General features: G+C 63.3%; 236 protein-coding genes, 3 tRNA genes and 6 pseudogenes (2 of these 245 cut by a window edge). 114 read left to right on the plus strand and 131 right to left on the minus strand.

Annotation, left to right across the window (positions count from 1 at the left end; all coding sequences use genetic code 11):
• A protein-coding gene (gene purF / locus OB916_RS01435; protein ID WP_315907491.1) for an amidophosphoribosyltransferase crosses the window boundary here: on the plus strand, positions 1-129 show its end. Its footprint begins 1,308 nt before the window's first position; only the last 129 of its 1,437 coding nucleotides appear in the window; its start codon lies off the left edge, out of view; it ends in the stop codon at positions 127-129.
• A gap of 54 nt (positions 130-183) precedes the next feature.
• Here purF and OB916_RS01440 read toward each other — a convergent pair whose 3' ends face one another.
• The 10 genes from OB916_RS01440 to OB916_RS17070 all read right to left on the minus strand — a co-directional run bounded on the left by OB916_RS01440 (position 184) and on the right by OB916_RS17070 (position 8,635).
• Positions 184-657, minus strand: a complete 474-nt coding sequence (locus OB916_RS01440; protein WP_315907492.1) for a type IV pilin N-terminal domain-containing protein — start codon at positions 655-657, stop codon at positions 184-186.
• A gap of 210 nt (positions 658-867) precedes the next feature.
• Positions 868-1,323 (minus strand): type IV pilin N-terminal domain-containing protein, encoded by a 456-nt coding sequence (locus OB916_RS01445; protein ID WP_315907493.1) that lies wholly within the window; start codon positions 1,321-1,323, stop codon positions 868-870.
• 131 nt (positions 1,324-1,454) lie between these two features.
• Positions 1,455-3,767, minus strand: coding sequence for a carbamoyltransferase HypF (gene hypF / locus OB916_RS01450; protein ID WP_315907494.1), 2,313 nt, complete (start codon positions 3,765-3,767; stop codon positions 1,455-1,457).
• Between the two features lie 78 nt (positions 3,768-3,845).
• Entirely contained in the window at positions 3,846-4,721 is an 876-nt protein-coding gene (gene hypB, locus OB916_RS01455; RefSeq protein ID WP_315907495.1) for a hydrogenase nickel incorporation protein HypB, read from the minus strand.
• A complete protein-coding gene (locus OB916_RS01460) occupies positions 4,718-5,176 on the minus strand; it encodes a hydrogenase maturation nickel metallochaperone HypA/HybF (protein WP_315907496.1) in 459 nt (152 codons plus the stop codon). Before OB916_RS01460 ends, hypB begins: the two co-directional genes overlap by 4 nt.
• A gap of 1 nt (position 5,177) precedes the next feature.
• Entirely contained in the window at positions 5,178-6,215 is a 1,038-nt protein-coding gene (gene hypE / locus OB916_RS01465; protein ID WP_315907497.1) for a hydrogenase expression/formation protein HypE, read from the minus strand.
• A 3-nt stretch (positions 6,216-6,218) separates the two neighbouring features.
• Entirely contained in the window at positions 6,219-7,331 is a 1,113-nt protein-coding gene (hypD, locus tag OB916_RS01470) for a hydrogenase formation protein HypD (protein ID WP_315907498.1), read from the minus strand.
• Entirely contained in the window at positions 7,332-7,616 is a 285-nt protein-coding gene (locus tag OB916_RS01475; protein WP_315907499.1) for a HypC/HybG/HupF family hydrogenase formation chaperone, read from the minus strand.
• 412 nt (positions 7,617-8,028) lie between these two features.
• Positions 8,029-8,415, minus strand: a complete 387-nt coding sequence (locus OB916_RS01480) for a response regulator (protein WP_315907500.1) — start codon at positions 8,413-8,415, stop codon at positions 8,029-8,031.
• A 52-nt stretch (positions 8,416-8,467) separates the two neighbouring features.
• Positions 8,468-8,635: a DUF7838 family putative zinc beta-ribbon protein gene (locus OB916_RS17070; protein WP_449267319.1), complete on the minus strand. Its 168-nt coding sequence runs from the start codon at positions 8,633-8,635 to the stop codon at positions 8,468-8,470.
• A gap of 104 nt (positions 8,636-8,739) precedes the next feature.
• On the opposite strand from OB916_RS17070, the gene OB916_RS01485 reads away from it, so the two are divergent.
• Positions 8,740-9,276: a cob(I)yrinic acid a,c-diamide adenosyltransferase gene (locus tag OB916_RS01485; RefSeq protein WP_315907501.1), complete on the plus strand. Its 537-nt coding sequence runs from the start codon at positions 8,740-8,742 to the stop codon at positions 9,274-9,276.
• A gap of 147 nt (positions 9,277-9,423) precedes the next feature.
• Positions 9,424-9,990: a hypothetical protein gene (locus OB916_RS01490; protein ID WP_315907502.1), complete on the plus strand. Its 567-nt coding sequence runs from the start codon at positions 9,424-9,426 to the stop codon at positions 9,988-9,990.
• 14 nt (positions 9,991-10,004) lie between these two features.
• Here OB916_RS01490 and OB916_RS01495 read toward each other — a convergent pair whose 3' ends face one another.
• The gene (locus OB916_RS01495) at positions 10,005-10,313 is read right to left on the minus strand and encodes an ArsR/SmtB family transcription factor (protein ID WP_315907503.1); all 309 of its coding nucleotides are present in this window, start codon (positions 10,311-10,313) and stop codon (positions 10,005-10,007) included.
• Between the two features lie 105 nt (positions 10,314-10,418).
• Between OB916_RS01495 and OB916_RS01500 the strand changes: the two genes are divergently transcribed.
• Complete coding sequence (locus OB916_RS01500; protein WP_315907504.1) at positions 10,419-10,670, plus strand: MTH865 family protein; 252 nt, start codon at positions 10,419-10,421, stop codon at positions 10,668-10,670.
• A 49-nt stretch (positions 10,671-10,719) separates the two neighbouring features.
• Complete coding sequence (locus tag OB916_RS01505) at positions 10,720-11,385, plus strand: metal-dependent transcriptional regulator (protein WP_315907505.1); 666 nt, start codon at positions 10,720-10,722, stop codon at positions 11,383-11,385.
• Positions 11,386-11,402: 17 nt separating this feature from the next.
• Here the strand turns inward: OB916_RS01505 and OB916_RS01510 are convergent, their stop codons facing one another.
• On the minus strand, positions 11,403-11,972 hold the full coding sequence (locus tag OB916_RS01510; protein ID WP_315907506.1) for a DsrE/DsrF/DrsH-like family protein: 570 nt from the start codon (positions 11,970-11,972) through the stop codon (positions 11,403-11,405).
• A gap of 3 nt (positions 11,973-11,975) precedes the next feature.
• Complete coding sequence (locus tag OB916_RS01515) at positions 11,976-12,230, minus strand: sulfurtransferase TusA family protein (protein WP_315907507.1); 255 nt, start codon at positions 12,228-12,230, stop codon at positions 11,976-11,978.
• 227 nt (positions 12,231-12,457) lie between these two features.
• Here OB916_RS01515 and OB916_RS01520 point away from each other — a divergent pair, with 227 nt between their 5' ends.
• From OB916_RS01520 to OB916_RS01540, 5 genes are all read left to right on the plus strand, one after another.
• Positions 12,458-12,601, plus strand: a complete 144-nt coding sequence (locus tag OB916_RS01520) for a hypothetical protein (protein WP_315907508.1) — start codon at positions 12,458-12,460, stop codon at positions 12,599-12,601.
• Complete coding sequence (locus OB916_RS01525) at positions 12,591-13,085, plus strand: YeeE/YedE family protein (RefSeq protein ID WP_315907509.1); 495 nt, start codon at positions 12,591-12,593, stop codon at positions 13,083-13,085. The genes OB916_RS01520 and OB916_RS01525 overlap by 11 nt, the downstream gene beginning before the upstream one ends.
• A complete protein-coding gene (locus OB916_RS01530; protein WP_315907510.1) occupies positions 13,082-13,540 on the plus strand; it encodes a YeeE/YedE family protein in 459 nt (152 codons plus the stop codon). Before OB916_RS01525 ends, OB916_RS01530 begins: the two co-directional genes overlap by 4 nt.
• A 142-nt stretch (positions 13,541-13,682) precedes the next feature.
• A complete protein-coding gene (locus OB916_RS01535; RefSeq protein ID WP_315907511.1) occupies positions 13,683-14,525 on the plus strand; it encodes a universal stress protein in 843 nt (280 codons plus the stop codon).
• 94 nt (positions 14,526-14,619) lie between these two features.
• Positions 14,620-15,327, plus strand: coding sequence for a TIGR00266 family protein (locus OB916_RS01540; RefSeq protein ID WP_315907512.1), 708 nt, complete (start codon positions 14,620-14,622; stop codon positions 15,325-15,327).
• A 105-nt stretch (positions 15,328-15,432) separates the two neighbouring features.
• Here OB916_RS01540 and OB916_RS01545 read toward each other — a convergent pair whose 3' ends face one another.
• The gene (locus OB916_RS01545) at positions 15,433-16,746 is read right to left on the minus strand and encodes a hypothetical protein (RefSeq protein ID WP_315907513.1); all 1,314 of its coding nucleotides are present in this window, start codon (positions 16,744-16,746) and stop codon (positions 15,433-15,435) included.
• Between the two features lie 288 nt (positions 16,747-17,034).
• Between OB916_RS01545 and OB916_RS01550 the strand changes: the two are divergent.
• Positions 17,035-18,315 (plus strand): annotated as a pseudogene (locus tag OB916_RS01550) (RNA-guided endonuclease InsQ/TnpB family protein).
• A gap of 66 nt (positions 18,316-18,381) precedes the next feature.
• Positions 18,382-18,555 (plus strand): hypothetical protein, encoded by a 174-nt coding sequence (locus OB916_RS01555; protein ID WP_315907514.1) that lies wholly within the window; start codon positions 18,382-18,384, stop codon positions 18,553-18,555.
• 74 nt (positions 18,556-18,629) lie between these two features.
• On the opposite strand, the gene OB916_RS01560 is transcribed toward OB916_RS01555, so the two are convergent.
• The 3 genes from OB916_RS01560 to OB916_RS01570 all read right to left on the minus strand — a co-directional run bounded on the left by OB916_RS01560 (position 18,630) and on the right by OB916_RS01570 (position 21,492).
• Entirely contained in the window at positions 18,630-20,015 is a 1,386-nt protein-coding gene (locus OB916_RS01560; RefSeq protein ID WP_315907515.1) for a DUF402 domain-containing protein, read from the minus strand.
• 85 nt (positions 20,016-20,100) lie between these two features.
• Positions 20,101-20,256 carry a preprotein translocase subunit Sec61beta gene (locus OB916_RS01565; protein ID WP_229109108.1) on the minus strand — a complete coding sequence of 52 codons (156 nt, stop codon included), beginning with the start codon at positions 20,254-20,256 and terminating at the stop codon, positions 20,101-20,103.
• Between the two features lie 93 nt (positions 20,257-20,349).
• Positions 20,350-21,492 carry a CBS domain-containing protein gene (locus OB916_RS01570; RefSeq protein ID WP_315907516.1) on the minus strand — a complete coding sequence of 381 codons (1,143 nt, stop codon included), beginning with the start codon at positions 21,490-21,492 and terminating at the stop codon, positions 20,350-20,352.
• Positions 21,493-21,671: 179 nt separating this feature from the next.
• On the opposite strand from OB916_RS01570, the gene pyrB reads away from it, so the two are divergent.
• Both pyrB and pyrI read left to right on the plus strand, forming a co-directional pair.
• The gene (gene pyrB / locus OB916_RS01575) at positions 21,672-22,586 is read left to right on the plus strand and encodes an aspartate carbamoyltransferase (RefSeq protein WP_315907517.1); all 915 of its coding nucleotides are present in this window, start codon (positions 21,672-21,674) and stop codon (positions 22,584-22,586) included.
• Positions 22,583-23,047: an aspartate carbamoyltransferase regulatory subunit gene (gene pyrI, locus OB916_RS01580; RefSeq protein ID WP_315907518.1), complete on the plus strand. Its 465-nt coding sequence runs from the start codon at positions 22,583-22,585 to the stop codon at positions 23,045-23,047. Before pyrB ends, pyrI begins: the two co-directional genes overlap by 4 nt.
• 31 nt (positions 23,048-23,078) lie before the next feature.
• Here pyrI and OB916_RS01585 read toward each other — a convergent pair whose 3' ends face one another.
• The gene (locus OB916_RS01585) at positions 23,079-24,119 is read right to left on the minus strand and encodes a sensor histidine kinase (protein WP_315907519.1); all 1,041 of its coding nucleotides are present in this window, start codon (positions 24,117-24,119) and stop codon (positions 23,079-23,081) included.
• Positions 24,120-24,382: 263 nt separating this feature from the next.
• On the opposite strand from OB916_RS01585, the gene OB916_RS01590 reads away from it, so the two are divergent.
• The gene (locus tag OB916_RS01590; RefSeq protein WP_315907520.1) at positions 24,383-25,213 is read left to right on the plus strand and encodes a hypothetical protein; all 831 of its coding nucleotides are present in this window, start codon (positions 24,383-24,385) and stop codon (positions 25,211-25,213) included.
• Positions 25,214-25,251: 38 nt separating this feature from the next.
• Here OB916_RS01590 and OB916_RS01595 read toward each other — a convergent pair whose 3' ends face one another.
• Positions 25,252-25,806 carry an NUDIX hydrolase gene (locus OB916_RS01595; protein ID WP_315907801.1) on the minus strand — a complete coding sequence of 185 codons (555 nt, stop codon included), beginning with the start codon at positions 25,804-25,806 and terminating at the stop codon, positions 25,252-25,254.
• Between the two features lie 150 nt (positions 25,807-25,956).
• Here OB916_RS01595 and OB916_RS01600 point away from each other — a divergent pair, with 150 nt between their 5' ends.
• The 6 genes from OB916_RS01600 to psmA are packed head-to-tail and all read left to right on the plus strand — an operon-like array spanning position 25,957 to position 29,237.
• Positions 25,957-26,172: a DUF1918 domain-containing protein gene (locus tag OB916_RS01600; RefSeq protein ID WP_315907521.1), complete on the plus strand. Its 216-nt coding sequence runs from the start codon at positions 25,957-25,959 to the stop codon at positions 26,170-26,172.
• A gap of 8 nt (positions 26,173-26,180) precedes the next feature.
• The gene (locus OB916_RS01605; protein ID WP_315907522.1) at positions 26,181-26,612 is read left to right on the plus strand and encodes an RNA-binding protein; all 432 of its coding nucleotides are present in this window, start codon (positions 26,181-26,183) and stop codon (positions 26,610-26,612) included.
• Between the two features lies 1 nt (position 26,613).
• Positions 26,614-27,312: an RNase P subunit p30 family protein gene (locus OB916_RS01610; RefSeq protein ID WP_315907523.1), complete on the plus strand. Its 699-nt coding sequence runs from the start codon at positions 26,614-26,616 to the stop codon at positions 27,310-27,312.
• A gap of 49 nt (positions 27,313-27,361) precedes the next feature.
• Complete coding sequence (locus OB916_RS01615) at positions 27,362-27,991, plus strand: class I SAM-dependent methyltransferase (RefSeq protein ID WP_315907524.1); 630 nt, start codon at positions 27,362-27,364, stop codon at positions 27,989-27,991.
• Positions 27,988-28,467 (plus strand): Rpp14/Pop5 family protein, encoded by a 480-nt coding sequence (locus OB916_RS01620; protein ID WP_315907525.1) that lies wholly within the window; start codon positions 27,988-27,990, stop codon positions 28,465-28,467. The genes OB916_RS01615 and OB916_RS01620 overlap by 4 nt, the downstream gene beginning before the upstream one ends.
• Positions 28,468-28,469: 2 nt before the next feature.
• Complete coding sequence (psmA, locus tag OB916_RS01625) at positions 28,470-29,237, plus strand: archaeal proteasome endopeptidase complex subunit alpha (protein ID WP_315907526.1); 768 nt, start codon at positions 28,470-28,472, stop codon at positions 29,235-29,237.
• Positions 29,238-29,258: 21 nt separating this feature from the next.
• Here psmA and OB916_RS01630 read toward each other — a convergent pair whose 3' ends face one another.
• Positions 29,259-30,044 carry a hypothetical protein gene (locus OB916_RS01630; RefSeq protein ID WP_315907527.1) on the minus strand — a complete coding sequence of 262 codons (786 nt, stop codon included), beginning with the start codon at positions 30,042-30,044 and terminating at the stop codon, positions 29,259-29,261.
• A gap of 296 nt (positions 30,045-30,340) precedes the next feature.
• On the opposite strand from OB916_RS01630, the gene OB916_RS01635 reads away from it, so the two are divergent.
• Together OB916_RS01635 and OB916_RS01640 are read left to right on the plus strand one after the other, a co-directional pair.
• A complete protein-coding gene (locus OB916_RS01635) occupies positions 30,341-30,514 on the plus strand; it encodes a DUF7554 family protein (RefSeq protein WP_315907528.1) in 174 nt (57 codons plus the stop codon).
• A 40-nt stretch (positions 30,515-30,554) separates the two neighbouring features.
• Positions 30,555-31,055, plus strand: a complete 501-nt coding sequence (locus OB916_RS01640; protein ID WP_315907529.1) for a 2'-5' RNA ligase family protein — start codon at positions 30,555-30,557, stop codon at positions 31,053-31,055.
• Between the two features lie 18 nt (positions 31,056-31,073).
• Here OB916_RS01640 and OB916_RS01645 read toward each other — a convergent pair whose 3' ends face one another.
• On the minus strand, positions 31,074-32,282 hold the full coding sequence (locus tag OB916_RS01645; protein WP_315907530.1) for a site-2 protease family protein: 1,209 nt from the start codon (positions 32,280-32,282) through the stop codon (positions 31,074-31,076).
• 160 nt (positions 32,283-32,442) lie between these two features.
• Here OB916_RS01645 and OB916_RS01650 point away from each other — a divergent pair, with 160 nt between their 5' ends.
• Positions 32,443-33,090, plus strand: a complete 648-nt coding sequence (locus OB916_RS01650) for a hypothetical protein (protein WP_315907531.1) — start codon at positions 32,443-32,445, stop codon at positions 33,088-33,090.
• Between the two features lie 134 nt (positions 33,091-33,224).
• Here the strand turns inward: OB916_RS01650 and grpE are convergent, their stop codons facing one another.
• Positions 33,225-33,941, minus strand: a complete 717-nt coding sequence (grpE, locus tag OB916_RS01655; RefSeq protein ID WP_390884006.1) for a nucleotide exchange factor GrpE — start codon at positions 33,939-33,941, stop codon at positions 33,225-33,227.
• A gap of 340 nt (positions 33,942-34,281) precedes the next feature.
• Between grpE and OB916_RS01660 the strand changes: the two genes are divergently transcribed.
• Positions 34,282-35,994, plus strand: a complete 1,713-nt coding sequence (locus tag OB916_RS01660) for a histidine kinase N-terminal 7TM domain-containing protein (RefSeq protein ID WP_315907533.1) — start codon at positions 34,282-34,284, stop codon at positions 35,992-35,994.
• Between the two features lie 153 nt (positions 35,995-36,147).
• A complete protein-coding gene (locus OB916_RS01665; protein WP_315907534.1) occupies positions 36,148-36,921 on the plus strand; it encodes an alpha/beta hydrolase in 774 nt (257 codons plus the stop codon).
• Here the strand turns inward: OB916_RS01665 and OB916_RS01675 are convergent.
• Both OB916_RS01675 and OB916_RS01680 read right to left on the minus strand, forming a co-directional pair.
• A pseudogene (locus tag OB916_RS01675) lies at positions 36,918-38,177 on the minus strand (RNA-guided endonuclease InsQ/TnpB family protein). The gene OB916_RS01665 and the pseudogene OB916_RS01675 overlap by 4 nt on opposite strands.
• 207 nt (positions 38,178-38,384) lie before the next feature.
• Positions 38,385-39,263, minus strand: a complete 879-nt coding sequence (locus tag OB916_RS01680) for an ArsR/SmtB family transcription factor (RefSeq protein ID WP_315907536.1) — start codon at positions 39,261-39,263, stop codon at positions 38,385-38,387.
• Between the two features lie 187 nt (positions 39,264-39,450).
• On the opposite strand from OB916_RS01680, the gene OB916_RS01685 reads away from it, so the two are divergent.
• Together OB916_RS01685 and OB916_RS01690 are read left to right on the plus strand one after the other, a co-directional pair.
• Positions 39,451-41,502 (plus strand): alpha-amylase family glycosyl hydrolase, encoded by a 2,052-nt coding sequence (locus OB916_RS01685; RefSeq protein WP_315907537.1) that lies wholly within the window; start codon positions 39,451-39,453, stop codon positions 41,500-41,502.
• A gap of 71 nt (positions 41,503-41,573) precedes the next feature.
• Complete coding sequence (locus OB916_RS01690; RefSeq protein ID WP_315907538.1) at positions 41,574-41,819, plus strand: hypothetical protein; 246 nt, start codon at positions 41,574-41,576, stop codon at positions 41,817-41,819.
• Positions 41,820-41,935: 116 nt separating this feature from the next.
• On the opposite strand, the gene OB916_RS01695 is transcribed toward OB916_RS01690, so the two are convergent.
• The 4 genes from OB916_RS01695 to sdhC are packed head-to-tail and all read right to left on the minus strand — an operon-like array spanning position 41,936 to position 45,435.
• On the minus strand, positions 41,936-43,777 hold the full coding sequence (locus OB916_RS01695; RefSeq protein ID WP_315907539.1) for an FAD-binding protein: 1,842 nt from the start codon (positions 43,775-43,777) through the stop codon (positions 41,936-41,938).
• A 5-nt stretch (positions 43,778-43,782) separates the two neighbouring features.
• The gene (locus OB916_RS01700; RefSeq protein ID WP_315907540.1) at positions 43,783-44,670 is read right to left on the minus strand and encodes a succinate dehydrogenase/fumarate reductase iron-sulfur subunit; all 888 of its coding nucleotides are present in this window, start codon (positions 44,668-44,670) and stop codon (positions 43,783-43,785) included.
• A gap of 1 nt (position 44,671) precedes the next feature.
• A complete protein-coding gene (locus tag OB916_RS01705; RefSeq protein WP_315907541.1) occupies positions 44,672-45,037 on the minus strand; it encodes a succinate dehydrogenase hydrophobic membrane anchor subunit in 366 nt (121 codons plus the stop codon).
• Positions 45,038-45,039: 2 nt separating this feature from the next.
• Positions 45,040-45,435, minus strand: a complete 396-nt coding sequence (sdhC, locus tag OB916_RS01710) for a succinate dehydrogenase, cytochrome b556 subunit (protein ID WP_315907542.1) — start codon at positions 45,433-45,435, stop codon at positions 45,040-45,042.
• Between the two features lie 199 nt (positions 45,436-45,634).
• Here sdhC and OB916_RS01715 point away from each other — a divergent pair, with 199 nt between their 5' ends.
• Positions 45,635-47,395, plus strand: coding sequence for a glycoside hydrolase family 13 protein (locus tag OB916_RS01715; protein ID WP_315907543.1), 1,761 nt, complete (start codon positions 45,635-45,637; stop codon positions 47,393-47,395).
• A gap of 707 nt (positions 47,396-48,102) precedes the next feature.
• Here the strand turns inward: OB916_RS01715 and OB916_RS01720 are convergent.
• Positions 48,103-48,921 (minus strand): competence/damage-inducible protein A, encoded by an 819-nt coding sequence (locus tag OB916_RS01720; protein WP_315907544.1) that lies wholly within the window; start codon positions 48,919-48,921, stop codon positions 48,103-48,105.
• 83 nt (positions 48,922-49,004) lie between these two features.
• Here OB916_RS01720 and OB916_RS01725 point away from each other — a divergent pair, with 83 nt between their 5' ends.
• Entirely contained in the window at positions 49,005-49,682 is a 678-nt protein-coding gene (locus OB916_RS01725; protein ID WP_315907545.1) for an HAD family hydrolase, read from the plus strand.
• Positions 49,683-49,819: 137 nt separating this feature from the next.
• On the opposite strand, the gene OB916_RS01730 is transcribed toward OB916_RS01725, so the two are convergent.
• Both OB916_RS01730 and OB916_RS01735 read right to left on the minus strand, forming a co-directional pair.
• The gene (locus tag OB916_RS01730) at positions 49,820-51,706 is read right to left on the minus strand and encodes a molybdopterin biosynthesis protein (RefSeq protein ID WP_315907546.1); all 1,887 of its coding nucleotides are present in this window, start codon (positions 51,704-51,706) and stop codon (positions 49,820-49,822) included.
• Positions 51,699-52,949: a molybdopterin molybdotransferase MoeA gene (locus OB916_RS01735; RefSeq protein WP_315907547.1), complete on the minus strand. Its 1,251-nt coding sequence runs from the start codon at positions 52,947-52,949 to the stop codon at positions 51,699-51,701. Before OB916_RS01735 ends, OB916_RS01730 begins: the two co-directional genes overlap by 8 nt.
• Before the next feature lie 86 nt (positions 52,950-53,035).
• Between OB916_RS01735 and OB916_RS01740 the strand changes: the two genes are divergently transcribed.
• The 3 genes from OB916_RS01740 (at position 53,036) to OB916_RS01750 (ending at position 56,037) form a co-directional block, all read left to right on the plus strand.
• The gene (locus OB916_RS01740) at positions 53,036-53,806 is read left to right on the plus strand and encodes a hypothetical protein (protein WP_315907548.1); all 771 of its coding nucleotides are present in this window, start codon (positions 53,036-53,038) and stop codon (positions 53,804-53,806) included.
• A gap of 52 nt (positions 53,807-53,858) precedes the next feature.
• Complete coding sequence (locus OB916_RS01745) at positions 53,859-54,215, plus strand: Hsp20/alpha crystallin family protein (RefSeq protein WP_315907549.1); 357 nt, start codon at positions 53,859-53,861, stop codon at positions 54,213-54,215.
• Positions 54,216-54,315: 100 nt separating this feature from the next.
• Positions 54,316-56,037: an ABC1 kinase family protein gene (locus tag OB916_RS01750; RefSeq protein ID WP_315907550.1), complete on the plus strand. Its 1,722-nt coding sequence runs from the start codon at positions 54,316-54,318 to the stop codon at positions 56,035-56,037.
• A 39-nt stretch (positions 56,038-56,076) separates the two neighbouring features.
• On the opposite strand, the gene OB916_RS01755 is transcribed toward OB916_RS01750, so the two are convergent.
• Positions 56,077-56,781 (minus strand): hypothetical protein, encoded by a 705-nt coding sequence (locus tag OB916_RS01755; RefSeq protein WP_315907551.1) that lies wholly within the window; start codon positions 56,779-56,781, stop codon positions 56,077-56,079.
• Between the two features lie 141 nt (positions 56,782-56,922).
• On the opposite strand from OB916_RS01755, the gene OB916_RS01760 reads away from it, so the two are divergent.
• Positions 56,923-57,048, plus strand: coding sequence for a hypothetical protein (locus tag OB916_RS01760; protein WP_315907552.1), 126 nt, complete (start codon positions 56,923-56,925; stop codon positions 57,046-57,048).
• On the opposite strand, the gene guaB is transcribed toward OB916_RS01760, so the two are convergent.
• The gene (gene guaB / locus OB916_RS01765; RefSeq protein WP_315907553.1) at positions 57,049-58,536 is read right to left on the minus strand and encodes an IMP dehydrogenase; all 1,488 of its coding nucleotides are present in this window, start codon (positions 58,534-58,536) and stop codon (positions 57,049-57,051) included.
• A 482-nt stretch (positions 58,537-59,018) separates the two neighbouring features.
• Between guaB and OB916_RS01770 the strand changes: the two genes are divergently transcribed.
• The 3 genes from OB916_RS01770 (at position 59,019) to OB916_RS01780 (ending at position 60,388) form a co-directional block, all read left to right on the plus strand.
• Positions 59,019-59,882 (plus strand): DUF5794 domain-containing protein, encoded by an 864-nt coding sequence (locus OB916_RS01770; RefSeq protein ID WP_315907554.1) that lies wholly within the window; start codon positions 59,019-59,021, stop codon positions 59,880-59,882.
• A gap of 36 nt (positions 59,883-59,918) precedes the next feature.
• Entirely contained in the window at positions 59,919-60,146 is a 228-nt protein-coding gene (locus OB916_RS01775) for a DUF5795 family protein (RefSeq protein ID WP_315907555.1), read from the plus strand.
• 63 nt (positions 60,147-60,209) lie between these two features.
• Positions 60,210-60,388 (plus strand) — tRNA-Trp (locus OB916_RS01780).
• 72 nt (positions 60,389-60,460) lie between these two features.
• On the opposite strand, the gene OB916_RS01785 is transcribed toward OB916_RS01780, so the two are convergent.
• The 3 genes from OB916_RS01785 to OB916_RS01795 are packed head-to-tail and all read right to left on the minus strand — an operon-like array spanning position 60,461 to position 62,233.
• Positions 60,461-61,525, minus strand: a complete 1,065-nt coding sequence (locus OB916_RS01785; protein ID WP_315907556.1) for a tyrosine-type recombinase/integrase — start codon at positions 61,523-61,525, stop codon at positions 60,461-60,463.
• The gene (locus tag OB916_RS01790; protein ID WP_315907557.1) at positions 61,522-61,656 is read right to left on the minus strand and encodes a hypothetical protein; all 135 of its coding nucleotides are present in this window, start codon (positions 61,654-61,656) and stop codon (positions 61,522-61,524) included. The genes OB916_RS01785 and OB916_RS01790 overlap by 4 nt, the downstream gene beginning before the upstream one ends.
• Positions 61,649-62,233, minus strand: a complete 585-nt coding sequence (locus OB916_RS01795) for a J domain-containing protein (RefSeq protein WP_315907558.1) — start codon at positions 62,231-62,233, stop codon at positions 61,649-61,651. The genes OB916_RS01790 and OB916_RS01795 overlap by 8 nt, the downstream gene beginning before the upstream one ends.
• A gap of 417 nt (positions 62,234-62,650) precedes the next feature.
• On the opposite strand from OB916_RS01795, the gene OB916_RS01800 reads away from it, so the two are divergent.
• A complete protein-coding gene (locus OB916_RS01800) occupies positions 62,651-62,983 on the plus strand; it encodes a winged helix-turn-helix domain-containing protein (RefSeq protein ID WP_315907559.1) in 333 nt (110 codons plus the stop codon).
• Between the two features lie 8 nt (positions 62,984-62,991).
• Here OB916_RS01800 and OB916_RS01805 read toward each other — a convergent pair whose 3' ends face one another.
• The 4 genes from OB916_RS01805 to OB916_RS01820 form a co-directional block, all read right to left on the minus strand.
• Positions 62,992-63,264, minus strand: coding sequence for a hypothetical protein (locus tag OB916_RS01805; RefSeq protein WP_315907560.1), 273 nt, complete (start codon positions 63,262-63,264; stop codon positions 62,992-62,994).
• Positions 63,265-63,550: 286 nt separating this feature from the next.
• The gene (locus OB916_RS01810) at positions 63,551-64,261 is read right to left on the minus strand and encodes a hypothetical protein (protein ID WP_315907561.1); all 711 of its coding nucleotides are present in this window, start codon (positions 64,259-64,261) and stop codon (positions 63,551-63,553) included.
• 63 nt (positions 64,262-64,324) lie between these two features.
• Entirely contained in the window at positions 64,325-64,876 is a 552-nt protein-coding gene (locus tag OB916_RS01815) for a hypothetical protein (protein ID WP_315907562.1), read from the minus strand.
• Between the two features lie 412 nt (positions 64,877-65,288).
• A complete protein-coding gene (locus OB916_RS01820; RefSeq protein WP_315907563.1) occupies positions 65,289-66,290 on the minus strand; it encodes a Cdc6/Cdc18 family protein in 1,002 nt (333 codons plus the stop codon).
• A 558-nt stretch (positions 66,291-66,848) separates the two neighbouring features.
• Here OB916_RS01820 and OB916_RS01825 point away from each other — a divergent pair.
• Both OB916_RS01825 and OB916_RS01830 read left to right on the plus strand, forming a co-directional pair.
• Complete coding sequence (locus tag OB916_RS01825) at positions 66,849-67,280, plus strand: type IV pilin N-terminal domain-containing protein (protein WP_315907564.1); 432 nt, start codon at positions 66,849-66,851, stop codon at positions 67,278-67,280.
• Positions 67,281-67,285: 5 nt separating this feature from the next.
• Positions 67,286-67,735, plus strand: a complete 450-nt coding sequence (locus OB916_RS01830) for a type IV pilin N-terminal domain-containing protein (RefSeq protein WP_315907565.1) — start codon at positions 67,286-67,288, stop codon at positions 67,733-67,735.
• Positions 67,736-67,769: 34 nt separating this feature from the next.
• Here OB916_RS01830 and OB916_RS01835 read toward each other — a convergent pair whose 3' ends face one another.
• A complete protein-coding gene (locus OB916_RS01835) occupies positions 67,770-68,027 on the minus strand; it encodes a DUF7692 domain-containing protein (RefSeq protein ID WP_315907566.1) in 258 nt (85 codons plus the stop codon).
• A 392-nt stretch (positions 68,028-68,419) separates the two neighbouring features.
• Between OB916_RS01835 and OB916_RS01840 the strand changes: the two genes are divergently transcribed.
• The 8 genes from OB916_RS01840 to OB916_RS01875 are packed head-to-tail and all read left to right on the plus strand — an operon-like array spanning position 68,420 to position 75,269.
• Positions 68,420-68,659 carry a DUF378 domain-containing protein gene (locus OB916_RS01840; RefSeq protein ID WP_315907567.1) on the plus strand — a complete coding sequence of 80 codons (240 nt, stop codon included), beginning with the start codon at positions 68,420-68,422 and terminating at the stop codon, positions 68,657-68,659.
• A gap of 3 nt (positions 68,660-68,662) precedes the next feature.
• Complete coding sequence (locus OB916_RS01845) at positions 68,663-69,061, plus strand: hypothetical protein (RefSeq protein WP_315907568.1); 399 nt, start codon at positions 68,663-68,665, stop codon at positions 69,059-69,061.
• 6 nt (positions 69,062-69,067) lie between these two features.
• Positions 69,068-69,811, plus strand: coding sequence for a hypothetical protein (locus OB916_RS01850; RefSeq protein WP_315907569.1), 744 nt, complete (start codon positions 69,068-69,070; stop codon positions 69,809-69,811).
• Positions 69,812-69,814: 3 nt separating this feature from the next.
• A complete protein-coding gene (locus OB916_RS01855) occupies positions 69,815-72,460 on the plus strand; it encodes an outer membrane protein assembly factor BamB family protein (RefSeq protein WP_315907570.1) in 2,646 nt (881 codons plus the stop codon).
• Positions 72,461-72,483: 23 nt separating this feature from the next.
• The gene (locus tag OB916_RS01860; protein WP_315907571.1) at positions 72,484-73,095 is read left to right on the plus strand and encodes a hypothetical protein; all 612 of its coding nucleotides are present in this window, start codon (positions 72,484-72,486) and stop codon (positions 73,093-73,095) included.
• The gene (locus tag OB916_RS01865; protein ID WP_315907572.1) at positions 73,092-73,349 is read left to right on the plus strand and encodes a hypothetical protein; all 258 of its coding nucleotides are present in this window, start codon (positions 73,092-73,094) and stop codon (positions 73,347-73,349) included. The genes OB916_RS01860 and OB916_RS01865 overlap by 4 nt, the downstream gene beginning before the upstream one ends.
• A complete protein-coding gene (locus OB916_RS01870) occupies positions 73,346-74,194 on the plus strand; it encodes a hypothetical protein (RefSeq protein ID WP_315907573.1) in 849 nt (282 codons plus the stop codon). Before OB916_RS01865 ends, OB916_RS01870 begins: the two co-directional genes overlap by 4 nt.
• Positions 74,187-75,269, plus strand: coding sequence for a hypothetical protein (locus OB916_RS01875; protein ID WP_315907574.1), 1,083 nt, complete (start codon positions 74,187-74,189; stop codon positions 75,267-75,269). The genes OB916_RS01870 and OB916_RS01875 overlap by 8 nt, the downstream gene beginning before the upstream one ends.
• 442 nt (positions 75,270-75,711) lie before the next feature.
• On the opposite strand, the gene OB916_RS01880 is transcribed toward OB916_RS01875, so the two are convergent.
• The 6 genes from OB916_RS01880 to OB916_RS01905 form a co-directional block, all read right to left on the minus strand.
• Positions 75,712-77,343 carry a DUF7845 domain-containing protein gene (locus OB916_RS01880; protein WP_315907575.1) on the minus strand — a complete coding sequence of 544 codons (1,632 nt, stop codon included), beginning with the start codon at positions 77,341-77,343 and terminating at the stop codon, positions 75,712-75,714.
• Entirely contained in the window at positions 77,340-77,975 is a 636-nt protein-coding gene (locus OB916_RS01885; protein ID WP_315907576.1) for a DUF6884 domain-containing protein, read from the minus strand. The genes OB916_RS01880 and OB916_RS01885 overlap by 4 nt, the downstream gene beginning before the upstream one ends.
• Complete coding sequence (locus OB916_RS01890) at positions 77,972-78,196, minus strand: hypothetical protein (RefSeq protein ID WP_315907577.1); 225 nt, start codon at positions 78,194-78,196, stop codon at positions 77,972-77,974. The genes OB916_RS01885 and OB916_RS01890 overlap by 4 nt, the downstream gene beginning before the upstream one ends.
• Before the next feature lie 399 nt (positions 78,197-78,595).
• Positions 78,596-78,853, minus strand: coding sequence for a hypothetical protein (locus OB916_RS01895; protein ID WP_315907578.1), 258 nt, complete (start codon positions 78,851-78,853; stop codon positions 78,596-78,598).
• A complete protein-coding gene (locus OB916_RS01900; protein WP_315907579.1) occupies positions 78,850-78,975 on the minus strand; it encodes a hypothetical protein in 126 nt (41 codons plus the stop codon). The genes OB916_RS01895 and OB916_RS01900 overlap by 4 nt, the downstream gene beginning before the upstream one ends.
• On the minus strand, positions 78,972-79,181 hold the full coding sequence (locus tag OB916_RS01905; RefSeq protein ID WP_315907580.1) for a hypothetical protein: 210 nt from the start codon (positions 79,179-79,181) through the stop codon (positions 78,972-78,974). Before OB916_RS01905 ends, OB916_RS01900 begins: the two co-directional genes overlap by 4 nt.
• A gap of 44 nt (positions 79,182-79,225) precedes the next feature.
• On the opposite strand from OB916_RS01905, the gene OB916_RS01910 reads away from it, so the two are divergent.
• The 3 genes from OB916_RS01910 (at position 79,226) to OB916_RS01920 (ending at position 80,065) form a co-directional block, all read left to right on the plus strand.
• Positions 79,226-79,441, plus strand: coding sequence for a hypothetical protein (locus OB916_RS01910; RefSeq protein WP_315907581.1), 216 nt, complete (start codon positions 79,226-79,228; stop codon positions 79,439-79,441).
• Between the two features lie 124 nt (positions 79,442-79,565).
• Positions 79,566-79,865, plus strand: a complete 300-nt coding sequence (locus OB916_RS01915; protein WP_315907582.1) for a hypothetical protein — start codon at positions 79,566-79,568, stop codon at positions 79,863-79,865.
• On the plus strand, positions 79,862-80,065 hold the full coding sequence (locus OB916_RS01920; protein WP_315907583.1) for a universal stress protein: 204 nt from the start codon (positions 79,862-79,864) through the stop codon (positions 80,063-80,065). Before OB916_RS01915 ends, OB916_RS01920 begins: the two co-directional genes overlap by 4 nt.
• Here OB916_RS01920 and OB916_RS01925 read toward each other — a convergent pair.
• From OB916_RS01925 to OB916_RS01940, 4 genes are read right to left on the minus strand one after another with little or no spacing between them, the layout of a single operon-like run.
• Complete coding sequence (locus OB916_RS01925) at positions 80,062-82,074, minus strand: SpoVR family protein (RefSeq protein WP_315907584.1); 2,013 nt, start codon at positions 82,072-82,074, stop codon at positions 80,062-80,064. The two genes, OB916_RS01920 and OB916_RS01925, sit on opposite strands and share 4 nt — an antisense overlap.
• Positions 82,071-83,375: a YeaH/YhbH family protein gene (locus OB916_RS01930; protein ID WP_315907585.1), complete on the minus strand. Its 1,305-nt coding sequence runs from the start codon at positions 83,373-83,375 to the stop codon at positions 82,071-82,073. Before OB916_RS01930 ends, OB916_RS01925 begins: the two co-directional genes overlap by 4 nt.
• Positions 83,366-85,642 (minus strand): PrkA family serine protein kinase, encoded by a 2,277-nt coding sequence (locus tag OB916_RS01935; RefSeq protein ID WP_315907586.1) that lies wholly within the window; start codon positions 85,640-85,642, stop codon positions 83,366-83,368. Before OB916_RS01935 ends, OB916_RS01930 begins: the two co-directional genes overlap by 10 nt.
• A complete protein-coding gene (locus OB916_RS01940; protein ID WP_315907587.1) occupies positions 85,642-87,708 on the minus strand; it encodes a PrkA family serine protein kinase in 2,067 nt (688 codons plus the stop codon). Before OB916_RS01940 ends, OB916_RS01935 begins: the two co-directional genes overlap by 1 nt.
• Positions 87,709-88,063: 355 nt before the next feature.
• Here OB916_RS01940 and OB916_RS01945 point away from each other — a divergent pair, with 355 nt between their 5' ends.
• Complete coding sequence (locus OB916_RS01945; RefSeq protein ID WP_315907588.1) at positions 88,064-88,453, plus strand: DUF5820 family protein; 390 nt, start codon at positions 88,064-88,066, stop codon at positions 88,451-88,453.
• Positions 88,454-88,479: 26 nt separating this feature from the next.
• Positions 88,480-88,932 carry a UPF0179 family protein gene (locus tag OB916_RS01950; RefSeq protein ID WP_315907589.1) on the plus strand — a complete coding sequence of 151 codons (453 nt, stop codon included), beginning with the start codon at positions 88,480-88,482 and terminating at the stop codon, positions 88,930-88,932.
• 56 nt (positions 88,933-88,988) lie between these two features.
• Here the strand turns inward: OB916_RS01950 and OB916_RS01955 are convergent, their stop codons facing one another.
• Entirely contained in the window at positions 88,989-89,777 is a 789-nt protein-coding gene (locus tag OB916_RS01955; protein ID WP_315907590.1) for a succinylglutamate desuccinylase/aspartoacylase domain-containing protein, read from the minus strand.
• A gap of 172 nt (positions 89,778-89,949) precedes the next feature.
• Between OB916_RS01955 and OB916_RS01960 the strand changes: the two genes are divergently transcribed.
• Entirely contained in the window at positions 89,950-90,906 is a 957-nt protein-coding gene (locus OB916_RS01960; RefSeq protein ID WP_315907591.1) for a methyl-accepting chemotaxis protein, read from the plus strand.
• Here OB916_RS01960 and OB916_RS01965 read toward each other — a convergent pair.
• Positions 90,903-92,183 (minus strand): adenosylhomocysteinase, encoded by a 1,281-nt coding sequence (locus OB916_RS01965; RefSeq protein WP_315907592.1) that lies wholly within the window; start codon positions 92,181-92,183, stop codon positions 90,903-90,905. The two genes, OB916_RS01960 and OB916_RS01965, sit on opposite strands and share 4 nt — an antisense overlap.
• Before the next feature lie 172 nt (positions 92,184-92,355).
• On the opposite strand from OB916_RS01965, the gene fba reads away from it, so the two are divergent.
• Complete coding sequence (gene fba, locus OB916_RS01970) at positions 92,356-93,351, plus strand: class II fructose-bisphosphate aldolase (protein WP_315907593.1); 996 nt, start codon at positions 92,356-92,358, stop codon at positions 93,349-93,351.
• Between the two features lie 4 nt (positions 93,352-93,355).
• Here fba and OB916_RS01975 read toward each other — a convergent pair whose 3' ends face one another.
• The 3 genes from OB916_RS01975 to OB916_RS01985 all read right to left on the minus strand — a co-directional run bounded on the left by OB916_RS01975 (position 93,356) and on the right by OB916_RS01985 (position 96,862).
• Entirely contained in the window at positions 93,356-94,519 is a 1,164-nt protein-coding gene (locus tag OB916_RS01975; protein WP_315907594.1) for a GNAT family N-acetyltransferase, read from the minus strand.
• Between the two features lie 95 nt (positions 94,520-94,614).
• Positions 94,615-95,244: a metalloprotease gene (locus OB916_RS01980; RefSeq protein ID WP_315907595.1), complete on the minus strand. Its 630-nt coding sequence runs from the start codon at positions 95,242-95,244 to the stop codon at positions 94,615-94,617.
• Between the two features lie 28 nt (positions 95,245-95,272).
• Positions 95,273-96,862 carry a TraB/GumN family protein gene (locus OB916_RS01985; RefSeq protein WP_315907596.1) on the minus strand — a complete coding sequence of 530 codons (1,590 nt, stop codon included), beginning with the start codon at positions 96,860-96,862 and terminating at the stop codon, positions 95,273-95,275.
• A gap of 211 nt (positions 96,863-97,073) precedes the next feature.
• Between OB916_RS01985 and OB916_RS01990 the strand changes: the two genes are divergently transcribed.
• Positions 97,074-98,444 (plus strand): sugar porter family MFS transporter, encoded by a 1,371-nt coding sequence (locus OB916_RS01990; RefSeq protein ID WP_315907597.1) that lies wholly within the window; start codon positions 97,074-97,076, stop codon positions 98,442-98,444.
• Between the two features lie 162 nt (positions 98,445-98,606).
• Here OB916_RS01990 and OB916_RS01995 read toward each other — a convergent pair whose 3' ends face one another.
• Positions 98,607-98,750 (minus strand): rubrerythrin-like domain-containing protein, encoded by a 144-nt coding sequence (locus tag OB916_RS01995; RefSeq protein ID WP_315907598.1) that lies wholly within the window; start codon positions 98,748-98,750, stop codon positions 98,607-98,609.
• An 82-nt stretch (positions 98,751-98,832) separates the two neighbouring features.
• Positions 98,833-99,390: a class I SAM-dependent methyltransferase gene (locus OB916_RS02000; protein WP_315907599.1), complete on the minus strand. Its 558-nt coding sequence runs from the start codon at positions 99,388-99,390 to the stop codon at positions 98,833-98,835.
• A 152-nt stretch (positions 99,391-99,542) separates the two neighbouring features.
• Here OB916_RS02000 and OB916_RS02005 point away from each other — a divergent pair, with 152 nt between their 5' ends.
• Positions 99,543-99,728, plus strand: coding sequence for an HEWD family protein (locus OB916_RS02005; protein WP_315907600.1), 186 nt, complete (start codon positions 99,543-99,545; stop codon positions 99,726-99,728).
• Between the two features lie 214 nt (positions 99,729-99,942).
• Complete coding sequence (locus OB916_RS02010) at positions 99,943-100,227, plus strand: translation initiation factor eIF-1A (protein WP_315907601.1); 285 nt, start codon at positions 99,943-99,945, stop codon at positions 100,225-100,227.
• Position 100,228: 1 nt separating this feature from the next.
• Here the strand turns inward: OB916_RS02010 and OB916_RS02015 are convergent, their stop codons facing one another.
• Positions 100,229-101,344 carry a DUF7115 domain-containing protein gene (locus tag OB916_RS02015; RefSeq protein WP_315907602.1) on the minus strand — a complete coding sequence of 372 codons (1,116 nt, stop codon included), beginning with the start codon at positions 101,342-101,344 and terminating at the stop codon, positions 100,229-100,231.
• A gap of 116 nt (positions 101,345-101,460) precedes the next feature.
• Here OB916_RS02015 and OB916_RS02020 point away from each other — a divergent pair.
• The 3 genes from OB916_RS02020 (at position 101,461) to OB916_RS02030 (ending at position 105,112) form a co-directional block, all read left to right on the plus strand.
• Positions 101,461-101,605: transfer RNA gene (locus OB916_RS02020), tRNA-Met, on the plus strand.
• A gap of 584 nt (positions 101,606-102,189) precedes the next feature.
• A complete protein-coding gene (locus OB916_RS02025) occupies positions 102,190-103,572 on the plus strand; it encodes an MFS transporter (protein ID WP_315907603.1) in 1,383 nt (460 codons plus the stop codon).
• Between the two features lie 94 nt (positions 103,573-103,666).
• The gene (locus OB916_RS02030) at positions 103,667-105,112 is read left to right on the plus strand and encodes a DHH family phosphoesterase (protein ID WP_315907604.1); all 1,446 of its coding nucleotides are present in this window, start codon (positions 103,667-103,669) and stop codon (positions 105,110-105,112) included.
• 34 nt (positions 105,113-105,146) lie between these two features.
• Here the strand turns inward: OB916_RS02030 and OB916_RS02035 are convergent, their stop codons facing one another.
• Together OB916_RS02035 and gltB are read right to left on the minus strand one after the other, a co-directional pair.
• A complete protein-coding gene (locus OB916_RS02035; RefSeq protein WP_315907605.1) occupies positions 105,147-110,519 on the minus strand; it encodes a glucodextranase DOMON-like domain-containing protein in 5,373 nt (1,790 codons plus the stop codon).
• A 383-nt stretch (positions 110,520-110,902) separates the two neighbouring features.
• Positions 110,903-115,471, minus strand: coding sequence for a glutamate synthase large subunit (gene gltB, locus OB916_RS02040; protein ID WP_315907606.1), 4,569 nt, complete (start codon positions 115,469-115,471; stop codon positions 110,903-110,905).
• Positions 115,472-115,659: 188 nt separating this feature from the next.
• On the opposite strand from gltB, the gene OB916_RS02045 reads away from it, so the two are divergent.
• A complete protein-coding gene (locus tag OB916_RS02045; protein ID WP_315907607.1) occupies positions 115,660-117,360 on the plus strand; it encodes a methyl-accepting chemotaxis protein in 1,701 nt (566 codons plus the stop codon).
• 43 nt (positions 117,361-117,403) lie between these two features.
• Here the strand turns inward: OB916_RS02045 and OB916_RS02050 are convergent, their stop codons facing one another.
• From OB916_RS02050 to OB916_RS02060, 3 genes are read right to left on the minus strand one after another with little or no spacing between them, the layout of a single operon-like run.
• On the minus strand, positions 117,404-118,444 hold the full coding sequence (locus OB916_RS02050) for an ABC transporter ATP-binding protein (RefSeq protein WP_315907608.1): 1,041 nt from the start codon (positions 118,442-118,444) through the stop codon (positions 117,404-117,406).
• Positions 118,441-119,256, minus strand: coding sequence for an ABC transporter permease (locus tag OB916_RS02055; RefSeq protein ID WP_315907609.1), 816 nt, complete (start codon positions 119,254-119,256; stop codon positions 118,441-118,443). The genes OB916_RS02050 and OB916_RS02055 overlap by 4 nt, the downstream gene beginning before the upstream one ends.
• Entirely contained in the window at positions 119,253-120,176 is a 924-nt protein-coding gene (locus OB916_RS02060) for an extracellular solute-binding protein (protein WP_390884002.1), read from the minus strand. The genes OB916_RS02055 and OB916_RS02060 overlap by 4 nt, the downstream gene beginning before the upstream one ends.
• A gap of 64 nt (positions 120,177-120,240) precedes the next feature.
• Between OB916_RS02060 and OB916_RS02065 the strand changes: the two genes are divergently transcribed.
• Positions 120,241-120,945 (plus strand): TOBE domain-containing protein, encoded by a 705-nt coding sequence (locus OB916_RS02065; RefSeq protein ID WP_315907611.1) that lies wholly within the window; start codon positions 120,241-120,243, stop codon positions 120,943-120,945.
• 88 nt (positions 120,946-121,033) lie between these two features.
• Positions 121,034-121,627, plus strand: coding sequence for a tRNA (pseudouridine(54)-N(1))-methyltransferase TrmY (gene trmY / locus OB916_RS02070; RefSeq protein WP_315907612.1), 594 nt, complete (start codon positions 121,034-121,036; stop codon positions 121,625-121,627).
• A gap of 24 nt (positions 121,628-121,651) precedes the next feature.
• On the opposite strand, the gene OB916_RS02075 is transcribed toward trmY, so the two are convergent.
• On the minus strand, positions 121,652-122,431 hold the full coding sequence (locus OB916_RS02075; protein ID WP_315907613.1) for a sugar phosphate isomerase/epimerase family protein: 780 nt from the start codon (positions 122,429-122,431) through the stop codon (positions 121,652-121,654).
• Between the two features lie 73 nt (positions 122,432-122,504).
• Between OB916_RS02075 and OB916_RS02080 the strand changes: the two genes are divergently transcribed.
• A tRNA-Pro gene (locus tag OB916_RS02080) sits at positions 122,505-122,577 on the plus strand.
• A gap of 168 nt (positions 122,578-122,745) precedes the next feature.
• The gene (locus tag OB916_RS02085; RefSeq protein ID WP_315907614.1) at positions 122,746-123,309 is read left to right on the plus strand and encodes an SWIM zinc finger family protein; all 564 of its coding nucleotides are present in this window, start codon (positions 122,746-122,748) and stop codon (positions 123,307-123,309) included.
• A gap of 20 nt (positions 123,310-123,329) precedes the next feature.
• Here the strand turns inward: OB916_RS02085 and OB916_RS02090 are convergent, their stop codons facing one another.
• Positions 123,330-123,515, minus strand: coding sequence for a hypothetical protein (locus OB916_RS02090; protein WP_315907615.1), 186 nt, complete (start codon positions 123,513-123,515; stop codon positions 123,330-123,332).
• 91 nt (positions 123,516-123,606) lie between these two features.
• Between OB916_RS02090 and OB916_RS02095 the strand changes: the two genes are divergently transcribed.
• Both OB916_RS02095 and OB916_RS02100 read left to right on the plus strand, forming a co-directional pair.
• Positions 123,607-124,026 carry a CopG family ribbon-helix-helix protein gene (locus tag OB916_RS02095; protein WP_315907616.1) on the plus strand — a complete coding sequence of 140 codons (420 nt, stop codon included), beginning with the start codon at positions 123,607-123,609 and terminating at the stop codon, positions 124,024-124,026.
• A gap of 162 nt (positions 124,027-124,188) precedes the next feature.
• The gene (locus tag OB916_RS02100; RefSeq protein WP_315907617.1) at positions 124,189-124,833 is read left to right on the plus strand and encodes a DUF3267 domain-containing protein; all 645 of its coding nucleotides are present in this window, start codon (positions 124,189-124,191) and stop codon (positions 124,831-124,833) included.
• A 115-nt stretch (positions 124,834-124,948) separates the two neighbouring features.
• On the opposite strand, the gene OB916_RS02105 is transcribed toward OB916_RS02100, so the two are convergent.
• The 10 genes from OB916_RS02105 to OB916_RS02150 are packed head-to-tail and all read right to left on the minus strand — an operon-like array spanning position 124,949 to position 129,313.
• A complete protein-coding gene (locus OB916_RS02105; protein ID WP_315907618.1) occupies positions 124,949-125,260 on the minus strand; it encodes a hypothetical protein in 312 nt (103 codons plus the stop codon).
• A complete protein-coding gene (locus OB916_RS02110) occupies positions 125,257-125,475 on the minus strand; it encodes a hypothetical protein (RefSeq protein WP_315907619.1) in 219 nt (72 codons plus the stop codon). The genes OB916_RS02105 and OB916_RS02110 overlap by 4 nt, the downstream gene beginning before the upstream one ends.
• Before the next feature lies 1 nt (position 125,476).
• Positions 125,477-125,851 carry a hypothetical protein gene (locus tag OB916_RS02115; RefSeq protein WP_315907620.1) on the minus strand — a complete coding sequence of 125 codons (375 nt, stop codon included), beginning with the start codon at positions 125,849-125,851 and terminating at the stop codon, positions 125,477-125,479.
• A complete protein-coding gene (locus OB916_RS02120; protein ID WP_315907621.1) occupies positions 125,851-126,036 on the minus strand; it encodes a hypothetical protein in 186 nt (61 codons plus the stop codon). The genes OB916_RS02115 and OB916_RS02120 overlap by 1 nt, the downstream gene beginning before the upstream one ends.
• Positions 126,033-127,112, minus strand: coding sequence for a hypothetical protein (locus OB916_RS02125; protein ID WP_315907622.1), 1,080 nt, complete (start codon positions 127,110-127,112; stop codon positions 126,033-126,035). The genes OB916_RS02120 and OB916_RS02125 overlap by 4 nt, the downstream gene beginning before the upstream one ends.
• Before the next feature lie 2 nt (positions 127,113-127,114).
• Positions 127,115-127,582: a hypothetical protein gene (locus OB916_RS02130; RefSeq protein WP_315907623.1), complete on the minus strand. Its 468-nt coding sequence runs from the start codon at positions 127,580-127,582 to the stop codon at positions 127,115-127,117.
• Entirely contained in the window at positions 127,575-127,799 is a 225-nt protein-coding gene (locus OB916_RS02135; RefSeq protein WP_315907624.1) for a hypothetical protein, read from the minus strand. The genes OB916_RS02130 and OB916_RS02135 overlap by 8 nt, the downstream gene beginning before the upstream one ends.
• 1 nt (position 127,800) lies before the next feature.
• Entirely contained in the window at positions 127,801-128,529 is a 729-nt protein-coding gene (locus OB916_RS02140) for a hypothetical protein (RefSeq protein ID WP_315907625.1), read from the minus strand.
• 2 nt (positions 128,530-128,531) lie between these two features.
• Positions 128,532-129,008 carry a hypothetical protein gene (locus OB916_RS02145; protein ID WP_315907626.1) on the minus strand — a complete coding sequence of 159 codons (477 nt, stop codon included), beginning with the start codon at positions 129,006-129,008 and terminating at the stop codon, positions 128,532-128,534.
• 2 nt (positions 129,009-129,010) lie between these two features.
• Complete coding sequence (locus OB916_RS02150; RefSeq protein ID WP_315907627.1) at positions 129,011-129,313, minus strand: hypothetical protein; 303 nt, start codon at positions 129,311-129,313, stop codon at positions 129,011-129,013.
• Positions 129,314-129,467: 154 nt separating this feature from the next.
• Here OB916_RS02150 and OB916_RS02155 point away from each other — a divergent pair, with 154 nt between their 5' ends.
• On the plus strand, positions 129,468-129,899 hold the full coding sequence (locus OB916_RS02155) for a hypothetical protein (RefSeq protein WP_315907628.1): 432 nt from the start codon (positions 129,468-129,470) through the stop codon (positions 129,897-129,899).
• 36 nt (positions 129,900-129,935) lie between these two features.
• On the opposite strand, the gene OB916_RS02160 is transcribed toward OB916_RS02155, so the two are convergent.
• The 6 genes from OB916_RS02160 to OB916_RS02185 are packed head-to-tail and all read right to left on the minus strand — an operon-like array spanning position 129,936 to position 133,763.
• Positions 129,936-130,091 (minus strand): hypothetical protein, encoded by a 156-nt coding sequence (locus OB916_RS02160; protein ID WP_315907629.1) that lies wholly within the window; start codon positions 130,089-130,091, stop codon positions 129,936-129,938.
• A complete protein-coding gene (locus tag OB916_RS02165; RefSeq protein ID WP_315907630.1) occupies positions 130,091-130,870 on the minus strand; it encodes an ATP-binding protein in 780 nt (259 codons plus the stop codon). Before OB916_RS02165 ends, OB916_RS02160 begins: the two co-directional genes overlap by 1 nt.
• Positions 130,867-131,463 carry a hypothetical protein gene (locus OB916_RS02170; protein ID WP_315907631.1) on the minus strand — a complete coding sequence of 199 codons (597 nt, stop codon included), beginning with the start codon at positions 131,461-131,463 and terminating at the stop codon, positions 130,867-130,869. Before OB916_RS02170 ends, OB916_RS02165 begins: the two co-directional genes overlap by 4 nt.
• Complete coding sequence (locus OB916_RS02175; protein ID WP_315907632.1) at positions 131,463-131,984, minus strand: hypothetical protein; 522 nt, start codon at positions 131,982-131,984, stop codon at positions 131,463-131,465. The genes OB916_RS02170 and OB916_RS02175 overlap by 1 nt, the downstream gene beginning before the upstream one ends.
• A gap of 1 nt (position 131,985) precedes the next feature.
• Complete coding sequence (locus tag OB916_RS02180; protein WP_315907633.1) at positions 131,986-132,651, minus strand: hypothetical protein; 666 nt, start codon at positions 132,649-132,651, stop codon at positions 131,986-131,988.
• The gene (locus OB916_RS02185; protein WP_315907634.1) at positions 132,648-133,763 is read right to left on the minus strand and encodes a hypothetical protein; all 1,116 of its coding nucleotides are present in this window, start codon (positions 133,761-133,763) and stop codon (positions 132,648-132,650) included. The genes OB916_RS02180 and OB916_RS02185 overlap by 4 nt, the downstream gene beginning before the upstream one ends.
• A gap of 129 nt (positions 133,764-133,892) precedes the next feature.
• On the opposite strand from OB916_RS02185, the gene OB916_RS02190 reads away from it, so the two are divergent.
• A complete protein-coding gene (locus tag OB916_RS02190; RefSeq protein ID WP_315907635.1) occupies positions 133,893-134,126 on the plus strand; it encodes a hypothetical protein in 234 nt (77 codons plus the stop codon).
• A gap of 54 nt (positions 134,127-134,180) precedes the next feature.
• On the opposite strand, the gene OB916_RS02195 is transcribed toward OB916_RS02190, so the two are convergent.
• The 3 genes from OB916_RS02195 to OB916_RS02205 all read right to left on the minus strand — a co-directional run bounded on the left by OB916_RS02195 (position 134,181) and on the right by OB916_RS02205 (position 136,412).
• The gene (locus OB916_RS02195; protein ID WP_315907636.1) at positions 134,181-134,681 is read right to left on the minus strand and encodes a hypothetical protein; all 501 of its coding nucleotides are present in this window, start codon (positions 134,679-134,681) and stop codon (positions 134,181-134,183) included.
• A gap of 150 nt (positions 134,682-134,831) precedes the next feature.
• A complete protein-coding gene (locus tag OB916_RS02200; RefSeq protein WP_315907637.1) occupies positions 134,832-135,368 on the minus strand; it encodes a hypothetical protein in 537 nt (178 codons plus the stop codon).
• 483 nt (positions 135,369-135,851) lie between these two features.
• Positions 135,852-136,412: a hypothetical protein gene (locus OB916_RS02205; RefSeq protein WP_315907638.1), complete on the minus strand. Its 561-nt coding sequence runs from the start codon at positions 136,410-136,412 to the stop codon at positions 135,852-135,854.
• Between the two features lie 486 nt (positions 136,413-136,898).
• On the opposite strand from OB916_RS02205, the gene OB916_RS02210 reads away from it, so the two are divergent.
• A complete protein-coding gene (locus OB916_RS02210) occupies positions 136,899-137,555 on the plus strand; it encodes a recombinase family protein (protein ID WP_315907639.1) in 657 nt (218 codons plus the stop codon).
• A gap of 87 nt (positions 137,556-137,642) precedes the next feature.
• On the opposite strand, the gene OB916_RS02215 is transcribed toward OB916_RS02210, so the two are convergent.
• Positions 137,643-137,903 (minus strand): type II toxin-antitoxin system HicA family toxin, encoded by a 261-nt coding sequence (locus tag OB916_RS02215; RefSeq protein ID WP_315907803.1) that lies wholly within the window; start codon positions 137,901-137,903, stop codon positions 137,643-137,645.
• 15 nt (positions 137,904-137,918) lie between these two features.
• Positions 137,919-138,680: a type II toxin-antitoxin system HicB family antitoxin gene (locus OB916_RS02220; protein ID WP_315907640.1), complete on the minus strand. Its 762-nt coding sequence runs from the start codon at positions 138,678-138,680 to the stop codon at positions 137,919-137,921.
• Between the two features lie 251 nt (positions 138,681-138,931).
• Between OB916_RS02220 and OB916_RS02225 the strand changes: the two genes are divergently transcribed.
• Positions 138,932-139,120, plus strand: a complete 189-nt coding sequence (locus OB916_RS02225; protein WP_315907641.1) for a hypothetical protein — start codon at positions 138,932-138,934, stop codon at positions 139,118-139,120.
• On the opposite strand, the gene OB916_RS02230 is transcribed toward OB916_RS02225, so the two are convergent.
• Positions 139,121-139,417, minus strand: a complete 297-nt coding sequence (locus OB916_RS02230; RefSeq protein WP_315907642.1) for a replication-relaxation family protein — start codon at positions 139,415-139,417, stop codon at positions 139,121-139,123.
• 4 nt (positions 139,418-139,421) lie between these two features.
• Positions 139,422-139,718: a MarR family transcriptional regulator gene (locus OB916_RS02235; RefSeq protein ID WP_315907643.1), complete on the minus strand. Its 297-nt coding sequence runs from the start codon at positions 139,716-139,718 to the stop codon at positions 139,422-139,424.
• A 405-nt stretch (positions 139,719-140,123) separates the two neighbouring features.
• Between OB916_RS02235 and OB916_RS02240 the strand changes: the two genes are divergently transcribed.
• The 7 genes from OB916_RS02240 to OB916_RS02270 all read left to right on the plus strand — a co-directional run bounded on the left by OB916_RS02240 (position 140,124) and on the right by OB916_RS02270 (position 143,653).
• Positions 140,124-140,471 carry a hypothetical protein gene (locus OB916_RS02240; RefSeq protein ID WP_315907644.1) on the plus strand — a complete coding sequence of 116 codons (348 nt, stop codon included), beginning with the start codon at positions 140,124-140,126 and terminating at the stop codon, positions 140,469-140,471.
• Positions 140,464-140,769, plus strand: coding sequence for a hypothetical protein (locus OB916_RS02245; RefSeq protein ID WP_315907645.1), 306 nt, complete (start codon positions 140,464-140,466; stop codon positions 140,767-140,769). Before OB916_RS02240 ends, OB916_RS02245 begins: the two co-directional genes overlap by 8 nt.
• On the plus strand, positions 140,762-140,899 hold the full coding sequence (locus OB916_RS02250) for a hypothetical protein (protein WP_315907646.1): 138 nt from the start codon (positions 140,762-140,764) through the stop codon (positions 140,897-140,899). The genes OB916_RS02245 and OB916_RS02250 overlap by 8 nt, the downstream gene beginning before the upstream one ends.
• Positions 140,896-141,114 carry a sigma factor-like helix-turn-helix DNA-binding protein gene (locus OB916_RS02255; RefSeq protein WP_315907647.1) on the plus strand — a complete coding sequence of 73 codons (219 nt, stop codon included), beginning with the start codon at positions 140,896-140,898 and terminating at the stop codon, positions 141,112-141,114. The genes OB916_RS02250 and OB916_RS02255 overlap by 4 nt, the downstream gene beginning before the upstream one ends.
• Entirely contained in the window at positions 141,107-141,439 is a 333-nt protein-coding gene (locus tag OB916_RS02260; protein ID WP_315907648.1) for a hypothetical protein, read from the plus strand. Before OB916_RS02255 ends, OB916_RS02260 begins: the two co-directional genes overlap by 8 nt.
• Complete coding sequence (locus tag OB916_RS02265) at positions 141,432-142,517, plus strand: tyrosine-type recombinase/integrase (protein ID WP_315907649.1); 1,086 nt, start codon at positions 141,432-141,434, stop codon at positions 142,515-142,517. The genes OB916_RS02260 and OB916_RS02265 overlap by 8 nt, the downstream gene beginning before the upstream one ends.
• Positions 142,518-142,804: 287 nt before the next feature.
• On the plus strand, positions 142,805-143,653 hold the full coding sequence (locus tag OB916_RS02270; protein WP_315907650.1) for a hypothetical protein: 849 nt from the start codon (positions 142,805-142,807) through the stop codon (positions 143,651-143,653).
• A 213-nt stretch (positions 143,654-143,866) separates the two neighbouring features.
• On the opposite strand, the gene OB916_RS02275 is transcribed toward OB916_RS02270, so the two are convergent.
• Complete coding sequence (locus OB916_RS02275) at positions 143,867-144,283, minus strand: hypothetical protein (protein WP_315907651.1); 417 nt, start codon at positions 144,281-144,283, stop codon at positions 143,867-143,869.
• A gap of 262 nt (positions 144,284-144,545) precedes the next feature.
• On the opposite strand from OB916_RS02275, the gene OB916_RS02280 reads away from it, so the two are divergent.
• From OB916_RS02280 to OB916_RS02290, 3 genes and pseudogenes are all read left to right on the plus strand, one after another.
• Positions 144,546-145,127 (plus strand): hypothetical protein, encoded by a 582-nt coding sequence (locus OB916_RS02280; RefSeq protein ID WP_315907652.1) that lies wholly within the window; start codon positions 144,546-144,548, stop codon positions 145,125-145,127.
• A gap of 112 nt (positions 145,128-145,239) precedes the next feature.
• Positions 145,240-145,677: an SRPBCC family protein gene (locus tag OB916_RS02285; protein WP_315907653.1), complete on the plus strand. Its 438-nt coding sequence runs from the start codon at positions 145,240-145,242 to the stop codon at positions 145,675-145,677.
• A 328-nt stretch (positions 145,678-146,005) separates the two neighbouring features.
• A pseudogene (locus OB916_RS02290) lies at positions 146,006-147,394 on the plus strand (RNA-guided endonuclease InsQ/TnpB family protein).
• Between the two features lie 97 nt (positions 147,395-147,491).
• On the opposite strand, the gene OB916_RS02295 reads toward OB916_RS02290, so the two are convergent.
• Positions 147,492-148,202: a metal-dependent hydrolase gene (locus OB916_RS02295; RefSeq protein WP_315907654.1), complete on the minus strand. Its 711-nt coding sequence runs from the start codon at positions 148,200-148,202 to the stop codon at positions 147,492-147,494.
• Positions 148,203-148,279: 77 nt separating this feature from the next.
• Between OB916_RS02295 and OB916_RS02300 the strand changes: the two genes are divergently transcribed.
• Complete coding sequence (locus tag OB916_RS02300) at positions 148,280-149,053, plus strand: hypothetical protein (protein WP_315907655.1); 774 nt, start codon at positions 148,280-148,282, stop codon at positions 149,051-149,053.
• A gap of 214 nt (positions 149,054-149,267) precedes the next feature.
• Here OB916_RS02300 and OB916_RS02305 read toward each other — a convergent pair whose 3' ends face one another.
• Positions 149,268-150,332: a hypothetical protein gene (locus OB916_RS02305; RefSeq protein WP_315907656.1), complete on the minus strand. Its 1,065-nt coding sequence runs from the start codon at positions 150,330-150,332 to the stop codon at positions 149,268-149,270.
• Positions 150,333-150,489: 157 nt separating this feature from the next.
• Complete coding sequence (locus OB916_RS02310) at positions 150,490-150,984, minus strand: FlaD/FlaE family flagellar protein (RefSeq protein WP_315907657.1); 495 nt, start codon at positions 150,982-150,984, stop codon at positions 150,490-150,492.
• Between the two features lie 231 nt (positions 150,985-151,215).
• On the opposite strand from OB916_RS02310, the gene OB916_RS02315 reads away from it, so the two are divergent.
• Both OB916_RS02315 and dhaK read left to right on the plus strand, forming a co-directional pair.
• Positions 151,216-151,521 carry a hypothetical protein gene (locus OB916_RS02315; protein ID WP_315907658.1) on the plus strand — a complete coding sequence of 102 codons (306 nt, stop codon included), beginning with the start codon at positions 151,216-151,218 and terminating at the stop codon, positions 151,519-151,521.
• A 227-nt stretch (positions 151,522-151,748) separates the two neighbouring features.
• On the plus strand, positions 151,749-152,747 hold the full coding sequence (gene dhaK / locus OB916_RS02320) for a dihydroxyacetone kinase subunit DhaK (protein WP_315907659.1): 999 nt from the start codon (positions 151,749-151,751) through the stop codon (positions 152,745-152,747).
• Positions 152,748-152,818: 71 nt separating this feature from the next.
• Here the strand turns inward: dhaK and OB916_RS02325 are convergent, their stop codons facing one another.
• Together OB916_RS02325 and dacZ are read right to left on the minus strand one after the other, a co-directional pair.
• Complete coding sequence (locus tag OB916_RS02325) at positions 152,819-153,616, minus strand: mechanosensitive ion channel domain-containing protein (protein WP_315907660.1); 798 nt, start codon at positions 153,614-153,616, stop codon at positions 152,819-152,821.
• Entirely contained in the window at positions 153,616-154,425 is an 810-nt protein-coding gene (dacZ, locus tag OB916_RS02330; RefSeq protein ID WP_315907661.1) for a diadenylate cyclase DacZ, read from the minus strand. Before dacZ ends, OB916_RS02325 begins: the two co-directional genes overlap by 1 nt.
• A gap of 305 nt (positions 154,426-154,730) precedes the next feature.
• Between dacZ and acs the strand changes: the two genes are divergently transcribed.
• From acs to OB916_RS02345, 3 genes are all read left to right on the plus strand, one after another.
• Positions 154,731-156,824: an acetate--CoA ligase alpha subunit gene (acs, locus tag OB916_RS02335; protein WP_315907662.1), complete on the plus strand. Its 2,094-nt coding sequence runs from the start codon at positions 154,731-154,733 to the stop codon at positions 156,822-156,824.
• Between the two features lie 24 nt (positions 156,825-156,848).
• Positions 156,849-157,910, plus strand: coding sequence for a phosphotransacetylase family protein (locus OB916_RS02340; protein WP_315907663.1), 1,062 nt, complete (start codon positions 156,849-156,851; stop codon positions 157,908-157,910).
• 207 nt (positions 157,911-158,117) lie between these two features.
• Positions 158,118-159,173 (plus strand): glycosyltransferase family 4 protein, encoded by a 1,056-nt coding sequence (locus tag OB916_RS02345; RefSeq protein WP_315907664.1) that lies wholly within the window; start codon positions 158,118-158,120, stop codon positions 159,171-159,173.
• A 17-nt stretch (positions 159,174-159,190) separates the two neighbouring features.
• Here the strand turns inward: OB916_RS02345 and OB916_RS02350 are convergent, their stop codons facing one another.
• The 3 genes from OB916_RS02350 to OB916_RS02360 all read right to left on the minus strand — a co-directional run bounded on the left by OB916_RS02350 (position 159,191) and on the right by OB916_RS02360 (position 161,119).
• Positions 159,191-159,577, minus strand: a complete 387-nt coding sequence (locus OB916_RS02350; RefSeq protein WP_315907665.1) for a DUF7510 family protein — start codon at positions 159,575-159,577, stop codon at positions 159,191-159,193.
• A 6-nt stretch (positions 159,578-159,583) separates the two neighbouring features.
• Positions 159,584-160,597 carry an NDP-sugar synthase gene (locus OB916_RS02355; RefSeq protein WP_315907666.1) on the minus strand — a complete coding sequence of 338 codons (1,014 nt, stop codon included), beginning with the start codon at positions 160,595-160,597 and terminating at the stop codon, positions 159,584-159,586.
• A gap of 81 nt (positions 160,598-160,678) precedes the next feature.
• The gene (locus tag OB916_RS02360) at positions 160,679-161,119 is read right to left on the minus strand and encodes a hypothetical protein (protein WP_315907667.1); all 441 of its coding nucleotides are present in this window, start codon (positions 161,117-161,119) and stop codon (positions 160,679-160,681) included.
• A gap of 214 nt (positions 161,120-161,333) precedes the next feature.
• On the opposite strand from OB916_RS02360, the gene OB916_RS02365 reads away from it, so the two are divergent.
• A complete protein-coding gene (locus tag OB916_RS02365) occupies positions 161,334-162,383 on the plus strand; it encodes a tyrosine--tRNA ligase (RefSeq protein WP_315907668.1) in 1,050 nt (349 codons plus the stop codon).
• A gap of 172 nt (positions 162,384-162,555) precedes the next feature.
• Positions 162,556-163,092 (plus strand): DNA starvation/stationary phase protection protein DpsA, encoded by a 537-nt coding sequence (dpsA, locus tag OB916_RS02370; RefSeq protein WP_315907669.1) that lies wholly within the window; start codon positions 162,556-162,558, stop codon positions 163,090-163,092.
• Between the two features lie 115 nt (positions 163,093-163,207).
• Here dpsA and OB916_RS02375 read toward each other — a convergent pair whose 3' ends face one another.
• Both OB916_RS02375 and OB916_RS02380 read right to left on the minus strand, forming a co-directional pair.
• On the minus strand, positions 163,208-164,485 hold the full coding sequence (locus OB916_RS02375; protein WP_315907670.1) for a transposase: 1,278 nt from the start codon (positions 164,483-164,485) through the stop codon (positions 163,208-163,210).
• On the minus strand, positions 164,482-164,625 hold the full coding sequence (locus tag OB916_RS02380; protein ID WP_315907671.1) for a ribbon-helix-helix protein, CopG family: 144 nt from the start codon (positions 164,623-164,625) through the stop codon (positions 164,482-164,484). Before OB916_RS02380 ends, OB916_RS02375 begins: the two co-directional genes overlap by 4 nt.
• Positions 164,626-164,673: 48 nt before the next feature.
• Between OB916_RS02380 and tnpA the strand changes: the two are divergent.
• A pseudogene (gene tnpA / locus OB916_RS02385) lies at positions 164,674-165,123 on the plus strand (IS200/IS605 family transposase).
• A 71-nt stretch (positions 165,124-165,194) separates the two neighbouring features.
• Here tnpA and OB916_RS02390 read toward each other — a convergent pair.
• Positions 165,195-165,344, minus strand: coding sequence for a hypothetical protein (locus OB916_RS02390; RefSeq protein WP_315907672.1), 150 nt, complete (start codon positions 165,342-165,344; stop codon positions 165,195-165,197).
• Between the two features lie 103 nt (positions 165,345-165,447).
• Here OB916_RS02390 and OB916_RS02395 point away from each other — a divergent pair, with 103 nt between their 5' ends.
• The 7 genes from OB916_RS02395 (at position 165,448) to OB916_RS02425 (ending at position 174,144) form a co-directional block, all read left to right on the plus strand.
• Positions 165,448-165,975 (plus strand): DUF7547 family protein, encoded by a 528-nt coding sequence (locus OB916_RS02395; protein WP_315907673.1) that lies wholly within the window; start codon positions 165,448-165,450, stop codon positions 165,973-165,975.
• A gap of 329 nt (positions 165,976-166,304) precedes the next feature.
• Entirely contained in the window at positions 166,305-167,468 is a 1,164-nt protein-coding gene (locus OB916_RS02400; RefSeq protein ID WP_315907674.1) for an alpha-1 4-glucan-protein synthase, read from the plus strand.
• 45 nt (positions 167,469-167,513) lie between these two features.
• Entirely contained in the window at positions 167,514-168,734 is a 1,221-nt protein-coding gene (locus tag OB916_RS02405) for an extracellular solute-binding protein (protein ID WP_315907675.1), read from the plus strand.
• 8 nt (positions 168,735-168,742) lie between these two features.
• Positions 168,743-170,377 (plus strand): ABC transporter permease, encoded by a 1,635-nt coding sequence (locus OB916_RS02410; protein ID WP_315907676.1) that lies wholly within the window; start codon positions 168,743-168,745, stop codon positions 170,375-170,377.
• Positions 170,364-171,485: an ABC transporter ATP-binding protein gene (locus tag OB916_RS02415; RefSeq protein WP_315907677.1), complete on the plus strand. Its 1,122-nt coding sequence runs from the start codon at positions 170,364-170,366 to the stop codon at positions 171,483-171,485. Before OB916_RS02410 ends, OB916_RS02415 begins: the two co-directional genes overlap by 14 nt.
• Positions 171,485-173,548, plus strand: a complete 2,064-nt coding sequence (locus OB916_RS02420; protein ID WP_315907678.1) for an ArnT family glycosyltransferase — start codon at positions 171,485-171,487, stop codon at positions 173,546-173,548. The genes OB916_RS02415 and OB916_RS02420 overlap by 1 nt, the downstream gene beginning before the upstream one ends.
• On the plus strand, positions 173,545-174,144 hold the full coding sequence (locus OB916_RS02425; RefSeq protein ID WP_315907679.1) for a gluconate 2-dehydrogenase subunit 3 family protein: 600 nt from the start codon (positions 173,545-173,547) through the stop codon (positions 174,142-174,144). Before OB916_RS02420 ends, OB916_RS02425 begins: the two co-directional genes overlap by 4 nt.
• A gap of 15 nt (positions 174,145-174,159) precedes the next feature.
• On the opposite strand, the gene OB916_RS02430 is transcribed toward OB916_RS02425, so the two are convergent.
• The gene (locus OB916_RS02430; RefSeq protein WP_315907680.1) at positions 174,160-174,843 is read right to left on the minus strand and encodes a dolichyl-phosphate hexose transferase; all 684 of its coding nucleotides are present in this window, start codon (positions 174,841-174,843) and stop codon (positions 174,160-174,162) included.
• 149 nt (positions 174,844-174,992) lie between these two features.
• Between OB916_RS02430 and OB916_RS02435 the strand changes: the two genes are divergently transcribed.
• A complete protein-coding gene (locus OB916_RS02435) occupies positions 174,993-176,162 on the plus strand; it encodes a hypothetical protein (RefSeq protein ID WP_315907681.1) in 1,170 nt (389 codons plus the stop codon).
• A gap of 71 nt (positions 176,163-176,233) precedes the next feature.
• On the opposite strand, the gene trmB is transcribed toward OB916_RS02435, so the two are convergent.
• On the minus strand, positions 176,234-177,286 hold the full coding sequence (gene trmB, locus OB916_RS02440) for an HTH-type sugar sensing transcriptional regulator TrmB (RefSeq protein WP_315907682.1): 1,053 nt from the start codon (positions 177,284-177,286) through the stop codon (positions 176,234-176,236).
• Positions 177,287-177,324: 38 nt separating this feature from the next.
• On the minus strand, positions 177,325-178,407 hold the full coding sequence (locus tag OB916_RS02445) for a glucose 1-dehydrogenase (protein WP_315907683.1): 1,083 nt from the start codon (positions 178,405-178,407) through the stop codon (positions 177,325-177,327).
• A gap of 136 nt (positions 178,408-178,543) precedes the next feature.
• Here OB916_RS02445 and OB916_RS02450 point away from each other — a divergent pair, with 136 nt between their 5' ends.
• On the plus strand, positions 178,544-179,671 hold the full coding sequence (locus tag OB916_RS02450; protein ID WP_315907684.1) for an NAD(P)/FAD-dependent oxidoreductase: 1,128 nt from the start codon (positions 178,544-178,546) through the stop codon (positions 179,669-179,671).
• Here OB916_RS02450 and OB916_RS02455 read toward each other — a convergent pair.
• On the minus strand, positions 179,668-180,879 hold the full coding sequence (locus tag OB916_RS02455; protein WP_315907685.1) for a chemotaxis protein CheW: 1,212 nt from the start codon (positions 180,877-180,879) through the stop codon (positions 179,668-179,670). The genes OB916_RS02450 and OB916_RS02455 overlap by 4 nt on opposite strands.
• On the minus strand, positions 180,872-181,789 hold the full coding sequence (locus OB916_RS02460) for a ParA family protein (RefSeq protein ID WP_315907686.1): 918 nt from the start codon (positions 181,787-181,789) through the stop codon (positions 180,872-180,874). The genes OB916_RS02455 and OB916_RS02460 overlap by 8 nt, the downstream gene beginning before the upstream one ends.
• A 200-nt stretch (positions 181,790-181,989) precedes the next feature.
• On the opposite strand from OB916_RS02460, the gene OB916_RS02465 reads away from it, so the two are divergent.
• The gene (locus tag OB916_RS02465) at positions 181,990-182,220 is read left to right on the plus strand and encodes a hypothetical protein (RefSeq protein WP_315907687.1); all 231 of its coding nucleotides are present in this window, start codon (positions 181,990-181,992) and stop codon (positions 182,218-182,220) included.
• A 27-nt stretch (positions 182,221-182,247) separates the two neighbouring features.
• On the opposite strand, the gene hemA is transcribed toward OB916_RS02465, so the two are convergent.
• Together hemA and OB916_RS02475 are read right to left on the minus strand one after the other, a co-directional pair.
• Positions 182,248-183,600 (minus strand): glutamyl-tRNA reductase, encoded by a 1,353-nt coding sequence (hemA, locus tag OB916_RS02470; protein WP_315907688.1) that lies wholly within the window; start codon positions 183,598-183,600, stop codon positions 182,248-182,250.
• A gap of 165 nt (positions 183,601-183,765) precedes the next feature.
• Positions 183,766-184,179, minus strand: coding sequence for a DUF5778 family protein (locus OB916_RS02475; protein WP_315907689.1), 414 nt, complete (start codon positions 184,177-184,179; stop codon positions 183,766-183,768).
• A 134-nt stretch (positions 184,180-184,313) separates the two neighbouring features.
• Between OB916_RS02475 and uppS the strand changes: the two genes are divergently transcribed.
• Complete coding sequence (gene uppS / locus OB916_RS02480; protein ID WP_315907690.1) at positions 184,314-185,234, plus strand: polyprenyl diphosphate synthase; 921 nt, start codon at positions 184,314-184,316, stop codon at positions 185,232-185,234.
• Between the two features lie 911 nt (positions 185,235-186,145).
• Here the strand turns inward: uppS and OB916_RS02485 are convergent.
• Positions 186,146-187,372 carry an orc1/cdc6 family replication initiation protein gene (locus OB916_RS02485; RefSeq protein WP_315907691.1) on the minus strand — a complete coding sequence of 409 codons (1,227 nt, stop codon included), beginning with the start codon at positions 187,370-187,372 and terminating at the stop codon, positions 186,146-186,148.
• Between the two features lie 801 nt (positions 187,373-188,173).
• Here OB916_RS02485 and OB916_RS02490 point away from each other — a divergent pair.
• Complete coding sequence (locus OB916_RS02490) at positions 188,174-188,884, plus strand: DUF502 domain-containing protein (protein ID WP_315907692.1); 711 nt, start codon at positions 188,174-188,176, stop codon at positions 188,882-188,884.
• Here OB916_RS02490 and OB916_RS02495 read toward each other — a convergent pair whose 3' ends face one another.
• The gene (locus tag OB916_RS02495; protein ID WP_315907693.1) at positions 188,885-189,637 is read right to left on the minus strand and encodes a GNAT family N-acetyltransferase; all 753 of its coding nucleotides are present in this window, start codon (positions 189,635-189,637) and stop codon (positions 188,885-188,887) included.
• A gap of 157 nt (positions 189,638-189,794) precedes the next feature.
• Between OB916_RS02495 and OB916_RS02500 the strand changes: the two genes are divergently transcribed.
• Positions 189,795-190,514, plus strand: a complete 720-nt coding sequence (locus OB916_RS02500; RefSeq protein WP_315907694.1) for an HD domain-containing protein — start codon at positions 189,795-189,797, stop codon at positions 190,512-190,514.
• Between the two features lie 42 nt (positions 190,515-190,556).
• Here the strand turns inward: OB916_RS02500 and OB916_RS02505 are convergent, their stop codons facing one another.
• Both OB916_RS02505 and OB916_RS02510 read right to left on the minus strand, forming a co-directional pair.
• The gene (locus OB916_RS02505) at positions 190,557-191,240 is read right to left on the minus strand and encodes a LysE family translocator (RefSeq protein WP_315907695.1); all 684 of its coding nucleotides are present in this window, start codon (positions 191,238-191,240) and stop codon (positions 190,557-190,559) included.
• Positions 191,241-191,336: 96 nt separating this feature from the next.
• Positions 191,337-191,861: a winged helix-turn-helix domain-containing protein gene (locus tag OB916_RS02510; RefSeq protein ID WP_315907696.1), complete on the minus strand. Its 525-nt coding sequence runs from the start codon at positions 191,859-191,861 to the stop codon at positions 191,337-191,339.
• 167 nt (positions 191,862-192,028) lie between these two features.
• Between OB916_RS02510 and nirK the strand changes: the two genes are divergently transcribed.
• Positions 192,029-193,102 carry a copper-containing nitrite reductase gene (nirK, locus tag OB916_RS02515; RefSeq protein WP_315907697.1) on the plus strand — a complete coding sequence of 358 codons (1,074 nt, stop codon included), beginning with the start codon at positions 192,029-192,031 and terminating at the stop codon, positions 193,100-193,102.
• A gap of 30 nt (positions 193,103-193,132) precedes the next feature.
• Here the strand turns inward: nirK and OB916_RS02520 are convergent, their stop codons facing one another.
• Entirely contained in the window at positions 193,133-193,567 is a 435-nt protein-coding gene (locus OB916_RS02520) for a plastocyanin/azurin family copper-binding protein (protein WP_315907698.1), read from the minus strand.
• Positions 193,568-193,714: 147 nt separating this feature from the next.
• Between OB916_RS02520 and OB916_RS02525 the strand changes: the two genes are divergently transcribed.
• A complete protein-coding gene (locus OB916_RS02525; protein WP_315907699.1) occupies positions 193,715-194,374 on the plus strand; it encodes a helix-turn-helix domain-containing protein in 660 nt (219 codons plus the stop codon).
• Positions 194,375-194,419: 45 nt separating this feature from the next.
• Here OB916_RS02525 and OB916_RS02530 read toward each other — a convergent pair whose 3' ends face one another.
• The 3 genes and pseudogenes from OB916_RS02530 to OB916_RS02535 form a co-directional block, all read right to left on the minus strand.
• The gene (locus OB916_RS02530) at positions 194,420-194,656 is read right to left on the minus strand and encodes a DUF2249 domain-containing protein (protein ID WP_315907700.1); all 237 of its coding nucleotides are present in this window, start codon (positions 194,654-194,656) and stop codon (positions 194,420-194,422) included.
• 203 nt (positions 194,657-194,859) lie between these two features.
• A pseudogene (locus OB916_RS16975) lies at positions 194,860-195,012 on the minus strand (RNA-guided endonuclease InsQ/TnpB family protein); the annotation flags it as partial.
• Positions 195,009-195,290: pseudogene (locus tag OB916_RS02535) on the minus strand (pterin cluster protein); the annotation flags it as partial. The pseudogenes OB916_RS02535 and OB916_RS16975, both read right to left, overlap by 4 nt.
• 224 nt (positions 195,291-195,514) lie before the next feature.
• On the opposite strand from OB916_RS02535, the gene OB916_RS02540 reads away from it, so the two are divergent.
• From OB916_RS02540 to OB916_RS02560, 5 genes are all read left to right on the plus strand, one after another.
• Positions 195,515-197,800, plus strand: coding sequence for a nitric-oxide reductase large subunit (locus OB916_RS02540; protein ID WP_315907702.1), 2,286 nt, complete (start codon positions 195,515-195,517; stop codon positions 197,798-197,800).
• Positions 197,801-198,082: 282 nt separating this feature from the next.
• A complete protein-coding gene (locus OB916_RS02545) occupies positions 198,083-198,298 on the plus strand; it encodes a heavy-metal-associated domain-containing protein (RefSeq protein ID WP_315907703.1) in 216 nt (71 codons plus the stop codon).
• Between the two features lie 12 nt (positions 198,299-198,310).
• A complete protein-coding gene (locus OB916_RS02550) occupies positions 198,311-200,248 on the plus strand; it encodes a heavy metal translocating P-type ATPase (protein ID WP_315907704.1) in 1,938 nt (645 codons plus the stop codon).
• A gap of 75 nt (positions 200,249-200,323) precedes the next feature.
• A complete protein-coding gene (locus OB916_RS02555) occupies positions 200,324-200,983 on the plus strand; it encodes a hypothetical protein (RefSeq protein ID WP_315907705.1) in 660 nt (219 codons plus the stop codon).
• Positions 200,980-201,561 carry a hypothetical protein gene (locus OB916_RS02560; RefSeq protein ID WP_315907706.1) on the plus strand — a complete coding sequence of 194 codons (582 nt, stop codon included), beginning with the start codon at positions 200,980-200,982 and terminating at the stop codon, positions 201,559-201,561. The genes OB916_RS02555 and OB916_RS02560 overlap by 4 nt, the downstream gene beginning before the upstream one ends.
• Before the next feature lie 37 nt (positions 201,562-201,598).
• Here the strand turns inward: OB916_RS02560 and OB916_RS02565 are convergent, their stop codons facing one another.
• Positions 201,599-202,921, minus strand: coding sequence for a hypothetical protein (locus OB916_RS02565; RefSeq protein WP_315907707.1), 1,323 nt, complete (start codon positions 202,919-202,921; stop codon positions 201,599-201,601).
• A gap of 19 nt (positions 202,922-202,940) precedes the next feature.
• Positions 202,941-204,062, minus strand: a complete 1,122-nt coding sequence (locus OB916_RS02570) for a TIGR04053 family radical SAM/SPASM domain-containing protein (protein WP_315907708.1) — start codon at positions 204,060-204,062, stop codon at positions 202,941-202,943.
• A 157-nt stretch (positions 204,063-204,219) separates the two neighbouring features.
• Here OB916_RS02570 and OB916_RS02575 point away from each other — a divergent pair, with 157 nt between their 5' ends.
• On the plus strand, positions 204,220-204,474 hold the full coding sequence (locus OB916_RS02575) for a DUF2249 domain-containing protein (RefSeq protein ID WP_315907709.1): 255 nt from the start codon (positions 204,220-204,222) through the stop codon (positions 204,472-204,474).
• A 121-nt stretch (positions 204,475-204,595) separates the two neighbouring features.
• Positions 204,596-205,870, plus strand: a complete 1,275-nt coding sequence (locus OB916_RS02580) for a PAS domain-containing response regulator (RefSeq protein WP_315907710.1) — start codon at positions 204,596-204,598, stop codon at positions 205,868-205,870.
• 57 nt (positions 205,871-205,927) lie between these two features.
• On the opposite strand, the gene OB916_RS02585 is transcribed toward OB916_RS02580, so the two are convergent.
• The 11 genes from OB916_RS02585 to OB916_RS02635 are packed head-to-tail and all read right to left on the minus strand — an operon-like array spanning position 205,928 to position 217,128.
• Positions 205,928-207,169 (minus strand): P-loop NTPase, encoded by a 1,242-nt coding sequence (locus tag OB916_RS02585; protein ID WP_315907711.1) that lies wholly within the window; start codon positions 207,167-207,169, stop codon positions 205,928-205,930.
• Positions 207,170-207,171: 2 nt separating this feature from the next.
• Positions 207,172-208,074, minus strand: a complete 903-nt coding sequence (locus OB916_RS02590) for a HEAT repeat domain-containing protein (protein WP_315907712.1) — start codon at positions 208,072-208,074, stop codon at positions 207,172-207,174.
• Positions 208,071-208,919, minus strand: coding sequence for a phosphate ABC transporter permease (locus tag OB916_RS02595; protein WP_315907713.1), 849 nt, complete (start codon positions 208,917-208,919; stop codon positions 208,071-208,073). The genes OB916_RS02590 and OB916_RS02595 overlap by 4 nt, the downstream gene beginning before the upstream one ends.
• Positions 208,912-209,589 carry a molecular chaperone TorD family protein gene (locus tag OB916_RS02600; protein ID WP_315907714.1) on the minus strand — a complete coding sequence of 226 codons (678 nt, stop codon included), beginning with the start codon at positions 209,587-209,589 and terminating at the stop codon, positions 208,912-208,914. Before OB916_RS02600 ends, OB916_RS02595 begins: the two co-directional genes overlap by 8 nt.
• A 1-nt stretch (position 209,590) precedes the next feature.
• Positions 209,591-210,424, minus strand: a complete 834-nt coding sequence (locus OB916_RS02605; protein ID WP_315907715.1) for an ethylbenzene dehydrogenase-related protein — start codon at positions 210,422-210,424, stop codon at positions 209,591-209,593.
• A 54-nt stretch (positions 210,425-210,478) separates the two neighbouring features.
• A complete protein-coding gene (narH, locus tag OB916_RS02610) occupies positions 210,479-211,528 on the minus strand; it encodes a nitrate reductase subunit beta (RefSeq protein ID WP_315907716.1) in 1,050 nt (349 codons plus the stop codon).
• Positions 211,528-214,368, minus strand: a complete 2,841-nt coding sequence (locus OB916_RS02615) for a nitrate reductase subunit alpha (RefSeq protein WP_315907717.1) — start codon at positions 214,366-214,368, stop codon at positions 211,528-211,530. Before OB916_RS02615 ends, narH begins: the two co-directional genes overlap by 1 nt.
• Positions 214,361-214,543, minus strand: a complete 183-nt coding sequence (locus tag OB916_RS02620; RefSeq protein WP_315907718.1) for a hypothetical protein — start codon at positions 214,541-214,543, stop codon at positions 214,361-214,363. The genes OB916_RS02615 and OB916_RS02620 overlap by 8 nt, the downstream gene beginning before the upstream one ends.
• Entirely contained in the window at positions 214,536-215,894 is a 1,359-nt protein-coding gene (locus tag OB916_RS02625; RefSeq protein ID WP_315907719.1) for a cytochrome b, read from the minus strand. Before OB916_RS02625 ends, OB916_RS02620 begins: the two co-directional genes overlap by 8 nt.
• Positions 215,894-216,556, minus strand: a complete 663-nt coding sequence (locus tag OB916_RS02630) for a QcrA and Rieske domain-containing protein (protein WP_315907720.1) — start codon at positions 216,554-216,556, stop codon at positions 215,894-215,896. Before OB916_RS02630 ends, OB916_RS02625 begins: the two co-directional genes overlap by 1 nt.
• The gene (locus tag OB916_RS02635; protein WP_315907721.1) at positions 216,553-217,128 is read right to left on the minus strand and encodes a hypothetical protein; all 576 of its coding nucleotides are present in this window, start codon (positions 217,126-217,128) and stop codon (positions 216,553-216,555) included. Before OB916_RS02635 ends, OB916_RS02630 begins: the two co-directional genes overlap by 4 nt.
• Positions 217,129-217,360: 232 nt before the next feature.
• On the opposite strand from OB916_RS02635, the gene OB916_RS02640 reads away from it, so the two are divergent.
• On the plus strand, positions 217,361-218,029 hold the full coding sequence (locus OB916_RS02640) for a helix-turn-helix domain-containing protein (protein WP_315907722.1): 669 nt from the start codon (positions 217,361-217,363) through the stop codon (positions 218,027-218,029).
• A gap of 54 nt (positions 218,030-218,083) precedes the next feature.
• Here the strand turns inward: OB916_RS02640 and OB916_RS02645 are convergent, their stop codons facing one another.
• Together OB916_RS02645 and OB916_RS02650 are read right to left on the minus strand one after the other, a co-directional pair.
• On the minus strand, positions 218,084-219,049 hold the full coding sequence (locus OB916_RS02645; RefSeq protein WP_315907723.1) for a phosphotransferase family protein: 966 nt from the start codon (positions 219,047-219,049) through the stop codon (positions 218,084-218,086).
• Positions 219,046-219,565, minus strand: the 3' portion of a protein-coding gene (locus OB916_RS02650; RefSeq protein ID WP_315907724.1) for an HAD family hydrolase. 155 nt of this gene lie beyond the right edge of the window; 520 of the gene's 675 nt are visible here — the last part of the coding sequence; its start codon lies off the right edge, out of view; its stop codon occupies positions 219,046-219,048. The genes OB916_RS02645 and OB916_RS02650 overlap by 4 nt, the downstream gene beginning before the upstream one ends.

Genomic DNA, 219,565 nt, shown 5'->3' on the forward strand with positions numbered 1-219,565 from the left:
CTCGATCAACAGCGAGACGATCTCTGTCTGGGCTGTGTCACCGGCGAGTACCCCTACGACATCGACGGCGAAGCGACCGACCGCGAAGTCGAACGTCCCGTCATCCAGTCGTCGCTCGCGGACGACTAGCTATCGCTGTTTTGCTGTTTGCGGCAAAAAGCCAACGGGAGAAGCGAGAAATGTCTACGCGTCGGGACCGCTCCACTTGCTCAGTTCTGCGGAACTGTCTTCGCTGTCGTCCGACCAGATGACGCGGACGGTGTCGTCGCTGTCGACGTCAGCAGTGATCGAATTGCCGGCACTGATTTCTGATCCAGAAGTGTACGAACTACTCCCACTTGTCCAGGCCGAACGATCGCTTCCATCGGCCAAATACAGGTTTTCTGCATCAATCTTGTCCCCGCCTGTGTGGGTGACTGTGAGAAGACCATCATCACTACTTCCACTTCCAGTAAAGTCTAGGTCACCACCACTCGAATCCGCTTCATAATCTTCCTGGAAATTCGCCTGCGGGGCGGTACTACTGACCGATTCACCGAGTCCGAGGACGAACGTGGCGATGACGGCCGCGAGGATCACCGTGATCGCGACCATCAGGATTACGCCGATCACCGGACTCACTGCGTCGTCGTCTGTGAAGAGTTGCTTCAATCTCATAGTTTGAGCGTTCACGCACAGGTACGACAGGGATCAATTCGCCAACAGCTTGCTGTCAGCGTCTTTTTGCCGCGTACCCTAGCGTGCTCTACCGAGATGTTAGTCTCCCCGATTATAAAGAGCCACATCTAATTAACGAGCCTGAAAATGCTACGCGGGGAAGTACTGGGGGATGTCGTTGCTTGCGAGGGAAAATAAAACGAGATTCGATTACGCGTTGGGGCCGGTCCACTTGCTCAACTCTGCGGAACTATCTTTGCTGTCGTCCGACCAGATCACGCGGATGGTGGCGTCGTCATCCACGTCGACCGTGATCGAGTTGCCTGCGCTAATCTTATCTCCCGAATTATAGGTGGCCGTCCAATCCTTACGGTCCGTTCCGTTTGCCATGTAGAGGTTTTCCGCGGCGATCGCATCACCACCGGTATGGGTGACCGTCAGGAGGCCGTCTCCACTTGACGAGAGGTTAATGTCGCCGCCCGAACCTCCCGCCTCGTAATCCTCCTGGAAGTTCGCCTGCGGAGCAGTACTACTGACCGATTCACCGAGTCCGAGGACGAACGTGGCGATGACGGCCGCGAGGATCACCGTGATCGCGACCATCAGGATCACGCCGATCACGGGGCTCACTGCGTCGTCGTCCGTAAAGAGTTGCTTCAGTTTCATGGTTGCCTGACCCACGCGGTGGGCACGACAGCACGTCCTGCCTGCCGCCGTACCCGTGATTCGCGTGTTCTATCGGAAAATCATACTCACTGAATATAAAGGAACCTGCCCGATTAACAGATCTGAGAACGCTACGACCAGCGGGCGGTCGCGACGGTCGCCTGCCCGACTGCGATCCCGCCGTCGCCCGGCGGCAGGTGCTCGTGGCTCAGCCACTCCAGCCCTGCGGCTCTGACACGCTCGTGGACCGTCCGAGTGATCGCGTCGTTGTAGGCGACCCCACCGGTGAACCCGACGGCGTCGACGCCACGGTCGGTTGCCGCCTCGATCGCGATGTCCGCTAACCCGCGGGCGAGCGTCTCCTGGGCGGTCGCCGCGAGATCGGCCGTCGAGCGTTCGTCACGTTTCGCGTCGAGTCGCCCCACGAGCGCGGCGGGATCGACCGCCGGCCGACCGTCGACGGTCGTTCGCGGAACGGACAGGTCGACTGACTGGCCCTCGGCTGCCGCCGCCTCCAGTTTCATCGCCGGCTCGCCCTCGTAGGTCCGCTCCGAACAGACGCCCAGGAGCGCGCTCACGACGTCCAGCGCCCGCCCCATGCTGGTCGTGACCGGGCTGTTGACCTCCTGCTCGACCTGCGCGCGGATCGTCGCAGCGTCCGACGGCCGGTCGACGACGCCACGTTCGAGGAGCAACTCGTCGATCCGATCCGGGTCGTCGAGCAGACTCGCCAGGATCCGAGCCGGCGACTCCACCGCGGCGCTCCCGCCGGGCAGCCGGAACGGAGCCAGTCCGCCGACGCGATCGTAGTCTTCGAGGGTCGCATCGAGCACTTCACCGCCCCAGATCGTTCCGTCGGGCCCGTATCCAGTCCCGTCGGCGGTGACGACGACGGCCCGCTCGCGTTCGTGTTCGGCCAGCAGCGAGGCGGCGTGTGCGTGGTGGTGCTGGACCGCGACTGGCCCCTCCAGCCCATCCCGCTCGGCGTATCGCTTCGCCTGTTCGGTCGTCAGGAAGTCCGGATGGCGATCGCAGGCGACGACCCCGGGGTCGATCCCGAGCAACTCTTGGAGGTGCGCGACCGTGTCGGTCAGATACGACAGCGTCTCGGGACTGTCGACATCGCCGATGTACTGTGAGGGGTAGACGTCGTCGTCCTGCGTGAGCGCGACCGTCGCGTCGAACTCCGCCCCGAGCGCGAGTACGTCGGGCGCGTCGGCGTCGCCGGCACCGTCGACTGCGGGCCACCGGGGGACCGACTGTGGAACCCAGCCCCGCGAGCGACGGACAAACCGGCGCTGCCCGCCCGCAAATCGGACGACGCTGTCGTCACAGCGGGCGACGATCTCCCGGTCGTGGACCAGTGCGGCGTCGACGACGCCGCCGAGGTCTTCGAGAATACCTTCAGTGGTCGTCGCCATCGGCGTGCCGGGCATGTTCGCACTGGTCATCACGAGCGGGCCGCCGACGTGATCGAACAGCAGGTGGTGCAAGCCGGCGTAGGGCAACATCACCCCGACGGTGTGCAGGCCGGGCGAGACAGCCTCTAACCACCGCTGATCGCCGTCTTCCTCGAGCAGGACGACCGGTCGGCGCGTGTCTGTCAGGGCGTCGCGTTCGGCGCTGGAGACGGACGCAAACGATTCGACCGACTCGATGTCGGGAGCCATCACGGCGAATGGCTTCTCCGGGCGGCCGGTCCGTTCGCGGAGCCGTTCCACCACGTCCGGATCGGTCGCGTCGCAGGCGAGGTGCGCGCCGCCGATCCCCTTGATCGCGACGAGATCGCCCCCGGCCAGTCGGTCGCAGGCAGCCTCGATCGCCGTCTCGTCATCGTCGGCCAGCTGGTTGCCGTCCTCGTCGAGCAGTTCGAGGGACGGACCGCAGTCGGGACAGGCGATCGTCTGGGCGTGATATCGCCGATCGGCCGGGTCCTCGTACTCCTCGCGACACGCCTCGCACATCGGGAACGCGTCCATCGAGGTCGTCGGCCGGTCGTAGGGCAGCGACCGGATCACCGTGTAGCGCGGCCCGCAGTCGACACACGAGGTCGCCCAGTAGTCGTGATACCGGGAGTCCGGGTCGCGCATGTCCTCCAGGCAGGCGTCGCACATCGCGGTGTCCGGTGGGATCGTTCCCGACCCGCCGTCGGCGTCGCTCGAAGGGACGATCTCGAAATCGCGTTCGTCGGCCGGTTCTTCCCAGGCCACGTCGACGGTCTCGACGCGAGCCAGCGGTGGCGGGTCGTGTCGCAGTCGATCCAGAAACGAATCGATCGCCTCGCGACCGCCTTCGAGACGGATCTCGACGCCGGCGTCACCGGTGTTTTTGACCCAGCCGCCGAGGTCGTTGTCGACGGCGGTCCGATAGACGAACGGTCGGAAGCCGACGCCCTGAACGACGCCGGTGACGGTCACGGCCGCGCGCGTTCGCTCGTCACTCATCGTTCGTAGCACCGTGGTCGACACCAAAGAAACTGCGCCCCGTGTCTCACGTTGCCGGGATTCGTTGACGGCCCCCGCTCAATCGTGTGTATGCGTGTGTTCGCCGTGATCGTGGGCATGTCCGTGACCAGCCGTCTTCTCGACGTAGGCGGCGTGGTCGTGTGCGTGGGCGTGTCCGCGGTCTTCGAGGAACGCCGCGAGGTCGTCGACCCCCTCGCCGTGCTCGGCGTCGGTCCGGAAGACCTCCATGCCGGGGACGATGTCTCGGACGTCCGATTCCATCAGGTCCAGATCCGAGCCGACCGCATCGGCGATATCGGTCTTGTTGATGACCGTCGCGTCACAGGCCTGGAAGAGCAACGGGTGTTTTCGCACGACGTCGTCGCCTTCGGTCGTCGAGACGACCAGCACGCGGGCCTGCGCGCCCAGCGGGAAGTCCGCCGGACAGACCATGTTTCCGACGTTCTCGATGTACAGCGTGTCGAGCGCGTCGAGATCGAACTCCGTGAGAGCGTCCTCGACGAGGCCGGGATCGAGGTGACACTCCTTGCCGGTGTTGACGTTCGCGACCTCGGCACCGCGCTCGCGGAACCGCGTCGCGTCGTCCTCTCCGGCGACGTCGCCGACGATGACGCCGATGGTCTCCTCTTCCGGCGCGCGGTCGATCAGGCGTTCGATCAGGCGCGTTTTCCCTGCCCCGGTCGCACCCAGAAACTCCGCGACGAAGATCCCGTGCTCGTGGACGATCTGCTCGTGGAGGTCGTCGGCCTGTTCTGCGAACTGTTCGAGGATGTCGGCCTCGGCGTCGTCGGCGTCGTGATCGTGATCCCCGTGGCCGAACCGGTGGGCTTTCGCCGGGCCGACCGGCGTGCCCCGGCTGGCGTCGACCAGCCTGTCGACGATACGTCCGATCGCGTCCTGCAGTGGACTGTCGTAGGTGTGGTTGTAGGTCATGCTGTCTCGGTCTGTGTGCTCTCGTCGGTCGATTCCTCGTCCGGCTCCTCGCCAGTTGGGTCCCCGCCAGTCGATCCCTCGCCAGTCGGGTCCTCATCGCTGACGGTCAGACTCATCAGCCGACAGCTGTCGCCGCCGGCGAGGTCGATCCGATCGCCACATTCCGGGCAGGTCAGGTCGGGTGCGTACACCAGCGCGTTCTTGGCGACGTCCGGCTGACCGCTCCAGCCACACGCACACTCGGCGTGGGGGGCGGCCGTCTCGATCTCGACTGTCGCGTCCGCTGCGATCGTGCCGGTCTTGGCCGCTTCCATGCAGGTCTCCAGCTGGCGGGGGTTGACGTGGCTGGCCTCTCCGACCTCGATTTCGAGGCGCGTGACGCGGACTGCGCCTTTTTCTTCGGCGTGTTCGCGGGCAGTATCGAGGATCTGGCTCGCGATGGAGAACTCGTGCATGTCAGCAGATCCGTGGGAGTTGCTCGCCCTCGGGTTCGGTCAGATAGCGGTTCCCGAAGCCGGTGTCCAGGATCACTCGTCCGGCGTGTTCGTCGACCGCCTCACCGACGATCGCGGCGTCTTTGCCTTTGGGATGGGTCCGGATAGCTTCCAGCACTGCCTCGGCGTCCTCGCGTTCGACGCCCATGACGACCTTCCCCTCGTTGGCGACGTTCAGCGGCTCGATGCCGAGGACTTCGCCGGCCGAGGCGACCGCTCCGGAGACGGGGATCGACCGTTCGTCGATCTCGAGTCCGACGCCGCTCTTGCTCGCCATCTCGTTGAGCGAGGTCGCGAGCCCGCCACGGGTGGGATCTTTCATCGCAGTGATCTCGCCGGCGTCCATCGCGGCCGCCACGAGGTCGTTGACCGGCGCGACGTCGCTTTCCAGGTCGCCCTCGAAGTCGAAGCCCTCGCGTTCCGAGAGCAGCGAGATGCCGTGATCGCCGACCGTCCCGGTGACGATCAACTTGTCGCCCGGCGAGAGCCCGGCGTCCGGGACGTGCCTGCCCTGTGGGACGATACCGACGCCCGTCGTGTTGATCGCGAGCGTGTCGATCTCGCCGCTGCCCATCACCTTCGTGTCGCCGGTCGTGATCGGCGCGCCGGCCTCCACGCTCGTCTCGCGCATCGAATCCATGACGCGCTCGACCGTCTTCACCGGTGTCCCGGATTCGACGATCAGCGAGCAGGTCAGCGCGACTGGCTCGGTCGCGCCCATCATCGCCAGGTCGTTGACCGTCCCGGCGACCGCGAGCCGGCCGATGTCACCACCGCGGAAGAAAAGCGGCGTGACGACGTGGCTGTCGGTCGTCACGACCACCGACTCGCCGCCGTTGGCCAGCCGGTGGACCGACCCGTCGTCGAGCGCCTCCAGCGGTACGTCGGTCTCGGCGTTCCCGTTCTCGAACCGCGAGACGGCCAGCTCCTCGATCAGCTTCCGCATCTGTCCGCTGCCGGCGCCGTGGGCCTCGGTGATGACCTCGTCTTCGTCACTCATGGTTTAGATGTCCGGTTGGCCGCCGTATTCGAGCCAGATCTTGCATGGTCCCTCGCTGGAAACCATGCAGGCGCCGACTGGGTCCTGGGGCGTACACTCCTCGCCGAACAGTTCACACTCGTCGGGATCGGCCTTGCCGGCCATGATATCCCCACAGAGACACTCCTCGGTTAGTGGGTTGGAACTGGTGGTGTCGACGTCGATGTCGAACCGCTCGCGTGCGTCGTACTGCTTGTACTCCTCGCGCAAGACGAGGTTCGCGTCGGGGATCTCCGCGATCCCGCGCCACTCGCCGGTGGTGGTCTCGAAGACGTCCCACATCGCCTCCTTCGCGGGAACGTTCCCTGCTTCGGTGACACACCGCTGGTAGGCGTTTGCCAGTCCGGGCTCGTCGTCGCGGATGAACTCGAGCAGTTGCGCCAGCCCGAACAGGATGTCGATCGGCTCGAATCCGCCGACGACGGTCGGCACCTCGTAGTCCTCGACGAACTCCTCGAAGAGCCCGTAGCCGGTGATCGTCGCGGCGTGGCCCGCTGCCAGGAAGCCGTCGACGTCCGTGTCCGGGAGTTCGGCCACGACCTCCATCGCTGGCGGGACGTACTTGTGTGCGGAGAGAATCGAGAAGTTCTCCGGCGGATCGGCAGTCAGGACCGCCGCGGTCGGGGCCGCGGTCGTCTCGAAGCCGGTCGCGAAGAAGACGACCTCCCTGTCTTCCTCTTCGGCGATCTCGGCAGCCTCGCTGGCCGAGTAGACGACGCGCACGTCCGCGCCGTCGGCCTTGGCGTCGTCGAGGCTCTTCTCAGTCCCGGGGACACGGAGCATGTCCCCGTAGGTCGCGACGATCTTTCCGTCCTCGGCGAGTTCGACTGCCTCGTCGACCTCGGGCATGTCGGTCACGCACACGGGACAGCCCGGCCCCATCCGGATCGTCAGCCCATCGGGAAGGAGGCTTCGCAGGCCATACTTCGCGATGGCCTGTTCGTGGCTCCCGCAAACGTGCATAATCGTCACGCGCCCGTCGATGTCGTCCATCAGGGCCTCCAGCTTGTCGGTCAACTGTTCGGCCTTCTCGGGATCGCGAAACTGCAGATCCGGCTCGCCGCTCTCGACAGCCATCTAATCACCCCCGATTCCGAGCTGTTCGTCGGGTCCGCCGCCGATCTCTTCGAGCGCTTCGTCCTCGTCGCCTTCGAGGAACGACTCGTAGATCTCCATCGTCTCCTCGACCTCGTCGTCGGGAATCTTTCGAATCGCGAACCCCGCGTGGTTGAGGATGTAGTCGCCGACTTCGACGTCCTCGTCGACGATGTCTATCCGCACTGTCTTCTCGACGTCCCAGAACTCGGCTGTCGCCTCTGACCCATCGATCTCCGTGATCTGACCCGGTATGCCTAGACACATTGGTATCGCCTCGTATTGGTCGTCCCACGGCCGCGATTCCATCCCGATATCGCGGATCGTGGGGGTTCCTACAAACGCGTACGTGCTGGGCAGGTTTTATACTCTTCCCGATTATCACGGGTTGGAAATCATCACGATCATCTCTGTGATAGTGTTCGCTGGCCTCGTTGAAACCCCCTATCGGTGATAACTCTCCGCGGCCGTGCTGAGTACAAAGCGCGTCTTGGAAGCAGGAAGCGCCTGCCTCAAGGAACGAGCGGCTATCGCCGCGAGTGAGTAGGCAGGGGTAGTTCACCGGCATGGCAAGGCGCTTCGCGTCTTGCTGTCGTTCGAGAGACGAAGTCTCTGACGAGACGCGTGCGTCTCGAACCACAACTGAAAACGCTTCGCGTTTTCACGGATGGGGAGGAAGTCAAGACCGCTCGACGGCTGCCCGGATTTCTTTGGCGAGTTCGCTGTACCGCTCGGTGCCGGTCCCCTTCTGAATGTGGCCGGCGATCTCGATATCGTCGGTCTCGGTTTTTATCTCCTCGCGATCCTTCCCAGTGAAAAAGAAGAACGGCAGACCAGGGACGCGTTCGCGGACCTCCTGCAGGAACTCGATGCCGGACATCGATGGCATCGAGTAGTCGCTGACGACGCAGTCAAACGGCTCGGACTCGAGTCGTTCGAGCGCGTCCGGCGCGCTCGTCTCGGTCGTCACCTCGATGGCGTCGTCTTCGCGCTCTAGAAACGTCTTGGTCAGTTCGAGCACGTCCGTGTCTTCGTCGACGAGCAAGACAGTGATTGTTTCGGCCATTAGCGATAGCTACGAGAGTCACGAACTTGTAGTTTGACTCTCGGAGACACGACTACGCGTTCGCCGTATCGACAGTAGACCCGATCCGAACGCTCCGGTAGCCGCACTCCTGACAGCGCCACTTGGTCTTCTCACCGATGTTCAGATTCGTCGACGCTACCTGTATGAACGATTGTTGCTCTCCGCACGACGGACAGGCTCGCTTCTGCGAAATCGACATATTATGCTGTAGCTTCTTGAACAACTTAAAATCCCGCACCACCACAGCAAGGTCGTCGAGCAGCGGAACGACCTTTTATGCTCGACACGTCCGAACGACAGTGTATGAAGATATACACCGGCCGTGGCGACGACGGACTGACCGACCTGCGGGACATGTCTCAGGTGTCGAAATCGAGCCCCCGGATCGAAGCCTACGGGACCGTCGACGAGGTCAACGCGCTCGTCGGCGTCGTCCGACCCGTCGCATACGAGGACATCGAAGAATGCCTGCGCGAGGTGCAAAACCACCTGCACGTCGTACAGGCCGATTTCGCGACGCCCGAACCCTCGGAGGACGACCCGGTTGTCTCCGAATCGCACGTCACCCAGGTCGAAGACTGGATTGACGAGTTCGACGCTGAACTCGAACCGCTGGAGCAGTTCGTCCTCCCCAGCGGGTCCGAACCAGGATCGCAACTCCATCACGCGCGGGCGGTCTGTCGGCGTGCCGAGCGTCGCGCGGTCGAACTCGCCGGATCGCAGCCCGAGGTCAACGAACAAGCGATCGTCTATCTCAACCGGCTCTCGGACCTGCTGTTCACGCTCGCGCGCGTCCTCAACAAACGCGAAGGGAACCGCGAAGAACACCCCTCGTATTGACGACCGTCGCTGCTTCGCGGAGAACCGCTCTCTCCCCGGCAGCGGTAACCTCTGTCCGGCATATCCTTCCTTTCGTTCCCTCTCTCCCTTTTCGCGTCGGAAACGCCTTTATATTAGGATATCGTAATATTAGAATGGGGAAATAATATGTCATCACCCACCACACCCCGATTCGACTCGGAGACCCTCTATGAGGAGCACGTAGCGGGAGACCGGCAGTGCGGGGAACCGGATACAGCGATCGCCGTCACGGAGAGCGGAGTATATGTACGACCGATCGCAGAGAGCGGGGGGCCACTCGAATTTGCGCTCGGACACGAGGAGATCACGGGACTGCAGTGTCACGGGATGGTAAACAGGTCGATCGCGATCGAGACCGACGACGCGTCCTACGAGATCCCGACGACGATGCTGGACGAACGTCGCTTCAGACAGGCTATCGTCGAACGTAGCGGCCTCTCGAATCCCTGCAGGCGACTGGTCGTCGACCGCCTGGGAGTGTGCCCGTGTACGGCCGGCTCGTCGCTCGGCTGTCTGCTGATCGTGGCAGGGATCGGCCTCGTCCTCTCGGTCTTCGGCGCACTTCTCGGGATCGGCGCGATCGCCGCCGGAGCCGCGCTGCTCCTGCTGGCGTACATGTTTCGAAAAGTCTCGACGTGGCGGGGCGCCAACCGCTGGGAGCGCACGAACGGGCCGGACCAGCCAACAGTATGATCCTGTGAACGATCTTACCTTTCCACCTGTTCTCGGACGACTTCTCGGATTGTCTCGACACCTTCGACGATGCGTTCGTCGGCCACAGAATAGTAGTTGTTCACCCCGTCGCGCTCGCGGACGACCATCCCCCGGTCGCGCATGAGCTTGAGGTGCTGGGAGACCGTCGACTGTGAGATGCCGGTGAGACGCTCGATATCGGAGACGGAGTACTGCTCGCCGTCCTTGAGCACGTCGAGGATCTTCAGTCGATTCGCGTTAGAACAGACGCTACAGAAATCCGCGTGCGCCTCGTAGAATCGCTCGTCTTCCAGTTCGGACATGCGCACAATATAGCCTGTCCGAAACAAATAATGTTCGTTCCCGTATGTCGGGCAGGTAAAAACGCGAATGGTTTTTGAGGATCGTCTTCCAACGTGGCGCACGTCATGGTAGACACCGACGACCTGCGCGAACAGCTCATCGACGCCTTCGAGGGGGCGGATTATCCGATTTCCAGCCCGATGGACCTCGTCCCGGCGCTGCCGAACGGGCCGGGGACGACCTTCGAGTCGGGTGAGTTCTCGATGACGGCGATGGAGTTGAACACGAAACTCGGCAGTGGAAACTTCCCGTACGACGACGTCGAGTCGTTCGTCGACGACGTGATGGCGCAACTCGAAGAGCAGGACCTGTTGTAGTCGCCCGGAGAGCCAGGTTTATTTTGCCGGTCGCCCGAGATTCGAGTAGATGCTCAGCCCCGAGATGGAGGACTACCTCAAGGCGATCCACGAACACCAGCGCGAGACGGAGGGGCCCGTTTCGACGTCGACGATCGCCGAGAGCATGGACGTGACGCCGCCTACGGCCACGAGCATGATGGAGAAACTCGAAGAGCGGGGGCTCGTCGAACGCGAGAAGTACAAGGGGGTTCGGCTCACCGCGGAGGGTGAGACGATCGCGACGGAGGTGATCCGCCATCACCGCCTGCTGGAGACGTATCTCACCGAGAAACTCGGCTTCGACTGGACCGACGTCCACGAGGAGGCCGATCGGCTCGAACACCACATCTCTGAGGAATTCGAGCGCCGCGTTGCGGCACGGCTGGACGATCCCGATGTCGATCCGCACGGCGATCCGATCCCCAGTGACGCGCTGGAACCGCTCGAGGAGTGCGCTGGAACGGCCCTCAGCGAGTGTCACGAGGGCGACACAGTCGAAGTAACTCGCGTTCGGGACCGTGATCCGGACGAACTCGACTACCTCTCGGACGTCGGGATCGTGCCCGGAACGACGCTCACGGTCGTCGACGTGCCGCCGATCGGGCTGATCGAGGTCGAACTCGAGGATGGGGCACGAGTCTCACTGCCCGAACACGTGGCCGCGACGATCCGGGTAGCCGAAACGGAGTCCTGACCGTTCCAGCATCTGTATCACACAAGCAGCTGGATGTCGGCGTCGGCCATGTCCCGCAACGCTGTCGCAGCGCCGACGTCGGTCGTGACGCCGTCGTAGAACTCGTCGGTGTCGTACCCGAACAGATCGGCGGTCATCTGACACACCTGCAGATCGACGCCCATCTCGAGGCTCGTATCGATCAATTCTTCGATCGTCGCGGTCCCGTTGTCCTCGATCTCGCGGTTCATGTACCACGTCGCGAGGCGGTCACCGCCGGGGAACGCCCCCAGCGCGTTGGGCATCGGCATGCTGGGGTTGCCGACGGCACTGACTTTCAGGTCCCTGGAACGCTCTTCGTGGAGGATATCCAGTCCCCAGAACGTGTGGAAGACCGTCACCTCCCACCCGAACGCCGCGGCCGTGCTCGCCAGGATCAACGGCGGGTAAGCCATGTCCAGCGACCCCTTCGTCGCGATGATAGACATCTTCTTGCTGTCGTCGTCTTCGAGGTCGGCTACCTGCGCTTCGAGTTGTTCGATGCGCTCCTGGAGTGTCTCCCGTGACGGCAACGCCTCGTCCTCGCTGGATTGGCTGTCTGTGCTCATCGTTTATTCGTTGCGCACGTAGTGGGTGTAGACGGTCACGCCGTCCATTTCGGTCTGACCCTGCTCCAGCAGTGCTACGCCGTCTGTCGAGTCGGCCCACCCGCCGAGGTCGCTCTCGCTCCCCGGATCGGTGGCCAGCACTTCGAGCACGTCGCCGCTTTCGAGGTCGTCGATCGCCTGCTTGGTCTTGACGACCGGCATCGGACAGTTCTCGCCTCGCACGTCGAGCGTCTCGGCAGCTGTGAACTCCTGTGTCATGGTTGTATTGGGTGTACTGCGCAATACAGGTGCCGAATACAAAAGAGTATTGATCGGTGAAAACTGCACATATCTATCCCTACGGATTCAACCCAAAACCAGAAATTTTGGGTGTTTTAAGGGCCTTCGAATAGAAATATCGGTGACATTTTTCTGCACAATATTGCCACAAATATGAATTACTATCCAAACGTTTTAGTAGCACGGAAGGGTACAAGCAGGTGATCATGACCAAGCCATTCGTACTCGACGAGGACGGTGATGTGAGTATCGTCGGTCCCCCGGGGCTCGAACGGTTCCTGGGCAGTCCAGTGGACGGGCAGAGAGACGCCACCGAAGCAGGCGTGGATGGCGACGCAGATGACGATTGAACCACTCCAGATCACGGTCGAGGCGCTGTTTCCCAACGGCATCGCACACTACGCCGCCGGTGGGCTGCTGATCGGGCTCGGCGTCGCAGTGATCTACGCGGCCACGGGCATCATCGCCGGCGCGAGCACGTTCCTCGAGTCGACGTGGTCGTACGTCTCGTCGGTCTCGCGGTTCAACCAGCCCAAGTACCTGGCCTCGCGCGACTGGCGAGTCGTCTTCACCGTCGGGATCGTCGCCGGCGCGGCCGTCTACGCGCTGACGCTCGGGGCCGGCGGCTGGACGACCGAGGTCCAGCTGTGGCGGCTGTTCGTCGGCGGCATTCTGGTCGGCGTCGGGACACGCCTGGGCAAGGGTTGTACCTCGGGCCACGGCGTCTGCGGCATCGGCTCGGGCTCGAACACCTCCTTCGTGAACGTCGCGACGTTCCTGGCGTTCGCTATCGGGACCGCACAGCTCGTCGCCGCACTGGGGGTGTCGCCATGAGCGACCGCTCGCCGGCGTTCCACGCTGTCGTCCTCCTCGGCGGGCTGATCTTCGGCTTCGGTCTCGGCCTGAGTCAGATGGCTCGCCCGGAGGTCGTGCTCGATTTCCTGCAGTTCGAGGACTTCGGCCTGCTGTTCGTGATGGGAGGTGGCGCGGTCGTCTCAGCCATCACGTTTGCCGTGGTCCCGCGAATGTTCGACCGGGCGCCGCTGACGGGTGACGTCTTCCGCAAGCGCGTCAAATCCTTCGACCGCAACGTCGTCGTCGGCGGGACGATCTTCGGCGTCGGCTGGGGCCTCTCCGGGATCTGTCCCGGTGCCGCCTACGCGAGCGTCGGGATCGGCAACTACCCGATCCTGGTCGCGATCGGCGGGATGTTCCTCGGCGCGTACGCGCAGGGCTACTGGCGCTCCTACCGCCAGCAGACCGACGCAAGTGTCTCCATTGCCGACTGATCGCGACTGCTGTCTGCCCTCTCTGTTTGACTGCCCCCTCCGCTTCCCCTTGATTTTCTGCGGTTCGTAGCCACTGACTACAATATTGTGTAATATTGGAATGTACCAACAATACTATTACAACGGAGATACTAGGGGGAATATGCGCGCAGTATACGCGACGGACCTGTCCTCGGCGATCGACACGGCGATCGACTCGCGGGTGTGTCTGGAGTGTCTCGGACGATACGGGATCGAGGAGATCGACCTGATCACGGTGACGAGCCCCAACGTCACGGCGGGGATGCCCGGCAGTGACATCGGGGGTCGAACGAAGAAAGGCCTCGAACGCCAGAAGGCACAGCTCGAATCGGAGGGGTTCACCGTCAATATCCACGTCGTCCGTGGGACGCCACATCGGCGGATCAACGGCCTGGCGGAGCAGGTTCATGCCGACCTCATCATCGCAGGTTCGCGGGGGCAGAGCCCGCTCAAGCAGCGATTCATCGGGAGCACGGTCAAAAATCTCGCCCGGACGGCCGTCAGCCCGCTGCTGGTGCAGCGGATCGTCGAACGCGACGGATCGCCGGAGGTCGCGAACAAGCACCTCTTTCGGCGCATGCTGTACGCGACTGACTTCTCGGAGAACGCCGAGCGGGCGTTCGAGCAGTTCAACCGGACGAGAACGGCGACCCACGAGGCGACGCTGTTGCACGTCGCACCGCCGGAGCGCCGTGCTGGCGGCGAGGAAGTCGAAGACGCCGAGGAGCGCCTTGAATCGATGGCCGGATCGCTCCGGGAGAAGGGGATCGAGACGACGACGATGATCCGCGAAGGGGAAGCCGTCGAGGAGATCCTGGACGTCGAGGACGAGATCGATCCGACGACGATCCTCCTCGGCGGCCGGGGACGCAGCCGGCTGCGCAGACTTCTCCTGGGGAGCACTTCCGAAGACGTCACGGCCAGGGCGGACAGCAACGTCCTGCTCGTTCCGCCGGCCCGGTGATCCGGACACTGAAGGGAGTCCTACAACACCACTGCGTCCGGGTCTGACTGGTAATTCGGGTAACACCTATATTCCTGTCGCGAGAGCAACCGGTATGGAGTACGATATCGAACATCGCCCGTCGTACGCGCTAATCACGGCCGAGTTGAACCAGGGGGAACAGCTCCGCGCCGAGGCCGGAGCGATGGTCAGTCACACGGACGGCATCGAGATCGAGACCGGCGCGAGCGGCGGCATGTTGAGCTCGCTGAAGCGCAAGGCCTTCGGCGGGGAATCGTTTTTCATGAACACCTTCACCGCAGAACAGCCGGGCCACGTGACCCTCGCGCCGCCGCTGCCGGGCGACGTGGAACACTACCGGCTGGACCACGAGACGCTGTACGTCCAGTCGGGGTCGTTCGTCGCCGCCCAGCCCGACGTCGAGATCGATACTGAGTTCGGCGGCGGCAAGACCTTCTTCGGCGGGGAAGGGCTGTTCCTGCTCGAGTTGACCGGCACCGGATCGACGTTTCTCTCCAGTTACGGCGCGATCGAGTCCCGCGAACTCGGCCCCGGCGAGTCCTACACCGTCGATACGGGCCACATCGTCGCGTTCGAGGGATCCACGGACTTTTCGGTCCGGAAGGTCGGCGGGCTGAAGTCGACGCTGTTCAGCGGCGAAGGGTTCGTCTGTGAGTTTTCCGGCCCGGGAACCGTGTGGTTGCAGACGCGCAGCCCGGACGCGTTCCTCTCGTGGCTCGTCCCGAACCTGCCCACCAACGACGGCGGCGGTCGCGACGGCGGATTCAGCATAAACTTCTAGAACCACCCACACTCGAACGAGCTATCGTCGAACTGCAGTCGACTGGACACGACCAGCGGGAATGACTGTCCTTCGAGACTGATCTCACGAGATCCTCAGTCGATCCTACTCGATCGATGAGGTCCCCGCTGCTGGCGAGTATGTGACCAGCAGCGCTTGGTGGTCGGGTGTCGCTCCCCCGACGAACAACTGCTCGTTTGCTACCACCGCGTCACTGAATCGGGGCAACTGGTCTGCCTGTTCAGGCAACTGTTCTGCCTGTGCACCGTTGGAACGCCACGATATTTCGCCATTACCGTCGATGGCCACGAACGATGCGCCCGGTGGCCTGGACGCGTTCTCGCCGGCGGGTCGCATTGTCAGTATGAATCCATCAGAGGGGGCAAACGGGCTTTCACACGTGATATTTGCGATGTTCCATCCGTCGAACCGCCAGCGTCGAACGACCGAGAAGGTTTCACTCAACTCAACGACATCGGTGTAGGCGAAAAAGGCCGGGGTCACCGAGTTGACCGCGAGCACGGAGCAATCGTCGGGCGCCGAGATCGGTTCCGGATATCGCATCGACCAGTTCGATCCGATCGTCGCTTCCCGCTGTATCGATCCGTTCGGACTCACTTCGGCTATCGACACCAGCTCATCGTCACTTCGATCTCGTCCGAAGAGAGCTAGCGTTCCATTCGAGTTGGTCTTGATCGTATCGACTCTGCCGAACGTCTCGGTGTTGACGACGTACTGGTTCGCGACAGTCCCGCCGAGTCTGACAACGGTGATTCGTATGTGACCAGCGCCATCGGGTTCGTTCGACGGGACGTATATCTTCGGCTTGCGGTCCCCGGGCGACGCGATCACGAACAGGTCTCCATTCCGGTACGGACTAAGCGTCGCCGTCGGCACTTGACGCGACCATCGTTCAGTGCCGTCTCCGTCGAGTCGGACGAGGACGGGCTCTTCGGCCTCTTCTCTCGACCTCAGCGGCCGCAATCCGGCGACGAACCCCCCATCGTACTGTTTGAGGCCGAAAACCCCCCATCCGTTGGCCCTCCGTTCGTCCCCATCGACAATTGGCTCGCCCGTCGACGGTTCATATAGGTACTGCCATTGCTGCGTCCCATCGGTGTCGAATCCTTCGATCCACGGGATCCAGTAACTCTCGCCAGCGTCTGTCTCGGCATGTGTGAGTCCCGCCGTCGCCAGAACACTGCCGGAGACGGCGAGTCGTCCGATCAGGTCAAAGGAGGGCCACGACTGCTCGAACGTTCGACGCCAGTCTTCGACGAGCGGTGATCGCGCCGTCGTCGTCCTCTCTGTTGCCGTGCCCTCGGGCGTATCACTGACACAGCCAGCGACAGAGCCGACGATAGCACCTCCTGCCAGCGAGCCGAGTCGAGCGAGATACTCGCGGCGAGACCTGTCCATAACGGCAATTCGAGGTGTATCAAAAAAAGTGATGTCCCCCTAGATGCGCTTGCGAGGCGATCAGACACAGCACTCTCACCAGGCGGGGTGCGCGTTCGATCCCGAGAGATCACGACAACGCCTCGTGGCTCAACGCGAGAGGCCGTCAGCCGACCCGTGAACAGTACGGCAGGCGAGCGGTTTATATAAAGATCGAGGCGAATACCCCGACCCACCGTGGTCGGGGATGAAGCCGTCACACCAAGATACCAACCATTAAGTCGATATCTCGCTAATCAATAGACAGCGATGGAGTACAGTCACCGCTACCAAGCTTACCCGACAGACGAGGTAGCGGAGCGGCTGGAACACCATCTCGATGTGCATCGCCAACTCTACAACCACGTCCGCTAGGAGTACGAGAACAGCCCAGCGGACGACAAGCCAAGCGAGTACGACCAGAACAACAACCTCCCCGAGTGGAAACAGCGGTGGCCAATATTTGGTGAACTGCATTCGAAAGCCGCCCAAGCCACCGTCGCCCGTTTCCACCACAATCTCACCGCCCTGAGCAAACTCAAGGAGAAGGGGTACAACGTCGGTCGGCTCACACGCCAAGCGCCCAGTGATTATCGAAGTGTGACGTACAACCAGAGTGGTTTCGACCTCGATGAAAAGAGGGGCCACGACACGGACGCCTACGTCCGCTTCAGTAAGATCGGCTGGGTGAAAATCAGCTACTCGCGTCCAATCCCTGACCACGCCACGATCAAAAAGGAGACGACCGGCGAGTGGTTCGTCTCCTTCGGATTGGAAACAGATGCTGCCTTCTCCGAGAAGCCCGACATGGACTCGCTGGACGCGAGCAACAGCGTCGGTATCGACCTCGGCATTCTCAACTACATCCACACCTCGGACGGCACAACCGTGGAGTGGCTCGATCTCGAAGACGAATACGAGCGTCTGCGCCGCGAGCAACGCACCCTCTCACGGAAGGAGAAGGGGTCGAACAACTGGGAGAACCAACGCAAGCAGGTCGCCACGGTGAAGCGTCGAATTCGTCGCAAAGTGCTGGATTACCAGCACAAGATAACGACGTGTCTCGTCCGTGAGTACGACGCGGTGTTTGTCGAGGACTTAGACGTCACGGAGATGTTGGAGCAGTCGCACAACAGTCGCAACAAACAGGACGCGGCGTGGCGACAATTCATCACCTTACTCGAATACAAGGCCGACCTGTACGGGTGTCACGTCGTGCAGGTCGAACCCGAGGGGACAACGAAAGCGTGCGCCCGGTGTGGCGTGGAGACGGCGAAGCCGATCTGGGTCAGGGACCACTCCTGTCCAGCGTGCGGGTTCGAAACAGATAGAGATGCGAATGCGGCGATGAACGTCCTCAAGCGTGGATTTGCTGCATTAGGGCTGGGATGGCCCGAAGAAACGCCTGTCGAGACTGTGACCGTCCCCAGAAACTCTTCGAGTTTCTGGTGTGCGAACGAGAGCAAAGCTCTCGTTAACGCTACGGACACGGATGACATCCATGAAGTGTCTGCAAGTCACGTCGTGGAAACAGGAAGTCTCGTCTCGTGAGAGCAGGATTCCCCGCGCCACCGTGCGCGGGGTAACATTCAAGAATCGGTATCTTGAACATGAGATATGCTCGCCCTCCAGCTGTACGGCATCAATCCACTGGGAGAGCTGATACTCGCTGTCGTCGTTTCGATCGTGCTCGTGGCGATCGGCACGTACGTCGGCGTCCTCATGGCACTCCAGTCGTTCTTCGGAGAGTCGTCGTGGGAGGACGTGACCACGGTGAACCGAAACGAGTAGCCATGGGCACGTCGGGGCCTCGTGAATCGATGTAGCCAGCAGTACCGCTCTGCTCGAAACGTTCACCGGTCGGATTAGGACAGCGCGTTCTCGACGGCACTGGCGACAGAGCGCGCCTTCGTCGCCAGTTTCTCGGACACGTCGCCCGCCTCGACGGCCGCGTCGAGTTCGTCGTCGTCGACCCGTTCGACCGTGCCGTCGGCGTGTTTGAGGACGTCGACGTGCAGGTCGACGTACCTGACGCTCCCGGGGAAGATCTCGACCGGCGTGCAGACGTTGACGTAGGTGCCGCGCGTCTCGCCGTCCGCGCCCTTATAGATCGTCGGATACCACCACTTGCCCTCGGTGAACTTCGTCCGGGCGACGTCGCCGGCCCGTCGCTCGATCCCGAGTCCGTCGTAGGTGCCGCCGGGGGACATCTCGCGTTCGACCCAGACCGTCCCCGAAGGGTCGTACTCAGTCACCTTGCCCCGACCGAGACGGATACAGTGGCCCGCGGGCTTGCCGTGGTCGATTGCGACCGTGTCTCCTTCCGTTGGGCCGAACTGCCGAGAGACGGCCTCGAAGGGGAACTCGCCGTCGCCGTCACAGACGGCCTCGACGAAGTCGACGGCAGCACTCGCGCGCTCGTCGCCGGCCTTGATCCGGTGGTGGCCGGTCATCGTCGTCGTCACCGCGTCCCGGTGGTCGTCCAGTTCGAAGCGCGATTCGCGCCCGAACCACGCCCAGACTGTCGGTTGTCCCTCGAAGACGGTCCGGGGCGTCTCCCCGGTCGGCTCCGTTTCATCGAGGGCGTCGTCGAGTTCTTCGGCGCGTTCGACGGCGGTTTCCAGCGCGTCGCCGAGGGCGTCGAGGCCGGCGTCGTCGGCAGCGCGACTCCACTTCGCGCGCCAGCCTTCCGGTGGCTCGGTCGAGAGGAGATCCGCGAGTTCCGGACTGCCGCGACTGTCGACCGCTCCGTCTCGAACGAGCGTGACCAGCGGGCGCTGGACGCGCACCGTCGAATCCACGACCGGCCGGCCGTCGTCCCAGGGCGGCCGGGGTTCGACTACCTGTACCCGGACGGTGTCGCCCGTATCGACGTGGTCGTCGGTGTTCGAGAACGGCAGAAAGCCCGAGCGCTCGCCCAGGTCGACGAACGCACCGCCGCTGTTCGTCTCGGCGATCGTCGCGTCCCAGACCGAACCGCGGGCGGCCGGATCGCGCCAGGCCAGCGTGTCCACGTCGATCGCGGCGAGTGACGCTCGTACCTCGGGGGCGGCCGGTCCGACGACGCCGACGCCCTGTCGATCGTCGCTCGCGAACAGCGTCGCCTCCGCCGGAGCGAGGTCGAACGCCCGATCGAAGCGGTCTTCGATCGGGGGCGAGGGCTGGACGATCTCGAACCCCTCGCTCGCGAGCAGGCGGGTCAATGCGGTCGTATAGATCCCCCGGATCTTCACACGGGACGTGTCACTCATGTGTCGATAGGACGAAGTCAGTACTGCGAGTCCGATTCATCGGTGTTCGATTCGCGGCCCGAGGTTGAAAACGCCGCGGTTGCGATTACAGCGCGTTCAGGACGAGAACGAGCACGCCGAACATCGCGCCGAACGCGACCACGGATCGAGGGTCCATCGTGATCGCGTTTCGGTCTTCGGCGTCGAAGTACCGGACGAGGCCGGCACTGGACATCAGTCCGCCGCTATCGCTAGAGCTCATACCCGCTATTCCGTGATTCGGGGAAGTAAGTGTTTCGACCTCGACCACCGATCGGACGTCGGGTCCGAGGCGAGTGCCCGACAGGAACGCTGCTTACAGTTCGCCGAGTTTCCGGAGCACCTGTCCGCGGTACTCCTCGTCGCTTTCGATCCCTTTCCGTTCGAGGACGTTCCGCTGGAGTTTGTCGAGTGCGACGTTGAACGCGGTCTCCGCGCCGTATCCTTCACCGGATCCGGGGATCTGTCCTTTGTTGGTTCGCAGACGGATCTGACACTGGATCAGCGGTGTCCCGCGGAGCTTCTCCTTGTGCTCGTGGAACCGCACGTGTGCGTGGTGAACCTGCATGTCCTGGTACTTGTCGGCGACTTCCTCGATGCCGATCCGGATGTCCTCACGCGAGATCGTGTCCAGGAGATTGATGTTGGTGATCTGGACGTCCATGTGGTTCTCTTCGGTGAACGTCAACGCCCGGAGGACGTCGGTCTTGGTGATGATGCCCGCGACGAGCGACGGGTCCTCTTCAGGCGTGACGACCAGTCCCGCGTAGTCGTTGTCGAGCATCGTCTCGACGGCGTCTTTGACCGACGCGTCGAGCGTCGTCGTCTCGACGGGACTACTCATCGCGTCGTAGATCGGCAGATCGAGGATGCGGTCGACGTCGCCCGCCCGCTCGCCGACGGTCGACTTGTCCATGTCGCGCACAACGACGTCGACGATGTCGTGGCGGGTGACCATTCCGGAAAGACGGCCATCCTCGTCTACGACCGGGAGGCGGGAGATCCCGTTCTCGCGAAGGTGGTTGATCGCCTGTCCGATCTGTGCCCCCTGGTCGATCGAGATGACGTTCTCGGTGTAGATCTGCTCGACAGTCAGCGCACCGAGGTTCTCCAGGACGGCCTCGAGGATGGCGTCGTCGGTCACGACGCCCCACAGGCGATCGGCCTCGAACACCGGTGCGACTTTGATCCCGCTCTCGACGAGGACGCGGGCAGTCTCGCGAACGTCCGCCGTCCGCTCGATCTTCGGGGCGTGCTGGGTCATTGCACTGGCTTTGGTTTGGTCCTCGACGTGCGACTGTACCAGCTGTTTCTGGGTGATAACGCCCTCGTAGCCGCCGTCGTTCGTCACGATGATTCCCTTGGGATTCTCGCGCTCGAAGATCGAACGGACTTTCCCGAGGCGTTCGTCAACGTCGACTGCGACGTATTCGCTGGTAGCAATATCAGCAATATCCATCGTACACCTAGAGATAGGTTGCCAAGGGTAATCAAAGTTAACCTTGTTCCGGATCGCGGCGTCGACCCCGGATTCGAGCCGGGCGTCCAGACAGGCGACTGCGACTCTGACGCCCGGACGAGCGACTACGACTCGAACAATCGTCACTCTCAAGAGCGTCGGCGTCGGGAATACGTTCGATGCGTCACGAGCACATCATCAGCGCGAAACAGCTCTCCAGGGCGGACATAGAGGAGGTGCTGGATCACGCTGCCGAGATCGCGGCCGATCCGGCGGCCTACGCGGATCGCCACGCCGGGAAGCTGCTCGGCTTGCTCTTTTTCGAGCCGAGCACGCGGACGAAGATGAGTTTCAGCGCGGCGATCAAGCGACTCGGCGGCGACGTCGTCGACATGGGGCCGGTGGAGTATTCGAGCGTCAAGAAAGGCGAGAGCCTCGCCGACACAGTGCGGGTCGTCGAGGGGTACGCGGACGCACTGGTCATGCGCCACCCGAGCGAAGGGTCGGCACAGATGGCCACGGAGTTCGTCGACGTCCCCTTGCTGAACGGCGGCGACGGAGCCGGTCAGCACCCGACGCAGACCCTGCTCGACCTGTACACGATCCGGGAGAACGCGGGGCTGGACGACCTGTCGATCGGGATCATGGGCGATCTGAAGTACGGGCGGACGGTCCACTCGCTCGCGCACGCGTTGACGAATTTCGACACACACCAGCACTTCATCAGTCCTGAGAGCCTGCAACTGCCGCGTTCGGTCCGCTATGACCTTCACGAGGAGGGCGCGACGATTCGGGAACACACGGAACTGGAAGAGATCCTGCCGTCGCTGGACGTGCTGTACGTCACGCGCATCCAGGAAGAGCGGTTCCCGGACGAAAACGAGTATCGTGAAGTCGCCGGCGAGTACCAGATCGACGCCGCCACGCTCGAAGCCGCGAGCGACGACCTGACCGTCATGCACCCGCTCCCGCGGGTCGACGAAATCGCGCACGACGTCGACGCGACCGAGCACGCGACGTTCTTCGAACAGGCGCACAACGGCGTGCCAGTCAGGATGGCACTGCTCGATCTCCTGCTGGAGGGGACACGATGAGCGACGATCAGAAACTCCGCGTCAGCAAGATCCACAACGGAACCGTCATCGACCACATCGCCGGCGGGCAGGCGCTGAACGTTCTCGCGATCCTCGGGATCGACGGTGCCGACGGCGAGCCGATCAGTATCGTGATGAACACGCCCAGCGACCGCCTGGGGACCAAAGACATCATCAAAGTCGAGGGCCGGGAACTCAGCGAGGCCGAGGTCGACGTCCTCTCGCTGATCGCGCCGGCCGCGACGATCAACATCATCCGCGACTACGACGTCGTCGAGAAACACCGCGTGAACCGCCCCGAGGAAGTCGTCGGCGTGCTCGAATGTCCCAACCAGCACTGCATCACGACCGAGAACGAGCCGATCGACTCACAGTTCGAGGTTCTCGAAGACGGTGTGCGGTGTGCCTACTGCGATACGATCATCCGCGAAGATCTGGCCGCACACATCCTCGCCGGTTGATCGACCACCCCAGGCTGCACGCGGATGTCGGTCAGGAAACCCTCACGTCCGCGATTTCGAACCGGGTACCACCGGCGTCGTTGTCGGTGACAGTGATCGTCCAGCCGGCGCTGTCGGCGATCTGTGAGACAATGTACAGCCCGAGACCGAGGCCGTCGTCGTCAGTCGAGTATCCCCTTTCGAAGACCGCGTCACGAGCGCCGTCGGGAATCCCCGGGCCGTCGTCGGCGACGTAAAACCCGTCCTGTTCGTCGAGTGCACCGACGGTGACAGTCACGTCCGGACCGGCGTGTTCCACGGCGTTGCGAAAGAGGTTCTCGAAGAGCTGGCGCAGACTCGACCGATCCGCCCTGATCGTCGCTTTTTCGACGGAGAGCGTCGCGTCTGCCGTTTCGACAGCTTCCCACGCCCCTCTTGCGACCGCTTTCAGGTCGAGTTGCTCCGTCGTTACGCCCGAGACGGCACCGCCCCGAACGACTGGCCCACCTTCGCTGAGTGCTGCCTGTAGGTCGTCGATCAACGCTTCCATCTCGCGTAACGACTTCTCGACTGCCTCGAGATGTTCATCCTCGCGTTTCGTCTTCGCGAGTTCGAGATGTCCGGCGGCTACCTCGATCGGATTGCGCAAATCGTGTGAGAGGACGCCCGAGAACTCTTCCAGCCGGTCTTTCTGGTCGCGGAGATCTTGCTCGCGACGTTTGCGATCGGTGATGTCCCATGCCACACCGACCAGGAGAGGATCGCCGTCAGTCTCCATCAGGTACGCATCGATGTGTACCCATTTCGCGCCGCAGTGATCCGGATGCGTCCGAAAATCGACGCCGAACTGTGTTCTCTCTCTGTCGAATATCTGCCGATACAGCGGCTCGACCTCGGGGAGATCATCGGGATGGACGCCGCGCTCGAAAAACGACGAGATGTCGTCTATCTCTCGAATGACGCTCTCGAGTGGGGGGATGTTCCCCACTTTCGCGACGACGTCTTTCGTGTCTGTGTCGACAGCCCACACCACCGCGTTTGCACGCTTCAGGGCGACTGCCACGTACTCCGGGATCGCCCCGTTCCGAGCCATTATCCATAATATATTATCATGAACAATGGGCGTTTCGGTGGATTTCAATCTGCTTGGGCGTTCGGGTCAGACACGACAGTGGGACGGAAGTCCGAGGGGAAAGATTTTATCGCGGCAGGTCGTTTTCTCGATTGATGTCTACGAAAGCGAAAGTCGTGATCGCCCTGATCGCCCTCGTAGTGGTGTACAAACTCGCAATCAAGGACTAGCACGTCCGTTGCTTCGAGCGTGACTGACTTGCCGCAGGCTCCCCTGGTGGGGGTATGGTCGGCATCGTCACGCGAAACGAACCCGAACTGTCGTGGTCGGGGTTCGACCGCGCCTTCTACGAACAGAAATCCGCCAGCGGCCGCGCCAGCGAGTCCACGGCCGACGGGATCAACACTCTCGCGTGCTTCGCTGACGACACGACGATTCGGGACCGACCGGAACTCGCCGCGCGTTCCCGGGACGGCCAGCCGGCGACCAGCGAGCACCCGACTCTCGATCAGTCGTACGTCTGCCCCACTCACGAGTCCTACCGCGAGGGGCTGCTGAAGATGATCGGAGACGCCGGCCGAGCGAGCGGCGACGTGCGACTCGACGATATCGGCTTTCCGCGGGCCGAGTTCTGTCACTGTGAGCGCTGCGACCGACGATTTGCCGCAAGCGAGTACGCTGACCGTCCGGCCTGGCGTGCGAGCGTCGTCACCGACTTCGTCGCGGCGGCACGCGAGCGCGTGCCCGGCGACCTGCTCGTCGGGCTTTTCCCTGATCCGTATCCCGCCCATCTCTACGAGCGGTCTGGGATCGACCTCGAGGCGCTCGAACCGATGGTCGAGGAGTTCGTCGTCCCGCTGTACGACACGAGCTACGGGACGACCTACTGGCTCGAATCGATCGCGAGCGGATTCGCCGACCGTCTCGACGCTCGCGTGAGCGTCGAGCTGTACGCGGGCGTCGAGATCGACCCCCTGCTGGCAGCGACTGCCGCCGTCGAACCGCACGCCGACGCGGTGCTGTACGGCTACGACGCCAGCACGGCCAGGGCAGCGATAAGACGGCGCAATGCCGACTCGCGCGGCGGCGTCACGCACCGACCGGACGACGTCTAGTCGCCGCCGAGGTTCACGACAGCCGTGATCGACGACGCCTAGTCGTCTTCGAGCCAGGACTGCAGGACGGACCGGTCGCGGGCGTCGTCGGGGAGCGTCTCGAACCAGCGCGCCCGGACGATCTCGCCGTCGGGATCTTCGACGGTCAGTTCCGTCGTTTCGGCCTCGGCCTCGTATATCGGTAATACGCCCCAGGTCGTGTGTCCGTCGCCGTGGAACTCGACGCGCCCGAGCAATGCGAGTCCGTCAAACGTGGCCTCGATCCCCGCCTCTTCGGTGAGTTCGCGCCGGGCAGCCGCCTCGAAGGACTCCTCGCCGTCGACTTCGCCGCCGGGCAACACCCACATGTCGACGTCGCGGTGACGGACGAGCAGGACCGCCCCGTTGTCGTCGGTCACCAGCGCGTGTGCGCCGTAGGGGAGGCCGTTCTCGCTGATCCGCTGAGCGACCGTCCGGAACCGCCGTCGTGAGACCCACCGCGTCTTCGTGAACTCGGTGATGCCGTCGTGGGCCGACTGTAGTTGGTGGTGGGTCTGCTCGGCCTGCTGGTCGGCCTCGTCGGCCAGGTACCACAGGTTGTCGACGGCCGTCATCGCCCTGAGGGAGACGAGCGTCTTCGTGACTGCAAGCGACCGCCGGCGACGCGTGTGACAATCATACGTGTCCATAGCACGGAGAGCAGTATAAGTCTTCGACCACGGCGAATCAGTCCCTTTTTTACCGGCCCCGAAGAACGACTGTCCATGAGCTTCGAAGAAGACGACCGTGTGATTCTGCACGACGAACACAGCGACCACGACGGCGAAGTCGGAACCGTTACACAGAAGATGGAGACGATGTTCGGCGACGCAAACTACGTCGTCAGTTTCGAGGAGGGCCAGGAACAGGGTGTGCCCGAGGACAACCTCGAACCCGCCGAAGAAGACGACGAGACCGGCGAAGACGACGAAGACGACTGAACCTGTCGATGTCGTCGGTCCCGCTTCACTACATCGATCTCCGGACGTTCTGCTACGCGACAGAGGACGAGAAGCGCGTCGAGGACGCACTGCGGACGCTGTTGCCCGAGGAGTTCGAACTACAGCGGCTGGAAAACGAGGGCCATCACGGCGACCGGATCCTCGTGTTCTCGGCACGAGTCGAGAACGCCGACGCGATGCGGGTCGTGCTGGACCGGCTCGGCGAACTCCCGTCCGAACAGCGCCAGCAACTGCTCGGGGAACTGGACGAGCGGGTCACCGACAACACGGAACTGTTTCTGACGCTCGACAAGCAGGCGGCGTTCGGGGGCGACGTTCGGCTCGGTGACGGGATCACGGTCCGCGCGAAAGTCGAGGCCTATCCCGCCACGAAGGACGCCGCCGTCGAGAACGCCCGCGACGTGCTCGAATCGCTGTAATATGACGCGCTACGAGGCCGTTCACGCCGATCCCGACGGTGACGCGACCGTCGCCAGGCTCGCGCTCACCGCGAGCGAATACGGGTACGACGGGATTGTCGTTCGCAATCACGGCGACGCATCCCCGGAATACGACGGCGACCGGATCGGCGAGAAATACGGGATCGACGTCGTCGAAGGGGTCGAGATCCGGGCGGACGACCCCGGGCGAGCGAGCGGGTTCGTCGGCAACCACCGCGACCGCCGGACCATCGTCGCCGTCCACGGCGGGACAGTCGAGATGAACCGCTTCGCCGTCGAGCAGCCGGCGGTGGACGTGCTCGCACACCCGATGGTCGGTGACGGCGACTTCAACCACGTGCTCGCGAAAGCCGCTGCGACCAACAGCGTCCACGTCGAGTTGTCGCTGGCACGCGTTCTCCGGGCGGACGGGGGCGAGCGCGTCCAGGCGCTGCGTGACCTCCGCAAACTCCGGGAGTTGCTCGATGACGCCGACGCACCGTTCGTCGTCAGTGCCGACCCGCAAAGCCACCTCCAGTTGCGCGCACCGCGAGAGCTCCGTGCGATCGGAGCCGTGCTCGGGTTCGACGCGGACGTGATCGAGACCGGGTTGGCAGCCTGGGGCGAGCTTGCCGAGCGCAACCGCGAGCGCGCGAGCGACGCGTTCGTCGAACCGGGCGTGTGGCTCGACGAAGAGTGACCGAGACGCGATCGAGCCTTCTTTGCGCGCGGCACCCGTACGTCCGACTATGACTGACGACGTCGCGGAACACGCGGCTCGATTCGACGAGAAAGCCTCGGAGTACGACGACGGCGACCACAGCCCCGAGTACCGGGACTGCCGTGATCTGGTGATCGAGCACGCGGCGGTCGACGGCGACGATGTCGTGCTCGATCTCGGAACCGGAACGGGCGCGCTCGCGCTCGCGCTCGCGTCGGCGGCCGACCGCGTGATCGGGCGGGACGTGAGCGAGGGAATGCTCGAACAGGCCCGGAAAAAGGCAGCAGACGACGGAATCGAGAACGTCGACTTCGGACGCGGCCGGTTTCGCGAGCCGAATCTGCCGGACGACGAGGACGTCGACGTGATCGTCTCGAACTTCGCGATGCATCACCTCTCTGACGCGGAGAAACGCGACGCGATCGACGTGATCGCTGGTCTCGGCCCCGATCGGTTCGTGCTCGGGGACGTCATGCTGTTCGGCGAGGCCGACCCCGAAGAACCGTTCTACTCGCCGGCCGTGGACGATCCGGCGACCGTGGGCGTACTGGCCGACGCACTGACCGACGCCGGGTTCGCGTTGACCGCCGTTGAGCGAGTCCACGAGCAGGTGGGCGTGCTCGTCGCCGAGCGGGCTACGGGAGATGACCACGTGTGAAACACCTGCCCAAGCACCTCCAGCCGCGGTGGCGATATCTGGCCGTCAGGTTCGAGACGTGGCCCGACGCGACCGTCGACAGGGGCGCGTTCCAGCGAGAGCTGTGGTACGCGGCACAGAACCTGCTCGGTGACGTCGGCAGTGCGGCAGTCGATCTGACCGTCGTTCGGTTCGACGGCTGGGACGGCGGCGGCGAGGCGATCGTCCGGGTTCGACGCGGCGAGTGCGAGCGGGCCCGGGCGATCGTGGCCTGTGTCGACGCGATCGGCTCGGACCCGGTCGGGTTGCGGGTCGCCGGGACCAGCGGGACCGTCCGGGCCTGTGAAGAAAAGTATATGCGTGGGGGCCCGGAACGAACTGAGCAGAGACACGTCACAGTCGGGGACGCGGAGCGGCCGGCTGTCGTCCGCGATGGCCGGCTCGAATACCGCATGAACGACGCGTTCACGGCTGGGACGCCACTCGACATCGAGTAACTATGCAGGGAAGCCAACAACAGCAAGCGTACGATCGGGGAATCACGATCTTCTCGCCCGACGGACGCCTCTATCAGGTCGAGTACGCCCGCGAAGCGGTCAAGCGCGGGACGGCGAGCATCGGCGTCCGAACGCCCGAGGGCGTCGTGCTGGCCGTCGACAAGCGGATCCGCTCGCCGCTGATGGAGCGCTCCTCGGTGGAGAAGATCCACAAGGCAGACGACCACATCGGGATCGCGAGCGCTGGCCACGTCGCCGACGCCCGCCAGCTCATCGACTTCGCGCGCCAGCAGGCCCAGATCAACCAGCTGCGCTACGACGAGCCCATCGGCGTCGAGACGCTGACCAAAGCCGTCACCGACCACATCCAGCAATACACCCAGGTCGGGGGCGCGCGACCGTTCGGCGTCGCGCTGATCATCGCCGGCGTCGCCGACGGACAGCCGCGTCTGTACGAGACTGACCCGTCGGGAACGCCCTACGAGTGGAAAGCTCTGGCCGTCGGCGCCGACCGCGGGGACATCCGCGAGTACCTCGAGGAGCACTACGACGACGACATGACCCTGGACGAAGGAGTCGGACTGGCGCTGTCGGCGCTAGCGTCGGTCAACGACGAAGGACTTTCGCCAGAGGGGATCGGCGTCGCCACGATTGCCGTCGAAGACGAACGTTTCCGGGAACTCGACGAAGACGAGAAACGCGAGCACCTCGAAGCGAACGACATCCTCGCGACCGAAGAAGACGACGAGACCGCCGGCGAAGACGAGTAGCTTCCACGCGTTCCTACGGCGCTACTCGTCGTACGAAATGCGCCTGACGCGTCCGGGGACCGACCGGAATTCCCAGATGTGGCTGCCGTTGCGGGCCGGCTTGACGCGATCGACCTGTTCAAGTCCCTGTTTGATGCACTCCCACCAGGCCGATTCGGAGTCGTAGCCGGCGGGGAATTCCTCGTAGAGTGCGTCGAGGAAATCGTTCCGCTTTGCCGATTCGAGGTCGCGGAGCAACGCGAGCGCGGCCCCGACGGCTCGTCGCCGTCGCGCCACCAGTTCCTCCTCGTACCCGGGGACCTCGATCGCGTCGAGATCGGCGATGTCTTCGCCGATCCGACGGTCGTCGTCGATCGCCGTCTGCGAGCTGTAGTTGATCCCCGAGCCGACGCCGTCGCCGAGGCGCTCGCGGGTCTGTGCGACTGCACGGCGGGCGAACTCGTCGAAGCGGTTCGCCTCGACGTTCGAGAGGGCAGAGGCGCTGTCCGCGAGCGTATCGTCTTCGATCCGGTCGACGTTCGGCGCGAGGTTCGTCCCCATGACCGCCGCGAAGTCGTCGGGATCGGGCGGATCGGCCTCGATCTCGCGTTCGATCGGCGGCGTTTCGACGTTCCGGAGGTCCATCTCTTCGGCTCGCTCGGCGTAGGCGGTCAGCAACGCTGCGCGTTCGTCGTCGCTGTCGATCGCGAATCGACGGCTGACGATCCACTTGAGGTACGCCTCTCGCGTCTCAAAGCCGAGTAAATCGGCCTCGACGGCCAACCCGCGTGCGGTCTCCTCCGACACGTCCAGCTCGAACGTGGGCATTCGATAACCGATACTGGATTAGCGTGTATAAAACCATCTCCTGCTGCGCCAGGTCTCCGACGCAGCGATTCGCGACGCACTTTCGAAATGCATTTTCTCTCTTGCCCTCGTCCGATATCATATCTGATATCCGGAAGAAAAGGTTATATCCCGCTGATTCCATCACCACCGTAAGGCACCCTGCAGGGTGCCTTATCCCCCACCTACCCCCCACCCCCACCTTTCCTGCGTTTTCGAACCGTTCAGTCAGCGATGGGGCCGCAACACCTTTGACCGATCCTAACCCACGAACAAGTATGGATGCAAACGACCTTCTGAAAATCGTTCTCGTACTGGTCGTAGTGTGGATCCTCCTGGAGATCATCGGTGAAATCCTCGGTATCCTTGGCTGGTTGCTCGGCCCGTTCCAGCCACTGTTGGGCCTGTTGATCGTCGTGCTGATCGTCCTGTGGTTGCTCGATCGCCTGTAGGACCGCGACGCTTATTTGCTGCTATCTCCTGGTTGAAAACGTGTACAGCCTGAACGTCCCGCCGCCGTCAGCAGTGACGCGGCTGGCGAGTTCGCTCGCTCGAGACGTGCCGCGGGCACGAGCCCGCCAGCACGGCGAGCACACGCTTGTTTGCAAGCGGCTCGGGGACGGTGACGGCGCTCGACTGGCTGCGCGGGTACGCGAAGCCCTCGCTGGCGTCGCGCCGTTCGAACTCCGAGTGTCAGGTATCGACCTGTTCGAAACGGCGACGACCGGGTCTGCACCCGTCGTCTATCTCGACGTCGAGAGTCCTGGCCTGCGACAGCTCCACGAGCGACTCTGTGGCGTCTTCGATCCGGTCGAAAGAATCGAAGCGGACGACTACACGCCCCACGTGACGATCGCTCGCGGCGGTGAGCTGGCCGATGCACGTCGACTCGCCCGGAGAGAGGTCGAGCCGATAAGGTGGACGGCCGAGCGACTGTCCGTCTGGGATAGTCATCGAAACGTCTCCGTGCGCGAATTCTCGCTGCCGGTTTGATAGTGACCGTCGTCCCTCTCAGAGCCGGCTCTGCTCGGACGAGAGCGATTCGTCCGGCGATCCGGTCGACACGGATTGGCGACCGATACTGCCGCCCTCCTTGATGATGTTCAGTGCCGTCAGCAGATCCGAACGGGTGAGCAGCCCGACGAACTTCTCGTCGTCGTAGACGAGCAACCGACCGATGTTGTTGCGCTGGAGCCGTTCCATCGCTTCCATCGCGCTCGCGGCCGGTTCAATCGTCTCCAGATCGGTCGTCATGATCTCTTCGACGCGGTAGGCTTCGCGCTCGACCTCGCGAACTGCACGCGCGTCTTCCAGTGTGACCAGCCCGACGATATCACCGTCGCGTTCGACTGGATACCCCGTGTGTCGCTCGCGGAACATCTGTTCGACCAACTCGGCGACGCTGTCCTTTGTGTCGACGGTCTGGACGCGATCGGCAGGCGTCATGATGTCGCGGACTTCGAACCCCTCGAACGCAGCTTTCATCATCGTCTGCTGGGCCTCGCCGGAGGCGCCGATGTAGATGAAGAAAGCGATGGCAACCAGGAACAGACCCCCGGGGCCGAACAGGCCGAACAGCCCCAGCAGGATCGCGAACACTTTCCCGACCTCTGCGGCGATCTTCGTCGCCCGAGCGTACCCGCGGTTGCGCGCGAGCAGCGCCCGCAGGACTCGCCCGCCGTCCATCGGGAAGCCGGGCAGCATGTTGAACACGGCCAGCGCGACGTTCATCAGTGCCAGATAGCCGAGCAGGAACTTCCCCGACGCCAGCGCGACGTTGTCACTGACGGGCACTATCAGAAACGCCACATACGTGAGCACCGCGAGCACGACACTGACGAAGGGGCCGGCCAGCGCGATGAGCAGTTCGTGGCGCCAGTCTTCGGGCATCTCGTCGAGTTGCGCGATACCGCCGAACAGCCACAGCGTGATCGAGGAGATCGGATAACCGTACCGGATCGCCACCAGCGAGTGGCCCAGCTCGTGCAGGACGACGCCGACGAAAAGCCCCGTCGCGGCAGCCAACCCGAGGCCCCATCGAATCAGATCTCCTTCGAGTGGTTCGATCGGCAGTCCGGCTCCCCAGATGTCGTTCAGGACAGCGGCAGTCTCGCCGATCTGCACGCCGATGATCCAGGCGAAAAGCGGCAGGACGATCAGGAAGGTTAGATCCAACTGAATCGGGATCCCAAACGCACTACCGATCCGGAAACGTGGCATATCTGTTTGTAGTCGGGGTATCACCTTAAGCCCGGGTGTCCGATATGTGCGCGCGACGACGTTGACTGAAAACCGTGAACTAGAATGATCGTTACAGACGAAAATATCACTATAGAAACTATTTTATCACAGATCTCGCTATATCGGGTAGAGGCAACATATGTCGGAAACAGATACTGCAGGCGCGATCGCTGGCGAGCGCTGGGCCGACCCCAGCGCGCTCGGATTGGCCCCGCTGGTGGGGATTAACCTCGCGTTCGCGGGGGATTTCCTCGGCTGGTGGGGGTCGGGTGCAGCGCCCCTCATCGCGGTCGTCGGGTTCGTCGGTGGGCTGCTCCAGCTGCTGACCGGCGTCCTGTCGCTCAAGCGAGGTGACGCCGCTGGCGGAACACTGATGGGGACGTTCGGAATGCTGTTCATGTGGGGTCCCGGATTCATGCTGGTCGCCAACGAGATCGGGCTCGCGGGCGGTCTGAACCCGTTCTTCGGGACGTGGTCGCTGTTCCTGGGCGTGTTGCTCGGGATGTGGTCGCTCGCACTACTGCAAAAGCCGTGGTTCGAGTTCCTGATCGGTCCGCTGGGCTTTCTCGCACTCGGTGCGGCCGGCATGCACGATCTCGGGTTGATCCCGGCAGTCATCCCAGGAATCGGGTTCCTCGCGCTGCTCGGCTGGGGGCTGTACATGCTGACCCACGCGCTGGCCGCGACGGGTGGGCTTTCCGTCCCGCTCGGCCGGCCGGCGATGGAACTGTTCGCCGGCAGTGCTGACGGCGACGCCACGTCTACACAGGTCTCTCACGGCGACTGAGACGGAGTACTGGACATCTGTTCCGTATCGACCGGCCGATATGGGGCGGTCGGGGCGGTAAATCAGTACAATAATCGGTGTGATCGTGATCGCGGTTCCGGCTTCGAAATCCGTGCGCTCGTCGATCGGTCCCGTTACTCGTCGCCGTCGCTGACGGCGACTTGCGCCGTCCGGATGACCTTTCCGGCCATCTCGTAACCGGGTCGGTGAACCTGTGCGATCGTTCCCTCCGGCTGGTCGCTGTCCATGCGGACGAGCACCTCGTGGCGCTCGGGATCGACCTCGTCGCCGGGTTCGGGCTCGACCGGTTCGACGTTCTCGTCTTCGAGGACACGGTCGAACTGTTTGAGCGTCGTCTCGATCCCGTCGCGGATGTCGGCGTCCTCGTCCTGTTCGAGCGCTCGCTGGAGGTTGTCCCGGACGTCGAGCAGGCGCGTGACCAGGTCCTCGGTCGCGCGTGCTTTCTCCTGCTCGCGGCGTTTCTTCATCCGCTTCTTGTAGTTCTCGAAGTCGGCCTGCTTGCGCTTGAGACGCGATTGAAGCGATTCGACCTCCTCCTCGTAGTCGTCACGCTCGGCTTCGAGCGCTTCGACCTCGAACCGGAGCGTCGCGAGTTCGTCGGCGACCTCGGCCGGATCGCTCGACTCGACGTGTTCGAGCACCTCCTCGGCTACGTCGAGATCTTCGGCGGCTCGTTCGTCTTCGAGATCGACGTCCGGTTCGGCGTTCTCGGTCGCTCCGCCGTCGTCGGCGCTTTCCTCGGACGCGCTATCTTCGCTCACAGACGTGTCGTCATCCGTCTCAGACGCGCCGTCTGTTCTCTCGGACGCGTCGTCTTCCCCTTCGGACACGTCACCGGTCGTCTCCTCGCCGTCGTTTGTCGTCTCGTCGGCCGACTGGTCGTCGCCGACGCGCTCCTCGGCCGTCTCTCCTTCGGACATGCCCTCCTGGTCGGTCATGTGCGGACAAAGCCGATACGGCGGTAAAAGCATTGATACTGTCAGTTGGTCACGGCCGAGTCTTGTCATCCGGCGTCACATTCTGCGGGCAGTCGGTCTCTTCGACGCAGCCGATCGGCAACGGTGTCGAGCGTTGACGGGACGCTCGTCCCCAGGAGAGTGGCAAGGAAATACCAATTATTCAAGATGGCACAGATGCATACCCTGGACGAGGACGGTCAAATCAATATATATGGTATACCAGATCCCGCCACAACTACCAATTGTCGGGTTCGTGTTTGTCGTCCTGATATCTCTGGCGGCGTACGGGGGAATACAGTATCATCGACTTGGCCACAGGCCAGAACTGCTCGCTTTTGTTTCCCTTATGTTTGGGCTGAGCCTGACTACCCTTGGCAACCTTTTCGTTGACGCTGCGACGACGGTAGAACTGAAGCTGCTCGGGTATAATTTCGTCAATACTGTTCTCGTATTGTTCTCCGCTTATTCGCTACTGTGGTTCGCGCTGGCGTATTCCGACAACACCGACTGGGTAAATCGGTGGACAGTCGGTATCGCAGTCGGGACCATCGCTGTGACCAGCTCTGCTGGCGTCCTCTCGCCCGAATACATGTATGAGGTGAACGGCCTCGTCTCGAACGGACCCGTAACAATCCTCGGAGTGACGTTCAAGGAGTGGGTCACTCTCGACAGGTCACTCAAATTACCGTTTCGTCTCCTCCAGGTCTATGCCTACACCGTGATCTTCGTCAGCGTAGTCATCCTCGTTCGTTATGTCCTTAGGAACCAGAGTGAGTTGTACCTGGGCGAAGCCGTCTGGTTGATAATCGGCATCGGAGCACCGCCTGTAGCCAATTCTCTTCTGCTCGTTGGGATTGTGCCGGCGGAATTAAACGTCACTGACGCTTCTTTCGGGATTACCGGCGTCGCCTTTGCGATTGCCATCTTCCGGTATGAAATGTTGCAGGTTGCTCCGGTAGGGCGTCGACAGCTCGTTGAGCAACAAAACGCCCCGGTCGTGATGCTCAACGAAGAGAGTCGCGTCGTCGACTGTAACCCGTCTGCAAGGGATCTATTCAACGTACCAGATGACTGGTGGGGCATGGCCGCCGAGGAGTTCTTCGCCAAATTCCCGGATCAATTTCAACGGTTTGCAGACGAACCTTCGGTTGAGACAGAAATCACTATGCGAGATGCGAGTTCGATCCGCCATTTCGATCTGGATATTTCTCCTATCCAAAACGAGAGAAAGACTGCGAGAGGGAGACTGATTGTGCTCCGTGAGATCACCGAACAGAAAGTTCGTGAACAGAGACTACAACGACAGAACGAGCGTCTGGAGCAGTTTGCCAGCGTCGTCTCGCATGACCTCCGCAACCCGCTTCACGTCGTGCAAGGCCGGCTCGAACTCGCCAAAGACGACTGTGGTTCTGAGCATCTGAACGTTGCGGCGAAAAGTCTCAATCGAAGCTTCGAGCTGATCGACGACCTGCTAGTGCTTGCCAGGGCCGGTCAGGACGTGAGTGACCGGGAACCGATCACTCTGTCGAGTTTCGTAGATACCTGCTGGGGCTCCGTGGAAACGTCTGAAGCCGCAATCAGAGTCGATGCTGAGATGACGATACTGGCAGACAGAAGCCGGTTCCGACAGCTTCTGGAGAACCTGTTCCGGAATGCGGTTGAACACGGCGGCGAAAAGGTAACCGTCAGGGTTGGTTCATTGCCGGATGGTTTTTTCGTTGCGGATGACGGCTCCGGCATTCCCGAAGAGACCCGAGAAGAAGTCTTCGATCACGGGTACTCTGAATACGAAGACGGCACCGGATTCGGATTATCGATTGTCGAGCAAATCGTGGAAGCCCACGACTGGGAGACACGGGTTACCGAAGCGTCCAACGGCGGGGCGCGATTCGAAATCACCGGTGTTACACTCGCTGATGAATAGTGTGCACACGTCGGCTACCAACTCTCGAAGAGGTTGGCTTATCAGTAGGACTCCCGAGTGACCGATTCTCCGATGTCTTTACCGGTCTGCGGCCGGTTCCGCCCCCGAATCGCAGACCAAAACGTCTTTTCGGTCGACATCGACGGGAGAGATATGCCTTCGTCACGCGTCGTCGTCGAACGGGACGTGCCGTTTCGCGAACTCGACGATCGAACTCTCCGTCTGGATACGTATCGGCCGGCCGAGACTGCCTCGAACCCTGCCGTCGTCTACGTCCACGGCGGGGCCTGGCGAGCCGGCAGCAAGGGGCAGTTCAGCCGCTACGCGGTCGAGTTCGCTGACCGCGGATACGTCGGCGTCGATCCGAACTATCGGCTCGCACCCGACGCGAACGTCCCGGAGATGGTCGCCGACGTGCTGGCCGGCGTCCGCTGGTGTCACGAGCACGCCGACTCCCTCGGCGTCGACCCCGATCGGATCGCCATCGCCGGCCACTCGGCGGGCGCACACCTGGCCGCGCTGGCCGCGCTCGCGCCCGGGGAGTTCGACCCGGAAGATACCACTGATAGTCCGTCACTTGCGACACTGGCCGGATTCAGCGGCGTCTACGACCTACGCGAGGACAGGTATGCGCCGCTCGTCGGAAACGGACCGGACGCCGCCGAGCGGGCCTCGCCGATCACATGGGTCGATGCCGACGCACCGCCGACGTTTCTCGCTCACGCCGCCGACGACGAGACCGTCCCGATCGACGAGACCGACGCCCTCTACGAAGAGTTACTCTCGGCCGGCGTCTCCATCGACCGGTTCCGGGCCGACGGCGGCGGCCACGTGTTCCTGTACGACGACATGGGCTGGTACGAGAAGGCGACCGAGCGATTCGCGAGTTTCCTCAATCGACACCTCTGGTCAGGTACCCACCGCTAAAGCGGTGGGCTTGTCAGTGGACTCCCGCTCTGGCCACGAGACGTGGCAGGCGTAAACTCGCCGTTCGCGTTCAACATCCCTGACTTCAGGGCGACCTGACAGTCCGCCCGTCCAGCCCCAGACTTGAGCCAGTGCTGGACAAGACGCCACCCGATATTCCGAGCGGCGTTGTAATCCGCGTGAAGTTCCTTTCCACACTTCAGGCACTCGAACTCGTCACCATCGCGGTTATCCTCGTGCGTGAACCCACACTCCGAGTGGCTGCACCGTTGTGACGTGTATTGTGGCTTCACGTCATCAACGAGGATACCGTACTCTTCGGCCTTGTACTCCGTGAGTTCTTGGAGCTTGTTGAACGCCTACTGCTGGAACTTAGAAGCGTTCGATATACGCTCTCGGATGTGTTCCAAGTTCTCGAACGCAATTGCATCGCAGTTGTGGCGGCGGGCTTCGAGAACCAGTGTGAGTGCGACGCGATGCAAGTAGTCCTCGCTCCAATTTGAGAACCGATTGCCGATGGATTTCAGCGTCAAGTGGGCGCTCCGAGTACCTGTCTGCTGTAACTTTCCACGACGCCGTTCGTACTCTGCACGCTTGTGGTTGAGGTAATCTGCGTTGCCGAGGAACGCGCCAGTCGAGGTGACGGCGAGGTAACCGTCAACGTTGAGGTCTACGCCGAGTACCGCTCCGTACTCGGAGGTAGACGCCTCGTCTTCGTCGCGTTCCTTTTTCATCGACACGTGCAAGTAGTACGTACCGTCGCGCTTGTGTAGCGTGGCCTCACCGCGCTCCCACTCGGCATTATCCCAGTATTCTTCGAATGGCGTTCCGCGAGTGTCTTCGGGTACGATGTATCCCGCGGTAACGCGGTCTTCTGTAGTTGATAAGGTGCAGTGGTCGTCGTTGTACGTGATAGTTCGACCATCGTAGACGACCACGGTACCGCGGAACTCAGGTTTGCTCGCTTTCTCACCGTCTTCGAGGATACGGTCTTTGCAGTTACCGAGTGCGTTTGCGGCGAGACTGCGTGCGGCTTGGACGTGGTTTGCAGTGAGATCTGTTTTTTCACGTACGTCGGAGTACGTGGCGTCGTGGAGTTCTGACTTACTGTCGATTATTTCGGTGGGGTCGTCAGACCAGCCGTAGTCCACGGCGTGTTGCGCGGCTTGACGGAATTGCTCGAACGTCTCATCGAGAACGCTGTGTGCGTTCTCATCAACGTCGAGTTTGATTTCGAGGTTTCTGACGACCATCACAGTTCAAATATTAGGGTTGTATTATTTAAAAACTGTGTTTTACGTTGGGGGAGTCAGCCGTGGTTGGATGCGTGGTTTGATTCAGAAGTGACGCGCTTCCTCCCACGGCTAAAGCCGTGGGTTTCCGCGCTGTCTCTGTATGACACGGTGCTAGCGGAAGCCCATCCCCTTCAGGGGTAGAGGAAGTCAAGGAGAGACGACAGCGACTCACCGGCGCGTGACGCGCTCGGTTTCGAGCACGGTCGTCGCGTCGTCGACGGTCACGCGCAGCGTCTCCGCACCGAGGCTGACCGGGACCGTCACGCGCAGCGGCTCCTCGCTTTCGAGGACGGCGTCGCTATCGTCGATACAGCAGTCGAACTCCCAGAACGACCGCTCGTCGACGCGTTCGCCGTGCTCGTGGAGGAAGGTGACGACTGCCGGATCAGTCAACAGGCGCACGCCGATGGTCGTCCCGATGGTCACCTGACAGCTCTGACAGGTACTCACGGCCGGGTACTGCAGGTGCCAGTCCGGGTCGATTTCGACCGTCGTTTCCATGCGGCCCCCACAGTGCGGACAGACGCCCTCCCGGGCGAGCGTGAAGTCACGCCAGGTCTGCTTGCTGTAGGCGGTGAAGAACTCGGCCGGATCCCGGTCGAGCCGTCCCCGGGGCGGGAAGTAACCGATATTGACCAGCACGGAACAGTCCGGACAGCCGATGACGACCCGCCCGTCTGAATAGGTGGCGTGCAGTCGTGTGCCACACGACGGGCAGGTCGCGTCGACGTCGATGTCCACGTCGGGCGGTGACTCGCCGAAGCGCTCGTCGAACACGATGTCGAGTGCGGACGCCCCGGGCGTGCGCAGCCGGTACTCGCCGTCGTCTTTCTCGACGAACCGATCGAGGAGCTTGTCGAGGTGGTAATTGAAGTGGCCGCTATCGGAGAACCCGGCGGCCGACTGGAGGTCGGCAAACGACAGGGGGCCGGACTGCCACAACGCGAGCAGGATTTCGATGCGGTTCTCGTCGGCGAGCGACCCGAACGCGGACGCCGCCCGCGTGACGTTGACGTCGGCGTCTCGGTCGGGGCGCGTATCCGTCATATACGCCGGTCGTTTCCCGCCCAGGAAGTTAGTTCCACGGATATCCGGTGTACGAACATTCACCGCGGGATCCGAACGTCGGCCAGGTGCGCGCCGAACTGGATAGAGATCCGGTGGTAACCCGGTATCGAGCAGAAACAGCCTTCAGGAGAGGTTTTTCCCCGTCCAGCATAGACTCTGTGGTCGTATGCACCATCCAGGCCCGCCGCGGTTCACGACGGTCGGCACGGCCGTCGAACTGGCACCACGGGATCCGAACCCGGAGATCGAACCGTCGGTCGAGTGGTCGATCCTCGAGGCGCCGCCGGACAGTGACGTCACGCTCGGCACGGACGCGGTCGAACACTTCGTGCCCGACCAGGCCGGCCGCTACAGGCTCCGAATGACGGCACCGGACGGCCCGCACGAACTGACCGTTCGCGCGTATTCGGACGTCAGCCGCCCGGCCCGGTTCGCGATCGATGCTGACGATCTGCCAGCGGCCGACGACGTGTGGATCTCGGCCCCGTTCAACGATCACATCCTCGGCGCGGATCGCGCTCGTCGTGAGGGCGACCAGTACGTCTTCGAGACGGAACTCCCGCCCGGTCGACACTCGGCGATGTTCGTGCCCGGAGGGAACTACCACGCGGCCGTCAGAGACACTGTCGAGATCGAGGGGCCCGAGCGGCCCCGGATCGAACTCGACGCGACCGTCGAAGACGGGGTCGTGACGGTCGAGGCGACGCCTTACGCCGGGCCGACGACGGTCGAAACCGACGGCGATCTGGACGTGGAGTTCTACCTCGACGATCGGGACACGCTCGCCGGCTCGCTCGCGACAGCCAGCCGCACGGCACGCTGTGATCTCGCCGCGATCGAGGACTCGATCCGCGTCCACGCCGTCGCAGTCGGGGCTCGACACTCCATCGCCGACACCGTGACGGTCTCGGCGGACGGGAACGTCTCTTACCCGAACGAACCGCCGACCTGGACGGACGACGCGACGATGTACGAGATCTTCACCCGGTCGTTTACCGGGCAGGCGGACCCCAGCTTCCGGGCGCTCGAAGGGCGCGTCCCCTATCTCGAATGGCTCGGGATCGACACGCTGTGGATGACACCGATCCTCGAATCCTACGCGCCACAGCGCGACGACGACGGCTACGAGCGCGGTGGTCCCCACGGGTATCACACGCTCGATTACTTCCGGACGGCGTCCGATCTCGGCACACGAGAGGAGTTCGAGTCGTTCGTCGAGACCTGCCACGAGCACGGGATCCGAGTGATATTCGACCTGGTCGTCAACCACACGTCGAAACACCACCGGAACTTCCAGTTGGCCTCGACGGGCGTCGACGACTACCGGGAGTGGTATCGGTTCGACGGGAACAGCGATCCAGAAACGTACTTCAACTGGAGTTCGATCCCGAACCTGAACTACGACTCGCTGGCCGTCCGCGAATTCGTCCTCTCGGTCGTCGAGGAGTGGGCACCGGTCGTCGACGGGTTCCGGTGTGACGTCGCCTGGGGCGTCCCACATGGGTTCTGGCAGGAGGTCCGCGACCGCGTGAAGGCCGAAGACGGCGAGTTCCTCCTGCTCGACGAGACGATCCCCCGGGATCCGCTGGCCCACGAGAACGGGTTCGACCTGCACTACGACACGACGCTGTACGGTCGTCTGCTGGAGATCGGCAACGGCGACCGGCCGGCGGAGTCGCTGCTCGAAGCGGTCCGGGCCGAACAGCGTGAGGGGTTCCCGCCGCGTGCGATGCAACTCCGCTACATCGAGAACCACGACGAGGATCGCTATCTGGACGAACACGGTCGTGACGCCCAGCGTGCTGCCGCGGCGGCCACGCTCACGCTGCCGGGGATGCCGATGGTCTACTACGGTCAGGAGACCGGGATGTCGCATTACCGCAAGCCCATGGACTGGGGCGGTGACGACGAGCTGACGCAGTTCCACCGCCGACTGATACAGACGCGCAACGAGCACGCGGTCCTGCGCCGCGGCGATCTCGAGGACGTGTCCTTCGAGAGCGAAACGGATCGCACTGTCGCGTTCGCCCGCGAGTACCAGGGGCAGCGCGTGGTCGTTCTGTTGCACTTCGGAGACGGGACTGCGTCGATCGCTGTCGAGGAGACCCTCTCGGAGACGGATCTCGTGACCGACGAGCCGGTCGATCTCGAACGTACTGACGGTCAGACGACCGTCGCTGTCAAGACCGTCTCGGTCCTCCAAGCGCGGACCGAGTAGCCGTCGATGCGGCAGACGTGTGTCCGACGTTCACCGCTACTTTTGATAGTAATGCGGCTCTATATTCCCGTATGCACGGGACGCCGGGAGACGTCTTCGAACACGAGCGGCTCCAGGCGACCTACGAGGTGCGGTCGCTGCTCGTCATCACGTTCGTACTGGCGAACCTGGCCGCGCTGCAGTTGCTCAGGCTCGGGTTCCCGATGGCTGCCAACGTGGTCGTCGCCGTCGCGGCGCTGCCGCTGGTGATCGTCGTCGTCGGCCTCCTGCGGGAAACCGGCCGCTGGATCGGTCGTCACGGCGGACCGGTCGGCTGACCGCAGACACAGGGCGTCGAACGAGACCGCCGCCGTCATACTGGTGACTATAACATTTCGAAATGATTCGGCACGCCGTCGTGCCGAATATCTTTACGAATTGATAGCCATCAGTATCAGTACGAGCGTTCTTTGGGCTCGTAGGTTTGCTCGTCGCCTTCGAGGATGACTGGCTTGTAGTATAGCTCCGGCGAGCCCTCGTTCCAGGCGAGCATGGTGTGTTTGATCCACTCGTCGTCTTTCCGTTCCTGGTGGGCTTTCCGCCAGTGTGCGCCGCGGAATTCCTCGCGGGCGAGCGCGCCGACGGTGATCGCCTCCGCGAGGTCGATGATGTTTCGCGTCTCGATGGTGTGGATCAGGTCGGTGTTGTACGTCCGCGAGGGGTCGGCGACCGCGACGTCCTGGTAGGCCTCGCGAGCGCGCTTCAGTTCTTCGAGAGCCCGTTGCAGCCCCTCCTCTTCGCGGAAGACGTTGACGTATTCGGTCATCGTCTCCTGGACGTCCGCCCGGACCTCGGCGTGGTTCGTCCCGTCGCGCTCCAGGAGCGTTTCGACGCGTTCGCGCTCGCGCTCGACGGCCATCTCGAGGACGGTCTCCGGTTCGGTCATCGCACCGTCGGCGGCCGCGTCTCCGCTCGCGTCCGCCGATCCGAGATCGACCTCGGCCCCGACGTCCGCGTCTTCGCTTTTCGCGGATGGCCCCGTCTCGATCTTCGCTTCGGCCATATCGCCACCTGCGGCGTGTTCCCCGGCGCGTGCACCGAACACGAGCAACTCGGGCAGGGCGTTGCCGCCCAGCCGGTTCGCCCCGTGCAGGGAGACACAGGCGTTCTCGCCGGCGGCGTACAGGCCGTCGATACAGGTCTGGCCGTTCTCGTCGGTCTCGATGCCACCCATCGCGTAGTGCTGGCCGGGCTTGACCGGCATCGGCTCTTCGAGTCCGTCCACGCCCTCGAAGTCCTCTGCCAGGTGGAGGATGTTCTCCAGGCGATCGATGATGCGCTCTTCGCCGAGGTGGCGCATGTCCAGGTGGACGTACTCGTCTTCGATACCCCGTCCCTCCTGAACCTCGGTCAGTTCGGACCGGGAAACCACGTCACGTGAGGCCAGTTCGCCTTCGTTGTTGGCGTAGCCGTGTTCGAACATGAACCGCTCGCCCTCGTCGTTGTAGAGGATTCCTCCCTCGCCGCGGACCCCTTCGGAGATGAGCACGCCGGTCGAGGGCAGCGTCGTCGGGTGGAACTGGATCATCTCCATGTCCTCCAGGGGGACGCCAGCGCGATAGGCCATCGCCGCGCCGTCTCCTGTGTTGGCGACGGCGTTGGTCGTGTGTTCGAACACCTGCCCCAGTCCGCCGGTCGCCAGGATCACGCCGTTTCGTGCGTGGAAGCCAGCGATTTCGCCGGACCTGATCTCGTAGGCAACGACGCCGTGACAGGCCCGGTCTTCGGGCTCGTCGTGGTCGGTCACGGCGAGGTTCATCACGTACCACTCGTCGTAGACGTCGATCCCGCGCTTGACGGCCTGCTCGTACATCGTGTGCAGCAGGTGATGGCCGGTCTCCGCACCGGCGTAGGTCGTCCGCGGGAAGGACAGCCCGCCAAAGGGCCGCTGTGAGACCCGGCCGTCGTCATCGCGGGAGAACGGCATGCCCCAGTGTTCGAGCTGGATCACTTCGTCGGGGGCGCTCTGGGCGAAGGTGTCGATCGCCGGCGCGTCGCCCAGGTAGTCCGACCCCTTCATCGTGTCGTAGGCGTGCAGTTCCCAGTCGTCGCCCTCTCGAAGGGCGGCGTTGATGCCGCCCTCTGCCGCCCCGGTGTGGCTTCGGACGGGGTGGAGTTTCGTGACGAGCGCCACGTCGGCACCCTCCTCGTGCGCTGCGATGGCCGCCCGGAGACCGGCACCGCCGGCACCGACCACGACGACGTCGTACTCGTAGGTGGTTGCAGTATCGTCCATGTGAATCACCAGAATTTGAGGTTGTTTTTGACGGCTTCGCGTTTGAGTTCCTGGATGTGTTCAGTCAGCGGAATGTCTTTCGGACAGACCTCCGTACAGGAGAACTGGGTCTGACACCGCCAGACGCCGTGTTCCCGCTCGACTATCTCCATGCGCTCTCGCTTTCGATCCTCTCCCTCACGCTCGTCCATCGCGAACCGGTAGGCCTTGTTGATCGCCGCCGGACCGAGGTACTGGTTGTCGCCTGCAGCGATGTTACACGAGGACATGCACGCGCCACACCAGATACACCGGGTGGACGTCTTGATCTTCTCGCGGTTCTGTCGGCTCTGGCGCTGCTCTTCGAGCTCGCCGTCCGGCAAGTCGTCGGGATCGAAGTACGGTTCGACGGCTTCCATCTGGTCGTAGAAGTGCTCCATGTCGACGACCAGGTCCTTGACGACTTCCTGATGGGGAAGTGGCTCGACCCGGATCGGCTCGTCCAGGTCGACGAGCTGGGTCTTACAGCCCAGCCGCTGGGTGCCGTTGACGAACAGCGCGTCCGAGCCACAGATCGCCTGCTGACAGGAGTGACGGAAGGTCAGCGAGGAGTCGTAGTGATCCCGGGCGTAGATGAGCGCGTCCAGCACGGTCATCCCCACGTGGAACGGCACCTCGAAGGTGTCAAACCGGGGCTCTTCTTTGCCTTCGACTTCCGGATCGTACCTGAAGACCTTCAGCTCGACCGTCTCCTCGTCGGCCAGCGACTCGGCCGCGGCCTGCTCGGCAGCCGCACGGTCGGCACGTCGCGCTTCCTTCTCTTCGAGACGTCGCGTCTGGTGGACGCTCACCTCCGGCTCCGGAGCGGAGTCGATGCTTCCCTCGTCGGTGTCCGTGTCGGTATCCATACTCATGTCAGATCACTCCTGCCATCGCGAAGGCGACGCGAATGCCCTGGGCGATCAGCAGCACGCCCGAGAACGCCAGCACGCCGCCGACGACGCGTTTCCGGGTTCCCTCCAGTCCCATGTTGACGAGCGCGTTGTACACGCCGTTGACGCCGTGGAACGTCGCCGCCACGAGGAACAGCACCATCAGCGAGAAGTAGCCCACTTCGCTCATCCGGGCCTGCGTGCCGGCGAACTCGATCTCGGCGGCGTGGTTGACGAAGTGCAGCAGGAAGAAGTGGAACGCGAGCGTGCCGATCAGGAACACGGCGGTCAGCCGCTGGAGGAGCCAGCGTCGCCCGCTTCGGTCGAAGGAACTGTAGTGTTCGGCCATGGTCAGAACGCCCCCGCGAGGAACGTCGGCACGCTTGCGACAGCGATGGCTCCCGTCAGGATCAACGACGCGTAGAAGCTCTTGTCCTGGGCTTGCAGTCCGATGCCCAGATCGACCAGCAGCAGCCTGATGCCGTTGAGGATGTGGAAGACAGCAACGGCGAGCAGTCCAACTTCGAGGATCCGAACGACGAGCAAACTCTCGAGCCCGCTGAGCGTCTGGTTGTAGACTGTCGGGTCAGAGGCAGTCGCCGTGCTCAACACGGCGATGTGGGTGAACAGATATCCCACGAGCACCCAGCCGGTGAACTTGTGGAAGATCCAGGCCCACATCCCGGCCGAGAACTCCGTCCAGCGGCCGACGTCCTCGACCGTCCCGCGGTTGTACGTCTCACTCATACGCGGTCCCAGGGGTGGCTTCGGTTTAGCTCCTGTGGTGGTTCGATCGGGTGTCGGTGACGCGAGGCTGCTGGTCGTCGGTGACAGTGGGTCGTGTCGGCGGCGCGTCTCGTTGGCCGTCGTTGTTGATTCGCACGGTAGTTCTCGGCCGTATCAACAAATATAATTGTGGTCCCTTACTATCGGATGAGAGACCACCATGGCCGCAGACACGCAGCGAGACGAGGAAATCGATCGCGAGTGGTGGAAAGAAGCGGTCGTCTACCAGATCTATCCGCGGAGCTTCAACGACAGCAACGGAGACGGCATCGGCGATCTGCAGGGCGTCATCGAGAAAGTGCCGTATCTTGCCGACCTCGGCGTCGACGTGGTCTGGCTCTGTCCGGTCTACGACTCGCCGAACGCGGACAACGGCTACGACATCCGTGATTACCATTCCATCATGGACGAGATGGGGACGATGGACGACTGGGAACGACTGCTCGAAACCGTCCACGATCACGACATGCGGCTGATCATGGACATGGTGCTCAACCACACGTCCGACGAGCACGAGTGGTTCCTCAAGTCCAAAGACCCCGACAGCGACTATTCCGACTACTACTACTGGCGCGACGCTCGCGAGGACGGGGGACTCCCGAACAACTGGACATCGATTTTCGGCGGCAAAGCCTGGAAGTACGACGAGGAGCGCGAACAGTACTACCTGCACGTCTTCGACGAGAAACAACCCGATCTGAACTGGCGAAACGAGGATGTCCGCGAGGACATCTTCGAGATGCTCCACTGGTGGCTCGGGAAAGGGATCGACGGGTTCCGACTCGACGTGATCAACCTGATCTCCAAGACTGAGGGGCTCCCGGACGGCGAGGAGAACCCCGGCTGGGTCGGCTGGGAACACATAGTCAACGGGCCGCGTGTCCACGAGTACATCTCCGGGATGTACGACGACGTGTTCGCCGAGTACGACATGATGACAGTCGCGGAGATGCCCGGCTGTGGTGTCGAGGAGGCAAAGCAGTACTGCGGGGAGGACGGCGACGGCCTGAACATGATCGTCCACTTCGAGCACGCCGACATCCCCTACAGGCCCGGCGGGAAGTGGGATCTGCAGGACGTCGACGTCGAACTCCACGAGCTCGACGATCTGGACGACCCGGATACGCTTTTTAACGACTGGGATCTGAACGACCTCCGGGACGTACTGACGCGCTGGCAGATCGGCCTCGATGGCGAGGGCTGGAACGCCAACTACCTCGGGAATCACGACCACCCGCGGACGGTCTCGCGGTTCGGCGACAGCGGCTTCTTCCGGGTCGCGTCGGCGAAGCTACTGGCGACCCTGCAGTTCACCCTCCAGGGGACGCCGTTCATCTATCAGGGCGAAGAGATCGGCATGACCAACGTCGAATGGGAGAGTTTCGACGAGCTGCGGGACGTCGAGGCGATCCAGCAGACCGAGGAGCTGATGGAACGCCACGACGTCGGCTTCGAGGACGTCAAGCACGTCGTCAAACACCGCAGTCGAGATAACTCTCGGACGCCAGTCCAGTGGTCCGACGAGGAAAACGCCGGATTCACCGAGGGCGAGCCCTGGATCAAGGTCAATCCCAACTACGAGCGGATCAACGTCGAAGACGCCCGGGAAAACGAGGACTCGATCTGGCACTACTACCGCGAACTGATCGAGTTGCGCGAGGATAACGATACGCTCGTCTACGGTGACTTCCATCTCCTCTACGAGGATCACCCGCACATCTTCGCGTACCTCCGCACGCTCGGTGACCGCGGGGTACTCGTCGTGCTCAACGTGTTCGCACACAATGAGGTGTTCACGCTGCCGCCGAACCTCGACACGGACGATCCGGAACTGCTGATCAGCAACTACGCCGACGCCGACGACGATCCCACCGAATTCGATCTCCGGCCCTACGAAGCGCGCGTCTATCAGATCACCTGAACCGGAGGCTGGTTCGGGCCGGGTCTGTACGTGTTGTTTCTCTTGTTGCGTACCACGCTGTCCGCCGTTTTCTTGTCGCGTACCATGCTGTCCGCGACTGTCCTCCAGACGACGGTGTAACTGTCGAAGAAAGTAGCGCGAAAACCCGTTGACACGGTTTGGACCCGGACAGGAGCCGTTTTCCACAGTCCGTTCGGCCCTGCCGACACGTGTGCCGGCTGTAGCCGAGTTTCCATCGGCCCTGTCCTTGCGGACTTTGGCTGGGCTTGCACCAGCTTTTGCCAGCGTGCCGGGTTCCCGAATGTCACTTACGCGACATCCGGTAGTTGGCCTTCGCGCCGATCCGGCCGGCCGGACCGGTTGTGGACTGCTGTGGTTCTCCTTCAGGGCTGTGACCTCGGATCCCTGTTACAGGACGCTTGGTTGTGCCCCGAACGCATCCCTTTGTCCCTGACGGGAGTTCCGAGATGCGTCGTCCGGTGTGTCCCCGTTTTCCAACGGGAAGTGAATGTACGACGTCTATGGTAATAAATCATTTTGAATGAATTTGGTACTGTCTGCCATGATGAGATATTTCTCTCCGGCAGCGTTTCCCGTCGGCTGGGTGACGAACGGTTTGGGACTTTGCGATCACTCGGGGCCGCCGGCCGGTTCGTCGTCTGGATCCCACTCGCGCTCGACCGGCGTCTCGCTGCTCGCGGTTCGTTTCATTCACCGCTCGCCATTCGAGACCCCTCGCTTCGCTTGGCGTCTCGCTGCTCGCGGTTCGTTTCATTCACCGCTCGCCATTCGAGACCCCTCGCTTCGCTCGGCGTCTCGCTGGCGTCGATCGCATCGAGCAACCACTCGGTTGCCGCGTCGAGCGACTGCTCGTCGCTCCCGGTCAGCTTGAGCCGGTTGTGTCGTGCTTCCCGGTCGGGATAGCAACCGACCCGGACGTCGAAGCGCTCGCGGACGGCACGCAACTCGGAGACGATGTTCGCCTCCGGCTGGACGGTGTATAGAAACCGCGAGTCGAGGTCGCCCACGAAGTCGTCGGCGATCGTCTCGAACATGGCTTTCATCTCGCCGGGGATCCCCGGCAGCACGTAGACGTTGTCCAGCCGACAGCCAGGTGCCAGTCCCTCGGGATTGGCGAGCGGCTCGGCCCCGCTCGGGACCGACGCCTCCGTCTCGACGTCGAGGTCCAGTTCCGGGACGGACTCGCTGATCTCGGAGAGGCGCTGTTCGATTCGGGCGCGCGCCTGCTCGCTGACGACGAGGTCGCGATCGAACGCGTCGGCGACGGCCTCGACGGTCACGTCGTCCGGTGTCCCGCCGATCCCGCCGGTGACGATCACGGCGTCGAAGGCGTCGCTGTGGCGGGCGACGCTGTCGGCGATCGCCTCGCGGTCGTCTGGCAGTGCCAGGATCCGCCGGACGTCGGCCCCGCGCTCGGTCAGCTCGCGTGCGAGCCACGTGCCGTTGGTATTTTCGGTATCCCCTGAGAGAAGCTCGTCGCCGACAGTCAGAACTGCGACGTTCATTATCCGGCGTGAGAACTCGATACGCCTCAACGTTTCGCCCCGGCGCAAGGCTCTTACTCCGAGACCACCTATCGACGGTTCCGATGGCGAGTGTGGCCTACAACGCGTGGCTGTTCGACCTCGACGGGACGCTGATCGACGTCGATCCCGCCCATTCGCGCCGGGTCTTCGACGAGATCGGCGACCGCCTCGGTCGCGAGTTTACCGACGAACAGGTGCGGGCACTCTGGCACGGGTTCGGCGGCTCGCGCAACGCCCAACTCCGACAGTGGGGGATCGACCCCGAGCCGTTCTGGGAACTCTTCCACGAGATCGAGGATCCGATCCGCCGCGCCGAGGCGACCTACCTCTACGACGACGCCGAGCGACTGCTCGCCGACCTCGACGGGCCGGTCGGCGTCGTCACTCACAGCCAGCCGCCGCTCACCGAGGCCGTGCTCGATCGCCTCGACATCGCCGACTGGTTCGACACCGTCGTCTGCTGTGGCGACGACGTCGGCTGGAAGCCCGATCCGAACCCGGTCCACCGGGCGCTCGATGATCTCGATGCCTCCGGCGGGGAGACGGTCCTGGTCGGGGACAGCCCCTCGGATATCGGCGCGGCCTGGAACGCCGGCCTCGACGCCGCACACGTCGAGCGGTTTGACCCCGCCGAGCGCGGACACTGCGTCCTGGCGGATCACCGCGTCGACCGTCTCGATGGACTGCAGGACCTGGCCGGGCAGGCTCGGGCAGCCGACGGCGGACAGACGGATCGGTAGTGACCTGCTGGACGGATCGGTAGTGACCCGCTGGACGGATCGGTAGTGACCCGCTGGACGGATCGGTAGTGACCCGCTGGGCGGACCGGCAGTGACCCGCTGGGCGGACCGGCAGTGACCCGGGTCGTCCACGACAGCTAGCTATCGGATCGCTCGTATCCCGCCAGCGATCCGAATACGTCGCTGTTTTCGAGTGCATCCGCGAGTTGTTGGGCGCCGGACTTGTCCGCCCGATCGGGTTTTGCGACGACTCGGACCGTTTCGTGGCCGAGCGAGACGAACCCGAGACCGAGACGGTCGGCCGAGACACGCAGTCCCAGTCCCGCGTCCGCGTCGCCGCGGGCGACCATCCGAGCGGGGCTCTCGTGGGCCCGGGCCGTCCGCTCGTAGCCGGTGATCGCCCGGGCCAGCTCCCCCCGGCTGGTTTCCCGTTCGGCTTCGAGTTCTTCGAGGGCGTCGTCGAAGGTCGCCCGCAGCCCGCTGTCTCCCGGTCGGTTGACGAACGACAGCTCACCATCGAGGAGCGATTCGAGACCGTCGCTCTCGGCCGGATCGCGTGGCACGACCAGTCCCCACTCGCGAGCCCACGAGCCGATCTCGACTGCTTCCTCGGGGGGATCGATCGGACCGGCGAGGACGGCCACGTCCGAGATCCCGTCTTCGAGCCACCGGCGTCCGACCCGGGATCCGTCGGCCAGATAGCGAGGTCGATCGACGCGATCGAGTAGTCGCGACAGTGCTGGATCGTCTTCGCCGACGCCCAGCAGCGACGGCGCCCTGACCGACGGGGAAAACAGTTCGACCTCGACCGGTTCCCCGGCGGCGAGTTCGCTGACGTCGGGCGCCATCGCGACGACGCCGTCGGCGGCCGTCAGCGACGTCGTCGCGCCGCTGCCCTTGTCCACGGGATAGACGAGCGTCCGACCGTCGCCGTCGGTCACCAGTCCCACTGGCACGTACCGGAGCCGCCCCTCCTCGTAGCGCTCGCGCACCGCCATCTCGCCGGTCGCCGTCGCCGTCGTCGGTTCGGGCAGACCCGCAGTCTCGCGAATCGCCGGCGCGACGAACGTCCGGAAGATCGTCAGTGCCGACACCGGATAGCCGGGCAGGCCGACGTACGCGGCTGATTCGAACCGGCCGACGAGCATCGGCCGGCCGGGTTTGACCGCGACGCCGTGCAGCAGCAGCTCGCCCAGGTCCTCGACGACGCGATAGATCACGTCAACGGTCGAGGCGCTGGTCGATCCAGAGGAGAGGACGAGATCGCACTCCTCGGCGGCCGTCCGGAGGACCGATTCGAGTTCGTCGAGGTCGTCGCCGGCGTGAGGGTAGGTGACCGGCTCGCCGCCGGCCGCTTCGACGCCCGCGGCGACGGTGTGGGTGTTGACGTCGTAGATCTGCCCCGCCGCGTGGTCGAGCTCTTCGCCGGGCCGGACGAGTTCCTCACCGGTCGAGACGATCCCGACCCGCGGCTTCGACCGAACCGGGACGGATGCGACGCCCAGCGCGGCGAGCAGGCCGATCTCGCGGGCCGTGAGCTCCGTCCCCGGGCCGAGCGCTCGCTCGCCGGCCGCGATGTCCGCACCGGCGAGCATGACGTTCTCGCCCGGCGTGACCGCCGTCCGGACCGCCACGCGATCGCCCTCCGGGCTCGTCCGTTCGACGGGGACCACCGCGTCGGCCCCCTGTGGCATGACTGCTCCCGTCGAGATCTCGACTGCGGTCCCGTCGCGTACCTCGACGTCCGGCGGTTCACCAGCGTGAACTTCCCCGCCGATTTCGAGGGTGACTGGGTCAGTCTCGCCGGCCCCGAACGTCTCCCGTGCCGAGACCGCGTATCCGTCCATGCTCGCCCGGTCGAAGCCGGGCACGTCGATCGTCGCATCCACTCGCTCGGCCAGCACGCGACCCCTGGCCTCGGTCAGCGGGACCGTCTCCGTCCCGCCGCCGAGATCGAGCCCGGCGATCGTCTCACGGGCCATCTCCGGGTCCGTCAGGTCCCGGAACTCGACGCGGTCACTCATCGTACTCCCAGTTCTCGGCTGCCACTGTCTCGCCGGCCGGGATCCCCTCCCGGGACTCGGGCACGACGACCCACCCGTCCGCCAGCGCGACGCTCGAGAGCACGCCCGCGCCGCTGGCCCGCGTCGGCTCGGCGATCGTCTCGCCGTCTCCCGTGTCGTCAGCTCCGCTGTCCCCTGCATCCTCAGTCTCCAGCGAGACGCGTGCGAACGTCCGCGCGCCGATCTCGCTGGGGATCTTTCGAGCCAGCTTCGCTTCGACAGCCGGCGGCTTACGCACCGGCAGGTGACCGACGTGCTTGAGCAGCGGTCGCAGCAGCTGGACTGCGCCGACGATCGTCGAGACGGGATAACCCGGCAGCATGAGCACGGGCGTGTCCTCGACGAGCCCCGCGCCGACGGGGTGACCGGGCTTGACCGCGACGCCGTGGAACAGGATCTCGCCCAGGTCGTCGATCACGTCCGCCAGGTGGTCGCGCTTGCCGACCGACGAGCCGCCGTTGGTGACGACGACGTCTTTCGTGAGATCGCGCTGGATTGCCGAGCGGAGCGCGGCCGGATCGTCCGAGACGATCTGGCGGTAGGTCGCCGTCCCGCCCCAGCGCTCGACGTAGCGCGAGACGGTGAACCCGTTGGTCTCGACGACCTCGCCGGGTTCGGGACCGTCCTGCACGAGTTCGTCGCCGGTCGGGACGACGCCGACGGTCGGGCGCTCGTAGACCTCGACCTCGCGGACGCCGGTCGCCTTCAGCAGTCCCAGATCCGAGGGCCGGAGCTGATGGCCCGCCTCGAAGAGACGTTGCTCCTCGCGGACGTCTTCACCGACCGGTGCGACGTTCGTTCCTTCGGCGACGGCCGTCTCGATCTCGACCTGGTCGTCCCGGCGGGTCGTCTCTTCCACCTTGACGACCGCGTCGGCCCCCGCGGGGAGCGGACTGCCGGTGTGGACCCACTGTGCCTGGCCGGGCGCGACCGATCCGGCCCCGACCTCGAACCGATCGAGCGCGACGGGAGATCGATCGGTCGCGTCGAAGGTGTCGCTCGCCCGCACGGCGTAGCCGTCCATCGCCGCCCGCTCGAAGTGCGGCACCGATCGCCGGGCGTCGACGGGCGTCGCGAGGACGCGCCGCTCGGCCGCTGCCAGCCCGCGTCGCTGCGTTCGACCCAGGGGCGTCACCGCCTCCCGGAACGTCTCGAGGGCTGCCGCGAGCCGGGTCACGCCATCGAAACCGTGTTCTTCGTCCATACTCCCTCCTTCGGCGGGCCGAACTAAAGTCTCGCGTCGAGCACGCCTCCGACAGGACCATGTTGGCGGGCCGAGAACCGCCGGCAATGGCACTCGCTGACCTGCTCGTCCCGGGCGTCCTCGCCGCGGTGGGAATCGCTCTCTTCGGCCTGGGGGCTCGCGAACTGTGGTTCGCACTCCGGATCTATCGTGGCGAGCCGCTTGCGGTCGCCGACGCCGCGAACGACCCGGGTCCGGTCGAGGTCGTCGGGACCGCCCGACCCGAAAAGGGAATCGTCGAGGCGCCGTTCTCCGGGGCCGAATCGCTCGTCTGCGAGTGGGAGGTCCAGCAGTCCGAAACGACCGGTAATTCAGGCACCGGGAGGCAATACTGGAAGACGCTCGCGACGGGGCTTCGCGGTGGCCCCTTCCGGCTGGAGGACGACACCGCCAGCTGTCGGGTCGAACCCGCTGGCTCGGTCCGCCACCTCGAGGAGCAGACGATGACTGTCCCGGCGGGGACGACGCCGCCCGAACGGATCCGGGACTTTGTCGACGCACACTCCGACGTCGAACCGCAAGACGAGAGCGTCGACGTCGGTCCCGTGGAGATCACGCTCGGGAACGAACAGCGGTTCGTCGAGCGACGACTCGATCCCGGCGAGGACTGCTACGTCTACGGGCACGCCCACTACGATCCGTCCGCGGGCAGTCGCGCCGGCGAGGTCAACGTTCGGATTAACGGCGACGGCATCCGTCGGTTCCTGATCGCCGACTCGCGGGAGCGAGGCGTCGCGCTCGAACAGGCGACGATCGGAGTGCTGCCGGCGGTGCTCGGGGCTGCACTGCTCGGGGCCGCGGTTGTGGTCGCCCTCTAGCCGCGTCTCCGCGACCATCGTGTTTTTGGCCCTACCGCCCTAACCGGGGAGTATGTCTGCCCTGCGAGACGCGTTGCGAGAGTTGCCCGACGCGGTGTTCGCCGACCTCCTGGAGAGCGAGGAGGCGTACCTGCTCGTCATCGACCTTCCGGGAGCCACTGCCGAGACCGTCGACGCACACGTCGAACGGGGACGAATCGTCATCGAAGCCAGACGCGAGAAGGGCCTCCCCACCGAGTACGAGTACGTCGAGGAAGAGCGGTCGATGTTCCTCGACGTCGAGTTGCCGCTGCCGCCGGACGCGAGCGGCACCGGCGCCGAGGGGACGGTCGAGAACGGCGTCCTCGAACTCCGATTGCCGAAACAGACCGCCGATCCGTCGGCGACGATTCCGATCGACGAGGCCTGATAGTGACCGTTGTAACGATTTACCGGGACGACCGCTACGGTCGTGCGGTCGATCCGGAACGGACTTACAACGATCACTATGAGGACGGGGTGGCCTGTCGGTGAACCTCCGCGCCTACCGGCGGTTCTTCACGGTCGCTCGCCAGTTCCTGCCGCTGGCGATCGCCTACGCCCGTGACCGCCGTCGCTATCTGCTCGTCGGCTCGCGTCGCCGCGTCACACCCGAACAGCGTCGCCACCGTGCGCAGGTCCTGCTCAGCACGCTGTTGACGCTCGGACCGACGTTCATCAAACTCGGGCAACTCCTCTCGACCCGGCCGGACGTCCTCCCGCCGGAATACGTCGAGGAATTTTCGAAACTGCAGGACCGCGTCCCCCCGGCCGACTGGGAGAACGCACGCGTCGTCCTCGAAGACGAACTCGGGCCGGTCGAGGAACGGTTCAGCGACTTCGATACCGAGGCGATCAGCGGGGCCAGCCTCGGCCAGGTCTACTACGCGGAAGTCGAGGGCGACCCCGTCGCGGTGAAAGTGCGCCGTCCGGGCGTCGAGGATCTCGTCGAGGCTGATCTCCGGGTCATCCGGTGGACGCTGCCGATCGTGATGTACTTCGTCGACGACGCCCGGTCGTTCTCCCTGGAGACGCTGGCCGACGAGTTCGCCACGACCATCCGCGAGGAGATGGACTACAAGCGCGAGGCCGAGATGCTGACCGAGATCCGTTCGAACTTCGCTGACGACGATCGAATCGCCATCCCGCCGGTCGTCGAGAGCCACTCGACCGGCCGGGTGCTCACGATGGAATACATCCCGGGCACGAAGATCGACGACATCGAGACGCTCGACGAGAAGGGGATCGACCGGACGCGGCTCGCCGAGACCCTCGAACGCGCGTACTTCCAGATGATCGTCGACGACGGCGTCTTCCACGCTGACCCCCACCCGGGCAACCTGGCCGTCCAGGACGACGGCACGATCGTCTTCTACGACTTCGGCATGAGCGGGCGGGTCGACCCGTTCATCCAGGAAAAGATCATCGACTTCTACACCGCGGTTGCCGAGCAGGACATCGACGCCATTCTCGACGCGCTCATCGAGATGGGAACGCTCTCGCCGGAGGCCGACCGGCAAGTCATGGCCGACGTGATGGAGCTGGCAATCGCCGACGCCCGCGGCGAGGACATCGAACAGTACCGCGTCCAGCAGATCATCCAGCAGGTCGAGGACACGATCTACGAGTTCCCGCTGCGGCTGCCAGCGAATCTCGCGCTCGTCCTCAGGGTCGCGACCGTCGTCGAGGGCGTCTGTGTGACGCTGGATCCGGACTTCGACTTCATCTCGGTCGCGACCGATTTCCTCCGGGAAGAGGGGTACTTCGAGGAGAGCGTCCGGCAGTTCGTGCGCGACCGCGCGAACGAGGTCCAGGAAGCCACCCGTTCGACGGTGCGGATCCCGCCGAAACTCGAATCCGCGCTCGACCGGATCGAGCGCGAGGAGTTCTACGTCCGGGCGGACATCGAAGACTCGAACGACCTGCTCGATCTCCTCGCGGGCCGGATCGTCCTCGGATTGCTGCTGGCGAGTGGGATCGCTTCGACCGCACTGCTCTTTGCCCTCTCGACGATCGAGGCGACCGCTGTCGCCGGCGTCGGGAGCCTACTCGTCGCAGCGATGCTCTATCGATCGTTCCGCAAGCAGCGCGGGATCCGGGCGAAACCGCAGTTCACGCGCCAGCAGATGCGACAGCGCGAACGCCAGACGGACACCGACGAGCCCCCACTCGGGCCGTTCGACGGGAAAGACGCCGAAGATACCGACGAGTAGCGGCGTTCGCTTGTGGGGGGAGCGTCTCCCCAACCGGCGTCACTCCTGGAGATCGAGATACGCGAACCGGATGGTTTTCGCGCCGGCTCCGTGCAGTTCTTCGTAGGCCAGCAGTTCGAGGAGGGCAAGCAGCCCCGGCAGGACGAACACGACCGCGAGCGGCGTCAGTACCAGGATCGGGACGAGAGTCAACACGATCGCAGTGACAGCGTGAATGGCCGAATAGGGGACGTTTGCTCCCATAGAGTGCCAGGCAAGTCGGAGTCCGCCGACGAAACCCGGGCGATCCGATTCGTCCTCTCGGACCACGATGTCCGCAGCCCGAAACAGCAACACGAGGACGACCACGACGGCGTAGAGTCCGAGGACGCCGCCGAGCAGCGAGACGATCGAGTCCCCGTACAGTGCCAGTCGGAGATACACGTACATCGCAACGCCCGAACCCAGGATGACGACGGTATAGGCCAATCCGGCGCGGAAATACGTCCAGATCGAACTGACGAAATGCGAGGCGCGGCCGGTCACCGAATCCGGTGCACCGCCACCGGTCCCGGTGTGCGTGACCGACGCGTAGAAGGTGTCCATCAGCGCCAGCAGCGCCGGACCGATCGTGACGATCGACAGCGACGCCACCGAGTACAGCACGCTCAACACGACGATCGTCACCGCGTCGCTGACCGCGATCCGGCCGAACGTCCGGAGCACGAGCATCGGATCCGGCGGGCTGTCGTCACGGAGGCTCATCGCTCCGTGGGTTTTCGCCAGGGATTGAAAGAGACTCCGGATTCCCGCTTCGGACGCCGGCAGTGGCCGTTCTGTTGCTGATGCTGGAAACGGCCCTCCCGGGACAACTGTTTTGATCGAGCCGGGCGTACGTCCGACGTCATGTCAGATTTCGAGACGTACACCTGCGAGCACTGTGGCGAACCGTTTCGCGCCCATCCGAGCGCGAACGCCGCGGAAAACGGCTACTGTAGCCCGGCCTGCGAGACGGCCGGAAAAGAGCTGTAGTTACTCGTCGGGGCTGTAGTTGGGCGCCTCGTCGGTGATCATCACGTCGTGGGGGTGGCTCTCCTGGTGGCCGGCGCTGGAGACGCGGACGAACTCCGAACGCTCCTTGAATCCGGGGATCGTCTCCGCGCCGACGTAGCCCATCCCGGATTTCATGCCGCCGACGAGCTGGTGGAGCTCCGACTCGAGCGACCCCTTGTACGGCGTCGCAGCCTCGACACCTTCGGGGACGTACTCTTCTTCGTCCTGATCTTCGACGTCTTTGAGATAGCGTTCGCCGCCGCCGGATTTCATCGCGCCGACGCTCCCCATCCCGCGATATTGCTTGTACTTCTTGCCGTTCATCGTGATGACGCGACCGGGAGCCTCGTCGGTGCCGGCGAAGTACGAACCGAGCATGACCGCGTCGGCACCGGCGGCGATGGCCTTGATCGCGTCGCCGGAGTACCGAATGCCACCGTCCGCGATCACGGGCACGTCGTGGCGGGCGGCCACGTCCGCGACCTCCGTGACAGCCGTGATCTGTGGCATGCCCGCGCCGGAGACGACCCGCGTAGTACAGATCGAACCCGGGCCGATCCCGACCTTGAGGCCGTCGGCGAAGTCGACGAGGTCCTCTGCGGCCTCGCGCGTCCCGACGTTGCCGACGACGACGTCGGCCTCGACCTCGGATTTGATCTCGCGGGCGGTGTCGACGACGTCGAGGTTGTGTGCGTGCGCACAGTCGATGAAGATCACGTCGACGCCGGCCTCGTCCGCGGCGAGCGCACGGTCCTTCTCGAAGGGACCGACAGCGGCCCCACAGCGCAACGATCCGTCTTCGGCGCGGGCCGCGTTGTCGTACTCGCGGCGCTGGAGGATTCCCTGCATCGTGATGAGTCCGACCAGCCGATCCTCGTCGTCGACGATCGGGACGCGCTCGATCTTGTGATCGTACATCAGCTCGAGGGCTTCCCGCGGCGTGACGTCTTCACTTGCCGTGATGACCTCGTCGGTCATCGCCTCGCGGACGGCGTCGGACTCGCCGACTTCGAGATAGGGTCGGATGTCCGTCCCGGAGATGATGCCCAGGACTGTGTCGTCGTCGTCGACGACCGGCGCACCTGAGACGCCTTTCCGTTGCATCATCTCGTCGACTTCCCGGACCGTCTGGTCCGGTCGCGCCGTCACGACGTCCCGGATGACGAGTTCGTCCGCGCGTTTGACGCGCTCGATCTCGGCGACCATCCGGTCGACGTCCATGTTCCGGTGGATGACGCCGAGCCCACCCTGTCGGGCCATCGCGATCGCCATATCGCCCTCGGTGACAGTGTCCATTGCCGCCGACAGGACCGGGACCTGCAACTCCACGTTCTTCGAGACCCGTGTCGACATGTCGGCCTCGTCGGGCTCGACGCGACTCTCTTTCGGCCTGAGCAATACGTCATCGAACGTCAGCGCCTCGGGCACGTCCAACTTCGCTGAGAAAGGCTGTGGATCGTTCGCCATGTAAGCGGTCCGCTGCGCCCGCCCAAAAACGTTGCGAGACAGCGATACGTTGTGAGTACGTCACAGTGTCACAGAAACATACGTTCCTTGATGAGACGTGCGTGCGTCTTGCCGAAACACAACTAGATGAATGATCATTACTGTTTACGTGTGCGTGCTTCTCATCCGGGAATAGATCATATATACCTAAATTCCGGCGATATTCCGGACGTTTGTCTGTGGCTTGCGGTCAATTCTCACACAACGCTTTTACTGATTTGCAACCATCATTCATGTATGGACTCCGTCAGTCCCACCATCCGTACGGGCAGCAGTGTCGAGATGCAGCTTGCGGACCCGTGCTCGAACACATTTTGCAAATCGGTGGGAAATACTGACTCGACAAACTGGGCGGAGTTCGCACACGTCTTCCGTGCTCGGCCGCGCTATCGCCGACGTGTGCGCAAGTCCCCACAGGCCACGGGAGACGGCCCTCTAGCCTGATGAGTAGTTCCCAACACCCGATCGCGCTCGCCATCGAGCAGCAGGTCGGGGGTGCAACTCGTCTGCTGGCGACGGTCATGTGGCTGCCGCTGGTCGACGGGCTGTTCCCCGCGCTCGTGTTGGCTGGTGCGATCGACGGCGTCTTCGGTATCCTCGAAGTCGGGTTGCTCGTCTTCGGTGGCAGCGCGACCGTCGCCGTCATCCTCGCGGACATGGACGGCGGCCCGCGCGAGCAAGTCCCGAAGGTGCTCGCCGTCGGGGTCGTGCTCGTGGTCGTCGCCGCGATCGAGGCGGCACTCGCCCCGACCATCGAGAGCCTGCTGGACCTCGTGACGTTCCAGCGGTTTGCGGCCGTCGTGATCGTCGCGGTCGCCGCCAGGACCGCCAGCTCCCGGCTCGGGGACCTGCTCCCCCGGCCCGCGATGATCGTCGCGCTCGGATTGCTCGCGAGTCTCGAACCCGCCAGCGCGACGCTCGCGTTCTCGACGGACATCGGACTCGTCGCTCGCGGCGTCGCCGCCGGGCTGGTCGGTGTGACGTTCGCGCTGCTGGTCGCGCTCGCTGGCCCGGCCCTACGGGGGATGGTCGATCTCGATCGGTTCCGGTTCGGGAGCGCGGTCGCCCTTGGGATGCTCCCGCTGTCGATGTTCGGGCTCGTCCCCGGCGACGTGCCGATCGCGCTCATCGTGCTGGTGTTGACGGCGTTGCTGGCGTTCGACCCGGACAGCGCCGGCGAGCGCGCCCGGACGGAGCCGGCGATCACCGATGGCAGCGGGGGTCGCGACGCAGATAAACCCGACAACATAGCGGACAGCAGCTCCGACGTGGCCGAGGACGATCGGTATCGCGCACCCTGGCTCTAGCGACACCCTTAGGAGTTTGCTCGCCTTGCCTGAGGTATGAGCGAAAATCGCGTCGTTCAGGGGCGGATGGTCACCCCGAAACGACTGGCCGAGTTGATCGAAGGCGAGAGCGTCATGGACGCCGAGGCGATCGAAGACGCCGATCGTTCCTGTCCCGAGTGTGGCGGTGACGTTATCTCCGTGGGCTACATGCCCTCGGTGACGTCGTTCGTCACCGGGTACAAGTGCCAGGACTGCGACTGGGCGACGACCGGCGACGAGTGATCGTCGCCTGCAGACGACAGGAATCGAAATCCCTTTAGGGGAATTGTGCCTACGGAGGGGTGCGGGGTCGTGGCCAAGCCCGGCATGGCGACTGACTCCAGAGGCACTGACGCCCGGGACGAAACTCCAGACTGATATACTGAGCGACCGACTGATCATCGGTCGCGCTGATGACCCTCTGGAGTTCCGAGGCGTCTACCGGAGATATCAGTCGATCGGGGGTTCAAATCCCTCCGACCCCACTGGGATTATATACCTTTTCCACCTTCTACTGACATGACTGTGGGTCTGAAAAACCATAGCGGATGTGACACTCATAGTGTCGCCTCCAGGTCTTCAGGGTGGAGGTGTTCGCGAACGTCGATCTCTTCCGTCCGTCCACGCCGTCGTTCGAGCTCGTCGCCGAACTCGGGGTCGTCGTAGTACCGCCGGATCACCGACGGGGTAGCGGCAGCCCGTTCAGCGACGGTCTCGGCCGACAGCCCCAGGTTACGCTGCCAGGTGATCGACCCGCGCCGGATCGGATGGGGAGATCGCGTCGACGGACAGCCACTCGCCTGGTCCCGGGGCACGTACTCACACCGCGGTCGCCGGGTTCCGTGCGGGCACTCACGAGCGATACAGGGCTGGGTTGCGACGTACATCCACGAGCGGATCGTCCCGATCGTCGGCCGCCCGGCCTGGGAGGTAAACAACGGCTCGCGACCGTGCTCGTCGCGGGCGTCGATCCGCTCGCGAGCGACGTACAGGTCCAGGACGGCCTGGGGTTCGGCCGAGAGCGTGACATCCCGCTCGTGCGTCCGCCCGCGCTTGAGCCGGGTTCCGCTCTCCTCGCGGGACCGGAACCGGAGATCGCCACTCTCGGCGTCGTAGTCGCCGAGGTCCAGCGCCCGGAGTCCGGACATTCGACAGCCGACGTGCCACAGGATTTCGAGGATTGCGTGCCGGCGCGTTCCGCGCCACTCGGCACTGTCTCGGTAGAACGCCAGCAGCGCCTGCGCGTCCTCGGGTGCGAGCTGCTGATCCGACGTCTCCTCCTCGTCGTCGAGCCGGAGCGTCTCGATCGCGGTGTGCAGGCCGTGCTCGACGAGCCCCTGGCTCTCGAGATATTTCAGCCACGTCCGAACGGTCTTCTGCCGGGAGGCGACGGTCGCGGCCGCGTAGTCCTGCTCGAGGAGCCAGTCGGTGAAGCCGCCGACGTCCCACCGGGACAGCGAACCGAGCTCGTCGAGCCCGTTTTCGGCAGCGTACTCGACGAACAGCTCGAGGTTTCGCCGGTAGGTCCGCTCGGTGCCACCGTTCCAGTCCGGGCGCTTCCGGCGGACGTACAGCTCGATCGCCTCGCTGATCGACAGCTCCGGGGCGTCCTGACGACTCACGAGAGATCACCTCGCGAGCGAGCACACACCGGACACGCGGGCGCGCCGATCACGGCGTCGTACCCCGCGGCCTGCCGCCCGCAGGTGCAGCGCCCAGGCGCGAGCCCGTCCGGCTGGCGACTCTTACTCATCGAGCATCGCCTCCTCGGCCGTGACGACACGCTGGAACTGCTCGCGATCGCCGCCGTTGTCGGGATGGGCCTCGGCTTTCAGCTGCCGGGCCGCACCCTCGATCACGGCCGCGGGCGCGTCGGGAGCGACGCCCAGCACCTCGTGGGGTGGCTCACGACCGGCGATCGCGCCCTCGTCGCCGCTGGGCAACCGCGCGGCCGCGAACTCGCTGTCGCCGGTCCTGACGGGCCGCTGGCCGCGCATGCGAGTCTCGTGGACCCACAGGTACACGGCGCGGACGTTGCTTGCGAGCCGCGCGTAGGCGTCACACGCGACCGCAAACTGCTCGCCGTCGTCGACCCACCGTAGGACGAACCCGGGATCGTCGGGGTTCGCGTCGTACTTCGGCAGGCCGTTCGATTTCGTATAGCTGCCGCCCGATCCCGTCGACGCCCGCCAGTCGTCGACGTCCATCCGATCCATCTCGCGCTCAAGGTCCGCGGTCGTGTCCGCGAGCGACGCCTGGAACTTCCGGGCGCGCGTCCGCTCGGCGGGCGAGGTCCGATCCCAGCCGGCCGGCCAGTCGAGCCCCGTCATGCCACCTCACCTGCCGGACGAGCGGGGTAATCCGGGTGGCGGCTCGCCATCTCCTCAGCGCCCCACTGGACGCACACCTCACAGAGAAGTCGTGACGGGTCGGGCTGCAACCCGTCACAGAGCGGGCACCGGAGCGTCGGGTACTCGAGCCCGCTCACCGAGAACCACCCCCCGCATGCGGGGTGGAGTCGCGGCGGTGTTCGAAATCGATGCTCGGGTCGTGGTGACGTTCGGATCTGTGTGCGTTCATTGGTGGATCAGCAGTCGGTTCGAGCCGACGCGGGTGTCGCAACACTCGCCTTCACGGGGCCACGCAATCTGTGGGGACGTCGCGCCGATCGTAGTGTCCAATGATTTCCCCACAGAACTTAGTGTTTGGGGTAATGATTGTACATTATGTCTCAGAATATGGACTCTATGACCCCCATCGAAGACGGTTTTAGTTGGCTCTTCGAGAAGGAGGATATGGCAAGGCACCGGGCGGATTGGATGACCGGAAGTGATGACGTCATCCTCGAATTTTTGAAAGACTCCGGTGCCGGGCACAACTACCAGGGGATAGCGAACAACTTCGAAGATCGGGGGATAGACATCTCTTACAAGACGATCACCAGACGAATCCCTAAACTTCGAGAAGCTGGCCTCGTCCGGGTTCTGCCGGGTGAGGGGAAGTACTACGCTATCACCGAGAGGGGAGAGGCCTACCTGGAAGGTGAGGCGGACCTTCGCGATCTCGACGAGCCGGAGTGACGACCAGCTCACGCGGATCGAACCTCCCGAATACCGAGTCCAGCGAGCGAGTCGTCGAGCCAGTCCGGGATCGATGAGTCAGCAGCGAGATCCGTTCCTTCAGCTGTCGTCGAGAGCAGCGTCGCGACGCTGTCGCTGTCGATGCCGAACTGCCACTGGTCGTCACGTTCGACCTCGAGGCGGGCCTGATAGTCCGAGTCCGAGTTCCAGATCCGCATCTTAGTCTTCTTGCCGGCGATTTTATCGCTGACGACGCGGTCGGGCTGTCTGCGGTGCTGCATGTCCGGACCGAGACAGCGGTATCTAAAGGCGCTGGTGTGCCCGCGCGAACGGAAGTCGAAAACGGCGGATAATCAAACCGAGATCGGGCACGAATACCTGCTGAAACTTTCGAATGAAGCCAATGAACGGAAGTCGAACGGAAGTGAACGGAAGTGCTGTCGTCTGGCGATTTACTCGCGAGTGGATATCGAACGGTTGCTGTTGACGGGTTTGGTGAAAATCAGGATATATAAAAGATTAATAATAAACAAGAGAAGAAGAGTGTATTCAGCTAGATCAACTCAATTATTCAGGAAATTGCTGTCGTATCCGTGCTAAACAGTGGTCACTCCGTTCTCGTTTGATTTCCCAGCCGTAGTTCTCAAGCTCGTCGCCGACAGGGTCTACGTGCTTATCGCCGACCAACACGAGAATTTCGTCGTAGTCTTTGTCTTCCGCTAACGAATCTATTTCTGTTGCCATTTTCTCGTTTCTATCCCGTCCGTCTCCGAGAAGCAATAACAGACCTGAGTAGATGAATGGTACCAGCATCCCCATTGTCAAAGTCATGAGCCAATATGGGATGCCAGTATCGATCCGATAAACAATGATAGTGTCGTTAAGAAATGCCCCTACTAGTGAAAAAGAAAATAGGCCAATAATAAAAACCGCAAGCCATTTTCTAAGGTGCGAACTGTAACTTTCATATATTTCGTGTATTTCGAGATCGATTTCATCAACAAAGTCAAGTCCGTGCTTGTTTGCTTCTTGTTCTACATCATACGCGTCTGATGATAGTGTCGAATGGATGACTGAAAATGATCTATAGAGAATATTGAGGGTGAAATGGCCGATCAGATACAGATAGTAACAGCTAGTATCCTTGTGGAGTCGGATGAAATCACTTCGACCTTCCATGCAGACAGCTTTGTAATCGGTTAGATCGCGGTTAAATAGGGCTTTGCGATCAGTGTTCGAGACATGGATTTCTCCCCTGACTACGGCGTGTTTTTCCATCCATGAAGTGGATAACAACGGAGACTATGAATAAGTAACTATAAATTGGAATGATCTTCGTGGTTAGAGTCGCGGAAGTGGGAACAGATACCGTTGATCGACGATATGATAGGGGTCGCTGTCGTGGTCGCGGATCGGTGCGTTCGCGACGAATGACCGTGGCGCATAACCGACGAGACGGACGTCAGTCGGCCCGATACGGCTGGCCAAAACGTAGTAGTCGGCCCGCAGTGGCTCGTAGGCGTCAACGGTGAGTGCGGGATCAGGGCGATGTTGTCCAACTGTCTTGACGTCAACCGTTGCACCGCGATAGATAAGGTCGACACCGCCGTCGCCGCCATCTGCGTAGATCTCGGTGTCGACACAGCCGTCGATACCAACGTAATTGGCGAAAACCTGCTCTCCGACTTTCCCCGTCAGATGGTCGGTGGGCGATCCAGGTGCGGTCTCAGCGATACGGCTGGCAACCTCGTCGAGCGCGTAAAGGCGACTCTCGTCGAGCGCGTAGCAGGGTCGCTCGGAGACCGGGATCTCAGCGGCCGACAGGAGAGGTGTCGGCGCGGGCTCTTGCTGTGGCGATACATCGGTGCGGTCTGAGATGTTTTCCGTTGCCATAGATGTCTCTGATCGTGATGGCACCGACTTCCCTGCAGACCGAAGAAGTCACATCGCCTCGGTTCGTAGAGGCGAGTAACTCACGGTCATCGGGGTACCTCGGTGCCCGTGGGTGGTTATCAGGTGCGCCACGGGGCTGCCACGCACGGTGGCGCACTTGTTCTCACGTTCGACAGAGGCGTCGCTAATCGTCTCTATCCACTCCAACAACTCGCTTGCGGGCCGGTCACCCGCTTTCCCGGTCGAACGCAACTAATGATAGAGTCGGGTTCGTTAAAAAGTCCCTCATTGTGCGCGCGCCTCCGCTTCTGACGCGATCAAGTATAGAGTAATACTCACTGAAAATACGCGCTCTATATCCACCACGAACTCACCCAACGGTTCTCATACAAATTTCGCTGTTTCACTGTGTTCAGAAAGAGGCCAAACGGTACGTGGTCCCACGCCCGTTCCCCTCCTTGACGATCAGGTCGTAGCGCTGGAGACTCGCGAGGTACTTCCGACGGGTGCTCGTCGCTTTCGGGTTCTGGGCCTCTTGCTCGTACTGCTCGTGGAGCTCGCTCGAGGAGATCTCGCCGGCGTTCGCGATGATCTCGTAGAGGATGCGCTGGTGGGTGCCCAACGAGCGCACGCGACGCTCGCGCATGTCGGCCTCGGCCTCGTCGACGATCGTATCGACGATCTCGACGGTCAGCCGCTTCCGATCGGACTCTTCGACGTGGCGAGCAGCGCGCCGGAGCAGCGCGATCCCGTGGCGGGCGTCGCCGGCGGCGAGATCCGCGATGTGTCTGACTGCAGCGTCGTCGACGCGCGAGGCGATCATGCCGTGATCGACGCGACTGTCGAGGATGTCGACGAGCTCGGGAAAAGCGTAGGCTTCCAGGTGGACGGACTCGGCGCTGCGGAAGCGCGATTCGGCGCGGGGATCGAGCTCGGAGAGCCACTCGGACTCGTCGACGGTGATCGTGACGATCGAGACGTTCGGGATCTCGTACAGCGAGAGTAGGATCTGAGAATCGTCGAGGACGTCGACCTCGTCGAGAACGGCGATGATCTGGTCGTCGCTCCCGCGAAGGCGGTCGAAGGCGACGCCGCGGTAGAATCCCTCGCGCCGGAGATCGGCACCGAGCCCGACGTCGCGGGCGAGCTCGTAGAGGACGCCGGAGCCGGTGTCGGCCATGCAGTTGACGTAGCCCCACCGGACGCCGAGCGTCTCGGCCTCCAGGAGCCCGAGGGTGTGCTTGGCGATCGTGGTCTTGCCGGCACCGGACGGACCGTGAATGCAGATGTTCTCAGCTGGCTCGCCGTACGTGACCGGCTCGAGGATCGAGGACAGGTGATCGATCTGGCCGTCTCGGTGGTGCAGGTCCTGCGGGACGTACTCCGGGCGGAGTGCACGAGCGTCCGTGATCATACTCGTCAATCCAGGCCGAGTTCCCAAAACTGTCCGCCGACACCGGTCTGAAAGTGAAAGTGGACGCTCAAAGCCACGCCTTGCGCCACTGGCTTCCACATCGTTACGATGGTCTGATCAACGATACTTATTTTACGTTTGCACGACACACGTCAGACGGGCTTGTTGCAGAGCCCACTCCCGCACGCGATCGTTCTGATGCACGCCAGCGGCGGTCCGGGTGGTTCCGGGCCGGTCCCGTCTGGTGTTTTCAATCTTTGATACCGTCACGGTGATCCACACCAGCGGCATTCCAGGTGGTTCTGGGCCGGTCTCTCCTGGTGTTTTCAAATATTGATACCGTCACGGTGATCCACACCAGCGGCATTCCAGGTGGTTCTGGGCCGGTCTCTCCTGGTGTTTTCAAATATTGATACCGTCACGGCTGAGACTCTCAGAACTGAGTCGGGTTCTTTCTCGCGCTGAGAAGACGCTAAGAACGTCTGACGATCCATAGATTTTATACTATATCCCGCTGATTGATCCGCCACGCACGCGGCAAGCGTGCGGGAACCAACCATGAAACTGAAGCAATTCTTCACCGACGACGACGCGGTGAGTCCGGTGATCGGCGTGATCCTGATGGTCGCGATCACGGTGATCCTCGCGGCGGTTATCGCGTCGTTCGTGCTCGGACTGGGCGATACGACTGACACGACACCGACAGCGAGCTTCGACTTTGAGTACGTCGATGATGATGGCGACGGGACCAATGACGCAGTAAAGATTACACACCAGACTGGAGACACGCTCGATCAGAGCGAAGTCAAGGTAAAGGTTAATGGAGCTACTCAGAGCGTCTCTTGGGGTGGTGAAATCAAGTCTGGGGTATCAGTAACTGTCGACAATGGTGGCTCAGATCTTACTGGCGGTGAGACTGTTACAGTAGTCTGGGAATCCAGCGACGGCGAATCCTCGTCGACGCTCGGCAGCTTCGACGTCCCGAACTAAAAACTATGCAATTGAAGCAACTACTCTCGGATGACGACGCGGTGAGCCCGGTGATCGGCGTGATCCTGATGGTCGCGATCACGGTGATCCTCGCGGCGGTTATCGCGTCGTTCGTGCTCGGACTGGGCGACACAACGCAAACAACACCCTCGGCGAGTTTCGACTTCGATTACGACTCGAATAACAATGCTGTAACCATCACTCACCAGAGCGGTGATACACTCACTGCAAGTCAGGTTTCCGTTAACGTGAATGGGACTGATCCTGGGAGTGTGGGAACTAATGGTTACTCATTCACTGATTTCAGTGGCAGTGAGATCTCGTCTGGTTCGACCGCTACTGTATCTGAGGGGACTACCCCACCCACAATAGGGGGTGCAGAGATAACCGTCACGTGGCAGTCGGACGACGGAGAATCCTCGTCGACACTCGGTAGCTTCGACGTCCCGAACTAACCCCTCTTTTCACCCACCCCGCATGCGGGTGGGGCTACTCGCGCTCGATAGCCAGCTCAATGTCGAACTCAGTCACGCGCGTCGAGAACTCCTCGGCGATCTCCCGACGCTGCTGTAGCGTCAGATCCTCGCGCTTGAGGACAGCCTCGGCTGCGCGCACGATCTCGACGACGTCCTCGCACGCCTGGGCCGCGGCGTCGCTCTTGTTACACTCGTAGAAATCGGCGGCCTTCTCGATCGCGTCTTCTCGATACCGGGCTTTGTCGAACCGAATCCGTAAACTATCGGCCATACTCGTGAACACGAGACGCAAATCCTAGGATTTTCCGGTCACTGAAACGCCCGCTCTTTATATACCTCGCCACGATCACCGCCACAATCACGCCGCCCACCCCACCCAGCCAGCACGCACAAGCGCGAATATGAACACGGCCACCGACGAACTCGTGTTCATATCGCGGATCGCCAATTTCTCGACGCGCAACCCCACGCGGTCGCCTCGAGATCGCCGATCAGGGCCCTGGCGACTACCTGACTTAAAAGGGACCGCCCGGGAGCCACGTCCATGCAGCATTGTAAAAGCTGCAACACCCGACTGAACCGGTTTAAGGTCGTGGTGTTTGGTACGGAGTACTGTTCCAATTGCGCACCAATCTCGCGAGCGACTGCTGGAGGTGTCGGTGCATGCTAACCGACGATCTCCCCGTCGTGCAGCTGCTCGTCGTGCTGATCTCCGCGATCGGCGCGATCAACTGGGGCCTCGTCGAGATGTTCGACGTCGACCTCCTGGTCGAGATCGGCCTCGGCGCGGACATGCTGACGATCGCGTATCTGATCGTCGGCGCCGCCGGCGTCGTGCTGCTGGTCGACATGCTCGAGCTCGTCGCCGAGGGCGGCACCGACTCGACCCCACTGGAGGACTGAGCCATGGCACGCACAGCCTCCGGCGAAGGGTTCGACGTCGACCTCGAAATGCTGCTGATCATCGTCTTCGCCTGGGGGGCCGGCACGTCCCTCGGGCTGATCCAGGACCAGATCATCCCGTTCATCGACGCCGGCGCCGCGCTGTTCGACTTCGGGAACGCGACGATCACGCTGGGCCGACTCGCGTCGATCGCGTCGCTGGTTGCCGTGTTCGTGTGGCGCGACGCCCCGCTCAGTGAGACGTCGGGAATCGACCTCTGGATCGTCTACGCGACGATCGCGCTCGTCGTGGCGCCCCCGCTGTTCCCGGCCTTCCAGGACACGCTTGCACAGGCCCCGGCGGCGTTTATCGCCTTCACGGTCCAGAGTACCGGCTTCCTGCTGGTTTCCTACATCAACTGATCCACAATGCAAACGAACACCAAACTTTACGGCACGCTCGCAGCGATTATGCTCGCGACGCTCGCGATCGTCGGACTCACCGCGACCGGCGGCGCTGTCGTCGCGACGGAAAACGTCACGATCGACGACCCGACCAACGACACCGTCGAGGTCGACGTCGACTACTCCTCGAGTCTGACGTCGTCGATCAACGCGACCGCCGAGCTGGTCAACAGCTCCGGCACCGTCGTCGACAGTCAAACGATCTCTTCGATGAACGCGACCGAGACGTTCACCCTGTCAGCCAGCGAGGCCGGCGACTACGAGATCAACGTCACGGCCGAAGACGAGACCAACACGACCGTCGCCGAGACGCGCGTGGTCGCCTCGCGGACGGCGACGATCGAGGACGCAACGACCGAGACGCTGACGGTTGACCTCGGGTTCCAGGGCTCGACGAACGCGACCGCGACGGTCAACGTCACCGACTCGACGGGCTCGTCGATCTACCGCACGACCGTCGACTACACGGGCACCGACACGACCAAGACGCTCACTCTCAACGACACGGACGGCCTGGTCAACGACACGCTCACGGTCACGTCGACGTTCAACCCCGCGAGCGCCTACGACGGCGCCTACGCGACCGTCGACGACGGCTCGACTGACTCGATCCTCGGCGGCACGATCGCCGGCCAGGACACGGGCGTCGTGCTCGCGGTCGTGATCGTCGCGATCCTCGGCTATCTGTACGTCCGACGGGAGGACTGAGACATGGCGACTGAGAATCAGTCGGGCCCACCCCCGGATGCGGGTGGGGTCTCTCGCCGGACGCTACTGAAAGCCGGCGCGGGCGCGGCGACGGTCGGCGCGATCACGACGCGCCCGGGCCCGCTCGAGGACGTCGAGATCTCCCCAGTCGGCGAGGCCGACGCCGCGATCGGCGTCGCGACGGTCGCCCTCGCGTCGGTCATGGCCGGCGGCGTCGTCGCGTCGGGCGCGCTGTACGGTGCGAAGGTCAAGGACTACCGCGAAATGCTCGCGGACGTCCAGAAGGACCAGGTCGAAGCACACGCCAGCGCCTACGACGAGATGGACGAATACGGCTTCCAGATCCTCGAGTGGGAGAACACGCTCGCGGACTCGATGACCCAGGCGCACATCAACGCTCGCGACGCCGTCGCCGACGCCTGGGAAGCCGGCAAATCGGCCAGCGAGGCCCAGAGCGACGCCTACGCCGAGATCGACGACTACTACGCCGAGCGCGTCGAGCACAATCTGTGGGTGCGGACGGCGAAAAGCCTCTCACAGATCGCCCGCGCGCTGTACAACGGATCCGAGGCCGTGATCGCCTCTGGCGAGTACGACTACAACTCGAGCAATCCGTGGTGTGGCCCGATCGTCGAACATCCGACCTACGGCACGCGCTCGTGGTCGATGCTGCTCGACCAGTCCGAACCGATCGAGGTTTCGCTGCGAAACGGCTCGACGGTCGAGATCGCCCTGCCGGACTTCAAGATCGAGTGGGACTCGAGCGATGTCTCCGACGGCGACTACGAGACGACGGTCAACACCTACGACTTCCTCGAGGGCCACATCGACGATACGATCGACCTTACGGCGACGATCGACGGGGAAAATGCGTCTTGGAATGGCGGGATCAACATCCCAAACGTCCCCGACGCTGATCTCGCCGGCTACCAGGTCATGCAGCTGCGCGACGACTTTGTCCGGATCCGCTCAATGATCGACGATCAGGCCCAGCAGGTCAAAGACGGCTACTACCTGAGCCTCGTCGAAGACATCTACTACGCGCTCGACCAGGGCTGGATCACGCCGAACGACCTCCGCGGGATCGACGGCCTCGCGCAAGAACTCGCCGGCACCGAAGACGCCAGCGCCGACGCCTACATCCTCGCGCTGACGTCGATGCTCGATCGCGTCCAGCCGGATCTATCAAAACTCGCGTCGATGTCAGCCGGCTACAACGGGTTTACCGGCCGGTCTGTCATTACCGACGACTCGGGCACCCGTAACATCTACCCCGGAAAATACGCCGAGGCCGCGACTTACGAGGGCCTACTCTTTGCCGAGTCTGTCCCGTCGTCTGGTCTCGACGCTGGTGCAAGGTATGTTTGCGATCCTACCGTTTTGGCAGGGACGGCAGGCAACAACTTCCTTGGCGTCGATACCTCTGGGAACGAACTTTGGAGCGATGGGCAAGGCGGTGTTGTCAAGGCCATTGAGGTCGGACCCGCTGGCCGAACAGTCTTCGTATCTGCTGGCCCCGATCTCTACGCCATTGACATGGACTCCATGTCTCAAAAGTGGTCTGTAACTGGATACCCTGAGGATGTCGAAGCTCTCGCCGCTGGACGTGACGGACAATATCTCTACGTTGCAGAAGGGGACTCAACGCGCAAGCTCGACGCCACTGACGGGACGGAACAGTGGATATATGAGGGATTTACGACAGATAATCAGGTCTATGATCTGTGCCTCTCCCCTGATGGGTCCTCTCTCTACGCCGCTTGTTCGGAGATGACGACAAGCAGCGACGGTAAGGTTGTATCTCTGGCTACTAGTGACGGAACTGAGAATTGGAATTATACCACATATGAGTCAAACAAAGGTGTCGCTACTGCCCCTGACGGTAGTGCTGTCTATGCTGCTGTCGGACAGAATGTAGTCTCTCTATCCCCGTCTGACGGGACTGAGAACTGGTCAGTGAGTCTGTCCGACTACCCCTCGAACATTGAGGTCACGCCTGATGGAACTGGCCTCATTGTCACTATCGCGTCGACAGTTAAGCGGCTGGATTCCGATGATGGCACGGAAGAGTGGTCTGTCTCTATCTCTAATGCAGTCAAGGACCTGATTTTCTCCCCGGATGGGTCCGTCTACGTCGCAACACAGGGCGGTGTCACTACGTTGGATCCATCGGACGGCACACAGGGCTGGTCCCTCTCTAAATCCAATTACGTTATGTCTATTACAATCCCATATAATCCGGTCATCCGACCCGATCTCTCAGTCGCTGGGACGATCTCGGGCGCGTACTTCTACGACGCTTCGAGCTCGACCGAGCACAAGCTGATGAGCGGGCTCTTGAAAATCGAGTCTATGACCGACCAGGACGGCAACAACATCGACACGACGGACACGAGCGACTGGGGCTCGCCGGACTACGATCAGGACAATATGGAAAGCTGGTCGGACTACTGGTACAAGGTCCAGGACTTCCGCGACACCTTCCGCGACTGGTACGAGCAGGGCGACACGTCGCTGTTCACAAGCTCGAGCGACGACGGCGGTTGGTGGCCGCCGGACTTCTGGCCGTCGTGGCTGCCATCCGATCCGATCGGCGCGGCGATCGTCGTGCTGCTCGGGATCGCGGGCTTCAACGTCGCAACGTCCTGATACCACTCTTTTTCATCAAAACCATGACGCCACACCTACGTACTTCACGGCGAGTCGCAGAGACGCTAATTATCACAGTCACGCTGCTGCTGGTCTTCCTCGGGCTCGCGTTCCTGGCCGCGAGCGCGAGCGCCCAAGAACTCCCCGGCGACGGTACCCCGACGCCGACACCCACGCCCGAAGGCACGGACGTCGTCGAGCAGCTGGGCGATCTCGTCGTTCACTCCTACGAGTACGACGGGGACGTCATGACGGTCAAAGCCACCTGGCGCGGCGACACGCCGACGACGCTGACGCTGGTCGAAATGCTCGAGATGGACTCGGGCGGCGCGACCGAGATCTCCTACAAGCAGGTCCGACTGTTGCCCGACGAGACGACGACGATCGAGATCGCTCTCGAGGAACGCTCGAGCGGGACGGCCGCGGCGCTGCTCTCGACGCCCGAGTCCGTCGAGCGCGGCGACGCGCTGGTCTTACAGTCGGGCGACGTCGTCGAGCGGGGCCCGATCCCCTTCGGGACGGCCTCGCTGCTGATCGGCCTAGCGGCGATCGGCGGCGCGGGCATGGCCTTCGCGCTGACCGCGCGCTCCTATCGCGACGATCATGAGGGCGAACGGAGGGAACGGATCGCATGAAGGACCAGCCACCTGGCGATCCACCGGCGTTCATTCCAGACCGCTGGTCGGCGGCCATGCGAACGCTGTACGGCCGCTACTACGACCCGGCGCTTGACACAATGACGGCGATCGCTGCCGGCCTCGCCCTCTTGGGGGCCTACGGTCTGCGTGCCGACATCGACGGCTCACTGCAGGTCATCGTCGCCGCGGCGGCACTTCTGGCGTACTTCTTGGCGGTCGCTGTCTGGGACGAACGGAGGTGGCGCGCATGACCTCGAGCGACAGTCGCGTCCCGGGCTGGATCGTCGCCCCAATCGCGACCGCGCGCGAGGTCGTCGGCAACAACCGGCGGGCGTCCTACCTGGCCGTCGTGATTCTCGCGGGCCTGTACGCGACCGGGAACCTCCCGAGCGTCGGGATCCCGTCGTGGTGGCCCGCCGCCGGCGTCGCCGCGGCGGCCGCGTACTTCGGCGGGAAACGCGCGGCGAAAAGTATCCTCGAGCTCGTCCCTGAGAAAGACGGGATCCTCCTCGTCGAATTCCAGGCCGACGATCCGGGCGGCGGCGCGATCTACGAACTCTCGGAAGAAGCCTTCGAGGACATGTGGATCGCCGGCGGCGACCTCTATCAGTGGGACAATTCGCCTCGGCGCGTCTACGAGGTCCGCGAGTACGACCCTGAGCTCAACTGGGCGGTCGGCAACTGGCGAGAAGCGCCGCCGGGAAGCGCCCTCGCGTCACACGCGACCGTCGACGACGCCCTGGCGGCGATCCGCGAGCTGCGGGAAGACCTCGAGCCCGATGCCGCCGAGGCTCGCGAGCTTCGCCGGCGGATCCGCGGGATCATTCGCGAGCTCGACAAAGAGCGCGCCGAGGCTCAACAGGCGATCCTCGACGATCACCTGGCGCCCGATCTCGGCGGGTCGCGCTCGATCGACGAGATCGTCGACGAGCACATTCCCGACGAGATCCACCCGGCCAATGGCGCGAGCGAGCGCGAGCGCCCGCCCGACGCGCCGCGACCGGGCCCGAAGGAAAACGGCGACAGTCCCGACGACGACGGCGACGACACGCTCGAGGGACTCAAGGCCGCCCTGGCCGGTGAGGCCGATGGGTGACGGATCAGCCTTCGCCGCGGCCGAGATCGGGACGGAACTACGCGGCGGGCCAGCCGAGTCGGTCCGATCCTTCGCCGGTCTGATCGACGACGATCGCGGCCGGGCGCTGCTGAACTACTACGACTCACTGCTCGACGTCCCGGTCGAAGAAACGCGGATCGGCCGCGAGATTATCGCGAACTACTCGACGGACACGATCGACACGGCCGTCGGCTCGTCGTCGGTCAACCAGATGAAAGCCGCGACCGGCCTCACGAACCAGGCCCAGGACGGCCGGGACTTCTACGGCCAGGTCGCGAGTCGTCTCGAGAGCGAAGGCGCGGTCGGGATCATGTTCGGGCCGCCGGGCGCCGGGAAGACCGCAACAACGTTCGACGTCGCGAGCGCCTGGCAGGCGCGGACTGGCGGCGCCGTGATCGGCAACACGTCGTATTCGGGCTTCGACCGCCAGTTTACCAGCGACACCGAAATGCTCGAGGCAATGGGCTCGATCGAGGGGCCGGTCCTCGCGCTGATCGACGAGGTCGCCCAGGAACTCTCGGGCTTCGGGAAGGGCTCGAAACAGGCCGAGGCCTTCTCCGACGCGCTGCTCTTTATCCGCAAGAAGGAACGCCGACACGGCAAGTACGCGAAAAAGGGATCGGCGCTGCTGGTCGGCCACACTCGCAAGAAGGTCGCGAAGCCGATCCGGCGCGTCGCGAGCTTCGGGATCGAGAAGCCACACCAAGACCAGCCGGACAAAGCGCGCCTGCTCGACAGCGAGGGCGGGAAAGATACGTGGGACGAGGCTGGTAGCTTCCAGGGCCTCACCGACACCGCCGAGACGTACGCCGAGTACGAGCCCAGCGAGTTTACCATCGAGGAAGCCTACGACGAGGACGAGGCCGAGTCGGTCGATCTCGACAAAGCGAAGAAACAGCAGGCGATCGAGACGGTTGTACGGGCCCACGTCGAGCAGGACATGACCTACGAGGACGCCGCCGGCCTGGTCGAGTACGGCGAGTACTGGGTGGGTGAGCGCGTGCGCGAGTGGAAAGACGGCGACCATGATTTTGTCGACGTCGACCGGCCGTGATCTGACAGACCGCGGCCCGATCGCCCGAGGGTGGGTGGCTGGGGGCGCCCCCCGATTACAGTTTTTACACGCGGGCGCATAGCGGGGGTTTCTCTCGATAATCTCGCACCCGGTTGCTTGGCAGAGTTATCAGAAAGAAAATATTTCTACGGCCGGCTACGCTCGGCCCGGCTTATCAAGTGCGGTGGTATTGCGGCGCGGTCGGTGCGGTCCGAACGACCGAGCGCCAGCGAGGGAGTGTGGGTATTTTGCTATTGTGGGCTTACCCACACCCCCTAAGGCCCCTTGCCCGGGCGCTGAGAACGCGACGACCGCCGCGGTCGCGAAGGCCACGGCTCGAGCGCGCTAAGTGAAACTGGGGTTGTACTTCTCGAGCGTTTTAACTCAGATATGGTTGTGGAAAAAAGGGTGTTGGCCGGTGTTGCCACTACCGAGTAACCCGCTACCGGAGGGCTCGATAGTGACCTTTCCCGAGGATCTTCCCGCCGACGACGACGCGACGGTCGGGGTACTCGTTGCCGTCGGTGTCGCGCCAGGTGATCGTTGCGTTCTCGAAGCGTCGCGTCAGCAGGCTCGAGCGCTCGGCGGCGTCGAGCCCGGCGCGGAGGATCTGGCGGATCTCGGTGTCGGACAGTGGCTTCGAGATCTCGAGCTCGAGCTCGGGACGCTGCTTGATCACCTGGACGCCGTGACGTCGAAGCCACTCGGTCAGCGGGCCGTCGTCGCGCCGCAGAAGGTCGTGCTCCTCGGCCACCTGGCGGATCGACTGAGTGGCCCAGTCGGCCGTCTCGCGGACTTTGTCGACGATCGACCGGACGTGATCGCGCGTCACGTTATCGGCAAAGTCGACGATCCCGTCGTCGGTGCGCAACAGCGACCGCAACTTATCGACGAGCCGGTACACGGTCGACGTCCCGCTCTCGGCCTCGTCAGCGAGCTCCTCGTAGTGCATGGCGCCGCCGTCGGTCAGCACAGTCAGCAACTCCTCTTGTGTCGGACTCAACTCGGTGCGGATCAACTCGGTCTCGGCGTGCTTCTCGATCTCGTCGCGCAACTCCGGCAACGGATTCTCTCGAAGGCTCGGCTCGACGTCAGCGGGCTCGACGCCGAAGTACGGATCCGTCGAGATCCACACCCCCGCATCCGGGCCCAGGGGAAGGCCGGCCCAGTGAACGACGTTATACAGCGTCTCGTCGAGCTCCTTGAGGACGTCCTGGAGCGCGTCGATCGGGACGGCGCCCTCGGGATCGTACTCGTTCGACAGCGCGACCTCGAGCTTCGGGTGACTCAACGGATCACCGCTGGCCTCGCCGCGCGGATTCGCCGGGTGGTAGTTTTTGATCCGCTTCCCGTGCTCGCGCCCGTCTCGATCAGGCAACAGCATGGCCCAGGTGTCGGGATCGGTCGCGACACTCTGGTAGTGGCCGACGATCTCCTCGTGATCCCACTTGTACGCACCGCGGCCGCGCTGATCGCTCGCGACGTCGGCCAGCTGGTCGAGGATCCCGCCGGCGCCGACGATCCGGTCCTCGCTGGCCTGGCGCGCCAGGCGGACGTAGCGCTCGATCTGATAGGCCCGAGAGAACTCGTGGGGCTCGCCGGTGAAGTACTCGCGATTGAGGCCGATATGCTCGGCGAACGCGACCAGGAGCTCGCGCGCCTCGCTCGGCTCGAGGTTTGTCGTGATCAGCTGTACACGGACAGACTCGGGGAGATCGTCGGGAAGCGCCTGCATATCCTCATCCGAATTGACGTTTTTTGTGTTCGGAAACCCGGGCCGAAACTGAATCACGGCGTCTTTGTCGCCGATCTCGTCGAGCGCTTCGACGGTGTAGCTGTACTCGTACATGCCGTGCTCGAAGTCCTGATCCTCGGGCGGGGCGATCTGCCCCTTCCACTGGTTCGACTTCACGACGTCCCACGTCTCGCCGATCGCGTCGAACGGCTCGAGGTAGTCCGCCTGGTCGGGCTCGAAGACACTCACGACGCCCCAGTACGGACTAAGCCCGTGCTCGTCGAACAGCAGTTTCAACCCGAGCCCGTGTGTCTCGAGGGCGACGGGGTGCTGGCTCACGTCGACTCACCCCCGTCGGTAACAGCGTAGTGCTCGAGCTCGGCCTGGCCCGGCGGGTGGTAATTGTCGATCTCCTCGCGCAACCACCGCATTTGATCGCCGATCCCGCCGAGGTCGTCGTCGCGAAACGGAAATTCGATGTGCCGCGCCTCGTTCGTGAGCGTCTCCTCGATGTGCTGAAGATACGTTTCACCGACTAAGACGACGTAATGGGCGTGAATCGCCCGAAACGACAGCGACGTCTGGATCTCCCCCGCTGTCAATACGGACCATCGGCCGGCCTCGTAATCACCGATGTAGCTGTCTGATTGCGGATCGAGGGAAGCGTCGTAAGCCTCGATCTCGTCGTCAGGGTGGATTAGCCCGTGCTCTGCCGAGAGGATCAACCACTCGTCGCAACAAGTTTCGGCGTACTCTCGCTTCAGCTGGAAGTAATTCGACGTGTACAGCTCTTTTGCGGGCACGGTCTCGCCGTCGTCGAGATCTTGCTTTGCGGATCCGCACCCGACGATCGCGATCCGGGGGGTCGCGACGCAATCGCGACAGTACTGGCCGTCCTCGTGAACGAAAGCGGACTCGAGGCCACCTTCGGGCGAGAGTCGAGACCCACACCCAAGACAGCGCTCGCTCATCGGCCGATCACCTCAAGCCGATCCCAGGCGACATTGACCAGCCCGGCGTCGGTGACGACGTCGGCCCGCTCGGGATCGCCCTCGTACAGCCACACGCTCGCGAGCGCTCCCTCGTGGCCGGCCGCCGAGACACGCATGCCGACTGTCGCGTGCTCGTCGTCGACGGCCCATCCCTCGGGAAGGCGCGGCGGCTGATAGTCGACGACGTCCTCAGGACTCACGTCGACCACCTCTGGTAAGATTTACAAGAGATCCCTGAGAACCGCCGTCGGGCGGGCGACTGACTCCCGACACCCCAACCTGCTCTACCGGCGTCGTCGATCACCGCCCGTCCGTCCGAAGCCATTATCGGCCGACGTGGGCACCCGGCGTGCCCGGGTGCCACTCTCCACCCCCAGACCCCCCACCTTTCCCCTGTTTGCAGCTGGCCGCGAGTAACTGCGTTGTCGACAGATTTACAGGCTGAGGCCCGCAAAACAGCAATAGCGAGCGTCAGAGTGAATCACCTCTGTTCGTAGTGGTCCAGGGGAACGACACTCGCTCCGACCGCTCGACGTCGTACAGGCGGCTCGCTCGGACGAAGGTAGGGCTTCGCCCGGGCACTTCGGTTTCTTCGGACGTCACAGCTCATCACCGCCTGGGTAGTCGACGATCTCCGGCTCGAGATCAACCTCGTAGCGCTGGTAGAGACCGGCCGTAAGAACGAACACGGCGTACCAGAGTGGGCCGAACTCGTCGTACGTCTTGACTACCTGCCGACGAACTTCGGCGGGGCCGACAGTGAGCACGCCATTCAGCAGATGAAACAGGTGGGCGGCGATCGCGACGCCGATATAGACGCCGACGAATCTCACGCCGACCTCGAGATAGGCGCTCACGACTGATCACCGCCCTCAAGCGACGCGATCGCCTCGTCGACGTCTTCCTGGTCGGCGCCCTCGGGCTCGCGAAACGGGCCAGCCATGAACCCCCGCATGCGGGTGGGGGTATCGTCGCTCATTCACCCTCACCTCCAAGCGGAACACGGTGGCCCCAGAACGGCGGCCAGACTGCCGTCCGGTCGATCTCGAGACGATCGTCGAGTTCGACATCGTGGTCTCGATCGAAGAACTCCCACCACCGCTGGCGGATATAGTCCTCGAGATCACGCCCGAGAGCAGCGAAGATCTCGTCGATCGCCTCGCCGATGGACTCGAGAAGACTCACCGCCAGTCACCCCCGAAACATTCGGGATTCTGGCAGAGCCGGCGGTGACTCACGATCGCCGCAAAGGCAACCTCCCGATATTCTCGATCGTCGTGCGCGTCGGCCTCGGGACACGCAGGCGCGGGCTCGTCGCTGTCGGGGTCGGGCCGGTGCACAACGCCGGAGCTCCGGGCGCGATACTCGACGACGCGCTCAAGCTCAACGGCGTCGACGTCAGCGGCCTGACTCACGCCGACTCGCCTCCGATTAAAAAATTCTGACAGGGTTGAGCGATTACTGACTCCCGAAGCCGGAAGCTAAATCCCTCCGACCCCATAGCGATTATCACTCTATCATATCGTTTCTTAGAGGTGTCTCTCGGAAGGATCCCGCGGGGTGGTCGGCGTGAGCCAGGCCGACCTCGCATCGCTTGGTGTCGCCGGCGACGTCGGTAACTGGACGCTGGCAACTGACGAGCCCGGCTTTTACGGGCGACGTTGGTACTGGAAATCCTCGAGCTACGTCCTCGTCGCCAACCAGAACACCGGCTCGTTCGCCGTCTATACACGCGACGACTGGAACGGCGCGCTCACGAACGATCCCGTCTACCAGGAGCGCGATCTCGAGAATGCGCTCAGTCGCGCGACTGAGTGGCTGCTCGCCCATCCGAGCGGACGCGATATCGAAGGCGGTGATCGGTCGTGAGCCAGGCCGCCGACGTCGACGCCGTCGAGCTCGAGCGCGTCGTCGAGATGATCGACGATCTCGATGCGGACTTCGTCGTGATCAGCGGCCGGGACCGATCACCGACCAGACAGGCGATGTTCGGCAGTGTCTCCCAGGAGATCCTCCGTGCGGCACCGTGTCCGGCGGTTTCGGTCCGTAAAACGCCCGATTGGGCCTAACTCAGCCACTCTTCGGGCCGGGTATCGTAGTCGACGTCGGTCGCCGCGAGGTGTTCGACCATCTCCCAGGGAACGTCCTCGATAGTGACCTGCTGGCCGTCGTAGCGCAACTGCCGTCCGATTTCGACCGGATCGGGTTCGCGGTTCTGGCGTCGGGCGACCTCGATCTCGCTGTCGTCGTAGTCCTTGTCTATCGTAAGCAGATTCACGGGCCGGCCCCACAGGTCGAAGGCGCGCTCGAGCACGTCTGTCGCCTGCTCGATGTCCAGCGCGATGCCGTTGTAGCGATGGGCGAGCAGCAGCTCGCCGGCGTTGCCGTAGTTGCCGTCTTCGACGACGATCGTCGGCTTGCCGAAGTTGGTGAACTGCAACAGCAGTTTCTGCTTGACGTCCTCCGGATCGGTCGAGGAGACCCGGAAGTCGCCGGCACTCTGCGAGTACTCGTAGGCGAAGTAATCGTGTTCCTCGACGAACTCGTCGGTGAGAAACTCGTCGAGAAATGTCACGTCGTTGTGGCTCTGGCGAATCTCGCGCATCCGGTCCCAGCCGCGGGCGTACTCGACGTCCGCGAGCGCCGCGTCGACGCTGTCGTAGCGGCTGTCGTCGAAGAGATAGCGGCTGATCTGCTCCAGCTGTGCCTGTCCGATCCGGGCGAGAAAACCACGGTGCTGTGGCTTGACCAGCGAATAGTGTCGCCGGACGAGCCCCTCCTGAGAGAGGACCGTCCAGGGATAAGCCTCGACGTCAATCTCGCCGTCCCGAGCGCGTTCAAGGGCGTCGGCGTCGACACGGGGGTCGTCAGAGTCGATCTCCCCGAGATGGCCCGGTACGTCCTCGATCCACGCCGGGGGCGCAAGCGTCGACAGAACCGTCCCGAAGTCGACGGCCTCGTGGAAGTTCCGCCAGGTGATCCCCTCGACACGCAGGAGGCGCTCGACGACCTCCCGGCGGTTGGCGACGTTTTCGACGTACTGCCACAGTTCGAACCCGAGCTTGTAGGGATTGAGTCCGCCCGACCCGAGCACTTTCGACATGTGATCGGCGTACGTGACGAACTCGTCGGCGTCAGCGAACCCTTCGCCGACCATCATAACGGATTCCCAGTAGGTGGCCCATCCCTCGTTGAGCACCTTGGTCATCTTCTGGGGAGCGAAGTAGTACGCTTCCCGGCGGACGATCTCAAGCACGTCTTTCTGCCAGTCGGTCATCTCGACGGCTTTCCCGGCCGACTCGTCGTATCGCTTGCCGTGCTTGCGGATGAACCCGAGAACGTCTTTCTCGGGGGAGACCGGGAACGAGTGTGTCACGTCCTCGGCCTGTGCGTCGAGCCATTCGTCGCCGAACACTTGCTGGGTTACTTCCTCGGAGAGGTCCAGTTCGTCGAGCCGTTCGGCCGGATCGGCGATATCGAGGTTCGCCTCGCCGTCGGCCACGGCAGGTGCGTACGGCCGGTGTTGGTCGATCGTGTCCTCCAGACAGAGCACGTGATCGATCCACCGCTCGACCTCGCTGCGGTCGATTTCGGGATCGCGCATGTACTCCCGGATCGTCTCGGCGTGGCGGGCGAGCATCTCGGCGGCCGCCGGGTTCTGTGCGTCGATCGTGTCCCCCGTCTCGCGGTCGGTGAACAGTCCGAACCACTCGTTGTTCGCGAAGAAGTCGGCGTGTGCCTCGACGTGGGTGATGACCGCCTTCTGATCGGCCAGCGAGTTCGACTCCTGGAGGAACGCGTGGGCTGGGTTGTCGTTGTTGACGATCTCGAAGGCCTTCCCGCCGAGGAACTGGTTTTGCTTGCGCTGGCGGTCGTATGCCATCCCCCACCGCCAGTGGGGATAGCGCCGCTGGAACCCGCCGTAGGCGATGAGCTCGTTCATCTCGTCGTAATCGACGATCCAGTAGTTGACGGGATAGGGCGTCAGTCCGAGCTTTTCGGCGAGTTCGCCCGCCCGGGCGACGGACTCTTGCAGTTCGTCGGCGATTCGCTGTGCTTCGATGCGGTCGTCGATCATGACTCTTCCTCCGTACTGAGAACCTCGTAGATAGCGTCCACGACGTCTTCCGGACTGGAGACGTAGGCGACGGCCACGTCGTCCACAGTCCGGAAGTGTCGTTCGACCTCTTCGGCGTGGGTGGCGTTGATCGCGTTTCCGGAGGGCTGAGTTTCGACGTAGGCGTGGAGATTCGCGGGGATCTCCTCCATCAACGGGATCACGCGCTGTTCCGTGTCGTTGCTGGAGTTCTCGCTGTCGCCCGCAGCGAAGACGTAGCGGTTCCACTCGCTCCAGGGGTACTGCTCGTCGAGAACCGCCGCGGCGAGTTCGTAGGCGCTCGAGATGCGCGTCCCGCCACCGGACCGGATGCCGAAAAACTCCTCGCGGTCGACCTCCCAGGCCTCGGCGTCGTGTGCGATGTAGACGAACTCAGCGTTGTCGTACTTGCCCTGGAGATACCAGTCCAGCGGCGTGAACGTGCGCTCGACCAGTTCCCGCTTCTTCTGGCGCATGCTCCCGGAGACGTCGCGAATGTTGACCACGACGACGTTTCGCTCGCGCGTTTCGACGATCTCCGGATACCGGTAGCGTTCGTCCTCGCTGCGGAAGGGGATCTCTTCGAGCCCCTCTCGGCGGATCCGCTGGGCCGTCGTCTCGTGATCGACGGTCGCCTCCATCTCTTCGACCGAATCCCATCGGTCGCGTTCGTCGGCGGGGAGATCCTCGTAGGCGTCCTCGATCCACGCCCGCGAGACGGGGATGTTCGCTTCGCGGGCCCACTCGTAGACCGCCGCCGGCCCCCAGCCGTCGACGCGCAGCGCCTCCCGGACGTACTCCTCGTCGAAGTCCATCGCCATCTTGCGCTTCAGCCCCTCCTTGAACAGTCGCTCGAAGTCCAGCGTCGACGACGGACCGGTCCGGGTGATGTCGGTGAAGTCCCCCTCGGTCTCCTCGATCACTTTCTTGCCCTTCGGCTCGAGATCCAGCCCCAGGCGTTCGTCGAGTTCCTGGGCGAACTCCTCGGGATCCATCTCGTAGTACTCGTGCTCGCCGCCGTCCTCGCCGGGTTCGCCCTCCCCGTCATCGTCGTCCTGGGGCTGGCCGACGGGATCACCCTCTTCGGCGCCTTCGCCCTGACCGACGCCGCCCTGATCGCGACGGTCGTAGGCAAACTCCGGAAGATCGACGATCTTGATCGGGATCCGGACCGTGTCCGCACGCGAGTTCCCCAGATCGCCGTACTGGATGAACTCCGCCAGGTCCTGGCGGCGCTGTTCGCCCACCTCTCGGTAGCGTTCGAGGTCGTCTCTCAGTCCCATCTGTAGCTCACCTGTCCCATGACGTGGCGGCTCGTGAGTTCGGCGGCGGCCTCACTGTACCCGAAGTGATCGGCCATCGTCTCGATCGTCCGGGCTTTCACCCGGGCCGTCTCGGTGTTCTCGGGAGGGTCGTCCCACTGCTGCGGGTCGAAGTCCTCGAACGTCCGCCGGACGTCCGCCCAGTCGTGACTGCCGAGCACCGACTCGATCACCGGGATCTCCGTCAGCGCCACGTCCTCGACCCGGAACTGCTCGTCGCGGTTGTGCCAGGCGTGGCGGTTCAGCGCGGTGATGACCTTCTCCGTCCGGAACGCGACCACCTCGTCTGTCGGCTCGTTGCCGCGGTAGTCGCTTTCGGTGAACCGGCCGAGGTGCTCGACCTCGAAGACCTTCATCTTCAGCGGATCGGGGTCGACGTACTCCCCGCGGTCGTTCTCGATCCGGTCGTCGGTCGCCCAGGCGTAAACGTGTTCGACGTACTCCTCGACGGTCTCGTCCGTGACGCCGCTCTCGTACATGATCGCCGCCAGGACGTCCGACTCCTGTCTGTCGAAGATGTGGCTCTTGACCGGCACGACTCGCTCCTCGAACTCGGCGGCTTCGGCGGGTGAGAAGACCGGCGCCGTCCGGAGCCCGCTGGCCATCGCGTCCAGAACGTCGCGGGGCAGTAACACGTCCTCGACGGGTAACGTGGCGTGGTGGCGGTCGGTCTCCTCCTGGAGGAGATCGGCGATCACGTCGCGCGTGTAGGTGACCGGGATCCCGTGCTCGCCGTCGGTTGCGTCGTCGTCGAACTCGAAGGCATCGGCCTCGCGACGCTCGTCGCCGTCCTGGAGGTAGCCGCGATCGAACAGCAGCGCCTTCTCGACCAGGCCGAGATCGCCCGGGAGGTCGCTGCTGTCAAGCCGTGAGACGACGTCGTACAGCGCGGCCGCCTCCAGCGCGTGCGGCGCGAGTTCGCGCTGTCGAACGCCGTCGCCGCGATCGACGTCGACGGTGAGAGAGCTCCGGATACGCTCGTCCAGTTCCGACCAGGAATCGGCCGCCCAGACGGCCGTGTCTGTCGTCAGTTCTCGCCGCAGGAGTTGCACTTCAAGCGAGAGGTTCGCCAGGTAGGTAAACTCGTGTCTGGTCAGTCGCCGCTTGAGCGCCTTCAGCGGGTCCTGCCCCTCGCGGTCGGCGTGCTGGTCGAGCGTCGCCTCCAGGTCGGGATTGGAGATGACGACCAGTTGCGTGTCGACGTCCATCCCGATCCCCTTGTCCAGCTTGACAGCCTCCTCGTCGGGCACGTTCAGCAATCGCTGGAGGAGGTCCGCGTGCTGGGCGGCGTCCTCGACGACCGTCAGCAGGCCGTTGCCCTGACTGAGGACGCCGTCGTAGGAGAACGCCTGTGGGTTCTTGCGGCCTCGTGAATCCAGCTCGCGCAGCATGCCAGCCATCCACGATCCGACGAGGCGTTCTTTGGGACTTCCCTCGTCTTCGCTGTGGAGGACGCCGATCCCCTGTCCGACGTCGACGACGTAGTTGGTCACGCGCAGATGGTCGGGGTCGGTCACCGCCGAGAACAGGTCCGTGACGCCCTGCCGGCGGTACTGCTCTGTCAGATGGTCGTAAGCTTCTCGGGAGAACGGATCCAGATCGGTCTCGACGTGGACCGTCGTGTGACCGAGTCGGTCGTTGACGGCCTCGAGGATCTTTTCGCGGACCGACTCCGGGAAGACCGAAAGCGGATGGGTCTGAACGGGACTCTCGTACCAGTCGTCTTCGTCGTCGCTCCGGTTGTCGCCGTAGGTGAGCCCGCCCGCTTGCCCGCCCGCGCCGCTGATGTTCCACTCGACGGTGTAGCGGCGGCCCGCGTCGGTCTTCGAGTACGCCCGGAGCCCGTTGATCAGACAGCGTTTCAGTTCCGACTTGCCGGTCGCGGTGGGTCCGGTAAACCAGATGATCGTCTCGTCGTTGCCGCGACGGGCCGCGATCGACCGCAGGTCGTCGACGAAGGCGTTCAGCACGTCGGTATTGCCGAGAATGGCATGCTCGCCGTCGTTGTACGGATCGTCGAAGAACCGATAGCGCTCCACTCGCTCGCCCTCCTCGATCACGGTGCGGGTCCCGGCAGCCTCGATCGCGTCGAGGAGATACTGGGACGCGTGGGCGGCGATCGCCGGGCGATCGAGGATCAGATCGACGTACTCCGACAGCGACAGCGGCTCCCGGTAGGTCCGATCGAGAGCCCGATCGGCCGCTGCGATGAAGTCAGTGCCGTCCATCACTCTTCCATCTCGCTTTTGGCGACCTCCGCGCCGGCGAACTCCAGCACCTCCTTGGCACCCTCGCGGCTGTGGCCCTGATCGATCAGCGCCTCGATCCAGGCGCTGCGCTCGTCGTCGCTCATCTCCCCGGAGGCGACCAGTGCGGAGAAGTTGATGTTGTGTTTCTTGTCCTCCCAGAGCTTGCGCTCCAGCGCCCGGCGCAGACGGTCGTTGTCCTGGGGATCGAAGCTCGAACCCTCGCGGGCACGCCGGGAGACCCAGTTCGCGACCTCCTGGCGGAAGTCGTCTTTGCGGTCCCGGGGGAGATCGAGTTTCTCCTCGACGCTCCGGAGGAACTGCTCGTCCGGCTCCTGCTCGCGGCCCGTGATCTCGTCTTCGACCGTGTCGTCGTCGATGTAGGCCATCACGTGGTCCATGTACTTCTCGCCCTGACGGCGGATCTCCTCGACGTCGTAGGCCAGCGCGTGGCGGACGTCCTCGATGGCCCGGTCCTTGTACTCCTCGCGAACGAGTTCGAGATACCGGTAGTAGGTGTCGAAGCGGTCCTCCGGGATCGACCCGTGGTTCTCGAGGTTCGCTTCGAGGTGCGTGAACGTCGCGAGCGGTGAGAGGAACGACCGACCGCGGTGCATCGAGTCCATGATCGCCTCCGCGATTTCGTCACCGATGAACCGCGGACTGACGCCTTCCATCCCCTCGCCGATCTCGGCAGCGGCCTCGCCTTCCTCGCGGAGTTTCTTGACGTCGACGTCGTCGGCCTCGCTCTCACCGTTGTAGGCTTTGGCCTTCTGGAGCAGGTCGACGTTGCTCGCGTCGGGTTCCTCGATGCGAGTCAAGACGCCGAACAGCCCCGCCATCTCCAGAGTGTGGGGCTCGACGGAGATGTCCGGCAGGTCGGCGTTCCGGAGCATCTTCCGGTAGATCATCGCCTCGTCCTCGTAGCTCAGCACGTAGGGGAAGTCGATCCGCTTGGTGCGGTCGTTGAACGCCTCCATCTTCTCGTCGCCCTTCTTGTCCTTGTACTCGGGCATGTTCGTCCGGCCGACGATCACCTGGTCGATGTCGATCCGGGGGTTGTTCTTCGGCTTGATCGTCTGCTCCTGGGTCGCGTGCAGGAAGTCATAGAGGAACTCCCGCTGGAGCTTCAGCAGCTCCTCACCGGAGAACAGCCCGCGGTTAGCGTTGCAAAAGGCCCCAGAGTAGTCGAACGCCCGCGGGTCGCTCTCGCCGTAGATGGCGATTTTCGAATAGTTGACGTCACCGGTCAACTCGGTCTCGTCCTGGTTTTTCTTGTCCTTCGGTTCGAAGGTCTCGATAGCCTGGCGCATGTTCTCGTCGGCGACGAGCCGGACGATCTCGATGTGGTTGTTCAGGACGGTCTCCAGGTCGTCGTCGTAGTAGGCCAGCAGCCGGTCCATGTAGAACTCGCTGGCGGGATCGAGACTCTGCTCGTTGCGGATCGTGTAGGGGGCCTCGAGGACCTCGTTGACGTCTTCGAGGATCCGCCGGCGCTGGGGTTCGGGGATCAACACGAGCGGATCCTGGTTCATCGGCGACCGGACGATGTCGTCGGCTGGGTCCTGATCCGGGATGACGTCGCAGAGGTTCGTCCACCGGAAGGTATACATCCGGCCCGCGTCCCGGCGGGTGTAATCCTCGAAGTAGCGTCGAACCTGCCGATCGAAGTCGGACTTGCCGGACCCGACCGGCCCCAGCAGGAGTTTGATGCGCTTTTGAGGCCCGAGTCCGCGAGCCCCGCTTTTGACCTTGTTGACGAACTCGTGGATCGATTCGTGGATGACCCGGCCGTAGAAAGTGTTTTCGCCGTCGCTGATCGGATCTTCCGAGGCCAGTTCGTACTCGACGAGGCCGGCGTCCTCGTCGTACTCGGTACCGTAGTAGTCGAACATGTCCGCGACCCGCTGGTGGGCACTGCGAGCGATGCGGGGCTCGTCGTAGAGTTGCTCGAGATACCACGAGAAATCGTGGTGATCCCGGAGGTCGGCGGGGATCGACGCGCGGTAGTCGTCGCTCAGTTCCGAGAGGGTCTCCGGTTCACTCATGGTATCACGCCGGATAGTCGCTGCGTGATACCCCCGCGTGACTGTTCGGGTGATGGGACGGAGGGCTCGGTCGTTGCTGGTCGCGCCCGGTGGTAGGGACCGGTTTCGGGCGGCCGCGTCGTGTCGTGTGGTATCGAGTGTCTCATTTTCCGATACTGTAATACCTAAGGGGATCTCATTTACTTAAACCCTTGCTTTATTCAGGGTGTGAGTAACGCGCATGGCCACGGGAAACCGGACTGTAGCAGTGATGCGAAACCATATTTGGTTATCTCCACTGGGGTCGTTTTGAGCCTATTTATAAACATCTCCGATCGACCGAGAGGCTCTTTTCGATAGCGCCGGTGAAACGAGTATGGATCTCGCGAGCGGGCTTCCCGGGGGCTGGTCAATCTGGAACGAAGAGGTGGGCCGAGTCGTGGTGGTCTATCGTCCGGACGTTTTCGATAGCGAGGCGTTCCCGCCGCCGTGTCTGCCGACGCTGTATCTCACGAAGGGGTCGCGAGGCCGCCGTCCCGGCAGGCCCGAACCGGATCCGGACGACCCGTGGTACGTGACGCTATCGCTGGAGCCGGACGTGACAGCCGATCGACGGCAGTTCGACGGCCGGCCGGCCGCGATCGAGGGGATGGTCGAACTGGCGACGGCGTTCGCCGACGGTGAGTTCGACTACCGGTCGCTGTATCAGGTCCCCCGCGAGCGATATCTGGCGAAGCTCGACGAGTTGACGGGGCGAGAAGCTTAATCGGCTCGGGGGTGTACCAGTAGCCGATGGTACAGCTCACGCTCGTCGGGACGCGCCTGGCCGAGGTCGGACAGACGTTCGTCTACCAGGGGGCCGCTGAGGCCTGCGAGGGGTGTCCCTACCGCGATCAGTGTCTCAATCTCACGGAGGGACGCAAGTACGAGATCGTCAACGTTCGAGAGAACGCCAGCGTGCTCGACTGTGGCGTCCACGACACTGGCGTGCAGGCCGTCGAAGTCGAGCCCGCAACGATCGAGGCCAACGTCGCCTCGCAGGGAGCCTACGCCGGGAGCAAGGCCTCACTCGAAGGGCCGTGCCCGTACACGGAGTGTCCCAGCCACGAGTACTGCGAGCCCGCCGGCGCGGAGTTCGACGAGCAGTACACGATCGACGAGGTACTCGGCGAGCCGCCCCACGACTACTGTATGCTCGATCGCGACCTGACGCTCGTCAAACTCGCGCCGCCGGACGACGCCTAGACGGACCGCTGTACGTCTGTTCTGAATGGCCGCGCCGCCGGATGGCCATCTCGACGCTAGGCAGAACTGTCCCGCTTTTTCGCCGTGTACCCGAAGACGTCCTCATAGCCGTAGGCCGACAGCAGCACTGGATAGAACGGTTCGTCGGCGACAACTCGCTTGCCGTCGGCAGCGGCGAAAGCGTCGCCAGCTTCCACGCGCTCGAAGTTGGAGACGTAGACCTCGTACTCCTCGGCCTCGGTCTTGGGAACGACGTCGTCGAGCCTGTAGACGGCGTGTTCGCGGGGTTCGAGCGGCGGTTCGTCGATCAGCACGCCCGTCGCTCGCAGGAACTCCCGGACGATCCGGGTGGCGTTGTCCGCGGCCGCCACGGACCCCTGGTAGCCGGCCTCGACCTCGACGACCGTCTCGACCGACTGGAACAGCCGACCGTCGTCGAATGGGCCGGTTTCCACGATCGCGTCGACGGACAGCCGGCGTGCCAGCCCCTCCGACCGGCCGTCTGCTCGCTCGACGATCGCGAACGGTTCATCGTAGGACTGTGTCGAGTGCAGCGCCAGCGTCGTACACCCCTCGAGTTCGGCCGTCAACTCGGCCGCGAGCCGTGATTCGTGTGTCGGCCCGTCGGGATCACCCGGGAACGTCCGGTTGAGGTCCTCCTCACAGTAGCGCTGTTCGGCCGCCAGCGCTCGCTCGTTCGCGACGATCAACTTCACAGGTTGCTCGATGGGTGGGTCAGACGCCAACAGACGGTCGATCGCCGTCACGCCACAGGGCTCGTCACCGTGAATAGCCGCGACGACGGCGACAGCCGGTTCGCCTGCACCGAGCTGTTCGATCCGCATCGCTATCGGATTGGGCACTCGATCATTTATATTGCTCGACACGGGATGGCAGGCCGCGTCGGCGGTGTCGCCCGACGAAATCGAGAGAAGGGCCGGAACGACTTTGAATATCACAAGTCACCGACCACATTGCCCCACTTCTTTATGTAGGGTGCTACCAGTCGTTATACTGATGTCTGATATCGACGCCGACATCGATCGGGACGTCGACGAGCTCGAAGAGAACATCGACCGCAATTCCGGGTACGACCACGAGGCTGCAAGCGAGATCCAGACGTCGATCGCGAAACTGGAGGACTCCTCGGTCGAGATCGTCGAGCGGGCTGACTATATCAAGGAACTCACCGCCGAGCAATATCAGGGGATGGACAAAGTTTCCGACGAGATATCGAACCTCAGCGCGGCCGTCGAGGAGGTCACCTCCTCGACCCAGCAGGTCTCGGCGTCCAGCCAGGAGGCCGAGCGGCTCGCAGAGCGGGGTCAGCGTGTTGCCGACGAAACGATCGGCGTGATGGAATCGATCAGCGAGGCCTCAGAGAGCGTCAGCGAGGACGTCCGGACGATCCAGGCGAGCGTCGAGGAGATCGACGAGGTCGTCGAGATCATCAACGATATCGCCGACCAGACCAACATGTTGGCGCTGAACGCATCAATTGAGGCCGCCCGTGCAGGCGAGGCGGGCGAGGGATTCGGCGTCGTCGCTGACGAGGTCAAATCCCTGGCCGAACAGGCCCAAGAGGAGGCCGCCCGGATCGAGGGAATGGTCGCCGATATCCAGGGCGACACGGAAAACGCCGTCGACAGCCTCGAAGAGAGCAACGAGGAGATTGAGCGCGGAATCGACAGCGTCGGCGAAGCCATGGACGTCCTCGAAGAACTCGGTGACGCAGTCCAGGAGATCAACGCTGGTATTCAGGAGGTCGCCAGCGCAACCGACCAGCAGGCAGCCTCCGCCGAGGAGATCGCCAGCATGATCGATCAGTCGACGACCAACGCCGAAGATATCGCCGACGAGGTCGGAGAGATCGTCGGCGAGATCGACGACCAGACCGACCAAATCGTCGACGTCAATCGGGCCGTCGAGGACCTCGTCGAGGATCTCGCCCGGAACACCGCCACCGACGACTAGGTCCCGTGCTGCCAGGAATCCATGTACTCGCGCTGCTCGGGCGTTAGCTCGTCGATCTCGATCCCTTCGGCGTCCAGTTTGATCTCCGCGACTTCGCGATCGAGCCGGTCCGGGATCTCGTGGACTCCGGCGTCGTACTGGTCGCCATTGGTGGCCATCTCTCGGGCAGCGACCGCCTGGATCCCGAAGCTCTGGTCCATGACCTCGACGGGGTGGCCCTCGGCTTTCGGCGCGGCGAGGTTGACCAGCCGCCCCTCCGCGAGAACGTTCAGCTGGCGGCCGTCAGGCATGACGTAGCCGGTGACGCCGTCTCTCGCCTCGAACACTTCGGTGGCCATCACTTCGAGGTGGTCGAGGTTGATCTCGACGTCGAAGTGACCGGCGTTGGCCAGCACCGCGCCGTCCTGCATCACGTTGAAGTGCTCCTGGGTGATCACGTCCCGGTTGCCGGTGGTCGTCACGAAGATGTCGCCCTCGCGGGCGGCCTCATCCATCGTCGTGACCTCGAAGCCCTCCATGTGGGCCTCCAGCGCCTGGCGCGGATCGATCTCGGTGACGATCACGTCGGCGTTCATCCCGGCGGCCTTCTTGGCGACGCCCTTGCCACACTGGCCGTAGCCGCCGACGACGACAGTCTTGCCGGCGATCGCGAGGTTCGTCGTGAGCTCGATCGCGACCATCGAGGCCTCGCCGGTTCCGTGGACGTTGTCGAACAACCGTTTCATCGGCGTGTCGTTGACGGCAAACATCGGATAGTCGAGTGCGCCGTCGTCGTCCATCGCCCGCAGACGATGGACGCCCGTCGTCGTCTCCTCACAGCCGCCGACGATGGAATCGATCAGTTCGGGGTACTCCTCGTGGATGAGAAAGACCAGATCCGCGCCGTCGTCGATAGTGATCGTCGGATCGTGGTCGATCACGGCGTGCATGGCGTCGTAGTACTCCTCGTCGTCGACGCCGCGTTTGGCGTAGGAGGTGATGTCGTCGTGGGCATCCAGCGCTGCCGAGACGTCGTCGTGGGTCGACAGCGGGTTGCAACCGGTGATCGCGACTTCCGCGCCAGCGGCCGCGAGCGCCTCGGTCAGGACAGCGGTCGTCGCCTCGACGTGCATCGCCATGGCGACGGTCTCGCCTGCAAGCGGTTGCTCGGCTTCGAAGTCCTCGCGGAGCGACTCGACGATCGACATGTGCTGGCGCGCCCAGTCGATCTTCTTGCGCCCCGATTCGACGGCCGACTCGACGTCATCGAGTTGCTCGGAGATGGGCTCTCCTGTCATGTCCGGACCAACGGACACCGGGGGCAAAACCCTGCCGAAGCGCGGTCGGTATTGAACCGACAGAAGCGACACGCACGCAAGCATCGAAGCGCCGTATCCGTCCACCCCGTCCCGGTCGCGATTCCACACCAATTATTACGGCGGCGAGTAAATAGTAAAGCGGTGACAACAGATGCCATTCTACGGCGGTAACGAGCTCAGCCAGGTGTACGACAAGGCCCTCGAAGAGGACTTCGGGCTGGTCGCCAGTAACATCGCCGAGTCGGACGTGATGATGGGACTGATGGAGGGTGCCGCTTCCGTCGATTCGGACCTGCTCCTTCAGATGAGTGCCGGGGCGTGCCGGTTCGCCGGCAACGGTGACGCCGAGGCCGGACTGCGCGCGATGGGCAACTACATCGAGACCATCTCCGAGCAGTACGACATCGGCGTGTTCCTCAACATGGATCACCAGACCGACATGGAGTTCATCGAGATGCAGGTCGAGAGCGACATCCCCTCCTCGATCATGATCGACGCCTCCCACGAGGACTTCGAGGAGAACATCCGCCAGTCGAAGAAGGTCGTCGACATGGTCGAAGAGAAGGACGCCGACATCCTCGTCGAAGCCGAACTCGGCCAGATCAAGGGCGTCGAAGACGAGATCGTGGCCGAAGAGGCCTTCTACACCGACCCCGACGACGCCGTCGAGTTCGTCGAGCGAACCGGCGCGGATCTGCTGGCGATCTCGGTCGGCACCCAACACGGCGTCGCCAAGGGCAAGGATCTGGAACTGCGCCCGGATCTCACCAGCGAGATCAGCGAGACGCTGGCCGATCACGGCCTTGAGATCCCGCTCGTGCTCCACGGCACCTCCGGGCTTCAGCCGGCCCAGGTCGAGGACATGATGGGGCGCGGTATCTGCAAGATGAACAAGGACACCCGCTACCAGTACGAGTACACGCGGACGCTGTTCGATCACTACCTCGACCACAAGGACGAGATCGTCCCGCCGGAGGGCGTCGAGGACCAGCGTGACAGCTTCTACAACGACACTGAGTGGTCGCCCAACAAGGACCACTTCGACCCGCGCGTCGGCGGTCGGTTGGTCCGCGAACGCATCGCCGAGGTCCACGCCGACCTCGCGGAGCTGTCGGGCTCGGCCGGCAACTCGATGTTCCCCAAGTAGAGGTCTAGAAGAACTCCCGCAACTGCACGTTTTCTTGCGGAAACAGCGCTCCGAGCGTCGCTGCTGTCTTTTCCCCACAGTCCAGTCCATGCTCGCGAACATCTGCGACCGGTCGGTAGCCGATGAGCAACTGTGCGAGCGTCCCCACGTCGACGGTCGCGTCCGGGTCGGCCCGCGTCGGTTCGCACGTTCCGGTGCCGTTCTCGACGGTTAGTTCGAACCGTCGGTCGTCTCCGATGGGATCAGTGACCTCGAAGACGACACGGGCGGCGATGTCGTCGGGGTAGGGACAGGACTCCAGCGCGAGCGCCGGGTCCGTGACCCGGATCATCGGGCCGGCGTGGACCGAACACGAGACCGCATTGGGGTCTGCAACCGCATCGAGCAACGCGCCCTCCTCGGCGAGCGTGAGTTCGACAGCCTCGACCTGCGAGTCGTGCGTGCCGAGCAGACCGAGCAGGTGACGGCGCGCGTCCCGGTCGGCCGCCGAGAAGTCGTCGACGCCGAGCACGTCGCTGTCGTTCGCCGATTCGAACGTATACGTGACGTACCCCCGAAGCTCGTCGCCATCGTGCCAGGCATAGGCCCAGGGCGGATCGTCGCCGAAGGTCCGACTTCGCCACCACTGTTCGCTCCGGCCCATTGACAGCGTCGTCCCCTCGCCGTGCGCGCGCTGGACGCGTTCGAGGCGCTGCCAGTCGTCGGGACCGACGCGCTCGTAGGTGCCGCGGGCGGTCGTCCCCGCGGCCGCAAGTTGCGCTGGCGGGAGTTCGTATATCGTGTAGCGGTCGGAGATTGCCCAGCCGAACTGGCGGTAGAAAGCGTGTTCGAACGGCCACAGTGCAGCCAGTCCGAGCCCGCGTTCGCGGGACTCCGCGAGCAGCCCTGCGAGAAGTGTCTCGACGTTGCCCGAACGGCGGTGTTCCGGCGGCGAGGAGACGGCGGCGATCCCGCTGATCGTCGTCCACACATCGCGGAGACGCACGTCGAGTTCGTACAGCGCACCCGTCGAGAGGAGCCGATCGCCCTCGTAGCAGCCGTAGCGATCGGCGATCCGGTCCGGAACTGACAGCTCTGACTGGGGTCCGTCTTCGGGGTGGAAGGCGTACTGGACGAGTCGGCGATAGCGCTCGAAATCGGACTCTGGAACGCGTCGAACGACCGGCATGCAACGTCGATGGATCGGCTCCTACAAGACGCTTCTCAACGGGCACTGCTTACGGAGTGCAAGGAGAAAGCCGGCCCGTCAGGGCGGGGAGAGCGTCAAAAGAGGAAGAACGCGATTGCCCCGCCGATCGTCGGGACCGCACTCGCGGCCCAGACCGGCCGGCTCCAGCGCATGACCTTCTTTCCGTCCAGCGGTCCGAACGGGAGCATATTGAACCCGGCGAGCAGGACGTTGATGATCACGCCGAGATACCCGATCGTTCCCAGCAGACCGAACCCGGCGGCCTCACCGCCGATCCAGACTCCGGCGAAGACGGCGACCAGCGCGACGTTGACGGCCGGGCCAGCCAGCGCGATCAATCCCTGTTCGCGGGCCGTGATCCGGCCGCGGTGATAGACCGCGCCCGGTGCGGCGAACAGAAAGCCCGCGAGACCCGCCATCACAGCCAGAAAGAGCATGCTGTAGTCGGCGCGGAACTCGGCGAGCTGGCCGTAGTGGACCGCGACGACCTTGTGGGCGAGTTCGTGCAACAGGAACCCGATCCCGGCGGTGAGCATGCTGAGGACGAACCCGTAACCGAGCACCACCAGCAGTTCCGACGGCACGGGGCCACCGAGCAACAGCCTGAGCTGGCGGTTGAAGTAAAAGGCCGTAAACGCCACGCCGAGCGCGACCCAGGCGACAGCGAGATCGCGAAGTTCGCGCCCACTGAATCGGATGTTCATCGCGGAATCACATCCAGTATGACGTCCATCACGAGATCACGTCCAGGACGATCCGGGCACCGTTTTCGACGCCGTCGAGCATCAGGTCGACGATCCCGGGGATACCGCCGACCTCTGCCGACATGTACGGGAGCACGATGAACACGAAGCCGTAGCTGGCGATCATGCTCCCGACGTTCGTCATCGCGACGATAGCGATCAACCGAAAGAGCGGCACGTCAGTCAGCCGGCCGTAGAGTTCACCGAGCGGGGCCTCCTCGTCGCTGACGATCTCGTTGAGCGTGGAGATGTCGGCGATGTTGACGTCGATGTAGCGCAACTCGACGTATCCTGCGAACCAGCCCGGCGCGAGCAGCGGGTTGACGCTAGTCAGCCAGGCGATACCGCCCCCGACTAGCGCAGAGGGCCAGTGAGCCCCTGCGAGTTTCGCCAGACTCAGCGCGGCGATCCCGTTGACGAGGAACCACGCGACCAGCAGCCGGATCACCCAGCCTTCCTTCGCGCCACCGAGGACGAGCAGCCCGAAGAAGACGGCGAACCCGACAGTGAACAGGTAGCCGAAGAGCTTGTACAGCGAGAACCGCTTCTGCTTGAGCGTCCCTGTGATCGACTCCATCGGCGGAAGCGTCTCGGGGTTGTCGAGATACGACTGGATCCCCGCGCGGTGGCCCGCCCCGACGACGGCGACGACATCGTAGCCCGCCTCGCGCAGGGCGACCAGCCGGTGGGCGATGAACGCGTCGCGCTCGTCGATCAGCGCCTCCGCACCACCCGGAGAGAACTGGCGAAACTCCTCCATCATCGCCGAAACGACGTCCGTGTCGGTCAACTCCTCGATGTCGAACTCCTCGTATTCGGTGTCGGTGTCGAGCGCATACGAGAGCAGTGCGGCGATCGGCAAGCCGACCAGCAGCGTGATCGCTCCCGCGAGGAGGACGCCGTCGAGCAACACCAGCAGCGACCCGCCGACCAGCGGCACGGCGTCGGCGAGGCCGGGCGTCAACAGGAGCGGACCGGCGACGAGTTCCGCCCCGAAGGCGACGAACAGCCCGAGGGACGCACCGATCCCGAGTCCGGCGCCGAGCGTGCCGACCATCCCGGCCAGCAGCCCGCCGAACATCGTCGCCTTCTCTCTCGCCGAGAGGCGCTGCCAGAATCGCTGGATCGTCGTCTGGATGTCCCGGTCGACAAGCGCGACGCCGAGTCCGTGTTCCTCGGCGGTCTCGACGGCGGCCATCATGTCCGCGCCGGGTTCGATGTCGAAGCGCTCTCCCAGTCGCGTCTGGACGTACGAGAGCATCCAGTAGGCCAGGAACTGAAAGACCGTGTTGCCGTGCAAGAGATCGCTCGCGTCCAGGTCCTCGGGCGTCCCGCCTTTCATCTGGCGGTAGCGGCCCTCGTCGAGTTCGACGGCCACGACGTCCGGCTGGCGGTCGGCGATCGTCTCTTCGACTTCTTCGACGCTCGCCGAGGAGACGTGAGCCGTCCCGACGAGTTCGACACTCCCCTCCCCATCGGACGGTTCGAGTCGCTGAACGGCGGTCTCGCCGTCCGGTGACGGAGGCCGCCCCGACGCCACCCCCTCGGGATCGCTCCCCGAGTCGACGTGATCACTCATCGACCACTAGTAGCAGGCCTGACTCTCTTACGGTTGTCGGAGTCTGCACACTGTCGTTCCGCGAGGCCAATCGCCACACTGGGACAAAGAATACATCAAGTGTCGATATTTTCCCCATAGTAACTATAATTGTCCTACAATATTCCATCATAGAAGATATTCTCAGATATTTCAAAATATTTTTAACCAGATTTGCGATAGGGCCGGGCGTATGTCGACAGCAAACATCCGTAGTGTGTTACGAGGAGGCGATGGGTCGTTTATTTACCTCACGTCCGCGCTCGCGGCGCTGAACGGGTTGTTGTTCGGTTTCGACACGGGCATCATCTCGGGTGCGTTCCTGTTCATCAAGGACACCTTCGTGATGTCGCCGCTAATCGAAGGCGTCGTCATGAGCGGCGCGATGGGCGGCGCAATGCTCGGGGCAGCACTCGGCGGTCGGCTGGCCGACGTGCTCGGCCGTCGACGGATGATTCTTCTCGGAGCGGGCGTCTTCTTCGTCGGGTCGCTGACCATGGCGATCGCGCCGAGCGTTCCCGTGCTTGTCGCGGGGCGGCTGATCGACGGCGTCGCCATCGGCTTCGCGTCGATGGTCGGCCCGCTGTACATCTCCGAGATCGCACCGCCGAAGATCCGCGGTGCGCTCACCTCGCTGAACCAGCTGATGGTCACTGTCGGGATCCTGGTCTCGTATCTCGTCAACTTCGCGTTCGCCGACGCAGGGGCGTGGCGGATCATGCTCGGTGCCGGGATGGTTCCCGCGCTCGTGCTCGCTATCGGGATGACCAAGATGCCCGAGAGCCCGCGCTGGCTCTACGAGCAGGGTCGGACGGACGAGGCGCGTGCCGTCCTTAGTCGAACCCGCCAGGGAGACGTCGGTGAGGAACTCGACGACATCGAGCGCGTCGTCGAGAAGCAATCGGGAACGTCCGTCCGCGATCTGATCGAGCCGTGGCTCCGCCCGGCGCTGATCGTCGGGCTCGGGCTCGCGGTCTTCCAGCAGATCACCGGCATCAACGCCGTGATGTACTACGCGCCGACGATCCTCGAATCGACCGGCTTCGGCAGTGTCACGTCAATCCTCGCGACCGTCGGCATCGGTGCGATCAACGTCATCATGACGGTCGTCGCGATATCGCTCATCGACCGCGTCGGTCGTCGCGCCCTGCTGCTTGTCGGAACTGGCGGCATGGTTCTCACGCTGGGTGTGCTCAGCTTCGTCTTCTACGTCCCCGGACTCTCGGGTGCGCTCGGCTGGATTGCGACCGGCAGTCTGATGGCGTTCGTCTCGTTTTTCGCCATCGGACTCGGGCCGGTGTTCTGGCTGCTCATCTCCGAGATTTACCCGCTGTCGGTCCGCGGGAACGCCATGGGGATCGTCACCGTCGCCAACTGGGGCGCGAACCTCCTCGTCTCGCTGACCTTCCCGATACTGACCTCGGGCGTCGGCACGTCGGCGACCTTCCTGCTGTTCGGCGCGTCCAGCCTGATCGCACTCGCGTTCACGTATCGACTCGTGCCGGAGACCAAGGGCCGCTCGCTGGAGGACATCGAGATGGAACTCCGCGAAAACATCCCCTGACACGGAATACAGTAACGATTTACCGCTCCGACCGCTCCGCGGTCGATTCGGAACAGACGGACAGTAATCCGTCTGGGAGCGACCGTCGGATTTTTCCGCGAACTGCGATCCAGGAGGTGACGCTCCAGGACACCGACATTGTGACCGCTGGCAGGACCGCGATCACTCCCGTGGGACGGCGATGTTCTGCATCGTACTGCCGCAGGTCGGACACGTGAGGTGGGTCTCGGTCGTCGTGATCCGCTTGCCGCAGCCGAGACACTCGTAGTGCGATTCTGTCGGTGTATACGGGTCTTCACCAGGCATGTGTGTGAAAAACATTCACACAGTAATAACGGTTTTGTGGAAACACTTGCCCAGTATCTAAGAGGATATTAAGAATATATTGCTATTCGATCAGGGCAGAGAGGACGAATGTCTCTCGACGGTCGTTCGCTCGTTCGACCTCGAAGCCGGCTGATTCGAGCGCAGTCGCGGCCTCGGTGGCATCGAACCGCTCACCGAGCGGCGGGCCGCGTTCACCCGCGCCCGCCCTGCCCCAGTCGGCGATCGCGACGCGTGCGCCGGGGCGACAGACGCGTGCCAGTTCTGCGAGGGACTGCTCGCCCGCGAACTCGTGATACGTCATCGTCGAGTACGCTCCGTCCAGCGTATCGTCCTCGAAGGGCAGGTCTCCGACTTCGGCAGTCACTGGCTCGACGTTGTCCGGCAACCCCTTCTGCCGGTAGTAATCGTGCATCTCCTCCTGGACATCGACTGCGTAGATTTCTCCAACGTACGGCGCGACTTCGTCCGTGTAAAACCCCGTCCCGCTGCCGAGATCGGCGACCGTCGAATCCTCGTCCGGTTCGAACAGTGCGAGCAGTTCGTCGACCGAGACGTATTTGAACCGTGTCTGATCCTCCAGTCCGTCCGCCTGACTGCTATCGAACGTGTGAAATCCCATGTCGAGTACACGGGGACGGGCGTGTTTATACTGGCGGGTGGCAGTCACGGTTACGTTCGGCCACGGGAGCCGTGGGCCTTCCGGTCGCCCGGACGATAGGAGCCCACTCCGCCGTCGAGACGTTCAAAAGGCTGCCCTGCCACAGGGTAGGTATGGCCACGATCGTACCGCCGTCCAGGCGCGAGTGTGAACGGTGCGGACGCGTCGACGTCTGGGACGACGAGCAGATGAACTGGACGATCCACGAGGACGACGGCGACAAACTCGCTGGTGACCCACAGTGTATTCACGAATGGGATATCAACGGCTCGTACAACCCGTTCGAACCCGAACACTAGTACCACGACCGTAGCGAGAAGTACCAGGACCGTAGTGAAAACGGACGCCGCCCACGTTGTCGAACGACTGAAGGCTGGTTGGGCTGTACGAATGATCGTCAAATCCTATGAGAACTGTATACCTATAATCGGTAGTGGCCATGTCACCGATACTTGTGGGTCGTGCTATCACGAATCTCCAATCACTTAACCGTGCTGGGGGGCTAGATGGAGTATGAGCAACGACTCACAGCGCAAGAACTTGCGGATGCCGTCGAGCGATGAAGTATTTGCCGTCGTCACACGACACGAAGGAGGCAACCACGTCCGGCTGCAGTGTCAGGACGGCGAGACGCGAATGGGGCGGATCCCCGGGCGGATGAAGTACAGGACCTGGATCAACGAGGGCGACGTGGTCATCGCGGAGCCGTGGGCCTGGCAGGACGAGAAGGCAAACGTCGAGTGGCGCTACGACGAGCAGGACGCCCAGCAACTCCGGCAGGAAGGCCACATCGAGTGACCTAGCTATCTGACTGCAACTCTTCGACCAGTTGTTTGATCGCGGCGTGGTGTTTGCGAAGTAACTCGTTCTGCTTGTTGACGGCGGTCGTCAACTCGGCGAGTTGTTCGTCGATCCGTTCCAGATCAGCCCCGGTCGTGTCCGTGCCGGCGGTATCAGCCTCCGCCTCGTCCGAATCCGACCCGGCGGCCGCTGTCGAACCCGTCTCGGCCGACTCGGCCTCGGGCGACGCGGATTCGGCGTCGGGGATCGCGGTAGTAGTATCGGTGCCAGCCGGTTCGTCAGCGTCGGCGTCAGCGACAGTCTCCGCGATACTGTCGGTAGCGGAGGCGCCAGTCCCGTCGTCAGTCTCGGCGTCGTCGGATTCGTCCGGGCCTGCGGGGGATTCGGGGTCTTCGCCCAGCGGCCGGATCTCACTGTCGAACGGATATTCGTCGTCCGATTGCGCGGTCGCCGAATCCGCCTCGTCAGCTTCGGCCTCAGACTGGAAATGTGACTGGAGTTGGGACATCGACGTGACGTCGAAATACTCGGTCAGCGCGCGTTCGAGCGCGCGTTCGACGAGTCGAGCGTCGTCGTTCGGCGTCTTGATTCGCTCCGGGCGCCCATCGACGTACAGGACGACCTCAGTGGCGACGCGGGCTCGCTCGAAGTCCACGCCGGTGAGATCCTCGTACGCGAACGCCTCGAATTCTGCGTCCCAGACGGCGTTTCCGACGTGTTTGACGATCCGATGGTCGGCGACGACGAGCGTGAGTTCGCTGAATCGAAACGCCTCGACGACGCTTCCGTCGGGATCGAGGACCCGCCCGGCACTGAGAATCCCTTCGAGCGCCAGCGCGAGTGCGTCACGGGTCGCGCCGGCCGGCACCGTCAGTGTCCGTTCGTCTTCGACGTACTCGAAGCGGAGCTTCGTCTTCCGGCGCCCTTCCGACAGATCGAGCCGTTCGACGTCGTGAGGGTATTCGGTGACACGCTCGTCGCTGAGCAGGCCGTCCGCCCGGTAGAGCAACGTCCGGGTGGGAGTGAGACAGAGCAAATCGTCGTCACCCAGCGCGAGCCCGGCCTGTACGTCCTCGTCTCCGAGGTGTTCCTGGACCAGCTCCGGCAGTTCCATACCGCGTGTGTGACCTGCCGATAGTATAAATCCGCCGGGTGTGCCAATCGATCGCGTAGCCCTCGGGCGATAGAGATGAGAAGCTTAAAGAGTACCACCCCGCTATCACCGGGTGCGCCCGGGTGGCTTAGCTGGACATAGCGCCGCACTCATAGGGTTTCACTCTGAACGCGGCACCCATCCCGGCATGCCCGTCGAGGCGCTGTCGAGCCTCGGACCTGGGTCATGCGGAGATCGAGGGTTCGGAGCCCTCCCCGGGCATTTTCAATTTCGTCACTCGCCCTGTCGAGTGACAACGTCGAAACTGTCGGTGGAGGGCGGAGAACCAGGGAACGGGAGACGAGCGAGCGGAGCGAGTGGGAGTGACCGTGGTTCGCGAGCCAAAAAGCGCTGTAAAATCCAGCCAGTCACTTATCGCGAACGCGGCGCTGTCCCCCGGCTGGGCAGCTTCGGTCGTGCTGCTTTCATCCATCCACCCCCCACGCCGGGAGCTGCCCAGTCGCTGCGCTCGCCACTCCCGCGGCAAGGCGGTCAGCTCTCTATCCGGTCTCTCTTCGCGTCTGTCCCGCGCGGCTGGACGAGGGCCTGGACGTCGTCGACCACGGCGACACCGTCCGGCCGCGCCATCGAGCGCCACCAGCCGGTTGGATGACGTCTCTGTCGGGGTACGTTCGAGTCCCGAGAGCACAGATCGAGGCAGAACAGACTTACAGCCACGGTGTGATAGTGACTGCTATCCATCGGTCCCGGATTGACCGCCCGGCACGGACGGTGCGCACTTCACGAGCCTGAGACATCGTCACGGTCCGGAAGATCACAACGGTCACGTTCACCGGAACGAAGCAATGAGCGAGGAGCGAGTCACAGTCGAGGCCGAGGAAACGAGTGCGCTTGAGACGTTCAGGCGGTTTTTCGCCCTCCAGCGGGACGTGCTGGTGTTGTCGCTGGCGATGTTCGCGTTCAGTCTGGCTTTCCAGATGACCAGTCGGTTTCTGCCCGACTACATCGTCGCACTGGGTGGGTCGGAGTTTCTCGTCGGCGTTTTCGGCACGTTCGGGAACGTCATCGCGGCAGTCTACCCCTATCCCGGCGGCGCGCTGTCCGATCGTATCGGCTCGCGGCACGCGCTGACGCTGTTCGGTGCGCTCTCGACTGCGGGCTTTCTGCTGTGGCTTCTCGCACCCGGGCTCGGTGCGATCACGGTCGCCGGCCTGACGATCCAGCCGTGGGTGTGGATCTTCGTCGGACTGTTGCTCGCGCAGGCCTGGAAGTCCTTCGGGCTCGGCGCGACCTTCGCCGTCGTCAAGCAGGCGACCGATCCCTCGCGGCTGGCGGCCGGGTTCGCCTCCACCGAGATCTTCCGCCGGTCGGCTTTCTTCGTCGGACCCGTCCTCGCCGGCGTTCTGATCAGCCTCCATCCCGATTTTACCGTCAGTTTTCGGTACGTGCTCGCGGTCGGCGTCGCGGCCGGGATCCTCGGCACGATCGTCCAGCACGTCCTCTATGACGCCAGCGACGACACGATCGGCGATTCCTTCGAGGGACTCACACAGATCCGCCGGGATCTCCGCGAGATGCCTGAGACGCTGCGACCGCTACTGATCGGCGATACGCTGGTACGGTTCGCTAACGGGATGGTCTACGTCTACTTCATCATCGTCGTCACCCGGTTTTTCGAGGTCGGGCTGGAGACATCACTGTCTGTGCCCGCGATCGGGACAGTCGCGTTCGATCTCTCGCCGCAGGCCTTCTTCGGCTACCTGCTGGGCGTCGAGATGGCCGTCGCCCTGCTCGTGATGATGCCCGCCGCGAAACTCGCCGAGCGGGTCGGGCTCAAGCCGATCGTCGCGCTCGGGTTTGCCGTGTACGCGATCTTCCCGGTCGTGTTGATCACTGCGCCCGGGACGCCCCTGTCGATGCTCCTCCTCTTTGCGTTCTCGGGACTTCGATTCGCCGGGCTCCCCTCTCACAAGGCGCTGATCGTCGGGCCCGCGGAAAAAGACGCTGGCGGGCGAGTGACCGGCACGTACTACCTGATCCGGAACACGGTCGTCATTCCGAGCGCGGCACTGGGCGGGCTCCTGTGGGCTGGGATCCCCGAGTGGCTGCCAGCGAGCGGGCTCTACAACGGCAGCCCGGTCTTGGCCTTCAGCGTCGCCTCGGTCGTCGGGGTCGTCGGCACGGCATACTTCCTGGTGCGCGGCAAGGAATTCGAAGCCTACGCGTGATTGGTTGCACACGACCACCAGGCCGTCAAGCGCACGCGCGAGTGCCGATCGACGTCCGGACGTTTTTATCCGATACCGCCCCAACCCACAGTCGATGGGACCGGTTCCGGAACTCGACGAGCGCGCGCGGGCCTGTGCCGATCGACTGCGGGACGCCGAGCGGGTCCTGCTGGCGTCGCACATCGACGCCGACGGACTGACGAGTGCCGCCATCGCCTCGACGGCGCTGGAACGCGCCGGCCTGGAACACGAGGTCGTCTTCAAGAAGCAACTCGACGCCGAGGAGATCGCCTCGATCGCGGCGATGGACTACGAAACGGTACTGTTCACGGACTTCGGTAGCGGACAGCTGGACGTGATCAGCCAGCACGTCGCCGACGGCGACTTCGAGGCCGTGATCGCGGATCACCACCAGCCGTCGGACGCGAGCGATTGCGCACCCGGGTTCGGGGAAACCGATGGCTACGGTGACTTCCGGTGGCATCTCAACCCCTTGCTGGAGGGGATCGACGGCGCATCGGAGCTGTCGGGCGCGGGTGCGAGTTACGTGCTCGCGCGTGCGCTGGGTGGCGATCGGAACCGAGATCTCGCGGCGCTGGCCGTCGTCGGTGCCGTCGGCGACATGCAGGCGACAGGCGGCGAACTGGTCGGTGCGAACGAGCGGATCGTGGCGGAAGGGGTCGATGCCGGTGTCGTCACCGAGACGCGCGACCTGTCACTGTACGGCAAGCAGACGCGACCGCTGCCGAAACTGCTCGAGTACGCCAGCGACGTGCACATCCCGGGAATCTCCAACGACGAGGCGGGTGCAATCGCGTTTCTGGAGGATCTCGGACTCGATCTGCGCGCCGGCGGCGAGTGGCGACGCTGGATCGACCTCTCCGACGACGAACGCCAGACGGTCGCGAGCGCGCTCGTGCAACGTGCCGTCTCGCGTGGCGTCCCTGCCGAAAAGATCGACCGGCTGGTAGCAACGACCTACACGTTCCCGGCCGAACCCGAGGGGACGGAACTGCGCGACGCCAGCGAGTTCTCGACGCTTTTGAACGCCACGGCGCGCTACGAGCGAGCGGACGTCGGACTCGCCGTCTGTCTGGGCGAGCGCGGAGATCCGCTCGATCGTGCCCGCCGTCTCCTCGAAAACCATCGGCGAAACCTCTCGGAGGGCATCGACTGGGTCACCAGCGAAGGGGTAACGCAACGCGAGCACGTCCAGTACTTCCACGCGGGCAATCGCATCCGCGAGACGATCGTCGGCATCGTCGCCGGGATGGCGCTGGGCAACGAGGGCGTCTCGCGATCGAAACCGATCGTCGCGTTCGCCCGCAAAAACGACGACGAACTGAAGGTGTCCGCACGCGGGACGGGCGTGCTCGTCGGTCGGGGGCTAGATCTGTCGGTCGTCATGCGCGAAGCGTCGCAATCCGTCGGCGGCGACGGAGGTGGTCACGACGTCGCTGCCGGGGCGACGATTCCGGACGGACGCGAAGACGCGTTTCTCGATGTCGTCGACAGGATCGTCGGCGAACAACTCGACTAGCGCGCAAAAAAAAGCGATCCGCCGGCCGGATCGGTTACTCTTCGTCGTCGACGTCCTCCACGGCGACGTCGTCGGGCTGTGCGGGTTCGTCACTGCTCAGCAGCGACTTGGCAGCGTAGGCGACACCGCCGGCAGTCCCGAGCGCACCGCTGACGACGCCGAAGCCGGGACCGAAGCCGTCGCCTTCTTCGGTTTCGGTCTCGGTTTCAGTTTCGGTGGGGGTCTCGGTCTCTTCGGGACCACGGACGGTGATCGTGACCGAGTCGGTCGCGGTCTTGCCCTGGCCGTCGTTGACGGTCAGTTCGAAGACGAAGTCGGTGTCTTCCTCGACTTCCGGCGCCTTGAACGCCGCACCGATACTGTCCGGACCGACGAGGTCGACGTCGGGACCGGCGGTCTGCTCCCACTGATAGGAGAGCGTCCCGCCGTTGGGGTCCTCGGAGTTGACTGCCTGCAGCGAGACTGTCTCGCCCGGATCGACCGTCTGATCCTCGCCGGCGTCGGCGGTCGGCGCGTCGTTTGCCGACTGCGGGACGACCGTTGCCGTCGTCGTCGCCGTCGCCTCGTCACCGTCCTCGTTAGTGACGGTGACCTGGAACTCCAGTTCGGTCTCTTCGTCGACGTCCGGTGCGACGAACGTCGGCTTCGCCGTGTCCGTGCCGTTGAACTCCAGCACGTCCGGACCGCCGATCTGCTCCCACTGGAAGCTCAGGTCCTGGCCGTCCGGATCGGAGGAACTGGACGCGTCCAGCGTCCCTTCGACCGTACCGAACACTTCCGGTCCGGGCGCGGCGATCGCTTCGAGCCCGCTCGTGCCTTCGCCGCTGATCAGCGACTCGACGTCGTACAGCGGGATGAGCGCGGGCGAATCCGGTCCATACGAGAGCGCACTCTCCTGATCGACGACGCCCTCGGGTCCGACCAGATCCATCACGCGAGGTGCACTCCCGACGGCGTCGGGGTTGGCACCACCGATCCCCCACTCGGCGGCTGTTTCGCCAACGCTCTGACGGATACCGCCCTGGCCGAACCCGTCCTGACTGAACACCAGCATCGACATCTTCATCTGGGTGAGATCGTCGGTGTCGAAGGGAGCCTTCGGCACGCTGAAGCTGATCGTGCTGGCGTCGGAGTCGGCCGTCGTCTCGAAGTCTTCCGCGAGCGCGTCGCCGGCGGCGTTCTCGACCAACTGCGTGCCGCCGTCGACGTACACCCGGTAATGGTACTCCTCGAGGAACGAAGAGGTCATACCGGACCGCCCTCTGGACGTTGCGGGCGCGTCCTCTGGCGCGTTGGGGTCCTGGAAGTACAGCTGGAACAGCTGCGGGCTGAACCCGTCGTCGTAGCTCCAGGGGTTCTCGACCGGGCCGTTGAGGTGGACGGTGAAGTCCCAGCTTGCGGTCTTCGACTCGATGTCGACCTGCGTGACGTCGAGACAGCCTTCCGGGATCTGGTCGCTCGTCGGATACGTGTACGATCCGGGGCCGTTGTCGTCGCCTTCCGGATCGGTGATCGGATCGAGCCCCGTCGTCTGGACGTAGGCGTCGCCCCACGCCGCGAGCGGGATCGTCGCCGTCGAATCCGCCGAGTAGGCGAGCGCCTGCGACTGGCTGACGTCGCCGGGCGTGATCAGATCCATCACGCGCGGGGCGGTCTCGGTCGGTTCGCCGCTGGTACCGATCGTATAGTCACCTGGCTCTGCAGCGAAGCCCTGTCGGATTCCACCCTGACCGTAGCCGTCGTACGGCGCGACCAGCGAGGCGAGTTGCTTGCCTTCCGGCGAGCCGCCGATCGCGTCTTTCGGCAGGTCGAAGGCGATCGTCGCGCCGTCGACGGAAACGTTCACGTCAGTGCTGATGACGCTCCCATCGGCGGCTTCGACCTGCTGGGTTCCCTCGCCGTGGACGACGACGCGGTAGTGATAGGGTTCCTCGAAGTCAGCGTTGAGACCTGTCCGACCGCTCGTCGAGGACGGGACGTCGTCGCCGGCCTTGGGATCGCGGATGTACACCTGCGGGAACTGCTGGGAGAAGCCGTTGAGGCCCCAGACGTTCTGGATCTCTGTCGCGAACGTGTATTCGAACTGAACGCGCGAGCGGCTCTCGGAGACGCCCACGCTCGTGATGTCCCACAGTCCGTCGTAGAACTCACCCTCTGGCTTCGCGTACTGGTAATTGCCCGGACCTTTGCCGTCGCCTTCGGGGTCTTGGGCCAGACCGATCTGATCGAACTCGGAGGCCAGCGACGTGTACGGTAGCGTCGCCAGTTCTTCTCCGGAGTAGCTGAGCGCGTCGGCCTGGCTCGTCGACTCGGGCAGGACCATGTCGATGACACGCGGGGCCATCTCCGGCGTCTCGGCGCCGCCGAACGCCGACTCGCCGGCTTCGGACTGGACCTGCATGACGCCGCCGTCGGCGTCGGCGTCGTGGCCGAACATCAGCGGCGCGAGATAGTACGACTGGATCCCCATATCGAGCGTGCTTCGCGGCACCTCGACGACGAGTTCGTCTGCGACGGGGTTGGCAACCAGCGACCCCTCCGCAACGACTTCGCCCGCGTGGTTCTCGACGAGAACGCCGTCCACGCCGTTGGCGATCACGCGGTACTGATAGGGCTCCTCGAAGGTGACGTTCGTGCCGGCCCGACCCTCGGTCGTGCCTTCTTCGGCTTCGGGGTCGTGAAGGTAGATCTGCGCGTGCTGGGCCGTGAGCCCACCGTCGCCGTCAGAACCGAGCGATCCCGCAACCGGGACGCGGAACTGGACGTTCTCGGCAGTCGTGTGGACCGTGAATTCCGAGATGTCGAACGTGCCCTCGGCGTAGTCGCCGGTCGGGTACGTGTAACTTCCGGGGCCGTTGTCGTCGCCCGTCTCGTCGTCCAGTTGCGCGACGCGATCACCGAGACTGAACAGCGAATCGGTCTCGACGACTGCGAGCGTCTCGAACTCGACAGTGACGGCCTGTCCCTCAGATTCGACGCCGATGTCCTCGCCGGAGAACCAGTCCTCGGTCTCGGCACCGGGCAGCAGATCGACCGTCGCCGTTCCCGGATCGAAGTGGAGCATGACGATGACGTGCTGCTCGCCGTCGTCGGTCTCCATCGTGCGGCCGAACGCCAGCACGCTGTCCTCGGACTGGAACCACGCGCCCGACAGTCCCGCGTAGGGCTTGAAGATGTCGTAGTCCTTGTAGAACTGCGTGACGTCCTTGTAGAACTGGAGGTGCTCATCAGGCACTTCGTCGCCGTTCTCCTCCCAGTTCATGAACGCGCGTGCCGGGTTGCCAGGGCCGACGTCGCCGTCGCCGGTCCGGTAGTCCTCGCCGGACCCGTCGTAGTCGAACCGCTCGTAGCCGTAGTTCGTGATCTGGCGTTCCTGGCCGTAGTAAATGAACGGGATGCCCGGCAGCAGAACGCCGGATGCCCAGACTGCACGCTGGGCTTTTGCCGGATCCTCCCGGGTGCCGTCCTGGGCGACGTCGAGCAGCCGGAACTCGTCGTGGTTCTCCGTGGCGTTGATGATAAGTTCGTGATCGGGCCACCCCTCGTCCCACCGCTTCGCGACGGAGTCGTACAGCTGCTTCGGGTCCCCGCCGTTGACGACGCCGTGGCCGGCGTCGGTCATGAAGTCGGCCGTGTCGAAGTGCATGTCGAACTCGTTTTCCGAGAACGACGGATCGTTCGGGATGGTCTCGTCGAGCAGCATGAACTCGCTGTTCTCTGCCCGGACGACCTCCCGGATCTCCTTCCACATGCCGTGGGGAACGCCGTACGCGATGTCACAGCGGAACGCATCGACGCCCGTCTGTGCCCAGTGTTTGGCGGCCGCGAGGATGTGCTCGCGCAGCGCGACGTTGCTGTAGTTCCACTGGGGCATCACGCGCAGGTCAGCGAACCCGGTCATGGCCGGCGCCGGATCGACGACGTTGCCGGCGTCGTCCTCGATCGGCCCAGTCTGACGGGTGAACCAGTCGAAGTATGTCGAGTCCTCGTTGTTTGCCTCGATCCCCTTGTAGGTCCATCCTTCCGGACGGCTATCGCTGTGAGAGGCGATCGTGTCCTGGAACAGGGGGTGGTGGCGCCCGCCGTGGTTGATCACGAAGTCGATACAGACCTTGATGTCCCGCTCGTGGGCCGCTTCGAGGAAGCTCTCGAACTCCGCCATCGCGCTCTCGCGAGCGGCCTCGCGGACGTTGGTCTCGGGATCGTACCCCTCCTCCCAGGGCCACGGTTCGTCCGCGTAGTCCTCGAAGGTGTACTCGGAAGTGAGGTCCTCGGCTTTCTGGAAGTACGACAGCGCATCGTAGCCGTGCGGTCCGCCGCCGGAGAACTTGAACCGGTTGCCACCGCTTCCGTCCCACTCGTCGGCGTTCTGGGGCTTCCAGTTGGCGCTCTCGGAGGGGACGGTCGGACAGAACCAGATGACGTCGACGTTCAGGTCATCGAGGTAGTCGAGCTTCTCTTCGAAGCCCGCGAAGTGAGCGTTAGAGTTGAAGTACGGCCACTCGCCTTCTTCCGGCGGACCCATGAACGACCGCGGGAAGATCTGGTACATGATCCCGTTCTCGGCCCACTCCGGCGGCCGATTGGGATACTCGACGACCTCGTTTTCGGGATCCATCTCGACGGTGTCAGCGTATCCGGCCATGTTGCCGTCGTTGGGTGCCGCGTGGATCCGACACGTCTCCCCGTCGAGTGCGCTCTTGGGGATCCGGGCGGTCCAGGAGTCGGTCCCCTCGCCGACGTCAACGTCCTCGGTCGACAGCGCGTCCCGCTGGTCGGCCAGCCAGGCAACGTAGACGTCGCTCATCGGTGCCTGGCCGCTGGGCGCGAGCTTCGGGTTCGAATCGAGGACGAACTCTTCGGCGTCAGCGTCGTACTCACCTTCAATGGAGATGCGCGGTGGCCCACCGTTTCCACTGTTCTCCGGGAAGATGTGCAGCACCTGTTCGTGGGTCCCGTCCGGCGCGTCGAGTTCGAGGACGTACCGACCGGGCACGTCCGGGTTGAACTCCGCGACGTTGTTCTGTCCTGGATCGTACTGTTCGATATCACCATCCGCCGGTCGATACTCGATCGTCGCGGTACTATCGTCGGGCGCCTCGGCGATCGACCACGAGAACTCGTCGGCACCGTAGTTGGCCGGGTCCTGCTCGGGTTCGCCGACGATCTGCGGGGCAAAGCTGTCCCGATCCTTGCCGTCCGCGTGATCGTCGTCGAAGTCGGTGATCGGCCGATCGTAGAACGTCACACCCAGTGGAGCGAACCGCGGCGCACCCGGATGGTGCGTGTCGTCGCCGACGGCACTGGAAAGGCTCAATCGACGGACGTCCGACTGTGCACCGACCTGTCCGGTCGCCGATAGCGCTCCGACCCCTGCAAGTCCTGTGAGATACTCTCTTCGTTTCATGATTGACTGACCACGATGGACGATCCCAGCGCAGCGCCGCTGCGGAAACCGCCCGCGTACTCGGCCCCTGACTGCCCGGTGGTGTTCGCACCGCGTCGCCGAAGTCGCACTGAGATATCCATACGTACGCACACAACGTCTGGCGGTGCGTCTAAAAAGATTATGTTCTTCTTCATCACGGATCCAGGCGAAACGATAAATATGGCACTAGAGCGAGGGCTGTTCGCTGTCCCGACGCGGTCGCGGGGTCCGTCGCTTGCCACCTCTTTGTAATCATTGATGGTGAACGTTTCGCTCTGCAGTGCGCAAGCGGCCGGACGGGCTACCGGAGAAAACGTCGCTCACGTCGCGCGAACCGGGCGACACCGGTGGCGGGACGACGATCAGTCGTCACTCGAGGCCGGGAAGTCGCCCGGGCTGGGGTCGGTCGCCTCGACTGCCGGCGCCGGAAGGTCCGCCCGGACATCGGCCGCCGGACGCTGTTCGATGGCATCGGCGTACGCGTCGGGGAGCACGCGAACGAACGAGTCGACGGCCGATTCCCAGTCGTCGAGTAGTTCCTTCGCGCGCGTCGAGTCGGTGTACTCCGCGTGATTCTCGATGAGTCGCCGGAGCAACCGTCGGTCGGACGGGTCGAGCTGGTCGGACAGTGTGACCATCCCCGTGTTGGTCCGTTCGGCGACTGTCCCGTCCGGATCGTAGACGTACGCGATACCGCCGGACATCCCTGCTGCGAAGTTCTTGCCCGTCTCACCGAGGACGGCGATCGCACCGCCGGTCATGTACTCACAGCCGTGGTCGCCGACGCCCTCGACGACGCCTTTCGCTCCGGAGTTGCGGACGGCGAAACGCTCGCCGGCCATCCCGTTGATATAGATCTCGCCGCCAGTCGCGCCGTACAGCGCAACGTTGCCGACGACGACGTTCTCGCCGGGGTCGTAGGACGCGCCCTCGGGCGTGTCGACGAGCAGCTTCCCGCCCGAGAGCCCCTTGCCGACGTAATCGTTGCCGGTCCCGGTCAGCGACATCGTCACGCCGCTCGCGAGGAACGCACCGAAACTCTGGCCGGCCGTCCCGTCGAAATCGAGCTGGATCGTGTCGTCGGGCAGCCCGTCCGGGCCGTGGGCGCGGGAGACGCGGTTCGAGATCGTCGCTCCGACTGCCCGATCGACGTTGTCGACCGCGTCGTCGAGTGCCACCGGTTCGCCCGTCTCGACTGCGTCGCCCATCCGTTCGAGCAACTCCCAGTCGAGCTGCTCGTCGATGTCGTGGCGCTGTTCGCGGGTCTTGATCCGGTCGTCGCCCGCAGCCGGTGGCTCAGTGATCGCCGAGAGATCCAGTAGCTGCGCTTTCGGGTGGTCGATGTCGTCGCGCTGGGAGAGCAACTCGACGCGGCCGATCATCTCGTCCAGTTCCGCGAAACCGAGTTCGGCCATGATCTCCCGGAGCTCCTGAGCCACGAAGGTCATGTAGTTGATGACGTGCTCGGGTTCGCCGGGGAAGCGCTCGCGGAGCTTTTCTTTCTGAGTTGCCACGCCGACCGGACAGGTGTTCTGGTGACACTGGCGGGCCATCACACAGCCCTCCGTGACGAGCGGCGCGGTGCCGAAGGCGTATCCTTCCGCGCCGAGCAGCGCGGCCACGGCCACGTCTCGGCCGGTCTTGAGCCCGCCGTCGGTCGTGACCTTGATCCGCGATCGCAGTCCCGTCGCCCGGAGCATGCGATTGGCCTCCGCGAGTCCGAGCTCCCAGGGGAGACCAGCGTTCTTGATCGACGTCTTCGGGGACGCGCCAGTGCCGCCCGAGCGGCCGGAGATGTGAACCACGTCGGCGTTTGCCTTCGCGACGCCGGCCGCGATCGTCCCGATGCCGTCCTCGGCGACGAGCTTGACGTTGACGTCCGCCTCGGGGTTGCTCGCCTTGAGGTCGTGGATCAGCTGCTTGAGGTCCTCGATGGAGTAGATGTCGTGCAGCGGCGGCGGCGAGATGAGCCCGACACCCGGCGTCGCGTGACGGACCTCGGCGATCATCTCGTTGACCTTCTTGCCGGGAAGGTGCCCTCCTTCGCCGGGTTTCGATCCCTGAGCCATCTTGATCTGGAGCTCCTCGGCCGCCGAGAGGTACGCCGAGGTCACGCCGAACCTGCCGGAGGCGACCTGCTTGGTCTTCGATTCCGTCTCGGTGTGGAACCGTTCCGGCGGTTCACCGCCCTCGCCGGTGTTGGATTTAGCGCCGATGCGGTTCATCGCCTTCGCGAGGTTCTCGTGAGCCTCGGGCGAGAGCGAGCCCAGCGACATCGCCGCCGTCTCGAAACGCTCGACGATGTCTTCGACCGGTTCGACCGCCTCGATCGGGATCGACTCGCGGGCGTCGGTGTCGAACTCCAGCAACCCGCGCAAGGTCTGGAGTGTCTCGTCCTGCTCGTTGATTGCGGCAGCGAACTCCTGATAGGTTTCGTAGTCGCCCGTCCGGACGGCCTGCTGGAGCGTGCCCGTCGTCTCGGGGTTCCACTGGTGGTGGATCCCGCCGGAGCGGAACTCGAACTCGCCCTGACGCTCCATGTCTGCCTCGTCTTCGAACGCGACCGCGAACCGGTCGCGAAGGTCGCCGTCCAGTTCGTCGATCCCGATCCCTTCGGTGCGGGTCGTCGTCCCCTCGAAGTATTCCTCGACGAAATCCGAGGCCAGCCCGACGGCCTCGAAGATCTGTGCGCCCTGGTAACTCTCGAGCGTCGAGATGCCCATCTTGGCCATCGTCTTCAGTAACCCGTCTTCCAGGGCCGTGACGTACGCCTCGATCGCTTCCCGTCGGTCGGCTCCCTCCGGCCCCGCGACCAGGTCTTCGATCGTCTGGTAGGCCAGGTAGGGGTTGATCGCGTCCGCACCGTAGCCCACGAGCGTCGCGTGCTGGTGGACCGTCCGGGGATCGGCCGACTCGACGACCAGTCCGACCCGGTTGCGGAGGCCGTTGCGCACGAGGTGGTGGTGGACGCCACCGACCGCGAGCAGACTCGGGATCGGGATTCGGTCGGCCCCGGCGGCCGTGTCCGAGAGCACGAGCACGTCCGTTCCGTTCCGTGCCGCTTCGGTCGCAGTGTCCCGGAGGTCTTCGACCGCCGTTTCGAGATCGCTATCGGGGTCGAACGTGGCGTCGAGCACCTGCGTCGACAGCCCGTTGGCGTCGAGCGATTTGATCGCGGCCGTCTCGGCGTCGGTGAGGATCGGCGACTCCGCGATCAGCTGGCGGGCGTGCGCCGGCGTCTCCGCCAGCAGGTTGCGCTGGTTGCCGATACGGGTCTCCAGCGACGTGACGATCTCCTCGCGGATGTAATCCAGCGGCGGGTTCGTCACCTGTGCGAACAGCTGCTTGAAGTAGCTGGCGAGCGGTCGGTTGTGCTGGGCGAGCACCGACAACGGCGTGTCGTCGCCCATCGAGCCGACGGGATCCTTGCCGGTCTCGGCCATCGGTTCGATCAGATGGTCGACCTCGTCGTAGGTGTAGCCGAACAGCGCCTGGTGGCTGCGGAGTCCGTCGATCTCGTGGTACGTGTCGTACTCCTCTTCGGAGATCTCGGACAGCCGGATCTGTTCGTCTTCGACCCACTCGCCGTATCTGTCGTCGACGAGGTCCTCGAAGACCTCCTCGTCGGGAATGACCCGTCCCTCTTCGGGATCGGCCAGGAAACACTGTCCGGGCTGGAGGCGGCCGCGCTCGCGGATCTCCTCGGGTTCGTAGTCGAGCGCGCCCGCCTCGCTGGCCATCACCAGCGTGTCGTCTTCGAGCACGTCGTATCGGGCAGGTCGGAGTCCGTTGCGATCCAGCACGGCCCCGATCCGTTCACCGTCGGTCGCGGCCACGAGCGCGGGGCCGTCCCAGGGTTCGACCAGCGACGCGTGGTAATCGTAGAACTCGCGACGCTCCCGGGAGAGGTCGTTGTCCTCGTGACGCCAGGCTTCCGGGATCAACATCCGGAGGGCGTGTGGGAGGTCCCGGCCCGCCTCCAGCAACAGCTCCAGGGCGTTGTCGACGCTCGCAGTGTCGGACTGCTCCGGGTCGTCGATGACCGGCGTGATCTTCTCGATGGCCGATGCCCCATCGGGCGTCACGTCGTCGAATGCGTCGGTCGCGAGATCGGTCTCGCGGGCACGCATCCAGTTGATATTCCCCTGGATGGTGTTGAACTCGCCGTTGTGGACGATCCGGCGGTATGGATGCGCGAGATGCCAGGCGCCGAGCGTGTTCGTCGAGAACCGGGCGTGAACCATCGCGAACGTCGACGCGACGCGTTCGTCGGTGAGGTCGGGATAGTAGTCAGACAGCTGCCCGGCTTTCAGCAGGCCCTTGTAGTCGACGGTCTTGTGATCGAGCGAGACGACGTAAAAGCGGTCGCTACCCGGACGGTCGGATTGCTCGACGTGGGATTCTAGCACGCGACGGCCGACGTACAGTTGTCGGCCGAACGCCTCATCAGTCAGTCCCGCCGACGATTCGACGAACACCTGCCAGACGTCCGGCTCGCTCTCCAGTGCCGTCGCACCGAGTCCGTCGTTGTCCGTCGGGACTGGCCGCCAAGCGAGCACGTCGAGTCCCTCGCCGGCGAGTTGCTGTTCGACGACGGCCTTGAGCTGTTCTCTCTTCTCGTCCGCTTGCGGAAAGAAGAACGTCCCGACCGCATACGCGCCCGGCTCGGGCAACGTCACATCGACTTCATCGGCGAAGAATTCGTGCGGGACCTGGAGTTTGATCCCTGCCCCGTCACCAGTGTTTTCCTCTGCGCCGGTCGTCCCGCGGTGCTCGAGATTCACGAGCAACTCGAGGGCGTCCTGAACGACCCACGAGCCGCCGCCGTCGTCGAGGTCCATGACGACGCCGACACCACAGTTAGAGCGTGCGTCGGCTTGCGGCGCACAGCAGTGCTCGCCCTGCGCGCCGAGTGTGCCATTTTGAGTCATGTGGTATTCCATGGCGACCGAGGAAATAAGAGGGTGTCCTACAAGGAGAAAGGGACTATTAAATTCAAATAAGGATAATAATATCTATCCCGGTCGATGGGGTAGATCAGGCACACTGACAGCGTCCTGATTTTCAACTTTTGAAAACGGGCCGATATCTATATTCAAAATCCACGACAGATTCGGCTATGAAAACGTCTCTCGTCGACCTGTATACAGATACACTCTGGTGGGTGATGGACCAGATCGGCGTCACGCAGTCGGTCGAGCGAAAGGTGCTGGCCGCTGTCGTAATCCAGTTTTCGATTTCGGTAATGCTGGTTCTCATCTCGCTGTTTTTCAGTGGTCTGGTCCAGATCGGGCTGGCGGTCGTCTTCCTGGGTGTCGCTGTCGTGGCGTTCATCAACACCGTCATCATCACGCGCTGGGACATGATCGAGCCGATCGAACGCCTCGAAGAACACGCGAACGCGATCGCAGGGGGCGATTTCTCGACGGACGTCGATCGCATCGATCAGGACGACGAACTCGGCGATCTCACCGACGAGTTCGCGGAGATGCAGGCGTATCTGAGCGTCGTCGCGGACCAGGCTGACGCGCTGGCCCGCCAGGAGTTCGACGCCGAGATCCTCGACCGGGACGTACCCGGGGACTTCGGCGCGTCGCTACAGGAGATGAACGAGAGTCTCACCGAGTACACCCGGGACCTGCAGGAGATGACCGACCGACTCGAACGACGGTCCGATCGGCTCGATGAACTCGTCGCCGCGTTCGGCGAGGCCGCGGAGCGTGCGCGTGATGGCGACCTGACCGCCACGATCGACGAGGACGACGTGTCGCTAGAAGAGGACGCCTACAGGGACGTGATCGAGAACTACAATGCGCTCGTCACGACGCTTTCGAAAACGCTTGCGGAAGTCGTCACGTTCGCGAGCAGCGTCGACGACGCGAGCGACGAGGTCGACGCGAGCGTTCGGGAGATCAGCGACGCGAGTGACGAGGTGGCTCGCTCCATCCAGGAGATAAGCGAGGGAGCAGCCGACCAGACCGAACAGCTCCGAACGGTCTCGGAGGCGATGAACGACCTCTCGGCGACCGTCGAGGAGATCGCTGCCTCCGCCGACGAGGTCGCCGAGACGGCCAGTGCAGCCGCCCAACGTGGCCAGTCCGGACAGGCTGCTGTCAGCGAGGCGATCGAAGAGCTACGCACGCTGGAAGCCCGGATCGACGAGACGGCGGGCGCTGTCGAGCAGCTGGCCGAGGAGGTCCGCGAGATCGACGAGATCGTCTCGTTCATCGACGAGATCGCCGCCGAGACGAACATGCTCGCGCTCAACGCCTCGATCGAGGCGGCCCGCGCCGGGGAAGCCGGCGAGGGATTCGGCGTCGTTGCCGAAGAGATCAAGAGCCTCGCCGAGGAGACCGCCGACGCGGCGGGTGACATCTCCGATCGCATCGAGGCCGTTCAGGCGACCTCGGAGTCGACCGTCGACGACGTCAAGGCGATGACCGACCAGGTCGGCGAGACCGTCGGATCCGCCGAGGGAGCGCTCGGGGACTTCGAGGACATCGTCTCGCTCGTCGAGGAGATCGACGGTGGCCTCCAGGAGATCAGTGCAGCGACGGACGACCAGGCCGAGACCGCGACGGAGGTCGTTGACCTCGTCGACGAGGTCGCCTCTATCAGCGAGCAGACGGCCGCCGAAGCCGAAGACGCTGCGGCCGCCGCCCAGCAACAGACGGCGACCATCGCGACCGTCACCGACGCCGTCGAAGCGCTGTCGACCGACGCGGCAGGGCTCGACGAGCGGCTTGCGGTCTTCACGGTCGAAACGGACGCCGTTCGCCGGGCGGGCGCAAATCAGCAGGTCGCCGGTTCGGACGATTGACTGTCGGACAACTTCTGACTGACGGGATCGCCGGTTCAGACGATCAGTTTCCGAACAGCAGCAAGTCGTCTCGATCGACGCGAGCAACGACACGCTCGCCCGCCTGTGGCGGTTCCGCGCGGGTTTCGACCGCCAGTTCACCCCCGGCGTCCAGCTCGACCCGCACCTCGTAGTGAGTTCCCATGTCGACAGCCCGGGCGACGTCGCCGGACAGCGCGTGCGCTTCGCCGGCCCCGCCGTTCTCGTCGAGCGTGACGTCGTCCGGTCGGACGAGGCACGTGACGTCTGTCTCGGGACGGTCGCCGCCGTCGCCGGCCAGCGCGCGCGCCGCCAACGTGAGCCCGGGATCGCCGGGTGGCGTGACCGGTACCTGACTCGATCGGCCGAGGAACGAGGCCACGAACGGCGTCGGCGGCGACTCGTATAACTCTCGCGGCCGTCCGACGCCAGCGACCTGTCCGTCGTTCATGACGACGAGCCGATCGGCAAGTGCCATCGCCGTTTCCTGATCGTGGGTGACGTACAGCGTCGTGACGCCCGTCTCGCGCTGGATCCGTGCGATCTCCTCGCGCAGCCGGTCGCGAAGTCCCCGATCGAGCGCTGACAGCGGCTCGTCGAGCAACAGGACCTCCGGCTGTGGGGCCAGCGCCCGCGCGAGTTCCGCGCGCCGCTTCTGTCCGCCGGACAGCGCCGCCGGCATCGCCTCGCGCTGGTCCGACAGCGAGACGAGTTCGAGATAGCGGTCGACGATCGCCGCCCGCTCGTCGGGGCCGTATCCGGCCGGCCGGAGGCCGTACGCGACGTTCTCTCCGACCGTCATGTGGGGAAACAGCGTCGACTCCTGGAAGACGACGCCGACGTCCCGCGTCTCCGGTGGATCCGTGGTGACGTTCCGGCCGCGCAGGCGGACCTGTCCTTCGGTCGGGCTGACGTGTCCGGCGATCGCCTGGACGGTCGTCGTCTTGCCACAGCCGCTCGGACCGAGCAGTCCGACGACCTCGCCGGCGTCGATCTCGAAGGAGACATCCTCGAGTGCAGGTTCGTTCCCGTATCTGTGGGTCAGGCCGTCCACTTCAAGCGTCATCGGTCGATCACCGCCGGAACCCGGCCGAACCACTGCACGACACCCAGAACCAGCAGCGTGACCGCGAGCAGCGCAAGCGCTACCGGAACGGTCGAATCGAGGCCGCCCTTGATGAACTCGACCCAGAGGTACGTCGGCATTGTCCGGGGGTTCGAGGCGACCATGTACGTCGCGCCGAACTCGCCCATTGCCCGGGCGAACGTCAGCGTCACACCCGCGAGCACGGCTCCGCGCGCCAGCGGCAGCGCGACGTAGCGAAACGTCTCGAGCGGCGTATACCCCAGCGACCGAGACGCCCGCTCCAGGCGCTCGTCGACGGCCGCGAAGCCGGCCCGGGCCGTCACGACGACGAACGGCGCGGCGACGAACGTCTGTGCGAGGACGACCCCGAACAGGCTCTGCGTCGGTGAGACGCCGACAGCAGCGAGTGTCGATCCCAGCGGCGTGAACCGCCCGACTGCCGTCAGGATCATCGCCCCGGCCACGACCGGCGGCAAGACCAGCGGCAACACGACCAGCCCCTCAAGCAGACGCTTGCCCGCGAACGATCGACGGGCCAGCACGTACGCCAGCGGGACGCCAAGCCCGGTCGCCACTACTGTCGCAATCGTCGCCGTCAGCAGCGAATGGCGGATCGCCGCCTGTGCACCCGGTTCGGCCAATCCCGCGAGCACGTCGGCGTGACCCGTTCGCAGGAGAAACGTCACGAACGGGACGCCGAAGTACGCGATCAGCACTCCACCGAGCAGTATCGGGACGAGCAGCGTCGAGTGCCCGCTGTCCCGCCGTAGCCGTCCGGTGTAGCCACTCATGTCGGAATCCCCTCCGGCGGTGTGCCGGTGGCTCGCGGCAGACTCTCGGGCACGGCCAGTCCGGCGGTCTCCAGCAACTCGGGGTGTTCGGCGAGAAACGTGACGAGTCGCCGGCCGGCCGCCGGTGCGTCCGCCCGATCGAGGACTGTCGCGTTGTAGAGGATCGGCCGGCCCTCGACAGTCGTGCCGTCCTCGAAGGTGTAGCTTGCGCTCGCGTAGTGGTCTTTCCGATCCGGGTCCGCGAAATTGTACGCGGGCGGGAACGGCTCGAACGGCAAGTCGTGGTCGACTGCCATGTTGTGATAGACGACCGCGCCAGCGCGCGCGCCGCTCTCGACGCCGGCCAGTAGCTGCGGCTCTTCGGGCTCTCTGGCGACGCGGTCCCAGACCGTTTCCCTGAAACCGTTGAGGCCGTGTTCGCGCTCGGCGAGACCGAACGCCTGCCAGGCCCGATATCCGAGCGGATCGACTTCCGGGTCGCTGATCGCGACGGTCCTCGCCGCGGCGTCGGCGAGCAGTTCGTACCACGGCTGGCCAGCCTGCAACGCCTCGCCGAAGACCGTCTCCGGCTCGTAACTCAGCCCGAGTTTGTTGCTCGCGAAGGTGAGGTCCCAGTCGGTGTGGTCGCCGACGAGTCGGTCGCGCAGCAGGGTCGCGTCCGCGCTGACGACCACGTCCGGGTTGCGAGTGCCGTCCGTGACCATGCCCATCACCGCGTTCGAGCCGTAGTACTCGCCCTCGATCGAGAACGCTGTTTCCGACTCGAAGGCGGGACCGACGTGGTCTTCGAAGGCGGTCGCGAGGCTCCCGGCAGAGAGGACGGTGACGGTTTCGTCGCCGCCCAGACAGCCCGCGAGGCCGATCAGCCCGCCTCCGCCGACTGCCCCGAGAAAGGCCCGGCGCGACCGTTGTCTCGTCATAGACATATCGGGATTGCGTTGACCCGGACATAACCGTTATGGGGTCCCCGGCGAACCCCTAGCCATGAGTCGTTACGGCGACGACCCCCCGAGTGCGGATTTCGAGGCGCGACTGTACGCCGACGGGGTGGCGTTCGAGGGCAGGGACGCGGCGCTGCTTCGGGCTGTCGCCGAGACGGGATCGCTGAACGCTGCCGCCGGGTCGCTGGGTCGGTCCTACTCCCGGGCGCACAAGCGGCTCACGACCCTCGAAGCGGCGTTCGGCCCGCTGCTCGACCGTCAGCGCGGCGGGGCCAGCGGCGGCGGGAGTCAGTTGACCGAGCTGGCGGAGATGCTGCTGGCGCGATTCGACCGTCTGCGTGCGGAGTACTCGGGCGTTGCCGAAACCGACGAGACGGTTCTGCAGGGGCGCGTCATCGAGCGGACGGGCGAACTCGGCGTCGTCGAGACCGACGCGGGCGAACTCCGGGCGCTGGTCGAGGCCGACACGGAGACGGTCCAGGTGTCGATCAGAGCCGACGCGGTGACCCTGCAGGCGCCGGACGCGGCACCGATGGCCGGGGAAACCAGCGCCCGCAACCGCCTCTCTGGGACTGTGATCGACGTCGAGCTGGGGGAGGCGGTCGCGACAGTCACCGTCGACGTCGGTGCCGAGCGACCGCTGACTGCGCTCGTGACCCGCCGGAGCGTCGAGTTGCTCGATCTGGAGCCCGGCGACCCGATCGTCGCGTCGCTGAAGGCGACGACGATCCGAGCGATCTCGCGGTGAGGACATTCGAGAGGAGCGGAGACCGTCTCAGGGCGAGCAGCGCCGTCGGATCGACAATCAAAAAGCACTCCGTGCGGTTCAATCGGGCATGCGTCAGTTTCTCGTCGTCGCTCACGACGCGCCCGCGACCGCCGACTTCCCGCTGGACGGGCTGGCCAGCGAAGCCGGCCGGATGGACCTGCTCGCTCGCGCGCTCAACGCCGCACTACTCGAGAGTCACGGCATCCGCGAGGACGTGCGCGCCCACCTCGTCATCGACGACGTGACCGTCAGCGTCGACGGCGCGACCGTCAGAAACCTCCACCCCGACGAGCGGTCGATCGCCGCGCTCGTCCGCTCGGCGCTCGGGGCCCGCGAGGACGCGATCGGTCACCAGCCCGCCGAACCCTCTCCCGGGGTGGCAGTCTATCGGATGGGACTGGCGGCGACGCTCGATCGACTCGCGGGCGAGGGGACGATCGTCCAGCTCCACGAGGACGGCGACCCCGCGGTCGACGTGCCCCTGCCGACGGATCCGGTGTTCGTCCTCTCGGACCACCGCGAGTTCACTGACGACGAAGCCGAACTGCTGGCAGAGCAGGCCGACACTCGGATCCGACTGGGGCCGCGTCCGCTGCACGCCGACCACGCGATCTCCGTGGCGCACAACTGGCTCGATACCGACGGCTACACGGAGTACTGACTCTACGGCGACCGACACCGGTTCCTACGGATCCTCGAGGGCGTCGACCTGGCGTCGGAGGTTGTTCAGGCTCGTGGCGACGTACTCGTAGGAGGGCGTGAACACTTCCGCCGAGAGCGTCGCCGTCTCCAGCGGTCGAAGGATCCGGCCGAAATCGAGAACGCCCGAGCCGATCGGGACGTGATCGTCGGTCTGGGTGCGGACGTCGTTGACGTGGACGTGACTGATCCGGTCGGCGTGGTCGGCGACGAACGCTGCCTGCTCGGCCGCGTCGTAGCCCTCGACGTACGCGTGGCCCGTGTCGAAGGTCATCGAGACGTCGGTCTCCTCGAACAGTCGGGGGAACTCCGCGAGCCCGAACCACTCGCCGGGGACGTTCTCGACGCAGAGTTCGATCCCGTACTCGGCGGCGACGACCTGTAGCTCCGCGAGCGCGTCGACGATCGCGTCCTCGACGGGGTCGGCCTCCCAGGCAGGGCCCCAGGCGTCGCTGCTCGCGTGGACGACTGCCTTCCGGGCATCGATGGCGGTCGCTGTCTCCAGCGCGGCGGAAAGTTCGCGAATCGCGCCCTCGCGGACTTGTTCGTACGGCGAGCCTACGTCGAAGGCAAACGGGAGGTGGACGGCCAGATCGAGGTCCTGGTCGGTGGCGGTGTCGGCGACTGCGTCCGTATCGAGCACGGTCCGTTCGTGGTGGCCGTCGAGCAGCAGTTCGACGTAGTCGACGTCCATCGCGGTTGCGGCCGGGAACGCGTCCGTGTAGTGCATCGTCGTCTGCGTGACGAAGCCGAGTTCCAGCGTCATACCCGGGTCAGGCGGCCCCGCGTCAAGCACCTTTCGCAATCGTTAAAGGGTCCACCCCCCTTCGTCCACGTGCGGGCCGGTGGGGTAGCTTGGTATCCTTCGGCCTTCGGGTGGCCGTAACCGCAGTTCGAATCTGCGCCGGCCCACTACGTATATACCCTTTTTCCAGGGTATTCCGACACTTTCCCCACCATTCTGGAGGTGAGTTTCGTGGCTACTGAGCCGTCTCAGGGCCGCGAACCGCCGATCTGTAACTACTGTGGCGGCTACATCGAAGAGCCGTTCCAGCGGTGTCCCGCGCTCGACGAGGGGGTGTGCCGGCCTTGAGTCGTTCTGCCGTGCCCAGCTGGCAGCCCGTCGACGACCTCGACGATCGGATCGGTGGCCCGTCGACGCTGTCCATGCCCGAGGACTGGGCGCTCTCGACGGCCTGGGAGCGCGCACAGACGGCGACCGACCAGGGCGGCCCGATCACCGACGCCGAGCGTCTCGTCGCGCTGAGCGACGGCGAAGACCGGCACAGAGTGACCTTTGCGCTGAAGGGCAACACGCTGCTCGCCGAGTGCGACTGTGCCGGCTACCAGTACCACGACGGCTGGTGTGCCCATGTCGCGAGCCTCTGGTGGCGCTGGTCCATCGGCGAGATCGTGGTCAGTCACCTCGATACTGGGCGCGAGTATGAGCAGCCGCCTGCATGGCTTGAGCTGGACGGTCGCACTGACTACGATGCGCTGACTGCCGCCGAACTCGACGCCTATCTCGCCTGTGAGCGCGCCGACGTCGGCGTTCGGGCGTTCGCCCGCTCGACCAGGCGCTCGCCCGGCACAGTCGGGAACCTGCTGCGACGAGCCCGCGGGAAGTTGGAGGGAGAGCGATGAGTCGCGGCCCCGTCGCTCGATCAGACGCGATCGGCGAGCAGCTCCCCGAGTCGCTGGTCACGCTGATGCGACTCGACCTCCGCGCCCAGCAGCACGCGCTCGTCGAGGGCGCTGCCGACCCGTTCCCGTCGCCGCGTCGCGCACGCGGAAGGGCGCGAGGGCGCGCGAAGGCCGGTTTTGACCCCCGTGGGGGGTGTGGTACCCACGTTGCAAATCCGGGGGGTACCCCGACGCAATCTGGCGATCAGTCCTGTGTACACAACGGTCGATCTGTGTACCCATCGGGGGGTGGTCGCGATGAGTAAGCAGATCCACGACGAGAGCCAGCGTAAAAAACAGGTAAAAGTCCGCGTCGACGCCGACCTCGTCGACGAGTTCGATCAGTGGTGCGACGATCGCGACACCAACCGGAGCGAAGCGATCCGCCAGCACATGCGCGCGGCTGTCAGCGGGGGTCAGGAGTACGAGACGCCCCGACAGCCACCGAATGATGACGACCGGCTCGCGACCGCCTACCACCGGCTCTGTGCGGTTGCGAACCAGGACGGCGTCATCCGCGAGGATACGGCGACGTCGATCCTCGCGACCGTGCTCGGGATCTCGAAGAAGGAGACGAGACCGATGGTACTCCGACCGCTGCACAAGCGCGGCTATCTGACGCGACAGAGCAACGTCTTCGGCGCGACGTCCTACCACATCGCCGGCTGGAAGAACTGAGACACACCCTTTTCCGCTTTGTTGAAAACCTCAACAAGTGATAGGTTTCAACGGTCGTGCTGAATAGAAAGCGCGAATCGGCCAATCGAATCTCTCTGGAACTGTCACCAATTCTTCCCGAAATTCTAACCACCCTCAACTGAAAACTAGAAGTGAATTAGGATGTCTGAGCACTGGCCGCCAGACGGATACTCAAACCCAAAGAGGTATGAAGTTGATGATAGGTATACTATTCTCATTGCGGTAGCAGTTACACCTCCAGTTCTTGCGATTACGGCTCCGGAACTAGAGGGCGTTGTTCCGACTCTTATTTCCTTTATTCAGGCTTTTGGGCAAACAACAGGGATAGCCAATTATCCACTACTATACCTCGCAACCGCTTTGTTTGTAGTGGTGGGGTGGGTGGCCATCTCTGGTGCTTCCATTGTGGCGATCCACGAAGCGATACACTACGTCGTAGCTTTACTGAACGGTTCTGAACCAGAGTTTATCTGGACTGAGCGCCTTGGTCTGAAAAGTCCCGGAATCATGCCCTATGGCACGGGCCTCACAAGAGGCGAGAACATTGCCGGATTCCTTGCCCCATTCATTCTATTAAGCGCTTTCGCGGGATCGATTATGCTGAGCAGCGATGGGATTGTTGCCGGGACAGCGGCTGCAATGTTTGCAATCAACTCTATCCCGTCATGCAGTGACATCTATAACTCAATAAAAGTCGCTAGAATGCCACGGGGGACGAAATACGCGAATTTCGATAATGGAGAAGGAATAAAGAGCGAATATGCCCTCCCAAAAGACGCCGATTGAAGAGTCTCCGTTGAAATCCACAGTCGCTGAGAGTTTGTCGAACCCATGCTGCATACCCTCTGTATCTTGCACACCATTCGTATCAGCTATTGAGGGCTTCAACAAGGTCTCGTTTTCAGACGAGCACCATCACACCAATCGTCGCGACGATCCCGAGCACGAGACCGCCGAGAGCGTACCAGGGTTCCCGGCGGAGTTGGGACAGGCGACCGGGCGCGTGCCGGACACCGAGAACGATCGCGACCGCGACGCCCGCCAGCTCCCAGCGCCGGGTGAGGCCGGCGACGATCCCGACCGCGAGCCCGACAACCAGCGCGTGCCACTCGCGGCGCGTCGATAACAGGCCATCACGGTCGCTCTCGGCCTCGCTCGACGCCATCGCGCCATCTCGAAGCCACTCGATCCCCGAACGGACTCGCTCGATCATGTCTCGACCTGCTCCTCGACCTCTCGAAGTCGGTCGATCACCGGCCCGTCGAGCGCTTCAGGGTCGCCGGTCAGTAGCTCGCGGTTGCGGAGCGATCGGTCCTTGTTGTCCCCGACCTCGCTCACGATCCGCCGGGCGTACCCCGCCGTCGCGATCGCGCCGGTCGCCGTCACCGTCGACGCTATCGGCACGATCCAGTCGAGGAGCACCGACATCTTAGCTGTCACCTCCTGCCGCCTGTGCTGTCTCGGCCAGCCCCGGCCCGAGCGTCGAGATGAGATACAGCACGATCAGCGCGAGCACGACTTTATCGAGGTTTTCGAGTATCCAGCCGCCCCATTCCGGCACGTCCGGCGGATCTGGTAGATCATGCCCGCCGTCGAGTCCGGGGTTCCTCAGATCGCTTTCGACGTCGCTCATGTGGTCGCTGATCTCGCTCGGCGTGTCGGGGCTGTCGACCGTATCGAGCAGGAGGGCGGCCCCCTGTGCCGGTGCTCCGATCGGTTGCGGCAGGCTCTCGGCCCGCTCATCCCACTTTTCGGCCTGATCTCCGAGGTAGTCTTTCCGATACCACTCGATCAGTCCGCCCATCACCTGCTCACCACCCAGTAGAGCACGATCAGCCCGGCGACCACCCCCGCGAGCTTCATCTGCTCGCGCTTCTCTCTCGCCTGCTGGACGTCCATCGCGTTCTGCGTGTACGGGTTGTCCGCCGGATCATCCTCGCCGTAGGTGTCCGGGCTGTACTGCTGGATCCACTCAGGCGGGGCGCTCATCGCTTGCTCACCCCGTACAGGACGGCAGCGGCCCCGGCAGCGAGGGCCGCGTATGGGGCCGCGTCCTTGATCTGCTCTTGTGCGTCGGGGACCGGCCCCGTCGAGCCGGTCGACTCCGTCGAGTCCGTGCTGTCCGTCGAGCCGCCGGAGCCGCCGGAACCAGTCGGTTCGGCAGCCACGTCGACCGTGTTCCCGTCCGGGCCGGTCACGATCCCGTTTTCCAGGCTGAATTCTGTCGAGTAGTCCCAGCCGTACTGGCTAAACGTGCCCTGCATGGCCTCAGCGTCCAGATCCGGCGACTTTCGCAGCCGTTCGAGGAGTTTCTGACCGTTCATCGTGCTGTTGCTGTTCGCGTCTGTCGAGTCCGTGCTGTCCGTCGAGGTCGTCGAGTCCGACGTCCCCGACGTGTCGGTGCTGTCCGTCGAGTCCGTCGATCCGCTGGACCCGCCAGAACCACCCGATCGATCCGGGCCACTGTCAGCCTGGACGGTCAGCGTCTCGGTCTCGATGTTGATGTTACTCTGGCCCATCGGCCCGCCGAGGACGTTCAGCCAGATGTTAGCGCTCTGCATTGCCTTGGCGTCGCGGATCGTCCCCGACAGCGTGACCGACTCGCCCGGACTGATCGAGACGCCACGACTCACCAGCTCGCGACCGTGCGAGGTATCGTCAGGTGCCCAGTCGATTTGCGCGGTCAGCGACAGCGACCGCTCGGAGTTGTTCGTGATCGTTCCCGAGATCGGGAGATCATCGCCGGCTGTCGCGCCGGTCGGCACGTCGAGCGTCCCTGACAGTTGCTCGATCGCCTCCTCTTTCGAGACCGACGTACTGCCGCCACTGTCCGACGTCCCCGAGGTATCCGTCGAGTCCGTGCTGTCCGTCGAGTCGGTGCTACTGCCGCCGGAGCCGTCAACCGTCACGTCGACCGTGTTCCCGTCCGGGCCGGTCACAATGCCGTTTTCGAGTTGGAACTCCGTCGAGTAGTCCCAACCGTATTTGCTAAATGTGCCCTGCATGGCCTCAGCGTCCAGATCCGGCGACTTCCGCAGTCGTTCGAGTAGTTTCTGCCCGTTCATGGTTAGAACACCACCAACTGGGCCGTTGTCGACCCGCTGGCGCTGTCTCCGAGTCGATACCAGATTTCCTCAGCCCCGAGGCCAGTCTCCGGTGCGACGTTGTACGGGAGGTCACTCGTTCCGAGCGGGATCGCCCGATTCGACTTCGCGGGGTCTTTGAAGGCGATCTCGATCGGTTCGCTGGCCCCGTAGATCAGCACGTCCTCGGCCTTGAAACCGAGGTCGACGCTCTGTTCGTCCGACGTGATCTCGATCTCGCCTGCGTAGTATTCGGCCTCGTTCTCACCGGAGCGCGGGGCCGGGATGTCCGGCGTCTGGCGCGACGGACTGTCTTCGGCGTTGAGAGCCTGCAACTCGATCAGGACCGCGACCAGAAGCGCGTCGGTCTGATCCTCGACGAGCTGCGTCCAGAGACCTCGCTCGCCCTCCTCGAAGTACGGCGCGAGCGCTCGCTCGATGTGCTCAGGCATACTTCACCTCCACGTACAGCAGGGCGAGCCACATCACGATCTGGATACTCGCAGCGACGACCATCACGTCCTCGCGTGTCCACTGCGACCCCTCGAAAAAGGAATCCAGATGCGACCGGGACGGCGTCGACGTCGGCGCGGTCGGGCCGACGTCCACCGCGTAGTACCGTCCGTCCTGTGGCTCGGCCTGATCGGAGTAGTCGACCAGGCCGCCCATCTCAAGACCCTCCGATGTGGTTGATGACGACGTCTTCGAGACCCATCACGTTCTCACGCGAGCGCCGGATCGGGATCGAGACCAGCGCGTTCACGGCCTCCGCTCCCGGGTCATCCTCATCGTCCCACTGGACGATGTACGGCGCGTCGATATAGATTTCGAGCGACCAGTCTTTCGGGATCAGCCCGGTCACGGGATCCTCGTAGCTGAACGTGATCGGATCGCGGTTCTGGTCGCGTAGGTTCGCCATGCCCGCGTCCCGTTCGTCGATGATGTCGAAATACCGCTTTGGGGCCGACTTCCGGACCTCGACCTTCGCCTGCGCGTCGCTGACGTAGTAGGCGTGCAGCGTCTCGATCGATCCGCCATCAGTGTACGTGAACGAATCGTTATCGTAATCGACCGAATCTGCCGACGCTTCCGACGCTCCGGAATAGAGCAGGAAGTCATCACCCACCGGGGCGCTGTCGATCAGGTTGTTCAGCAGGTTGAACGTCTGCTGGGTACCGCTGCCGTCCGTTGTGAGTTCCTCATGCACGACGAAATGGAGATCGACGCCGACGCCGGGCCGCACGAACAGCGGTCGCTCGGCCTTGTAGCTCAGGACTTTCGACAGTTCGCCCGGCGTGTTGGCCTGCTGATCGAAGTCCGACACTTCGAGCCGCTTGTTCGCCGACTCGACGCGATCGAGCCGAGCGAAGACCTCCTCCTCGGGCGGTGCCGCTGACATGTCTACACCTCCTTGACGGCGCTCTCGGCGATCGTGACCCGAGTCCCCTGCGACCAGTCGACTTGTACCGAGGAGTCGACCGAGATGTACATCTTGTCGACGTCATCGACTCGCAACTGCGAGCCTTTGAGGATGTGCTTCACCTGGTCGATGTATTCCTCGTTCTGCTGGTCCTGGATCGAGAGCGTCCGGTACGCCCGGATGTTGGTCTTCGGTTCGCTGACCGTCTGCGCGTCATCATCGTTCGGACTCTCGAACTGGATCGCCATGCGGGTATCCGCTGGGAGATCGTTGCCGGACCCGTCTTTCAGGTCGGCGTAGATCGGGATCCCCTGGGCCTGCTGGCCTCGCTCGACCGCGTTTTTGATGACCCACATCAGCCCGTCGTCAGGCTGAAGTTCCAGAATGGGCGTCATCACGCCCGTCGTGTTCGTGCGCTCGGTCGCCTCGCTCGCGATGTTGGATAGCTGTTTCGACATCTTCAGTTACCTCCGAGGTTCGTCACGGACTGCTTGACGTCGAAGCGCTGCGCGAGGGCGTCGACTGTGTAGATCAGCCCGCCCGTCGCGATCTCGCGCCGGTACATCGGAGAGTAGCCGTATCCGACGCCAGCGACGGCGAGACCATATGCCTCGTTCGGCACGTCGAAGCCAGTCCGTCCGTCGATCATGTTCTGCGCGATACTGGACGCCACGTAGCCGCCAGCGGTCGCGGCCGCCGTCTCCCACATGTCGGGATCGGCGAGCACGTCCATGCTGTCGGTCATGTCGGTTGCCACAGACATTACATCCAGACCCTCGCAAGTCTTCGATTGTATAGGGCCGCGCGGCAGACAGCCCCGATTGACGGACGCTGACGGACGCTGCCGCGCGGCTCTCTATTGTCGCCGACCAGTGAGATGAGGCTGTATGACCCAAGAAATGCGACGTGGCGGCAGCATGCAGCAGACAGTCATCTCACAGGACCAGGAGACAACGCTCTCTGATGGTTCGGCGACCACGATCACATTCGACACTGTTACGCATGATGAAATAAGCTCCGTGACACCCGACGTCTCGAATGACAAGCTAACGATTACCACGCTACAGGAATCCAAGATTTACTTTATCTTCCTCACCGCCGGGGTTGCTGAACCGCAGGGCGAGCCTCTTTCAGATGGTGATGAGCTCCGATTCGGATACACGTACAACGGAAATCGCACCCAGCTTGGTGGCACGACTGTCCACAATGACGGGTCGCTTCTCGTTTTCTCCACCATGTCCCCGCTCATAGTTGCCGATGGTATGGATTATAAAATGGAGTTTTCAGGAATCATCTCGCGCGATCTCGCCATTACAGACGCTCGATTTGGCATCGGAATAGTAGACTAACTCAGTACAAAACCATCGAATACCAGCAACACATAACTACCAGTGTGGCCCGTCGTAGTGTTCGAGCAGGTGGGAAATCACCCGGTTGCGCGTGACCTCATACCCGATGTCTTCCTCCAGCGACTCCTTGATGTCCCGAAACTTTCGGGCCTGTCCGCCGCGTAGCGTGATGTCTTCTCGTTCGGTTGCCATTATCCTGGGATCGAGAGGGTAAGCGAGTCTGGTCCGTAGTGTGTCGATTCCATCGAGAGGGTTTTCGTGTTGATCCGCCGTCTGTTCCCGTCGTCGTCGCTGTATATCCACTCGCTGCCGACTGTGCTCCCGTCTTCGGTGAACTTCCGGACGGGGATCGGGCCGTCGTCGGCGTGGAGATCGTCGGGGAGGCCGTGGACGGGAGCGCCGTTGACCTTGTGGACGTCGGACGGATAGCCAACGTTCCCGTCGACTTTCCTCAGATCGGCGTCACTCTGGAACCCGCCGAGCATGTAGATCATCATCTCGCCGATCGGGTCCTCGTCGAGTTTCGCGAGCCGCTGCGTGACCCACAGGCTCGCGACCTGGCCCCGGCCTTCCGTCGCGAGGTCCTCAATCGCGTCGGGATATCCGCCCGACTGGGGTGCGACTTTGTGCGCCTCGTCGATGACGACCAGGACGTCTTGGTCGATCTGCATCGCCGCCCGGACGATCTTCGCGACGACGTCTTTCCAGCGATCGCCGTTCAACTGGTGCCGAGCGAGGACTGTCCGACCGTTCTCGACGAGCATCTGTCGCCAGCCGGCGACTGTGACCGACGCCTCTTGATCGCCGATGACGCCCCAGCTCGCCATGCCCGCTTTCACAAGCCCGCGAAACTCGTCGCGACGGTCAAGCACGACGACGATCGGATAGTTGTCGAGGTTGTCCTCCGTCCACCACTGGCTGAACCAGGACTTTCCCCAGCCGCTTTTTGCGGCGATGAGTGCGTGTGTCATTCGTCGATCTCCTCGGCGACCTGTCGGATCACGGCGTTGTTGCGCTCGATCGGCCCGCCGAGCACCGGCTGTATCTGTTCGCCCCGGTCCCAGTTGACGACCAGCTCGAGGAACTCCCGCAGCGAGAGGTCGAAAACCGTTTGGACGTGGTTTTCGGCGATCCATCCGATCCGTTCCCGGTCGGCCTCGTCGAGAGAGGTGTCGACTACTCCGCGCTCGTAGTACTGCCGGTACCAGTCTTCGAGAGTCTCGCGGTACTCGTCGGCGTCGAGACCGACGTACTGCTGGGCCTTCTCCGGTTGATCCATCAGTTCCGGCCCGATCGTTCGGAACCACCAGCCCCTGACGTCCCGGTCGGCGACCGCGTCGGCGAGTGACAGCAGCGTTTGGGCGCGTCGCTCGCGATCATATTCGAGATCGACGTCGACGTCTGCGGCGTCGTTCAGCTCGACGAGCGCTTGCGTCTGTTGCATCTCGTAGCCGGTCAGCGTCCCGACGACGGCCTGCGCGACCGCCGTTTCGGACGGCGTGACCTGACTCATCGCCTTCTCAGCCATCTTCTGCCGCGCGCCGTTGAGCGGATTCGAGACCATCAAGCGCTCACCTCCGCAGCGATCCCGTCGACCATGTCGGGGTCATCCATCGCGACCATGCCGCCGAACATGACCGTCGAGAGCAGGATCGCCTGGCCCGGCGAGAGTTCGTCGATCCCGCCCTGTTCTTCGAGCCACTCGTCGACGTACTCGTCAATCTGGAGATCACGAGCCACGTCGCCGTACTCCTCGACGAGCTCGCTCCGGTCGTCGGCGTCGGCAGACCCGTAGGACGCTCGCGCGACCGCCGCGCCCATCCCGAGCGCGTTACAGTAGACATCGCCGGCAGAGACGCGATCGCCCCGGTCGTCGACGTCGGTGCTGCCGTCCTGGTCGTCGTGCTCGTCCTGCTCGGCGGCGTCGGCCCCTGCCTCAGCCTCGATCTCCTCGGCGACCGCCGAAAAGTCCGCCATTTCCTCGTCGTCGATCTCCGGCTGTTCCTCGTCGACGTCTTCCTCGACGTCTTCGGCAACGTCCTTCTCGACGTCCTCCCCGACGTCGTCAGGATCGTCGTCGGACATCTTACCAGTCCCCCTCAGCGTCGACGAGACCAGTCTCGCTCGCCTCGTCGAGCGAGTCCTTGACGTCCTGGTCCGTTGCGTCGTCGGTTTCGCTGACTGTCTCTGCGGGGGCGCTCGCGCCGCTGTCGTCGCTCACGTAGGCGTACAGCAGGGCCAGCATCAGCACGGTCGCGACGCCCATCGCGAGGGTCGTCGTGCTCACCGGGATCGGGATACCACCGGATCCAGACCTTGAGGAGGTCGAAAGGTCTGTTTTCGTGGGTTCAGTACCGTCGTCATCGGCCCCATTTTGAGGGTGGTCGTCGGGGTCGTACTGCTGGCGCTGGCGTTCGAGGTCTTCAGAGGTAGGCATATCGGGGTCGTCGTCGGGGTGGTCGTTCTGGTTGGTCTGACCTGGTTCATCCTGGTCTCCGTCCTGTTCCGGGTGGTCGTCGGAGCCGTCGGGGTCGCTACCAGGGTCGTCGCCCCCCTCTGCGGGGTCCGTTTCGCCCTGGTCGTGACCCTCGTTCGAGGTCTCGCCGTCCCCTGATTGGAGGTCGGCCTTGACCTGGTCGTCGAGGTCGTTCCAGTTTGGATGGTCCGGCTGGGCCCCCAAGTGGCCCTTGAGACCCTTGACTGTTCCACGGTAGTCGCACCCGTCGATCGGGCAGGGTTGCGTGTCGCTCATAGTGTGTGTTGGCCGCCTTCGGCGACGGCAAACTCGTCAGGTATCTGCTGCTCGGTGCTTCCGCTGCTGGCTGCTTCCTCGCGCTCGTCGGCCAGCATCCCGCCGGGATTCTCCTCGACGACGTCCTCAACTTCGCCCTGACCGCGTTCGCCCTGCTCGCCGCCCGCGAGTCGGGCCTGATCGTTCGCCCGGCCACCGCCGAGCGCCTGCTGATCATCAAACTCGACGACATCGCCCTGCTCCGGCCCCTCGTCGATGTGCTCGTGCAGCGTCGAAAGTCGGTGTTCGTCGGGGATCTCGGTGAGAGAGTTGAGCAGTCTATGCAGTTCGCGCGGCTCCTCGACGTCTTCGCCAGTCTCGCGACGGATCGCCGCCATCGCGGACCATGCCTGTTCCGCGTGCCGGCGCTGCTTGCGGACGGCGTCGAGTAGCTCCCGCAGCGACGCGATCGCCCCGCGATACCCGCCGAGGGCGCGCGAGTATGCGCCGGCCTGTTTGCCGGACAGGGTCTCTTGTTCGGGCTCGTCGTCACGACGATCGGTGTCCGCGAGGAGGTCGTCGACCTCGTCGTGATCATAGCCGCACGTCTCGGTCAGGAACTCGCAGGCTTGCGGGTCGCCGTGCCTACAGTGGCCCCGAGCGTGGTCGCACTCGTTGGCCTGTGCCGCCCTGGACGCGCGCCCGGCCTTCTCGATGGCGCTGTCCTCGGCGTTCATCCGCTGGCCCTGATCCTCGCGAGCGGCCTGCTCCATCACCTCGCGGTGCTCGTCGACGGTCAGCGTCGGGTCGACGTGGGCCGTCCAGTCGTCGACGCCCGCGTCTTGCGCGATCGCTTTGATCGACTGGGCCCAGGGGACGTTTGCCCGCCCCTTCGAGAAGTCGAGCCGGTCTTTCTCGTGATCGGTCAGCTCCGCCTGGCCGGGCCCGCTGGCTCGTTCGTCACGCGAGTCGGCGGCCTCGAGCTCGGCGCGCTCGATGACGCGATCGGGGACGTCCTCGACGAACCGAACGGTCTTGAGTCGACGATCGTCGTCGGGACAAAGGTACTCGCCCCACTGCTCGCGAGCAACGTCGGCAGCGTCCTTTGACCCAAACTCTACTGTTGGACTCATCACAGCAGGCAGGACAGTCTACGCTCTTATCCCTCGGTCGCAGGTTCCCCAATCTCTGGGGGACTGACTGGGGGGCCAGCCTGCCAGCACTTGGGACATTGATATGGGAAACGGGGCTACATTGGCGTGATGAGCCAGGCAGACGCACAACGTCGTGTTCAGGCCGCGATGATTGACTCCGACGCGCTGAGTCCCGAAGGGTCGGCGTCCGTTCAGAACTGGGGCGGCACCGCCTACGTCGCGATCCCGCGCCGGCTCGTCCAGCACTACGAGATCGAGCAGGGCGATCGTCTTCAGCGAGCCTACGATCCCAAGACCGGCTGTCTGACCATCTCTCTCGGGGACCACGATCTTTTCGAGTGAGTTCTGGTTCGGTTCTGTTCCCAGCCACAAACGTGGTAGAGAAATCGCCCTTGATCACTTCTCCAAGTCCCTGAAGTCCAGATTACCAGCTTTGAGGAGGCCCAAGTAAGTGAAAAATAGTATTAATAATGCCCCCACCCAGACTATAAGGGCCATTAATCCTGTTACGGTACCGGACACTTGCGCAGTGAGCGCGGTAGCCTGTGACATTCCAACTATGGCGAGGACAAATGTGAGGAGAGTAACAGCCCGATTACTGGCGCGATCTCGCTGCGCTTGATCTCTGTCGTGACCCAATTGGAATCCGTCGGATTTCAGTGTAACACTGTATCTGTGGGTTTCGTTATCACCTAAACCCAGAGTGTTTTCTGTCGCCAAGCGGCGCTCACAAAGCGTCTCTACCGCGTCTTGGACCGCATCGACATCCAAATCTAGTCTTTGAGATAAGTCAATATCTGAGTCCAATTCTCCCTCTGTTTCCTCGCTCGGATATTCAGCACTTCCGCCTAGTGTATATACCTCATCAAGTACTTGTGCCCAGTGTTCTTCATCCATATTTTGACATCATAATGCAACTATAAATCAGCTGGGTCGCCCAGTTCTACTCCCAGACTCGGGCGATCTCCTGATCTGTAGAGACAGACTACGTATTTCTCAAATAACGGATTGCTGGTCTGCAGCCGAGAACAGCATTTCGACAAATATTTAACAGAAAAGTGTTAGAGCGGAGTGAAGTAGTATCAGTCCAAGAGATGCGAGAGTAAGGTACTGACAGAGACGTAGGTTTCGATATTTTTCGTCGTTCTTTGTCCGGTTTCCTTTGAAGAATTTCTCTGGGTCATCGGTGTGTTCGTTGCCGGAGATTGAGGTCATATACGCAATCATCAATTTTCGTCGGATTGGTTGAGGGGTGTCATCGATGTATTGGAGGTAGTCGTCAATGTCTTTCCCTGGTGTATGATAGTCCCGTACTCTTAACCCATGAATACCGATTATGACCGAAATGAGAGCGACCGCCATCGCTCCAATGAGTAGGAAAGTGAGGTTCTCGAAAAGGCCGACTACGGAGACGATGATCGCGTCCACAGTCAGGATCGTTCCCATCTTGGATTCGACCGAGTTTCGACGTTCGGATTCCTCTTGGAACCGAAGCCGTGCTTCCTCTAAAGCGATTTGAGAAGGGTTATCGCCACCATTTCTTTTTCTTAGTTCTTCACTGAGATCCTCCTCGTCCTTTGTCATTAGAACTCTTTACCACATTCATCGCAGATCCGAGGTTCTTCGCTATTAGCGACGGTCCGGATATCGGTATCGTCTTTGCATTCGGAACAGAGAGGCATAACAAGATTTAGAAGGTTCTCCCACACTCGTCGCACGTACGAGGTTTATCTTTGTCAAATTCGGTACTCACTGTCAATGCTTCGCCTTTGCAGTCTGGACAGAGGGGCATGATTTATTTTAGAATTCTTGGCCACATTCGTCGCAGATCAGGCCTTTTTTCGATTTCTTTGCTGTTGTGAGAGTTGTGTCTTCTTTGCAGGCTGGGCAAAGTGGCATTGTTTACAGGTTGTTGTTTTCCGCGTAGTATAAATGTTAGTCGGGTGAGTATCTTTATTGGGGACAGCTACCTGTTTCATATACCAAAATCACCTAATAACCGAGACGCTGGCAACATTGCATTTGATTTAGCATAACCCATGTGAGTAGTTTCTTGTCTTCTATGATTCAGCCCTTCATCAGCCGATCAAGAAACGGTTCACGCTTCCTAAGTTGTTCCCGGAGGCCGGGCCAGAATGTCCAGCAGAACAGGAGATCGGCAATGATGAGGATGAAAAGAATCGCAGCGACGGTGACGATCGAACCATACTCTATTCCAAGCTTCATGGCGAAGATGCTGAAGAGGACGACTCCTAGAACGTGGGCCCCGTTCCACTGTTTGAAGTACCGAATCCCCGCGATAATGAGCACAACTAGACCAAGGAAAGTGAATGCAAGCTCACCTTGAATAGCGTCAAGTAATCCCTCAAAGAGGAGTTGGTTGGCCTCATTGGCTTCGGCCTGCTGTATCATGTGAGAAAGGGCGGCACCGATGACCGCACGTCCGAACAGCCAGATTGAAACGATGGTTAAGGCGAGCCCAACCCCAAAGAATGGAATCAGGCTGGGATTCTCATCAATATCTGAGTCCTCCATCAGTCGGGCAAAAATTTGCACCATAATCGCCCAAGCTGGGAGAAACAACGCCACCACCTGAAGAAGAACAGAGAAAGTATTATCATTGACCATATCCCGAAAAAAGTCCCGATAGGATTTATAACCCGCCCCAATCAGACATGTCCGTTAATTGTTCTGGGTAAAACCTTCTTACGCGATCTGCTCAATAACCATACGTGCTAATTCGGATTGTTCCCTGCATATCTTACGACCTATCAGCCGGTTCTTATAGGAGTTCGTGAAACTAAGATTGGAAACAGTGTCTGGTTCTCGACCCAGTTTCGGCCAGGGTCAGTTCTAATCTTCTTCTGCAGTCTGAATAGCTTCTTCCAAATCCTCCAGAAGATCCTTAGCGTCCTCCAATTTCAGAGATCGGTGCCGTCCGTCTATAGTTAGTGTAATCGCCCCGTCATTCTCTGATGCGTGGATTGTCATTCCGTTCTGCACTATTATCGGAAACTCCTACAAACTTGGGGGCAACCGTCCCACAAACCACCGTTCCCGATACACGTCCCATAATTTCGGACATTTATATACTGCCCCTACCGTCCCATATCTATGTCAACTGTGGCCTGCTATTGTCGAGTCAGTACCGAAGATCAAAGCCTCGAACGACAAGTGACACAGACTGCGGAGTACGCACAGTCGACGATCGGCGCAGACCTCGCTAACGTTCACCGATATCAGGACAAGAGCACAGGCACAAACGTTGAACGCTCGGGCTATCAGGAAATGATGGCCGACGCCGAAGCCGGCCATCTCGACGCCGTCGTAGTACTCAGTATCTCACGCATCTGCCGATCCATTTCCGACTTGGAGCGCACGGCTTCCCGTCTTGAAGACTACGGCGTCGAGCTCCACATCCTCAATGAAGGTCTGACCCTCCGACCAGGAGAAAGTGATCCGTACCAGACTGCTTTGTTTCAGTTGCTCGGAGTATTCGCTGAGCTCGAAGCGAATATGGCCCAACAGCGCACGAAAGATGGGATCGCTGCCCGGCAGCAGCGGGACGATTACCATCATGGGCCTGCCCCCCTCGGATTTGAGAAAGACAATGGGGAGCTGATCGAGGCCGACAACTACCATGATGTGGTCAGCGTTCTCGAATTGAAGATCAAAGATGAGATCGGAACCCGCGAAGCCGCTCGCCGTCTCGACTGTGGTACTGCGACTATCAATCGCGCTGTTGAACGGGCTGAACTTTACGGACTATAAGAGTTAGTCATTTGACAACCTTTGGCTAGGAGCGCTCGTAGTTTCAACCGCTATGATGGCAAGCACTCTTGAGTCGACAAACTGGATTTAGAGATTGGATTCTATCCACATACAAAACTTATCGAGGTCGTCCGCACCGGCGTCCTCGCTAATTCCCTTAAGTGTTCCTCGGGGTATTGAGTTATGATTTGGGATACTAACTGTACGCGGCTCCGACTCCCGATGGTCATCTGGTGGCTCCCACTTCAAAATCATATGACTTCCGGTTTGCCTCTCCGGAACCCAGCTCACACTGGAATTGACCATCGCTTTAACCACATCCCGCCCCGAGTAATCATACGACACCATCTCGTCTCTCACCAGTCAGGTCATAAAATCAGGCAACGTTCCAGAATTAGTCTCATTTACCTCATCAGGATCAATCCCCCACTCCTTAAGACTCTTATCTGTGACAGACTCACCGGCATCGCCGTGGGCTGTGGCGATTACCTCTCCAAGTTTGTTGATCGCATCTTTCTGACTTTCACCAAGTGCAGTGAATTCCTGAACAGGATCGCGTGCAGTCCACGTACCATCCGTGTTCCGCGAAACTTCGTATTCTTCGATGTACGGCCGGAAATTACTTGAGTCAGAGCTGCGAGCCACTGTTTCTTCGAAAATCGACGCATCGGGATCGAAGAGACGGTCAAGATCAAGTTCAGTGGCGGTTGTGTACTCCTCGTATTTGTTATAAACGTACTTTAATAACCGTTCAGTCCCCCAGTCGTTGTAATCGGCTTTGATTCCTTCTGCCGCGTCAAGCACTTCATCGAGATCCTTTTCCCTAATTTCTTCACGGATTCTTGCAATCCCATCCGTCGTGAGCCTATAGATCGTACGCTCTTTCCCATACGTGTTCCTCTCAGTCTCGGTTTTCACGAGTCCCCGAGCTTCTAATCCGCGTACTGTCGCGTCCAGTCCACTTGAATATGGGCCGTATTTATACGGTTCAAACTCAAATACGTCAGCAAATTTCCCCTCCTTCTGCGCGAGAAATACGAGCTTCTGGAAGCGAGTTGCACCCTCAACTGCTTCTCGGTTGCGCGTATATAGCAGCGAGAGCGTGAGGATCTCCTCGTTCCGCATTCCAGTGTCTACCTCATAATGGATACTGGATACATATATACTTGTATGAGAGTGTTTTTGCCCCGACTTAGTATCTGAGCTAATCTGCGATATCATCAGGTGCCTCAAACGGTGTCCGCTTGTACGCTGTCTTCCAACTGACGCTGATCGTTTCGAAGAGCACGATTAAGTCTCGGCTGGGGCTGATTCTCCGCGTCGAGATCGCCGCCTCTCCGATAGAAATTTTGGAGTGGCAATAGAGACGCTTACCCATGAGTAGCTTCTACCGAGATGCCGCGATTGTATTGGCTGTATCATTCCCGAGCTGGTATCTGGCCATCTACTCAATTGGCGCTAATGCTGAAATGCTTCAAACCTTGGACCCGCAAGTTGTCTCGGTCCTAGCTGCCGTCCAAATCCTATTTGTATTGATTTTGGTCGGCATTTCAGACGACGAGTAGTCAGTCGTTCCGCAGCACCCGACCCAGTCGAGGGCGGGGCTGATTCTCCGCGTCGAGATCGCCGTCAAGATACCGCTGTCCCGCTTGGGTGAGCTCCCAGTGAGTCCGGTCAGTGGTCAGCGAACCTACGAGCTCCGCACCAGCGAGCATATGCAACCGCTCGCGAACGTGGCCCATCGACACGCTCTCGAAAACCTCGCGAGAGATGAGTGACGCTGTCGAGAGTCCTTCTTCTTCCAGAAACTCCAGGATACGCTCGTCTTCCCGCTTCATCCAGTGAGCACTTTGGCGATCCATTCGATCACCCCGCGTTTCCAGGCTCGCCCACTCCGTTTGGAGACTCCGAAGTGTCTCGGATTTCGTCGGGTTCGTCTTCATAAGTACTGATTTCTCCAGCGAGATACCGTTCGCCCCGCTCAGTAATGATATAGACCCCGTTCCCGAGGTGTTGAAGGAGGCCGTGATCTTTCAGTTTGCTTAGCCGGCGAGAAATTTGCTGCCGGGAGATTCTGAAGTAGCCTGTTTCTTCGAGTTCTTTCGGCGACACTGAATCCCGGTCCCTGGCCACCTCTAAGATTCGGTCATCCCAGATCGTCATCCACGCGCCGGACCTTCTCATTACCATCATCAATGCGCTCTCCGCACGTTAATGCCAGCAATATAGCATTCATGTGGAGATAGGGTATTTCCTTAGGTGACCATAACATCTATAACATGTCCGGTGCATGGACGACATGCGGAGCCACCGACTCGCTCGCAGATGACTCTCGTCGGTTGTTGAAGTCGGGCCAGCGTCCTAGCGCCGGCCCGAAAAGGTGGTTCCGTCGGAGCAACCATGTCCGAAACCACACGCACGGGCCGTAAGGCCCGTACTGAGAGTATCGTATCGGATCGGCAAAAGACTCCCGTCTCTGATAAGGACAGGGGCGACTGGCAGGCTAGCCGGGAAGCCAGCCGGGGAGTCGCGCCGGATAATAGTACTGCCGACGACAACCAGCGCGTCATGACTGACGGCGGTCGCGACGTGATCGACCCGCGAGAATTTTCGGTCAACTGGACGCCCGCCGTGATCTTCAGCAGGGACGAGACCCTTTTTGCGGCTGACGTCTCGACCCTGCCGAACGGCTGGGTGCGCGCGAAGCGCTGGGACACCTCGAAGGTGAAGATCCCGCCCCACGCCGTCGAGAAGATCGAATACGTCGAAACCGAGACCTTCCACCCTGACGGAGAGCCACAGACGTACCGAGAGCAGCGGCTCGTCGACGCCGACGCGCTCGAAGAAGCCCACCGGATCGCCCAGCCGACCGTCGAGGCCGACGACGTCGACCAGGAGGCGATCGCCGATGACTGACGTCGACGACATGACGCTCGACGAGATCGAGGCTCGACTCGACGAACTTCGCGAGGAGAAGGCAGAGGCGAGAGAACTGCGCGAACGGATCGGAGACGCTCACTCGGAACTTCGCGAGATCCGACAACACCGATTCGTCGACGATGACCTCGCGGTGAAACTCGGATTTATCGACCAGATGCTCGGAATGGCGACGCACGAGGATCTACACGCTGAGGTCCGGATTCATCACGAGCGCGAGCGGCTGCGTCGTCGCAAAATCGAACTTGAGCGCCAGGAGGCGATCGCCGATGACTGAGCGCTGTCCCACCTGCGGCCAGGAGGTCGCCGCGATCACGACGACCGGCCCGACCGAACACACCTTCGCGCCCTGCGGTCACACCGCCGCGATCGATCTCAAGACCGCCACGGGAGGGATCGGCGGATGAGCGCCGCCAAACAGACTACTCTCGCCGACCACGAACCCGACCTTTCGAAGCTCTCGCCCGCCGAGCGCGACGCCTATGAAGCCGTCTACGAGCAGGGGATGAGCGGCCGCGAGTACGCCCGCCAGACGGATCGATCCTGGGGGACCGTCTCGAATCTGCTGATGCGAGCGCGCTCGAAGCTCGACGTCTTCCAGGACGGTGGTCGGGATGGGTAAGACCGTCTACGTCTCGACGAACGCGACGAATCGGCACATCTACCACACCGACGAGGACTGTCGGATGCTGAATCAGGCTGCGAACTACGCCGCGCGCGATCTCGATGACCTGCCGGACCACCAGCAGTGTAGCCACTGTGCCGGCGAGTGGGACCCCTATCAGGACCACGAGAGTACGACCTGCGAGTACTGCGGGCGCACCTTCGAGACCCAGAACGGCGTCTATCGCCACATCCTGATGGAGCACCGCGACGTCGTCGAGCGAGCGCTCGGGAACGATCCGACCGCCTCGACCGGCCCCAGGAGGGCAATCGCTGATGACTGAGCGTACAGGCCGTCGCCGCCAGAACCCGGAAGAGTTGACTCCGGCGGCTGCAGTCGAGCGGTACCTCCGACGTCGTCGGACGGATTCGACCGACAAGAGCATCGAAGGCTGGGAGTACCGCCTGAAGCTCTTTGTCGAGTGGTGCGACTCGGTCGGGATCGGTGAGGTCGGCCAGCTCGAGGGCTACGACCTCGACGAGTACTACGAGATCCGCAGCGCCGAGATCGCGCCGGTCACACTCGAAGGCGAGATGTGGACGCTTCGATCGTTCTTGGAGTTCCTTGAGGACGTCGAGGCCGTCGACGATGGGCTCGCCGAGCGCGTCCGTATTCCCGATCTCGATCCCGAGGATCGGTCGAGCAACAAGAAGCTCGACGCCGATGACGCGTTCGCGCTGATCCAGTACTATCGGAACGACGAGCAGGCCTACGGGACGCGCCCGCACGCTTGGATCGAACTCGCCTGGTTCACTGGTGCGCGACAGGGCGGTCTCCGCGCGCTCGATCTTCGAGACGTCCATCTCGATGAGGACCCATACGTCGAGTTTCGCCACCGGCCGGATACGGGGACACCGCTGAAGAACAAGCTCGGCGGTGAGCGTCCGGCCGGGATCACGCGCGAGACGGCCGATGTCCTTGAGGCGTATATCGAGCATCACCGCTACGACGTCCACGACGACTACGGTCGTCAGCCGCTACTCGCGAGCGCGAAGGGGCGGCCCGGAGAGAACACTGTTCGCGTCTGGTCGTATCAGGCGACCCAGCCGTGTCTGCATAGCCCGTGTCCGCACGGGAAGGAGCGCGAGACGTGTCAGTGGACGGAGTACGCACATGCGAGCAAGTGCCCGTCCAGCCGCGCGCCCCACCACATCCGAACGGGAACGATCACCTGGCTGCTCAACGAGGGTTGGCCGCCAGAGGACGTCGCTGAACGTGTCAACGCGACGGTGAAGACGATCGAACAGCACTACGACAAAGCCGATCCCGAACAGCGACGCCAGCGACTCCGTGACCGCATGGAGAATCGCCGGCGGCCGCTACTTACCAACCTCAATATCGACCATGATCAGGACCAGTAACTCCGCCGAACAGTACCGCCAGTCAGAATGTGTCGGCGACGGGGTAGTTCCGCGCTGCGCCGGCCCATTCCTGCCCGTGTTTCACAAGACTGCGAGCGTAGCGACCGTCTTCCCGCGTTCGACTATCTGCGCCGTCCCTACTGAGATTCCCAGGGCATTCCGACACTTACCACGTTCTCAGGGGTGATGGCTGTGCTCCGAAAGGGGGAAGATTTTGATATAGATGATACGGTGGGGAACGCATATATGCTCGTACGCTGAATAAAGATGTGAAATGTGTGGTAGCAATGGGCAAGGGAAAATCAGTCCTTCGAAGATGGGTGGGCACCCCTGCCCGTGACGGGCAAGTCCTTCCGATTACCCGATGGGTCGCGCGCTTCATTATCCCGTTTCTAGCCGCGGCATTTCTGGTCCTCTATGGACTCCCAGATCAAACCACGAAATACTTCGCGTGGACCATCAGACCCGAAATGACGCCAATCGTCATGGGCGCAGGCTATGGAGCAGGTGTGTATTTCTTCTATCGGGTTTCCACTGTTGACGAGTGGCACACTGTCGCCCCGGTCTTCCTCGGGATCGCCACATTCACGTGGTTGATGGCCATCGCCACCGTGCTCCACTGGGGAAAGTTCAACCACAGTCACTTTACGTTCGATCTCTGGGTCTTCCTCTACGCAGTCACTCCCGTCCTTATTCCAGCTATTTGGGCGCTCAATCGGCGGACCGATTCCGGGGAACTGGCAGGAAGTGAGCCCCGTCTTCCACAAGCAGTGCGGGTGCTCGGTGGTGGTATCGGAGTTATCGTCACAGCCAGTGCCATCGTCCTGTTTGTCGCCCCGGATCCCATGATTGGTGTGTGGCCATGGACCGTCTCCCCGTTCACGGCCCGAATTTTGGCGGGATGGTTTGCACTCTTTGGTGTCGTTAACGGCGTCGTCGTACTCGATCCACGCTGGAGTGCCGCCCGAATACTGGTCCAAAGTCAGATACTTGGCTTCACGTTGGTCTTGATCGGTGTCGTCCGTGTCTGGGATAACTTCGACCCGTCGAACGTGCTGACGTGGGGCGTCGTCGGAGGTATGACGCTGTATCTGATTGCTATACTTTCCCTGTATATCGGGATGGAAACTCGCTGAACACCTCTCAGGTGGAATCGCCTCGCGTTGATGGACGCGTATCGCCTTTCGAGTCGTCGCTGTAGATCCGTTGCGGGCCGCTCGCGGCCGTCAAGTTCGCCGAGGGAGCCCGCAATCGCTCAACAGTCACGGACGACAGTACGTCGTCTACGGTACTGTCGTGCAGTCGTCTGTCGCGCTCACTCCATCACCGCACTAGGCTGGATTCGGCGTTCAGCCGGTAGTCGGAAGCCAGTCGGTGATCGCAGCCCACAGAACGACGAAATCGAGAGTCATCGGCAGCACCTTCGTCGCTCCAAAGAACCCCGCCATCAGCACGATGGAAAGGATAGCTCCCCCACCAGCCAGGATTCTCCACCAGCGGAACGAGACCCAGACCTCCAGCACTGCCAGGCCCGCAAGGGCAAACAGCACTGCAGCGATCGCGGCGAGGAAAAACCCCGAGAGCGGAAAGCCCGAAGACACTGTGACCTGACCCAGCAACCCACTGTCACCACCGCTCCAGGGCCAGACCCATTTCAACAGGCCGCCAAACTCGCCCTGGGCCTCTTTGTCCAGCGGAACGACGTAGGAAGCCACGAAGTGTGTCTGCAGTACCAGCAGTCCTGCGAACATCCATTTCAATACCATCACAAGTTCCTGGTAATCAAAATAACATATAAATATTCCTATGTTAATGCAGCAGTCTCGCTGCGACGAGCGGACCAGGCGAGGGCTTCAGGTCGGTAGCCCGGAAGAGAGCGTACCACCTGACGCTGGTACGTATATATAGACGCGGGAGAGAATATCCAGAGCGATGAGAACCAAGTCACAAACAGACTCAGCGAGAGCATCGGGTGGGCGAATCAGTGGAACAGGGACTGCGATCATCGCGGGCGGCGTGATTCTGGCAGTGTATCACTTCCTTCTCCGCCCGTGGCACCGGCGATGGGGTGCTAGTGGAGACGAAGTAAATCGACACCTGCCTGGCGACGAGATCGTTCCCGAGCCGAGTGACGAAACCACTCGCGCTGTCACGGTTGAGGCACCCAGCGAGGAGGTTTGGCCCTGGATAGTCCAGCTTGGACAGGGGCGCGGCGGCTTCTACAGTTACACGTGGCTCGAAAACCTCTTCGGCGCAGACATCCACAACGTCGATCGCATCGTTCCGGAACTGCAGGAGTTACAGGAGGGCGATTCGATTCGTATGGTCCGTGAGGACTATTGGCTGCAGAGCTCGGTCACGTCGATGACTGTCGAGCGTATCGACTCCGGTCGAACCCTCATTCTCCAGGGACACGACGGGGGGATCTGGACGTTTCACCTGGACCCGATCGATGACGACACAACCCGCTTTCTCGTGCGAGGGCGAAAACCCGAGACCCGGTCGGCTGTCGGATATGCCCTCCGATACCTGACATACGAACTGCCGCATTTCATCATGGAACGAGGTATGATGCTGGGAATAAAATCGCGTGCCGAACACGACAGCTGACCGCAGACCCGATTCGTCCAGCCGGCCTGTCCGTCGTGACGTCTGCCTGAGAGCATCGTCTTCTGTGTCGTCAGAGAAAAGCGTCTTCTGTGTCGTCGGACGAAATGCCGCCATGGTCTCGGTCAGCCGATCAATTCACGTCGACGCACCTGTCGAGGACGTGTTCGAGTACCTGGACGACCCCCGAAACCACGCGGAAGTGACGCCGAGCCTGGCAAAGGTCCGAAACGTCGAACCGCTCGACAACGGCGGCAAGCGAGTCGAGCACACCTACAAGATGGCCGGCGTCGGACTCGACGGCGAACTCGTCGAGCGGACCCACGAGGAAAACGAGCGGATGGTCTTCGAGATGCGTGGCGGCCTCGAAGGTGAGATCGAGATCGAAACCGTCGACGACGACGGCGGGACGGAACTGCGCTACAGCGCCGACTACGAACTCCCGGGCACGGTCCTCTCGGCCGTAGCGGGGCCGTTCGTCCGCCGGTACAACGAGCGGGAGTTGCGGACGACGCTCGAGAACATCAAGGCGCGACTCGAAGCCCGTGATTGAGAAGGGAGAGCAGACGACGAAACTGTCCGCGACGGTGGCTGGGAAAAGATCACCGTGCTTGATCCGGGAACCGTCACGAGACCGTTTCCCTCGTCGTCGCCTCGGCTACCTGTAACAGCGCGAGAGTCCCGCCCTTCCCGTGAGGGACGAGTGTTCCGACATGCGGTCGGAACCGAGGACCGAACAGGGCGGGCGTGAAGCGCGTAAGCTCTAGTGAGATTCTGCCGAGAGATCGCTGACCCTGAGATTCCAACAAGACGGACGAGTTTCACTTCCACTGCGGATGGCTGACATTCAAACCCGAAGCGGACGTATACAGGAGTGGCTGATGAAGCGTACCAACACGTTTGCCGTGCGACCGCTCTCCAACGAAGGGGAGCAATTGCTACGCGACTTGTTGGACGCTTCCGCCGCTCTCTGGAACGAAGTCAACTATCAGCGCCTCATACGGTACAACGACGAAGACGGCTTCGAGGGGGAGGACGTGTGGGACGCCGATACCGGCGCTCTCGAAGGCCGATACAAAGGCGTTCTCGGCGCGTCCACCGCCCAACAGGTGATTCGGAAAAACACCGAAGCGTGGCGGGCTTTCTTCCGCCTGAAAGACCAGTACCATGACGAGTCGAACACGTCGGTCACGGAACACCCGGAACCGCCGGGATTCCGTGGTCTTGGAAATCGGAGATTTCCAATGGTCGGCGAATCGTAGATTCGCCTCGACAACGAGGACGATGGGCGACAACTCAAAGGCGTCATTCGCAACGACGCCTATACCGTCGAATGGGGCGAGCGGTCCCGGCTTGAGATACTGGTCGGGAGTGAGTTGAAAGACCGGTACGACCACACCGGCCGTCTCCGGCTGGAAATCGTTGGCGACCCGAACTGGCCCGACTACGAGAAACAGGGCCGGTTAGAACTGTGGTACGACGAGACTGACAGCACCTTCCGAGCTTCGCAACCCGTGACTATTACTGATGCACGGGACACTCCACTGGCCGCAGAGACGGCCGCTCTGGACATTGGTGCGAACAATCTCGTCGCGTGTACCACCACGACCGGCGAGCAATACCTGTACGAGGGCCGCGAGTTGTTCCAGCGGTTCCGCGAGACGACGCGAGAAATCGCCCGGTTACAGTCGAAACTCCGTGAAGGCCGGTACAGTAGCAAGCGTATCCGGCGGCTGTACCGGAAGCGGACCCGTCGCCGCGACCACGCACAAGAAGCCCTGTGTCGTGGCCTGCTGGAACGACTCTACGAGGACGGCGTGCATACGGTGTATATCGGCGGACTGACTGACGTACTGGAGACGCACTGGTCGGTCAGGGTAAACGAGAAGACGCACAACTTCTGGGCGTTCAAGCAATTCACCGAACGACTGGCGTGTACCGCCGAGGAATACGGTATCTCCGTCGAGGTCCGATCAGAGGCGTGGACGAGCCAAGAGTGCCCGCAGTGCGGTTCGACAGACCGAACGACACGGCACCGAGGCACGCTGACCTGTCCGTGTGGGTTCGAGGGCCACGCCGACCTTACAGCGTCAGCAACGTTCCTGAAGCGGCATACAGAACAGGTAGTCAGGCCGATGGCACGGCCCGTGCGGTTCCAGTGGGACGACCACCAATGGTCGGAGTCACCACGCTCTCACCGTCTCAAAGAACAGCGCACAGACCCGAGTACCGTCCACCACAACGGGAATGTTGCCTCCGGGGAATCCTAGGCCGGCTGAGACTCCCACGGAGGAAACCGCGCCGTCGTCGGGCTTCGCCCGACTGCTTGAGGGACGTAGTCCCGCTCTGTTCACGGCGCGGAGGATGTCATAGCTGGAACGTCTCGTCGCCGTCGAGCACGTGCACCTCGGCGAGGCTGCCGGTCGCTTTGACCTCGCGGACGAACTCGTCGGTGTCGATCTCGATGGGCGGGAACGAGTCGTAGTGCATCGGGAAGGCGTGATCGACGTCCAGCCAGTCGACGGCGACGGCGGCCTGCATCGGTCCCATGGTGAAGTGATCGCCGACCGGGACGGCGGCGGCGTCGGGCTCGAGATACGGCGCGATCACGTCACGCATTTCGGTCATCAGACTCGTGTCGCCGGCGTGGTAGAACGTCGTCGATTCGACGTCGCTGACTTGCGTCGGCTGTGTGTCGGAGACGACGAATCCGGCAGGCATCCCCCCCGACGCACCGTAGTCGGTGTCCATGCCGTTTGTGTGGTCGGCCCGGTGCATCGTCACGAACGCGTCACCCAGTTCGACCGTACCGCCGAGGTTGAACCCGATCGTCTCCTCGACGCCGTAGTTGTCTTCGACGTAGCCCGCGACCTCGGGCGTCGCCGCGACTGGCGTCCCCTGGAAATGATCCACGTCGCCGATGTGGTCGGCGTGGCCGTGCGTGAGCAGGACGTAATCCGGATCGAGCGCCGCCGGGTCGACGTCCGTCTTCGGGTTTCCGAAGAACGGATCGATCAGCAGGTCTGTCGAATCGACCGATACGTACCACGTCGAATGGCCGTGCCAGGTGAGTTCCATAGTTCAGTCGCACGTACACGATCCGCCCACTTAGAATCACCCCTGTTTTAGGTGGTTGCGGCCCCTCGGGCCACTCGATGGACTCCTTCCCGACGTGCGTCGACGTGGCCGAGAACCCGGCGACAGGACAGGGCCACCACTGGCTCCTCGAGTACGTCGAGGGGCAGCTGCTCAGATTCACGCTCCAGTCGGACGGACGGTTCGTCTTCGGCGGGAAGCGGCGGCGATACGAAGACGGCTCGGAACCGCCGGCTGTCAGCCCCGCGATCGAGACGATCCGGTCGGCGTTCCGCCGGGACGCGTTCCGCGAGGCGATCGGGGACCCCGACTCGGTCACCTTCTACGGGGTCGCGACCTGCCAGCACCGGATCGACTACGACTGGGACCGGTTACCCGCGTTCCTGGGCTACGACGTTCGCGTTCCTGCGCGTGGTGGCTTGCTCGCGCCGGAGAACGCACACGCAAGTTTCGACCGGCTCGGACTCAGCCCGGCGCCACCGCTTGACCGGGAAGTCAGAGCCGACGCGATCGACCCCGGTCGCGAGACGTTTCCAGACAGTAACTGGGCCGACCGAGCGGTCGCCGGAGTCGTCTTCGCGGACAAACACGGCTGGCGCGGTCGGCTGCTCGATCCCGATCGACCGCCAGAGCCTGCCGCATCGTTCGAGTCGGCCGAATCCGCCGCCGAGACGCTCGTATCCGAGCAACTCCCGACCCAGGGGAGCGTCGAGACGACGCTGGGGCGGCTCGCTCGCCGCCACCGGGCCACGCTGATCGACGCCGGTATCGACCCTTCCTCGCCGGCGTTTCGAAGCGCGGTCGCCGAGGTCCTGCAGCGACGGTCGGGATAGGACGGTCGGCAGACAACTGTCTGACGGGCCTTTAGGCATCGTGACACACAGGTTCACACAATGGCACGTCTCGTCATCGATATGCCGACCGAACTCCGCGTTCGGCCGGAAACGACCGAGGGTCCACAACCGTGTGCGAACGGCGACACAAAGAGAGAGTCACTTCCGCCGGACGTGCGGCGGTTCCTGTCGTGGTTCGCCTGCTGGTCGCCGATCAATCGGTGAGTCGGGCGGCGATTCGCTGTGCGCCGAGCGTCGCCGCGAGTGCCGGTTCGTCCGGTGCGATCGCGTCGATGTCGCGGTTGAGTTCGTCGCTGGCCCGCTCGGCGAACTCGTCGACGATGCCTGGGATACAGGCCATCCCGCCGGTGAGCACGACCGGCTTCTCCAGCGCGAGATTGTACACCTTCATGTGTTCGTTGGCCAGTTCCGGCAGGAAGGTGTTGGCGAACTCGTCGACGACGTCGTCGACGTATTCGTCGACGGCATCCATGACGCTTCGCTCGATAGTGAACTCGTGTGCACCACCGCCGGGCTGCTGGATGATGTCCGTGAACGGTTCGTAGTCCTCGAAGTCCGCGTGCTCTTCTTTGTATTCGCGTGCGGTCTGTACGTCGATGTTGACCCGCCCCTGCGTCTCTTCCTCGACGTGGTTGGCGATCACGCGATCGACCTCGTTACCGGTGACAGCGCCCGTCGTATACGGCGCGAGTTGCTCGCCGCGGCGGTAGGCCGACGCTTCAAGGTTCGTCGACCCCAGATTAACGGCCAGGAGAATCTCGTTGATCGCCTCCAGATCGTCGCCGAATCCCGGGATCGTGCCACACAGTGATTCGGGATAGCTCTCGACGAGTTCCGTCCCGATCGAGCTGTTCTCGATGACGGTTTCGAGGTTCTTCAAGCCGGCCTCGTTGTCGATGGTCGGGATCGCGTAAACGACGGCACTGTCTTCTGGGATGTCGTTGGTCTCGATGACTTCCTCGAAGAACGTACTCGTCAGCTCTGCCCGGTCGTCGTCTTCCGGGAGCCCGGACCGGAGCATAAACTCTACCCGGTCGGGATACTCTCGGGCCGCCTCTTCGCCGTAGAGAACCCGCTCTTCGCCCGTGAGCGCGTCCTCGTAGGTCGCCATACAGGTGAGCGTGTTCACGATCTCGAGATCGCCGTCGTCGTCAGGATAGGCAATTACGGTCCTGGTACTGCCGAGTTTTACCCCGACCGGAACCGGCCCGTCCGTCGAACTGTCAGTCGCGTCGTCAGTCTCGTCGTCCTCGCTCATACGGCTGCTTGATGGACTCCCCGAAGTATATAACCGCCCGGAAAAAGTAATAGAATTTACTATTCTTTGAGGATACGATCAGTGATCCGATCAACGGGATTCAGCACGGCCGGGCGATCCTGGCGAGAATTGCTCGTACGGCGCACGCGGCAGTCGATCAGTGCATCGCGGCCAACTTCGCGATGTAGACGAGACTCAACAGGTGGTCATCGACGTCCAGCTGGGATCCGTCGCTGGCACCGACTTCTTCGATGCCCATCAGGTAGTCGTCCAGATCCGACTCGACGTCGTCAGTAATCCAGCCGATCGACTCGTAGTAGTCGAGTGCCTCCTGTGCGCCGCGGAACCCGCCGTGGAGGAGGAGAAATTCGAGCCACTCGAAGATGAGAAACTCCGCGGCCTGCGTCTCCGGCAGCGTTGCCAGGTACGGCTTGGTCGTGTCGTCGCTGCCGGCCATCAGCGGCATCAGTTCCCGGTAGAGGCGCGCTCGAAATCCGTCGTCGGTCACGGTGCGCTCGCCTTCGAGTTCGCCCCACTCCAGATTCGGCTCCGAGTCCGGGACGTTCTCTTCGTCCGGGACCGAGCCGCGCTCGCGGCCGTGCGCCATCTTCCGTAATTCTTCGAGGTCGTAGTCCCTGGGATTGATCGTCATACCTGCTGGGCGAATATTGATCCTACCGGATGTTAAATCTTCCACACCGGTCAGACGCCCGTCAGACGCGCTTTCGGCAGTGATCGGAGGTATCGTGGACTACCACCGATGTCGCCGCCGGGAGCGGGTTCCACCGCCAGCGGGGGTCAGAGTCTCCCTTGACCGGCGGTACCGTCCCTGTGACCGCATGTGCCACAGCAGCTATAAGACGACATCGAGCGTAGTCTTCCCATGGTTCAGAAACTGACCCTCTTCGAGGTGCACTTGGACGACGCCCAGTTCGGGACGAACGAGGCGCTAGAGGCGGCCGACATGGCGGATATCGAGACACCCCGGCCCGAGATCGAAACACACGAAACCGAAATCACAGAGCCCGAAACGTCTGATGAGGGTCCGAACATCCGACGACTCGTCGCAGCGAGTCTGATCGTCTCGGTCGTCGCGACGGCGATTGCTCGTCGCCTGTTCGGCGACGACGAACCGGCAGCGTCGATCGAGATCGACGAGACCGACGACGAACTCGAAGTCGAGGCCTGATAGCCCCCTGTAAAGACATTCGGCACAACGGGGTGCCGAACGGTTCCGAAATGCTGTGGCTGGCAGTATGAGAGGGGCGAGAGTGAACAAAGCGACCCCTTGGACCGAACGAGCGGGAAAGCATCACATTATCGGCCCTATATAAGGGTCCGGAAATTTACGACCGGTGTTAACACCCACAGTAAAGAAAACTATTTCACGATACGCGTAGACAATCACAATGAACCATGAAGAAACTGATCAACGATCCGGAAGACGTCGTAGACGAGATGCTCGATGGAATGGAGGTAGCGTATCCAGACCGACTGCGCCGACTCGACGGGACGAACGTGATGGTACGGGAAGACGCCCCGGTCGATGGAAAGGTCGCGATCGTCAGCGGCGGAGGATCGGGCCACGAGCCGACACACGCGGGTTACATCGGCGACGGCATGCTCGACGGCGCGGCCGCGGGCGAGGTATTCACCTCACCGACCGCCGACGAGTTGAGCGAGATGATCCAGGCGACTGATTCGGGTGAAGGCGTCCTCTGCGTGGTGAAAAACTACGAGGGCGACGTGATGAACTTCGAGACGGCCGCCGAGATGGCCGAGATGGAAGGCGTCGAGGACGTCGAACAGGTCGTCGTCAACGACGATGTCGCCGTCGAGGACTCGCTGTACACCTCCGGCCGTCGGGGCGTCGCCGGGACGATCCTCGTCCACAAGGTCGCCGGTGCCGCCGCCAACCGCGGTGACGACCTTGAGGAAGTGGCGCGGCTCGCCGAGAAGATGATCGACAACGTCCGAACGATGGGGACGGCCCTGACCTCCTGTGTCACCCCCGAGAAGGGCGAACCGACTTTCGATCTGGGTGACGACGAGATCGAGCTCGGGATCGGGATCCACGGCGAACCCGGAACCGAACGGGTCGACATCATGCCTGCCGACGAGATCGCCGAGGAGCTGACCGGCCAGGTGATCGAGGACCTCGACCCCGACGCAGGTCAGGAAGTCGTCACGATCGTCAACGGCATGGGCGGCACGCCGCTGATGGAACTGTTCGTCCTCAACCGCAAAGTCCAGGCGTTGATGGACGAGCACGACCTGGAGGTCTGGGACGCGATGGTCGGCGACTACATGACCTCGCTGGACATGATGGGCGCCTCGATCACGGTGGCGACCGTCGACGACGAACTCAAGGAGTTGCTCGCTGCCGAGGCCGACACGCCCGCGCTCAAGCGCTGATCAGCCGTCGGGCCACGCACCGGTGCTGATCGGCGTTCAACTACGTCTCGATTTTTGACGTGCCGAACCGCTCACTCGCGGATGCGGACGATCCCGCGCTTGAGCACCCGCTGGTTCGGAATGATGTGCTCGACATCGTCGCTCTCAACGTGGGTGACAAAGACGTTGATCTCCTGGACGATCCCGCGCGTGCCGTCGATCTCGACCTCGTCGCCGATCCCGTACGGCTGAGAGAGCAACAGGTAGATGCCGGCAGCACCGGCGGCGAGCAGGTCTTTGAACGCGAGCCCACCGAGAAAGACCAGCCCGAACGTATAGACCGCGAGCAACACGAGCAGTGCCGCCGTCGTCACGCCCAGTTGCCCGAGCGCGATGAGCGCGGCGATGTAAAAGATACTGTACTTGACAATCTCCGGAATGATCGATACTTCAGGGAGTTTGACGCTCTTGAGGCGGTCGCTGACGACGAGTTTGGCCTTGTCGCCGACCACGAGCCCGAGAATGACCGCCAGCGCGGCGACGAACAGCCGGGGGAGCAGCGTCGTGAACCTGATCCAGAAGAACTCGGTGTCGACGAGTCGCGCGATGTTCAGCGCGACGATCACGCTCAGGAGATACACCGCAAGCGCCGCCAGTTGCGAGAGGATTCCGACCGTCGAGAGTCCGACGTTGTTGGCGGTGTGTTCGAACAGCGTGCCCTCGACGGCGTCGTCGATGCCCTGTCGACAGAGGAACCGCTTCGTCCCGCGCCAGACGAGATACCCGGCAATCGCCCCGATAACGAGCACCAGCACGGCCACCGCGACCGCACCTCGCTCGGAAAACAGTGATCTGATCAGCGTCGGGAGATCAAACTGCTCGAGTACCATCAGTAGTCCTCCGGATCGAGTTCCAGGATCAACTCGCCACTTTTGAACGCCCGAACGAGCCCGTCGCTCTCGCTGAGAACGAGCGCGATGGCGTTCGTGTCGCGGGTGATCGCCCCGGCTGCCATATGCCGTGCGCCAAGTCCTTTCGGGATGTCCACGCCCTCAGCAGACGGTTCGAGATAGCGATACGCGGAGACGATCTTCCCCGAGTCGGAGATGACGAACGCACCGTCTAGCCGGGAGAACTCCTTGAGCATGACGTTGACGATCGGGTCGCCGACGTGGACGTGAGACTTCTCGAAGGGGTTGTAGCTGAGCGGCCGGGACTTGTTCATCACCTTCCCGGCGTCGCCGACGACGAACAGCGCGCCGACGGGCTTGCCCTTCTGCCCTTTCTTCCCGAGCTCGACCGCCACTTCGAGCACGTCACGCACGACCGACGGGTCGGGCCGCGAGTCCATGAACAGGTCGTAGACGCCCGAATCGGCGAACGCGCCTGCGCGGACGCGCATCACGGTATCCGCGTCGTCGCTGAAACTCCCCAGGATACACAGAAGCGTCATCTCCTCTTCGATAGCGTCCTGTCCGAGCGCCCCTTCGACCCCGAAACGGATCCGTTCAGTCGGGTCGCGAAACTCGAGTGGTAACTCGACGAACACGTCGGCGTCGACCTCGTTTTCGGTCCCGATCACCACGACCGGCGCGTCCGCTTCGGCGAACGTGTTGTACATCGACGAACTCGGCGAGAACAAACAAACGCCTCCGATATCGTCCGCGAACTCCTCGAGGAAGTTTCCGACAGCAGTCATTATCGTACCAACTCAGCCGAGAGAAAAAAGGGTTGCGGCGTCGTCTGACGTTCGTTCATGATATCTCAGCCTGCAATTCTCCTTCCTGTGATCATACCTATACTTAAATTGACATATGGTTGCCAGTCAAATATGGGACAATGTCACACGAGACTATGTGGAATGGTCGCGAACCAGACCCGGAGCAGCCGAAATCGGCCGACAGAAGTGTGGTAAGCTGATTGATATTTGTTTGTCGAACAGTGACAGTGTCGGCGCCAATGAGGTAAGTATTTCCGGGGCCACTGCCAACTCTCGATGATACGATGGGCAAGCTAGAAACATTGTTCTCACCGAAACGTGTGGCCGTAATCGGTGCGACGGAGAGTGAAGGGGCCGTCGGGCGCTCCGTCATGGAGAACCTCCTCGACGGGTACGAGGGCGATGTCGTGCCGATCAACCCGAACGCCGACGAAGTGTTCGGGCTCGAAAGTTACGACAGTATCGCTGACGTCGAAGGTGTCGACTTCGCCGTCGTCGTCGTGCCGCCACAGATCGTCAATACTGTGTTGCGAGAGGCAGGCGAGTCCGGCGTCAAGGACCTGGCCGTGATCACGGCCGGGTTCGGCGAGTCCGGGAGCGAAGGAGCGGCCCGGGAGCAGGAGATGCAGGAGATCGCCGAGGAATACGACATGAACCTCGTCGGTCCGAACTGCCTCGGCGTCATCTCGACGTCGATCGGCATGAACGCCACGTTCACCACCAAGTCCGCGCTAGAGGGCTCGATCTCCTTCATGAGCCAGTCGGGCGCGTTCATCTCTGCCGTTCTCGACTGGTCCAGCGATCACAACATCGGGTTCAACGACGTCGTCTCGCTGGGCAACAAGGCCGTCCTCGACGAGGTCGACTTCATCGAATACTGGGGAGACGATCCCAGCACCGACGTCATCCTCGGCTATCTGGAGGACATCGAGAACGGCCGAGAGTTCATCGACGCCGCTCGCGAGGTGACCCAGGACACGCCGATCGTGGCAGTCAAATCCGGTCGGACCGAAGCCGGTGCCTCGGCCGCCTCCTCTCACACTGGAGCGATCGCCGGCAGCGAGCGCGCCTACGAGGCGGGCCTCAAGCAGGCGGGCGTGATCCGCGCCGAGAGTGTTCAGGAACTGTTCGACTACGCCTCGATCCTGGAGGGGCAGCCCCTGCCCGAGAACGACGAAATCGCGATCGTGACCAACGCCGGCGGTCCGGGCGTGATGTCGACCGACGCAGTGGGCGATTCGGACCTCCAGATGGCGTCGTTCACCGACGAGACGCTCGAAGCACTCGAGGAGTCGATGCCCGAGGAAGCCAACATCTTCAACCCGGTCGACGTGCTCGGTGACGCGCCGGCCGACCGGTACGAGCAGGCACTCGACATCGTGTTGGACGATCCGAACGTGGGATCGGCGATCGTCGTTGCCTCGCCCCAGTCGATCGACTTCCGCGATCTCGCGGAGGTCATCGCCGAGAAACAGCAGGAGTACGGCGCTCCGATCGCCGCCAGTCTGATGGGTGGCGAAACCGCGCGCAACGCAAAGGACATCATCGACGAGGTCGGCGTCCCGACGTACTTTGACCCCGCCCGCGGCGTCAAGAGCCTCGACGCGCTGCGCCAGTACAGCGAGATCAAATCGACCGACTACGACGTGGCGACCGATTTCGACGTCGACCGCGAGCGCGCCCGCGAGATCCTCGAACGGACCAAAGAGCGCGAGACGAACAAGCTCGGCATCGAGGCGATGGACCTGCTCGAAGCGTACGGGATCCCCACGCCCGAGGGAACGATCGTCTCGGACAAGGAGGCCGCTGTCAAGGCCGCCAAGGAGATCGAGGGCAACGTCGTGATGAAGATCGTCAGCCCGGACATCCTCCACAAGTCCGACATCGGTGGCGTCGAGGTCAACGTCCCTGCCGACGAGGTCGCCTCGACGTACGACAACATCATCAGCCGGGCACGCAACTACCAGCCTGACGCCAACATCCTGGGCGTGCAGGTCCAGGAAATGGCGGATCTCGACGCCGGGACGGAGACGATCGTCGGCATGAATCGCGACCCCCAGTTCGGGCCGCTGGTCATGTTCGGACTCGGCGGGATCTTCGTCGAAGTCCTGGAAGACGCGACGTTCCGGGTCGCTCCCGTCAGCGAAGGCGAGGCCAGCGAGATGATCGACGAGATCGACTCGGCACCCCTGCTCCGCGGGGCTCGCGGTCGCGATCCCGTCGACGAGGCGAGCGTCATCGAGACGATCCAGCGGATCTCGCAGCTCGTGACAGACTTCCCACAGATTCTGGAACTGGACATCAACCCCCTGGTTGCAACGCCCGACGGCGTCGAAGCCGTCGACATCCGAGCGACGATCGACCACGAAGAACTATAACGATTCCCACACAGGAATTACACTATGGACCCAATACTTGTTACCTCGACCGAAGCGGCGACCGGCAAGACGGCTGTCAGTCTCGGAATCGCGCAGCTAGCCAAGGCAGCAGGCCACAGCGTCGGCTACATGAAGCCCAAGGGCACGCGCCTGCAGAGCGCGACCGGCAAGACCCGCGACGAGGACCCGATGCTCGCGCGGGAACTGCTGGAGCTCGACGCCGAGATGCACGAACTCGAACCCATCGTCTACACGCCGACGTTCATCGAGGAGGCCATCCGCGGTCGCGAGCAGCCCGATGAGCTTCGCGAGCGGATCCTCGAGAACTACGAGAAGCAGGCAGCGGAGCGCGATTTGATGGTCGTCGAGGGAACGGATCGACTCTCAACGGGTGGGATCGTCGATCTCACTGACCCCGAGATCGCTGAGATGATCGACGCCAACGTCGTCCTGCTGTCGCGGTACGACGAGGCCGGTGACGTCGACGACATCCTCGCGGCCGCCGAGCAGATCGGCGAGGACTTCGCCGGCGTGCTGTTCAACGCCGTCCCGAACAGCAAACTCGACCAGCTGACGACCGACGTCGTCCCGTTCCTGGAGAACCGCGGGATCAACGTGCTGGGCGTGATGCCCCGCGTCCAGGAACTGGCAGGGATGACCGTCGGCGATCTCGCCGAGCGTCTCGGTGCCGAGGTGCTGACGACCGACGTCTCGACGGACGTGTTCATCGAGCGGATCACCGTCGGTGCGATGTCCGCGGAGGGCGCACTCACCCAGTTCCGGCGCACCCAGAACGCCGCGATGATCACCGGCGGCGATCGTTCGGAGATCGTCACTGCGGCGTTGCAGGCCTCCGGCATCAAGTGTATCATCCTCGGTGGTGGCTTCCGCCCGACCGGTGCGGTCCTCGGAGAGGCCGAAAAGCGCGGCGTCCCCGTGCTGCTGTTGCAGTCTGACACCCGCATGGCGATCGACCGTGCCGAAGACGTCCTCCAGAGCGGCCCCACCCGCGACCCGAAGACCGTCGAACGGATGGAGCAACTGCTCGAGGACCACGCCGACGTCGACGTGCTGCTCGAGGAGTAACGCGACGGCCAACTGTTGTCGCCGACCAGACCACGAATTCGTCTTCCCGAATATCTGCCAGAAGGTACAGCCGCAGTAGCGCCTGGTTCTCGGGTCGTGTCCGCTGTTCTCGGGGCGATCGTTGCGCCTGCCGTCAGTCTTAACCGCGCCCCCTTCGTCTTGGTAGTATGTACACGACACCCACTGTGGTGGGGCGGTGACGATAGCATGGAACCGACTGTCCTGCACCTTGGCTGGGGATTCCCGCCGAAGATCACCGGCGGGCTGGACACCGCAATCGCAGAGTTGTTCGAGGTCTTCGAGCGCCGCGGGACCATCGACATGCAACTGGCGCTGCCCGCGGAGTTCGACCCCGGCGACCGCGAGAACATCCACGGTATCGAAACGGGGACGGGTGACCTCATCACCCGGGTCAACCGGATGGAAGACGAGTTCGTTCGATTGGCCGCCGAGGCCGACGCCGTTCACACCAACGACTGGTTCGGCTACCGGCCCGGTGCGACGGCCAGGGAAACGCACGATATTCCCTGGATAACGACGTTTCACTCGCTGTCGGTCGAGCGCAACCTCGACCCGCCGCGTCAGGAACTCGACGCCGAACGGCGGATCGTCGAGGAAGCCGATCATTTGATCACCGTGAGCAACGTCACCCGCGGGCGAATCGCGGATCACTACGACGGTGACGCGCACGTCATCCACAACGGGTTCCCGTCGGTGACGCCGACCGGTCGGGACGTCAAAGCCGAGCTGGGAATCGACGGCGAAATGCTGTTTTTCGTCGGCCGGCACACCCACCAGAAGGGACTGTCGTACCTGCTCGCCGCTGTCGAGCGGATCAGCCGCGAGGACGTCACGCTCGTCGTCGGCGGAACCGGACACCTGACCGACCAGCTCAAGCGCTTTGCCGACGCGCTCGACATCGAAGACCAGATCGAGTTCGTCGGGTACGTCCCCGAAGAAGAACTGGCCGACTACTACGCCAGCGCGGACCTGTTCGTCTCCCCGTCGCGGGCGGAGCCGTTCGGGATCACGATCGTCGAGGCGCTGTCGGTGAATACACGCGTCGTCACGACCGATTGCGGTGCGGCCGAGATCCTGCCCGACGACGTGCTCGTGCAGGTGACGCCCGACTCGCGAGCGGTCGCGGGCGGCATCCAGCGCGGACTCGCGATGGATGCACCGATCGAGTACGAGAAGCGGACCTGGGAAGACGTCGCCGACGATCACGAGGAGTTCTACCGCGGGATCCTCGACGGCGATTAACAGCCACCGATCGCGCTCTAGCGGACGACCCGGACGTCCGTCGCAGGTTCGGAATGGACGATTCGGATCCCCTGGGGCGTGACAGAGCGGCCGTACGTGACTCCGTCCGAGACGGTGTCGTCGCTGGCTTTGGTGTACGGCGACTGCCTGCTGTCGTCGGATCCGCTTTCTTTCTCGCCGTCGTCGTCACTTGTAGTTGCCGTGCTGTAGGGACTCGTGCTGTAGGGGCTGGTCACGCCCGGTTCGGCGTCGAAGTCCTCGGGCGGGAGATAGATCCGCTCGCCCTCTTCGGACCGAACGATGACGGCGGCGTCGCGTACCCCTTCGATCGTCAGGATCGTTCGGTCGGCCCTGACCTCGACGTCGAAGGCCATCGTGGGATCGTCGTCTGTGGAGTCAGTCATCGGTCGTCACTCCGAATCCCGGTTCTGTTCCCACACCCACTCGGCCGGCGGCGACTGGGACTGTGCGAGAGAGGTGTGCGCGCCGATCTGTGCCTCCGAGAGGTTGACTTCTTCAAGTTCGGTGTTCTCGTCGACGATCGAAGAGTAGATCCGACAGTCCTTGACCCGCGCGTTCGGGAAGACGACTGCCCGTTCGAGCGAGGAGTCGATCACCTCCGCGCCTTCCATGATGTGCACGTTCTGTCCGAGGTCGGAATTCTCGACGGTTGCGTCGGGATGAACGAGCGTGCCGCCGTCGAGATACCACTCGACGGCGTCGAGATACGCGTCCGGCGTGCCGATATCGAACCAGGCGCCCTCGAAGGAGTAAGCGTAGACGGGATCACGGTCGAGCAGCCACTGGATGAACCACCCGGGTTCGTCTGGATTGTTCTCTCCGGAGAGGTAGGTGTCGAACAGTCCGAGCGTCTTGGCGGGGAACGCGTAGCAAGCGATCGAAACGAGTGTGCTCGGCGGATCGTCGGGCTTCTCCTCGAACGAGACGACGCGGTCACCCTCGACGTCGATCACGCCGTACTGGGTCGCGCGCTCGAGATTGCCGACGTCGTAGGCGGCGATCGTCGTTCCGTCGTTGTTTTTGAACGTGTCGATAAAGTCCGACAGCGGGAAACTGATGAGGTTGTCGCCGGCGATCACCAGCGTGTCACTGTCGATCCCCTCGCGTTCGACGAGTTCGCCGAGTGCGCCGACGACGCCGAACTTCTCGTCTTCTTCCCTTGCTTCTTCGACCGATAGCTGCGGCTTCTCGAAGGACGACGTTTCGATGTATTCCTCGAAGACGTCCTCGAATTCCTCGTTGGTCGACACGTAAACGTCATCGATCCGGTCGTCGTCTTCGAAATCTTGAAAGATCCGGTCGATGACCGTCGTCTCCCCGATCGGGAGAAACATCTTCGGACGATTGCGCGTGATCGGCCAGAGCCTGGTCGCGAACCCACCGGCAAGGACAATTGCGTCCATAGCCCCACTTCGGTAGCATACATAATGTCTCTTTCCACCAGTGGGATATCTGATAAGAGGCGGAGTTCGCGATAGTACCGGTCACCCGTCGGTACCGAGTTCACCAAGCGCCCACTGAACGATCCGAGCCTGGACGAGCCGCTGGGGTCCGACGTTCTCGCCACGCTCGTGGGATCGGAGCGCCTCTTCGGCGTCTGACAGCATCTCTGCTTCCAGCGGTCGCTGGTCGGGCTGGTTCCGCACGTCGTTCAAAAGCGCCTCGAAGTCCTCCCGCAGATCGAAACTCGCCCGCGCGGCGTTACAGCGCGAGAGCGGTAACACGCCGACGTCGAGGACGAGTTCTTCGATCAGTTCCCAGTCGTTCGCACAGAAATACATCGACACGTCCCCGACGATGTCTTGCCAGGCGATCGGATCGCTGTGTTTGCACAGTTGAAGCGCGCGCGGCGGGATATCGATCCGGGCGGTCGTCTCCGGCGAGCCGCACAGACAGCACGGCCGTTCGGTCTTGCCGGTGTACATTCATCGACGTTCCGGGCTGGAAGGGTTTGTACTGCTCGCAAACCGACGGTTCCTAGGCGACGCAGGTGGCATGCATCGAGTCGAGGGACGCGCTTTGACGAGAGTGTCTTTCGTCGATCGGCAGACGTGTGCAGAAGCGAGTGGTAAATATCGTTACGAACTTTCAGCCGACAGTATAACAACGGTTTTGTCACCGCCAGCGGCAACCAACTGTATGGACATCGACGAGCGATTCGAGTTGACGACTCGCCACACGCGGGAGGTCGTCACCGAGGAGGAGTTGCAGACGCTGTTCGAAGAGCGCGACGAGCCGCGGGTCTACATCGGCTACGCCCCGACGGGCGAGATGCACATCGGCCACTTCACGACGATGCGCAAGCTCGCTGACTTCCTCGATGCCGGACTGGACGTGACGGTGCTGATCGCCGATCTGCACGCCCATCTCGACGACGAGAAGAGCCCGTTCGATCTGCTGGAGGCACGTTCAGCGTACTACGAGGAAACCATCCGGGCGATGATCGACGCCGCCGGAGCCGATCCCGACGGGATCGAGTTCGTCCGTGGCCGGGAGTTCGAACTCGACGAAGACTACTCGCTCGAACTGCTGCGGATGGCTGCCGAGACGACGATCTCCCGTGCCAAGCGCGCAGCCAGCGAGGTCGTCCGCGAGTCCGATTCGCCGAAACTCGGCGGCCTGCTGTACCCGCTGATGCAGACGCTCGACGTGGACGCGCTGGACGCTGACATCGCATACGGCGGCGTCGACCAGCGCGGGATTTACATGCTCTCCCGGGAAATCCTGCCCGATCACGGCGGGGACGCGCCGATCTGCCTGTTCGCCCCGCTTCTCTCGGGCCTGTCGGGCGGGAAGATGAGCGCCTCCGATGAATCCTCGAAGGTCAACCTGAACGACTCGCCCGAAGCAGTGTCCGAGAAGCTGCACGACGCCTACTGTCCGATGGGCGAGGTCGAAGACAACGGCGTCCTGGAGTACGTCCGGTATCTCGTCTTCCCGATCCTCGACCAGCGCGAGGAGTCGTTCGTCGTCGAACGACCCGAAAAGTACGGCGGCGATCTGGTCTACGAGAGCTACGAGGAACTCGAAGCCGACTTCGTCGAGGAGGAACTGCATCCCCAGGACCTCAAGAACGCCGCTGGCGAGTACATCTCCGAGATCATCGATCCGATCCGGACTCGGCTCGACGACCAGCCGGAGCTGCTGGCAGGGGCCTACCCCGAGAAGTACGGCGGCGGAGCCAACTGATTGCTGCGACTGTCTGTCGCGTCTCTGTAGCGAGAAGTCGCTTCCCGAGAGCGCTGCCTGTCATAGATCGACGCAAGAATTTCCGCAAATCAGAAATTCGGTTTTTGTTTTGCGAAATCTCGTTTTTCAATAGAGAAATTATAAGTGGGTCGCGCACATACACACGATCGCAATGAGTACCCAGAAGGATATCCGCCAGCAAGCGGGAACCGTCGACGAGAATCCCCTCCGCCTCGAGCAGGGGAAGGCCGAACAGGTCGTCGAGGCGCTGAACACCGACCTCGCCGCGACGTACGTCCTGTACCACCAGCTCAAGAAGCACCACTGGAACGTCGAAGGCGCGGAGTTCCGAGACGTGCACGTGTTCCTCGGTGAGGCCGCCGGACGTGCCGAAGCGGCCGCCGACGAACTCGCCGAGCGACTGCAGGCGATCGGTGGCGCTCCGGTCGCGGGCGGGAAGAACCTCGAAGCGCACGCCCCGGTCGAGCCCGAAGACGACGACGTGTACGACATCCGTACGTCCCTGGAGAACGATCTTGAGATCTACGGCGACATCATCGAGAGCCTCCGGGATCACGTCGATCTCGCGACGAACCTGGGCGATCACGCGACCGCCGAGATCCTCCGACAGATCCTCGTCGAGGTCGAGGAGGACGCTCACCACCTCGATCACTACCTCGAAGACGACACGCTGGTCGTCAGCGAATAGGCCAGAGAGACCGATCTTGTGAACCGCCTCGGGGTCAAGTGGTTCGAGAGACTTCGTCTCTCGTCATCACGGAAGACTGCGTCTTCCGTACGACCCCGAGGCTTCTTCCCGTGGATTAGTCGGACACGCCTCGGATACCATTGGTCTGGTCGCCTCGAACGGTATCAGAGGTCACGGTCGGGCCGTCCACAGGCCCCGATGCCTGCCGTCGCAACTCCCACTTCCGCACCTGCGGGAGTGTGTTGAGAGCAGGCACATCTCTATTGTCTTGCTTTCGCAGCCACTTCTGTGCGACACTCACGCCAGCGCCACGGTCGGCGTGGTCTTGATGCTCGCACTCACAGCACTTGAACCGCTTCTTGTGGCGGTTCGCCCATTCTGTGTGTCCACAAATAGGGCATTGCTGGCTGGTGTACTCTGGGTCAACATCGTCTGAGGGAATCCCTTGCCACGCGGCTTTGTAGCTGATGAACTCTCGAAGTTTGGCGAACGGTAGTGAGTGCAGACGGCGGTTCATTCGAGTCCCGTATTCAATGTCGTCTCGCATGTTTTCGAGGTCTTCGAAGACAATCACAGGACTGTCGAACCGTTGAATCCACTCGACCACGCGCCGTGAAACCGTGTGTAGCTGGTCGTGAACGAACCGTTGTTCCTTGTCGCGGAACACGTCGTTGAACGCGGTCTGTCCGGCTTCCTGCATCCGTTTCTGCATCGTGAAGTACCGATGTCGTTCTTCCTTGATTTCCGGGTAGTCGATAACGATTGAATCTTCGATACCACTCTCGGTCAGTGCCGCTAGCGCAACACAGTCTTCGTTAATATCGACACCGATGACTGTTTCTGCCGCTGTTTTTGCACCAACTTCGGCGGTTTCGTTCGTGACGGTGACGTGCAATTCTTCGCGTTCGTTTCGGACAAGCGCCTCGGCGGTACCAACGTGCCAGTCATCATCTTCGATTGCCTGTGCGAGCAGGTCGAACTGGTCTTGCGTGCCGCGAAGCTCGCCTTTGACGTGATTGTACGGTTTCGCACTGATGCGGAACCGTACTGTTTCGTCTTCGAGAAAGAGGTTGTAGCCTTCGCCGTAGTTCATCCGCAACGGGAACGTCTCGTGTTTGTACCACGGGCGTCCCCAGTCGTCGTTGTCGTAGTAGTTGTCGAGTGCGTCGAAGGCTTTGCCGATGATGCGCTGTGCGGTGTTTTGCACGAGGTTGGCGTTCTGCTCAACAACATCTTCTATCTCGTCCCAGTCCCACCCGTCATAGTTGAGGCGTAGCACCTCGTTGAACACCCGGCGACACTCCAATCGAGCGTCGTGAAGCAAGCTCTCGTTGCCACTCTGCACGTCCAGCGGGAACACGAGTGTCTTGGTGAGAGCCTGTGTGTGCGTCATTCTTGGTCGTTCACCCAGTCTCGGACGAGTCCACGCACGACTTCGGACTTGGTTTTCTCAGCGTCTATGCATTGCTTCGAGAACTCCTTGTATAATTCGTCCTCCAAGTCCACAGTGAGTCGTTTAGTCATCTCACACATACTGCTTATTTGCTGAAATACTTAAAACTTGTCCACGTACTGGTCTGTATGGGTGAGAAACGGTCAAACCACACGGTATACAACGTCAACCACCACTTTGTGTGGTGTCCAAAGTCAAGCAAAGCGTAGCTTTGCGTACCTCGCGGGATCTTCGATCCCGCTCAGTATCGACACCCGATACTGGGTGTGATAGAAGACTCACTAGAATCGAGTTTTCGAGAGGTGTGCGACAAGTACAACTACGAGATTCTGTCGTTGCACATCTCACCCGACCACGTACACCTGTTCTTGTCGGCACATCCCAAACACGCTCCGAGCAAGATTGTACGGACAGTCAAGAGTATTACAGCACGAGAGATGTGGCAACAACACGAACTCCTGTTACAGGAATACCTGTGGGGTGGTGGGTTCTGGGAAGAATCGTACTACGTGGGGACGGCTGGTGACGTTTCGACCGATACGATTGAACAGTACATCGAGCGAACGGAGCACGTTTAACCGAGCTTACGGCCTTCACCCTCGGGGTCAAGCCCCGAGGCACTCGGCCTGCTCCGCCTGTAGAAGGAGGACTATCGCGACGGCTCGACGGTCGTGTCCGTCGCGATCCAGGCGTCGGGGTTGCCGTCCTCGGTGAAGACGGTCTTGTCTTCCGTCGGGGAGTGAGCCGACACCGAGGGCCAGTCCTCGACCGCGTCGTCGGGCGTACGGGTATCTGCCATCGCCATGGATTAGGCGAGCCTAAAGATAAAAGCGTTCGGATGTTCCCGACGACGTGAGAACGGACCGCGTCGGTTTTAGGGTGATGGGGAACGAACGGACGTTATGGCCGACGACGACCCTCCGGACGTCGAACAGCAGCTCGCGGAACTCACTCGGACGGTCGCGCAATTGCGCGAGCAGCTCGAGCGCGAGCGACGCCCGCTTCTGGCTCCGCGACCGCCACGGGCCGACGAACTCCGGCAGTTCACCAGCGAAGTCGCGATCCCGGGTGCGATACTGTTGCTCGAGACGAACGTCCGCGCGCTGCGGCTCCTCCAGCGAACCATTCGGCTGGCTGACGGGACCGACACACAGGACGGCGGCGAATCGGTCTCACAGCGGGCCGAGCGCGCCGGATCGAAGGCGCTGTCGCGTCTGGAGAGCGCGCTCGAAGACGTCCAGTCGGCTCTCGACAGCCAGCCGCCGGACAGCGAGGCGCGCGACCTGCTCGAAGACGCCCGGCGACTCCAGGCCGAAATCGAAGAGCAACTCGGTGACGGGGACGAACCGGTCGAGACCGGCCCGTCAGTCGACGTCGAATCCGAACTCCAGTCGATCAAAGATCAGGTCGACAACGACGACGAGCAGTAATATCCGAGTATGCGCGTGGCCACCGACAGCGTGCTCGTCGGACTCCTCACCGGCAGTGGCGCCGTCGCGCTCGCGCTGCTGTTCGCTGATCCGACTGCCGACGATACGGCAGGGCTCTGATCGTTGCGTTCCTCTCATACGGATTATTGTACGTCTGTGCCGCATCGACCACCGGGCGGCCGAGCGATAAATCGGTACGATAATCTGTATCACTCAACGGCGCGTTTTTCGCTGTGACCCGCTACTCACCGCCCCTCGCGACGTTTCTCGTCTGAGATGGTCGGGAACGACACACTCTTTAGGCTGGCCTAAAGAGTGGCAGATATCCGATGACCGACGACATTTGCGTGATCGTGCCGACGATCCGGGAGTACGAGTGCGTCCGCGAGTACGTGGCGAACGCTCGCCGCCACGGGTTCGACACCGACCGGCTGCATTTCGTGCTCGTCACGGAGGACTTCTGTGACACCGATGCGATGGACACGATGCTCGAAGAACTGGACGTTTCGGGCGAGGTTTTCGACGGAAGCGCCCGCGAAGCGTGGTTCGCAGAGCAGGGGATCGAGGAATACGGCCATCTAATTCCCGAGGCGAGCCACGCCCAGACGAGTTTCGGCTTGCTGTATCTCTGGGCGGGCGAGTTCGAGTACGGCGTGTTCATCGACGACGACACGCTACCCCACGAAGGAATCGATTTCTTCGGGACGCACATGGACAACCTCCAGTACCGGGGCGCGATCGAGGCCGTCGAGTCGGACGAGCGCTGGGTGAACGTCCTCTACCAGACGGACACGGACCTGTACCCGCGTGGCTACCCCTACAGCGCGATGGGCGAGACCGTCCGGACGGAGACGGCGACCGTCTCCGAGGTCGTCGCCTCCCAGGGACTGTGGACGAACGTCCCCGACCTGGACGCAGTGCGCATCCTGATGGACGGCGACCTCGATGGGCAGGCCCAGACGAGACTCGACACCGACGCGTACGGTCGCGACTTCGTGGCCGCGCCTGGCCAGTACCTGACCGTCTGTTCGATGAACCTCGCGTTCAAGCGCGAGGTCGTCCCGGCGTTCTACCAGTTGCCGATGGACGACAACCCATGGGACGTTGGCCGGTTCGACGACATCTGGAGCGGCGTCTTCCTCAAACGCGCCGCGGACCTGCTTGGCAAGCAGATCTACAACGGCGCGCCGCTGTGTGAGCACAACAAGGCACCGCGATCGACATTCGGCGACCTGGCCAACGAGGTCGCCGGGCTCGAACTGAACGAACACGTCTGGGAACTGGCCGACCGCGTCTCCGAAGCCGACAGCTTCGCCGACGCGTTCGAGCGCATGGCCGACGAACTGCTCGCCGCCGAGGCGAACGCCTACGAAAACGGCGAGTTCCTCGCGTACGTCGGCGAGCACATGCACGACTGGCTCGACTGTCTCGCCGCCCTCGAAGCGGACGGCACGGAAGCCACGCAGTCGACCCGGACGATTGCAGACGACTGAGACGAACCGCCAGCCTTATGTTTATTAGGCCAGCCTAAAACAATGATGACAGCTGACGACAGCAGGCGCGACGACCGTGCAGCGACCGCAGGTTTCCGGCCTTCTCGACGCCGTTTTCTGGCGACAAGCGGTGTCGCCGTGACTGGCGCGCTCGCCGGATGTAGCGGGTTGTTCGGCGGCGACGACGGCGATTACGGGGCGCCGAACTACGACGCGGTGGATGCGGCGATGGAAGCGGCGGCACTGAGCGAGTTCCAGGGATCAGGTGCGATCCTGGAGGGGCGTCCCGCTCCCGGCGGGCGCTCGATGGAGGAGTTACCCAACCTCTCCGGTGAGCTGGCGATCTATCTGGGCGGTGGCGAAGGCGGCCTGTATCTCGATCTGTTCGACGTCCTGGAAGAGGTCTACCCCGAGTTCTCCTATACCTCCCAGTCCAAACCGTCGAGCGAACTCGCGACACAGATCGTAGAGGAAGCACGGGCGAACCAGCTCCAGGCGGACCTGTTCATCTCGATCGGCGCGGGGTCGCTCGGGACCGTCGTCGAAGAAGACGCCACTCGCCCGATGACGGACGAAACGGTCGAGCCCGTGCCCGAGGCGTTCGTCGAACCGGACAACAACTGGGTCGGAGTCGCCGGCCGCGCCCGGGCGATTCCGTACAACACCGAACAACTGGACGACGGTGACCTGCCGGACAACGTGATGGAGTTCCCGGACGCCAACGCCCTGCAGGACGTGATGGGGTGGGCACCGACTTACGGTGCGTTCCAGGACTTCGTCACCGCGATGCGTCTCCAGGAAGGCGAAGACGCGACTCTGCAGTGGCTCGAGGACATGCAGGCGGCCGGCATCCAGTCCTACGACAACGAGTTTTTGATCTCCGATGCGGTCTCAACCGGCGAACTGGCGGCCGGATTCGCCAACCACTATTACGCGTTGCGCGTGCTCAACGGCTCGCCAGAGCGACCGCTGGATCTGCACTTCACCCGCGGTGACGCCGGATCGCTCGTCAACGTCTCTGGGGCGGCATTGCTCGATCGCGACGAGAACGCTGGACTCGCGGACGTGTTCGTTCGTCATCTCCTCTCGGCGGAGGCCCAGGAGTTCTTCGCCACCCGGACCTACGCCTATCCGATGCTGCCCGGCGTGCAGCCGGTCGGTGACCTCCCGCCGATCGACGAACTGGAGACGCCGGACATCGACCTGACAGAACTGGCAAACACCGGTCCGACGACGGACCTGCTGACCGAAGCCGGGGTGCTGTAACGGGCACGATGTCAGTCAGCGACCGTATCGAGGGCGTCTCTCGCCGCCTCGGACAGCGTTCGCCGAGCGACGTCCAGACGCTCGTACTCGCGCTGCTCGCGGGGTCGGTCGCGGTGGCTGTACTGACGCCGCTTCTGTGGGTGCTCAACAGCGCTCGATCGGTCCCCGTCGATCGCTTCTTCGACATCCTGTTCCGGCAGACGACCCTCGACATCTTCCTCAATACGGTCGTGCTGGTGGTCGCGGTCACGGCACTGTCGATTCTGATCGGTGTCCCGCTTGCGGTGTTGACCGCCCAGACGGACCTGCCCTTTCGTCGGCTGTTCACTATCCTCGCGGCGTTGCCGCTGGTCGTTCCCAGCTACATCGGGGCGTTCGCGTTCGTTTCGGCGTTCGGCCCGCGAGGCGTACTCGCCGACGCGCTCGCCCCACTCGGGATCGAACAGCTTCCCTCTATCTACGGGCTCGTCGGCTCGGTGATCGTGCTGACGCTGTTCACGTACCCGTACGTGTTTCTCACGACCCGGGCGTCGCTGCTGTCGATCGACGGCCGCAGCGTCGAGGCCGCCCGGACGCTCAACCACACTCGCCTGGGGGCGTTCAGGCGGGTCACCCTCCCCCAGTTGAAGCCCGGTATCGCCGCGGGCGCATTGCTGGTCGCACTGTACACTCTGTCGGATTTCGGGACACCCGCGATCATGCAGTTCGACGTGTTCACCCGGATCATCTACGTGCGTACGACCGCCCGACAGGTCGATTTCGCGTCGATCTTCTCGATCCTGCTGGTCGGGCTGACGGTCGTCATCCTGCTTGCCGAGTCTCGCATCGAGCGCGGCGGCGAGACCTCCGCGTACGTCAATCGCGGCACGGACCGACCCGGTGTCGTCCGGCTCGGCCGATGGCGGTGGGTGGCGGCGCTGTTCCCGCTCGCTATCGCGACGCTGGCGCTGGCGCTGCCACCGGCGATCCTGTTTACGTGGCTCGGGCGCTCGACGCCCGAACTGGCCGGTGCAGCCGTCGACTTCCAGTGGACGTTCGCGTGGAACTCGGTGACAGTCTCCGCACTGGCGGCAGGCGTGTCCGTGCTCGCGGCGCTGCCGCTCTCGTATCTCTCGGCCCGCGGGAAGGGGCGGCTCGCGTCGCTGCCCGAGCGGGCGAGTTACGTCGGCTACGCCGTTCCGGGCGTCGTCGTCGGATTCGGACTGCTGTCCGTGGCGCTGAACGTCACGCCGTTCCTCTATGGCTCGCTCGCGGTGCTGGTGTTCGCTTACGTCGTCCGGTTTCTCCCCCAGGCCGTCGGGACGACCCGATCTTCGATCCTGCAGGTCGATCCGCAGCTGCTCGAGGCCGCCCGGACGCTCGGGAAGCCGCCGCTGGTAGCGTTTCGGAAGGTCGTCCTGCCGCTGGTGATGCCCGGGATCGTCGCCGGAGCCGCGCTGGTCTTTCTCACCAGCATGAAGGAACTGGCCGCGACGCTTCTGTTGCGGCCGTTCGGCTTCGAGACGCTGGTGACCTACATCTGGCAGGTACAGGAAGCCGCGGCGTACGGCCAGGCCGCCGTGCCGGCACTGGTGCTGGTCGGCATCTCGGCGCTGTCGATGCTCGTGATACTCGGACGGGAGCGATACGATGTCAAGGAATGATCACACGACGACGGTCGAACAGCCCCTCGAAACGACCACCGAGACCGACTCGTTCGGCCAGCCGGTCCTCGAACTGGCCGACGTCACCAAGCGTTTCGGCGGCGAGCGCGCCGTCGAGGGCGTCTCGCTCGACGTCCGGGAGGGCGAACTGGTGACGTTGCTCGGCCCCAGCGGCTGTGGGAAGACGACGACGTTGCGGATGATCGCCGGGCTCGAGACGCCCACCGAGGGCACGATCACGATCGGCGGCGAGCGCGTGGCCGGAGCGCGCGACGCGACGCCACCCGAGCAGCGCGACGTGGGGCTGGTCTTCCAGGAGTACGCGCTGTTCCCCCATCTGACCGTCGGGGAGAACGTCGCCTTCGGACTCGACGACGCGGACGCCGACGAGCGCGTCGAGGAACTGCTCGAACTCGTCGACCTCGAAGGGTACGCCGACCGGAGTCCCGAGAGCCTCTCGGGTGGAGAACGCCAGCGGGTCGCGCTGGCGCGCTCGCTCGCTCCGGAGCCGGACGTGTTGCTGCTGGACGAGCCGTTCTCGAATCTGGACGTGCGGCTGCGCGAGGAGATGCGCGAGGAGGTCCGCCGGATCCTCAAGGCCGCAGGCGTGACGGCGGTGTCGGTCACCCACGACCAGGAGGAGGCGCTGTCGATCTCAGACCGCGTCGCGATCATGAACGACGGCCGAATCGAACAGGTCGGCCGCCCGGAGGACGTGTTCGGCCATCCCGAATCGCGGTTCGTCGCGAGCTTCCTCGGCCAGGCGAGTTTCCTCACCGGCACTGTCGTCGAGGGCGGCGTCGACACCTCACTGGGACTGCTCGACGACCGCCAGCTCGACGGTTCGATCGAAGAGTATCGCGGCGCCGAGATCGAGGTGCTGGTCCGGCCCGACGACCTCCGGGCGATCCCCTGTCCCGGCCCCAGCACAGACGGCGAGGTCGTCCACCGCCAGTACACCGGCCCCTCGTTCGTCTACCGGGTCGAACTCGACGCCGGTGACGTGGTCCACTGCCAGCACAACCACGCGACGGAGTTCGACCACGGGACCCGCGTCTGTGTCGAACTCGAAGCCGACCACTCGCTGGCCTGGTATCCCGCGGAGTGATGGCGGGCCCAGACGCCCTCATGCGGCGCCTACCCGCGCCCCTCCGGAAACGGGCACGTGACCCGGAGACGCGCTGGCGCGTCGCAGTCGGGCTGCTGGCGCTGCTCGCCGGAGCGGTCGTACTGTTGATCGCCACGCGCGTCTTCCCCTCTCACTCGCTGAACCACGACGAGGGCGTCTACCTCCAGCAGGCCCGGATGTTGCTCGACGGACAGCTCTTCCTCCGGCCGCCCGTCCCGGAGGCGTTCCGGCCGTGGTTCTTCGTCGAGAGCGACGCCGGGATGTACTCGAAGTACTCGCCGGTGGTTCCGGCGATGTACGCGCCCGCGCTCGCGTTCGGCGCTCCCCGGCTCGTGCTCGCGGCCGTCGGCGCGGGGATCGTCGCACTCGTCGCCGCACTGGGTGCCGAGCTGTTCGACCGCCCCACTGGACTGCTCGCGGGCGTCGTAGTGCTGGCGTCGCCGCTGTTCTTGCTGAACGCGGCGACCTTCCTGCCGTACGCGCCGACGACGTTGCTGAACCTGACGTTCGCGCTCTCGTATCTTCGGGCCGATCGCACGGAGAGTCCCCGGCTGGCAGCCGTCGCCGGCGGTGCGATCGGACTGGCGTTTTTCGCCCGGCCGTACACTGCAGTACTGTTTGCCGCCCCGTTCGTCGGACACGCGCTGTGGACGCTGCGAACCCGCGATCGCGAGGTCTGGGTCCGCCAGGGGATCGTCGCGGCGGTCGGGCTGGTCGGCGTCGTCGCCGCGCTGGGGTACAACGCCCTTGTCACCGGCTCGATCCTGGAGTTCCCCTATCACGCGTTCGCCCCCCGTGACGGCGTCGGCTTCGGAACGCGCGAGTTGCTCGGCCGGGAACTCGAATACACGCCAGAACTCGCCGCGCGGTCGAACGCTCGTGCGCTGGAGACGCTCGCGAGGGACTGGGCCCCAGCCGGCCTGCTCGGCGTCGCTCTGGCTGCTGTCGGCCTCGTCGTGGCGCTACGGAACCGGACGCCCCGACGGCTCGCCGTCGCCGGATTGGTCGTGTCGGTCCCGATCGGGGAGGCGTACTTCTGGGGGACGCTGAACATTCTGGGCGATGTCACCGAGACCGGTGACGGACTGATCGCCTACCTGGGGCCGTACTATCACTTCGATCTGCTCGTGCCGCTTGCGCTGTTCGCAGCGCTTTCGCTCCGGGCTGCCGGTTCGCGCGCGTGGGTGACGCTTGACTGCCGGTTCGAATCACGACAGGCGCTGGCAGCGTCGCTGGCGATCGCTGCAGTCGTCGCCGCGGTCGGCGGCGCGGCGGCCGTCGCAACCGCCGCCGAACCGGTCAATCGGAACCGAGCCGTCACCGAACGCTACGAGGCCGCCTACGAACCCTTCGAGGAGCAGTCGTTCGAACACGCGCTGGTCTTCCTTCCCCAGCCGTACGGCCCGTGGTTGAACCATCCCCTCCAGCCGCTCCGCAACGATCCGGACTACGACGGGCCGGTAGTCTTCGCGCTGGAAGAGCGACCGTTTGCGGTCGTCGACGCGTTCCCTGAGCGACAGCCCTACCGGTATAGCTTCCGCAATCCGTGGCCGCCGACGGCGGGCGAGCCGGTCGAGCCGCGACTCCGGCCCGTCGAAGTCGTCGAGGGGGACGCCGTCGAGCTTTCGATCGCTGCAGGCCTGCCGACGTACGCACAGAGCGTTTCGATCCGCATGGACAGCGGCGACGGCCGCGAGCGGCGAGCGATTGCGGCTGCTGGGAGCACGCTACGCCTCTCGCTCGAACTGTCCGACGGCGTCGCGACGCTCGACGGCCCCGAGATCGAGGATCCGGTCCGCGTCCCGGTCGACGGTCGAGAGACGCTCGAACTGGATCTGTTCGTCGACTACGGGACCGGTACCGGGTTCAGTTACGCGCTCTCGACTCCCGTGGCGGCGACAGACGGAACCGTGCGGGCGATCTCGCCGCGGCTGCAGCTCTGCGAGCTGGCACAGCGCTGCGACGGCGCGGCCGCGTATGTGCCGGGAGCGACGCGCCAGGGACAGACTCTGAACGCGACACTCGAAGTGATCGAACCATGACACATGAAACAGACGATCGGCTGAACAGAGCAGAAGACGACACGGAGACGCCGAAGCTCTCGCGGCGGGACGCGCTGGTCGCGCTCGGTGCGGCCGGCGTCGGCGCTGCCGGACTCGGGGCGCTGGCGTGGGACGAGTTCGGTGACGAGCCACCCGAGCAGCGCGGGACCGACGACCCGTCCGGACAGCGCGAAACGATCGTCGCGGCGGCCGAGGCGCTGTATCCCGAACGGGTTTCGGGGATCGACTCGTTCGTCGAGCGGTACGTCGTCGGTCGCGTGCAAGACCGCCCCGCGTATTTCGACGGCGTCCGGACCGCCGCTCGGAACCTCGACGACTACGCTCGACACTGGTACGACCAGCCGTTCGCAGCGCTCGATCGGGGGACGCGCCAGGCGGTCTTCGACGACTACGGTCTGGCCGATCGCGATCCCGACCCCGACGGAACGGAGCGAGAGCGCGTCCGGTATTACCTGATCAACGAACTGCTCTTTGCCTTCTACTCGTCACCGACCGGCGGGTCGCTGATCGGCCTGGAGAATCCGCCCGGCCACCCGGGGGGCATCGAGACCTACCAGCGCGGCCCACGTGGATGACCGAACGCCGCGAGGTCAGCGGAGTCGTTCCTGAACGCCGACGCGCAGGATCGACCCGGCGATCTCGGCCCCGCCGGAGATCGGATCCAGCGTCGTCTCGCCCGCTCGCTCGCGGTAGTCGATATCGATCTCGCGAACGTCGTAGCCACGGCAGAGCGGGCGCAACAGCAATTCCGCGGAGAGACCGGTGTTCTCGGTCCACTCGATGTCCTCGATGACCGACTTCCGGTACGCGCGCATACCGGTGGTCGTATCGCGGATGCGCCGGCCGACCAGCAAGCTCGCGACGGCAGCGAACAGGTGGTTGCCGAATTGGTTGAACCGCGGCATCGTCTCGGCCCCGCGCGAGAGTCGATCGCCGCTGACGACGTCGGCACCGCCGTTGATCGCCGCCAGAAAGTCCGGCAGCCGCTCCATGGGATAGGTATCGTCGCAGTCGGTCGTGACTACGATCGGCCGGTCAGCAGCACGGAGGGCGCGCTCGACGGCGACGCCGTATCCCTGTGGCTCCTGCTCGATGACGCGTGCGCCCTTCTCGCGAGCGATCTCCGGCGTCCGGTCGCTGGAGCTATCGACGCAGACGACCGACGCTCGGCCGCTCGTCACACGCTCGATGTCGTCGAGCACCGTTCCGATCGCCGCCGCCTCGTTGAACGTCCCCATGACGACTGTGACATCGTCGAAGGTGTACTCGCTCATCGTGTGTCCCGACTCCGCCCCGGCCGTATTTTAGGCTTGCCAAAAAGATTGGCGGGTGCATTGGGGCATGTATTGCCGGATTTCGCTGGCGATCGGTGTGCACACCCGTTGGTTATTTCTACTTTGCCAACAGTAACGAGGGTACGAGTATGTCATCCAGAAAGTACACGCGCCGCAGCCTCATGCAGAAGGGCGCGGCAGGGGCCGGATTCGTCGCGCTCGGATCGCTTGCGGGATGTAACGGCGACGACGGAAACGGGAACGGCAACGGGAACGGCAATGGCAACGGCAACGGTAACGGAACGCCGACTGACGAGGAGACTCCGACTGACGAGGAGACCCCGACCGAGACGCCTAACGGTCCGCCAGCAGTCGAGATGCGTCCCGGCGACATCGTGCCGGCACGAGCGGGTGCAGTCGTCTCGATGGACGTTCAGGCGATGCTGAACGACGACGACCTCCGGGACGTCGGCGACTCGATTCTCACCCAGCTCCAGGAGTTCGACCAGGAAGGCAACCTGCCCCAGGACGTCGATTCGGCGATCGAGATGGCCCGCCAGGAAGCCAATCTCGATCCGACCGGATTCCAGCAGGGGCTGCTGTTCATGGAAGTCGAAGCGTCCGGCGCCGACGAGGAGTACGTCGGGATCGCCATGCAGACCGACTGGACCGAGGACGAACTCGTCGATGCGATCGAATCGGAGGGCGACGAACAGCTCCAGCAGTCCACGTATGGGGGATATACACTCTACACGTCCCAGGACAGTACCGACGAAGGTGGCATGGCGGTGCTCTCGGACGGCCAGTACGTCCTCGGGACGATGAACGTTCTCGAGGACGTCATCGACGTCGTCAACGGCGACGCCGACCCGATCGCGGGCGAACTCGCCACGCTGTACGACGACACGACCGCGGGCCACGTCGCGTTCGCGACTGTCGTGCCGGACGACGCGCTCAACGAGGAGGACTTCCAGAACGACGACATTAGTCTGGACAACGTCGACGAGATCGAGTACATGTCCGGCAGCGTCTACAAGACCGACACCACGTACGGCATCGAGATGAACATGTGGACCGGCGATTCGCAGACTGCAGGCGATCTGGGTGAGGAGCTGGATAATGCCCTGGGCGCTCTCACTCTCAGTTCGGATATCAGCGAGGAACTCAAAGAGCGGATCAACGATATCGAGGTGACGGTCTCGGATCAGACTGTGACGATGTCTTACGAGGAAGACATCGAGCAGGTGAAGACCTACATCGAAGAGAACGTGATGAATCTACTCTTCCTGATCCTGCTCGGCGGCGGAACGACAGTTTGAGCTACCCACGACTGAAGTCGTGGGTTTTCGTCCCGCATTTTCTATAAGAACTTCGCTCGGTTTCATTCTAGTCACACCCCGGGTGGCCCGTCCCGGCCGACGACGATCTCGTGTGCCTCGATGTCTTCGAGCGCAGCGACCTGTCCGCCGACTTCGATCTCGCGGTCGCCGGTGTCGACGACGATCGACGCCGCGATCCAGTTGCTCCTGGAGCTCACGTTGACGATCTTTCCCTCGACGAGCGTGTGCTCGCCCGTCTCGACGTCCCGCCCGTCGATCGAGGCGTAGTACGTCCCATCGAGTCGCGACAGGTCGGCCACGCACCGCCGGATCGTCCCGTACCGGCGCGGGAACCGATCCGCAACAGGCTCCTCGACGACCGTCTCGGCCGTCGTCCACAGGACCGTGTTCAGAAAGCCCGAGAGCAAGAAACCCAGCTCCGATCGGTTGAATATCACGCCGTAGCGGTCCTCTGCGCCTTCGATCCCCTCCCGGGTCGCGTACATCGCGTACTCGCCGTCAGCCACGGCGACGATCGGCGTCGTCACGCCGCGTCGCGTCCGGACGGTCGTGGCAACGTCGACGTAATCGAACTCTTCGGGACTCGGCACGGCGGCGGCGGGCGAGAGCAGGATCTCGACCGCGACGCCCCCGCTCTGGACCGACGCGAGCGTCTCGTGGTACCGTTCGAGCAGGTCGGGCGTCAGCGACACCATCAGCTCGTACTCCGCCGACTGGATCACGTCTTCCAGATACCGAAGCATCGTCGGCCGGGATTTCACCAGCGAGACGCCCTCGGCCTCGCGGGCCGGCTTCGTGTACCGCTCGTTGAGCCCCTCGACGAGCGAGGATAGCGAATCCCGATAGTCCGCGAACGCCTCCTCGGGATCGATTGCCAGAACCTTCATCGGCCGAGACTCCCGGAGTTCGACCAACCCGCTGTCGCTGAGGCTCCGAACAGTATCGTACACCCGCGGCTGGGGGATGTCAGTGTATTCGGCGATCTCTGCGGCCGTGAGTTCGCCGTGCTCCAGGATCGTCAAATACGCTTTCGCCTCGTACTCGCCGAAGTCGAGCCGTTCGGCGATGTGCTCCAGCGACGAGAGTAGGTCGTCCGACGCCATTACAACGTTATTCTACGAGCGAATAAATCAGTCCTTTGTTATTGGTCCGATGTGTCACTCAGACTTGCAAACTCGACGATGGCTTTGATCTGGTCGTCACTGTCGGCGAACGCGGGTTCGAACTCGGTCGGTGCGGCGACGGTCGTAAGCAGTTCGTCGAACAGCCACTCCGGCAACGCCCGAAGTGTTCGGACAGCCCGGCGGAAGTGGCGTTCGTTCGAGTTGACCGAGCCGATCAGCGCCTTGTTGTGGGTCACCAGTTCGGTGTGCAGCGATCCACCGTCGATTTCGAACGTCCAGGAGTCGGGGATCCCGAGCAGAGCGACGACGCCGTTCGGCGCGAGTGCGCGGATCGATTCGAACGGGTGTTTCGCGTACCCCGTCGCCTCGTAAATAAAATCCATGCCGCCGTGTTCCTCGGGGATTTCCGGCACGGGCGTCTCCCGAGAATCGATGTAGGTGGCGCCGAGTCGTTCGATCACCTCGATCGTCGGATCCGGCCGGTCTCGACGACCCAGACAGTAGATGTCGTCGAACTCCTGACGGAGCATCGCCAGTGTTACCAGCCCGAGTGCACCGTTGCCAAGCACCAGCGCACGCTGGGGCGACCAGTCGAACGGCGACCGGGACGCGTAGGCGTGTTCGATCGCTTTCTCGGAGACGCTGATCGGCTCGACGAACACGCCCCGTTCGGCCAGTCGTCGCGGGATCTCGACGAGCCTGCGCTCCGAGACGGCGACGTACTCGGCCATGAACCCGTGCGCGCCCGAGATTCCACACTCCCGGTGTTTCCCGGGCGGGGCCATGTCCGGCTCCCCGCGATCGAAATATTCGTTCGGACCGTCGTCCAGCCGCCGGCGGACTGTCGGCACGACCACGTCCCCCGTCTCGTAGGCCGTTCCGTTGGGGTCCTCGACGACGCCGACGGCTTCGTGACCGAGCACGAGGTGATCGTCGCCGGGCGGGAACGACCCGGGACCGTCTTCGAGCACTTCGTGATCGGTACCGTCGATTCCGACCCGGAGCATCCGAACCAGTACCTCACCTTCGTCCGGGTCAGGTCGCGGCAACTCGATCAGTTCCGGCTCGTGTCGCTCCCGACGGACGACGATCGCTCGCATGTGTCCCATCCCGTCCGGCCGGGGCAAAAAACCTGGCCGGTGGGTCCTGTCGACCTGGCCAGCACGTCACCCCGAACTCTGGTCGGCCCGTCGATTCCACCCGCGCGTTTACGGCGATCCGATCCTAACGAGAAGTATGCGAGTTGCAGTCTTCGGCGGCGGCTACGCCGGCCTCCCGCTCGTTCGCAGGCTCGAACGACGGCTCCCGGCGACAGACGAGATCGTCCTCTTCGACGACAGTCCCACGCACACCGTGCGCCACGAGGTGCATCGAGTCATCCGACGACCCGACCTCGCCGAGGCGATCTCCATCCCTTTCGACGATATCCTCGGTCGCGCCCACCACCGCCAGCGACGCGTCGCCGATATCGACCCCGAGCGACAGGTAGCGACACTCGTCGACGGTGAGACGGTCGATTACGACGCGGGCGCGATCTCCCTCGGCGTCGAGACGGCGTTCTACGGGCTCGAAGGCGTTCGCGACCACGCGACGCCACTGCGGACGGTGGAGCACGCCCGCGAGATCCGGGCCGGCGCGTTCGAGGCGTTCGAAGAAGACGGTCGGATCGTCGTCGGTGGCGCGGGGCTGTCAGGGATCCAGGTCGCGGGCGAGATCGCCGCGCTGGCAGCCGAACATGACGTCGACGCGACGGTGACGCTTCTCGAACAGGCACACACGATCGTCCCTGGCTTCCCCGCGGACATGCGCCGCGGGTTGCACGAGGAACTGGACGCACGCGGGATCGAGGTCCGAACCGGCGTGGGCGTCGAGCGAGCGGACGAGGCGACGGTCGGCCTCGAGGACGGCTCGGAGACCTCCTACGATCAGTTCATCTGGACCGGGGGGATCAGGGGGACCGACGCCGTTCCGGATCGGCCGGCGGTTCCGGCGACGCTCCGGCTGACGGATCGGACGTTCGCACTCGGCGACGCGGCACGCGTGACTGACGTCGACGGGCGCGTCGCTCCGGCGAGCGCCCACACCGCGATCAGGCAGGCTCCGGTCGTCGCCGAGAACCTGGCAGCACTGCTCGCGTTCGACCGCGAGGGTGGCCGCGGGTTCGAACCCCGACTCGACCGCTACGACTACGATCAGCTCGGGTGGCTCGTCAGCGTCGGCGACGGTGCAGTCGCGAAAGTCGGCCCACAGGTCCTTCGCGGAGCGGCAGCGACGGCAGTCAAGCGATCGGTCGGGGTCGGGTACCTGACCTCTATCGGTGCCGTTCAAGACGCCGTCGAACTACTCGCAGAAGAGTTGCGTTAGTCGTCGAGGAGCGCGACCTCGGGTTCGGTCCAGATCACGAATTCGCCGTCGCGCTCGATGACACCGTTGACCGCCTTTTCATCGAGCGGCGAATCCTTCACCTCCGATTCGGTAATCGGCATGACCTGCCGCACTTCGTCGACGACCCAGCCGACGTGGCCCTGCTCCTCGAACGTCCCGTCGTCGAAGACGATGATCAACTGTTCGTCGTCGGTCTCTTCGATATCCAGAGACACCTTCGGATCGAGGATCGTCGTGATCTGCCCCCGGAGATCAACGACGCCGCGAACGTGTTCCGGGGTGTTCGGCACGCGCGTGACTGTCTCCTCTTTGACGATCTCTTCGACGTGGTGGATGTTCAGGCAGTACCGCTCGCCGCCGAGGCGAAATTCCAGCACGCGGATCTCTTCTTCCGCTTTCGTCGTTTCGTCCGGCTGTGTCGCTGCCGGCCCCTCGATCTCCGCCGGCAGACCGCCTTCGGGCGTGTCTTCGTCGACTTCTGCCGGGCCACCGGAGTCCGCGTCGGCGTCTCCGTCAGCCTCCGCGTCACCTTCGGTATCCCCAGCACTCCCGGAGTCGGTACTCTCGAAAGCCGCCGCTGCGGCCGCTGCGGACGATACAGCCGCAGCCGCGTCGTCGTCCGGTTCGGTGCCGTCGTCCAGTCCGGTGCTGTCGTCTGCGCCGTCGTCAGTGCTGCCGTCCGGGCTGTCGTTCCTGTTGTTTGCCTGTTGACCGTTTCCGGTCGTGGCACTTTCGTCCGTCGATTCCGACGTTTCGCCGGCCGTTGCATCGTTTGCAGTCATTTCGTTAGCTTTGGACTGTGAGTCCGGCTCAGTTTCCTCAGGGGACTCTTCGAACCATTCGGACGGCTCGTCGTCCGTGGACTCGGCCGCCTCAACGTCCGATTCGTCCTCGGTAGTCGCTTCACTCGAGCCGTCGATACGCTCCTCGGTTGGTCCGTCAGTGGTCGTCGACTTCCCGGCAGTCGTCGGTGTCTCATCACCGGCGGCCGGTTCGTCTTCGGCCGACGCGTCAGTATCGGCGGCCGGTTCGTCTTCGGCCATATCGACGCCGTCCGGTGCCGGGTTCCCGTCAGCCTCATCGCCGGTCGAGTCGACGCTGTCTTCCTCGGTCGAGTCAGTGCGACGCCCCTCGCGCATTCGTCGGATACGTTTCGCCCGTTCCATACGTTCGTCGTCGTCAGTCATGTGTCACCTCGTGCTCGTTTTCGCTGGTAAACCCGAATCGCTCGTCGAACGCCGCGGCGATGTCGAGAAAGACATCCGCCATGTCGACCGTTTCGTCGGTGGCAAAGATCGATTTCCCGTCCTTGAACGCTCGCTGGAGCGCGACCCGCTTTCGGACCTCCCAGACCGGGAACTCGTCGAAGACCTCATTGAGCCAGTCCAGCATCATCCGGTCTTCGTTGGTTTTTTCGACGCGATTCGCGACGACGCCCATCGTCTCGACAGTGATGCCGGTCTGTCCTTCCAGTGCCGCCATCTGATCGATGAGCAGTTCGATCGCCCGCTCGGAGGTCGCCTCCGTCAGCGCCGGCACGAGGATGTGCTGGGAGGCGTAGATCCCAGTGTCGGTCAGCTTGCCGTAAAACGGCGGCGAGTCGATGATCACGTAGTCGTACTCGCCCTCGATTCCTGCCAGCGCTTCGTCGAGCACGTCCAGCGCGTGTGCACCCGAGATTGCTTCGGGAGTGACGTTGATCCCGAGCGAGGCCAGTGCCGACGGGTCAATGTCCGTCTCCGGATCGTGTTTGACACGAGCGATGAGGTCGGCGATCGTCAGCTCGTGTTCGGCCTGCAGGAGGTCGATGTTGCTCGGCAGGACGTCCATCTCCTCGTGCTCGACGATCAATTCATTTACTCGATCACGCTGGCGGTGATCGGTCAGCACGTCGAAGAACGTGGGCGGTTCCTTGTCGTAGGCGTCCAGCAATCCCAGCCCTTCCGTGGCATTGCCCTGGGGGTCGAGATCGACGAACAGCACGTCACGGCCGCGCTCGTTGAGCGCTCCCGCGACGTTGATGGCGATCGTCGTCTTGCCGGTCCCGCCCTTTGCGTTCGTGACGCAGACTCGCGCGGACCGCTTGTCGGTACTCATCTCTACCGTTGCACGGGACTCCGGCACGACACGTTATAAAAATACGCTCCGGCCTATCAAAACGGAAAATCGGACGCGCCAATCACGTCCATCCCGCCCTGATTCGCGGCCGCCACGTTTCTTGTTAACACTCATATAAGTATTAACTCACCTCTGAATAAAGACTTATTACTGTTTGGAGTCTACCATCACATGCAATCATGGCTACATCAATGCGCACACAACACGCAGCACCGTTCACGATCAGCGAGGCGGATAGTGACGCCTCCCCCGAGACGGGGATCGTCACGCGGACGAAACGCTACACCTTCTACTGGCTGGTCGGCGAGGAGCCGATCTTGCTGACGGTCAAAGACTACGACGGGACGAACGTCACTGGAGAGGTCGATCCTCCGGATAGCATGCTCGAGCGAGTCGCTCAAGCCGGTTAATGTGAAGCTAGCCGACAGCAGTTGCGGTCAATCGTCGAGTTGATCTCGGACCACCGGTGGAACTTCGCGATCCGGACGAACCTCGTGATCTGAATCCGATCCGGGCACGCGCGTCGCGAGTTCCGGGATGGATGGCTTCCCATCTTCGAGAGACGGATCGAACAGTTGCAGCGCCGTGTTGATCGTCGACCAGTCGTCAGCTTCGGCCGCGTCCCGGAGGCCGCTCGTCGGCGGGGCGAGTAGCTGATTGACGATCGCGTCCGCCATCGACTCGACGACTTCCCGTTCGTCTTCGTCGAGATCGAGCTTCGCGAACGCCTTCTGCAGTTCGGCGGCCTTGCGGCGTTCCGCGCCTTCGTACATCGCCGAGATGACCTCGTCGGCCCGCTTGCGCTTGTATTGCGTGAGCAGTTCCTCGAACGCCTCGTCGATCAGGGCCTCGACTTTCAGTGCGGCGTCCCGGCGCTGTGCGCGCGTCTCGTCGGTGACCGACTCCAGCGCGTCCAGGTCGTATCGCGTCACACCGGACAGCCGACCGACGCGTTGCGGGACGTCACGTGGCTGGGCGAGATCGAGCACGACGGTCTCGCCAGCGTCGGCCAGCAACGCCGGTTCGACGACGGGCTCGGACGTCGCGGTCGCCGAGATGACGACGTCAGCGGCAGACACGGCCCGTTCGAGGTCGTCCATGCCGAGCGATTCGCCCTCGATGGACACCATATCGAGGACGCGATCCGCGCGCTCGACCGTGCGGTTCACCACGAGCAGCCGAGCCGCGTCGGTCCTGGCATCCAGGGCTTTCGCCGAGAGGGTTGCCATCTCGCCGGCCCCGATCACCGCTGCGGTCGCCCCATCGAGGTCGTGCTCGGAGGCGGCCAGTTCGACGGCGGCGCTACCGACCGAGACGACGCCGTCGTTGATCGCTGTCTCCGAACGGGCGCGCTCCCCGACGTGGATCGCTTTGGTAATCGCGTGCTCCAGCACCGAACCGATACCGTCGACGCTACGGGCGTCCTCGTAGGCGTCTCGGACCTGTCCGATGATCTGGTCCTCCCCGATGACGAGCGATTCCAGTCCGGTTGCCACACGCATCAGGTGACGCAGGCTCGCCTCGTGATCCATCCACTCGATCACCGAATCGGGCATCTCCGCGGCGTATTCTTCGAGAACAGCCCGTCCGGTATCGACATCGTCAGTGACGACGTAGGCCTCGACCCGGTTGCACGTCTGTAGAGTGAACGCCTCCGTGACGGACGCGTTGTCGAGTAGACGGCCGGCCGCAGCGCGTTGGCTGGTCGCCGCTGCCGACTCGATCTCGTGGACGTTCGCCTGGCGGTGAGACACGCTCATGCCGGTGATGACGCCTGTCGCCTGTGTCACGTAGTCTCACCCGTGGTCACTACGATCACGTTGTCGTTCCTTCCTGTGTGTTGGATCCGCCAGTATCTAAACCTGTTCAAAGAGTATGTGCCGCGGTATCATATATTCGGGGGCACAGTCTCACACGCTGGGGAGGTCATGATCGGTTTCCACACGCTGGGGTGGTCACGACGCGTGTGGGCCTTCGACACCGACGACGGTGTAGCCGGCCTCGGAGACGGCTTCGAGGATCGCGTCCTGGTCGGCGTCGGCCTCGTAGTAGAAGACGATCCGGAACGTTCCCTCCCGGAGGAGTTGCTGACACTCCCAGACGAACTCCTCGTCTTCGAGCGTCAGGCCCTGATGCTGGTTGAGACCGAACTGCGGATCGTCGGTGCCCGAGTAGACGAACGTCTCCTCGTCCGGCGCGGCGTACTCGGCGATGATGTCACCGATCTCGATGGTCGCCTGGTTCAGTTCGGCTTCCTTGTCGCGACCGAGATCCGTGTGTACGATCAGGCCGTTGAGCTCGATCTCACCGGGTTCGAGCAGTTCCTCGGCCTGTTCGTACAGTTCCTCGTCGATGATCTCTTCGGGCATTGTCGAATATCCGGCGGCCGGCCTAATACGCCTCACGATGTCCGTTCCGGGACCCCATCAGAGGTTCCGGGACCCCATCAGAGGACCCGTCCCGGAACACAACACTCATATCGACTGATAGTTATGACTCACGTGTGCGATCGCTGCTTCGTGGCCCGGCGACGCGGCTGTACGAGACGCTTCTGGAGTGGGAACTATCGGGGACGCCGGACCACGTGGCTGTCATTCAGGACGGGAACCGCCGGTACGCCCGAAAGCAGGGCGAGCACGCGACCGACGGTCACAGGGAAGGAGCACAGACGACCGAAGCAGTCCTGCAGTGGTGTGAAGAGCTGGGGATCGAGGAACTGACACTGTACGCCTTCTCGACGGAGAACTTCGAGCGTCCGCCAGCAGAGCGCGAAGCGTTGTTCGACTTGCTCGAAACGAAGCTCCGGGAGTTTGCCGACGCGGACCGCGTCCACGAGGCGGGCGTCCGTATCCGTGCGATCGGCGAGATCGACCGCCTGCCGGAACGGGTGCAAGATGCCGTCGCCTACGCCGACCGGCGCACGCGCTCGTACGATCAGTTTCAGCTCAACGTCGCGCTGGCCTACGGCGGCCGCGCGGAACTGCTGAACGCGGCCCGCGGCATCGCTCAGGACGTGCGCGATGGCGACCTCGATCCCGACGCAGTCGACGTCGAGACAGTCGACCGGCGGCTCTACGACGGGCCGACTCGCGACGTCGATCTCATCATCCGGACCGGCGGGGACGAACGGACGTCGAACTTCTTGCCGTGGCACGCCAACGGCAACGAGGCGGCCGTGTACTTCTGTGCACCCTACTGGCCGGAGTTCCGGAAGATCGATCTCCTGCGGGCAATTCGGACCTACGAGTCGCGCGAAGCGTCCTGGCGGACGACCAGAGTCCAGCGCGCGCTCGCGCTGGTCCGGGCGATCGAGAACGAACGCGGCGACGGGGGACAGATACTCGAACGCCTCCGCGAGCGTCTCCCCCGCGAGCAGGCCGACGCCCTATCCGAGCAAACCGACGTTGAGCGCCCCGCGGACTGATACTACCGGCTGTAACTTTTCGAAATGATTCGGCACGATGTCGTGCCGAGTATCTTTACGAACTTACAGCCGGCAGTATGATACTGCCGGTAGTTGCTACATCCGGCAAACGAAAACTCGCGTCGCTGAGGCAGTCTCGTGCAGTCGATCCAGGACAGGAGCACGAAACGACGATCAGGGCAGCAAGCGCTGCTGGACGGCCTCTACCGACTGATTCCACAGTGACGTGGCCGTGGTGGAAACGTCAAACAGGCGCTCCAAACGGTCGCGGTCGGCCGGTCGACGCGTGATCTCGGTGCTGCAGTCGGGACACTCGTAGACGTCTGTCGACGCTTCGCGACGCACTTCCCAGTCGCCGTCAGGCGGACTCTGGTGGCTACACTCCGAACATATCAGTACTGCCTTCCGCGGTCGGTCTCGTTCGCTGGAGGGCGAAGTCATGCGCGACGGTTCTCCCTGCGCAGGCATAAATTGCGCGATTTCGAAAGGGAATAAAATTGATGATTGACCATGATATGAGATTGAGTATCGTGGTAACCGCCTCAATTAGTCTGTGAAACGGCCATGACGATCGATAGAGCCCTGGCAATCGCTACGTGAGATTTGACACGTTGTCTGACGACGGCTCGTACTGATACGAGCGAGTGTAAACACACCGCCGTTTCAGTTGACGTCAACGACCGCAGGGTCAAATCGCTCGGCGGTCCGAGACCCCCGCGATCACGAAGGGATGTGATTTTCGGACGACTCCTGGACATCTGCCTCGCAATTCCGTGAACAGGACTGGGCCGGCCACACCACTGTTGCAAGTGAACACGAGAACTCATCACACACTGGTGATTTCACTTGCAAGGGTGGTGTGTCTACTGACGGAACTGGTCGAGTGCCTCGGGACTGGACCCCGAGGCGGTTCACGTAACGTTGTTCATCGAGGCGATCTCTCGGATCGTTTCTATTTCGTTATCGAGTCGGAGTACGTCGGACATCGCCTCGATCGCACTCGCAAACGGCACGTCCAGCTCGTAGCTGTAGTAGTTGCCGCGGGAGCCACTTCGGTTCTCGTATGCGGAGAGGATTCCGAGCATGCGGAGGTCAGACAGGTGATTGTGTACGGATCGTTGGGCGAGCGTGTCGATCCCGGAGGAATCACAGAGCGCAGCGTACTCCTCGTAGATCTCGCGAATGCGGCAGGGCGTCTCTTGCCTGGCAGCTTTCGAGATGACGGCCAGCAGTACGAGACGGCCGTGCGTCGTCAGTTCCCGCATCCCCTCCTCGACGCGTTCCTGTTCGAGACGAGAGCGTGCCGCCTCGACGTGGTCACGCTCGATGAGGTCTGCTTCACGGTTTTCAGCGATCTCGCCGGCCAGTCGAAGTAGATCGAGCGCCTGACGGGCGCTTCCGCTATCGCGAGCAGCGAGAGCCGCACAGAAGTTCAGCACGCCCTGTTCGATGGCACCTTCGGTGATCGCGATGTCAGCGCGGGATTCGAGAATGTTTTCCAGTTCCGGTGCGTCGTACGGCGGGAACTGCAATTCTCGTTCACAGAGGGTGTCCTGGACGCGCGGATCCAGCTGATCGCGGAATTTGAAATCGTTACTGATCCCGATGACACCGACTTTCGTCGCGTCGAGCTTGTCGTTTGCCCGCGCCCGGGGGAGCTCGTACAGTAACTCGTCCCGGTCGCCGATCGAGTCGACCTCGTCCAGGACGATCAGGATCGTGCCGCCGATCGCCTCAAGTTCCTCGTATAACTTTTTGAAGACAGTTTGCTGGGGATAGCCGGTCGAACTGATCTCACCACCAGTCGGTCGGAGTTCGTTTACGAGTTCGATGGCGACCTGATAAGAGGAGTTCAGGGTTTTGCAGTTCAACGAGATGACCGAGAGGTCGACGTCGTCGTAGTCTTCGACGTCCGCTTTCAGCCTCTCAAGAAGGTAGTCAGTGACGGCAGTTTTCCCGACGCCAGTGTTTCCGTAGAGGAAGATGTTGTTCGGCTCCCAGCCGTCGACGACAGGCTGGAGCGCGTCCATGTACTGCTCTATCTCCTCGTCTCGCTCCGCGATCTGGTCAGGTTGATAGGATTCCCCGAGAGCATCTTTGTTGCGGAAGATGTTCTGTTTCCGCACGAATCGACGCATGACTCCGCCTTTTCGTGTCGCACATATAAGCCCACTCTCACATCCGTTTCAAGTGAAAGGGCAGGGACACCACTGCTCCACAGAGAGACCACACCTCTACAACACCCCACCATATTATTAGCAACCACGACTCCGCAGCGGTACATCCCACTCTTACAGAAATACAGGAGAAAGCCCACGACTTTACTCGCGGGATGAATCCGTCACGATGTGCCACTACTTCGCAGACAGCTCCCGCTTCGCAGACGTGCCGCCGTCCTACAGACACACACCACCGTTGCAAGTGAAACACTAGCCGGAGTGTCGTGATCAGAGCGACAGTCCGTGATTTCAACTAAAGCGTTTACATTTTTGGTCCGATACATATGTCGGAACCTCCGTTGTACATGGGTGCTCCGAGCCCATGTCGGCACATCGCTCTCCTTCGACTGGCCCTGGCTTCTCTCTCCCCCTCTTCGATATCCCAGCTTCACTTGCAACAGCGGTGTGTGTCTGTCTGACATCAGTACACCGATCGGGCGTATCACAAGAGACGCCGGGCGCGTTGCGGTCGGCTGCGGGCCCTCAGCAGACGTCCGCCCGTCGCGAAACGAGTAATAGTGGTCGGTGTGACGACTCACCGGTAGACCGACTGCGTCCTGACGCAGGGTGTGACGGATCACTTCGTGCGTCCCGATAGGCGGGTGGTAGCTCGGAATCCTGGTCGTCCAGTGGGAGTCAGTCCGGAAAGAGCTAGCAACGATCACGGTGAGCGCAGCCAGCGAGGTGAACATTTTTCATGCTGCCGTGGGAGACCCGGACGTGAACTGGAAGCGCTGGCTCCGCAATAGCTTCGTCACCGGCTTGATCCTGGTTGCCCCGCTGATCGTCACGCTGGTGGCACTGCGGTTCGCACTCGGGTGGTTGACGGGCTTCGTAGAGCCGGTCGTCTCGGCGACAGATCTCGCGCGATTCACCGGCGAGATCGAGTTTCTGGCGCGACTGCTCGCGGTGCTAATCATGCTCGCGCTGATCGGGTTCGTCGGGTTTCTGGCCCAGTGGGGGATTGCCAGTCGCCTCTTCGGCAGTCTCGATCGCGTCATCGGCTTCATACCGATGGTTCGGGTGATCTACACCGGTGTCCAGGGCGTTGCTAACTCGCTGGTCGAGCCGACCGATCGCTACGAGAGCGTCGTGCTCGTGGAATATCCCCGGGACAACGTCTACGCGCTCGGATTCGTCACTGCCGAGAGCCCGGAACCTGTCCAGACAGCAATCGGGGAAGCCTACAACGTGTACCTGCCCAACAGTCCGAACCCAACGAACGGTCACCTCGCGCTCGTCCCCGAGTCCGAAGTCCACGAACTCGACATTTCGGTCCGACGGGGGATCCGGCTGATGGTCACGACCGGCATCGCCGAGACGAAAGACGAACTCGAGGCACTCGACGCGGACATCAGCGACGCCGTCGAGACGGCGACGACAGGGGGTAAAGCCTCCGAAGCGACAGCAGACGAAGCGTCCGAAAAGTGATTACAGGTACGCCGCGTCCCAGCGGGTGGGCTTGCGGCTATTGCCGCAGTTGTCACATTCGATCCGTCCCATCGCGTCCATCGCGTTCGCGAGCTGTTCACAGCTTCCACAGTAGTACCCGTAGCGCTCGCCTCGGTTCTGATCTGCATAGACCGGGTAGAACGGGCCCAGCGACCCTCTCTCGGCGTCGTCGCGATCGACGTAGACCGTCTCTCCGGCCGGCGTTTCACAGACCGTGAGTCCCGACGGCTCCTCGATGTAGATGTTCTCGACGTGCGTGCGACTGGCGATCTCGACATCCCGACGGCCGACCTGCTGGAACCCCAGACGCTCGAAAAAGCTGTTGCCCTCGCTGTTTTCCGCGAGCACTCGACCCTGAATCGTGCTCGCACCCTGTTTGCGAAGGCGATCACGCGTGGCCTCGAACAGGTCCATACCGATCCCTTCCCCGCGATAGGACGGGTCGACGTGCAGCCACAGCAACATCGCCTTCTGCTGGGCCCCGGAGTCTTCGAAGACGACCGCGTCTTCGAGCGTGCTTTCCGAGAAGCCGACGACCTGTCCATCGCGGTCGGCGACGAGCAAGAGTCGGTCCTCGTCGTTCAATCGCTCACAGAGGTTGTCTTCGGTGTACCATTCTTCGATCGCGCTGGTGATGGCTTGCGGACTCAACGAGTAGGACGTCTGTAGCGACCGACGGGCGATATCCCGGATCGCCGGTCGGTCTGCAGGCGTCGCAGGCCGGACATTCATGCTGGGGTATTCGCTCTCATTCGTTAAAAAGACAGCCGCTCGTGCGAATTCTGCGCTCGAGACGCGGAACGCCATAAGAGTGTCGTAACGCTAAAGAGTCAAACAGACCTTTTTGTATGTAACATGAACAACGAACGTCCTGTCGGGAGGTGGTCCTGTGGGTGTCGAGATTAAGGAGTCGCCGGTGACGGACGCCGAATTCGAGGCGATGAAGGAGTTCGTCCGCGACTACCTTACGGCCAGTGTCGAGACCGAAGACGAGGGTGGGCGCATGCGGTGGTATCCCTGGCACTCGGCGGAATATCGGTTCAATCACATCATGAACGTCGTTGATCTCGCCGGAGAGATCGCCCGAAAGGAAGGGGCGAACATCGACGTGACACGGGTGGCGGCGCTGTTTCACGATGTCGCCAAGCTCGAAGCCGAGCAGGATCGTCACGCCGAAGCCGGCGCGAAGATCGCCAAGGAGTATCTGACGACGCACGGGGACTATCCCCCGTCGTTCGTCGAGCAGGTCGTGAGCGCGGTCCGCGACCACTCTTACCAGGGCAAGGTGACGGACCTGCCCCTGGAGACGCAGTGTCTCATCGAGGCGGACATCCTCGACAAGATCGGTGCCAACGGTGCGACGCTGCTGCTGTTGCGGATGGGATATGAATCCCGGACGCACATGGACGCCGCGGAGATGGTCGGGCGCGTCCTCGAACGCGGTCGGGACGCCCGCGACCGCATCCACAGCGACGCCGCAGAGAGCGTCGCCCACCGCCGGATCAAGCGCGTGAAGTGGCTCAAGGAGTGGCTCGAAGCCGAGGTCGCGAACATGGACGACGAGAGCGACTTCCAGGGAGCCGACGAACCCGACTCGGCAAAGCGGTAGCCGCAGTCGCGGCCGGCCGCCGGAATACCCGACGCGATCCGATCAGAGCAGCGTGCTCGCGGCGTCGAAAACGAACAGGACGCCGAAGCCAGCGAACGCGATCGCGCTGAGCGTGGCAACTGCCGGGGCGAACCGGTCGACGCGCTCGCGGCCGGCGACCAGCGCTGCCGGGAACGAGACAATCCAGACGACGATCCCAGCAAAGAGTCCGGCGATCAAAAGCGGGGTACCAGTCCGGACGATCAGGTGTCCGGCCAGGGGCGACTCGGGCGACAGCGCCGTCGCGAGCACGTCGATCCGCCCCGAATCGAGCAGGCCGACGCCCACGGTCAGCCAGAAGACGATCTGATAGGGGTTCGTGATCGCGAGCGTGAACGCCTTCAGGAAGCCGTGCCCGTTCGTCGCTGCCCCCTCGCTCTGGAAGGTTACAGAGAGGTCGCGGACGGCGTCGTACGCGAAATACCACAACAGCAGTCCGCCGATCCCGACCATCACACCCCTGAGCGTGGGCGATCGCTGGACGATCGTCACGGCACCGAGCAGGGACAGTGCCAGAAAGCACGCGTCGGCGACCATCGCGCCGAGTCCGGCGGTAAAGCCCGCTCGCCACCCCCGGACGACGCTCTCTTCTGCGATGACCGCGTTCATCGGCCCCGGCGGCGCGGCTAGCGCGAGCCCGAAGACGACGCCCGCGCCCGCGGTTGCGACGACCTCGAAGAGACTCATCGACGGTCGTTCGTCGCTGGCGCTGAAAAGCCCGACGAGTTCGTCGCCAGCGATCCACCCGGGCCGACAATGCAGAAGCGCGCAATACTGCCCGAGCTACCCGTTAGACATCGACCGGACGAACGCCCTTCTGAGGACAGTCAGCATAACGTATGGCTCGTACTTCTGGGTTCCGCAGTGCTCACAGGGAGCCATCTCGCCGGCGATGGCATCAATGTCCGCACCGTACTCGTCCGCTAGCTGGTCGAGGATCGCGGCGACCCCCGGCTGTATCGACTCGACCATCCGTTCGATGTCGGCCTCCCTGTCGTCCGGCAGCGCATACGAGAGGACGATCGTATTGGCCTCGTAGAACTTCTTCGTCCCGCCACGGCCCTCTTCGAGCCGTGCGATCTCGACCAGCCCGGCATCTCTGAGTTCGTTGACGTGATGGCGCACCGTGTTCTCGGTTCGATCGTATCCCCGTTCGGTCAGCGATTCGTGAAGCTGATCGATCGACATCGCCTGCTCGGCGAGCATGTCGAGAATCATCGCCCGGAGCGGTTCTTCGACGGCCCGAGAAACGTCCGTATCCCGGACGACGATGTCGTCGATCGTTACTTCGGACGCGAATTCAGCCATTATCGGAAGTTGCGCGCCCGAGAATAAATGCCGTCGGGTCTCGTGCTGTCGGCTATTCGAGACCTACCGTATATTGACACCAGTATCCCTGGCATGGTGAGTGTGAACGACCATCACGAATATATTCGCAGTGAAGTGTATGCGTGCGAGACCGTCTAGGTCGACCGATGACAACCGTACCCGAGATTACCCGTCGTCGGGTCTTGCAGGCGCTCGGAGTCGGTGCAGCAGGTTCGCTCGCCGGGTGTGCGACACTCTCGGACGACGGACCCGCGACGCCGACAGAACCCTCTGTGGACGACCCGCAGTCGCCCGACATCGACCGCATCGCGGCCGACCCGACCGAGGTGCCAGACCCCATTGATCGCTCGTCGCCGGCGACCGTCGAGGTCGAACTGGAAACGCGAGAACTCGTCGCCGAGATCGAGCCGGACGTGACTTACACTGCCATGACCTTCGACGGCCGGATTCCCGGGCCGTTGATCCGCGTCCGCCGGGGGGACACGGTCGATCTCACGATCACCAGTCACGAGGACAACCTCATGCCGCACAACATCGACCTGCACGCGGTGCGCGGGCCCGGCGGCGGGGCAGCGGCGTCGATGGTCGCCCCCGGCGAGACCGAACGGTTCCGATTCAAAGCCACCTATCCCGGCGCGTTCATCTACCACTGTGCCGTGCCGGATCTGGATTACCACATCTCCTCGGGAATGTTCGGGTTGATCCTCGTCGAACCGCAGGACGGCCTCCCGGCGGTCGATCACGAGTTCTACTTCGGTCAGCACGAACTGTACACGACCGGCAACGCCGGTCAGGCGGGTCACCACGACTTCGACATGGACGCGATGGCGGACGAAAACCCGACGTACGTCCTCGCAAACGGCGAGAAATACGCGATTACCGAGGACGGCTACGGTCCCGTATCCGTCGACGTCGGTGACACGGCGCGAGTCTTCTTCGTCAACGGTGGGCCGAACCTCACGTCGAGTTTCCATCCGATCGGCAGCGTCTGGGACGCGGTCCGTCCGCAGGGTGCGATCGGCGCACAGCCCCAGCAAAACGTCCAGACGACGCCGGTCATGCCCGGTTCGAGCGCGATTACGACGCTCCAGTTCTCGGTTCCGGGGCCGGTGAAACTCGTCGATCACGCGCTCTCGCGAGTCGCGCGCAAGGGGTTTTCGGCGGTCATCGAAGCCGACGGCGAGCCCCGGCTGGATATTTTCGATCCGGACCCGGCATGATCGACAGCCAGGCCAGCGACTGGCGGAGCGTTACTCTACGGTGACAGTTCCGACCATACTCGCGGCGTGTGGAACGCACACGTAGGTGTACTCGCCGGGTTCGTCGAACGTGTGCTCGAACGTCTCGCCGCTCGGCACCGTTTCGTACGGATCGCCGTCCTGCTGCATCGTCCCGAACCCGGTCGCATCGCCAGGGATCGAGATCCGATCGTGCATAGCCGGCCATGCACTGACGTTGTGGCTATCGCTCTCGAACGTCCAGGTGATCGTCTCGCCGACGGAAACTGTGATGTCGGTCGGCTCGAAGGCGAGCGATCCGTTCGGGCCGACGACCACAGTGGTGTCGTCTTCATCGGGCTGTGAACTCCTGTCGTCGGTGCTGCAACCCGCGAGCGCGACACTCACGCCTCCGCCGGTAGCAGCCAGTACAGCGCGTCGACTGAGCAGAGTCCGTTTCTCAGGCATCGAGACGAACGAACGTCCCGACAGAGAAAGCGTTTGAGGCGAATATATGCGACAGACGGTTCGTCGTAACAGTCGTCTGTGCGTGCAACCGCCCCGGAGATGTTCGGAAGCAGGTTTAAGTCCTGAAAAGGTTTAGGCTGACCTAATATGGTCCGAGCGTCGTTGACACTGACTGTGCCGGAGCGAGTGTGGATCGGTACTGTCTCGCGCGAGTTTCCCGAGGCGCGGTTCCGCGTCCGGTCGGTCCGTTCCGCCGACGAACTCGGAGTCGGGCTCGTCGAGATCAGCGCCGACGACATCGAGACTGTCGTCAGCGAGATGGAGACGCACGACCCTGTTCACTCGGTGACGCCGCTTCAGAGCGGGCAAGGCCGAGCGCTGGTCCAGATCGAGGCGGATGAACCCGTGCTCTTGCGATTGCTCGAACGGACCGGCATCCCGATCGAAACGCCGTTCGACATCGTCGGTGGCGAGGTCGAGTGGACGCTGACGACGACGCGACACAGACTGTCCGAGCTCGGTTCGGAACTCGATCGCTCGGAACTCCAGTACGTCGTCAATCACGTCTGGGACAGTGCCCAGTTCGAACGCGTTCTGACCGAGCGCCAGCAGGAGGTCGTCCAGGCCGCCATCGACGCCGGATACTACGACTCGCCGCGCGACTGTACCCAGGAAGATCTGGCTGAGAGGCTGAACATGGCGAAATCGACCTGTAGCGACATTCTCCACCGGGCGGAGGAACACATCGTCAAGCACTTCCAGCGTGATCCGTCTTCGGACTATACGGCGCGGAAGAAACCGGCCTGATGGTGGCCGAGAGGTGTCTTCTCTCGCGAGGCCGGTCGAGAACAGCTACGCGTGTTCGATCTCGATGTGCCACTCGTCGGATCCGACTTCGGTCGCCTCGTAGGTGAACCCGCGACTCTCGATGACGTCGTAGAGCGGTTCCGGCTCGAAGCTATTGATCAACAACAGCGTTTCTCCCTCGGGGAGACTGCCCAGTGCGGCCATGATGTCTCCGAACGGCTCGCCATCGATGTTCCGCACGTCGAGTCGCTCGTCCGCTGTCTCTGTCGTGTCTGAACTCATAGACGCACTGACGGCCGTCCCGCACCTGTATATTTACCCGATGACGTTCGGCCGAGGACAGAAAAGTCCACGCGTACAACCGTCTCGTCGCCGTCGGGACGCTCCGCTAGAAACAAAACACGAACGGATACATCAGTGCCACCCGGTCGCAGTCCTCGAGTTCCGTATCGAGCCCGTCGAGATGTTCGGTCAACTACCCCACCCTACTTCGCTCGGTCCGACGACCTCGCTCGTTGAGGGTGGGGCTTGTCGGTGGACTCCGCCTCTGACTCTAGAGCAGAGTACGAGACAAATCCTCGGTTCGGCGTCACAGTCCCCGACTTCAGGGCAAGTTGACTGTTGCCCGTCCGCCCTGATTGAACCGGCCGTTGACGGCGACGCGGGCGAACGCCCTGGTCTGTTCGCCCTCCGGGTTCTTGTTCCACGTCTCGGGCGGATCCCCTTCCAGGGGTGCCCATCCGCGTGCGGTCGCGTCGGCCTCCGTCTCGCCGATGAGCATGTCGGCGACGTCGTACTCCTCGACGGCGTTGAGAAACTCCCGAACCGACGATCCGTCGAACGTGTACTCGAAACTCCCCTTGCCGACTGCCGACCGAACGTGGCCGGTGCACTTGACCTCGACTGTCGTTACCACCGTTGCTGACGTGAGCGCACGCTGGACCGATACTTGATGCTCATATCCGCTCGATGTGATCGAAACAACCTGTCATTATTCCTTAACGTATTGGGAACGATTGCGATTCGAGCGAGCGGCTACCTGCAGGAAGCAAAAGAAAGCCGGTCGAATATATTCCCCCGCACTCCAGGCGGCTGGGAACGCCAGTTCCCCCTATATTTGGGGTTATCAAAAGGGTGCACATGGAGCTTCGACGAAAGACAATCGCGATCGTGATCGTCATTGCGTTCGTGTTCAATCTGGTCGTGATGGGTGCCGGTGCGTTCTTCGCCTATCAGGAAGCACCGCCGATCCCCGAACAGATCACCGGCCCCGACGGCCAGACGGTCGTCACGGAAGAGGAGATCAGAGACGGAAAGGAGCAGTTCCAGCAGCACGGTCTGATGAACCACGGATCGATCCTCGGCAACGGTGCCTACTACGGGGTCGACTACACTGCAGATACGCTGGATTTAAAGACAGCGCACATGCGCGATTATTACGCGCGTGAGCGATTCGACGTCGGGTACGAATCGCTGCCGTCCGACCGGCAGGCTGCCATCGCCGAAGTGGTCAAACAGGACCTGGATAGCGGCTACGACGGCGGCGACATCGAGTACTCGCCGGCGGAGCGATACGCACACGAACAGATCCAGGAGGTGTACGTCGAGCGGTATCACGAGGGGAGTTCCGAACGCGGGATTCCCTCGGAGATGATCGATTCGGAGGCGGGGGCCCGTCAGTTCGCGGATTTTGCACTATGGACGGCGTGGTTCTCTCACACTGACCGCCCGGACGGCGAGAACTCCTACACGAACGAGTGGCCCTACGCGCCCGGCGCCGGCAACGACGCTACCGGCTCAGCGATGCTCTGGAGCGTCATCGCAATGGTGCTGCTGGTCGCCGGGGCTGGGTTCGCGATCTGGCTGTACAAGTCGGTCGACCTACCTGAACCGTCTGCGACAGACATCTCCGTCCCGGAACCGGGCGACGTGAGCGTCTTCCCCAGCCAGCGCTCGGCGTTGCGGTTTATCCCGATCGCCGCGGTGTTGTTCCTGGGACAGGTGCTCCTCGGCGGGTTGCTCGCACACTTCTACATCGAGCGCGACGCGTTCTTCGGTATCGGCGAGTTGCTCGGGTTCGACATCCTCCAGTGGCTGCCCTTCGCCATCGCGAAGACCTGGCACATCGATCTGGGGATTCTCTGGATCGCCGTGACGTGGCTCGGTGCTGGACTGTTCCTGCCGCCGCTTTTGACCGGTCACGAACCCGACCGCCAGTCGACGCTCGTCGACGGGCTGCTTGGAGCGATCGTGGTGGTCACGGTCGGCGGCATGGCCGGGATCTGGCTCGGTGCCAACGGCCACCTGCCGGGCGAACTCTGGTGGCTGCTGGGCAACGAGGGGCTGGAGTACCTCGAAGTCGGGAAGGTCTGGCAGTTCGGTCTGCTGGCCGGCTTTCTCATCTGGGCGGCGCTGTCCGTTCGCGGGCTGAAGCCGCTGCTCGACCGCGAACCACCCTACGGGCTCGCTCACATGATCCTCTACGCCGGCGGGTCCATCGCGTTGCTGTTCACGGCCGGCTTCCTGTTCACGCCCGAGACGAACATCGCTGTCACCGAGTTCTGGCGCTGGTGGGTTGTCCACATGTGGGTCGAAGGTGCCTTCGAATTCTTCATCGTCGCCATCGTCGGGCTGACGCTAGTGTCGATGAACCTCCTCTCGAGACGTAGCGCCGAGAAGGCCGTCATGCTACAGGCCCTGCTGGTTATGGGCACCGGCGTCATCGGCGTCTCGCATCACTACTGGTGGATCGGGATGCCCGACATGTGGATCCCGATCGGGAGCGTCTTCTCGACGCTGGAGTTGATTCCGCTGGTGTTCATCCTCTACGAGGCGCTGGGACAGTATCGGGCGATGACCGAGACCGGGTCGTTCCCCTACAAACTGCCGTTCATGTTCATCGTCGCCAGCGGCGTCTGGAACTTCGTCGGTGCGGGCGTCCTCGGTTTCTTCATCAACCTCCCGCTGATCAACTACTACGAGCACGGGACGTATCTCACCGTCGGACACGCCCACGCGGCGATGTTCGGTGCCTTTGGCTTCCTCGCGCTGGGAATGGTCGCGTACATGCTCCAGATCGCGATCGAACCCGAACGCTGGGACGCGTCCTGGCTTCGAGCGTCGTTCTGGCTGTGGAACGTCGGCCTGGCGCTGATGGTGTTCGTCTCGGTGCTCCCGGTCGGCTTCCTCCAGCTCGACGCCGCGTTCACCGAGAGCTACGCACTCTCCCGGAGTCTGGCGTTCTACAACCAGGACGTCGTGCAGACGCTGTTCTGGGCTCGACTGCCCGGCGACACGCTGCTCATCCTGGGGACCGTCGTCTACGTGGCCGATCTGCTCAGAAAGCGGTTCGTCCTCCGCAGCTCGGCTGACGACCCCAGCGTCGACGACATGGCTGTCGCGCGGGGCGTGCTGGACGACGACTGATCGTGACCGCTATAACGATTTACGGCGCGGATTGGCAGCGGCTGGGACAACCCGAAGTACAACGCCTGGTGGTGACCGGAGCGACAGCGGTGACGGCTTCGACGCGGTCCGGAAAGAACTCGAATGTCGCCGAGATCCGTCTGTTCGCAGAGACGAGATGAATCCACCTCACCCGGCCGAAGCCCTAGACGACCCGTTTGACCGTCCCGACCACCTATTTAACAAATCAAACATATCATTTGAGAAATCCTTTTTGAAAGCCGGTCCATAGACAGGGACGCAATGAGCGAAACGACACAGTTCCGCGTACTGGACTTCGACTGTCCGACGTGTGCGAGTACCGTCGAGCGTGCCCTGCAGAACGCTGCGGGTGTCGAGCGCGTCGAGGTCCACTACGCGACCGGCCGAGTCGAGATCGAGTACGACACGACCGTCGTCGATCCCGAGACGTTCGCACAGACGATCGAACAGCAAGGGTACACGCCCCAGCGTGCCTGAGGTGGGTCGAGCGTGATCGACATCTCCGAACGGCTGCCGACCGAGTGGTATCGGTACTACGCCAAACACCGGACGGCGACAATCGCCGCGACCAGCGGTCTCCTGTACGCGGGCGGCTGGTCGATCGGGTACTTCGCCGGGCTCGACACTGCGAGTGTCGCAATCTTAATTCTCGCAGCGGTCGTCGGCGGCTACGACATCGCCAGACAGGGCTATCACGAGGTGCGAAACCGGACGCTGGGGATCAAGACCCTGGTGACGCTGGCAGCGATCGGCGCGATCGCGATCGGCGCGTACTGGGAAGCCGCGGCAGTAGTCTTCCTGTTCTCGCTTGGATCGTATCTCGAAGGACGGACGATGCGCAAGACCCGCACCGCCCTCCAGGAGCTGCTGGAGATGACGCCCGACACGGCGACCGTCAGGCGGGACGGGGAACTGAAAGAGGTGCCCGCCCGCGAGGTCGAAACTGGCGAGACAGTCGTCGTCAAGCCGGGCGAGAAGCTCCCCGTCGACGGCGAAGTCCGCACCGGCGAGAGTGCCGTCAATCAGGCTCCCGTGACCGGCGAGAGTGCGCCCGTCTACAAGACGGACGGTGACGAGGTCTACGCCGGGACGATCAACCAGGCGGGCTCGCTGGAAGTCCGAACGACCGGTGCGGGCTCGGACACGACCCTCCAGCGAATCATCCGCCGGGTCGAGCAGGCTCAGGAGGCCCAGTCCTCGACCGAGCGGCTGATCGACCGCTTCGCGAAGTACTACACGCCGGGCGTGATCGCGCTGTCGATCGTCGCCTTTGCCGTCACGCGGAACGCGATGCTGTCACTGACGTTGCTGGTGATCGGCTGCCCCGGCGCGCTCGTGATCGGGCCGCCCGTCAGCGTCGTCAGTGCGATCGGCAACGCCGCCAGGAACGGCGTCCTGATGAAGGGCGGCGAACACCTCGAAACGGCCGGGACCATCGACCTCGTGGCGTTCGACAAAACGGGGACTCTGACGAGAGGCGAGCCGACCGTTGCCGACGTCGAGGGCTTCGGCGTCGAGGACCGCGAGGCACTGACTCTCGCCGCCGTCGCCGAGAAGAAGAGCGAACACCACCTCGCCGACGCCATCGTCGAAGCGGCACACGAGCGGCCGGCTGCCGTCGCCGACGGAGGTACCGTTGCGGTCGAGGAGACAGCAAGCCCTCCCGGTGAGTCGTATTCGATCCCGGACCCCGACGAGTTCGACGTGGTCGCGGGCAAGGGCGTCGTCGCCCGTCACGACGGGCGGGAGATCGTCGTCGGCAACCGCACGCTACTCGACGACTGTGATGTCGAGGTGCCAGCGGACGTCGAAGAACACGTCCGCGAGCGCGAACAGCACGGCGAGACCGCGGTTCTGGTCGCGGACGATGCCGCCGTCGTCGGCGTCGTCGCCATACGCGACGAGTTGCGTGAGGCCGCCCCCGGCGTGATCGAGTCGCTACGGGCGGCCGGCGTCGAGACGGCGATGCTGACCGGCGACAACAAGCGGGTCGCCACCGCGGCCGCCGAGGCGGTCGGGATCGACGACTACCGCGCCGAGTTACTCCCCGAAGACAAGCAGGCGATCGTCGAGGAACTCGGCGAGGATCACACCGTCGCGATGGTCGGCGACGGGATCAACGACGCCCCGTCGCTGGCAACCGCAGACGTGGGAATCGCCATGGGTGCGGCCGGCACTGACACCGCCATCGAGACCGCGGACATGGCACTGATGGCCGACGACCTGGGGCACATCCCGTATGCGGTCACGCTCAGCAAAGCCACCCGTCGGAACGTCTACGAGAACGTCGCTATCGCGATCGCGACGGTCGCGCTGCTGCTCGCGGGCGTGCTGACCAGCTACGTCACGCTCGCCTCGGGGATGCTCGTCCACGAGGCCAGCGTCCTCGCGGTGATCGGAAACGGCATGCGACTGCTGCGGTACTGAAAAACAGACAGACGATCCACGGACACCGATGACAGAGCACGATTCACGGACACCGATGACAATTCACGAATACCGATGACAGAACACACGACTCCGACCGAGACGAACAGCACGAACTGGGCTGTCGAGTACGACGCCGAACCGATCAGGATCCGCGATCCCGCGGCCGAGGCACTCGCCGTCCTCGATCCCGGCGATCCGTTTGTCGTCACCTACGAGGACGTGGTGAAGACCGCGGGCCACTCCTGTCCGACGGCGTCGGGCGCCTACCGGATCACACAGCTCGGTCTCGACGCGCTCTATCCGAACAGCCTCCCGGTCAGAGGCGAGATCGAAGTCCGCGCGGGCGGGCCGTCCGACGACGCTACCTACGGCGTGATGAGCCGACTCGTCTCGTACGTGACCGGCGCAGCGGGCGACGACGGCTTCGGAGGACTGGGCGGCGGCCACGGCGACCGGCAGAACCTGCTGAAGTACGACGCGTTCGAGCCAGTGGGCCCCGACCCGACGTTTCGCTTCCAGCGGACTGACACCGGCGATACCGTCGAAGTCGTCTATCACGTCCGGGACGTTCCGGACGGCGGCCCAGCGATCGGCCACCTCCAGCGGATCCTCGACGGAACCGCGACCGCGGACGACCGCGAGGCGTTCGCCGACGCCTGGCACGGACGCGTTCGGGCCGTTCTCGCCGACGACGACCTGTTTTCGGTCCACTCGCTCGACACGGGGACGTGACCGAACGACGTGCGAACGTGTTCGGGAAAGTCCACAGGGGCGGAGAGACCGAACAGAGAGTCAAGATGGGCCTGTTCAGCCGAGGCGACAGTGGCGGACCGGATTTCGACGCGTACGACGAGCTCGTCCCGTCGAACCTCCCGGAGCCGGGGGAACGTCTGACCGACCACGAAGTGCTCGAGGGCGAGGAGCACGTCGAGATCCACCGGACAGTCAGGGACATTTTCGAGGAGCGGGGCGTCTACGACACGACGTTCGGGTACAACCTTGCAAAGCTCAACCTCGATCCGCGCCACCCTGACGCCGGGTTCAGGTACGCGACCGAAGACGACGAGGTACTGCACGTCGAGTTCACGCCGACGACCGCATTCTGCCCGCAGGGTGAGGTACTCACGACCGCTGCGAACCGCGCGCTCAACGATCTTGCCGATCGCCACGGGTTCGAGCAGGTCGAGGTCCGGATCGCCGACCTCCACCAGCACAGCGACGCGATCAACGAACAACTACAGACCGATGCCACTGACGGCGAACTCGATGAGGACCCGGCGACGGACGAGCAAGCAGATCTTCCCTTCTGACAGTATTTTTCGGCGGTTCGAACTCTTCTCTCCCGGTTCATCCAGGGGACCGCCCGAGCAGCGTAACGAGGACTTCGCGGACGGTCTCCGGACGGTGTCGCCAGACGACACCGGCCATGTTCGCGCCGAACAGCACCACGCCCACGCCGAGGAGGTTCCCCCCGGCGACGACCACCCACGTCGTCGCGAGTACGTCACCGATCCAGAGACCGGCCAGTCCAGCCGCGAGCAGCCAGAGCTCGACGGTCGCGATCCGGTCGTCGTAGAGGTCGTCGACCATCGGCACCGACTCGTATCCCAGCCGGTCGCTGTAGCGGTGATACCAGACGATGAAGGGGACAACGTGGTAGAACGTCCCGACGATTGTCAGGGTGAACACGCCGACGAAAAGCAGGTGCGTCCCCGTCGGACCGCCAAAGCGCGTGAACACCGAGATCGGATTGCCGAGCCAGTAGGGGATCGTGAGCGCGATCCAGCCGACCAGCGACGCCGTCACGAGGCCGTATCGCCGCAAGAGCGGGCCGGTTTCGACGCGGGCCCGCCATAGCTGACGGGCGAGAAATCCCGAAAAGGCCAGTGCGCCGGCGAGCAACACGACGCCGCCGATCGTCGCGACGCGAGTCGACCCGAGCAGCCGCCCGGCCGCGAGCAGTGCGATCCCGCCCGGGAGCGAGACCATCTCGACGTGCGCGAGGTGAGCGTCGACAGTCGTCTTCTCGGCCTGCGTGAACATCGGGGCGAGCTGGTAGAGTGCCCCGACGATGGTCGCGAGGACGAACCCGAAGACTGTGAGCGTCAGGTGTGCGAGCAGCAGTCGCGACGGCTCGATCAGCCCGCCGAGCAGCCGAACGGAGATGTCGGCGGCGAGCAACCAGCCGAGGACGGTAGCCACGAGCAGACTGGCGAGCGCGAACGCGAAGTGCCCCTCGGTAATGTCGAACGTCCGCACGTCGGGAAGCGTGCGCACGATATTGTACGCGAAGACCCAGAACCCAACCAGTAACACGCCGCCACCGATCGGCAGCCACGCGTACTCGAACAGAAAGCCCGCCACCAGCCCGGCGACGCCCAGGGCCACCAGCCAGAGACTGGCAACCGAGAGCTGCCGGGAGTGGAGACTCGTTCCCGACCAGACGGGGACGAACTGCGTCATCGCGCCCATGATCGTCAGGCCGATCCAGCCCGCCAGCAGGAGGTGCAACGATCCGGCTCCAGCGGGGTCGATCCCCGGGACGAACGATCCCAGACCGGCGATCGCACCGCCGAGCAGGAGGATCGCCACGCCGACGACGAAGTGCGCGACGGGGATCGCAAGGGGCGGCTGGCTGTCGGTATCGAGGTCGCCCGAGAGTTGTTGCATCGTCTCTGTCCTCGCTCAGTCAATCGTCGGCCGGGCTCGACATCGATCTGTCGATCGTCTGTGCTGGCAGCGGCCCGTCGTATGCTTCCGGGACGTACGGACACAGCGGATCGCTCTCGAGGGGATCGCCCGTGTAGGCGTACGCTCGCGATCGAGAGCCGCCACAGACGCCACGGTACTCACAGGCTCCGCACTTGCCTTTCAGGTTCTCGACGTCCCGGAGGTCGGTAAACAGGTCGGAGTGCCGGTAGATGTCGACGATCGAGCGTTCCCGAACCGAGCCAGCCGACTCGGGGAGGAAACCCGACGGGTACACGTCCCCGCGGTGGCTCACGAACGCGAACCCGTTGCCGGCCCGGATGCTCGTCCGGCGACCGATCTCGTCGGCTGTCGCGGGTGCGACGGCCTCGCCGCCCTGGCGTGCCTGGACCGCGACCCGGCGGTAGTGTGGAGCTTCGGTGGTCTTGATGCCGAACGAACGCGCTTCCGACTGTTCGAGCAGCCACTCCATGACGCGATCCGATCGGTCGGGGTCGATCGGATCGAGCACCGTCCCGCGACCGATCGGCACGAGGAAGAACACCGACCAGAGAACGGCGCCGAGTTCTTCGACGAGATCCGCCAGGTCAGGCAGTTCAGCGAGCGTCTCCTGGCAGACAGTGGTGTTAATCTGGAGGGGAATCCCCTGCTCGCGGGCGTAGCGCGCGATCGAAACCGTCCCCTCGAAGCTGCCCGGTTCGCCCCGGAACTCGTCGTGGGCTCGGGCGGTCGCTCCGTCGATGCTCAGTGCCAGCCGTCGCAGCCCCGCGTCGGCCAACTCGTCGACGATCTCGGGCGTCAGCGCGTCGGTCCCGCTCGGCGTGAGTGTCATCGACAGCCCCTGATCGACGCCATACCGAACGAGCTCGACGAGATCGTCCCGGACGAGCGGATCCCCGCCGGAGAGCACGACGAGCTGTCCCTCCCCGAACTCGCTCGCGTCTTCGAGCAGTTGCTTTCCCTCTTCAGTGGTCAGCTCACCCGGGTGGCGATCGGGCTGGGCGTCCGCCCGGCAGTGCTTGCATTCGAGTTCACAGGCCTGTGTGACCTCCCAGATGAGAACGAACGGCCGTTCCGACAGATCGATGTCCCGAGGATGCATGCGTCTCTCTCCGATGATTGCCGCGCCACGTCCGAGTCAGGCGCCCCGAACATATTCGTCGGATTCGGTGTGGTGCGCTCGATCGGATCCGGGAGAACGAACGCGGGCGAACACGTTCGGGTGAACCGTTGCCAGCACGCGGACACACGCGATAGGTATGGAGCCGACAGTCGTACTCGACAGCGAGGTGGTTCCGGATCGGCCCGATTACGAAACGCTCGACGTCCGCGAGCTCCCGCCGCCGAAGCCGCTTCAGGAGACGCTCGAAGCAGTCGTCAATCTCGACGAGCGCGTCCTGATCCAGATCAACGATCGAACGCCCCAGCATCTGTTCCCGAAACTCGAGGAGCGAGGGCTCGAACACGAGTCGGTGGGCGACGATCCGGTCTACACTGCGATATGGGTGCCCTGACGTGTCACTGGCCGTGTGGACCCGCCCCGCGGCTTCGGCGCTGAGCGACGTGACGCTGCCTCGCACGCCGAGTGCGGGCAAGGTATGGTATTTATGATCCACCCTCGACAAAGTACGGAAGATGGACGAGTCTTTCCGAGTGCTAGCGGTCGACGACGATCCGGGCATCTCGGAGCTGATCACCGAGTTCTTACCTCGGGAAGACGACCGTTTCATCGTCGAGACCGCTACGTCAGCGACCGAGGCAATAGATCGCTTCGACCAGGAAGTGTTCGATGCGATCATTTCCGACTATCAAATGCCGGATGTAGACGGGCTCGACTTTCTGGAGACGATTCGAGACGATTTCGATAGCGATATCCCGTTCATCATCTTCACCGGCAAAGGACGTGAGGAGGTAGCGATCGACGCGCTCAATTTCGGGGCCGATCGGTACCTCCAGAAGGGGGGCGATCCCACGTCTCAGTACAGCGTATTGGCTGATGCTGTCCGCAACGAGATCGAGAAACACCAGACGAAAGCCGAGTTACGGGCACTGAACCAGGAGCTCACGGCGCAAAATCAACAGCTGGAAGCGTATACCGAGCAGCTCGAAACGACCGAACAACGACTCCGGGACGAGATCGAGGAGCGAAAGAAGCGCGAACAGGAGTTGAAACGCCACAAACGACTCCTCGACGCCCTGTTCGATTTCGTTCCGATTCACCTGTTCATCAAGGATCGAAAGGGTCGCCACCTCTGGGTGAGCAGCGAGTTCTACGACGATCCCGAGCGATGGATCGGCAACAGGGACACGGAAGTCGAGTACGACGTCCCGGAAGAATTCTCCGAAGAGGCGTACGAAGACGACATGCAGGTTATCGAAGAGGGAGAGCGAATCATCGACAAAGAAACCTACGACGAAGCTCGGGGCAGATATTTCCTCACGTCGAAAGTACCCTGGCGCGACGAGGACGGCGACGTCGTCGGACTCCTCGGCTATTCGTTCGACGTCACCGAACAGAAAGAACGCGAACAGCGGCTGCAGACGATCATCAACAACCTGCCCGGGATCGTCTACCGGTGCAAGCAACAACCGGGGTGGCCGATGGAGATGGTTCGCGGCCGTGCGGAGGAGTTGACCGGCTATACGGCCGACGAGATCGAACGTGGCACGGTGAGCTGGGGCGATGATATCATCCACCCGGAAGACAGAAACTGGGTCTGGGAAGACGTCAACCGGGCGACCTCGGGCGGCGAGCCCTTCGAATTGACCTACCGGATCCAGACGCGATCCGGCGAACGGCGATGGGTCTGGGAGCAGGGACAGCCCGCACGGACCGGGGGAGACGTGACTCAGATAGAAGGGTTCATTATGGACATACCTGAAGACATTCACAGTGCAGGCCAGTCCTGAGAACGGGACGGTGGAAATACGTGTCCGACACGGATCCGTTCGGACAGACCGATCGGGTCAGGGGCGGACCGTCGTCAGCTCCCAGGCGTCCGGGCTCTTGCGGCGTACTTCGAACGGTTCGATCGCCGCCGGTTCGACCTCGGCGAGGTTCGCGAGGTACTGTCGGATCGGCGTCGGATCGCGGTCGCTGACCACGCGGAACTGCTCGCCGGATTCGAGCGTCTCGAAGGTTTCCCGGACCCGATCGCGTCGCGGCTCGGGGTCAAGGCCGCGGATGTCGACGGCGTCTGCCGGCGGTTCGTAGGCCGCAAGCGCGTCGAACTCGGTCTCGATCGCCTCGGCGAGGTCGCGAACCCCATCGGGTGCGGAGCCGACCTCGGGACGCTCCTGGAACTCCGCCTCGAACGGGAGCGTCGCCAGGACCTCCGTCGAGAGATCCGAGAGGTTGTCCTCGAAGAGGTCGTTCGGCTCGCCACAGTGGTCGCAGGTGAACTCGGCCATGTTGACGACGGCGCCGAGCACGGGGACGCCCTCGTCGAGGAAGAGATCGATCGTCCGGTTGGTGTCGGCGACGCTGGTGTGAAACGGCGTCGTCACCACGATCAGTCCGTCGACCGGCACGTCCTGCAACGTCGTCAGCACCACGTCGCCGGTGCCGGGCGGCAGATCGATCACGAGCGTCCCGTCGCTACGCCAGGCAGTGTCGCCGAACAGATCCGAAACGGCGTCGTGGACCATCGCGCCGCGCCAGGCCAGCGGGACGTCGGACTGGAGCAGTCCGATCCCCATCAGCTCCAGTCCATCGTGAGCGATGGGGATCGGATTCCCGTCGTCGGTCGCGTATACGGGTCCATCGACGTCGAGGATCCGATCGACGTTCGGGCCGTGGACGTCGGCGTCGAACAGCGCGACGTCGTCGTCGGCCGCCAGCGCCGCCGCGAGATGGGTCGCGACTGTCGACTTGCCGACGCCGCCTTTCGCGCTGGCGACGGCGATCACGCGGTCGAAATCCTCGACGCTGGTTCGCAACTCCGCGTCCGGCCCGGCCTGTTCGACCTGGACGTTTTCGATCCCGGGGATCGCTTCAGTCACCTCCAGGATCGCGGTCATCACGTTCTCGTCGGAAGCCGCCGGATACGGCGATATGTCGACGATGACCGTCAGATTGCCGCCGTGAAGGTCGATCTCGTAGACGACGCCGGCGCTGATGAGATCCGACTCGATACCCGGCACCGACACCTCCGAAAGCGCCTCTCTGACCGCCTCGTGGGGATCGTCGGGGAGTTCGGATGTGGACATTGTCAGAGGTCCGGTGGGACGTCGTGGCGCGGCTGGTCGGTCGGAACGGTACTCCTGGTGAACAGCTCGCGACGATCGCTGTCGCTGTCGAGTGCGTGCGTGGCCGCCTCGGCGACGATGTCACTGTCATCATCACGAAGACGGTCGAGCGCCGCTCGCGCCCGCTCGTCGTCGAAATCGCCGAGCAACTCCGCGACCCACTCGCGGACGCGTTCGCTGTCGTCGTCCTCGAACGCGAGCAGCGTCTCCAGCAGGTCCGCCCCGCTGTGTTTCGACAGCGACAGCAGGGCGTTGCGCCGCACGGCGTGATGCTCGTCTTCGAGCCGTGCTTCGATCGCGTCAGCGTGTGCCCGCCGATCGCGACCGTCGAGGACGACGACGGCCTCCGCACGGACCCACGGGTTCGGATCGTCGAGCGCCTCGCGGGCGACCGTCGACGCGACATCGGCCCCGAGGTCGCCCAGCGCCTCGACGGCGAACTGGCGAACGTCCGGATCGGGGTCCTCGTGGACCCGCGTGGCCAGCGCGTCGACGACGGCGTCGATCGGCTCGCGCTCGGCGAGCGCCAGTGCCGCCCGCCGTCGTTTCGGAGCCGGGCCCGTTTCGAGCGTTTCGAGGAGCTCCGCATGCCCGTCGTCTGCGACCGGCGTCGTGTCGGCGACGGTCAGTTCCGCCGGCGTCGCCGTACCGATCGTGACGTCGTCGCGCCCGACTTCGATGTCGGCCAGCGATTCGATCTCGGCGTCGAATCCGGGACTCTTCGCGGGATCGAGCTGCGGGTCCGGCGGGCCGTCCGCTTCGGGGTGCTCGCTCTCCGAGGCCCCGAGTTCCGGGTCCGCCAGGTCGTCGCTGTCGAACCCTGACTCCGACGTGGCGTCGGGCTGGAAGTCGTCCGGATCGGTCACGCCGAGACACCTCCTCGGCGCTCGACCAGCAGCAGCACGCCCAGCACGACTGCGAGCGCCCGCGGCAGCGAGGCCGGGACGCCGGCGGCAAAGAGGAGTCCCGCCCCGAGGAGTGCGTGCCAGTGGCGCGTCCGTGCGGCCGCGCTGGCGGTCGTCGTGAGCCCGGCCAGCCCGACGGCGAGGACGAGCAGCGACGCGCCGACGACGCCACCGCCGATCAGCGTCACTGCGCCGGTGACAAAGGGTGCGCTCAGCCCGATCGCGACCAGCACTGCCGCAACGAGGCCACCGAACGCCCAGTCGGTCCGTCCGTGCCCGAGCAGCGCAGGTGTGGCCGCCGCGCCGAGCAACGCGAGGTTCGTCCCGATCGGCCACAGCGTCGCCGACGCGACGCCGATGCCGGCCGCCAGCGAGACGGCGACCGCCGACACGAGCGCCACGACGGGCAGCGCGTGCCAGTCGAGGGAGCGATCGACCTGCCGCCAGCGCCTGGCGACGGCGAGCGAGCCACCGGCGACGACTGCGACGACCGCAGCCGTCGTTGCTGCCGGGACGATCGCCGCCAGCAGGCCGAACACGCCGACGAACGCGAGGCCGATCCGCTCCGGGGCGTCGTCAGTAGCGGTCGCGACGACGAGCGCGCCCAGCGCCGGACCGAGCGTCGCCAGGAGCTGCAGCGTCCCCATCGATCCTGCGACGCCCGACGCGAGATTCGCGTTCAGGGCAACGCGCGCGACGAGGAGTCCGGCCGCGCCGGCGAGTCCGAAGACCCCAGCGACGAGACGCGTGTCGACGTCGAGACTGCGCAGCTCGGGTAACGCGTCGGCAGTCGCTACCCTAGTCATGGTCACTCGCCCCGTAGCGCTCCCGCAGGTCGCGGCTGTCGCTGGAGACGACCCGTTCGAGCAGTCGAGCCAGGTCGGCGTAAAACGTCGCCTCGACGTCTTCGAGACGCCGTTCGAGCGCCGTCGCGAACGGGTCGAGGTGTCGATCGAGGAAGTCCCGGCGTGCGCGGGCGGCGTCGGTCTCGCCTGCGGCCTCGCGCCGGGCGAGATAGGCCGCGAACTCCAGTTCCAGCCTGAGGTTGTCGTGGTGGTCGCGCTCCTCGCTGGACACAGACAGCCCGAAGTGCTCGTAAGCGCGTGCGAGATCGACGTTGATCGCGTTCCAGTCCACGTCGCGGTACTTCGATTCGTACAGCGGGACGGGCGGCCCCTCGCTCTCCAGGGAGCCGTCGGTCCGGTCGGTGTACTCGGCGTGGCCGAGCGTGAACAGCCGGTTGTACGTCCCACAGAGCTCCTCGTATCCCTGCTCTGTTTCGAGGCGCGGACGCTCGACAGACAGCGACGACCGTTCGAGGTAGGTATCGACCTCCCTCGCCAGATCTCCGTCGGTCGCGGCCGCGTGGAACTCCCGATCGGGGTTGTCGAAGGCGCGCGCAAGCAGTGCGTACAGTGCGCTCCTGGCCGCGGCGTCCCGGTCGTACGTGTCGGCGGTGTCGCTCCGGGTCGCCACGTCACTCACCTCCGCCGGTTCGCACTCGTCGGATGCCCTGTATGGTCACGACGACGACGGCGACGATCGCGATCCCGGCGATCGCCCACAGGATCGACTCGAACGGTGGCCCGCCCGAGTCGCCGGCAAGCGGCAGGTAGTACCACTCGCTGACGGCCTTGTGACCGGATCGCTCGGCATTGCCGCCGTCCCAGACGCCGAAGGCGATATCGAGATCCTCGCCGCCGGTGATGGCCGTCCGATTGTCACCCGCCGGATCGACAGGTCGGTTGAACACGACAGTCCAGGTGCCGTCCTCGCCGCTCCCGGTGTGTTCGGCCCACGTCTGTACCGAGGCGTCTTCGAACTCCGTCGTGGATCCCTGCCCGCCGGCCAGCAGCTCCTCGGTGCCGGTGTCGGCGTTCCAGTACCAGACGTTCACGAGGTTCGACTGGCTCCCCATCGCGATCGCCGGCTGCACGCCGGGATCGGCCGGGATCTGGACCGCGACCGCGTCGGCGAAGGCCTGTGGTGCGCTGGCGCTCTCGCTGGCTTCTTCGTCCTGCCACTGCATGCGCAGGTAGACCTCGCCATCGGAGCGAGCGGCCTGCACCTCGACAGACCGCGTCGAGACCATCTCGGCGTTCGGCAGCCCGCTCGGCGCGGATTCGAGCGGCACTTCAGCGGCCGGGACATCCTCCCAGCCCGAGGCGTCCGTCCCGTCGAGGTCGTCTTCGACTGTCGGTGACGGGATCTCGTACGCCGGTCTAGCGTCCGCGAGCAGCGGCATCGCGCCCGCGACGACGACCAGTAGTGCCGCAAGCGCGACGAACGTCCACGTCGATCGGTCAGTCATCGTCGAACACCTCCAGAGCAAAGCTCTGGCGAGCTCGACGATTGTTCGCTTCGTTCACACATCGTCGAACACCTCCAGTCTGTACTGTTCAGCCGGATTGGTGTCCTGAAGGATCTCCATGAGTTCGCTGTATCCACCGCGTTCGACTTTCTGTCGCTCTCGTTCGATCGTCTCCAGGGCGTCGTTGACCCGGTCGCCGAACAGCTGTTCGAGGTACGACCGCGGGATCCGCTCCGCGTCGACCGTCTCGCCGTCCCTGGAGTGCTGTGGCGGTGCAAACGGCGGGATGTAGTAGACGTTCGGGGTCGTCTGGTACTCCGGGTGCAACGGGAGCGCGACCTCGTACTGCTCGACGAGCTTGTAGATCGGCCCATCGGTATCGTCCAGATAGCCAACCAGCCGGAGCTGGGTCACACACTGGTCGGCGCAGGCCGGCGGGTGTACCTCGTCGTCCGGCCCCTCGCCCTCGATTCGGGGGTAGCAGAACACGCACTTCTCGGAGTTCTTCGAGACGGCGTTGTAGTAGATCTTCTTGTAGGGACAGCCCTCGACGCAGTACCGGTAGCCGCGACAGCGGTCCTGATCGACCAGGACCACCCCGTCCTCCTCGCGCTTGTAGACTGCCTGGCGCGGACAGGCTTCGACACAAGAGGGATGCGTGCAGTGGTTGCAGATCCGCGGCAGGTAGAAGTAGTAGCTGTTGGGGTGTTCGCCCGCACCCTGGTCTTCGTCCCAGTTGGGTCCCCACTCGGGCTTGCCGCCCTCGGGGGCGAGCTTCTTGTCCTCGCCCTCTTTGAGGATGCCCTCGTGATCGAACTCCCAGGCTTCGCCGTAGTCTTCGCTCGAGGGGATCTCGCCCGGCGTCCGCTGGGTGTGTTCTTCGGATTCCCAGCCACCGCCCTTCTGCTCCCAGTTTCGCGGGTACCCTTTCCCGGGACGGGTCTCGACGTTGTTCCAGTACATGTACTCAGTCCCCTCGCGTTCGGTCCAGAGGGTCTTGCAGGCGACCGTACACGTCTGACAGCCGATACACTTGTTGAGGTCCATCACCATCGCGACCTGGTGGTCGACCCCGTCGGCGATCTCGATGTTATCGTGAGCCATCAGTCCTCACCCCCCTTGGGTCGCACGTCACAGCGAACGTCGCTGTTGACGCCGGTCGGCCCCCAGAAGTTAGGGAAGAAGTGCAGGTGTTCGCCGCTGTCTTCGGGGTATTGCACCAGCTGGGTCGGCTTCATGTACATCGGGATCAGCGAGTTGAAGTTCTCGCGATTGGGGAACTGGTATTTCTCCCAGGCGAACCACATTCGGACCGTGCCGGGTTCGCTGGAGGGGTATATCTTGGCGATCGCTTCGATCTCCGAGAGGTCGTTGTAGATCTCGACGCGATCGCCGTCTTCGATCCCGCGTCGCTGCGCGTCGTCGGGGTGAATGAACACGACCGGTTCACCGCGGTTCAGCCGCAGCATCTTCTCGCTGTCGCGCCACGTCGAGTGGATCGACCACCGGCCGTGGGGCGTGTTGTACCGCAGGGGGTACTCCCGCTGGTCCTGCTGTTCCGGTGGTCGCTTGTGCGTCGGTAGTTGCTCGCCGTATTCGAGGAACCAGTCGTGGTCGATGTAGTACTGCTGGCGGCCCGTGAACGTCGGCCACGGCTCCTTGTCCTGAACGAAGTCTTTCCAGGGGGCGTAGGCTTTGTCGTCTTCGAGGTCAGAGGTCCAGTGGTCGCCGGCGGCTTCGAACCGCTGTGGCTGTTCGACCGTGTCCGCGAACGTGATGTGGTCGCCGTCTTCGGGGTTAGATTCCTCCGAGTGTTCGAGGATGTATTCGGCGGCGGCCTCGTCGTCTTCGAGGGCGCCCTCTTCGCCGGTCGCCCAGTCGCGGACGTAATCGTCGTGAACCGACTGCAGGTCGATCTCGCGGTCGAACTTGCGATCCTGGACCGAGTCGATGCTTCTCCGTTCTGCGATCTCCTGGATCTTCGCTGCGAGCTCTCTGAAGATCTGCCAGTCGGTCTTTGCCTCACCGAGTGGCTCGACTGCCGGCGTGAACGGGTGCACGTAGGTGTGCATGTCCGTCATGTTCAGGTCAGTCTTCTCGTAGTGGCTCGCGGCCGGCAGGACGATGTCCGCGTACAGCGCCGTCGAGTCCAGCCGGAAGTTGATGTCCACCACGAGATCGAGTTTCGGCCAGAGAACCTCTTCGATGGCGACGTTCCCCTTGGCCTGGTTGAAGAAGTTCCCCCGCCAGACGAACATCGTCGTCGGTTCCGGCCGGAAGCCGTCTTCGCGCTTCTCGGGATAGACCGGCATCCATCCCTCGTTTACTGATTTCAGGATCTTCGATCGAGTATCCTCGTCGGTGTTATTGAGGATCCCGCCGTGGAAATAGGTCCACAGCGTCGTCGGCACACCACGGACGCTGCCGGTGGGGAACGACAGCGTCTTCCAGCCGTTGAACGTCCAGATCTTTTCCTGGCCGACGTAGTGATCGACGCCGGTACCGTTGCGGCCGATGTGGCCGGTCAGCGTGACGAGCAACTGGACCGCGCGGTTGCCCAGGTCGTTGTGATACCAGTCGTTGATCCCCTTGCCGTGGATGATCTTCGCGGCGTCCGCCTCGGCGAACTCCCTGGCGATCTTCTGGTGGGTCTGTTCGCCGACGCCGGTCTCCTCGGCGACGTACTCGGGCGTGTAGTTCGACAGCTCTTCATTGAGATTGACCCATACAGACCGGACGGGAACCTGCCCGTCGGTGGTCGTCACCTCCGTCTCGACGTCCAGCTGGGGATCGAAGTCCAGTTCGATCGACTTGCTGTCGTCGTACTTGGCCTCGCGGTCGCCGAGCGAGCCGGGCGCGATCCGCAACTCGCCCTCGCCGTCCTGCATGACCATCACTTTCTCGGGATCGTCGACGTCCTCGCCGAGTCCCGGGACCTCGCTGGCCCGCAGGAACTTCCCGGTGTCCGCCCGGACGAGCAACGGCATGTCAGACTGCTCTTTGAGGTGGTCCTCGTCGTACAGACCTTCCTCGGCGATGGTACGGGCCATCCCCAGCGCGAGCGCAGTGTCGGTCCCCGGGTTCGGGCTGAGCCACTCGTCGGTATGGATCGCCGTCTGGGAATAATCGCTGAAGATTCCGACCCGCTTGGCACCGTCGTAGCCGGCGTCGAGGAAGTACTTCGCGTCGGGGATGCGCGTGACGTTGACGTTGCTACCCCACGCGATGATGTAATCGGCGTTGTACCAGTCGGCGCTCTCGGCGTTGTCGGTTTGGTGGCCCCAGGTGATCGGCTGGCCCGGCGGCAGGTCCGAATACCAGTCGTAGAAGCTGTGGCTGACGCCACCGAGTAGGTTGATCAGCCGCGTTCCCGAGGCGAAGGAGACGGGGCTCATCGCCGGGATCGGCGTGAAACCCGAAATGGCGTCGTATCGCCCCTCAGTCACCTCGTTGATGACGTGTTCGGCGATCTCCCGCAACGCCTCGTCCCAGCTAATCCGCTTCCACTGACCATCGCCGCGCTCGCCGGTACGCTTGAGCGGGTATTTCACGCGCTGCTCGGCGTCGACGTAATCGCTGTAACAGGCCCCTTTCTGACAGCCACGTGGGTTCGGATCCGGGAGATCCTCGTCGAATCGAGGGTAGTCGTTGGCCTGCTGTTCGCGCCATACCTGACCGTTCTTGACGTAGACGTCCCACGAACAGGAGCCGGTGCAATTGACGCTGTGTGTCGACCGGGCGATTGAGTCCCAGTCCCACTCCTCGCGATAGAAGTCCTCCCAGTCCCGGTAGGGGTAGGAGCCGATCGGATCGTCGACCAGTTCGAGGTGGTTCATGCCCTGCTGTGCTATCGTTGCGCCCGTCGCGCCGACGACGCTCGCCACGCCGACTCCCTTCATGAAGTCACGGCGCGAGACGTCGTCCGGATCGTCGTTGCTACTCATTGGTCTGGATGAAGACGGTTGCTGTTCCGAGTGCGATTCCGAGCGTCACGAGCACCGCTCCGGCCGCGCTGACCGGGCCGACTTCCAGGCCGGCCGCGATCAGCGCCAGTCCGAGCAGTTTGCTCGCGATGTCTACGTGTCGATACGTCCGCGTCTGCAGTTCGAGTTCAGTCATCGGCAGGCACCTCCGGGGTAGCGTCGCTGTCGGGTACCTGTAGCGTCCGGTAGACGATCCCGAACGCCGCGATCGGGCCGACGATCATCGCGGCCAGCAGAGTCGGGTTCAGAACGTCCGTACTGAGGCCGACTGCCTCCGCGAGCAGGTTGTTCATCCCCGCGATCGAAGCGATCATCACGAACACGACCGCCGCGACGCCGAGACCGGTCTGCCAGGGCCGATCGAGCGGATCCGCGGTGAAGTGAACCGGCTCGTCGTCCCGATCGATGAACGGCCAGGCGAAAATGACCAGGAACATGAGCGTCGGCAGCAGCACGCCACCGATGAACTCCGTGCTGACGTGGATCCCGATGCCCGGGATCGTGAACGACAGCCCCGACGGTAGCACCTTCAAGAATCCGTACAGCCACATGAAGAACCAGTCCGGCATGATCAGTGCAGGAGTTCCGGCGGGGTTCTGTGGCCCGTACTCGGCGATGTTGTGAACCGGCAGGAAGCCCGCCAGAATCGACAGCGTCGCCAGCGTCAGGAAGAACACGACGGCCGAAACCGCCGCCTGGTTGGGGAACGCCGGCAGGCCGACGACGACCGTATCGTCGTCGCGATCGACGGTCTTCCCTCTCGTCTCGGTCGGCGCGACGTCGTCGTCGCGCTGGGCCTCGGTGTGCTTCTGGCGGATCAAGACGCCCATGTGTACTGCCAGCCCGACCGCGATCAACAGCGGAATCACCAGCACGTGCAGGAAGTACATGCGCGGTATCGTCGCGCTCGAGGGGAACGACCCGCCGAAGACGATCTTCCCGATCGCGTCGCCAGCGATCGGGATCGACGTGGCGACGTTGTAGCCGATCCCCGTCGCCGTCGCGGCGAATTCGTCGAACGGCAGCGCGTAGCCGGTGTACGCGCCGCCCATCGCCAGGATCGCCAGGCCGGTCCCGACGATCCAGTTTGGTTCGCGGGGATTGCGATACGCGCCCGTGAAGAACACGCGCAGCATGTGCAGGCCGATCGAGGCGACGAACAGGTGCGCCGCCCAGTGGTGGAACCGGCGGATGAACATGCCGAAGGGCACGTCGTAGGTGATCTGCAACACCGACGCGAACGCCGCCGGCAGCTCCTCGCCCTGGAACTTCACGACCGAGCCCTCGTAGGTCGTCTGGGAAGTCGACGGCTCGAAGAAGAAGCCGAGGAAGATCCCCGTCAGCACGAGCATCACGAAGCTGAACAGCGCGACCTCGCCCAGCAGGAACGAATCCTCTGCGGGGAAGGCCTTGCCCGCGTACTCCTCGGCGTCGCCGAGATCGAGACGGTCGTCGAACCACCGATAGAGTGCGCTCGACAGCGACATCACTCACCTCCGGGCCCGACGGGGCCCTCGAAGTCACCGGTCGCGACCAGATATCCCTCGCTGGAGATGGTGATCGGCAGCTGCGGGAGCGGCCGCGGTGCGGGACCGCCGACGACTCTCGCCCCGCTCTTCGGGTTGAACTTGCCGTAGTGGCAGGGACAGACCCACGTCGAGTTCTCCCGATCGTCGACCATACAGCCTGCGTGCGTACAGACTTTCGAATAGGCGGCGTACCCGCCAGCGGTGAACGCCATGTTGGTCTCGCCGCCGTACTCCGATTCGGGGAACCGGACGAGCAGCGTCGGCGCGTCCTCCAGCCCCGGTCGCGGTTCCGGGAAGACGGTGAGTTGCTCGCCGTCGCTGAGGCGGTTTTCCGTGATTCGCTCGCCGCTCCCGTCGACCAGCGGGATCCCGTCGCCGTAGACTGGGCCGGTGTATTCGCGCTCGAAGACGCGCTGCAAGCTCGCCAGCGGTGCCGCCAGGCTAGCGATCGCCGTCAGTCCGCCGACCGTCGCCAGCGCCTTCGCATAGTCGCGGCGGCGCACCTGCGCGCGCACGTCAGTGTAGATGCTCGGTTGTCCGCGACTGTCATCGTCGTGATCGTGCTCACCGTGCCCCTGGTCGTCGTGTTCGTCCCACTGGTCGTCGTGCGATCCGGTCATGGTTCGTGCCCTCGCTGTTCGGCGACCTCGACGTGCGGGAGGAACCAGGCGTAATACGCCACGGTCAGCAGTGCCAGCGAGAGGAACATCCCGGTGGCGTACAGCCCGAAGTACTGAGTGCGCGCGAGCGTGAGATACTCGCCGGTGAACAGCGCGGCGAAGACGATCGCTAGCACTGTCAGACCGCCCATCGCTGCCAGTCCCTCCACGGACTCGGTCGCGTCGTGGTACTCGACCACCCACCGGTGGTCGGTGTCGATCCAGGACCACCCCGTCCGGCCACCGTCCGTGGTGGCGTCCGGATCAGGTGGTCTCACTGCCCGGTTCATGAAGCGGTGGACCGCAGCGAGTGTCCCGAAGAGCCCGAACAGGGCGACCCAGACGATCACGCCGACCTGGCTCGGCGAGAGCTTGTTCGGCGTGTCGAGGACCCCGTCGAGAGGCTGTATCTCCGAGACACTCTGGTCGATCGCGATCTCCTCCGACGGCGGCTCGCCGTGCAGTGCGACGTACCACATCGGCAAGAGGACCGCGATCACCACCGCGGCGATGACGAGTGTCTTCCTGTTCATGGTTCAGTGACCGTACTGCTCGACGTGCCGGCCGACACAGTACGGGCTCTACCAGTGATACACACCCGTCCGGTGTAGGCCCTCGACCTAACGCCTGAGGGACTTTATATCAGATTCTCTATGAATATATTCGGCGATCGATTTATAACGGGGGAAGTTGCGAGTACTACGGCGATTTGCCCGAACATATTCGCCACCACGCCTTTCGCTGTGGGGTGAGTAGCTTAATATAATGACCGGGATCTGTGCGGAGGTCCGCGTCGAGGGGCCAGCCGTCTGTCAGCTGGCGACCCATGCGGGCTCGTCCGGCACGATCACGTCGGTATCGCGGGGCAGTACACCCGCGGACGGCGGCACGGTCACCGAAGAGTTTACCGTCAGCGACGACGCGGCGTGGCTCTCGACGTTCGAGTCGGAGCCGATCTTCTCCTACGGCGAGCAGACGGTTCACCGGTTCTCGCGGCCCGCAAACCAGGGCTGTGTCTGCGAACTCGTCGAGCAGAGCGGGTGTGCTGTCCGCGACATCCAGATCGTCGACGGGTCGGTCCTGGTGACGTTCATGACGACTGATCTCCAGACGATCCGGGATGTCGTCAGCGATCTCAAAGCGAGCCACGAGGGCGTACAGATCCGCCGACTCACCCGCTCACAAGAGGACGATGACGGAACCCGGCGGACAATCGTCGATCTGGACGTGCTGACGACTCGTCAGCGAGAAGTCCTCGAAACCGCCCACGAGATGGGCTACTTTTCGCATCCGAAGTGCGCGAGCGCGGGCGAAGTCGCCGAGGCGCTGGACATCGCGACGCCGACGTTCACTGAACACCTCTCGGCCGCCCAGCACAAGTTGCTCGACGAGCTGCTCGAACGGTCGCGAACGGCACGTTCCGAACGGCAGTGATCGAAGTGTATCACAACTAGTCCCCGGGAGCGGCAGTGGTCGGAGTACCGCATATCAGCCCGCAGTCAGCGCTTCTTCCAGTGATGCCCGGTGGAACGCGACGGACTCGTCTCTGCCGACCGGCGGATAGCGAGGGTTCGTCACGTCGCCGGCGGAATCGACCGCGCTCTCGGCGATAGCGACGACGCGATGCGCAGCACGGATCGTCGGGACGGCCCTGACCTCAGCGTACCCGTCTCTGAACGCCCGACGGAGCGGTTCGGGATCGGTGACATACCAGTCTGCGACGAGGTACTCGGATTTCGCGATCGAGAGGGCGGGCGCGGCCGCAAGCGGCGCTTCCCAGTCTAGCACTGCCGTTATCGAATTGTCGGCGACCAGGGCGTTACCGGGACGGAAGTCCCACGGAAACAGTCGGGCGACAGGATCGGTGCCCGGTGAGACCGCAACCAGGGCACGGAGGTCGTCGCGGAGCGGATCGAACTCCGAGGGGAGTCGGTCGATGGCTCGCCGCCCGTACTCCCGGAACCACGCTCCCCAGTCTCGACCGTCCGACACGAACGTCCCGTCCGAGAGCGTCAGTCGCCCGTGGCCGTCAAACCGGAACGCTTCGTGCAGCCGGGCGAGTGCCGTGCCGAACCAGCGCGCGAGGTCGCGGCGCGTCTCGTCGCCGGTCGAGGCGAACACTTCGTGGAGATCGTCGCCGGCGACGTAGGCGGTAAGCATGTACGCGACGCCGCCGTGCGTGCCTGCCGCGAGCACTGGGGGAACGGGGACGAACGTTTGCCGGCGGATCGCACCCAACAGCGCCGCCTCCGTGCGCAGCCAGGTCCGCTCGGTGCAGACCTGTACGACGACCGGCCCGCGGTCCGCGAACCTGGCGACTGCCGTCTGCTTTCGACGACCGCGATCGATCGGTACGACTTCGACCGGAGTGCCGTCGATGGTATCGAGTGCGACCGCAGCCGCGGTACGCAACGGCTCGGCGTCGAACGCCGTCGCCAGCAGCGACTCGATCATCGGCTTCCCCGCAGGATCGCCGGGAGCTCGACGAGCGAGTCGATCACGTACTCCGGTTCGTACGCCCCAACCTCCCGGTCCTCGTGCAACCACGCCGCCGACAGCCCTGCGTTGTGCGCGCCGGCGACGTCGTACCCCAGCGAGTTGCCGACGTACAGTGTCCCTCCTCGGGACACGCCGAGTTCCTCGAGGGCACGATCGAACGGCGCAGTGTGTGGCTTCGAGCGGGGAAGCTCCGCGCCGTAGACGAGCGCGTCGAACCGGTCTGCAACGCCGAGTGCCTCGAGTTTCGTCCGCTGACGGTCCCGTGGACCGTTGGTGACGACGCCGATCGGACCGACCGCCGCTGCACTCTCCAGTGCAGTCTCCACACCCGGGAGGCGAGTTACCGCTCTGTCGTCGATCGCCGAGACCATTGCCCGGGCGAGCGCGAGCGTGTCGACGCTGGATCGCCCGTGCTGGGCGGCAACCCTGGCGAATCCCGCACCGAAGTACCCGACCGTGTCGCTGTGGTCC

The organism is Halapricum hydrolyticum (assembly GCF_025517535.1).
Classification (GTDB): Archaea; Halobacteriota; Halobacteria; order Halobacteriales; family Haloarculaceae; genus Halapricum; species Halapricum hydrolyticum.

What these genes read in the sequence shown, in the direction of transcription:
- OB916_RS01440 (WP_315907492.1), bottom strand. Translation starts at nt 657, where the DNA reads ATGAGATTGAAGCAACTCTTCACAGACGACGACGCAGTGAGTCCGGTG.
- OB916_RS01515 (WP_315907507.1), bottom strand. Translation starts at nt 12,230, where the DNA reads ATGACACAGGAGTTCACAGCTGCCGAGACGCTCGACGTGCGAGGCGAG.
- trmY (WP_315907612.1), top strand. Translation starts at nt 121,034, where the DNA reads ATGCGTCAGTTTCTCGTCGTCGCTCACGACGCGCCCGCGACCGCCGAC.
- OB916_RS01525 (WP_315907509.1), top strand. Translation starts at nt 12,591, where the DNA reads ATGACGATTGAACCACTCCAGATCACGGTCGAGGCGCTGTTTCCCAAC.
- OB916_RS01995 (WP_315907598.1), bottom strand. Translation starts at nt 98,750, where the DNA reads ATGCCTGGTGAAGACCCGTATACACCGACAGAATCGCACTACGAGTGT.
- OB916_RS02215 (WP_315907803.1), bottom strand. Translation starts at nt 137,903, where the DNA reads ATGGTGTCGTATGATTACTCGGGGCGGGATGTGGTTAAAGCGATGGTC.
- OB916_RS02630 (WP_315907720.1), bottom strand. Translation starts at nt 216,556, where the DNA reads ATGACCGGATCGCACGACGACCAGTGGGACGAACACGACGACCAGGGG.
- OB916_RS02460 (WP_315907686.1), bottom strand. Translation starts at nt 181,789, where the DNA reads ATGAGTACCGACAAGCGGTCCGCGCGAGTCTGCGTCACGAACGCAAAG.
- OB916_RS02620 (WP_315907718.1), bottom strand. Translation starts at nt 214,543, where the DNA reads ATGACTGAACTCGAACTGCAGACGCGGACGTATCGACACGTAGACATC.
- OB916_RS01615 (WP_315907524.1), top strand. Translation starts at nt 27,362, where the DNA reads ATGACTGACGACGTCGCGGAACACGCGGCTCGATTCGACGAGAAAGCC.
- OB916_RS02225 (WP_315907641.1), top strand. Translation starts at nt 138,932, where the DNA reads ATGAGTAGCTTCTACCGAGATGCCGCGATTGTATTGGCTGTATCATTC.
- OB916_RS01545 (WP_315907513.1), bottom strand. Translation starts at nt 16,746, where the DNA reads ATGGACAGGTCTCGCCGCGAGTATCTCGCTCGACTCGGCTCGCTGGCA.
- OB916_RS02420 (WP_315907678.1), top strand. Translation starts at nt 171,485, where the DNA reads ATGGCGGGCCCAGACGCCCTCATGCGGCGCCTACCCGCGCCCCTCCGG.
- OB916_RS02565 (WP_315907707.1), bottom strand. Translation starts at nt 202,921, where the DNA reads ATGCAACAACTCTCGGGCGACCTCGATACCGACAGCCAGCCGCCCCTT.
- OB916_RS01480 (WP_315907500.1), bottom strand. Translation starts at nt 8,415, where the DNA reads ATGGCCGAAACAATCACTGTCTTGCTCGTCGACGAAGACACGGACGTG.
- OB916_RS02115 (WP_315907620.1), bottom strand. Translation starts at nt 125,851, where the DNA reads ATGGGCGGACTGATCGAGTGGTATCGGAAAGACTACCTCGGAGATCAG.
- OB916_RS01855 (WP_315907570.1), top strand. Translation starts at nt 69,815, where the DNA reads ATGGCGACTGAGAATCAGTCGGGCCCACCCCCGGATGCGGGTGGGGTC.
- OB916_RS01955 (WP_315907590.1), bottom strand. Translation starts at nt 89,777, where the DNA reads ATGCGGATCGAACAGCTCGGTGCAGGCGAACCGGCTGTCGCCGTCGTC.
- OB916_RS01590 (WP_315907520.1), top strand. Translation starts at nt 24,383, where the DNA reads ATGGTCGGCATCGTCACGCGAAACGAACCCGAACTGTCGTGGTCGGGG.
- OB916_RS02060 (WP_390884002.1), bottom strand. Translation starts at nt 120,176, where the DNA reads ATGACGAGACAACGGTCGCGCCGGGCCTTTCTCGGGGCAGTCGGCGGA.
- OB916_RS02045 (WP_315907607.1), top strand. Translation starts at nt 115,660, where the DNA reads ATGAAAACGTCTCTCGTCGACCTGTATACAGATACACTCTGGTGGGTG.
- OB916_RS02050 (WP_315907608.1), bottom strand. Translation starts at nt 118,444, where the DNA reads ATGACGCTTGAAGTGGACGGCCTGACCCACAGATACGGGAACGAACCT.
- OB916_RS02135 (WP_315907624.1), bottom strand. Translation starts at nt 127,799, where the DNA reads ATGGGCGGCCTGGTCGACTACTCCGATCAGGCCGAGCCACAGGACGGA.
- OB916_RS01645 (WP_315907530.1), bottom strand. Translation starts at nt 32,282, where the DNA reads ATGCCACGTTTCCGGATCGGTAGTGCGTTTGGGATCCCGATTCAGTTG.
- OB916_RS01700 (WP_315907540.1), bottom strand. Translation starts at nt 44,670, where the DNA reads ATGAGTATGGATACCGACACGGACACCGACGAGGGAAGCATCGACTCC.
- OB916_RS01495 (WP_315907503.1), bottom strand. Translation starts at nt 10,313, where the DNA reads ATGTCCGAACTGGAAGACGAGCGATTCTACGAGGCGCACGCGGATTTC.
- OB916_RS02110 (WP_315907619.1), bottom strand. Translation starts at nt 125,475, where the DNA reads ATGTCGGTGCTCCTCGACTGGATCGTGCCGATAGCGTCGACGGTGACG.
- narH (WP_315907716.1), bottom strand. Translation starts at nt 211,528, where the DNA reads ATGGCTCACGATAACATCGAGATCGCCGACGGGGTCGACCACCAGGTC.
- OB916_RS02270 (WP_315907650.1), top strand. Translation starts at nt 142,805, where the DNA reads ATGGGCAAGGGAAAATCAGTCCTTCGAAGATGGGTGGGCACCCCTGCC.
- OB916_RS02580 (WP_315907710.1), top strand. Translation starts at nt 204,596, where the DNA reads ATGGACGAGTCTTTCCGAGTGCTAGCGGTCGACGACGATCCGGGCATC.
- OB916_RS01875 (WP_315907574.1), top strand. Translation starts at nt 74,187, where the DNA reads ATGGGTGACGGATCAGCCTTCGCCGCGGCCGAGATCGGGACGGAACTA.
- OB916_RS01570 (WP_315907516.1), bottom strand. Translation starts at nt 21,492, where the DNA reads ATGGATATTGCTGATATTGCTACCAGCGAATACGTCGCAGTCGACGTT.
- OB916_RS01680 (WP_315907536.1), bottom strand. Translation starts at nt 39,263, where the DNA reads ATGACGGATACGCGCCCCGACCGAGACGCCGACGTCAACGTCACGCGG.
- OB916_RS02170 (WP_315907631.1), bottom strand. Translation starts at nt 131,463, where the DNA reads ATGGTCTCGAATCCGCTCAACGGCGCGCGGCAGAAGATGGCTGAGAAG.
- OB916_RS01530 (WP_315907510.1), top strand. Translation starts at nt 13,082, where the DNA reads ATGAGCGACCGCTCGCCGGCGTTCCACGCTGTCGTCCTCCTCGGCGGG.
- OB916_RS02160 (WP_315907629.1), bottom strand. Translation starts at nt 130,091, where the DNA reads ATGGCAACCGAACGAGAAGACATCACGCTACGCGGCGGACAGGCCCGA.
- OB916_RS01650 (WP_315907531.1), top strand. Translation starts at nt 32,443, where the DNA reads ATGTCGGAAACAGATACTGCAGGCGCGATCGCTGGCGAGCGCTGGGCC.
- OB916_RS02520 (WP_315907698.1), bottom strand. Translation starts at nt 193,567, where the DNA reads ATGCCTGAGAAACGGACTCTGCTCAGTCGACGCGCTGTACTGGCTGCT.
- OB916_RS01475 (WP_315907499.1), bottom strand. Translation starts at nt 7,616, where the DNA reads ATGTGTCTAGGCATACCGGGTCAGATCACGGAGATCGATGGGTCAGAG.
- OB916_RS02395 (WP_315907673.1), top strand. Translation starts at nt 165,448, where the DNA reads ATGGCCGACGACGACCCTCCGGACGTCGAACAGCAGCTCGCGGAACTC.
- OB916_RS02195 (WP_315907636.1), bottom strand. Translation starts at nt 134,681, where the DNA reads ATGGATGAAGAACACTGGGCACAAGTACTTGATGAGGTATATACACTA.
- OB916_RS01800 (WP_315907559.1), top strand. Translation starts at nt 62,651, where the DNA reads ATGACCCCCATCGAAGACGGTTTTAGTTGGCTCTTCGAGAAGGAGGAT.
- hypE (WP_315907497.1), bottom strand. Translation starts at nt 6,215, where the DNA reads ATGAGTGACGAAGACGAGGTCATCACCGAGGCCCACGGCGCCGGCAGC.
- OB916_RS02495 (WP_315907693.1), bottom strand. Translation starts at nt 189,637, where the DNA reads ATGAATGTCCGGCCTGCGACGCCTGCAGACCGACCGGCGATCCGGGAT.
- OB916_RS02185 (WP_315907634.1), bottom strand. Translation starts at nt 133,763, where the DNA reads ATGAGTCCAACAGTAGAGTTTGGGTCAAAGGACGCTGCCGACGTTGCT.
- hypD (WP_315907498.1), bottom strand. Translation starts at nt 7,331, where the DNA reads ATGGCTGTCGAGAGCGGCGAGCCGGATCTGCAGTTTCGCGATCCCGAG.
- OB916_RS01820 (WP_315907563.1), bottom strand. Translation starts at nt 66,290, where the DNA reads ATGATCACGGACGCTCGTGCACTCCGCCCGGAGTACGTCCCGCAGGAC.
- OB916_RS01795 (WP_315907558.1), bottom strand. Translation starts at nt 62,233, where the DNA reads ATGACGGGGCTCGACTGGCCGGCCGGCTGGGATCGGACCTCGCCCGCC.
- OB916_RS02475 (WP_315907689.1), bottom strand. Translation starts at nt 184,179, where the DNA reads ATGCCCGAAGAGATCATCGACGAGGAACTGTACGAACAGGCCGAGGAA.
- OB916_RS02095 (WP_315907616.1), top strand. Translation starts at nt 123,607, where the DNA reads ATGAGTAAGCAGATCCACGACGAGAGCCAGCGTAAAAAACAGGTAAAA.
- OB916_RS01725 (WP_315907545.1), top strand. Translation starts at nt 49,005, where the DNA reads ATGGCGAGTGTGGCCTACAACGCGTGGCTGTTCGACCTCGACGGGACG.
- OB916_RS02190 (WP_315907635.1), top strand. Translation starts at nt 133,893, where the DNA reads ATGAGCCAGGCAGACGCACAACGTCGTGTTCAGGCCGCGATGATTGAC.
- OB916_RS01860 (WP_315907571.1), top strand. Translation starts at nt 72,484, where the DNA reads ATGACGCCACACCTACGTACTTCACGGCGAGTCGCAGAGACGCTAATT.
- OB916_RS01555 (WP_315907514.1), top strand. Translation starts at nt 18,382, where the DNA reads ATGCTCGCCCTCCAGCTGTACGGCATCAATCCACTGGGAGAGCTGATA.
- OB916_RS02015 (WP_315907602.1), bottom strand. Translation starts at nt 101,344, where the DNA reads ATGGAACTGCCGGAGCTGGTCCAGGAACACCTCGGAGACGAGGACGTA.
- sdhC (WP_315907542.1), bottom strand. Translation starts at nt 45,435, where the DNA reads ATGAGTGAGACGTACAACCGCGGGACGGTCGAGGACGTCGGCCGCTGG.
- OB916_RS01925 (WP_315907584.1), bottom strand. Translation starts at nt 82,074, where the DNA reads ATGATCGACGACCGCATCGAAGCACAGCGAATCGCCGACGAACTGCAA.
- OB916_RS01965 (WP_315907592.1), bottom strand. Translation starts at nt 92,183, where the DNA reads ATGACAGGAGAGCCCATCTCCGAGCAACTCGATGACGTCGAGTCGGCC.
- OB916_RS01745 (WP_315907549.1), top strand. Translation starts at nt 53,859, where the DNA reads ATGTCTGCCCTGCGAGACGCGTTGCGAGAGTTGCCCGACGCGGTGTTC.
- hypB (WP_315907495.1), bottom strand. Translation starts at nt 4,721, where the DNA reads ATGACCTACAACCACACCTACGACAGTCCACTGCAGGACGCGATCGGA.
- OB916_RS01835 (WP_315907566.1), bottom strand. Translation starts at nt 68,027, where the DNA reads ATGGCCGATAGTTTACGGATTCGGTTCGACAAAGCCCGGTATCGAGAA.
- OB916_RS02575 (WP_315907709.1), top strand. Translation starts at nt 204,220, where the DNA reads ATGGAGCCGACAGTCGTACTCGACAGCGAGGTGGTTCCGGATCGGCCC.
- OB916_RS01865 (WP_315907572.1), top strand. Translation starts at nt 73,092, where the DNA reads ATGAAGGACCAGCCACCTGGCGATCCACCGGCGTTCATTCCAGACCGC.
- OB916_RS02350 (WP_315907665.1), bottom strand. Translation starts at nt 159,577, where the DNA reads ATGACTGACTCCACAGACGACGATCCCACGATGGCCTTCGACGTCGAG.
- OB916_RS01445 (WP_315907493.1), bottom strand. Translation starts at nt 1,323, where the DNA reads ATGAAACTGAAGCAACTCTTTACGGACGACGACGCAGTGAGCCCCGTG.
- guaB (WP_315907553.1), bottom strand. Translation starts at nt 58,536, where the DNA reads ATGGCGAACGATCCACAGCCTTTCTCAGCGAAGTTGGACGTGCCCGAG.
- OB916_RS01830 (WP_315907565.1), top strand. Translation starts at nt 67,286, where the DNA reads ATGCAATTGAAGCAACTACTCTCGGATGACGACGCGGTGAGCCCGGTG.
- OB916_RS01770 (WP_315907554.1), top strand. Translation starts at nt 59,019, where the DNA reads ATGAGTAGTTCCCAACACCCGATCGCGCTCGCCATCGAGCAGCAGGTC.
- OB916_RS02255 (WP_315907647.1), top strand. Translation starts at nt 140,896, where the DNA reads ATGAGCGCCGCCAAACAGACTACTCTCGCCGACCACGAACCCGACCTT.
- OB916_RS01900 (WP_315907579.1), bottom strand. Translation starts at nt 78,975, where the DNA reads ATGAGCGACGATACCCCCACCCGCATGCGGGGGTTCATGGCTGGCCCG.
- OB916_RS02240 (WP_315907644.1), top strand. Translation starts at nt 140,124, where the DNA reads ATGACTGACGGCGGTCGCGACGTGATCGACCCGCGAGAATTTTCGGTC.
- OB916_RS02625 (WP_315907719.1), bottom strand. Translation starts at nt 215,894, where the DNA reads ATGTCGCTGTCGAGCGCACTCTATCGGTGGTTCGACGACCGTCTCGAT.
- OB916_RS01635 (WP_315907528.1), top strand. Translation starts at nt 30,341, where the DNA reads ATGGATGCAAACGACCTTCTGAAAATCGTTCTCGTACTGGTCGTAGTG.
- OB916_RS02380 (WP_315907671.1), bottom strand. Translation starts at nt 164,625, where the DNA reads ATGTGTGAGATGACTAAACGACTCACTGTGGACTTGGAGGACGAATTA.
- OB916_RS02555 (WP_315907705.1), top strand. Translation starts at nt 200,324, where the DNA reads ATGACAGAACACACGACTCCGACCGAGACGAACAGCACGAACTGGGCT.
- OB916_RS01730 (WP_315907546.1), bottom strand. Translation starts at nt 51,706, where the DNA reads ATGAGTGACCGCGTCGAGTTCCGGGACCTGACGGACCCGGAGATGGCC.
- OB916_RS02180 (WP_315907633.1), bottom strand. Translation starts at nt 132,651, where the DNA reads ATGAGCGACACGCAACCCTGCCCGATCGACGGGTGCGACTACCGTGGA.
- OB916_RS02010 (WP_315907601.1), top strand. Translation starts at nt 99,943, where the DNA reads ATGAGCAACGACTCACAGCGCAAGAACTTGCGGATGCCGTCGAGCGAT.
- OB916_RS02545 (WP_315907703.1), top strand. Translation starts at nt 198,083, where the DNA reads ATGAGCGAAACGACACAGTTCCGCGTACTGGACTTCGACTGTCCGACG.
- OB916_RS02065 (WP_315907611.1), top strand. Translation starts at nt 120,241, where the DNA reads ATGAGTCGTTACGGCGACGACCCCCCGAGTGCGGATTTCGAGGCGCGA.
- OB916_RS02305 (WP_315907656.1), bottom strand. Translation starts at nt 150,332, where the DNA reads ATGAGCGAGGACGACGAGACTGACGACGCGACTGACAGTTCGACGGAC.
- OB916_RS01660 (WP_315907533.1), top strand. Translation starts at nt 34,282, where the DNA reads ATGGTATACCAGATCCCGCCACAACTACCAATTGTCGGGTTCGTGTTT.
- OB916_RS01935 (WP_315907586.1), bottom strand. Translation starts at nt 85,642, where the DNA reads ATGGACGGCACTGACTTCATCGCAGCGGCCGATCGGGCTCTCGATCGG.
- OB916_RS01760 (WP_315907552.1), top strand. Translation starts at nt 56,923, where the DNA reads ATGTCAGATTTCGAGACGTACACCTGCGAGCACTGTGGCGAACCGTTT.
- OB916_RS02220 (WP_315907640.1), bottom strand. Translation starts at nt 138,680, where the DNA reads ATGCGGAACGAGGAGATCCTCACGCTCTCGCTGCTATATACGCGCAAC.
- OB916_RS02485 (WP_315907691.1), bottom strand. Translation starts at nt 187,372, where the DNA reads ATGCGTCGATTCGTGCGGAAACAGAACATCTTCCGCAACAAAGATGCT.
- OB916_RS01775 (WP_315907555.1), top strand. Translation starts at nt 59,919, where the DNA reads ATGAGCGAAAATCGCGTCGTTCAGGGGCGGATGGTCACCCCGAAACGA.
- OB916_RS02275 (WP_315907651.1), bottom strand. Translation starts at nt 144,283, where the DNA reads ATGGTATTGAAATGGATGTTCGCAGGACTGCTGGTACTGCAGACACAC.
- OB916_RS02570 (WP_315907708.1), bottom strand. Translation starts at nt 204,062, where the DNA reads ATGCATCCTCGGGACATCGATCTGTCGGAACGGCCGTTCGTTCTCATC.
- OB916_RS02355 (WP_315907666.1), bottom strand. Translation starts at nt 160,597, where the DNA reads ATGGACGCAATTGTCCTTGCCGGTGGGTTCGCGACCAGGCTCTGGCCG.
- OB916_RS01735 (WP_315907547.1), bottom strand. Translation starts at nt 52,949, where the DNA reads ATGGACGAAGAACACGGTTTCGATGGCGTGACCCGGCTCGCGGCAGCC.
- OB916_RS02140 (WP_315907625.1), bottom strand. Translation starts at nt 128,529, where the DNA reads ATGTCAGCGGCACCGCCCGAGGAGGAGGTCTTCGCTCGGCTCGATCGC.
- OB916_RS02000 (WP_315907599.1), bottom strand. Translation starts at nt 99,390, where the DNA reads ATGGGATTTCACACGTTCGATAGCAGTCAGGCGGACGGACTGGAGGAT.
- OB916_RS02605 (WP_315907715.1), bottom strand. Translation starts at nt 210,424, where the DNA reads ATGACTGACCGATCGACGTGGACGTTCGTCGCGCTTGCGGCACTACTG.
- OB916_RS01945 (WP_315907588.1), top strand. Translation starts at nt 88,064, where the DNA reads ATGGATCTCGCGAGCGGGCTTCCCGGGGGCTGGTCAATCTGGAACGAA.
- OB916_RS01560 (WP_315907515.1), bottom strand. Translation starts at nt 20,015, where the DNA reads ATGAGTGACACGTCCCGTGTGAAGATCCGGGGGATCTATACGACCGCA.
- OB916_RS02165 (WP_315907630.1), bottom strand. Translation starts at nt 130,870, where the DNA reads ATGACACACGCACTCATCGCCGCAAAAAGCGGCTGGGGAAAGTCCTGG.
- OB916_RS02250 (WP_315907646.1), top strand. Translation starts at nt 140,762, where the DNA reads ATGACTGAGCGCTGTCCCACCTGCGGCCAGGAGGTCGCCGCGATCACG.
- OB916_RS02205 (WP_315907638.1), bottom strand. Translation starts at nt 136,412, where the DNA reads ATGGTCAATGATAATACTTTCTCTGTTCTTCTTCAGGTGGTGGCGTTG.
- OB916_RS01805 (WP_315907560.1), bottom strand. Translation starts at nt 63,264, where the DNA reads ATGCAGCACCGCAGACAGCCCGACCGCGTCGTCAGCGATAAAATCGCC.
- OB916_RS01985 (WP_315907596.1), bottom strand. Translation starts at nt 96,862, where the DNA reads ATGAGTGATCACGTCGACTCGGGGAGCGATCCCGAGGGGGTGGCGTCG.
- OB916_RS01595 (WP_315907801.1), bottom strand. Translation starts at nt 25,806, where the DNA reads ATGACGGCCGTCGACAACCTGTGGTACCTGGCCGACGAGGCCGACCAG.
- OB916_RS01715 (WP_315907543.1), top strand. Translation starts at nt 45,635, where the DNA reads ATGGCCGCAGACACGCAGCGAGACGAGGAAATCGATCGCGAGTGGTGG.
- OB916_RS02465 (WP_315907687.1), top strand. Translation starts at nt 181,990, where the DNA reads ATGGCTACATCAATGCGCACACAACACGCAGCACCGTTCACGATCAGC.
- acs (WP_315907662.1), top strand. Translation starts at nt 154,731, where the DNA reads ATGGGCAAGCTAGAAACATTGTTCTCACCGAAACGTGTGGCCGTAATC.
- OB916_RS02300 (WP_315907655.1), top strand. Translation starts at nt 148,280, where the DNA reads ATGGACTCCTTCCCGACGTGCGTCGACGTGGCCGAGAACCCGGCGACA.
- OB916_RS01790 (WP_315907557.1), bottom strand. Translation starts at nt 61,656, where the DNA reads ATGAGTAAGAGTCGCCAGCCGGACGGGCTCGCGCCTGGGCGCTGCACC.
- OB916_RS02150 (WP_315907627.1), bottom strand. Translation starts at nt 129,313, where the DNA reads ATGTCTGTGGCAACCGACATGACCGACAGCATGGACGTGCTCGCCGAT.
- OB916_RS02595 (WP_315907713.1), bottom strand. Translation starts at nt 208,919, where the DNA reads ATGACTAGGGTAGCGACTGCCGACGCGTTACCCGAGCTGCGCAGTCTC.
- OB916_RS17070 (WP_449267319.1), bottom strand. Translation starts at nt 8,635, where the DNA reads ATGTCGATTTCGCAGAAGCGAGCCTGTCCGTCGTGCGGAGAGCAACAA.
- OB916_RS01690 (WP_315907538.1), top strand. Translation starts at nt 41,574, where the DNA reads ATGCACGGGACGCCGGGAGACGTCTTCGAACACGAGCGGCTCCAGGCG.
- OB916_RS02285 (WP_315907653.1), top strand. Translation starts at nt 145,240, where the DNA reads ATGGTCTCGGTCAGCCGATCAATTCACGTCGACGCACCTGTCGAGGAC.
- OB916_RS02455 (WP_315907685.1), bottom strand. Translation starts at nt 180,879, where the DNA reads ATGACTGACGACGACGAACGTATGGAACGGGCGAAACGTATCCGACGA.
- OB916_RS02360 (WP_315907667.1), bottom strand. Translation starts at nt 161,119, where the DNA reads ATGTACACCGGCAAGACCGAACGGCCGTGCTGTCTGTGCGGCTCGCCG.
- OB916_RS01540 (WP_315907512.1), top strand. Translation starts at nt 14,620, where the DNA reads ATGGAGTACGATATCGAACATCGCCCGTCGTACGCGCTAATCACGGCC.
- OB916_RS01850 (WP_315907569.1), top strand. Translation starts at nt 69,068, where the DNA reads ATGCAAACGAACACCAAACTTTACGGCACGCTCGCAGCGATTATGCTC.
- OB916_RS02025 (WP_315907603.1), top strand. Translation starts at nt 102,190, where the DNA reads ATGAGCGAGGAGCGAGTCACAGTCGAGGCCGAGGAAACGAGTGCGCTT.
- OB916_RS01535 (WP_315907511.1), top strand. Translation starts at nt 13,683, where the DNA reads ATGCGCGCAGTATACGCGACGGACCTGTCCTCGGCGATCGACACGGCG.
- OB916_RS02125 (WP_315907622.1), bottom strand. Translation starts at nt 127,112, where the DNA reads ATGAACGGGCAGAAACTACTCGAACGACTGCGGAAGTCGCCGGATCTG.
- OB916_RS02540 (WP_315907702.1), top strand. Translation starts at nt 195,515, where the DNA reads ATGGAGCTTCGACGAAAGACAATCGCGATCGTGATCGTCATTGCGTTC.
- OB916_RS01485 (WP_315907501.1), top strand. Translation starts at nt 8,740, where the DNA reads ATGAAGATATACACCGGCCGTGGCGACGACGGACTGACCGACCTGCGG.
- OB916_RS01980 (WP_315907595.1), bottom strand. Translation starts at nt 95,244, where the DNA reads ATGAACATCCGATTCAGTGGGCGCGAACTTCGCGATCTCGCTGTCGCC.
- OB916_RS02525 (WP_315907699.1), top strand. Translation starts at nt 193,715, where the DNA reads ATGGTCCGAGCGTCGTTGACACTGACTGTGCCGGAGCGAGTGTGGATC.
- OB916_RS01600 (WP_315907521.1), top strand. Translation starts at nt 25,957, where the DNA reads ATGAGCTTCGAAGAAGACGACCGTGTGATTCTGCACGACGAACACAGC.
- OB916_RS02235 (WP_315907643.1), bottom strand. Translation starts at nt 139,718, where the DNA reads ATGACGATCTGGGATGACCGAATCTTAGAGGTGGCCAGGGACCGGGAT.
- OB916_RS02635 (WP_315907721.1), bottom strand. Translation starts at nt 217,128, where the DNA reads ATGAACAGGAAGACACTCGTCATCGCCGCGGTGGTGATCGCGGTCCTC.
- OB916_RS02265 (WP_315907649.1), top strand. Translation starts at nt 141,432, where the DNA reads ATGACTGAGCGTACAGGCCGTCGCCGCCAGAACCCGGAAGAGTTGACT.
- OB916_RS01720 (WP_315907544.1), bottom strand. Translation starts at nt 48,921, where the DNA reads ATGAACGTCGCAGTTCTGACTGTCGGCGACGAGCTTCTCTCAGGGGAT.
- OB916_RS02075 (WP_315907613.1), bottom strand. Translation starts at nt 122,431, where the DNA reads ATGACGCTGGAACTCGGCTTCGTCACGCAGACGACGATGCACTACACG.
- OB916_RS02585 (WP_315907711.1), bottom strand. Translation starts at nt 207,169, where the DNA reads ATGTCCACATCCGAACTCCCCGACGATCCCCACGAGGCGGTCAGAGAG.
- OB916_RS01845 (WP_315907568.1), top strand. Translation starts at nt 68,663, where the DNA reads ATGGCACGCACAGCCTCCGGCGAAGGGTTCGACGTCGACCTCGAAATG.
- fba (WP_315907593.1), top strand. Translation starts at nt 92,356, where the DNA reads ATGCCATTCTACGGCGGTAACGAGCTCAGCCAGGTGTACGACAAGGCC.
- OB916_RS02055 (WP_315907609.1), bottom strand. Translation starts at nt 119,256, where the DNA reads ATGAGTGGCTACACCGGACGGCTACGGCGGGACAGCGGGCACTCGACG.
- OB916_RS02310 (WP_315907657.1), bottom strand. Translation starts at nt 150,984, where the DNA reads ATGACGATCAATCCCAGGGACTACGACCTCGAAGAATTACGGAAGATG.
- OB916_RS01755 (WP_315907551.1), bottom strand. Translation starts at nt 56,781, where the DNA reads ATGAGCCTCCGTGACGACAGCCCGCCGGATCCGATGCTCGTGCTCCGG.
- OB916_RS02530 (WP_315907700.1), bottom strand. Translation starts at nt 194,656, where the DNA reads ATGAGTTCAGACACGACAGAGACAGCGGACGAGCGACTCGACGTGCGG.
- OB916_RS02340 (WP_315907663.1), top strand. Translation starts at nt 156,849, where the DNA reads ATGGACCCAATACTTGTTACCTCGACCGAAGCGGCGACCGGCAAGACG.
- OB916_RS01510 (WP_315907506.1), bottom strand. Translation starts at nt 11,972, where the DNA reads ATGAGCACAGACAGCCAATCCAGCGAGGACGAGGCGTTGCCGTCACGG.
- OB916_RS02130 (WP_315907623.1), bottom strand. Translation starts at nt 127,582, where the DNA reads ATGCCTGAGCACATCGAGCGAGCGCTCGCGCCGTACTTCGAGGAGGGC.
- OB916_RS01605 (WP_315907522.1), top strand. Translation starts at nt 26,181, where the DNA reads ATGTCGTCGGTCCCGCTTCACTACATCGATCTCCGGACGTTCTGCTAC.
- OB916_RS02295 (WP_315907654.1), bottom strand. Translation starts at nt 148,202, where the DNA reads ATGGAACTCACCTGGCACGGCCATTCGACGTGGTACGTATCGGTCGAT.
- OB916_RS02410 (WP_315907676.1), top strand. Translation starts at nt 168,743, where the DNA reads ATGTCAGTCAGCGACCGTATCGAGGGCGTCTCTCGCCGCCTCGGACAG.
- OB916_RS01815 (WP_315907562.1), bottom strand. Translation starts at nt 64,876, where the DNA reads ATGGCAACGGAAAACATCTCAGACCGCACCGATGTATCGCCACAGCAA.
- OB916_RS01460 (WP_315907496.1), bottom strand. Translation starts at nt 5,176, where the DNA reads ATGCACGAGTTCTCCATCGCGAGCCAGATCCTCGATACTGCCCGCGAA.
- OB916_RS02450 (WP_315907684.1), top strand. Translation starts at nt 178,544, where the DNA reads ATGCGAGTTGCAGTCTTCGGCGGCGGCTACGCCGGCCTCCCGCTCGTT.
- OB916_RS01825 (WP_315907564.1), top strand. Translation starts at nt 66,849, where the DNA reads ATGAAACTGAAGCAATTCTTCACCGACGACGACGCGGTGAGTCCGGTG.
- OB916_RS02120 (WP_315907621.1), bottom strand. Translation starts at nt 126,036, where the DNA reads ATGAGCGCCCCGCCTGAGTGGATCCAGCAGTACAGCCCGGACACCTAC.
- OB916_RS02345 (WP_315907664.1), top strand. Translation starts at nt 158,118, where the DNA reads ATGGAACCGACTGTCCTGCACCTTGGCTGGGGATTCCCGCCGAAGATC.
- OB916_RS02210 (WP_315907639.1), top strand. Translation starts at nt 136,899, where the DNA reads ATGTCAACTGTGGCCTGCTATTGTCGAGTCAGTACCGAAGATCAAAGC.
- OB916_RS01840 (WP_315907567.1), top strand. Translation starts at nt 68,420, where the DNA reads ATGCTAACCGACGATCTCCCCGTCGTGCAGCTGCTCGTCGTGCTGATC.
- OB916_RS02435 (WP_315907681.1), top strand. Translation starts at nt 174,993, where the DNA reads ATGTCATCCAGAAAGTACACGCGCCGCAGCCTCATGCAGAAGGGCGCG.
- OB916_RS01565 (WP_229109108.1), bottom strand. Translation starts at nt 20,256, where the DNA reads ATGAGCTCTAGCGATAGCGGCGGACTGATGTCCAGTGCCGGCCTCGTC.
- OB916_RS02030 (WP_315907604.1), top strand. Translation starts at nt 103,667, where the DNA reads ATGGGACCGGTTCCGGAACTCGACGAGCGCGCGCGGGCCTGTGCCGAT.
- OB916_RS02510 (WP_315907696.1), bottom strand. Translation starts at nt 191,861, where the DNA reads ATGGCTGAATTCGCGTCCGAAGTAACGATCGACGACATCGTCGTCCGG.
- OB916_RS01500 (WP_315907504.1), top strand. Translation starts at nt 10,419, where the DNA reads ATGGTAGACACCGACGACCTGCGCGAACAGCTCATCGACGCCTTCGAG.
- OB916_RS02365 (WP_315907668.1), top strand. Translation starts at nt 161,334, where the DNA reads ATGGACATCGACGAGCGATTCGAGTTGACGACTCGCCACACGCGGGAG.
- OB916_RS02640 (WP_315907722.1), top strand. Translation starts at nt 217,361, where the DNA reads ATGACCGGGATCTGTGCGGAGGTCCGCGTCGAGGGGCCAGCCGTCTGT.
- pyrI (WP_315907518.1), top strand. Translation starts at nt 22,583, where the DNA reads ATGAGCGACGATCAGAAACTCCGCGTCAGCAAGATCCACAACGGAACC.
- OB916_RS01960 (WP_315907591.1), top strand. Translation starts at nt 89,950, where the DNA reads ATGTCTGATATCGACGCCGACATCGATCGGGACGTCGACGAGCTCGAA.
- OB916_RS02505 (WP_315907695.1), bottom strand. Translation starts at nt 191,240, where the DNA reads ATGAGTCTCTTCGAGGTCGTCGCAACCGCGGGCGCGGGCGTCGTCTTC.
- OB916_RS01685 (WP_315907537.1), top strand. Translation starts at nt 39,451, where the DNA reads ATGCACCATCCAGGCCCGCCGCGGTTCACGACGGTCGGCACGGCCGTC.
- OB916_RS02430 (WP_315907680.1), bottom strand. Translation starts at nt 174,843, where the DNA reads ATGAGCGAGTACACCTTCGACGATGTCACAGTCGTCATGGGGACGTTC.
- OB916_RS01950 (WP_315907589.1), top strand. Translation starts at nt 88,480, where the DNA reads ATGGTACAGCTCACGCTCGTCGGGACGCGCCTGGCCGAGGTCGGACAG.
- gltB (WP_315907606.1), bottom strand. Translation starts at nt 115,471, where the DNA reads ATGACTCAAAATGGCACACTCGGCGCGCAGGGCGAGCACTGCTGTGCG.
- dpsA (WP_315907669.1), top strand. Translation starts at nt 162,556, where the DNA reads ATGAGTACCCAGAAGGATATCCGCCAGCAAGCGGGAACCGTCGACGAG.
- OB916_RS01490 (WP_315907502.1), top strand. Translation starts at nt 9,424, where the DNA reads ATGTCATCACCCACCACACCCCGATTCGACTCGGAGACCCTCTATGAG.
- psmA (WP_315907526.1), top strand. Translation starts at nt 28,470, where the DNA reads ATGCAGGGAAGCCAACAACAGCAAGCGTACGATCGGGGAATCACGATC.
- pyrB (WP_315907517.1), top strand. Translation starts at nt 21,672, where the DNA reads ATGCGTCACGAGCACATCATCAGCGCGAAACAGCTCTCCAGGGCGGAC.
- OB916_RS02105 (WP_315907618.1), bottom strand. Translation starts at nt 125,260, where the DNA reads ATGATCGAGCGAGTCCGTTCGGGGATCGAGTGGCTTCGAGATGGCGCG.
- OB916_RS01610 (WP_315907523.1), top strand. Translation starts at nt 26,614, where the DNA reads ATGACGCGCTACGAGGCCGTTCACGCCGATCCCGACGGTGACGCGACC.
- trmB (WP_315907682.1), bottom strand. Translation starts at nt 177,286, where the DNA reads ATGGCGTCGGACGACCTACTCTCGTCGCTGGAGCACATCGCCGAACGG.
- dhaK (WP_315907659.1), top strand. Translation starts at nt 151,749, where the DNA reads ATGAAGAAACTGATCAACGATCCGGAAGACGTCGTAGACGAGATGCTC.
- OB916_RS02405 (WP_315907675.1), top strand. Translation starts at nt 167,514, where the DNA reads ATGACAGCTGACGACAGCAGGCGCGACGACCGTGCAGCGACCGCAGGT.
- OB916_RS01930 (WP_315907585.1), bottom strand. Translation starts at nt 83,375, where the DNA reads ATGGGACTGAGAGACGACCTCGAACGCTACCGAGAGGTGGGCGAACAG.
- OB916_RS02035 (WP_315907605.1), bottom strand. Translation starts at nt 110,519, where the DNA reads ATGAAACGAAGAGAGTATCTCACAGGACTTGCAGGGGTCGGAGCGCTA.
- OB916_RS01665 (WP_315907534.1), top strand. Translation starts at nt 36,148, where the DNA reads ATGCCTTCGTCACGCGTCGTCGTCGAACGGGACGTGCCGTTTCGCGAA.
- OB916_RS02400 (WP_315907674.1), top strand. Translation starts at nt 166,305, where the DNA reads ATGACCGACGACATTTGCGTGATCGTGCCGACGATCCGGGAGTACGAG.
- OB916_RS02145 (WP_315907626.1), bottom strand. Translation starts at nt 129,008, where the DNA reads ATGTCGAAACAGCTATCCAACATCGCGAGCGAGGCGACCGAGCGCACG.
- OB916_RS02100 (WP_315907617.1), top strand. Translation starts at nt 124,189, where the DNA reads ATGTCTGAGCACTGGCCGCCAGACGGATACTCAAACCCAAAGAGGTAT.
- OB916_RS01695 (WP_315907539.1), bottom strand. Translation starts at nt 43,777, where the DNA reads ATGGACGATACTGCAACCACCTACGAGTACGACGTCGTCGTGGTCGGT.
- OB916_RS02445 (WP_315907683.1), bottom strand. Translation starts at nt 178,407, where the DNA reads ATGCGAGCGATCGTCGTCCGTCGGGAGCGACACGAGCCGGAACTGATC.
- OB916_RS01975 (WP_315907594.1), bottom strand. Translation starts at nt 94,519, where the DNA reads ATGCCGGTCGTTCGACGCGTTCCAGAGTCCGATTTCGAGCGCTATCGC.
- OB916_RS01870 (WP_315907573.1), top strand. Translation starts at nt 73,346, where the DNA reads ATGACCTCGAGCGACAGTCGCGTCCCGGGCTGGATCGTCGCCCCAATC.
- OB916_RS02425 (WP_315907679.1), top strand. Translation starts at nt 173,545, where the DNA reads ATGACACATGAAACAGACGATCGGCTGAACAGAGCAGAAGACGACACG.
- OB916_RS01705 (WP_315907541.1), bottom strand. Translation starts at nt 45,037, where the DNA reads ATGGCCGAACACTACAGTTCCTTCGACCGAAGCGGGCGACGCTGGCTC.
- OB916_RS02245 (WP_315907645.1), top strand. Translation starts at nt 140,464, where the DNA reads ATGACTGACGTCGACGACATGACGCTCGACGAGATCGAGGCTCGACTC.
- OB916_RS01740 (WP_315907548.1), top strand. Translation starts at nt 53,036, where the DNA reads ATGGCACTCGCTGACCTGCTCGTCCCGGGCGTCCTCGCCGCGGTGGGA.
- OB916_RS01885 (WP_315907576.1), bottom strand. Translation starts at nt 77,975, where the DNA reads ATGAGCGAGCGCTGTCTTGGGTGTGGGTCTCGACTCTCGCCCGAAGGT.
- OB916_RS02200 (WP_315907637.1), bottom strand. Translation starts at nt 135,368, where the DNA reads ATGACAAAGGACGAGGAGGATCTCAGTGAAGAACTAAGAAAAAGAAAT.
- OB916_RS01990 (WP_315907597.1), top strand. Translation starts at nt 97,074, where the DNA reads ATGTCGACAGCAAACATCCGTAGTGTGTTACGAGGAGGCGATGGGTCG.
- OB916_RS01810 (WP_315907561.1), bottom strand. Translation starts at nt 64,261, where the DNA reads ATGGAAAAACACGCCGTAGTCAGGGGAGAAATCCATGTCTCGAACACT.
- OB916_RS02325 (WP_315907660.1), bottom strand. Translation starts at nt 153,616, where the DNA reads ATGGTACTCGAGCAGTTTGATCTCCCGACGCTGATCAGATCACTGTTT.
- OB916_RS02230 (WP_315907642.1), bottom strand. Translation starts at nt 139,417, where the DNA reads ATGGATCGCCAAAGTGCTCACTGGATGAAGCGGGAAGACGAGCGTATC.
- nirK (WP_315907697.1), top strand. Translation starts at nt 192,029, where the DNA reads ATGACAACCGTACCCGAGATTACCCGTCGTCGGGTCTTGCAGGCGCTC.
- hypF (WP_315907494.1), bottom strand. Translation starts at nt 3,767, where the DNA reads ATGAGTGACGAGCGAACGCGCGCGGCCGTGACCGTCACCGGCGTCGTT.
- OB916_RS01630 (WP_315907527.1), bottom strand. Translation starts at nt 30,044, where the DNA reads ATGCCCACGTTCGAGCTGGACGTGTCGGAGGAGACCGCACGCGGGTTG.
- OB916_RS01940 (WP_315907587.1), bottom strand. Translation starts at nt 87,708, where the DNA reads ATGAGTGAACCGGAGACCCTCTCGGAACTGAGCGACGACTACCGCGCG.
- dacZ (WP_315907661.1), bottom strand. Translation starts at nt 154,425, where the DNA reads ATGACTGCTGTCGGAAACTTCCTCGAGGAGTTCGCGGACGATATCGGA.
- OB916_RS02175 (WP_315907632.1), bottom strand. Translation starts at nt 131,984, where the DNA reads ATGTCCGACGACGATCCTGACGACGTCGGGGAGGACGTCGAGAAGGAC.
- OB916_RS01505 (WP_315907505.1), top strand. Translation starts at nt 10,720, where the DNA reads ATGCTCAGCCCCGAGATGGAGGACTACCTCAAGGCGATCCACGAACAC.
- OB916_RS02315 (WP_315907658.1), top strand. Translation starts at nt 151,216, where the DNA reads ATGGTTCAGAAACTGACCCTCTTCGAGGTGCACTTGGACGACGCCCAG.
- OB916_RS02615 (WP_315907717.1), bottom strand. Translation starts at nt 214,368, where the DNA reads ATGAGTAGCAACGACGATCCGGACGACGTCTCGCGCCGTGACTTCATG.
- OB916_RS02260 (WP_315907648.1), top strand. Translation starts at nt 141,107, where the DNA reads ATGGGTAAGACCGTCTACGTCTCGACGAACGCGACGAATCGGCACATC.
- OB916_RS02155 (WP_315907628.1), top strand. Translation starts at nt 129,468, where the DNA reads ATGCAGCAGACAGTCATCTCACAGGACCAGGAGACAACGCTCTCTGAT.
- OB916_RS02390 (WP_315907672.1), bottom strand. Translation starts at nt 165,344, where the DNA reads ATGGCAGATACCCGTACGCCCGACGACGCGGTCGAGGACTGGCCCTCG.
- OB916_RS02415 (WP_315907677.1), top strand. Translation starts at nt 170,364, where the DNA reads ATGTCAAGGAATGATCACACGACGACGGTCGAACAGCCCCTCGAAACG.
- OB916_RS02375 (WP_315907670.1), bottom strand. Translation starts at nt 164,485, where the DNA reads ATGACGCACACACAGGCTCTCACCAAGACACTCGTGTTCCCGCTGGAC.
- OB916_RS02005 (WP_315907600.1), top strand. Translation starts at nt 99,543, where the DNA reads ATGGCCACGATCGTACCGCCGTCCAGGCGCGAGTGTGAACGGTGCGGA.
- OB916_RS01520 (WP_315907508.1), top strand. Translation starts at nt 12,458, where the DNA reads ATGACCAAGCCATTCGTACTCGACGAGGACGGTGATGTGAGTATCGTC.
- OB916_RS01585 (WP_315907519.1), bottom strand. Translation starts at nt 24,119, where the DNA reads ATGGCTCGGAACGGGGCGATCCCGGAGTACGTGGCAGTCGCCCTGAAG.
- OB916_RS02645 (WP_315907723.1), bottom strand. Translation starts at nt 219,049, where the DNA reads ATGATCGAGTCGCTGCTGGCGACGGCGTTCGACGCCGAGCCGTTGCGT.